General features: G+C 72.7%; 202 protein-coding genes, 2 tRNA genes and 2 pseudogenes (1 of these 206 cut by a window edge). 81 read left to right on the forward strand and 125 right to left on the reverse strand.

Annotated features, from left to right (window positions below; translation table 11 throughout):
• Positions 1 to 7, forward strand: the 3' portion of a protein-coding gene (gene pepN, locus OG989_RS00190) for an aminopeptidase N (protein ID WP_327029358.1). Its footprint begins 2546 nt before the window's first position; the window shows 7 of its 2553 coding nt (coding positions 2547-2553); its start codon lies off the left edge, out of view; the stop codon is at positions 5 to 7.
• Positions 8 to 87: 80 nt separating this feature from the next.
• On the opposite strand, the gene OG989_RS00195 is transcribed toward pepN, so the two are convergent.
• Genes OG989_RS00195 through OG989_RS00205 form a run of 3 tightly spaced genes read right to left on the reverse strand, consistent with a single transcriptional unit; the run spans position 88 to position 2306 of the window.
• Complete coding sequence (locus OG989_RS00195) at positions 88 to 495, reverse strand: DUF5130 family protein (RefSeq protein ID WP_132239293.1); 408 nt, start codon at positions 493 to 495, stop codon at positions 88 to 90.
• On the reverse strand, positions 482 to 793 hold the full coding sequence (gene ctaJ / locus OG989_RS00200) for an aa3-type cytochrome oxidase subunit CtaJ (RefSeq protein ID WP_442791898.1): 312 nt from the start codon (positions 791 to 793) through the stop codon (positions 482 to 484). Before ctaJ ends, OG989_RS00195 begins: the two co-directional genes overlap by 14 nt.
• Positions 794 to 842: 49 nt before the next feature.
• Positions 843 to 2306, reverse strand: a complete 1464-nt coding sequence (locus OG989_RS00205) for an amidase (RefSeq protein ID WP_327029359.1) — start codon at positions 2304 to 2306, stop codon at positions 843 to 845.
• Positions 2307 to 2519: 213 nt separating this feature from the next.
• Here OG989_RS00205 and OG989_RS00210 point away from each other — a divergent pair, with 213 nt between their 5' ends.
• Positions 2520 to 3458, forward strand: a complete 939-nt coding sequence (locus OG989_RS00210) for a poly(ethylene terephthalate) hydrolase family protein (RefSeq protein WP_442791899.1) — start codon at positions 2520 to 2522, stop codon at positions 3456 to 3458.
• 107 nt (positions 3459 to 3565) lie between these two features.
• On the opposite strand, the gene OG989_RS00215 is transcribed toward OG989_RS00210, so the two are convergent.
• The 11 genes from OG989_RS00215 to OG989_RS00265 form a co-directional block, all read right to left on the reverse strand.
• Positions 3566 to 4594 (reverse strand): amidohydrolase family protein, encoded by a 1029-nt coding sequence (locus OG989_RS00215; protein WP_151457028.1) that lies wholly within the window; start codon positions 4592 to 4594, stop codon positions 3566 to 3568.
• A complete protein-coding gene (locus OG989_RS00220; protein WP_151457027.1) occupies positions 4594 to 5118 on the reverse strand; it encodes a 3-hydroxyanthranilate 3,4-dioxygenase in 525 nt (174 codons plus the stop codon). The genes OG989_RS00215 and OG989_RS00220 overlap by 1 nt, the downstream gene beginning before the upstream one ends.
• Entirely contained in the window at positions 5115 to 5597 is a 483-nt protein-coding gene (locus OG989_RS00225; protein WP_327029360.1) for a RidA family protein, read from the reverse strand. The genes OG989_RS00220 and OG989_RS00225 overlap by 4 nt, the downstream gene beginning before the upstream one ends.
• The gene (locus OG989_RS00230) at positions 5594 to 6367 is read right to left on the reverse strand and encodes a 2-keto-4-pentenoate hydratase (RefSeq protein WP_327029361.1); all 774 of its coding nucleotides are present in this window, start codon (positions 6365 to 6367) and stop codon (positions 5594 to 5596) included. Before OG989_RS00230 ends, OG989_RS00225 begins: the two co-directional genes overlap by 4 nt.
• 55 nt (positions 6368 to 6422) lie before the next feature.
• Positions 6423 to 7493: a 4-hydroxy-2-oxovalerate aldolase gene (gene dmpG / locus OG989_RS00235; protein WP_327029362.1), complete on the reverse strand. Its 1071-nt coding sequence runs from the start codon at positions 7491 to 7493 to the stop codon at positions 6423 to 6425.
• On the reverse strand, positions 7490 to 8431 hold the full coding sequence (locus OG989_RS00240; protein ID WP_327029363.1) for an acetaldehyde dehydrogenase (acetylating): 942 nt from the start codon (positions 8429 to 8431) through the stop codon (positions 7490 to 7492). The genes dmpG and OG989_RS00240 overlap by 4 nt, the downstream gene beginning before the upstream one ends.
• Complete coding sequence (locus OG989_RS00245) at positions 8428 to 9222, reverse strand: 2-keto-4-pentenoate hydratase (RefSeq protein WP_327029364.1); 795 nt, start codon at positions 9220 to 9222, stop codon at positions 8428 to 8430. Before OG989_RS00245 ends, OG989_RS00240 begins: the two co-directional genes overlap by 4 nt.
• Positions 9223 to 9324: 102 nt before the next feature.
• Positions 9325 to 10806, reverse strand: coding sequence for a 2-hydroxymuconic semialdehyde dehydrogenase (locus tag OG989_RS00250; protein ID WP_327029365.1), 1482 nt, complete (start codon positions 10804 to 10806; stop codon positions 9325 to 9327).
• A 23-nt stretch (positions 10807 to 10829) separates the two neighbouring features.
• Complete coding sequence (locus OG989_RS00255; RefSeq protein ID WP_327029366.1) at positions 10830 to 12167, reverse strand: FAD-dependent oxidoreductase; 1338 nt, start codon at positions 12165 to 12167, stop codon at positions 10830 to 10832.
• A gap of 241 nt (positions 12168 to 12408) precedes the next feature.
• Entirely contained in the window at positions 12409 to 13719 is a 1311-nt protein-coding gene (gene kynU / locus OG989_RS00260) for a kynureninase (RefSeq protein WP_327029367.1), read from the reverse strand.
• Positions 13720 to 13739: 20 nt separating this feature from the next.
• On the reverse strand, positions 13740 to 14639 hold the full coding sequence (locus tag OG989_RS00265) for a tryptophan 2,3-dioxygenase (RefSeq protein WP_327029368.1): 900 nt from the start codon (positions 14637 to 14639) through the stop codon (positions 13740 to 13742).
• Positions 14640 to 14818: 179 nt separating this feature from the next.
• Here OG989_RS00265 and OG989_RS00270 point away from each other — a divergent pair, with 179 nt between their 5' ends.
• The 3 genes from OG989_RS00270 (at position 14819) to OG989_RS00280 (ending at position 16749) form a co-directional block, all read left to right on the forward strand.
• Positions 14819 to 15274, forward strand: a complete 456-nt coding sequence (locus OG989_RS00270) for an Lrp/AsnC family transcriptional regulator (protein ID WP_151455962.1) — start codon at positions 14819 to 14821, stop codon at positions 15272 to 15274.
• Positions 15275 to 15363: 89 nt separating this feature from the next.
• Positions 15364 to 15885: a hypothetical protein gene (locus OG989_RS00275; RefSeq protein WP_151455963.1), complete on the forward strand. Its 522-nt coding sequence runs from the start codon at positions 15364 to 15366 to the stop codon at positions 15883 to 15885.
• A gap of 12 nt (positions 15886 to 15897) precedes the next feature.
• On the forward strand, positions 15898 to 16749 hold the full coding sequence (locus OG989_RS00280) for a class F sortase (RefSeq protein WP_151455964.1): 852 nt from the start codon (positions 15898 to 15900) through the stop codon (positions 16747 to 16749).
• A 43-nt stretch (positions 16750 to 16792) separates the two neighbouring features.
• Here OG989_RS00280 and OG989_RS00285 read toward each other — a convergent pair whose 3' ends face one another.
• Positions 16793 to 17350 carry an HNH endonuclease gene (locus OG989_RS00285; protein ID WP_132239323.1) on the reverse strand — a complete coding sequence of 186 codons (558 nt, stop codon included), beginning with the start codon at positions 17348 to 17350 and terminating at the stop codon, positions 16793 to 16795.
• Between the two features lie 883 nt (positions 17351 to 18233).
• On the opposite strand from OG989_RS00285, the gene OG989_RS00290 reads away from it, so the two are divergent.
• Positions 18234 to 19151 (forward strand): low temperature requirement protein A, encoded by a 918-nt coding sequence (locus tag OG989_RS00290; RefSeq protein WP_327029369.1) that lies wholly within the window; start codon positions 18234 to 18236, stop codon positions 19149 to 19151.
• A gap of 816 nt (positions 19152 to 19967) precedes the next feature.
• Here OG989_RS00290 and OG989_RS00295 read toward each other — a convergent pair.
• Positions 19968 to 20813: an alpha/beta hydrolase gene (locus OG989_RS00295; RefSeq protein WP_151455966.1), complete on the reverse strand. Its 846-nt coding sequence runs from the start codon at positions 20811 to 20813 to the stop codon at positions 19968 to 19970.
• A gap of 150 nt (positions 20814 to 20963) precedes the next feature.
• On the opposite strand from OG989_RS00295, the gene OG989_RS00300 reads away from it, so the two are divergent.
• The 3 genes from OG989_RS00300 (at position 20964) to OG989_RS00310 (ending at position 24148) form a co-directional block, all read left to right on the forward strand.
• The gene (locus OG989_RS00300; protein ID WP_370518969.1) at positions 20964 to 22016 is read left to right on the forward strand and encodes a mechanosensitive ion channel family protein; all 1053 of its coding nucleotides are present in this window, start codon (positions 20964 to 20966) and stop codon (positions 22014 to 22016) included.
• Positions 22017 to 22248: 232 nt separating this feature from the next.
• Complete coding sequence (locus tag OG989_RS00305; RefSeq protein WP_327029370.1) at positions 22249 to 23661, forward strand: MFS transporter; 1413 nt, start codon at positions 22249 to 22251, stop codon at positions 23659 to 23661.
• Positions 23662 to 23758: 97 nt separating this feature from the next.
• Positions 23759 to 24148, forward strand: a complete 390-nt coding sequence (locus tag OG989_RS00310) for a globin (protein ID WP_192581484.1) — start codon at positions 23759 to 23761, stop codon at positions 24146 to 24148.
• Between the two features lie 88 nt (positions 24149 to 24236).
• Here the strand turns inward: OG989_RS00310 and OG989_RS00315 are convergent, their stop codons facing one another.
• The 4 genes from OG989_RS00315 to ettA all read right to left on the reverse strand — a co-directional run bounded on the left by OG989_RS00315 (position 24237) and on the right by ettA (position 27840).
• Positions 24237 to 24824, reverse strand: a complete 588-nt coding sequence (locus tag OG989_RS00315; RefSeq protein WP_151455969.1) for a YbjN domain-containing protein — start codon at positions 24822 to 24824, stop codon at positions 24237 to 24239.
• A 149-nt stretch (positions 24825 to 24973) separates the two neighbouring features.
• Positions 24974 to 25699 carry a hypothetical protein gene (locus OG989_RS00320; protein WP_442791900.1) on the reverse strand — a complete coding sequence of 242 codons (726 nt, stop codon included), beginning with the start codon at positions 25697 to 25699 and terminating at the stop codon, positions 24974 to 24976.
• On the reverse strand, positions 25696 to 26142 hold the full coding sequence (locus OG989_RS00325; protein WP_151457130.1) for an acyl-CoA thioesterase: 447 nt from the start codon (positions 26140 to 26142) through the stop codon (positions 25696 to 25698). The genes OG989_RS00320 and OG989_RS00325 overlap by 4 nt, the downstream gene beginning before the upstream one ends.
• A 21-nt stretch (positions 26143 to 26163) precedes the next feature.
• Positions 26164 to 27840, reverse strand: a complete 1677-nt coding sequence (gene ettA, locus OG989_RS00330; RefSeq protein ID WP_151457131.1) for an energy-dependent translational throttle protein EttA — start codon at positions 27838 to 27840, stop codon at positions 26164 to 26166.
• 332 nt (positions 27841 to 28172) lie between these two features.
• On the opposite strand from ettA, the gene OG989_RS00335 reads away from it, so the two are divergent.
• Positions 28173 to 29573: an alpha,alpha-trehalose-phosphate synthase (UDP-forming) gene (locus tag OG989_RS00335; RefSeq protein ID WP_151457132.1), complete on the forward strand. Its 1401-nt coding sequence runs from the start codon at positions 28173 to 28175 to the stop codon at positions 29571 to 29573.
• Positions 29574 to 29611: 38 nt separating this feature from the next.
• A complete protein-coding gene (otsB, locus tag OG989_RS00340) occupies positions 29612 to 32173 on the forward strand; it encodes a trehalose-phosphatase (RefSeq protein WP_370519000.1) in 2562 nt (853 codons plus the stop codon).
• Between the two features lie 138 nt (positions 32174 to 32311).
• On the opposite strand, the gene cobA is transcribed toward otsB, so the two are convergent.
• From cobA to OG989_RS00355, 3 genes are all read right to left on the reverse strand, one after another.
• Positions 32312 to 33595 (reverse strand): uroporphyrinogen-III C-methyltransferase, encoded by a 1284-nt coding sequence (gene cobA / locus OG989_RS00345; RefSeq protein ID WP_327029371.1) that lies wholly within the window; start codon positions 33593 to 33595, stop codon positions 32312 to 32314.
• Positions 33596 to 33665: 70 nt separating this feature from the next.
• Positions 33666 to 34832, reverse strand: coding sequence for a nicotinate-nucleotide--dimethylbenzimidazole phosphoribosyltransferase (locus tag OG989_RS00350; RefSeq protein ID WP_151456080.1), 1167 nt, complete (start codon positions 34830 to 34832; stop codon positions 33666 to 33668).
• 54 nt (positions 34833 to 34886) lie between these two features.
• Entirely contained in the window at positions 34887 to 35099 is a 213-nt protein-coding gene (locus OG989_RS00355; RefSeq protein WP_192581492.1) for a transposase, read from the reverse strand.
• Positions 35100 to 35218: 119 nt separating this feature from the next.
• On the opposite strand from OG989_RS00355, the gene OG989_RS00360 reads away from it, so the two are divergent.
• A complete protein-coding gene (locus OG989_RS00360) occupies positions 35219 to 36358 on the forward strand; it encodes an RNA-guided endonuclease InsQ/TnpB family protein (protein WP_225852353.1) in 1140 nt (379 codons plus the stop codon).
• Positions 36359 to 36410: 52 nt separating this feature from the next.
• Here OG989_RS00360 and cobC read toward each other — a convergent pair whose 3' ends face one another.
• Positions 36411 to 37484: an Rv2231c family pyridoxal phosphate-dependent protein CobC gene (gene cobC, locus OG989_RS00365; protein WP_327029372.1), complete on the reverse strand. Its 1074-nt coding sequence runs from the start codon at positions 37482 to 37484 to the stop codon at positions 36411 to 36413.
• A gap of 121 nt (positions 37485 to 37605) precedes the next feature.
• Here cobC and OG989_RS00370 point away from each other — a divergent pair, with 121 nt between their 5' ends.
• Positions 37606 to 39738, forward strand: a complete 2133-nt coding sequence (locus OG989_RS00370) for a transglycosylase domain-containing protein (protein ID WP_151456075.1) — start codon at positions 37606 to 37608, stop codon at positions 39736 to 39738.
• Between the two features lie 56 nt (positions 39739 to 39794).
• On the opposite strand, the gene OG989_RS00375 is transcribed toward OG989_RS00370, so the two are convergent.
• Both OG989_RS00375 and OG989_RS00380 read right to left on the reverse strand, forming a co-directional pair.
• Positions 39795 to 40364, reverse strand: a complete 570-nt coding sequence (locus OG989_RS00375) for a GNAT family N-acetyltransferase (RefSeq protein WP_132239339.1) — start codon at positions 40362 to 40364, stop codon at positions 39795 to 39797.
• Positions 40361 to 41752 (reverse strand): cobyrinate a,c-diamide synthase, encoded by a 1392-nt coding sequence (locus OG989_RS00380; protein ID WP_151456074.1) that lies wholly within the window; start codon positions 41750 to 41752, stop codon positions 40361 to 40363. The genes OG989_RS00375 and OG989_RS00380 overlap by 4 nt, the downstream gene beginning before the upstream one ends.
• 211 nt (positions 41753 to 41963) lie before the next feature.
• Between OG989_RS00380 and OG989_RS00385 the strand changes: the two genes are divergently transcribed.
• Complete coding sequence (locus tag OG989_RS00385; RefSeq protein ID WP_192581491.1) at positions 41964 to 42791, forward strand: SURF1 family cytochrome oxidase biogenesis protein; 828 nt, start codon at positions 41964 to 41966, stop codon at positions 42789 to 42791.
• A 19-nt stretch (positions 42792 to 42810) separates the two neighbouring features.
• On the opposite strand, the gene OG989_RS00390 is transcribed toward OG989_RS00385, so the two are convergent.
• The 4 genes and pseudogenes from OG989_RS00390 to OG989_RS00405 form a co-directional block, all read right to left on the reverse strand.
• On the reverse strand, positions 42811 to 44391 hold the full coding sequence (locus OG989_RS00390; RefSeq protein ID WP_151456072.1) for an ATP-dependent DNA ligase: 1581 nt from the start codon (positions 44389 to 44391) through the stop codon (positions 42811 to 42813).
• Positions 44392 to 44477: 86 nt separating this feature from the next.
• Positions 44478 to 44684 (reverse strand): hypothetical protein, encoded by a 207-nt coding sequence (locus OG989_RS00395; RefSeq protein ID WP_151456071.1) that lies wholly within the window; start codon positions 44682 to 44684, stop codon positions 44478 to 44480.
• 77 nt (positions 44685 to 44761) lie between these two features.
• The gene (locus OG989_RS00400) at positions 44762 to 46114 is read right to left on the reverse strand and encodes a dipeptidase (RefSeq protein WP_192581493.1); all 1353 of its coding nucleotides are present in this window, start codon (positions 46112 to 46114) and stop codon (positions 44762 to 44764) included.
• Positions 46104 to 47095 (reverse strand): annotated as a pseudogene (locus OG989_RS00405) (hypothetical protein); the annotation flags it as partial. The gene OG989_RS00400 and the pseudogene OG989_RS00405, both read right to left, overlap by 11 nt.
• Between OG989_RS00405 and OG989_RS00410 the strand changes: the two are divergent.
• Entirely contained in the window at positions 47030 to 47431 is a 402-nt protein-coding gene (locus tag OG989_RS00410) for a rhodanese-like domain-containing protein (protein ID WP_151456079.1), read from the forward strand. The pseudogene OG989_RS00405 and the gene OG989_RS00410 sit on opposite strands and share 66 nt — an antisense overlap.
• 301 nt (positions 47432 to 47732) lie before the next feature.
• On the opposite strand, the gene OG989_RS00415 is transcribed toward OG989_RS00410, so the two are convergent.
• The 5 genes from OG989_RS00415 to ssb all read right to left on the reverse strand — a co-directional run bounded on the left by OG989_RS00415 (position 47733) and on the right by ssb (position 53182).
• Complete coding sequence (locus OG989_RS00415) at positions 47733 to 49277, reverse strand: cobyric acid synthase (RefSeq protein ID WP_327029373.1); 1545 nt, start codon at positions 49275 to 49277, stop codon at positions 47733 to 47735.
• The gene (locus tag OG989_RS00420) at positions 49274 to 50287 is read right to left on the reverse strand and encodes a cobalamin biosynthesis protein (RefSeq protein ID WP_327029374.1); all 1014 of its coding nucleotides are present in this window, start codon (positions 50285 to 50287) and stop codon (positions 49274 to 49276) included. Before OG989_RS00420 ends, OG989_RS00415 begins: the two co-directional genes overlap by 4 nt.
• Before the next feature lie 129 nt (positions 50288 to 50416).
• The gene (locus OG989_RS00425) at positions 50417 to 51199 is read right to left on the reverse strand and encodes a hypothetical protein (protein ID WP_327029375.1); all 783 of its coding nucleotides are present in this window, start codon (positions 51197 to 51199) and stop codon (positions 50417 to 50419) included.
• A 14-nt stretch (positions 51200 to 51213) separates the two neighbouring features.
• On the reverse strand, positions 51214 to 52173 hold the full coding sequence (locus OG989_RS00430; protein ID WP_327029376.1) for a WD40 repeat domain-containing protein: 960 nt from the start codon (positions 52171 to 52173) through the stop codon (positions 51214 to 51216).
• A gap of 211 nt (positions 52174 to 52384) precedes the next feature.
• Positions 52385 to 53182, reverse strand: a complete 798-nt coding sequence (ssb, locus tag OG989_RS00435; RefSeq protein WP_327029377.1) for a single-stranded DNA-binding protein — start codon at positions 53180 to 53182, stop codon at positions 52385 to 52387.
• Between the two features lie 374 nt (positions 53183 to 53556).
• On the opposite strand from ssb, the gene OG989_RS00440 reads away from it, so the two are divergent.
• Together OG989_RS00440 and OG989_RS00445 are read left to right on the forward strand one after the other, a co-directional pair.
• Positions 53557 to 53973, forward strand: a complete 417-nt coding sequence (locus OG989_RS00440) for an HPF/RaiA family ribosome-associated protein (protein ID WP_132239353.1) — start codon at positions 53557 to 53559, stop codon at positions 53971 to 53973.
• Positions 53974 to 54071: 98 nt separating this feature from the next.
• On the forward strand, positions 54072 to 55109 hold the full coding sequence (locus OG989_RS00445) for an alpha/beta hydrolase (protein WP_327029378.1): 1038 nt from the start codon (positions 54072 to 54074) through the stop codon (positions 55107 to 55109).
• Positions 55110 to 55155: 46 nt separating this feature from the next.
• On the opposite strand, the gene OG989_RS00450 is transcribed toward OG989_RS00445, so the two are convergent.
• The gene (locus OG989_RS00450) at positions 55156 to 55857 is read right to left on the reverse strand and encodes a hypothetical protein (protein ID WP_327029379.1); all 702 of its coding nucleotides are present in this window, start codon (positions 55855 to 55857) and stop codon (positions 55156 to 55158) included.
• A gap of 164 nt (positions 55858 to 56021) precedes the next feature.
• Between OG989_RS00450 and OG989_RS00455 the strand changes: the two genes are divergently transcribed.
• The 4 genes from OG989_RS00455 (at position 56022) to OG989_RS00470 (ending at position 59669) form a co-directional block, all read left to right on the forward strand.
• Positions 56022 to 56094 (forward strand) — tRNA-Arg (locus OG989_RS00455).
• 102 nt (positions 56095 to 56196) lie between these two features.
• Complete coding sequence (locus OG989_RS00460; protein WP_442791935.1) at positions 56197 to 57681, forward strand: tyrosine-type recombinase/integrase; 1485 nt, start codon at positions 56197 to 56199, stop codon at positions 57679 to 57681.
• Positions 57682 to 58038: 357 nt separating this feature from the next.
• Positions 58039 to 58902, forward strand: coding sequence for a TIR domain-containing protein (locus OG989_RS00465; RefSeq protein WP_327029381.1), 864 nt, complete (start codon positions 58039 to 58041; stop codon positions 58900 to 58902).
• 245 nt (positions 58903 to 59147) lie between these two features.
• Positions 59148 to 59669: an NAD-dependent epimerase/dehydratase family protein gene (locus tag OG989_RS00470; protein WP_327029382.1), complete on the forward strand. Its 522-nt coding sequence runs from the start codon at positions 59148 to 59150 to the stop codon at positions 59667 to 59669.
• Here the strand turns inward: OG989_RS00470 and OG989_RS31885 are convergent.
• Positions 59564 to 59854, reverse strand: a complete 291-nt coding sequence (locus OG989_RS31885; protein ID WP_442791901.1) for a transposase — start codon at positions 59852 to 59854, stop codon at positions 59564 to 59566. The two genes, OG989_RS00470 and OG989_RS31885, sit on opposite strands and share 106 nt — an antisense overlap.
• Positions 59855 to 59961: 107 nt before the next feature.
• Here OG989_RS31885 and OG989_RS00475 point away from each other — a divergent pair, with 107 nt between their 5' ends.
• Positions 59962 to 60240, forward strand: coding sequence for a hypothetical protein (locus tag OG989_RS00475; protein WP_327029383.1), 279 nt, complete (start codon positions 59962 to 59964; stop codon positions 60238 to 60240).
• 78 nt (positions 60241 to 60318) lie between these two features.
• Here the strand turns inward: OG989_RS00475 and OG989_RS00480 are convergent, their stop codons facing one another.
• The 3 genes from OG989_RS00480 to OG989_RS00490 form a co-directional block, all read right to left on the reverse strand.
• Positions 60319 to 60651, reverse strand: coding sequence for a hypothetical protein (locus tag OG989_RS00480; RefSeq protein ID WP_327029384.1), 333 nt, complete (start codon positions 60649 to 60651; stop codon positions 60319 to 60321).
• A 240-nt stretch (positions 60652 to 60891) separates the two neighbouring features.
• On the reverse strand, positions 60892 to 62061 hold the full coding sequence (locus tag OG989_RS00485; protein WP_327029385.1) for an McrC family protein: 1170 nt from the start codon (positions 62059 to 62061) through the stop codon (positions 60892 to 60894).
• Between the two features lie 3 nt (positions 62062 to 62064).
• Positions 62065 to 64272 carry an MrcB family domain-containing protein gene (locus OG989_RS00490; protein ID WP_327029386.1) on the reverse strand — a complete coding sequence of 736 codons (2208 nt, stop codon included), beginning with the start codon at positions 64270 to 64272 and terminating at the stop codon, positions 62065 to 62067.
• A gap of 885 nt (positions 64273 to 65157) precedes the next feature.
• On the opposite strand from OG989_RS00490, the gene OG989_RS00495 reads away from it, so the two are divergent.
• Complete coding sequence (locus tag OG989_RS00495) at positions 65158 to 65973, forward strand: superoxide dismutase (RefSeq protein WP_151456002.1); 816 nt, start codon at positions 65158 to 65160, stop codon at positions 65971 to 65973.
• A gap of 169 nt (positions 65974 to 66142) precedes the next feature.
• The gene (locus OG989_RS00500; protein WP_327029387.1) at positions 66143 to 67834 is read left to right on the forward strand and encodes a DUF7507 domain-containing protein; all 1692 of its coding nucleotides are present in this window, start codon (positions 66143 to 66145) and stop codon (positions 67832 to 67834) included.
• Between the two features lie 221 nt (positions 67835 to 68055).
• Here OG989_RS00500 and OG989_RS00505 read toward each other — a convergent pair whose 3' ends face one another.
• Positions 68056 to 68664, reverse strand: coding sequence for a hypothetical protein (locus OG989_RS00505; RefSeq protein WP_327029388.1), 609 nt, complete (start codon positions 68662 to 68664; stop codon positions 68056 to 68058).
• 256 nt (positions 68665 to 68920) lie between these two features.
• On the opposite strand from OG989_RS00505, the gene OG989_RS00510 reads away from it, so the two are divergent.
• From OG989_RS00510 to OG989_RS00530, 5 genes are all read left to right on the forward strand, one after another.
• Positions 68921 to 69814: a septum formation family protein gene (locus OG989_RS00510; RefSeq protein WP_151455999.1), complete on the forward strand. Its 894-nt coding sequence runs from the start codon at positions 68921 to 68923 to the stop codon at positions 69812 to 69814.
• A gap of 184 nt (positions 69815 to 69998) precedes the next feature.
• Entirely contained in the window at positions 69999 to 71177 is a 1179-nt protein-coding gene (locus OG989_RS00515; protein ID WP_327029389.1) for a sensor histidine kinase, read from the forward strand.
• Positions 71167 to 72333, forward strand: coding sequence for a hypothetical protein (locus tag OG989_RS00520; RefSeq protein ID WP_370518970.1), 1167 nt, complete (start codon positions 71167 to 71169; stop codon positions 72331 to 72333). Before OG989_RS00515 ends, OG989_RS00520 begins: the two co-directional genes overlap by 11 nt.
• The gene (locus OG989_RS00525) at positions 72306 to 73019 is read left to right on the forward strand and encodes a response regulator transcription factor (protein ID WP_151455997.1); all 714 of its coding nucleotides are present in this window, start codon (positions 72306 to 72308) and stop codon (positions 73017 to 73019) included. The genes OG989_RS00520 and OG989_RS00525 overlap by 28 nt, the downstream gene beginning before the upstream one ends.
• Positions 73020 to 73092: 73 nt before the next feature.
• Positions 73093 to 73818: a hypothetical protein gene (locus OG989_RS00530; protein ID WP_327029390.1), complete on the forward strand. Its 726-nt coding sequence runs from the start codon at positions 73093 to 73095 to the stop codon at positions 73816 to 73818.
• On the opposite strand, the gene OG989_RS00535 is transcribed toward OG989_RS00530, so the two are convergent.
• The 11 genes from OG989_RS00535 to OG989_RS00585 form a co-directional block, all read right to left on the reverse strand.
• Complete coding sequence (locus tag OG989_RS00535) at positions 73700 to 74680, reverse strand: GlxA family transcriptional regulator (RefSeq protein WP_151455996.1); 981 nt, start codon at positions 74678 to 74680, stop codon at positions 73700 to 73702. The two genes, OG989_RS00530 and OG989_RS00535, sit on opposite strands and share 119 nt — an antisense overlap.
• A gap of 4 nt (positions 74681 to 74684) precedes the next feature.
• Positions 74685 to 75293 carry an isochorismatase family protein gene (locus tag OG989_RS00540; protein ID WP_151455995.1) on the reverse strand — a complete coding sequence of 203 codons (609 nt, stop codon included), beginning with the start codon at positions 75291 to 75293 and terminating at the stop codon, positions 74685 to 74687.
• Between the two features lie 127 nt (positions 75294 to 75420).
• Positions 75421 to 76179: a lysophospholipid acyltransferase family protein gene (locus OG989_RS00545; RefSeq protein WP_151455994.1), complete on the reverse strand. Its 759-nt coding sequence runs from the start codon at positions 76177 to 76179 to the stop codon at positions 75421 to 75423.
• Positions 76180 to 76341: 162 nt separating this feature from the next.
• Complete coding sequence (locus OG989_RS00550; protein WP_327029391.1) at positions 76342 to 78399, reverse strand: amylo-alpha-1,6-glucosidase; 2058 nt, start codon at positions 78397 to 78399, stop codon at positions 76342 to 76344.
• Positions 78399 to 78776, reverse strand: a complete 378-nt coding sequence (locus OG989_RS00555; RefSeq protein ID WP_327029392.1) for an SCP2 sterol-binding domain-containing protein — start codon at positions 78774 to 78776, stop codon at positions 78399 to 78401. Before OG989_RS00555 ends, OG989_RS00550 begins: the two co-directional genes overlap by 1 nt.
• Positions 78777 to 78896: 120 nt before the next feature.
• A complete protein-coding gene (locus OG989_RS00560; protein WP_327029393.1) occupies positions 78897 to 79463 on the reverse strand; it encodes a hypothetical protein in 567 nt (188 codons plus the stop codon).
• Positions 79464 to 79747: 284 nt separating this feature from the next.
• Positions 79748 to 80164 carry a CBS domain-containing protein gene (locus OG989_RS00565; protein WP_151456414.1) on the reverse strand — a complete coding sequence of 139 codons (417 nt, stop codon included), beginning with the start codon at positions 80162 to 80164 and terminating at the stop codon, positions 79748 to 79750.
• A 76-nt stretch (positions 80165 to 80240) separates the two neighbouring features.
• Positions 80241 to 80681: a PPOX class F420-dependent oxidoreductase gene (locus OG989_RS00570; RefSeq protein WP_151456415.1), complete on the reverse strand. Its 441-nt coding sequence runs from the start codon at positions 80679 to 80681 to the stop codon at positions 80241 to 80243.
• Positions 80682 to 80817: 136 nt separating this feature from the next.
• Complete coding sequence (locus tag OG989_RS00575) at positions 80818 to 81843, reverse strand: aspartate-semialdehyde dehydrogenase (protein WP_151456416.1); 1026 nt, start codon at positions 81841 to 81843, stop codon at positions 80818 to 80820.
• A gap of 258 nt (positions 81844 to 82101) precedes the next feature.
• Positions 82102 to 83448: a M16 family metallopeptidase gene (locus OG989_RS00580; protein WP_151456417.1), complete on the reverse strand. Its 1347-nt coding sequence runs from the start codon at positions 83446 to 83448 to the stop codon at positions 82102 to 82104.
• Positions 83448 to 84740 (reverse strand): M16 family metallopeptidase, encoded by a 1293-nt coding sequence (locus OG989_RS00585; protein ID WP_151456418.1) that lies wholly within the window; start codon positions 84738 to 84740, stop codon positions 83448 to 83450. The genes OG989_RS00580 and OG989_RS00585 overlap by 1 nt, the downstream gene beginning before the upstream one ends.
• A gap of 88 nt (positions 84741 to 84828) precedes the next feature.
• Between OG989_RS00585 and OG989_RS00590 the strand changes: the two genes are divergently transcribed.
• Positions 84829 to 85569 carry a phosphodiesterase gene (locus tag OG989_RS00590; protein ID WP_327029394.1) on the forward strand — a complete coding sequence of 247 codons (741 nt, stop codon included), beginning with the start codon at positions 84829 to 84831 and terminating at the stop codon, positions 85567 to 85569.
• Here OG989_RS00590 and OG989_RS00595 read toward each other — a convergent pair.
• Positions 85536 to 85751: a hypothetical protein gene (locus tag OG989_RS00595; RefSeq protein ID WP_327029395.1), complete on the reverse strand. Its 216-nt coding sequence runs from the start codon at positions 85749 to 85751 to the stop codon at positions 85536 to 85538. The genes OG989_RS00590 and OG989_RS00595 overlap by 34 nt on opposite strands.
• 84 nt (positions 85752 to 85835) lie before the next feature.
• Positions 85836 to 86990 carry an alkaline phosphatase PhoX gene (locus OG989_RS00600; RefSeq protein WP_151456419.1) on the reverse strand — a complete coding sequence of 385 codons (1155 nt, stop codon included), beginning with the start codon at positions 86988 to 86990 and terminating at the stop codon, positions 85836 to 85838.
• 303 nt (positions 86991 to 87293) lie between these two features.
• On the opposite strand from OG989_RS00600, the gene OG989_RS00605 reads away from it, so the two are divergent.
• The 3 genes from OG989_RS00605 (at position 87294) to OG989_RS00615 (ending at position 89286) form a co-directional block, all read left to right on the forward strand.
• Positions 87294 to 88391, forward strand: coding sequence for a 3-deoxy-7-phosphoheptulonate synthase (locus tag OG989_RS00605; RefSeq protein WP_327031086.1), 1098 nt, complete (start codon positions 87294 to 87296; stop codon positions 88389 to 88391).
• Positions 88392 to 88694: 303 nt separating this feature from the next.
• A complete protein-coding gene (locus OG989_RS00610; RefSeq protein ID WP_192581295.1) occupies positions 88695 to 88943 on the forward strand; it encodes a hypothetical protein in 249 nt (82 codons plus the stop codon).
• Between the two features lie 133 nt (positions 88944 to 89076).
• Positions 89077 to 89286 carry a hypothetical protein gene (locus tag OG989_RS00615; RefSeq protein ID WP_132239399.1) on the forward strand — a complete coding sequence of 70 codons (210 nt, stop codon included), beginning with the start codon at positions 89077 to 89079 and terminating at the stop codon, positions 89284 to 89286.
• Between the two features lie 56 nt (positions 89287 to 89342).
• Here OG989_RS00615 and OG989_RS00620 read toward each other — a convergent pair whose 3' ends face one another.
• Genes OG989_RS00620 through OG989_RS00630 form a run of 3 tightly spaced genes read right to left on the reverse strand, consistent with a single transcriptional unit; the run spans position 89343 to position 90560 of the window.
• Entirely contained in the window at positions 89343 to 89879 is a 537-nt protein-coding gene (locus OG989_RS00620) for a DUF1360 domain-containing protein (protein ID WP_327029396.1), read from the reverse strand.
• 34 nt (positions 89880 to 89913) lie between these two features.
• On the reverse strand, positions 89914 to 90234 hold the full coding sequence (locus OG989_RS00625; RefSeq protein WP_132239403.1) for a hypothetical protein: 321 nt from the start codon (positions 90232 to 90234) through the stop codon (positions 89914 to 89916).
• The gene (locus tag OG989_RS00630; protein WP_132239489.1) at positions 90234 to 90560 is read right to left on the reverse strand and encodes a DUF6158 family protein; all 327 of its coding nucleotides are present in this window, start codon (positions 90558 to 90560) and stop codon (positions 90234 to 90236) included. Before OG989_RS00630 ends, OG989_RS00625 begins: the two co-directional genes overlap by 1 nt.
• A 122-nt stretch (positions 90561 to 90682) precedes the next feature.
• On the opposite strand from OG989_RS00630, the gene OG989_RS00635 reads away from it, so the two are divergent.
• Complete coding sequence (locus OG989_RS00635; RefSeq protein ID WP_327029397.1) at positions 90683 to 91120, forward strand: hypothetical protein; 438 nt, start codon at positions 90683 to 90685, stop codon at positions 91118 to 91120.
• A 26-nt stretch (positions 91121 to 91146) separates the two neighbouring features.
• Complete coding sequence (locus OG989_RS00640) at positions 91147 to 91476, forward strand: DUF3817 domain-containing protein (protein WP_091628654.1); 330 nt, start codon at positions 91147 to 91149, stop codon at positions 91474 to 91476.
• Positions 91477 to 91482: 6 nt separating this feature from the next.
• Here OG989_RS00640 and OG989_RS00645 read toward each other — a convergent pair whose 3' ends face one another.
• A complete protein-coding gene (locus tag OG989_RS00645) occupies positions 91483 to 92007 on the reverse strand; it encodes a DUF6232 family protein (protein ID WP_151453283.1) in 525 nt (174 codons plus the stop codon).
• A 496-nt stretch (positions 92008 to 92503) separates the two neighbouring features.
• Here OG989_RS00645 and OG989_RS00650 point away from each other — a divergent pair, with 496 nt between their 5' ends.
• The gene (locus OG989_RS00650) at positions 92504 to 93478 is read left to right on the forward strand and encodes a C40 family peptidase (protein ID WP_151453284.1); all 975 of its coding nucleotides are present in this window, start codon (positions 92504 to 92506) and stop codon (positions 93476 to 93478) included.
• Between the two features lie 69 nt (positions 93479 to 93547).
• Here the strand turns inward: OG989_RS00650 and OG989_RS00655 are convergent, their stop codons facing one another.
• The 4 genes from OG989_RS00655 to OG989_RS00670 all read right to left on the reverse strand — a co-directional run bounded on the left by OG989_RS00655 (position 93548) and on the right by OG989_RS00670 (position 97896).
• The gene (locus OG989_RS00655; RefSeq protein WP_192581293.1) at positions 93548 to 94537 is read right to left on the reverse strand and encodes a sigma-70 family RNA polymerase sigma factor; all 990 of its coding nucleotides are present in this window, start codon (positions 94535 to 94537) and stop codon (positions 93548 to 93550) included.
• 442 nt (positions 94538 to 94979) lie between these two features.
• Positions 94980 to 95936, reverse strand: coding sequence for an N-acetylmuramic acid 6-phosphate etherase (locus tag OG989_RS00660; RefSeq protein WP_327029398.1), 957 nt, complete (start codon positions 95934 to 95936; stop codon positions 94980 to 94982).
• On the reverse strand, positions 95933 to 96847 hold the full coding sequence (locus OG989_RS00665) for a MurR/RpiR family transcriptional regulator (RefSeq protein ID WP_151453287.1): 915 nt from the start codon (positions 96845 to 96847) through the stop codon (positions 95933 to 95935). The genes OG989_RS00660 and OG989_RS00665 overlap by 4 nt, the downstream gene beginning before the upstream one ends.
• Positions 96848 to 97128: 281 nt before the next feature.
• On the reverse strand, positions 97129 to 97896 hold the full coding sequence (locus OG989_RS00670) for a dTMP kinase (RefSeq protein ID WP_151453288.1): 768 nt from the start codon (positions 97894 to 97896) through the stop codon (positions 97129 to 97131).
• A gap of 101 nt (positions 97897 to 97997) precedes the next feature.
• On the opposite strand from OG989_RS00670, the gene OG989_RS00675 reads away from it, so the two are divergent.
• The 5 genes from OG989_RS00675 to OG989_RS00695 all read left to right on the forward strand — a co-directional run bounded on the left by OG989_RS00675 (position 97998) and on the right by OG989_RS00695 (position 100481).
• On the forward strand, positions 97998 to 98636 hold the full coding sequence (locus OG989_RS00675; RefSeq protein WP_132239419.1) for a nucleotidyltransferase family protein: 639 nt from the start codon (positions 97998 to 98000) through the stop codon (positions 98634 to 98636).
• A complete protein-coding gene (locus OG989_RS00680) occupies positions 98633 to 98908 on the forward strand; it encodes a hypothetical protein (RefSeq protein WP_132239421.1) in 276 nt (91 codons plus the stop codon). Before OG989_RS00675 ends, OG989_RS00680 begins: the two co-directional genes overlap by 4 nt.
• 9 nt (positions 98909 to 98917) lie before the next feature.
• The gene (locus OG989_RS00685; protein WP_151453289.1) at positions 98918 to 99694 is read left to right on the forward strand and encodes a metallophosphoesterase family protein; all 777 of its coding nucleotides are present in this window, start codon (positions 98918 to 98920) and stop codon (positions 99692 to 99694) included.
• Positions 99685 to 99828: a GPGG-motif small membrane protein gene (locus OG989_RS00690; protein WP_327029399.1), complete on the forward strand. Its 144-nt coding sequence runs from the start codon at positions 99685 to 99687 to the stop codon at positions 99826 to 99828. Before OG989_RS00685 ends, OG989_RS00690 begins: the two co-directional genes overlap by 10 nt.
• Before the next feature lie 158 nt (positions 99829 to 99986).
• Positions 99987 to 100481, forward strand: a complete 495-nt coding sequence (locus tag OG989_RS00695; RefSeq protein WP_327029400.1) for a TspO/MBR family protein — start codon at positions 99987 to 99989, stop codon at positions 100479 to 100481.
• 119 nt (positions 100482 to 100600) lie between these two features.
• Here OG989_RS00695 and OG989_RS00700 read toward each other — a convergent pair whose 3' ends face one another.
• Complete coding sequence (locus OG989_RS00700) at positions 100601 to 101380, reverse strand: peptidoglycan DD-metalloendopeptidase family protein (protein WP_151453291.1); 780 nt, start codon at positions 101378 to 101380, stop codon at positions 100601 to 100603.
• 247 nt (positions 101381 to 101627) lie between these two features.
• Here OG989_RS00700 and OG989_RS00705 point away from each other — a divergent pair, with 247 nt between their 5' ends.
• The 5 genes from OG989_RS00705 (at position 101628) to OG989_RS00725 (ending at position 107899) form a co-directional block, all read left to right on the forward strand.
• Entirely contained in the window at positions 101628 to 102968 is a 1341-nt protein-coding gene (locus OG989_RS00705; RefSeq protein WP_151453292.1) for an ABC transporter substrate-binding protein, read from the forward strand.
• Between the two features lie 69 nt (positions 102969 to 103037).
• On the forward strand, positions 103038 to 104087 hold the full coding sequence (locus tag OG989_RS00710; protein WP_151453293.1) for a carbohydrate ABC transporter permease: 1050 nt from the start codon (positions 103038 to 103040) through the stop codon (positions 104085 to 104087).
• A gap of 1 nt (position 104088) precedes the next feature.
• Positions 104089 to 105057, forward strand: a complete 969-nt coding sequence (locus OG989_RS00715; RefSeq protein WP_327029401.1) for a carbohydrate ABC transporter permease — start codon at positions 104089 to 104091, stop codon at positions 105055 to 105057.
• A 59-nt stretch (positions 105058 to 105116) separates the two neighbouring features.
• Positions 105117 to 106163 carry a LacI family DNA-binding transcriptional regulator gene (locus tag OG989_RS00720; protein WP_327029402.1) on the forward strand — a complete coding sequence of 349 codons (1047 nt, stop codon included), beginning with the start codon at positions 105117 to 105119 and terminating at the stop codon, positions 106161 to 106163.
• 59 nt (positions 106164 to 106222) lie between these two features.
• Positions 106223 to 107899, forward strand: coding sequence for a glycoside hydrolase family 13 protein (locus OG989_RS00725; protein ID WP_327031087.1), 1677 nt, complete (start codon positions 106223 to 106225; stop codon positions 107897 to 107899).
• A 54-nt stretch (positions 107900 to 107953) separates the two neighbouring features.
• Here the strand turns inward: OG989_RS00725 and OG989_RS00730 are convergent, their stop codons facing one another.
• The 4 genes from OG989_RS00730 to xylA all read right to left on the reverse strand — a co-directional run bounded on the left by OG989_RS00730 (position 107954) and on the right by xylA (position 113235).
• Entirely contained in the window at positions 107954 to 109378 is a 1425-nt protein-coding gene (locus OG989_RS00730) for an MFS transporter (RefSeq protein WP_327029403.1), read from the reverse strand.
• A gap of 62 nt (positions 109379 to 109440) precedes the next feature.
• Positions 109441 to 110544: a DUF5925 domain-containing protein gene (locus OG989_RS00735; protein ID WP_327029404.1), complete on the reverse strand. Its 1104-nt coding sequence runs from the start codon at positions 110542 to 110544 to the stop codon at positions 109441 to 109443.
• Between the two features lie 40 nt (positions 110545 to 110584).
• The gene (xylB, locus tag OG989_RS00740; RefSeq protein ID WP_327029405.1) at positions 110585 to 112036 is read right to left on the reverse strand and encodes a xylulokinase; all 1452 of its coding nucleotides are present in this window, start codon (positions 112034 to 112036) and stop codon (positions 110585 to 110587) included.
• Between the two features lie 11 nt (positions 112037 to 112047).
• Positions 112048 to 113235, reverse strand: a complete 1188-nt coding sequence (xylA, locus tag OG989_RS00745; protein WP_327029406.1) for a xylose isomerase — start codon at positions 113233 to 113235, stop codon at positions 112048 to 112050.
• Positions 113236 to 113310: 75 nt separating this feature from the next.
• Here xylA and OG989_RS00750 point away from each other — a divergent pair, with 75 nt between their 5' ends.
• Together OG989_RS00750 and OG989_RS00755 are read left to right on the forward strand one after the other, a co-directional pair.
• Positions 113311 to 114549: an ROK family protein gene (locus tag OG989_RS00750; RefSeq protein ID WP_327029407.1), complete on the forward strand. Its 1239-nt coding sequence runs from the start codon at positions 113311 to 113313 to the stop codon at positions 114547 to 114549.
• Positions 114550 to 114676: 127 nt separating this feature from the next.
• Positions 114677 to 116347, forward strand: coding sequence for a PP2C family protein-serine/threonine phosphatase (locus OG989_RS00755; protein ID WP_327029408.1), 1671 nt, complete (start codon positions 114677 to 114679; stop codon positions 116345 to 116347).
• Positions 116348 to 116443: 96 nt separating this feature from the next.
• Here OG989_RS00755 and OG989_RS00760 read toward each other — a convergent pair whose 3' ends face one another.
• Positions 116444 to 116977, reverse strand: a complete 534-nt coding sequence (locus tag OG989_RS00760) for a MarR family transcriptional regulator (RefSeq protein WP_151453300.1) — start codon at positions 116975 to 116977, stop codon at positions 116444 to 116446.
• A gap of 96 nt (positions 116978 to 117073) precedes the next feature.
• Between OG989_RS00760 and OG989_RS00765 the strand changes: the two genes are divergently transcribed.
• On the forward strand, positions 117074 to 118204 hold the full coding sequence (locus OG989_RS00765; RefSeq protein ID WP_327029409.1) for a PP2C family protein-serine/threonine phosphatase: 1131 nt from the start codon (positions 117074 to 117076) through the stop codon (positions 118202 to 118204).
• 12 nt (positions 118205 to 118216) lie between these two features.
• Here OG989_RS00765 and OG989_RS00770 read toward each other — a convergent pair whose 3' ends face one another.
• The 8 genes from OG989_RS00770 to OG989_RS00805 form a co-directional block, all read right to left on the reverse strand.
• Complete coding sequence (locus OG989_RS00770) at positions 118217 to 119698, reverse strand: sugar transferase (protein ID WP_151453302.1); 1482 nt, start codon at positions 119696 to 119698, stop codon at positions 118217 to 118219.
• A gap of 213 nt (positions 119699 to 119911) precedes the next feature.
• Positions 119912 to 121672, reverse strand: a complete 1761-nt coding sequence (locus tag OG989_RS00775) for a VWA domain-containing protein (RefSeq protein WP_151453303.1) — start codon at positions 121670 to 121672, stop codon at positions 119912 to 119914.
• A 143-nt stretch (positions 121673 to 121815) separates the two neighbouring features.
• Positions 121816 to 122853, reverse strand: a complete 1038-nt coding sequence (locus tag OG989_RS00780; protein WP_327029410.1) for a lactonase family protein — start codon at positions 122851 to 122853, stop codon at positions 121816 to 121818.
• A 127-nt stretch (positions 122854 to 122980) separates the two neighbouring features.
• Positions 122981 to 123583: a GTP-binding protein gene (locus OG989_RS00785; protein WP_151453305.1), complete on the reverse strand. Its 603-nt coding sequence runs from the start codon at positions 123581 to 123583 to the stop codon at positions 122981 to 122983.
• Positions 123564 to 123953, reverse strand: a complete 390-nt coding sequence (locus OG989_RS00790; RefSeq protein WP_151453306.1) for a DUF742 domain-containing protein — start codon at positions 123951 to 123953, stop codon at positions 123564 to 123566. The genes OG989_RS00785 and OG989_RS00790 overlap by 20 nt, the downstream gene beginning before the upstream one ends.
• Complete coding sequence (locus tag OG989_RS00795; protein ID WP_151453307.1) at positions 123943 to 124362, reverse strand: roadblock/LC7 domain-containing protein; 420 nt, start codon at positions 124360 to 124362, stop codon at positions 123943 to 123945. The genes OG989_RS00790 and OG989_RS00795 overlap by 11 nt, the downstream gene beginning before the upstream one ends.
• Positions 124362 to 126923 carry a sensor histidine kinase gene (locus OG989_RS00800; protein ID WP_327029411.1) on the reverse strand — a complete coding sequence of 854 codons (2562 nt, stop codon included), beginning with the start codon at positions 126921 to 126923 and terminating at the stop codon, positions 124362 to 124364. Before OG989_RS00800 ends, OG989_RS00795 begins: the two co-directional genes overlap by 1 nt.
• A gap of 230 nt (positions 126924 to 127153) precedes the next feature.
• Positions 127154 to 128644: a catalase gene (locus OG989_RS00805; protein ID WP_327029412.1), complete on the reverse strand. Its 1491-nt coding sequence runs from the start codon at positions 128642 to 128644 to the stop codon at positions 127154 to 127156.
• Between the two features lie 290 nt (positions 128645 to 128934).
• Between OG989_RS00805 and OG989_RS00810 the strand changes: the two genes are divergently transcribed.
• From OG989_RS00810 to OG989_RS00830, 5 genes are all read left to right on the forward strand, one after another.
• Positions 128935 to 129528, forward strand: a complete 594-nt coding sequence (locus OG989_RS00810; protein ID WP_151453310.1) for a hypothetical protein — start codon at positions 128935 to 128937, stop codon at positions 129526 to 129528.
• Between the two features lie 10 nt (positions 129529 to 129538).
• Positions 129539 to 130561 (forward strand): hypothetical protein, encoded by a 1023-nt coding sequence (locus OG989_RS31890; RefSeq protein ID WP_151453311.1) that lies wholly within the window; start codon positions 129539 to 129541, stop codon positions 130559 to 130561.
• Positions 130562 to 130794: 233 nt separating this feature from the next.
• Entirely contained in the window at positions 130795 to 132453 is a 1659-nt protein-coding gene (locus tag OG989_RS00820) for a sodium:solute symporter family protein (RefSeq protein WP_327029413.1), read from the forward strand.
• A gap of 16 nt (positions 132454 to 132469) precedes the next feature.
• Positions 132470 to 132778, forward strand: coding sequence for a hypothetical protein (locus tag OG989_RS00825; protein WP_151453313.1), 309 nt, complete (start codon positions 132470 to 132472; stop codon positions 132776 to 132778).
• 88 nt (positions 132779 to 132866) lie between these two features.
• Positions 132867 to 133232, forward strand: coding sequence for a hypothetical protein (locus OG989_RS00830; RefSeq protein ID WP_327029414.1), 366 nt, complete (start codon positions 132867 to 132869; stop codon positions 133230 to 133232).
• Between the two features lie 111 nt (positions 133233 to 133343).
• Here OG989_RS00830 and OG989_RS00835 read toward each other — a convergent pair whose 3' ends face one another.
• Positions 133344 to 135116: a glycoside hydrolase family 6 protein gene (locus tag OG989_RS00835; protein ID WP_327029415.1), complete on the reverse strand. Its 1773-nt coding sequence runs from the start codon at positions 135114 to 135116 to the stop codon at positions 133344 to 133346.
• A gap of 569 nt (positions 135117 to 135685) precedes the next feature.
• Here OG989_RS00835 and OG989_RS00840 point away from each other — a divergent pair.
• Complete coding sequence (locus tag OG989_RS00840; protein ID WP_327029416.1) at positions 135686 to 136699, forward strand: hypothetical protein; 1014 nt, start codon at positions 135686 to 135688, stop codon at positions 136697 to 136699.
• A gap of 1 nt (position 136700) precedes the next feature.
• A complete protein-coding gene (locus OG989_RS00845) occupies positions 136701 to 137384 on the forward strand; it encodes a class F sortase (protein WP_327029417.1) in 684 nt (227 codons plus the stop codon).
• Positions 137385 to 137469: 85 nt separating this feature from the next.
• Here OG989_RS00845 and OG989_RS00850 read toward each other — a convergent pair whose 3' ends face one another.
• On the reverse strand, positions 137470 to 142548 hold the full coding sequence (locus OG989_RS00850; RefSeq protein ID WP_151457063.1) for an NAD-glutamate dehydrogenase: 5079 nt from the start codon (positions 142546 to 142548) through the stop codon (positions 137470 to 137472).
• 287 nt (positions 142549 to 142835) lie between these two features.
• Between OG989_RS00850 and OG989_RS00855 the strand changes: the two genes are divergently transcribed.
• Positions 142836 to 144797: a penicillin-binding transpeptidase domain-containing protein gene (locus OG989_RS00855; protein WP_327029418.1), complete on the forward strand. Its 1962-nt coding sequence runs from the start codon at positions 142836 to 142838 to the stop codon at positions 144795 to 144797.
• 1375 nt (positions 144798 to 146172) lie between these two features.
• On the opposite strand, the pseudogene OG989_RS00860 reads toward OG989_RS00855, so the two are convergent.
• The 6 genes and pseudogenes from OG989_RS00860 to OG989_RS00885 all read right to left on the reverse strand — a co-directional run.
• Positions 146173 to 147303, reverse strand: a pseudogene (locus OG989_RS00860) (arginase family protein); the annotation flags it as partial.
• A 104-nt stretch (positions 147304 to 147407) separates the two neighbouring features.
• Positions 147408 to 148325, reverse strand: coding sequence for a tetratricopeptide repeat protein (locus OG989_RS00865; RefSeq protein ID WP_327029419.1), 918 nt, complete (start codon positions 148323 to 148325; stop codon positions 147408 to 147410).
• 231 nt (positions 148326 to 148556) lie between these two features.
• Positions 148557 to 150245 carry an acyl-CoA mutase large subunit family protein gene (locus OG989_RS00870; protein ID WP_151456558.1) on the reverse strand — a complete coding sequence of 563 codons (1689 nt, stop codon included), beginning with the start codon at positions 150243 to 150245 and terminating at the stop codon, positions 148557 to 148559.
• Positions 150246 to 150353: 108 nt separating this feature from the next.
• Entirely contained in the window at positions 150354 to 150767 is a 414-nt protein-coding gene (locus OG989_RS00875; protein ID WP_132231266.1) for an Asp23/Gls24 family envelope stress response protein, read from the reverse strand.
• A gap of 74 nt (positions 150768 to 150841) precedes the next feature.
• A complete protein-coding gene (meaB, locus tag OG989_RS00880; RefSeq protein ID WP_370518982.1) occupies positions 150842 to 151777 on the reverse strand; it encodes a methylmalonyl Co-A mutase-associated GTPase MeaB in 936 nt (311 codons plus the stop codon).
• A gap of 102 nt (positions 151778 to 151879) precedes the next feature.
• Positions 151880 to 153079: an acetyl-CoA C-acetyltransferase gene (locus OG989_RS00885; RefSeq protein WP_327029421.1), complete on the reverse strand. Its 1200-nt coding sequence runs from the start codon at positions 153077 to 153079 to the stop codon at positions 151880 to 151882.
• A 61-nt stretch (positions 153080 to 153140) separates the two neighbouring features.
• On the opposite strand from OG989_RS00885, the gene mce reads away from it, so the two are divergent.
• The 5 genes from mce (at position 153141) to OG989_RS00910 (ending at position 160970) form a co-directional block, all read left to right on the forward strand.
• The gene (gene mce, locus OG989_RS00890; protein ID WP_121399562.1) at positions 153141 to 153614 is read left to right on the forward strand and encodes a methylmalonyl-CoA epimerase; all 474 of its coding nucleotides are present in this window, start codon (positions 153141 to 153143) and stop codon (positions 153612 to 153614) included.
• Positions 153615 to 153958: 344 nt separating this feature from the next.
• Positions 153959 to 155314: a crotonyl-CoA carboxylase/reductase gene (gene ccrA, locus OG989_RS00895; RefSeq protein WP_151456553.1), complete on the forward strand. Its 1356-nt coding sequence runs from the start codon at positions 153959 to 153961 to the stop codon at positions 155312 to 155314.
• A 310-nt stretch (positions 155315 to 155624) separates the two neighbouring features.
• Entirely contained in the window at positions 155625 to 156887 is a 1263-nt protein-coding gene (locus tag OG989_RS00900) for a cell division protein DivIVA (RefSeq protein ID WP_132231256.1), read from the forward strand.
• Positions 156888 to 157073: 186 nt separating this feature from the next.
• Entirely contained in the window at positions 157074 to 159368 is a 2295-nt protein-coding gene (locus OG989_RS00905) for a hypothetical protein (protein WP_327029422.1), read from the forward strand.
• A gap of 339 nt (positions 159369 to 159707) precedes the next feature.
• The gene (locus tag OG989_RS00910; protein ID WP_327029423.1) at positions 159708 to 160970 is read left to right on the forward strand and encodes an AI-2E family transporter; all 1263 of its coding nucleotides are present in this window, start codon (positions 159708 to 159710) and stop codon (positions 160968 to 160970) included.
• A gap of 240 nt (positions 160971 to 161210) precedes the next feature.
• On the opposite strand, the gene OG989_RS00915 is transcribed toward OG989_RS00910, so the two are convergent.
• The 7 genes from OG989_RS00915 to OG989_RS00945 all read right to left on the reverse strand — a co-directional run bounded on the left by OG989_RS00915 (position 161211) and on the right by OG989_RS00945 (position 167684).
• On the reverse strand, positions 161211 to 162020 hold the full coding sequence (locus tag OG989_RS00915) for an alpha/beta hydrolase (RefSeq protein WP_151454867.1): 810 nt from the start codon (positions 162018 to 162020) through the stop codon (positions 161211 to 161213).
• Positions 162021 to 162086: 66 nt separating this feature from the next.
• The gene (locus OG989_RS00920) at positions 162087 to 162413 is read right to left on the reverse strand and encodes a hypothetical protein (RefSeq protein ID WP_327029424.1); all 327 of its coding nucleotides are present in this window, start codon (positions 162411 to 162413) and stop codon (positions 162087 to 162089) included.
• A gap of 65 nt (positions 162414 to 162478) precedes the next feature.
• Positions 162479 to 163528: a hypothetical protein gene (locus OG989_RS00925; RefSeq protein ID WP_327029425.1), complete on the reverse strand. Its 1050-nt coding sequence runs from the start codon at positions 163526 to 163528 to the stop codon at positions 162479 to 162481.
• Positions 163525 to 164019, reverse strand: a complete 495-nt coding sequence (locus tag OG989_RS00930; protein ID WP_327029426.1) for a SigE family RNA polymerase sigma factor — start codon at positions 164017 to 164019, stop codon at positions 163525 to 163527. Before OG989_RS00930 ends, OG989_RS00925 begins: the two co-directional genes overlap by 4 nt.
• 40 nt (positions 164020 to 164059) lie before the next feature.
• Positions 164060 to 165847 carry a 3-hydroxyacyl-CoA dehydrogenase family protein gene (locus tag OG989_RS00935; RefSeq protein ID WP_327029427.1) on the reverse strand — a complete coding sequence of 596 codons (1788 nt, stop codon included), beginning with the start codon at positions 165845 to 165847 and terminating at the stop codon, positions 164060 to 164062.
• 214 nt (positions 165848 to 166061) lie between these two features.
• On the reverse strand, positions 166062 to 167120 hold the full coding sequence (locus OG989_RS00940) for an alpha/beta fold hydrolase (RefSeq protein WP_327029428.1): 1059 nt from the start codon (positions 167118 to 167120) through the stop codon (positions 166062 to 166064).
• Positions 167121 to 167219: 99 nt separating this feature from the next.
• Positions 167220 to 167684, reverse strand: a complete 465-nt coding sequence (locus OG989_RS00945) for an FHA domain-containing protein (RefSeq protein ID WP_327029429.1) — start codon at positions 167682 to 167684, stop codon at positions 167220 to 167222.
• A gap of 263 nt (positions 167685 to 167947) precedes the next feature.
• Between OG989_RS00945 and OG989_RS00950 the strand changes: the two genes are divergently transcribed.
• The gene (locus OG989_RS00950; protein WP_327029430.1) at positions 167948 to 169444 is read left to right on the forward strand and encodes an aldehyde dehydrogenase family protein; all 1497 of its coding nucleotides are present in this window, start codon (positions 167948 to 167950) and stop codon (positions 169442 to 169444) included.
• 68 nt (positions 169445 to 169512) lie between these two features.
• A complete protein-coding gene (locus tag OG989_RS00955) occupies positions 169513 to 170190 on the forward strand; it encodes a methyltransferase domain-containing protein (RefSeq protein WP_327029431.1) in 678 nt (225 codons plus the stop codon).
• A gap of 72 nt (positions 170191 to 170262) precedes the next feature.
• Here the strand turns inward: OG989_RS00955 and nucS are convergent, their stop codons facing one another.
• Entirely contained in the window at positions 170263 to 170922 is a 660-nt protein-coding gene (gene nucS, locus OG989_RS00960; protein WP_132231236.1) for an endonuclease NucS, read from the reverse strand.
• A 71-nt stretch (positions 170923 to 170993) separates the two neighbouring features.
• On the opposite strand from nucS, the gene OG989_RS00965 reads away from it, so the two are divergent.
• Positions 170994 to 171611, forward strand: a complete 618-nt coding sequence (locus OG989_RS00965; RefSeq protein WP_151454886.1) for a DUF4126 domain-containing protein — start codon at positions 170994 to 170996, stop codon at positions 171609 to 171611.
• Positions 171612 to 171821: 210 nt separating this feature from the next.
• Here the strand turns inward: OG989_RS00965 and OG989_RS00970 are convergent, their stop codons facing one another.
• Positions 171822 to 172418, reverse strand: a complete 597-nt coding sequence (locus OG989_RS00970; RefSeq protein WP_327029432.1) for a hypothetical protein — start codon at positions 172416 to 172418, stop codon at positions 171822 to 171824.
• A gap of 1114 nt (positions 172419 to 173532) precedes the next feature.
• Here OG989_RS00970 and OG989_RS00975 point away from each other — a divergent pair.
• Together OG989_RS00975 and OG989_RS00980 are read left to right on the forward strand one after the other, a co-directional pair.
• Complete coding sequence (locus OG989_RS00975; RefSeq protein ID WP_327029433.1) at positions 173533 to 174468, forward strand: polysaccharide deacetylase family protein; 936 nt, start codon at positions 173533 to 173535, stop codon at positions 174466 to 174468.
• Positions 174469 to 174529: 61 nt separating this feature from the next.
• Positions 174530 to 174832: a DUF1540 domain-containing protein gene (locus tag OG989_RS00980; RefSeq protein ID WP_151454877.1), complete on the forward strand. Its 303-nt coding sequence runs from the start codon at positions 174530 to 174532 to the stop codon at positions 174830 to 174832.
• 75 nt (positions 174833 to 174907) lie between these two features.
• Here OG989_RS00980 and OG989_RS00985 read toward each other — a convergent pair whose 3' ends face one another.
• Positions 174908 to 176914 (reverse strand): protein meaA, encoded by a 2007-nt coding sequence (locus OG989_RS00985; RefSeq protein ID WP_151454878.1) that lies wholly within the window; start codon positions 176912 to 176914, stop codon positions 174908 to 174910.
• A 150-nt stretch (positions 176915 to 177064) separates the two neighbouring features.
• Between OG989_RS00985 and OG989_RS00990 the strand changes: the two genes are divergently transcribed.
• Positions 177065 to 177913 (forward strand): ABC transporter ATP-binding protein, encoded by an 849-nt coding sequence (locus tag OG989_RS00990; RefSeq protein WP_151454879.1) that lies wholly within the window; start codon positions 177065 to 177067, stop codon positions 177911 to 177913.
• Entirely contained in the window at positions 177910 to 178755 is an 846-nt protein-coding gene (locus OG989_RS00995) for an ABC transporter permease (protein WP_327029434.1), read from the forward strand. The genes OG989_RS00990 and OG989_RS00995 overlap by 4 nt, the downstream gene beginning before the upstream one ends.
• Before the next feature lie 20 nt (positions 178756 to 178775).
• On the opposite strand, the gene OG989_RS01000 is transcribed toward OG989_RS00995, so the two are convergent.
• Positions 178776 to 179732 carry an ArsR/SmtB family transcription factor gene (locus OG989_RS01000; RefSeq protein ID WP_327029435.1) on the reverse strand — a complete coding sequence of 319 codons (957 nt, stop codon included), beginning with the start codon at positions 179730 to 179732 and terminating at the stop codon, positions 178776 to 178778.
• Positions 179733 to 179790: 58 nt separating this feature from the next.
• Here OG989_RS01000 and OG989_RS01005 point away from each other — a divergent pair, with 58 nt between their 5' ends.
• The gene (locus tag OG989_RS01005) at positions 179791 to 180975 is read left to right on the forward strand and encodes an MFS transporter (RefSeq protein WP_327029436.1); all 1185 of its coding nucleotides are present in this window, start codon (positions 179791 to 179793) and stop codon (positions 180973 to 180975) included.
• A 32-nt stretch (positions 180976 to 181007) separates the two neighbouring features.
• Here OG989_RS01005 and OG989_RS01010 read toward each other — a convergent pair whose 3' ends face one another.
• Both OG989_RS01010 and murA read right to left on the reverse strand, forming a co-directional pair.
• Positions 181008 to 181856, reverse strand: a complete 849-nt coding sequence (locus OG989_RS01010; protein WP_327029437.1) for a 3-hydroxyacyl-CoA dehydrogenase family protein — start codon at positions 181854 to 181856, stop codon at positions 181008 to 181010.
• Positions 181857 to 182026: 170 nt separating this feature from the next.
• The gene (gene murA / locus OG989_RS01015; RefSeq protein WP_327029438.1) at positions 182027 to 183466 is read right to left on the reverse strand and encodes a UDP-N-acetylglucosamine 1-carboxyvinyltransferase; all 1440 of its coding nucleotides are present in this window, start codon (positions 183464 to 183466) and stop codon (positions 182027 to 182029) included.
• Here murA and OG989_RS01020 point away from each other — a divergent pair.
• Together OG989_RS01020 and OG989_RS01025 are read left to right on the forward strand one after the other, a co-directional pair.
• Positions 183465 to 184037: a cob(I)yrinic acid a,c-diamide adenosyltransferase gene (locus OG989_RS01020; RefSeq protein ID WP_132231212.1), complete on the forward strand. Its 573-nt coding sequence runs from the start codon at positions 183465 to 183467 to the stop codon at positions 184035 to 184037. The two genes, murA and OG989_RS01020, sit on opposite strands and share 2 nt — an antisense overlap.
• The gene (locus OG989_RS01025) at positions 184013 to 184465 is read left to right on the forward strand and encodes a VOC family protein (RefSeq protein WP_327029439.1); all 453 of its coding nucleotides are present in this window, start codon (positions 184013 to 184015) and stop codon (positions 184463 to 184465) included. The genes OG989_RS01020 and OG989_RS01025 overlap by 25 nt, the downstream gene beginning before the upstream one ends.
• A gap of 171 nt (positions 184466 to 184636) precedes the next feature.
• Here OG989_RS01025 and OG989_RS01030 read toward each other — a convergent pair whose 3' ends face one another.
• From OG989_RS01030 to glyA, 13 genes are all read right to left on the reverse strand, one after another.
• Entirely contained in the window at positions 184637 to 185092 is a 456-nt protein-coding gene (locus OG989_RS01030) for a DUF2550 domain-containing protein (RefSeq protein ID WP_327029440.1), read from the reverse strand.
• A gap of 12 nt (positions 185093 to 185104) precedes the next feature.
• Entirely contained in the window at positions 185105 to 185389 is a 285-nt protein-coding gene (locus tag OG989_RS01035) for a F0F1 ATP synthase subunit epsilon (RefSeq protein ID WP_151452876.1), read from the reverse strand.
• A gap of 89 nt (positions 185390 to 185478) precedes the next feature.
• Positions 185479 to 186621: an LCP family protein gene (locus tag OG989_RS01040; protein WP_151452877.1), complete on the reverse strand. Its 1143-nt coding sequence runs from the start codon at positions 186619 to 186621 to the stop codon at positions 185479 to 185481.
• A gap of 212 nt (positions 186622 to 186833) precedes the next feature.
• Positions 186834 to 188270, reverse strand: coding sequence for a F0F1 ATP synthase subunit beta (gene atpD / locus OG989_RS01045; RefSeq protein WP_151452878.1), 1437 nt, complete (start codon positions 188268 to 188270; stop codon positions 186834 to 186836).
• The gene (locus tag OG989_RS01050; RefSeq protein ID WP_151452879.1) at positions 188270 to 189199 is read right to left on the reverse strand and encodes a F0F1 ATP synthase subunit gamma; all 930 of its coding nucleotides are present in this window, start codon (positions 189197 to 189199) and stop codon (positions 188270 to 188272) included. The genes atpD and OG989_RS01050 overlap by 1 nt, the downstream gene beginning before the upstream one ends.
• Before the next feature lie 10 nt (positions 189200 to 189209).
• A complete protein-coding gene (gene atpA / locus OG989_RS01055; RefSeq protein WP_151452880.1) occupies positions 189210 to 190865 on the reverse strand; it encodes a F0F1 ATP synthase subunit alpha in 1656 nt (551 codons plus the stop codon).
• 92 nt (positions 190866 to 190957) lie between these two features.
• Positions 190958 to 191779, reverse strand: coding sequence for a F0F1 ATP synthase subunit delta (locus OG989_RS01060; protein WP_151452881.1), 822 nt, complete (start codon positions 191777 to 191779; stop codon positions 190958 to 190960).
• On the reverse strand, positions 191779 to 192309 hold the full coding sequence (locus OG989_RS01065) for a F0F1 ATP synthase subunit B (RefSeq protein ID WP_088998661.1): 531 nt from the start codon (positions 192307 to 192309) through the stop codon (positions 191779 to 191781). Before OG989_RS01065 ends, OG989_RS01060 begins: the two co-directional genes overlap by 1 nt.
• A gap of 31 nt (positions 192310 to 192340) precedes the next feature.
• The gene (gene atpE / locus OG989_RS01070) at positions 192341 to 192568 is read right to left on the reverse strand and encodes an ATP synthase F0 subunit C (protein WP_088998660.1); all 228 of its coding nucleotides are present in this window, start codon (positions 192566 to 192568) and stop codon (positions 192341 to 192343) included.
• 93 nt (positions 192569 to 192661) lie between these two features.
• Positions 192662 to 193483, reverse strand: coding sequence for a F0F1 ATP synthase subunit A (atpB, locus tag OG989_RS01075; RefSeq protein WP_151452882.1), 822 nt, complete (start codon positions 193481 to 193483; stop codon positions 192662 to 192664).
• Positions 193484 to 193705 carry a hypothetical protein gene (locus OG989_RS01080; protein ID WP_132231195.1) on the reverse strand — a complete coding sequence of 74 codons (222 nt, stop codon included), beginning with the start codon at positions 193703 to 193705 and terminating at the stop codon, positions 193484 to 193486.
• A 164-nt stretch (positions 193706 to 193869) separates the two neighbouring features.
• Positions 193870 to 194301: a hypothetical protein gene (locus tag OG989_RS01085; RefSeq protein ID WP_151452883.1), complete on the reverse strand. Its 432-nt coding sequence runs from the start codon at positions 194299 to 194301 to the stop codon at positions 193870 to 193872.
• Positions 194298 to 195584: a serine hydroxymethyltransferase gene (gene glyA, locus OG989_RS01090; RefSeq protein WP_327029441.1), complete on the reverse strand. Its 1287-nt coding sequence runs from the start codon at positions 195582 to 195584 to the stop codon at positions 194298 to 194300. The genes OG989_RS01085 and glyA overlap by 4 nt, the downstream gene beginning before the upstream one ends.
• Positions 195585 to 195619: 35 nt before the next feature.
• Between glyA and OG989_RS01095 the strand changes: the two genes are divergently transcribed.
• A complete protein-coding gene (locus OG989_RS01095) occupies positions 195620 to 197113 on the forward strand; it encodes an SDR family oxidoreductase (protein ID WP_327029442.1) in 1494 nt (497 codons plus the stop codon).
• A 12-nt stretch (positions 197114 to 197125) separates the two neighbouring features.
• On the opposite strand, the gene OG989_RS01100 is transcribed toward OG989_RS01095, so the two are convergent.
• The 4 genes from OG989_RS01100 to prmC all read right to left on the reverse strand — a co-directional run bounded on the left by OG989_RS01100 (position 197126) and on the right by prmC (position 201548).
• Positions 197126 to 199237, reverse strand: coding sequence for a transglycosylase domain-containing protein (locus tag OG989_RS01100; protein ID WP_327029443.1), 2112 nt, complete (start codon positions 199235 to 199237; stop codon positions 197126 to 197128).
• 116 nt (positions 199238 to 199353) lie between these two features.
• Positions 199354 to 199965: an arsenate reductase/protein-tyrosine-phosphatase family protein gene (locus OG989_RS01105; RefSeq protein ID WP_151452887.1), complete on the reverse strand. Its 612-nt coding sequence runs from the start codon at positions 199963 to 199965 to the stop codon at positions 199354 to 199356.
• The gene (locus tag OG989_RS01110; protein WP_151452912.1) at positions 199966 to 200610 is read right to left on the reverse strand and encodes an L-threonylcarbamoyladenylate synthase; all 645 of its coding nucleotides are present in this window, start codon (positions 200608 to 200610) and stop codon (positions 199966 to 199968) included. It abuts the gene before it with no gap.
• On the reverse strand, positions 200610 to 201548 hold the full coding sequence (prmC, locus tag OG989_RS01115) for a peptide chain release factor N(5)-glutamine methyltransferase (RefSeq protein WP_442791936.1): 939 nt from the start codon (positions 201546 to 201548) through the stop codon (positions 200610 to 200612). The genes OG989_RS01110 and prmC overlap by 1 nt, the downstream gene beginning before the upstream one ends.
• Before the next feature lie 81 nt (positions 201549 to 201629).
• On the opposite strand from prmC, the gene OG989_RS01120 reads away from it, so the two are divergent.
• Entirely contained in the window at positions 201630 to 203180 is a 1551-nt protein-coding gene (locus OG989_RS01120; protein WP_151452888.1) for a GGDEF domain-containing protein, read from the forward strand.
• Between the two features lie 20 nt (positions 203181 to 203200).
• Here OG989_RS01120 and prfA read toward each other — a convergent pair whose 3' ends face one another.
• Together prfA and rpmE are read right to left on the reverse strand one after the other, a co-directional pair.
• Entirely contained in the window at positions 203201 to 204289 is a 1089-nt protein-coding gene (gene prfA / locus OG989_RS01125) for a peptide chain release factor 1 (RefSeq protein ID WP_151452889.1), read from the reverse strand.
• 99 nt (positions 204290 to 204388) lie between these two features.
• Positions 204389 to 204613: a 50S ribosomal protein L31 gene (gene rpmE / locus OG989_RS01130; protein WP_088998650.1), complete on the reverse strand. Its 225-nt coding sequence runs from the start codon at positions 204611 to 204613 to the stop codon at positions 204389 to 204391.
• Positions 204614 to 204913: 300 nt separating this feature from the next.
• On the opposite strand from rpmE, the gene OG989_RS01135 reads away from it, so the two are divergent.
• Complete coding sequence (locus OG989_RS01135) at positions 204914 to 205810, forward strand: phosphatase domain-containing protein (protein ID WP_327029445.1); 897 nt, start codon at positions 204914 to 204916, stop codon at positions 205808 to 205810.
• 69 nt (positions 205811 to 205879) lie between these two features.
• Here OG989_RS01135 and OG989_RS01140 read toward each other — a convergent pair whose 3' ends face one another.
• The 3 genes from OG989_RS01140 to thrB form a co-directional block, all read right to left on the reverse strand.
• Positions 205880 to 209377: a phosphodiester glycosidase family protein gene (locus OG989_RS01140; protein WP_327029446.1), complete on the reverse strand. Its 3498-nt coding sequence runs from the start codon at positions 209375 to 209377 to the stop codon at positions 205880 to 205882.
• Between the two features lie 918 nt (positions 209378 to 210295).
• Entirely contained in the window at positions 210296 to 212524 is a 2229-nt protein-coding gene (rho, locus tag OG989_RS01145) for a transcription termination factor Rho (RefSeq protein WP_327029447.1), read from the reverse strand.
• Positions 212525 to 212820: 296 nt separating this feature from the next.
• On the reverse strand, positions 212821 to 213765 hold the full coding sequence (gene thrB, locus OG989_RS01150; protein WP_151452893.1) for a homoserine kinase: 945 nt from the start codon (positions 213763 to 213765) through the stop codon (positions 212821 to 212823).
• A 139-nt stretch (positions 213766 to 213904) separates the two neighbouring features.
• Between thrB and OG989_RS01155 the strand changes: the two genes are divergently transcribed.
• Positions 213905 to 214435, forward strand: a complete 531-nt coding sequence (locus OG989_RS01155) for a hypothetical protein (protein WP_151452894.1) — start codon at positions 213905 to 213907, stop codon at positions 214433 to 214435.
• Positions 214436 to 214529: 94 nt separating this feature from the next.
• Here OG989_RS01155 and OG989_RS01160 read toward each other — a convergent pair whose 3' ends face one another.
• The 4 genes from OG989_RS01160 to OG989_RS01175 all read right to left on the reverse strand — a co-directional run bounded on the left by OG989_RS01160 (position 214530) and on the right by OG989_RS01175 (position 221971).
• A complete protein-coding gene (locus OG989_RS01160) occupies positions 214530 to 215774 on the reverse strand; it encodes an MFS transporter (RefSeq protein WP_327029448.1) in 1245 nt (414 codons plus the stop codon).
• A 111-nt stretch (positions 215775 to 215885) separates the two neighbouring features.
• Positions 215886 to 219191 (reverse strand): efflux RND transporter permease subunit, encoded by a 3306-nt coding sequence (locus OG989_RS01165; RefSeq protein ID WP_327029449.1) that lies wholly within the window; start codon positions 219189 to 219191, stop codon positions 215886 to 215888.
• A gap of 190 nt (positions 219192 to 219381) precedes the next feature.
• Positions 219382 to 220431 (reverse strand): threonine synthase, encoded by a 1050-nt coding sequence (gene thrC / locus OG989_RS01170; protein WP_132231180.1) that lies wholly within the window; start codon positions 220429 to 220431, stop codon positions 219382 to 219384.
• A 226-nt stretch (positions 220432 to 220657) separates the two neighbouring features.
• Complete coding sequence (locus OG989_RS01175) at positions 220658 to 221971, reverse strand: homoserine dehydrogenase (protein WP_327031088.1); 1314 nt, start codon at positions 221969 to 221971, stop codon at positions 220658 to 220660.
• Positions 221972 to 222078: 107 nt separating this feature from the next.
• Here OG989_RS01175 and OG989_RS01180 point away from each other — a divergent pair, with 107 nt between their 5' ends.
• Positions 222079 to 223191: an RNA-guided endonuclease InsQ/TnpB family protein gene (locus OG989_RS01180; RefSeq protein ID WP_327029450.1), complete on the forward strand. Its 1113-nt coding sequence runs from the start codon at positions 222079 to 222081 to the stop codon at positions 223189 to 223191.
• Positions 223192 to 223309: 118 nt separating this feature from the next.
• On the opposite strand, the gene lysA is transcribed toward OG989_RS01180, so the two are convergent.
• The gene (lysA, locus tag OG989_RS01185; RefSeq protein ID WP_327029451.1) at positions 223310 to 224722 is read right to left on the reverse strand and encodes a diaminopimelate decarboxylase; all 1413 of its coding nucleotides are present in this window, start codon (positions 224720 to 224722) and stop codon (positions 223310 to 223312) included.
• A 63-nt stretch (positions 224723 to 224785) separates the two neighbouring features.
• Positions 224786 to 226450: an arginine--tRNA ligase gene (gene argS / locus OG989_RS01190; RefSeq protein WP_327029452.1), complete on the reverse strand. Its 1665-nt coding sequence runs from the start codon at positions 226448 to 226450 to the stop codon at positions 224786 to 224788.
• Between the two features lie 100 nt (positions 226451 to 226550).
• On the opposite strand from argS, the gene OG989_RS01195 reads away from it, so the two are divergent.
• From OG989_RS01195 to OG989_RS01210, 4 genes are all read left to right on the forward strand, one after another.
• A complete protein-coding gene (locus OG989_RS01195; protein WP_151452902.1) occupies positions 226551 to 227417 on the forward strand; it encodes a DUF3105 domain-containing protein in 867 nt (288 codons plus the stop codon).
• A gap of 8 nt (positions 227418 to 227425) precedes the next feature.
• Positions 227426 to 228088 (forward strand): DUF305 domain-containing protein, encoded by a 663-nt coding sequence (locus tag OG989_RS01200; RefSeq protein WP_327029453.1) that lies wholly within the window; start codon positions 227426 to 227428, stop codon positions 228086 to 228088.
• A 226-nt stretch (positions 228089 to 228314) separates the two neighbouring features.
• Positions 228315 to 229007 (forward strand): winged helix-turn-helix domain-containing protein, encoded by a 693-nt coding sequence (locus OG989_RS01205; protein ID WP_327031089.1) that lies wholly within the window; start codon positions 228315 to 228317, stop codon positions 229005 to 229007.
• Between the two features lie 280 nt (positions 229008 to 229287).
• A tRNA-Arg gene (locus OG989_RS01210) sits at positions 229288 to 229362 on the forward strand.
• Positions 229363 to 229581 lie beyond the last annotated feature (219 nt).

The raw sequence follows: 229581 nt of genomic DNA on the forward strand, positions 1-229581 counted from the left end.
CGCCTGACGTACGCCCGACACGGTGAAGCCCGGTCCGCACCGCGGACCGGGCTTCACCGTTGGACGTCGGGTGGGGCTCCGGGTCGGTCAGCCCTTGCCGGCGTGGCTGGCGAGCTGGTCGAGGCCGTTGATGATGCCGCCGGCCAGGTCGCCGCCGCCGAACGCCGCCACCATCGACAGCGCGGCGAGCCGGGCGTAGGTGTCGGGGATGCGCTTGCGGGCGTGCCGGCCGGTGACGATCTCCAGCTGCCGCTGGTTGGGCGACACCGCGATCAGGACCGACCGGTCGGGCTCGGCGAGCTGGCGGTGCAGCCGCTCCGCGTGCTCCCGGATCGGCTCGTCGAGGCCGCCGACGAAGACCGAGAAGACCAGGCCGGTGCCCTGGTCCGCCAGGCGCAGGGCCTCGTCGATGCGCAGCAGCTGGCGGGTCGAGAACGGCCCGTCCAGCACCTCGGGCGGATTCCCCGTCCCGGCCTGCTTCTCACCAACGGTCACTTGCGCCTCCGGTTCCACCGGCCGGCGCCTCGATGCCGGCCTGCTCCTGCTTGCGGCTGGTCAGCGCCGGCGCCTGCGCGCCCGCTGCCAGGGCGGTGCCGGCCGAGTCGGCCAGCTGCTCCGGCCGGCCCAGGAACCAGACCGGAGTGAAGTCGAAGGACCGGCCCGGCCGGTAGCGCTTGGCGCCGCCACCGCCGCCGCCACGACTACCGGCGTACGCCAGACCGGCGATCACCAGCACCGCGGCCGCCGGGATGCCGACGAAGACCAGCAACGTCTCGGTTACAGACAATCCCAACGCCCCCAGGCGGAAGAAGAGACCTTAAGATTCCGGGTCGGGTGGACGATCATGGCGCCGACCTCCCGACACCGCTGCCATTCACGTTAGCGGAGCCCACGGCCCGCCAGATTGCGGGGTGGCGATCCCATCCGCCACTGGAGTGCTCCAGTTGCGCAGCCGTGGCGATCAACCTCGCGTCGTCGCCGTACCGGCCGGTCAGCAGGACCCCCACGGGCAGCCCTTCGGCGGTGACGCCCACCGGCAGGGACACGGACGGATCACCCGTGACGTTGAACACGGCGCAGTACGGCGAGAACCGGCGTTGCCGGTCGAAGTCCTCGGCCGGGTCGCCCCCCTCGGCGAACCAGCCCAGCGGCGCCTGCGGCGCGGCGAGGGTCGGGCAGAGCAGCAGGTCGCAGCCGGCGGTGCGGCGCACGCCGAGGCGTACCTGCGCCTGGAGTTCGCCGAGCGTGGCGGTGAGGGTGCCGGCGGAGATCTCCGCGCCCCGGGCCCGCAGGTGGCGGGTCAGCGGCAGCAGCGCGCTCTCCCGCCCGCGCGGCACGGGCGCGAGCGCCAGCACGTACCAGACGATCTCGAACAGCGGCCACACGGCGGGCCCGAGGGGCGCGGGGACGTCGACCACCTCGTGGCCGGCGGCGGTGAGCAGCGCCGCCGCCCGGTCCACGGCGACGAGGCAGTCGGGGTGCACCGGCTCGTCGGCGAGCATCGGTGCGGTGAACCGCCCGACGCGCAGCCGCCCCGGGTCGGCCGCGCGGGCCGCGCCGAGCCAGCCGCCCGGGGGCGGGGTGGGCGCCAGGTAGGGCTCGCCGGGCACCGGCCGGGCCAGCACGTCGAGCAGCGCCGCCACGTCGGCGACCGTACGCCCGATCGGGCCGTTGGTGGGCAGGCCGAAGGCGCCGGAGCCGACCGGCCCCCCGGAGACCAGCCCCCGGCTCGGCTTGTAGCCGACCAGGCCGCACAGCGACGCCGGGATGCGCAGCGAGCCGCCGCCGTCGGAGCCCTGGGCGACCGGCACCAGCCCGGCCGCGACGGCCGCCGCCGCCCCTCCGCTGGAGCCGCCGGCGGTGTACGCCAGGTCCCACGGATTACGGGCCGGCGGCGCGACCAGGCCCTCCGAGTAGAGCGAACAGCCCAGCTCGGAGGTGCTGGTCTTGCCCAGGCTCACCAGCCCGGCCTCCGCCATGAACCGGACCACGTCGGCATCCACGGGCGGCACGAAGTCGGCGAACGCCGCCGAACCGAAGGTGGTGCGCACCCCGGCGGTGAGGGTCAGGTCCTTGATCGCGGTCGGCACGCCGTGCAACGGGCCGCGCTCGTCGGCGGGTACGGCGTCGGCGGCGCGGGCCGCCGCGCGGGCCCGCTCGCCGGTGACCGTGACGAACGCGCCGACGGTGTCGCCGAGCGCGTCGACCCGGGTCAGGTGGTGCTCGACCAGTTCGACGCTGGACAGCTCGCCGCCGGCGATCGCGGCGGCCTGCTCCAACGCGGTCAGGTCGTGCGGCTCGGCCATCCCCTCATCCTGCCCGCCCGGCCGCCGGTGTGCCGTACGACACGGCCGGCCGGCGGTGCGACGAGCGCCATATCCCCCCGGACATGACCACATCGGGATGACCGGCCACCGGCACCCGGCACGCAGGATGGACCCGATCGATGGCGATCACCGTCCACCCGGTGGCCCCCCGCACCGCCGCCACCGACCCCCACCCCCGCAGGGAGCGTCGCCGTGCAACCTCTACCCGCTCTGCACCCGGTCCCCCGCCGCCGCTGGTCCTCGCGCGCCACCCGTCCGCTGCTGGCCCTCGCCCTGGTCGGCGCGAGCCTGGCCGCCGCCCCCGCCGCACCCGCCGGCGCCCGGGACCTGCCCACGGCCGCGCCGCTCGCCGCCAACCCCTACGAGCGCGGCCCCGCGCCCACCGTGGCCAGCATCGAGGCCACCCGGGGCCCGTTCGCCACCGCGCAGACCACCGTGGCCGCGAGCAGCGTCAGCGGCTTCGGCGGCGGGACGATCTACTACCCGACGAGCACCGCCGAGGGCACCTTCGGCGCGGTCGCCATCTCCCCCGGCTTCACCGCGCGCCAGACCTCGGTCGCGTGGCTCGGCCCCCGCCTGGCCTCGCAGGGCTTCGTCGTCATCACCATCGACACCCGGTCCGTGTACGACCAGCCGGCCAGCCGGGGCACCCAGTTGCTGGCCGCGCTGGACTACCTGACCAACACCAGCACCGTCCGCACCCGGATCGACCGGAACCGGCTCGCCGTGATGGGTCACTCGATGGGCGGCGGAGGCAGCCTGTCGGCGGCCAGCACCCGGCCCGCGTTGCAGGCGGCGATCCCGCTGACCGGCTGGCACTCCCAGAAGAGCTGGTCGTCGGTGCGCGTACCGACCCTGGTCATCGGGGCCGAGAACGACACCGTGGCCCCGGTCTCGTCGCACTCGGAGCCGTTCTACACCAGCCTGCCGGCCACTCTGGACAAGGCGTACCTGGAGCTGAACGCGGCGAGCCACTCAGCGCCCACCTCGGCGAACGTGACGGTGGCGAAGTACAGCATCTCCTGGCTCAAGCGGTTCGTCGACGACGACACCCGCTACGAGCAGTTCCTCTGCCCGGCCCCGCGGGGCTCGGCGATCGAGGAGTACCGGGACACCTGCCCGCACTCCTGAACCCCCATGCTCCGGAGCCGTCGCGCGCACTGGGGGCCGCGACGGCTCCGGATTCCACCCGCCGGGCGGCGCGGGGCCCCTCGGGGACCGCGCCGCCCGGGCGCGGCTCAGGAGCGGATGCCGAGGAAGCGCAGCGCGTTGCCGCCGAGCAGCAGGTCGCGCTGCTCGCCGGTGAGGAAGTCCGCCTCGCGCACCACCCGGCCGACCGGCCGCTCCCCCAGCGGATACGGGTAGTCGCTGCCGACGAGCACCCGTTCGGCGCCCATCGTGTCGACCAGCAGCCGCAGCGCGGGCGCGGAGAAGACCACCGAGTCGACGCAGAACCGGTCGACGTACGAGCTGGGCGGGGCGGTGGAGGCGCCGCGTACCAGGTCGCCCCGGCGGTGCCAGGCGTTGTCGGCGCGGCCCAGCCAGAACGGGAAGCTGCCGCCGCCGTGCGCGAAGCAGATCCGCAGCGTGTCGGGCACCCGGTCGAAGACGCCGCCGAGGATCAGGGCCAGCACCGACAGGTGCGTCTCGGCGGGCATCCCGGCGAGCCAGCGGGCCATCCACCGGTCCAGCCGGGGGCCGCCCGGCATGTCCCACGGATGCACGAAGACCGGCGCGCCCACCTCGGCGCAGTGCGTCAGGAACTCCACGATCCCGGCGTCGTCCAGGTCGCGGTCGCCGACGTGGTTGCCGATCTCCACCCCGGCGTGCCCCGCCGCGAGGCAGCGGTCCAGTTCGGCGCAGGCCGCCTCCGGGTCCTGCAACGGCACCTGGCAGAACGGCACCAGCCGGTCGCCACCAGCGGCGGTGACCTCCAGGGTGCGGTCGTTGAAAATCCGGGCCACCTTCACCGCCTGGTCGGCAGGCCGGTCGTAGCTGAAGAAGACCGGGGTGGGCGACACGACCTGCACGTCCACGCCGTCAGCGTCCATGTCGCCGAGTCGGGTCGGCGCGTCCCAGCACTCCGCCCCGACCGGGCGGAACTCCGTCTCCCCCACCATGATCATGGCCGCCCGCTCGGAGTCGACCCGCAGCCAGGGCCAGTCCGACCCACCGCACGCCGCGCCGAGGTCCGGCCACCCCTTCGGTACGACGTGCGTGTGCACGTCGACCACCGGGGGCCGCGCCGGCCCGGGCCCGGCAGGCATCAGCCCTTGCCCGGGTGCAGCGCGCCGCAGTTGCCGCAGGTGCGGGCGGCCTCGTCGGCGTAGAACGCCTGGAACACCGGGGGCAGGTCGGCGGCGATGTCCCTGACCTGCAACTCCACCTCGTGCACCTGGTGTCCGCACTCGGCGCAGTACCACTGGAACTTCTCCAGCGTGCCCTCCTCGCGGACCCGCTCCACGACCACGCCGATCGAGCCGGCCTCGGGCCGCTGCGGCGAGTGCGGGGTGTTGCGCGGCAGCATCCACATCTGACCCTCGCGCACGTGCACCGTACGCGGCCCCTCCGGGGTCATCAGGTTGACGTGCATGTTGCCCTTGACCTGGTAGAAGAACTCCTCGTACGGGTCGACGTGGAAGTCGGTGCGCTGGTTGGGCCCGCCCACCACCATCACGATGAAGTCGTCCCCGCCCGGGAACATCTCCTTGTTGCCGACCGGCGGCTTGAGCAGGTGCTGGTTCTCCGCGATCCAACCGGGGAAGCTGAACGGCTCCGCGATCTCACTCACGACTGACCTCCTGACGGAAGAAGGGCCACGGCCTGGATTTCGATGAGCAGGTGCGGGTGGGGTAGTTGGTGCACGGCGACGGTGGTGCGGGTGGGGCCGGTGGCGTCGAAGTACTCGGCCCAGACCTGGTTGTAGCCGCCGAAGTCGTTCATGTTGACGAGGTAGGTGGTGACCTGCACGAGGTCGCTCAGGTCGGCGCCGACCGTCTTCAGCAGATCTTGGATGTTGTCGATGACGGCCCTGGTCTGCGCACGGATGTCCAGGTTCGTCGTGCCCAGCTCGTCGACGTCAACGCCAGCGAAGGTGTTGTCGGGGCGGCGGCTGGAGGTGCCGGAGACGAAGACGAAGCCGCCGGCGACCTTGACGTGCGGAAACGCGCCTCGGGGTACGGCCTTGCCGGCCACGACGTGCGCCTGTGCGCCCGTGCCGTGACCGGCGCTCGTGCCCTGGTTCGAGGGCGTGCCCTGGTTCGTGGTCATGCGGTGGCTCGCAGGGAGGTGGTGCCGAGGTGTTCGACGACGGCGCGGACGTGGGCGCCGGGTTTCAGGGGCACGGCGGCGGTGGCGGCGCCGGCGAGGAACACCCAGCCCTCGCGCAGCCGTACGCCGTGGCGCCCGGCGAGGCGGATGCCTTCGTCGAGGGCGCGGCGGGGGTCGCCGAGGATCGCGGCGGTGGAGCCGACCTGCGCGACGCGTCCGTCGATCTCCAGCAGCACCCCGAGGTTGTCGAGGCCGTCGGGGACCGGGGACCAGGCGCCGATGGTGAAGGCGGCGGCGGAGGTGTTGTCGGCGATCACGTCCGGCAGGGAGAACGTGAAGTTGGCGTACCGCGAGTCGATGACCTCGATGGCGGGGGCGACCGCGCGTACGGCGTCGGTGAAGTCCCCGACCGGCTCGCCCGGTTCGGGGAGGCGGTCGAGGAGGAACGCCACTTCGGGTTCGACGCGGGGGTGGATGAACCTGGTGGGGTCGAGGGTGCCGCCGTCGGGGATGCGCATGGTGTCGGTGAGGCGGCCCCAGATGACCTCGTCCACGCCGACCTGCGCCATCTTCGCCTTGCTGGTCAGGCCCATCTTCAACCCGATCAGACGCTCACCCCGGTCGAGGCGACGCTGGATCAACGCGGTCTGCACCCCGTACGCGGCGTCCACGTCCAAGCCCGTCTCCGCAGCCAACTGCGCGATGGCGGTGGCGGTGTCGGCCGCCTCGCCGAGGCGCTCGGCGATACCCGCGGTGTCCGGCCCGATCATGGCGTCTCCCTCGTTCGCGACTGCGCGGCTCGCACGCCCGGCTCAATCCTCGCGCTCACTGTGCCGCACCCGTCTGCGCGCGACCGTCGGCGAGGTCCAGTGCCACGTCCACGATCATGTCTTCCTGCCCGCCGACCATGCGGCGGCGGCCCAACTCGACCAGGATCGAGCGCACGTCCACCCCGTACTTGTCCGACGCCCGCTCCGCATGCCGCAGGAAACTCGAATACACCCCGGCGTAGCCGAGGGAGAGGGTTTCGCGGTCGACCTGCACGGGCCGGTCCTGCAACGGGCGCACGATGTCGTCAGCGGCGTCCATCAGCGCGAACACGTCACAGCCGTGCTCCCACCCGTGCAACTCGGCGACCGCCACGAACACCTCCAACGGCGCGTTACCCGCCCCCGCGCCCTGCCCGGCCAGCGACGCGTCGACCCGCACCGTCCGACCGTGGGCCGAACCGAGCGGCCCGTCGCCGAGAATGCGGCCGTGTTCCACGGCAACCACACTGTTGGCGACGCCGAGGGACAGGTTGTGGTGGGCGTGGATACCGATCTGCGTATCCGGTGCCAACACCTGCCGATACGCGTCCACCCGCTCGGCGACGTCGGACATGAGGAGTCGGCCGCCGGAGTCGGTGACGTAGACGCAGTGCGCCCCGTACGACTCCATCAACTTCGCCTGCCCCGCCAGACCGGCCGGGTCGTTCATGTGCGACATCATCAGGAACCCGGACACGTCCATGCCGTTCTCCCGCGCCCACGCAATGTGCTGCGCCGAAATGTCGGCCTCCGTGCAGTGCGTGGCGATCCGCACACTGGTCACCCCGAGCGCCTTCGCCGCCTTCAAGTCGGCGATGGTGCCGATACCCGGCAGCAGCAACGTCGTCAGCTTCGCGTTCGTCATCACCTCGGCCGCCGCCGAAATCCAGTCGGCGTCACTGGCCGCACCATGGCCGTAGTTCACACTTGACCCGGCCAGCCCGTCACCGTGAGCGACCTCGATCGCGGCCACCCCGGCGGCGTCGAGCGCGGCGGCGATGGTGCGGACCTGCTCGACCGTGTAGCGGTGGGCGACGGCGTGCATGCCGTCGCGCAACGTCACGTCCTGGATGTACAGATCAGTCATGACAGCACCCCCGAAGCAGCCTCGGAACGCACCGCCACCAGCCGCTCCGCCGTACGCAGCGCCGCCGACGTCATGATGTCCAGATTCCCCGCGTACGCCGGCAGATAATGTCCCGCGCCGGAGACCTCCAGGAACACCGACACCTGCAACCCGCGCAGATGCCGACCCAACGACGGCACGTACGCATCGACCCGGTCGAACTGCACGTCCTGCTTCAACCGGTACCCCGGCACGTACTCCTGCACCGCCGCCACCATCTCCGCCACCGACCCGGCGATCGCCGCACGGTCGGCGTCGGCGTCCTCGCACAGGCAGTACACCGTGTCACGCATCAACAGCGGCGGATCCGCCGGATTCAACACGATGATCGCCTTACCACGACCAGCACCACCGACCACCTCGATCGCCCGCGCCGTCGTCTCCGTGAACTCGTCGATGTTCGCCCGCGTCCCCGGCCCCGCCGACCTCGACGCGATCGACGCCACGATCTCCCCGTACACCACCGGCGTCACCCGACCCACCGCCGCGACAATCGGCACCGTCGCCTGCCCACCACACGTCACCATGTTCACGTTGCGCTCGCCCAGGTGCTCGTCCAGATTCACCGGCGGCACCACGTACGGACCCACCGCCGCCGGCGTCAGATCCACCACGAGCCGACCGTGCGCCGCCAACACCGCGTCGTTACGCCGGTGCGCACCCGCCGACGTGGCATCGAACACCAACTCCACATCCGCGAACTCCGGCATCGCCACCAGGCCATCCACACCCTCGGCGGTGGTCGCCACACCCAACCGCCGGGCCCGCGCCAGACCGTCGGAGTCGGGGTCGATGCCGACCATCGCCACCATCCGCAGCGACTCCGACAACCGCAACACCTTGATCATCAGATCGGTGCCGATGTTGCCCGACCCGATCACCGCCACACCGGTGGTCACGACGCCTCCTTGGAGAAGCACGTGCGGACAGAGCCCAGGCCGGAGATCCGCGCCTCGTACGCCGCGCCCGGCGTCACCGGCACCATCGGGCCGAGCGCCCCGGAGAGCACCACATCCCCGGCACGCAGCGGATCACCCGAGCGGGCCATCGTCTGCGCCAACCACTGCACCGCATGCAACGGATTACCCAGACACGCCGCCCCCGCCCCCACCGACACCGGCTCACCGGCCTGTTCGAGCACCATCCCGCACAACCGCAGGTCCACGTCGGCCAGCCGACGCGGCGTCGTGCCCAGCACGAACAGGCCGCTGGAGGCGTTGTCCGCCACCGTGTCCACGATCGAGATGTCCCACCCCGCCACCCGCGAATCCACGATCTCGATCGCCGGCAACACGTGGTCCACCGCCCGGATCACGTCCGCGCTGGTGATCCGCTCGTCGGGCAGGTCCGCACCCAGGACGAACGCGACCTCCGCCTCGACCCGTGGCTGGAGCAGCCGGCCCATCGGCACCTCGGCCCCGTCGGGCACCGCCATGTCGTCGGTCAGCACCCCGAAATCGGGCTGGAAGACACCGAAGCTCTCCTGCACCGCCCGCGACGTCAGCCCGATCTTCGCGCCCACCCGCCGCTGGCCGCGCTGCAACCACTGCCGCACCTGAAGCTGCTGCACCAGGTACGCCGACGTGACGTCACCCTCAGGCAGCAACCGCCCCCGCAGCGGCGGACAGGGCTTGCCGTTCTCCCGCGCGTCGACCAGTTCCCGGGCCGCCGCCTCGTAATCAACGCTCATGTCAGCTCCCCACTCCACTCGGAGCCGCCAGGACACTCCGCGACACCGATGTGCTCGCCACGTCCACCGCGCCCGCGTCACCGATGCACACGCCGCGTCCGGTCATGTCAGATCCACGCAGACGTTGGTCAACTCGGAATAGAAATCAAGGGAGTGCACGCCACCCTCGCGCCCGATCCCCGACGCCTTCACCCCACCGAACGGCGTCCGCAGATCCCGCAGGAACCACGTGTTCACCCACACGATCCCCGCGTCCAACCGCATACCGGCCCGGTGCGCCCGACCCACATCGCGGGTCCACACCGCCGCCGCCAGCCCGTACTCCGTGCCGTTCGCCAACGCGAACGCCTCGTCCTCATCGTCGAACGGGGCCACATGCACCACCGGCCCGAAGATCTCCTCGGTGTTGGTCCGCGCATCCGCGCCCAACCCCGTCAACACCGTCGGCTGTACGTACGCACCACCGTCACGGGCGTCACCGAAGGCCGGCACGCCGCCCCCGGTCAGCACCTGCGCACCCTCACCACGGGCCAGGTCGTAATAGCCCAGCACCTTCTCCCGATGCTGACGCGAGATCAACGGCATGTTCACCGTCGCCTCGTCGGCAGGCCACCCGAACGACAGCTCACCAGCCCGCTGCGCGAGCCGGGCCGTGAACTCCTCGAACACCGGCCGCTGCACATAGATCCGCTCAGTACACAGACACACCTGACCGCCATTGGTGAAGCTGGACCGCACCGACCCCGCCACCGCCGCATCAAGATCCGCGTCCGCGAACACCAACCCCGCGTTCTTGCCACCCAACTCGAACGACACGGCCTTCACCCCGTCGGAGGCGGCCCGCATGATCGCCCCGCCGGTGGACGACTCACCCGTGAACGTGATCGCGTCCACCCCAGGATGGCGGGTCAAGAACTCACCCGCCGAATCCGGACCGAACCCGTGCACCAGGTTGAACACACCCTCCGGCACCCCGGCGGCGGCCATCACCTCCGCCAACAACGTCGCCGACGCCGGCGTCTCCTCGCTCGGCTTCACGATCACCGCATTACCGCACGCAAGGGCCGGAGCGACCTTCCACGTCAACAGCAGCAGCGGCAGGTTCCACGGCACGATCACCGCCACCACACCCACCGGCTTACGCACCGCATAATTCAACGCCCGCCCACCCGACGGCGTCACCGTCGTGAACGACTCCGTCGGCGCCGTCGCCACGATCTCCGCGAAGGCGCGGAAGTTCGCCGCGCCGCGCGGGATGTCCAACGTCCGCGCCTGCGAGATCGACTTGCCGGTGTCGGCCACCTCAGCGGTCACCAGATCGTCGAAACGCCGCTCAAGCTCGACGGCGACCCGACGCAACACCTCCGCGCGCTCGCGCTCCCCCATCCGACCCCACGGCCCCCGCAACGCCCCCCGAGCGGCGGCGACCGCGTCGTCCACACACGCCCGATCCGCCTCGACCACCTCGAAGACCGGCTCACCCGTCACCGGGCTGCGCTTGACGAACCGCCGCCCACCCTCGACGAACTCACCGCCCACGAAGTTGCGCAGCAGGCCCGGGCCGTCGGGCGCCCGCCCGGCCATCAGCCGGGGATCCCAGGTCACGGTCATCGACGCCTCCCCCGGCTGATCGTGAGGCCGACCGCGCCGGCCAGCAGCGCCACGGCCCCGGCGGCCACCGCCCCGAGCAGGCGGTGCTGCCGGCGGACCCGCCGACGCACCTCGGCGTACGGGGTGGTCGAGAAGGACACCAGCTCGTAGCGGGAGACGTACCGGCCCGGCAGCACCCGCTCCAGCGCGTGCTCGACCTTCCGGCCGGCCTGGAACAGCGGCGAGGCGACCTTGTCCCGCATCTCCACGAAGTTCGCCAGCGCCATCTGCGCGATGGCCTCGGCGTTGGCCTGCCGGCGCTGCTGGAACAGCGGCAGCGCCTCGGACCAGTCGTCGGCGCACTCGTCCAGGCAGCGGTCCAGCTCGACGACGTCCTCGAAGGCGCAGTTCGCGCCCTGGCCGTAGAACGGGACGATGGCGTGTGCCGCGTCGCCGAGCAGGCCGACCCTCCCGTACGCCTGCCAGGGGGTGCAGCGGACGGTGCCGAGCACGCCCACCGGGTTGTGCTGGTAGTCGTCGACGAGGCCCGGGGCGAGCGGCGGCAGGTCCGGGTAGTGCTCGGCGAAGTGCCGCTCGATGGCCGCCGGGCTGCCCAGCGAGGCGAAGCTGGCGGTGCCGTGGGTGGGCCAGAAGAGCGTGCAGGTGAAGGAGCGGTCCGGGTTCGGCAGCGCGATCATCATCGAGGTGCCGCGCGGCCAGATGTGCAGCGCCTCCGGGTCGAGGGCGAAGTCCCCGCCCAGCGGCGGGATCGTCAGCTCCTTGTAGCCGTAGTCGAGGAAGTCCACGCTCTCGGTCAGCAGCCCGTACGCCAGCAGCTGCCCGCGCACCGCGGAGCCGGCGCCGTCGGCGCCGAGGACGACCGACGCGGTGGCCGCGACCGTGCCCTGCGGGGTCTCGAAGGTCATCTCGCCGCTGGTCGGGTCGAGCCCGACGAGCCGGTGGTCGAAGGCGACCCGCACCCCGGGCAGGCTGGTGGCCGCGTCGAGCAGGGCGTTGTTGAGCGCGCCCCGGCTGATCGAGTTGATCGCCCGGTCGCCGGCGGCGCTGTACGACTGGAACTGCGCCTCGCCGTCGACGGGGTGGATCATCCGGCCGCGCATCGGCAGCCCGTCGGCCAGCACCTGCTCGTCGAGGCCGATCCGGCGCAGCGCGTCGAGGCCCCGCTCGGAGAGCGCCAGGTTGATGGAGCGTCCCCGCTCCACCGTGCCGGTGCGCGGGTCGGGCCGCCGCTCGTAGAGCGCCACCGGGTAGCCGCGCCGGGCCAGGAAGCAGGCCAGCAGGCAGCCGGCGAGGCCCGCGCCGACGACCGCGATCTCGTCCCGCTGGTCGGTCATGAGCTCATCTCCGTTCGCGACTGCGGGGCTCGCAGCCCCAGCTCACTCCTCGCGCTCACCATGAGCTCATCTCCGTTCGCGACTGCGGGGCTCGCAACCCCGGCTCACTCCTCGCGCTCACCATGAGCTCATCTCCGTTCGCGACTGCGGGGCTCGCAACCCCAGCTCACTCCTCGCGCTCACCATGAGCTCATCTCCGTTCGCGACTGCGGGGCTCGCAACCCCGGCTCACTCCTCGCGCTCACCATGAGCTCATCTCCGTCGTGGCGGCCAGCGCGTCGGCGACCCGCCAGCAGTCGTGGAACGTGGAATAGAGCGGCACCGGAGCGAACCGGATGATGTCCGGCTCCCGGGCGTCGGCGATCACGCCGTGCTCGTGCCGCAGCCGCTTGGCCAGTTCGGCCGCGCTGCCCGCGCCGATGCGCACGGAGAGCTGGCAGCCGCGCCGCTCCGGCTCGCGCGGGGTGACCACGGTCAGCGGACGGTTCGCGGTCACCTCGTCCAGCAGCCCCGCCAGGTAGCCGGTGAGCCGGAGGCTGCGCTCGCGCAGCGCGGGCATCCCGACGGAGTCGAAGAGCTCCAGCGAGGTACGCACCGGGCCCATCGCGAAGATCGGCGGGTTGGAGATCTGCCACGCCTCGACGGTGGCCGGCGGCCGGGAGACCGGGGTCATCTCGAACCGGGTGGCCGCCTCGGTGCTCCACCAGCCCTCGAAGCGGGGCAGGTCGGGGTCGCCGAGGTGCCGCTCGTGCACGAAGACGCCGGCCAGCGCGCCGGGGCCGGAGTTCAGGTACTTGTAGGAGCACCAGGCGGCGAAGTCGACGTCCCAGTCGTGCAGGGCGAGCGGGACGTTGCCGGCGGCGTGCGCCAGGTCCCAGCCGACCACGGCCCCCGCCGCGCGGCCGGCGGCCGTGATGGCCGGGATGTCCATCAGCTCGCCGGTGAGGTAGTTGACCCCGCCGAGCAGCACCAGCGCCACCGTGTCGCCCTCGGCGGCCAGGTAGGCGGTCACGTCCTCGGTGCGCAGGGTGTCCTCGCCGGCGCGCGGGCGCAGCCGGACGACCGTGGTGTCCGGGTCGAGGCCGTGGAAGCGGGCCTGGCTGCGCACGGCGTAGCTGTCCGAGGGGAAGGTGCTGTCCTCGATGACGATCCGGGTGCGCGCACCGGCCGGCCGGTAGAAGCTGACCATCAGCAGGTGCAGGTTGACCGTCAGGGAGTTCATCACCACGACCTCCGCCGGGGCGGCGCCGACCAGTCGCGCGGCCGGCGCCGTCAGCAGCTCGTGGTACGGCAGCCAGGGCCGCTCGCCCTCCAGGTGTCCCTCGACGCCGAGGCGGCTCCACGCGTCCAGGTCGGCGGCGAGCTCGTCGCGGGTGGCCCGGGGTTGCAGGCCGAGGGAGTTGCCGGCCAGGTAGGCGGCCTCGGGGTACCGGCCGCCGTCGGCCGGCGGCACGCGGAACAGGTGGCGGTGCCCGGGATCGGCGGCGTCGAGGCGGCGCGCCTCGGCCTCACCGGCGGCGAAACCGGACGGATCGGATGCGGGGGTGGTCATAGCGTCGTCTCGCTCTCGGGTCACATCGCTGTCCGGGCCGACCACAGCTCGGGGAAGACCACCCGGGCCATGCTCCGCTGCAACCACGCCAGTCCGGCGGAGCCGCCGCTGCCCACCTTGGCGCCCATTGTGCGCTGCACCGCCTTGACGTGGTGCTGCCGCCAGTCGCCGAACTGCTCGGCCACCTCGGTCAGCGCCTCGCCCAGCATCCGCAGGTGGTTCTCCGGCCCGGGCTCGGCGTAGATCCGCACCCAGGCGGCCTCCACGGCGGCGTGCGGCTGGTGCTCGGCGTTGACGTCCCGGTCCAGCAGCTCAGCCGGAAGCTCGTGGCCGTGGCGGGCCAGCAGGGCGACCACGTCGTCCCAGAGGCTCGGCGCCGCCAGGGTGGCGCGCAGCTCGGCGTACACGTCGGTCTGCCGCCGGAACGGCCGGATCAGCGTCTCGTCGCGGAGGCCGAGCAGGAACTCCAGGTGGCGGTACATCGCCGACTGGAAGCCGGAGCCCTCGCCCAGCAGGTTGCGGAACCGGTTGAAGTCGGCCGGGGTCATCCAGCGCAGCCCGTTCCAGGCCGCGTTCAGCCCCTCCAGGTGCAGCGCGGCGCGGCGCAGCGGGGCCAGCGCGTCCCACACCCGGTCGGTCCGCAGCAGCCGCTGCGTCTCGCGCAGCTCGTGGCAGCTCAGCTTGAAGTACAGCTCCATGATCTGGCTGACCATCAGGAAGGACATCTCGCCGGGGTCGTCGCTCAGCGGCTGCTGCAGTTGGTGCAGCGTGCTGGCGTGCACGTACGCGTCGTACGGCACCCGCTCGGCGAACTCCAGCGTCGGTTCGCCGCCGTTGCGGGCGGCGCGGGCCGCGCGTTGCCGCGGGGTCACCGGGCGCACCGCCGCCTTGGCGGGTACGCGCACGTCCGTCTGCTCCACCGGTGGCCTCCCTCTGCTTCGTCACCCGGGACGGCCGACGGTCGGCCGTTTTCGGGATGTCAACATGATCTCTCGGCGGAACCCCCGGATGGAATGCCGGATCAACGGCGCTCACCCCGTCTGACCTGCTACGCAGAAGGCATGAGCCGGATTCGGCTTCAGGAAAGTAAGGTCGCCTCATGGACGACATGGACTGGGCGCTGCTGCGGGAACTGCAGGCCGACGCGCGCCTCTCCTTCAGCGAACTCTCCCGCCGGGTGCACCTGTCGCCGCCGGCCGTGGCCGAGCGGGTGCGCCGGCTGGAGGAGTCCGGGGTGATCACCGGCTACCACGCCCACGTCGACCTGACCCGGGCCGGCCGCACCGTGGTCGCGCTGATCCGGATGTCCTGTTACGGGGCCCGGTGCATCCTGCACGACCCGGACGTGGCGAACTGGCCCGAGATCCTGGAGATCCACCGGATCACCGGCGACGCGTGCAGCATGCTCAAGGTGGCCGCCGGGTCGATCGACGACTTCGAGGGCGTCATCGACCGGCTCGCCCCGTACGGCCAGCCGTCCAGCACGATGGTGCTCTCCACCCCGCTGGAATGGCAGCCCGTCACCCCGCTGCCCCCCGCCGACCGGCAGCGCTGACCCGCCCCGGGTTTGCCCCCCGGCCAGCGGGAAAGCAGGCCCCTGTTGCCCGGGGAGGATTCCGGTGATCGTCACCGGAAGGGGGGATCATGCCGGTGCTCACAGCGTTCCAACGTGCCCTGACCCGCGCTCTGACCGTCTTGGGGCTGGTCGGGGCCTTCGTCCTGACGACTCTCGCACCCGCCTGGGCGGGTGAGAACACCTTCGTCGAGGTGGTACCCAACAGCGCGCAGGCCGGCACCCGGGTCAGCATCCGGGCCGGCTGCGACAACGCCAACAACCGCCAGGCCGACGTGCACTCCGACGCCTTCGGGCGGGTGATGCTGCGGCCGGACAACGGCTTTTTGACCGGCCAGGTCACCATCCCGGGCAGCAAGGAGCCCGGCGACTACCCGGTGGACCTGCGCTGCGACAACGGCAAGACCGCGACCACCACGCTCACGGTGCTGAACATGGAGCAGCCGAGCAAGGGCCCGGCCACCGGGGGCGGCGGCACCGCCGGCGTCTCGGGCACCGGCTCGATGCTGATGATCGGTGGCCTCGCGGTCGTGGCCCTGGCCGTGGGCTTCGGCTTCTTCGGCAACCGCCGCCGGACCGGGTCCGGTTCCTGACCCGCCGTCGCCATGGCCGGCTCCCTGAGGCGTACCAGGCGATCGGATCCGGGCCGGGTCCGGGCGACCACCCGGCGGGCGCTGCGGGCGTCCCGCCGGGCGGCGGCCGCGACCGCGCGCCGGCTGCGCCGGGTGGCCGGGGAGGCGGTGTCGGCGAGCGTCGCCACCACCGACCCGGCCGCCGGTCCGCTGCCCGCCCGGCCCCGCTACCGCCGGATCCCGGCCGGCGGCCGCCGGCTGGCCCCGGGGCGGGGGCCCGGCCTGCCGGTCCTGGTGATCGGGACGTTGATGGCGCTGATCGTCACGATGCTCGGCGTGGAGCGGATCGCCGGCGTGAGCGTGCTGCCGGAGCGGTTCCTCGCGGGGCTGCGACCCGCGCCGAAGAAGTTCCCGGTGCTGCCCGCCAGCCGGCCCGTCGGCATCGCCATCGACCCGATCGACGTCCGGGCGCCCGTGCACGGCGTCGGCATCGCCCCGGACGGCAGCATCGCGGTGCCGGACGCCGCCCGCGCCCAGGAGGCCGGCTGGTACGACCAGGGCCCGACCCCCGGGCAGTACGGCCCGGCGGTGATCGTCGGGCACGTCGACACGACCAGCGGGCCGGCGGTCTTCCACAAGCTGCGGGACCTGGACGACGGCGACCGGATCGAGGTCGCCCGGCAGGACCGCTCGGTGGCCGTCTTCGAGGTGGACTCCGTCGAGCGCTTCGACAAGGACCGGCTACCGGTGGACGAGGTCTTCGGCGACTTCGACCGCCCCCGGCTGCGCCTGATCACCTGCGGCGGACGCTGGGTGGGCGGGCAGACCGGGTACGCCGACAACGTGGTGGTCTTCGCGTCGCTGGTCCGGGCGCGCACGACGTGACCGGCCCGCCCGCGCGCCGCGTCGTGCGGGCGCGGGCGACGGGTCAGGCGGCCTCGGGCTCCCGGCTCAGGCGGCCTTCGGGCTCGCGCAGGTCGAGCCAGTCGGACCAGCGGGGGTCCGGCGCCCGGTGGCCGAGCACCCGCCAGGCGGTGCCCTTCGGGGCCGCCGGCAGCGCGTGCAGCCGCCAGCCCAGCTCGGCCGGCGTCTTGTCGCCCTTGGTGTGGTTGCACCGGGCGCAGGCCGCGACGACGTTCTCCCAGGCGTGCCGGCCGCCCCGGCTGCGCGGGAAGACGTGGTCGATGGTCTCGGCGGGACCCCGGCAGTAGGCGCACCGCCAGCCGTCCCGGGCGAAGATGGCGCGGCGGGAGAGCCCGACGTGGGTGCGGTAGGGCACGCGTACGAAGCGGGTGAGGCGGACGACCGACGGCACCGGCAGCGCGTCGCGGGCGCTGTGCAGGATGCCGTCGCCGTCGGCGACGCAGACCGCCTTGGCGGAGAGCACGAGAATGGCGGCGCGGCGCACCGACACGACACACAGCGGCTCGTAGGTGGCGTTGAGGACCAGCGCACCGGAGCCCACCGTGGGTCGTATGTCAGGCATCGCGTTCACCCTCCCGGTTCAGCGGCCCCTGCTTGCCACCGCCGACCGGAAACGGGCGCAGTTGCCCACCACGGCCGACGCCGGCCGGATCACCGACGTCCGTGCGCCCATCGTCCCTGATCGGCTCCCGGATTGCACGCACTAATGTGACAAGCCAAGTGGGCATCACCCGGAAACGGGCAGATCTGGCCCCTGAGCAGGGCGGGACCCCTCAGCGACTCTCGACGTTCTACACCCGTTTTCGATCTCGGTTGTGCCGGATCCGTGCCCGATGATCTTGCAGTTGCATTGATCTCCGTAAACTTGATCAAGGCAACTCAAGATCACTAAAGTGCCTGACGTGAAGCGGAATCCCCCTCCAAGCGGTGGCCCTGGGTTCTCCTGTCCCTCGTCGTCCATGGCCTGCACAGGTGCGCTGGCCGTTCCTGCGGCGTGGGCGGTGAGAGTCCAGGTTGAGGCGGCGGAACAGAGAGAGCGCGCTCCCAATGCGGCGGTGGCTGTCTACCTGCTACGGCTGAGGTCGTAGCTGGCACGGGGGGTCGTCTGCTCGGCACCGCGGACGCTGCCCCCATGTCTGGGGCTTGCCGGTCCTGCCCTGCGGGTCATTCTCGGCGCCCAGTCCCCGGCGGCGGCCCGTTCTGACGCCGGGGTACACGAGGGTTGATACTCCAACGTCACTTGGCTCCGGCGTTGGGCGCGCGTGGGCATGAGGACGGGCCTCCCAGCAATAAGGGCCGATCGTCACGCATGTCCTGGGACGGATTCGTCAGCGTGTGGTGGCGTCCGGGCGCGTCCAACCACTCCCACGACGTCCTGGTCGGGCCAGGAGTCGTTGGCGGTCACCCGTATGGCTTCCCTCCGGGTGTAGGAAATCCAACCCCCGGTGAACCGGGGTCGTGCCGGTGAATATGAGCGGTATGGGACTTCGGGCCGCGGGTGGGCGTTCGTGCTGCCGTACGTGATCCTGCAGTGCGGCCGGCCGCTCATCCTGATGCCCGCGCTGCGCGGGCACCCTCTTCGGCAGCTCTACCTGCGGTCGGTGCTGTGGCACTCGGCCACGGCGGTGATCTGGTTCGCCGGCGCGGCCGTCAGTGGCGACGCCCGGGTCGCCCTGTGGGGGGTCGCCGTGGCCGTCGACATCGTCGCCGGGCAGCTGCGCTGGCCGGTACCGGGGATGGCCCGGCAGCCGGTCAGTGCGTGGGCCATGGACAGCCGCCACCACCTGCCCGCCCGCTATCAGCAGTTCCTGATGATCGCCCTCGGGGAAACCGTGCTCGCCGTCGGCCTCACGGTGACCTACCAGCCGGTCACCGCGGTGACCGGCGCGGGGCTCGTGGTGGCGTTCCTGTCGACGGTGCTGCTGTGGCGCATCTACTTCTACCGTTCCGGCCAGATCCTCGGCGAAGCCGTCGCCACGGCGGGGGACCGGTACGCCGCCGGTCGCGCCACCGGCACTGCACACGTCGTCATGGTGATGGGCATCCTCACCGCCGCCGTCGGCTTCGAGATCGTACTGAAACACACGGCCGGCAAGCCCGAGCCGGTGTGGCTCGTCGCTATCCTCGGCGGTCCAGCACTGTTCCTCTACGGCCGCATCCGTCTGGAACGCGTCGTGTTCGACCGGCTTTCCCTCCGCCGCGTCGTCGCCATCGCCGCCCTGGCGGTCGCCGCCGTCCCCCTGTATTTCGCCCCGCCGCTGGCCGCTACGGTCGTGGCCGCGCTCGTACTGCTCGCCGTCGCCCTCGCCGACGCCCGCCACGCCGCCGGCCGTCCCGCCGAGGCCCCCTCCCCGGCACACTAGGTAACCCGGTCGGCCGGGGAGCTGCACTGCGACTGTCAAGGGCTTCCCTGATAGCCGTGTGCCGGGGCGTGACCGGCCGCCAGGCCGCACGCGCGCCCCGGTGCGATACGGCGGCGGGCCGCTTGCGCCCCGCCCTTGACGAAAGCGTCGCCAGATCGTCTGTCGTCCTTTACTTCGGGGTCCTTAAGAGCATTTTGAACGCCGCTGCTGTCGACAAGGTCCTTTCCGATAACCCATGTGACGGCGTGAAGCTTTCGCAGATCCTAGGGGGCATTTCATGTACGCCGAAATGGGCGCCCACCGAGGATCAGGTTCTTAGGCTCTCCGAGGTTGTGCCCCGACGATTTCGCGCGGCTGTTTGGCTTGGAGCCGGCGAAGGCTTGCGCATCGGTGAGGTTCTGGGAATGGAAGCCGGCGCACGATGCAAGGACAGCCAGCCGATCGGCCCTGCTGGTCGAGATGGGATCTGAGTTGTGCCCAAGTTATGCCGCATGATCTTCTCTTGGCGTTCTTGCAGATCAACGCCTACTTGCACTAGTAGATCCCGGATTGCACGCACTAATGCCGGAAGCCGGCCAGGCATCACCCAGAAACGGGCGGATCCGCCCCTGAGCAGGGGCGGACCCCTCCGGCGCCGCTCGCCGTCCGGCACCCGCCACCGATTCCGACGCGCCGCATTCCAGGCCCCGATGATCATGTTTACGCATTGAAGCCGATAAACGCAATCACGACGACCCGATCAATACCGCGCCGGCGGGTGCGACCCCCTGCGCGCATCATCGGCCGCGCTCGGCGTCGATCGGCCCGCCGGGTCCGTCAGAGCCGGGCCAGGGAGGAGAGCAGTGCCGCGGTCTCCCCGGGGCGGACGAGCACCGCGGCGTGGCTGACGTCGAGGGACCACACGTCGAACGGGTTGTCGGGGGTGAGCGCGTCGGCGTCGGCGATGAACCGGTCCTGGAGCGCGATCGGCATCGACCGGTCGGCGGTGAGCCGCAGGTAGGTGCGGGGGACGCGGCCCCAGGTCCCGGGGTCGGCCCGCTCCTCGCCGGCGTCCAGGCTCTCGTCCGGCTCCAGGGTGTTCAGGTAGCCGTGGAACTCGTCGTCGGTGCCGTCGGCCAGGATCGCCTCCCGGAGGGTGGCGAGCAGTGCGGGGTCGGCGGTGCGCCAGTTGAACCGCAGCGCGCCGAGTTCCATCGGGTTCGCGGCGAGCAGGCCGCCGACGCCGTTCAGGGCGCTCGACGCGTTCTCCGCCGAGGCCTGGTAGCCGGCCGGGGTGTCGGCGGCGCAGCACCACGCCGAGATGTAGACCAGCCGGTCCAGCAGCTCCGGGGCGGCGTTGGCGACCCCGGTCAGGGTGAGCCCGCCCCGGCTGTGCCCGACCAGGATGACCGGTCCGTGCTCGCGTACCCGCCGCACGACGTCCAGGACGTGGGCCACGTTGTCGGCGTGGCCGACGCCGGCCATCGCGCTCGGCGCGGTCGCCAGGGCGGCGAGGTCCTGCGGGGCCTGGTACGCCGCCGGGAACGTCGCGCCGAAGCCGTGCCCGGGCAGGTCGACGGCCAGCGAGCGGTGCCCCCGCAGGGCCAGCTCCCGCTGCATGGGCGCCCAGGTGAACGAGTTGCTGCCGGCGCCGGGCACGAAGACGAAGGTGGAAGCTGTCATTTGATCATGATAGTTGCGCCGTCACCTCGCGTTCCCGGGGCGGGACCTGACCGGTGCGACCGCGCCCGGGCGGCACGCTCCACCGGGGGCCGGGTCACGACGCGGAGGGTCGGGGGGTTCGGGCCCCCCCGGGTGCGGTACGAAGACAGCGTGACCGCTGCCAGCCTGACGCCGCCCGCCCTGCCCGCCGTCGAGGCGCCGGACCCGGCCCCGTCGCCGACCTGCCTGGACGACGCCCTCTGCAAGAGCGTCTACGACATGACCGGCTCGGTGTGGTTCGCCGAGGGCAGCTACTGGATCCTGCTCAAGCCGCTGCGGATCGTGATGATCCTGCTGCTGGCGGTCGCCGCCCGGTGGCTGGTGCACCGCACGATCCGCCGGCTGGTGCGCACCACCACCGACGCGGGCGTGCCGACCATGCTGCGTCCGCTGCGCGAGCGGATCCCCACCGCCGCCGTCGAGCCCGGCGAGTTCGTTCCGGAGCGGCGCCGGCAGCGGGCCGAGGCGATCGGTTCGGTGCTGCGCAGCCTGAGCACCGCGTTCATCTTCGGCATCGCGCTGCTGATGATCCTCAAGGAGTTCAGCTTCGACCTGGCCCCGCTGCTGGCCAGCGCCGGCATCGCGGGCGTGGCCCTCGGCTTCGGCGCGCAGAGCCTGGTCAAGGACCTGATCGCCGGCCTGTTCATGCTGATCGAGGACCAGTACGGCGTCGGAGACACCGTGGACCTCGGCGAGGCGACAGGCGTGGTGGAGTCGGTCGGGCTGCGGGTCACCACCGTCCGCGACGGGCGGGGCGTGCTCTGGTACATCCGCAACGGCGAGATCGTCCGGGTGGGCAACAAGAGCCAGGGATGGGCCCTGGTGGTGGTCGACCTGCCGATCGGCTTCGCCGGCACGGAGGAGGCCACTGCCGTGCTGCGTACCGCCGCCGCCTCGGTGGCGATCGACCCCGACCTGGCGCCGGAGATCGTCGAGGCGCCGGAGGTGCTGGGCGTCGAGCAGATGACGGTCGACGGCGCGGTGATCCGTACGGTGGTCAAGACGACCGCGGACGGGCAGTTCGCCGTCGGCCGGGAGCTGCGTCGCCGGCTCGCCGAGGCGCTGGAGAACTCCGGCATCACCGCGAAGATCGCCGCCGCCCGGTTCTACCCCGGCATGCCGGTCTCCACCCCCCGCGAGACCGGGCAGGGCGGCGCCACCTGAGGCGTCCAGAACGCCGGGCGGCGGGGGTCGCGAGCCGGGTGGCCCCTCGGGTATCGTCCGTTCGTTCAGTCGGAGATGCGACGATCAACCCCTTCGCCCTAGCCACTCGTCGGACGATCGGGCAAAATCCGGTGCAACGCGCTCCCCCGGAGCGTGATCACGTCCTCGCTGATCCGTAGATCTGACGACGGTTCCCGGGCCGTCCATCACGAGTGGCCCGCTCAGGGGAACGATGGAGGCGACGGTGCCTGACGAGCGACCATCCCCGGAAGGGCCGGCAACCTTCCGCGAGGTGTTCGCCAATCGCGAATACGGCGCCGTCTTCACGGCCAGCGCGCTCTCCTGGATCGGCGACTACATCGCCAAGGCCGCGGTCACCCTGCTGGTCTACGAGGAGACCCGGTCCGTCGCGCTCTCGGCCGCCGCCTTCGCGGTGAGCTACCTGCCCTGGCTGGTCGGCGGCCCCCTGCTCGCCACGCTCGCGGAGCGGCACCGCTACCGGCAGGTCATGGTGATCTGCGACCTCGTCCGGATGGTGCTGATGGTGTGCATCGCCATCCCCGGCGTGCCCGTCCCGATGATCCTGGCCCTGCTCTTCGCCACCACGCTGGCCAACCCACCGAGCCAGGCCGCCAAGTCGGCGCTGATTCCCCTGGTCCTCACCGGGGACCGCCTGGTGGTCGGGCTCTCGATGATCAGCAGCGTCGGCCAGGCCGCCCAGGTCGTCGGCTACCTGGCGGGCGCGGCCATCGCCGCCTTCAACCCCACCACCGCGCTCCTGGTGAACGCGGCGACCTTCGCCCTGTCGGCCGCGCTGGTCCGCTTCGGCGTGGCCGACCGACCGACGGCGATGACCGCCGCGCACCGCAGCCACCTGCTGCGGGAGACCGCGCAGGGCTTCCAGATCGTGTTCGGCACCCCGGTGCTGCGGGCCATCGCCGTGCTGGTCTTCGCCGCCATGCTCTTCTCCGTGGTGCCGGAGGGCCTCGCCGCCGCCTGGGCGAGCGAGCACGCCGGCCAACTGGACGCCGGCGCCGCGCAGGCGATCATCATGGCGGCGAACCCCGTCGGCTTCATCCTCGGCGGCCTCGTCGTCAGCCGGGCGTTCGGGCCGGACCGCCGGCTGAGCCTGATGCGGCCGTTGGCGGTGCTCTCCCCGCTGGCCCTGGTGCCCGCCCTGCTCGACCCTCCGCCCCTGGTGGTGGCGCTGCTCGCCGCGGCCTGCGGGTTCGCCGTCGCCGGCATGCTGCCGGTGGCCAACGGGCTCTTCGTCCGGGCGCTGCCCGACGGCTTCCGGGCCCGCGCCTTCGGCGTGATGGCGACCGGCGTCCAGGTCATCCAGGGCATGGCCGTCCTGGTCACCGGGTTGCTGGCCGAGCGATACTCCATCCCGCTCGTGGTCGGGGTGTGGAGCGCCGTCGGGGTGCTGCTGATGACGCTCGCCGCCCTGCGCTGGCCGAGCCGGTCGACGATCGACGCGGCGATCGAGGCGGCCCAGCAGGGGGGCGGAGCGGCCCCCCGGCAGGCAGCCGGCCCCGCCTCCCCGGCGGGCGCGCAGGGGCGGCCCGTGGAGGAGCGGTCCGGCGGGCCGGCGGGCCGCTGGGCGGTCGCCCCGGCGAGGCGGGACGGCGGCAGCACGCGGTGACCCGACCCACAGCCGGCACCCCCCGCTCGCCCGACGTGGCACCTGGCAGGATGGAACGGTGAATGCCGCAGGTGAGTCCGACCGTCCCGGTGCGTCGATGACCCTCTTCGAAGCGGTCGGCGGCGAGCCCACTTTCCGCAAGCTGGTGGACGAGTTCTACGCCGGGGTCGCCGACGACCCGCTGCTGCGCCCCATGTATCCGGAGGAGGACCTGGGCCCGGCCGCGGACCGGTTGACCCTGTTCCTCATGCAGTACTGGGGCGGCCCCAACACGTACTCGGCGCAACGGGGGCACCCGCGACTGCGGATGCGCCACGCGCCGTACCGGATCGGCGCCGCCGAGCGGGACGCGTGGCTGCTCCACATGCGCCGCGCCGTGGACCGGCTCGACCTGCCGCCGGAGATCGCCACCGCGCTGTGGGACTACCTGGAGCGGGCCGCCTACTTCATGGTGAACGCGATGGAGGACCCGGCGGGGCCGGCCTGACCGGGCTGCCCCTCGGGTGCCCGGCAGGTGCCGGGCGGCCCGTCGGCGTTCGCCCGGGCACCGGATCGCCCGGCGGGCGTCCGGCGCCTCAGAGCAGAGCGCCCTCGTCGTGCAGCCAGTCCACGAAGCTGGTGGCGACCGCCGCGCCGCAGTCGAGCATCTCGACCAGCAGCGCGTCGTGCGCCCCGGCACCGAACGGCACCTGCAACTCCGCGTAGATCGGCAACTGGCCGCGCTCGGTCGGGTCGCCGATGTAGGCCTTGCAGAAGCGGCGGGTGTGGTTCCACTCGTTGACCACGCGGTAGGCGCGGTCGGCCCAGTCCGGCGGCACCGTCGCGTGTGGACGGGCCCGCATCACCAGGATCTCGTCCTCCGGACCCTCCAGTGTGACCAGCACGGCGTGCCGCTCCCACATGGCCAGCAGGTTGCCGTCGCCGTCGGCCAGGTAGCGCACGTCGAGCCTGTCGAGTGCGTCGCAGACGCGGCGTAGGGTGACCGGCTCGACCGTGGCGGGCATGTCCGCGATCACGGCTCGCTCCGTCGGCGGGCAGTCGTCTCCCGGCTGACGGGGGGTCGGTGGTCCGACCCGGACGGTGCTCTCCACTGTGACCCCGCTCCGCCTTTCCGGGTCGCCGCCGCCGTTGGCGGGACCGGGGCGCCATGACCACCACGGCATCGCTCGCGCACCTCACTCCCCAGCGGATCCACTCGCCTACGGTGCGTTGGATCCGAGGATGGACGGTACCCGGACAGCCGGGTTGAAGCACCCCCCCAACGGCAGCCCCAGGACAGAAGAATGACCGAGGGTCAGCCGAACGGATGAATTCAGAGGGGCCGCACGGCAAGTTCGGTGGCCTTCTGCGACCATATCGCTCCGTACGGTCCCACCAGGCCGACCCATCGGCCAACCGTGCGCACCTGGACGTCGCCCCCGCCGACCGTCCCGGCCACCCCCTCGGCGGGTCCCAGGAAGCCCATCCGGACCACCCCCTGGACCATCCGCTGGGTCACCTCGACCGGCTCGCCGGGCGGGTCCTCCGGGGTGACCACCACGGGCACGTGGTCGAGCAGCGCGTCCCGCAGCGCCCGCTGCCCCACCGCACGCCCGCCGACGCCGTGGGTGCTGGCGTCGCGCAGGGCTCCCGCCGCCGCCGCCGCGATCCGCCGCAGCTCCACGCCCGGCAGCGTCTCCACCCGGCGGCTCGCCGCGGGCGGCAGCGGCCACCGCCACCGCTCGTCCCGCCGCGTCGGCAGGGCCGCGCCGCCCGCCGCCAGCTCGGCCAGCAACTCGCGGGCCGGGACCGTGGCGTCGCCGGGGCCGTCGCCGGCCACCGTGCGGACGACCAGCACGCCCCACGGCAGACGCCCCCAGAGGGCCGTACGGCCCGTCGCGCCGGCCGACCTGAGCCGGACCGGCGCGTCGCCGTCCAGCCGGACGAGACGGGCCAGGAAGGCCCCCGCGTCGGCCGCGTCGGCGATCCCGTGCCCACCGGCGACCGTCCCGCCGCCACCGACCCCCGCCGGGGCGACCGGCCCGCCGGCCGCCGTCACGCCACCCCGCCCTGCGGCGCGTACGTGAGCAGGAACGTGCGCTCCTCCGGGGTGATCCGCCGGGGCCGCTGCCGGGTCAGGTCGAACGGCACCAGCACCGAACGGGCCCGGCTGGCCAGCACCTCGCCGTCGAAGAGCTCGTAGGCGACGGTGAAGGACGCGCCCCGGATCTCCTCCACCCACAGCTCGATGCGCACGGTGGGGGCGGCCTCGGCGGTGGCCCGGCCGAGGGCGTACTCGACCGGGCGCAGGTAGTCGATCTCGTGCCGACTGATCACGACGCCGTCGGCGAACGAGCCCACCCCCCACGCCCGGCCGCCGGCGAACATCAACGCCACCCGCGCCTCCTCGTAGAGGGTGAGGAAGCGCGAGTTGTTGATGTGGCCGTACGCGTCCAGGTCGGACCACCGCAGGGTGCAGTGGTAGACGAAGCGGTCGCTCATGATCGGCTGCGGTCCGCGCTCTTAGTCACGGGTCAGCTTGCGGTAGGTCACCCGGTGCGGGCGGGCCGCCTCCGCGCCGAGCCGGTCGATCTTGTTCTTCTCGTACGCCTCGAAGTTGCCCTCGAACCAGAACCAGCGGGACGGGTCCTCGTCGTCGCCCTCCCAGGCCAGGATGTGCGTGGAGACCCGGTCGAGGAACATCCGGTCGTGGGAGATGACCACGGCGCAGCCGGGGAACTCCAGCAGCGCGTTCTCCAGGCTGGAGAGGGTCTCGACGTCCAGGTCGTTGGTCGGCTCGTCGAGCAGGATCACGTTGCCGCCGATCTTCAGCGTCAGCGCCAGGTTGAGCCGGTTGCGCTCGCCGCCGGAGAGCACCTTGGTCGGCTTCTGCTGGTCCGGCCCCTTGAATCCGAACGCCGCGATGTACGCCCGCGACGGCATCTCGACCTTGCCCACCATGAGGTAGTCCAGGCCGTCGGAGACGACCTCCCAGACGCTCTTGTCGCCGTCGAGGCCCTGCCGGTTCTGGTCGACGTACGACAGCGAGACGGTGGGGCCGACCCGAACCTCGCCGCCGGTCGGCTGCTCCAGCCCGACGATGGTCTTGAACAGCGTGGTCTTGCCGACGCCGTTGGGGCCGATGATGCCGACGATGCCGTTGCGCGGCAGCGAGAACGACAGGTTGTCGATCAACAGCCGGTCGCCGAAGCCCTTGCTGAGGTTCTGCGCCTCGATCACCGTGTTGCCCAGGCGCGGGCCCGGCGGGATCTGGATCTCCTCGAAGTCGAGCTTGCGGGTCTTCTCCGCCTCGTTGGCCATCTCGTCGTAGCGGTCGAGTCGGGCCTTGGACTTGGTCTGCCGCGCCTTGGCGTTGGAGCGGACCCACTCCAGTTCCTCGGTGAGCCGCTTCTTCATCTTGGCGTCGCGGCGGCCCTCGACGGCCAGCCGGGCCGCCTTCTTCTCCAGGTAGGTGGAGTAGTTGCCCTCGTAGCCGATGGCCCGGCCGCGGTCCAGCTCCAGGATCCAGCCGGCCACCTTGTCCAGGAAGTACCGGTCGTGGGTGATCGCCATGACGGTGCCGGCGTACTTGGCCAGGTGCTGCTCCAACCAGGAGACGCTCTCCGCGTCCAGGTGGTTGGTGGGCTCGTCGAGCAGCAGCAGGTCGGGCGCCTCCAGCAGCAGCTTGCACAGCGCCACCCGGCGGCGCTCGCCACCGGAGAGCTGGGTGACGTCGGCGTCCGGCGGCGGGCAGCGCAGCGCGTCCATCGCCAGTTCGAGCTTGGAGTCGATGTCCCACGCGTCGAGGTGGTCCAGCTCCTCCTGGAGCCGGCCCATCTCCTCCATCAGCTCGTCGGAGTAGTCGGTGGCCATCTGCTCGGCGATCTTGTTGAACCGCTCCAGCTTGGCCTTGGTCTCGGCGACCGCCTCCTCGACGTTGCCGAGCACGGTCTTGGCGTCGTTGAGCGGGGGCTCCTGGGCGAGCATGCCGACGGTGTAGCCGGGCATCAGCCGGGCCTCGCCGTTGCTCGGCTTGTCCAGCCCTGCCATGATCTTGAGGAGGCTGGACTTGCCGGCGCCGTTGGGGCCGACCACACCGATCTTGGCCCCCGGCAGGAAGCTCAGCGTCACGTTGTCGAGCACGACCTTGTCGCCGTGCGCCTTGCGCGCCTTTTCCAGGACGTAGATGTACTGGGCCACGGTGTGGGCTACCTCCGTAGGGTTGCGACTGGGATCGGCGGGCGCGGGCGCGGGCTTCGACCTCCGCCCGCCGCCGCCGGCCGGTGGCCGGCCGCACGCACGCCATCCTCAATCCTGACAGGTACGCGGCGTCGCGCCCACATCACCCCGCCCCCGAACCTCCGGACGCGTCGCGCCACCCCTGCTTCCGAGCAGGGGTATCGACAAGATCACGCCAAGGGTTGGACCATCGTGGGAAGGGTAGGTGACTCCGGCACGGGGCCCCAGAAGCCGCAGCTACGCTCAGTACGCTCATTCGCGGTTGACCCGTCAGCACCCGGAGGTGGCCGAACGTGACCGTCCGCAGCTCCTTTGTCGTAGTGGCGAACCGGCTACCCGTCGACGAGGTGAGCACCCCCGAAGGACGGCAGTGGCGTCGCAGCCCCGGGGGGCTGGTGACCGCACTGCACCCCGTCCTCGCCGAGCACCAGGGCACCTGGGTCGGCTGGGCCGGTGGCACCGGCGCCGCCCCCGAGCCCTTCGACCTGGAGGGCATCCGGCTGCACCCGGTGCCGCTGAGCGCGGAGGAGCTGGAGCGCTACTACGAGGGCCAGTCCAACGCGACGATCTGGCCGCTCTACCACGACGCGGTGGAGACGCCCGCCTACAAGCGCCGCTGGCGTGAGGCGTACCGCCTGGTCAACGCCCGTTTCGCGGAGGCCGCGGCGGAGGTCGCGGCCGAGGGGGCGACGGTCTGGGTGCAGGACTACCAGCTCCAGCTCGTCCCGGCGATGCTCCGCGAGCTGCGGCCCGACCTGCGGATCGGCTTCTTCCTGCACATCCCGTTCCCGCCCATCGAGCTGTTCATGCAGATGCCGTTCCGCACCGAGATCCTGCGCGGCCTGCTCGGCGCCGACCTGGTCGGGTTCCAGCAGCGCCTCGCCGCGCAGAACTTCGTCCGGCTGGCCCGGCACCTGCTCGGGCTGCGCTACGAGGGGCAGATGATCCAGGTCGACGGGCGCCAGGTGAAGGCCGGCGCGTTCCCGATCTCCATCGACACGAAGGAGATGGAGCGGCTGGCCGCCGACGCGGCGATCCAGGCCCGGGCGAAGGAGATCCGCGAGGAGCTGGGCAACCCGAAGACGATCATCCTGGGCGTCGACCGGCTCGACTACACCAAGGGCATCGAGTTGCGGCTCAAGGCCTTCCGCGAACTGCTGGCTGACGGAAAGTTGACAGTTCCCGACGCGGTCATGGTGCAGGTCGCCACGCCCAGCCGCGAGCGCGTGGAGCACTACCAGGCACTACGCGTGAAGGTGGAGCGGGAGGTCGGCCGGATTAATGGCGAATTCGGCAGGGTCGGCGTGCCGGCGGTGCATTATCTGCATCAGTCGTACAGTCGCACTGAACTCGCCGCGATGTACGCCGCCGCCGACGTGATGATGGTGACCCCGCTGCGAGACGGAATGAACCTGGTAGCCAAGGAGTACGTCGCATCGCGCGCCGACCAGGGCGGTGCACTCGTGCTCAGCGAGTTCGCCGGCGCCGCCACCGAGCTGCGTCAGGCGTTCCTGTGTAACCCGCACGACCCTGACGCGGTCAAGGACGCCCTGCTGAGGGCCGTGCACGTCGAGAAGCCGGAGGCACGCCGCAGAATGCGGACAATGCAACGCCATCTTCGCACCCACGACGTGGGGCACTGGGCGAAGTCCTTCCTCACCGAGCTCGGTGTGCCTCAATCGGAGGACGCGTGAACGCCGCCAACGAGATCGTCACCCCGGCGGCCGGCACGATGGACCCGGAACTGCGGGCGGCCATCGGCCGCATCGCCCGGGTACCCCAGCTTCTGATCGCCTGCGACTACGACGGCACCCTGGCGCCGATCGTGGAGGACCCGAGCAAGGCCGTGCCGCTGCCGGAGTCGGTGGCGGCCGTCCGGGCGCTGGCCGCCCTGCCCCAGACCACCGTGGCGGTGGTCTCCGGGCGGGCCCTGCGCGACCTGGCCGCCCTCTCCCGGCTGCCCAGCGAGGTCCACCTCGTCGGCAGCCACGGCTCCGAGTTCGACATCGGCTTCGTCGAGCGGCTCTCCCCCGAGCTGATCGCGGTCCGCACCCGGCTGCGCGACGCCCTGCGCGAGATCGCCTCGGCCCACCCGGGAATCCGGCTGGAGCGCAAGCCGGCGAGCGTCGCCGTGCACACCCGCGGGGTGGCCCCCGAGATCGCGGCTGCCGCCATCGAGGCGGTCCGCAGCGGCCCAGCCACCTGGGACGACGTCACCGTCACCCAGGGCAAGGAGGTCATCGAGCTGTCGGTGGTCGCCACGCACAAGGGCACGGCCGTCGACCAACTGCGCACCCAGCTCTCCGCCAGCGCGGTGCTCTTCATCGGCGACGACGTCACCGACGAGAACGCCTTCGGCAACCTGCACGGGCCGGACGTCGGCATCAAGATCGGCCCCGGTGACACCCAGGCCGGCTACCGGGTCGCCGAACCGATCGAGGCCGCCCGCGCCCTCGGCCTGCTGCTGGAGACCCGGCGGCACTGGCTCTTCGGCGAGCGCGCGGTGCCCATCGAGCGGCACTCGATGCTGGCCAACGGGCGGACCGTGGCCCTGCTCACCCCCGAGGCCAAGGTCACCTGGCTCTGCCACCCAAAGCCGGACTCGGCGGCGATCTTCGCCGACCTGGTCGGCGGCAGCCCCGCCGGGCACTTCAGCGTGGCCCCGGAACGCGGGGGCATCCCGCTCGGGCAGCGCTACCGCTCGGGGACGATGACCGTCGAGACCCGGTGGTCGGGCCTGACCGTCACCGACTGGCTGGACAAGCCGGCCAGGGAGACCACGCCGGACGGCCCGGCCGTCGTGACCGGCGACTCGACAATGGTCCGGGTGCTCACCGGCTCGGGCCGGGCCCGGCTGGAGTTCGCGCCCCGGCCCGAGTTCGGCCAGGTCGCGGTGCAGTTGCAGCCGATCGGCGACGGCCTGCTGGTGCTCGGCTCCAACGAGCCGGTCGCGCTCTACTCGCCCGGGGTCGAGTGGCAGGTCACCAACGACGGCGGCTACGAGACGGCCAAGGCCGTCGTCGACCTCTCCGCCTCCGGTGGGCAGGTCGTGCTGGAGCTGCGCTTCGGCACGCACAGCCTGGAACACCACCGGATGTCGGTCCACGAGCGGCAGGCCCTGGCCGAGCAGCCCTGGAAGGACTGGGTGGCCACCCTGCGGCTGCCGAGCACCGCCCGGGACCTGGTGGTCCGCAGCGCGCTGACCCTGCGCGGGCTCTGCCACGAGGCCACCGGCTCGATCCTGGCCGCCGCGACCACCTCGCTGCCGGAGGAACTGGGCGGCGTCCGCAACTGGGACTACCGCTACTGCTGGCTGCGGGACGCGGCGATGACCGCGCGGTCCCTGGTCGACCTGGGCTCGATCGAGGAGGCCGAGGCGCTGCTGCGCTGGGTCGACGGGTGCATCGAGCGCACCGGCGGGCACCCGGAGCGGCTGCACCCGCTCTACACGGTGGACGGCTACGAACTGGGCGCCGAGGCGGTCATCGACACCCTGCCCGGTTACGCCGGCTCCCGGCCGGTCCGGGTCGGCAACCTCGCCAACCACCAGCTCCAGCTCGACGTCTTCGGCCCGATCGCGGACCTGATCGCGGCCGTGGCCGACGCCCGCGGCTCCGTCCGCGAGGACGAGTGGCGGGTGCTCGACAACATGGTCGAGGCGGTCCGCCGCCGCTGGCACGAGCCCGATCACGGCATCTGGGAGGCCCGCCTCCCCCCGCGGCACCACATCTTCTCGAAGGTGATGTGCTGGATGACCGTCGACCGGGCGCTGCACGTCATGCGCCAGCACGGCGGCGAGGACCGGCCGGAGTGGGTGGAGCTGCGCGACCGCATCGGCGCCAACGTGCTGGAGTACGGCTGGCACGAGACCGTCGAGGCCTACAGCGTGGCGTACGGGGACGAGGAGATGGACGCCTCGTCGCTGTGGATCGGGCTCTCCGGCCTGCTCCCCGGCGACGACCCGCGCTTCCTCTCCACCGTCCTGCGGATCGAGGCGGACCTGCGCAGCGGCCCGGTCGTCTACCGCTACCACTGGGACGACGGCCTGCCCGGGCGGGAGGGCGGCTTCCACATCTGCACGGCGTGGCTCATCGAGGCGTACCTGCGCACCGGACGGCGTACCGACGCCGAGGAGCTGTTCTCGCAGATGGTGGACACCGCCGGCCCGACCGGCCTGCTGCCCGAGCAGTACGACCCGATGGCCGAGCGCGGGCTGGGCAACCACCCGCAGGCCTACAGCCACCTCGGCCTGATCCGCTGCGCCCTGCTGCTGGACAACATGCTCAAGCAGTGACCTGACCGGCGACGACGGCGGCCGGAGACTGTGTCTCCGGCCGCCGTCGTCATCCCGTCTGACTCTGCCCGGTCGAACCCGAGCCGCCCCACGGGCAACGCCCACCGGGAATTTCCGGGCAGCCCGCTCGCGCAGGGATCAAGCCTGACCGCCCGGAGCGAGTGGGCTGCCCGGAAATCCCTCAGGTCCAGCCCCGGCGAGAGCGTCGACCACGTCCCCCAGCACCACCACCGCGGGCGGGCGCAGCCCGGCGGCCGCCACGTCGGCGGCCACCGCGCCGAGCGTGGAGCGGAGCACCCGCTGCGCCCCGGTCGTCGCCTCCTGCACCACGGCGGCCGGTGTCTCCGCCGGCTTGCCGTGCGCGATCAGCGTCGCGGTGATCGCCGCGAGGTTCTTCAGCCCCATCAGCACGACCAGCGTGCCACGCAGCCCGGCCAGCGCCTCCCACCGGACCAGGGAGGCCGGCGAGTCGGGTGCGACGTGCCCGGAGACCACGGTGAACTCGTGGGCCACCCCCCGATGGGTGACCGGGACGCCCGCCGCGGCCGGAGCCGCGATCGAGCTGGTCACGCCGGGCACCACGGTCACCGGCACGCCGGCCGCCGCGCAGGCCAGCAGCTCCTCGCCGCCCCGGCCGAAGACGTACGGGTCGCCGCCCTTGAGCCGCACCACGAACTTCCCGGCCAGGGCGCGGTCCACGAGGATCCGGTTGATCTCCTCCTGGCCCCGGGACGGGCCGTACGGGATCTTGGAGGCGTCCACGAGTTCGACGTCGGGGCGCAGCTCGTCGAGGAGCAGCCCGGGGACGAGCCGGTCGGCGACCACCACGTCCGCCTCGGTGAGCAGCCGCCAGCCCTTGACGGTGATCAGCTCCGGGTCCCCCGGACCGGCCCCCACCAACGCAACCCGCCCACCCTGTGGGGATGGAAGGGACCCTTCCTCCACCGCAGGCGTTGACCGGGGGCCCTTCCTCACGTCCAGGAGGGCGCGGACGGCGTCGCGGACGGCCATCGCCCGGCGCGGGTCGCCTCCGCCGAGCACCGCCACGGTCACCGGCCCGTGCCGGGTCACCGCCGGCGTCCAAGCGGTGGCGGCGGCGCGGTCGTCGGCGCGTACGCAGAAGATGCGACGCTCGGCGGCGGCGGCGCTGACCGACGCGGCGGCGAGCGGGTCGTCGACCGCGACCTGGACCAGCCACGCGCCGTCCAGGTCGTCGGGGGCGAACCGGCGCGGCGCCCAGTGCAGCCGTCCGGCGTCGACGTGCGCGCGCAGCGCCGGGGTCAGCTCGGGCGCGACGAGGAAGACGTGCGCCCCGGCGTCGAGCAGGGCCGGCACCCGCCGGGTGGCCACCGCTCCCCCGCCCACCACGACCACCCGGCGGCCGGCGAGCCGCAGGCCGAGCGGGTACGGGTTGCCGCTCACGCCGCCGCCCCGCCCTGCTCGCCGGCGACGGCGGAACGCGACACGCCTGCGGGCCGCTCGCTCCGGTCGCTCACTTCTCGGCCACCCCCGCCGAGTCGAACGTGGCCACCTCGTGCAGCACCCGGACCGCGCCGGTGACCACCGGCAGCGCGAGCAGCGCGCCGGTGCCCTCGCCCAGGCGCAGCCCGAGGTCGATCAGCGGCGCCAGGCCCAGCCGGCGCAGCGCGACCGTGGCCCCCGGCTCGGCGGAGCGGTGCCCGGCCACCATGGCGGCCACGGCGTGCGGCGCGAGGGCCGCCGCGGCGAGGGCTGCGGCGACCGCGATCACCCCGTCCAGCAGCACCGGGGTGCGGCGGGCGGCGGCGCCCAGGATCAGCCCGGCCAGCGCGGCGTGCTCCAGCCCGCCGACGGCGGCCAGCACGCCCAGTGGGTCGGCGGGATCGGGGTCGTGCCGGCGCAGCGCGGCCCGCACGACGTCGACCTTGCGGGCGTACGTCGGGTCGTCGACCCCGGTGCCCCGGCCCGTCGTCTCCGCCGGGTCGATGCCGGTGAACGCGGCGATCAGGGCGGCGGCCGGCGTGGTGTTGCCGATGCCCATGTCCCCCGTGAGCAGGATGCCCGCGCCCGCGTCGATCAACTCGTCGGCCACCCGGATGCCGGTCTCGACGGCCGCGCGGGCCTCCTCGCGGGTGAGCGCGGCGGTCACCGCCAGGTCCCGGGTGCCGGGGCGGACGTTCGCCGCGACCAGCCGGGGCGCGTCGCGGGCCGGCAGGCTGTCCGCCGGGGGCCGGGTGAGCGGAATGGCCGGCGCGCCATCGGCGGCCAAGGCACCCGCCGGGCCGTCGGCGAGCGGGGCACCCGCCGGGGTGCCGGTGGCCGGGAGCGGGGTGGCCACGCCGACGTCGACGACGGTGACCGAGGCGCCGGCCTGCCGGGCGAACGCGTTGACGACCGCGCCGCCGGCCAGGAAGTTGCCGATCATCTGCGCGGTGACCTCCTGCGGCCAGGGCGTCACCCCCTGGGCGTGCACGCCGTGGTCACCGGCGAAGATCGCGACCGCGGCCGGCTCGGGCAGCGGCGGCGGGCAGTGCCCGGCCAGGCCGGCGAGGCGTACGGAGAGTTCCTCCAGGGCGCCGAGCGAGCCGGCGGGCTTGGTCAGCCGCCCCTGCAACTCCCGCGCGGCGGCCATCGCCGACTCGTCCGGCGGCCGGATCGCCGCGATCGTGGTCTCCAGCATCATCAGAATTCGCCCGTGAAACCCCTGGCTTCAGCCACGGGGAGGAAAGGATGGTCAGGCGTCGCGTTGGTTCTCGACATAGTGTTTGACGGCCTCCATGGTTGCGCCGCCGACAGTGGCGACAAAGTACGAGTGGCCCAGAGGGGCGGGTAGCCGGGACCGCGGTGACGGGAATTCGGCGCGCAGCAGACGCCACGTGCGGCCCTTGATCTGCTTGACGAGCCGGTGGATGCCGAACTGCGGATCGCATGTGATGAACAGGCGCACATGGTCGGCATCGTCAATTCCACGATGGGCGCGTCGCGTTCGGCGCATTCCTCGCGGATGATTTCTTTGAGACTTCCTCCATCCCCCACTATAAAGCTGACTGACGTATTGTGTTGATTGTGGACGAAACGGTGCGGTACACCTACCGGCTGCGCCCTGGCGCAACCGCGCGGGCCGCGCTGCTCACCGAGTGGGGCCGATGCCGATGGCTGTGGAACGAAGCCGTCCACCAGCAGAAGTCCCGCCGCAAGCCCACCTTCTGCACGCTGTCCAAAATGCTCACCGATGCACGCGCCCGGTCCTCGTGGCTGCGCGACGGCACCCAAGTCGCCCAACAGCAGACACTGCGCACCTACTCCCTGGCACTTCAGCACTCCTACAAGATCAAAGGCCGAGGGCGACCAACGGTCAAACGCCGGAAGTGCACCCTGCCCAGCCTTGAGTACACCCTGCGTGGGTTCACCATCCGGGAACGTCGGCTGCGCTTGGCCGGTGGCATCACTATCCCGGTGCTCTGGTCCCGAGACCTGCCGTCCACGCCGACCAGCGTGCGCATCTACCAGGACTCGCTGGGCCACTGGTACGCCTCGTTCGTCGTTCGTCGCGAAGCGGAAGTGGCACCGGCCGTCGACAGGTCGATCGGCGTTGACTGGGGCGTCACCACCACCGCCACCACCACCGATCCCGCCTACGACCTGCCGCACCTCGGCCACCGCAAGCGGTGCGCTGCGGAGCTGGCCAAGGCACAGCGCAAGATGAGCCGTCGGCGTCGCCCCCGAGGCAACCCGCCGTCGAGGGGCTACCTGCAAGCCAAACGGCAGGCCGCCAGGCTCAACAAGAAGGCGGCCCGACAGAACGCACACGAAGCCCGACAGTGGGCAAAAAGGGTCGTGAACGACCATGACGTGATCGCCGTTGAGAACTTCAAGCCGACGTTCCTGACGCGAAGCACCATGGCGCGCAAGGTCGCAGACGCCGCGATCGGCGCGGCGAAGCGAGAGCTGATCGAACGCGGCGCGCGGGCGGGCCGAAAGGTGGTGCTGGTGCCGCCCGCCTACACCACGATGACCTGCTCGCAGTGCGGAACGAGAGCCAAGGAACGCCTCGGGCTGGGTGTGCGAACTTTCCGGTGCGACAGCTGCGGGCATACTGCCTGTCGAGACCGGAACGCCGCGGGGGCGATCCTCGCCACGGTAGAACGCGACCGTGCTGGTGCTGACGACGCAAGACACGTGAACACCTCCCTTCGGGGTTGGTAGCTGCGCGCAGTCCGAGCCAGAAATCCCCCCGACTTCCAGCCGTGGGGAAGCGTTAAGCCTCCAGGATCTCCGCCAGTACCTCGGTGAACGCGTCGGTGGTGGCCGTGTCGCGCACGGCGATGCGTAGCCAGTCCGGGCCGAGGCCGGGGAACGTGTCGCCCCGGCGTACCGCCCAGCCGCGCTGCCGCAGGGCGACCCGCACGTCGGCGGCCCCGGGGACGTGCACCAGCACGAACGCGCTGGCGGGACGGCCGGCGACGCGTACGCCGGGCAGGGCCGACAGGCGGGCGACCAGGTGGTCGCGGTCGGCGGCGAGCCGGGCGGCGATGGCGCGCTCGGCCTCGACCGCGACGGGCGTGGCGCAGGCCGACGCGGCGGCCAGGGCGGGGGTGGAGACGGCCCAGAGCGGCTGGGCCGCGGCCAGCCGCTCCAGCAGGTCCGCCTCGCCGAGCAGGTAGCCGATGCGCAGACCGGCCAGGCCCCAGGTCTTGGTGAGGCTGCGGACCACCAGCAGGCCCGGCAGGTCCCGCCGGGCGGCCAGCGACTCCGGTTCGCCGGCCACGCCGGGGGCGACGGTGGTGTCGGCGAACGCCTCGTCGACCACCAGCACCCGGCCGGGTCGGGCCAGGGCGGCCAGGTCGCCGGCGGGGTGCAGCACCGACGTCGGGTTGGTCGGGTTGCCGATCATCACGAGGTCGGCGTCGGCGGGCACCCGGGCCGGGTCGAGCCGGAAGTCGTCGTCCGCGCCGAGCAGCACCCGCTCGACCTGGTGCCCGGCGGCGCGCAACGCCGCCTCCGGCTCGGTGAACTGCGGGTGCACCACCACCGGTCGGCGTACCCCGGCGAGCGCCCGGGCGAGCAGCACGAAGCCCTCGGCCGCGCCGGCGGTCAGCAGCACCTCGGCCGGCGGGCGGCCGTGCCGGGCCGCGACGGCGGCCCGTGCTGGCCCCGGGTCGGGGTACGCGGCGAGGTCGCCGAGCGCGGCGGTGATCGGGTCGGCCAGCCAGTCCGGCATCGCGTCGCGCCGCACGTTGACGGCGAGGTCGACGAGCCCCGGCCCCACCTCGGCGTCGCCGTGGTGGGTGAGGTCGGGTTCGGGGAGGGTCCCGGTCGGCTGACCACGCATGTCCGCGATCCTGCCGGGAAGGTGCCGCGCGGGACAGCGGATCCCGGCGTGGGCCGCATCACCACACGGGCGTTTATGAATATTTCTCAGGTACGAATCGGAAATGTCATAACTTGAGCGTGTGAGCAATCGACCCCTTGCCGCCGCTGGTCGTCTCGTTCCCCTCCTCCGCGCCGGACTGATCGCCGGGATCGTGGTCGCCGCCGTGGCGTACCCCGTGGCCGCCGCCACCGGCCTCGGCGCCAAGGTCACGGCGCACGCCATGGAACACAAGACCGAGATCCTCACCACCGCGCTGCCGGCCGAGACGTCGTACGTCTACGCGCCGGACGGCAAGACGGTGCTGACGATGTTCTACGAGGAGTACCGGCAGTACACGAAGCTGGCCGACATCTCCCCGCACATGCAGCAGGCGATCGTCGCCGCCGAGGACAACCGCTTCTACCAGCACCGGGGCGTCGACCCGAAGGGCGTCGCCCGCGCCTTCGTGGCCAACGCCCGCTCCAGCGGCGTCTCCCAGGGCGCCTCCACGCTCACCATGCAGTACGTGCGGATGGCGCTGCGGGACAGCGCGAAGACGCCGAAGGAGGTGCAGGAGGCCACCCAGCAGACCAGCCTGCGCAAGGTCCGCGAGATGCGGATGGCGATGGACCTGGAGAAGGAACTCAGCAAGGACGACGTCCTGGAGCGCTACCTCAACTCCGCGTACTTCGGGCACCGCGCGTACGGCATCTACGCGGCCAGCGAGATCTTCTTCTCCAAGGCCCCCAAGGACCTCAGCCCCGTCGAGGCGGCCACCCTCGCCGGCCTGGTCAAGTCCCCGTCCGAGTACGACCCGGCCAGCTCCGACCAGAAGGACGCCACCGGCCGGCGCAACTACGTGCTCGACCGGATGGCCCAGCTCGGATACCTCTCGCCGGACGCCGTCACGCAGGCGAAGACCGAGCCGATCCGGCTGAAGCTGACGTACCCGCCGAACGACTGCGCCTCCGTGCCCGAGAAGTGGAACAGCTGGGGCTTCGCCTGCGACTACCTGAAGAACTGGTGGAGCACGCAGCCCGCGTTCGGCGAGAACCGGCTGGAGCGGTTGGACAAGCTGCGCCGGGGCGGCTACCGGATCGTGCTCAGCCTCGACCCCAAGATCCAGGAGGCGGCCGAGCAGAACGTCGGCACCAAGGAGAACACCGGCAGCCCCTTCGCCAACGGCATCGTGGTCTCCGAGCCCGGCACCGGGCGGGTCAAGGCGATGGCGGTGAACCGGACGTACTCGCTGGACCTGAGCGAGAACGGGCAGAGCTCCAACCCCGAGGCCGGGCCGAAGGTCAAGGCGAACTACCCGAACACCGTGGCGCCCCTGCTCGGCGGCGGCGACCTGGCGGGCTACCAGGCCGGCTCGACGTTCAAGATGTTCCCCATGCTGGCCGCACTCAACGCGGGCATGCCCCTGTCCACCTCGTTCAACGCACCGCACCGGTACCGCTCCGAGGTCTACGACGGTTGGTCGCCGTCCAACGCCAGCGGCGCGATGAGCGGCAACCAGACCATGTGGTCCGGCTTCGGCAAGTCGGTGAACACGTACTTCGTGTGGCTGGAGGAGCAGGTCGGCGCGGACAAGGCGGTCCGCCTGGCCGAGCAGCTCGGGCTGCGCTGGCGCACCGACGTCGACCGGGAGCACGCGTCCCCGGCCAAGGCGAAACAGTGGGGCGCGTTCACCCTCGGCGTCTCCGACGCCACGCCGCTGGAGATGGCCAACGCGTACGCCGCGATCGCCGCGGACGGCCGCTACTGCGAGGCGATCCCGGTGCAGGCGATCTACAACCGGGACGGCACGCCGACCACCTGGAAGACCGCCTCCGGCATCGAGCGGGAGGTCGCCAAGCCGCGCTGCCGGCAGGTGGTGAACGCCGACGCCGCCCGCGCCGCCACCGACGCCGCCCGCTGCCCGACCGGCGACACCCCGGCCCGCGGCAGCTGCGGCGGCTGGTCGACCGCGGACAGCGTGCGGGGCACCGTCGGCCGCCCGGTGGCCGGCAAGACGGGCACCACCGACAGCACCCGGTCGGCCTGGTTCGTCGGCTACACCCCGGAACTGGCGGCGGCGAGCTTCATCTCCGACCCGGACAACCCGTTCAACGCGGTCGGCGACGGCCAGTCCCAGATCCCGATCAAGGCGGTGGCGCAGACCCTCCGCGACGGCCTCAAGGGCCAGCCCACCCGCCAGTTCACCCCACCGTCGGACCGCATCGTCGGCTGAGCCGGGGGCGCACGGCCACCGCCCCGGTCCCGGTGCCGCCCGGGGGTCGGGGTGGGTCAGCGCAGGTCGGCGGAGACGAGGGACCAGACCTCCAGGTCGACCCGGCCGCCCCGGACGAAGCCGGCGTTGCGGAGCAGGCCCTCATAGCTGAACCCGGCCTTCTCGGCGACCCGGCGGGAGGCCAGGTTGCCGGGAGCGACCCGCAGCTCGACGCGCTGGAAGCCGTGTTCGAGGATCAGCGCGATGGCGAGCGCGTCGACCGCCTCGGCCGCCAGGCCGAAGCCCCGCGCGTGCGCCGCCATCGCGTAGGAGACCTCGGTGCACCGGGCGCCCCAGTCGGTGCGCCGCGTCCACAGGCAGCCCACCACCAGGTCGTCCTCCCGGCGTACCACCGCGTAGTGGTCGCCGTCGCCGCTGTCGCGCCGCTGCCGCGCCAGGTCGGTGCACCAGGCCAGGCCGTCGATCTGACCGGAGGTGTCGGCCAGCGGCAGCCACCGCCGGGTCTGCCGGTCGGCGAAGACCTCGTCGGCCGCCGCCGCGTCGGCCCCGGTCAGCGCGCGTACCTCGGTGCGGGGCGTGGAGACGGTCAGCGCCGGAAAGCGACGGACCGCCACCTGACCGATCACGCGGGCACCCCGTCGGGCCGGGCGGTCGCGGGGTCGGCCGCCGCCGCCACCGCCGCGTCCACGAGGCGGGCCGCCAGCTGCGGGTACGCCGCCCAGTGCAGGGTGAGCTGCGAGGCGTGCACGCCCCGCCAGACGAAGCCCTCGGGCGCCCCGCCGTCCCAGCTCCACGCCGGCCGCGCCCCGGCGCGCGGGGTGAGCACGCCGCGGTGCTCCTTGTGCCCCGCCACCACCGTCCCCGCCGGCCCCACGAGGCTGTCGGTCAACGCGGTCGCCTGCCGGTAGCCCACCACCAGGCCGTCGCGGCGCGTCCCCACCGCGTCGAGCACGCCGCACATGGGCAGCCCGTCCAGTTCCCGGGCCAGCCAGAGCAGGCCGGCCCCCTCGGCGACGACCGGCCGCCCGGTGCGGGCCAGCTCGGCGACCGCGATGCAGAGCCGGCGGTTGGCGGAGAGCTGCTCGGCGTACGACTCGGGCAGCCCGCCGCCGACGACCAGCGCGCCGGTGCCGGCGGGCAGCGCCTCGTCGTGCAGCGGGTCGACCGTCACCACCTCGGCGCCGGCCGCCCGGAGCAGCTCGACGGCCTCGGGATCGCTGTAGCTGCCGCCCGGCGCCCCGGCGACCGCGACGACCGGGCGCGGCCCGGCGACCTCCCGCCCGGGCTGCGGCGTCCAGGGCGGCGCGGGCAGGGGCGGCGCGGAGCGGGCCAGGCCCAGCAGCCGGTCCAGCTCGACGGTGGCGGCGACCGCCTCGCCGAGCCGGCGGACCGCGCGGGTGGCCTCGTCGGTGCGGGCGAGCGCGGGCACCGCCCCGTACCGGCGGGCGGGCAGCACGGACGGCAGGTCCTGGCGGCGCAGCGCGCCGTAGACGGGCACGCCGATGTCGTCCAGCGCCGCGCGCAGCAGCTCCTCGTGCCGGGAAGACGCCACCCGGTTGAGGATCACCCCGCCGAGCCAGAGCTGCTCGTCGTACGAGCGGAAGCCGTGCACCAGGGCGGCCACCGACTGCCCCGTCGCCGCGACGTCGACCACGAGCACGACCGGGCTGCGCAGCGCGGTGGCCACGGCGGCCGTCGACTCGCTCTCCGGGCGGCCGGCGAGGCTGTCGTACAGGCCCATGCTGCCCTGCACCACGGCGAGCCCGGCGCCGGCCGCGCCGTGGCCGACGAGGGGGGCGATCCGGTCGGCGCCGACCAGCCGGGGATCGAGGATCCGACCGGGGCGGCCGGCGGCCAGCCCGAGGTACGCGGCGTCCACGCGGTCGGGGCCGACCTTGAACCCGGCGACGTCGACGCCCCGGTCGGCGAACGCGGCGAGCAGCCCGATCGCCAGCGCGCTCTTGCCGTGGCCGGAGGACGGCGCGCTGAGCACCAGGCGCGGCACGACGGTCATCATCGACTCCCTTGCGGGGCGGCGGGGGGACCTGCGGCGGGCCGACCGCGCGGTCCGCCCGCGTGACGATAGCCGAAGCGGCCGCCGCGCGGTCGCCGCCGAACGGGCCCGCCGGCGGTGTCGGGCGTCGCCGGGCGGAGTCGTCGACACCCCGCCCAGGCCCGCGATGGGGGCTGTCGAAGCGAGTGCCTCCGGTCACAGGGGTAGCCTCGTGGGCGTGTACCGGTTCCTGCTGACGCCGCGCTGGCTGGGCATTCTCGCACTGACCCTGGTCGCCTCGGCGGTGATGGTGCTGCTCGGCAACTGGCAGCTGGACCGCTACCACGGCCGTACGGAGGCCAACGAGCGGATCGACGCCGGCCTGCGGATGGCCCCGGTGCCGCTGCGGGACGTGCTGCCCGCCCCGACGGGCGGCAACGGCACGGCCGGCCCCGCCCCCGTCGCGGAGAAGGCCTGGACCAAGGTCACCGTGACCGGCCGCTACGACCCGGCGAACGTGGTCCTGGTCCGGGGCCGCTCGGTGGACCGCACGGTCGGCTTCGAGGTGGTCGCCCCGCTCGTGCTGGCCGACGGCACGGCCGTGCTGGTGGACCGGGGCTGGATCCCGCCGGCCCGGGGCGGCGACGCGACCGTCCAGCCGGAGGTGCCGGCCCTCCCGCCCGGCGAGGTCACCGTGACGGGGCGCGTGCACCTGAGCGAGAGCGGCTCGGTCGCCGTGACCCGGCGTGACGGCAAGCTGGAGACCCGGCGGATCGGCGTGCCCCGGCTGGCCCGGGAGCTGCCCTACCCCGTGCACGGCGCGTACCTGCTGCTCGACGAGCAGACCCCGGCGGCCGACCCCGCGTTCAAGGACGTGCCGGTCGGATACAACAACAACTGGCAGAACTTCGGCTACGTCGTGCAGTGGTGGATCTTCGCCGCGATGACCCTGTTCGGCTACGGCTGGGTGGCCCGCCGGGAGGCCCGTCGGCTGGCGGGCGTGGGACCGCGGCAGCCCGTCGACCGGGCCGCCGAGCCCGCGCCGCAGGGCGCCGCCTGACCCGCCCCGCCAACCCCGCTCAGCCGGTGACGCGGCCGGCGTGGATGGCGCGTACGGCGTCGATGGTGTCGGCCTCCGCCGCCGTCTTGTCGTCGCGGTAGCGCACCACCCGGGCGAAGCGCAGCGCCATCCCGCCCGGGTAGCGGGAGCTGGTCTGCACCCCGTCGAAGGCGATCTCGACCACCTGCTCGGGGCGGACCCGCACCTCCCAGTCGCCGTGCTCGACGGCGAGGGCGAGGAAGCGCTCGGTCTGCCAGCGCAGCAGCTCGTCGGTGAGGCCCTTGAACGTCTTGCCGAGCATGACGAAGTCGCCGGTGCGCGGGTCGCGGGCGCCGAGGTGCAGGTTGGACAGCCAGCCCTCCCGCCGGCCGCTGCCCCACTCGACCGCGATCACCACCAGGTCGAGGGTGTGCCGGGGCTTCACCTTCACCCAGGCGGATCCCCGCCGGCCGGCGTCGTAGGGTGCGTCGGGCGCCTTCACCACCACCCCCTCCTGGCCGGCGTCGATGGCGGCCGCGAACGCCTCGCCGGCCCGCTCCGGGTCGTCGACCTCCACCCGGCCGACCACGAGCGAGGCGTCGACCGCGGCGTCGAGCGCGGCCCAGCGCTCCCGGCCGGGCAGGTCGATCAGGTCGTCGCCGTCGAGGTGCAGCAGGTCGAAGAAGTACGGCGTCAGCACGGTCGCGCCCGTCGCCCCGGCGGCGGCCACGGCCGGGGCGACCGGGGCGGCGCCGGTGCTGCTCGGCGTGGTGCGCCGCGCCGCCCGGCTCGACGTCTGCTGGAAGGGCAGCGGACGGCCCGTCTCGTCGAGCCCGATCGCCTCCCCGTCGAGCACCAGCTCGCGTGCGGGCAGCGCCCGCACGGCGGCGACCACCTCCGGCACCCGGGCGGTGATGTCGTCCAGGCTGCGGGTGAACACGGCGATGTCGTCGCCGGAGCGGTGCACCTGGATCCGGATGCCGTCGAGCTTGACGTCGACCACGGCGGGGGTGCCCGTCGCCGCGAGCGCCTCGTCCACCGAGGGCGCGCTCTGCGCCAGCATCGGCGCGAGCGGGCGGCCGACCTGGAGGCCGAAGGCGCCCAGCGCCGCCGCGCCCCCGTCGAGCGCGGCGACCGCGACCGCGCGCAGGTCACCGGCGAGCAGCAGCGCCCGGCGTACGGCGACGAGCGGCACGTCGGCGGCCCGGGCCACCGCGTCGGCGAGCAGCCCCGCCTGCGCGCCCTGGCGCAGCTCACCGCTGAACAGGCCGGTCAGCAGCCGCTGCTCCTCGGCGGTGGCGGCGGCGTAGAGCGCGCCCAACAGCGCCCGGCGGCGGGCCTGGGAACCCGGCCCGTGCACGGACGCGATCTCGTCGATGGCCGCGTCGACGGCGGACACGGTCAGGGTCGGCTCGGTGGCCGGCGGCGGCAGGTCACGCAGGCTCGCCCAGCCGACCCCGGTCTGCCGCTGGCGCAGCTCGCCGGCCAGCCAGCCGGCACCCGCCGGGACCTCGGACGGGTCGAGCGCCCGCAACGCGGCGGCGAGCAGCTCCACCTTGGTCCGCCGGGCCCGGGTGGCGCCGACGGCGGCGGAGGTGGCTGCCAGGTCGAGGAACCGCACGGCTCCATCCTGCCAGCCACCCCCGACACGACCCCGGGCATTGCCGTGCCCGGGCGCCGGAAACCTCCGCCCGCCGGGATGGCGGGTCAGGCCGAGACGGGTTCCTCGATGCGCAGCCCGCGGGCGCGGATCTCCTCGGCGACCCGGGAGAGCACCGTGTCGAGAGCGACCAGCGCGGCGGACAGGTCGCCGAGCTGTTCCTTGAGCGTGTCCTCGGACCACGCGGAGACGTCGACGTCCCCCAGGGCGCTGACGGCGGCGTCGAGCCGGCCCATCACCTCATTCGTACGCATGTTCGAGAGGCTATAACAACCCGACCGGCGACACACCGCAAACTCCCACATCGACCCGGAAGTTACGGTTCCGACACCTAACGCCCGTCGACGCCCGCCTCGGCGACCTTCTTCAGCAGCAGCGCCTCGGCCAGACAGACCCGGGCGAACTCCCCGAGGTGCAGGCTCTCGTTCGGGCCGTGCGCCCGGGCCTGCGGGTCCTCCACGCCGGTCACCAGGATCGCCGCGCGCGGGAACATCTCCTGGAAGGTGGCGATGAACGGGATCGAGCCGCCGATGCCGAGGTCCACCGGGTCGGTGCCGTCCCAGGCGGTCCGGAACGCCGAGCGGGCCGCGTCGAACATCGGCCCGGACGCGTCGATGACGCACGGCGCGCCGTCGTGCTCGAAGACGACTGTCACCCGCGCGCCCCACGGGGCGTGCTTCTCGAGGTGGGCGCGCAGGGCCGCGTACGCCCGCTTCGGGTCGTCGCCCGGCGCCAGCCGTACGCTCAGCTTGGCCCTGGCCGCCGGCACCAGGGCGTTCGGCGCCTCGGCGGTGGACGGGGCGTCGATGCCGAGCACCGCGAGGGCCGGCTTGGTCCAGAGCCGCTCGGTGATCCGTCCGGTGCCGATGAGGCTGACGCCCTCGGCCAGCCCCGCCTCGGCGCGGAACCGGTCCTCCGGGTAGTCGACGCTCGCGCCCTCCCGGGCGACCAGCCCGTCGACGGCCACGTCCCCGGCCTCGGTGTGCAGGGTGGCCAGCAACCGCGCCAGGGCGGTCAGCGCGTCCGGCACGGGACCGCCGTAGACGCCGCTGTGCACGGCGTGGTCGAGGGTGCGCACCTCCACGAAGCAGTTGACGATGCCGCGCAGGGACGTGGTCAGCGCCGGTACGCCGATGTCCCAGTTGGTGGAGTCGGCGATCACGATGACGTCCGAGGCGATCTCGTCGCGGTGCTCGGCGAGCAGCCGCTCCAACGAGTCGGAGCCGTACTCCTCCTCGCCCTCGACGAAGAGCACCACGCCGACCGGCAACGCGTCACCGTACGCGCGCAGCGCCGCCACGTGCGCCATGATGCCGGCCTTGTCGTCGGCGGCGCCCCGGCCGTAGAGCCGACCGTCCCGCTCCACCGGCTCGAACGGGTCCGACTCCCACAGCGTCAGGTCGCCGACCGGCTGCACGTCGTGGTGGGCGTAGAGCAGCACCGTCGGCGCCCCGGGCGGGGCCGCCTTCCGCCCGATCACGGCCGGCTGGCCGCCGGAGCGCACGATCTTGACGTCGAGACCGCAGCCGCGCACCAGCTCGGCCACCGCCTCGGCGGAACGCTCCACGTGCGAGTGGTCGAAGCCCTCGAACGCGATGCCGGGAATGCGGACGAGGCGTTCCAGGTCGGCGCGGACGCCGGGCAGCTCCCGCTCGACGGCGGCCCGGACCTCGGACTCGGACATGAGGGGTGTGGTCATGACCGGCATCGTATGCCGGCCTTACCGACCGTCCCATCCCGCCCGAGGCCGGAGTGACGGTTCGGTACCGGCCGGCCCGACCGCTCAGCGGCGGCGCACGTAGTAGCGGTCGGCGTCGTGCGGCAGGCCCGGGGCGCCGTCGACCACCAGGTCCGCGCGCGCCTCGGTGCCGTCGGCGGCGAAGTGCGACCGCTCCCCGAGGTGCCAGCGACGCAGCTCCGGCAGGATCTCCGGGCCGTCGCGCTCGATCGCCCGGGCCAGCCGCAGCGGCGCCGGGGCGGTGACGAAGACGGCCAGGGTCAGGTCCGCGGTGGCGGCGGCCCGCGCCGCGCTCACCCCCTCGACGAGGAGCACCGGCGCGACCGGGACCGGCACCGGGCGCGGCAGGAAGGCCCGCCGGACCCAGCTGAACCGGCGGTACGCCCCCGGCCGACCGGCGCGCAGCGGCCCGAGCACCCACTCCTCCAGCCGGGGCCAGAAGGTGAGCTGGTCGTCCCAGCCGTCGAGCAGGTCGTCGGTGTGCACCACCGGCGGCGGGCTGCCGCCGGGCAGGGCGGCGAGGGCGTCCGCGAGCCGCGCCGCGAACGCGCTCTTGCCCGCGCCGCTCGGCCCGTCCACCGCCACCAGCCGGGTCCGCCCCAACCGCGCCGGCCCGGCGAGCACCCGCCGGGCCAGCCGGTCGTACGCCTCGACCACCGCCACCGCCACGTGCCCGACGGTAACCAGGCCGGGCCCCCCGTCACGGAGCGGGCCTGCGGTGACGGGCGGCCCGGCGTCGGCGGGCCGCGCGGGACGCTCCGATCGGGGGTCGCCCGAACGAGCGTTCGTCGGGTGCGGCGGGGCGTTCGGCGGGCGGACTCCGCGACGGGGCGGGATGATCTGCTGGTGTCCCACAGCGTGATGAGTCCGGGCGTCGACGCCCTCCTGGAACAGGCCCGCGCCGGGGTACGCCGGCTGACCCCGCACCAGACCGTCGAGGCGGTCCGTACCGGGGCGTTGCTTATCGACACCCGCACCGACACACAGCGGCAGGAGCAGGGCGACCTGCCCGGCGCCATCGTGATCGACCGGACGGTGCTGGAGTGGCGACTCGACCCGGCCAGCGCATGGCGGATCCCGGAGGCCACGGCGTACGACCAGCGGATCGTGGTGGTGTGCCGCCAGGGCTACAGCTCCAGCCTCGCGGTCGCGAGCCTGCGGGCGCTCGGGCTGCACCTCGCGACCGACATGATCGGCGGCGTGCAGGCCTGGCGCGAGGCGGGGCTGCCCATGTCCGACCGCCCCGCCGACATCCGCCCCTGACCCACCGCCCGACCCCCCGCCCCCCGCCCCCGCCCGCAGCCCGCAGCCCGCAGCCCGCAGCCCGCAGCCGAGGCGATGATCAAGAGGTTTGCGCCCTGATTCGAGCCTCCACAGGACGCAAACTTCTTGATCACCCCCGCGAGACGTGGCACGGGGGGGGTGCGAGGGCGGGCGGGGTGCGGGTGCGGGTGCGGGTGGGGGTTGGCAGGGCGGGGGTGGTGGGGCGCACCCGGGGGTCCGCGAGGCCGCCGTGGTGGGCACCCCGCACCCCGACCTCGGGTCGGGGATTCCTGGGGTTCGGTCAGGGGGTTTCCGGGGCTCCGGGTGGGATGAAGGGGAGGCCGGCGGGCGGGCCGGACTCGACGAGGCGCCAGAGAGCGTCGGTGTCGAGGTGCTCCTCGACCAGGTCGCCGAGCAGGTCCAGGGAGCGCTCGCGGGCGGCGGCGAAGGCGGTGTCGGGGGCCACCGTGAAACCGGTGCGGCCGGCGAGCCGGGCCACCTCGGTCAGGAACCGGCGGCGGAACCCGTCGGACTCGAAGGCGCCGTGCCAGTGGGTGCCGTGCACGGCACCCACCACGGCCCCCTCGCCGCTGCCGTCCGCGCAGGTCAGCAGCGGAGTCAGCGCCGGGTCGGCGTGTGAGACGTACCCGTGGTGGATCTCGTAGCCGTGGACCGGGACGTCGCCGCGGGCGGTGCCGACCGACTGCCGGACGGTCTTGCGCGGGTCGAAGGTGACCTCGATCGGCAGCAGGCCCAGCCCCGGTACGCTGCCCTGCCGGCTCTCCACCGGGTCGTGGATCGCCCGGGCCAGCATCTGGAAGCCGCCGCAGATGCCGAGCAGCGGCTTGCCGGCCGCCGCGTGCGCCAGGACGGCGTCGGCCAGGCCGGTCTGCCGCAGCCAGGCCAGGTCGGCCACGGTCGACTTCGAGCCGGGCAGCACGACGAGGTCGGCGGCGGCCAGTTCGGCCGGCTCGACGGTCAGCCGGACCCGCACGCCCGGCTCGGTGGCGAGCGCCTCGACGTCGGTGGCGTTGCTGATCCGGGGCAGCCGGACCACGGCCACGTCCAGCCAGTCGGTGCCGCGCGGGGCCGCCGGTCGGCCGAGCACCCGGCCGTACGCGAGCGAGTCCTCCGCGTCGAGCCAGAGGTCGAGCGCCCAGGGCAGCACCCCGTACGTCGGCCGGCCGGTGACCTGGCGCAGCATGTCCAGCCCCGGCCGGAGGAGCCCGAGGTCGCCCCGGAACTTGTTGATCACGAAGCCGGCGATCAGCGCCTGGTCGGCCGGGTCCAGCAGGGCGAGGGTGCCGAACATCGAGGCGAAGACCCCGCCCCGGTCGATGTCGCCGACCACGATCGCGGGCAGGCCGGCGTGCCGGGCCAGGCCCATGTTCACGTAGTCGCCGGCCCGCAGGTTGATCTCCGCGGGGCTGCCGGCGCCCTCGCAGATCACCACGTCGTACGCGGCCCGCAGCTCGGCGAGCGCCGCGTACGCCGTCTCGGCGAGCCGGGGCCGCAGCTCGCGGAAGTTGCCCGCGGTGACCGTGTCGACGGCCTCGCCGAGCAGCACCACCTGGCTGGCCAGGTCGCTGCCCGGCTTGAGCAGCACCGGGTTGAACCGCAGGTCGGGGGCGAGTCCGCAGGCGGCGGCCTGCATCGCCTGCGCCCGCCCGATCTCGCCGCCCCGGCCGTCCGGGCCGACGACGACGGCGGAGTTGTTGGACATGTTCTGCGCCTTGAACGGCGCCACCTTCACGCCCCGGCGGTGCAGCCAGCGGCAGATGCCGGCGGTGAGCACGCTCTTGCCGGCGTCGGAGGTGGTGCCGGCGACCAGCAGGCCACCGCTCACCGGCGCCCCTCCCGCCCGGCGGCGACGCTCCGCTGCGCGGCCCGGCGGCCGACGGCGCCCACCAGCCGGCCGAGGGTCAGCGGGTACGTGGCCGCCAGCCCGAGCGCGGCCAGCCCGACCGCGCCCGAGATCCGGGCGGCCCGCTTGAGGTGCCGCGCCTCGGGACGGGGGCCGTCGCCGAGGAACGGGCGCACCTCGGAGCGCCCGAAGTAGACGTTGCGCCCGCCCAGCCGTACGCCGAGGGCGCCGGCCATCGCCGCCTCGCACTGCCCGGCGTTCGGGCTGGGGTGGTCGTTGCGGTCCCGGCGCCACACGCGCCACGCCCGGTCCCGGTCGCCGTGCGCGGTCGGCGCGACCGCGACGGTGAGCAGGCCCGTCAGCCGCGCGGGCACCAGGTTGAGCAGGTCGTCGAGGCGGGCGGCGGGGGTGCCGAACCGGGCGTACCGCGGCGAGCGGTGGCCCACCATCGCGTCGAGGGTGTTCGCCGCGCGGTACCCGAGCAGGCCGGGCAGCCCCGCGACGGCGCCCCACAGCAGCGGGGCGACGACCGCGTCCGAGGTGTTCTCGGCGAGCGACTCCACGGTGGCGCGGGCCAGTTCGGGCTCGTCGAGCGCGGACGGGTCCCGGCCGCAGAGGTGGCCGAGCCGCTGCCGGGCCGCCGGGAGGTCGCCGGCGCGCAGCGCACGCCCCATGACGGTGGCCTCGTGCCGCAGCGTGCGGCCGCCCAGCACCGTCCAGGTGCCGGCGGCGACCAGGACGGCCCGGGCCACCGGCCGGCGCCGGGTGGCGACGGTGGCGGCCACGCCGAGCAGCACCGGCGCGCCGACCGCCAGCGCGGTGAACGCCGCTCCGGCAAGCCGGTCCGGGCGGTACGTCCGCCGCTCCAGTGCCCCGGCGGCGCGACCGAAGCCGGCCACGGGGTGGTACCGGCGGGGGTCTCCGAGGAGCGCGTCGAGGGCGTACCCCGCGACCAGTCCCGCCGCGGTCGCCACCGGCGTCGCCTGTCGCACCCGTCACCACCTCCGGCCGGCCAGCCTAGCCGAGCGCCAGGCCGGCCTCCGGCACGTCCGCGACCCGTGCCGCCGGCGGGGTGACCGCCCGCCGCCCGGGCCGTTGCCCGTGGACGGGACAGGGACCGGTCAGGAGTAGCGGAAGTCAGCTGGCGAGACGGGCTTGCCGCCGCAGGTGGGTGGAGTTCCCGCGCAGCCCACCCAATGGTCCGCCCCGGCCATGACCCGATATCCGCGCGGGCTGACGAAGCCGGTGGTGCGGAACGACTGGCCGTGGTTGGTGACCTCGACGCTCTGCGCCTTCCCGTCCACGACGAGGTCGAGGACGATCACCCACTCGACGGTGCCCTTCGTGGTGGCGGTCAGCTCGAAGACCTCGGTCTCCCCTTTCTGCAGGGTGAATCCGAACAGCGGCAGCCGGCCGTCGACCTTGGTGGCGTACTCGGCCGACGGTTCCGCCCTGTCCAGGTCCATGGCGATCCGCCGCGGCGTGGCGACGCCCTGCGGGCCACCGCAGGCCAGTGAGATGCCGCCCGGGTCCGGGGTCGCCGTCCGCCGGATCGGTCGTGCGCGCATCCCGTCGATGAGCACCCCCTTGTCGGACGCGCCCTGCACCACGAGGCGTACCCGGGTGGCCTCCTGGTCCACCCCGCCGTTGCCGTGCGCCCAGTCCAGGATCGAGCCGCAGGTGAGCGGAGGCGGCGTGGCGGGACGCGCGTCCGCGGGCAGGACGACCGAGAACGTGCCGTTTCCCCAGGCCGCCACGGTGGCCGGGTTGCTCACCACGTTGACGGCGATCGGCCGCTGCGGGTCGAGCGCCTTCGGCACGAAGAAGCCCACCACTCCCCCGATGACCGCCGTGACGGTCCCGGCCACCACGAACCACCAGCCCTTGCTGAGGGATTGCAGCACTCGTTGCTTCGGCGTCAGTTCCTGCTGCGCGGCGGCACTGTCACGCGGACGCCGTCGGGTATCGACCAGACCTGCCCGCCCTCGCCGCCGTCGAGAAGCAGCCATTTCCCGTCCTCCGTGAAGTGCGGCTCTACCCCGAAGTACCTCAACTGATGGTCCCCGTTCAGCGGCGGTCGCTCAGGCAGCGCCCAGACCCGCTGCTCGCGCCGGCTGGCCACGTCCCACAGCGTCAACCTGTTGTCCGGAATGACCAGCGCCACCCGGCTTCCGGCCCGGTCCACCGCGCCGGTGTCCGCCCCACATCCGCACGGCACCCAGGTGAGTTGCTGGCTCTCCACCGCCCAGTGCAGGAACCCGTCGCTGCCTGCGGCAACGGCCTGCCTTCCCTGGTCGAAAACGGCGAGCGATCCCGAGTACCAGTAGGAGCCTGGGTCGTTGGACACCTCTATCTGCGGCGGCACCGGCGAGGCGACCCACTTCCCCGTCGCGATGTCGATCACCACGAGGCGACCGTTGCGGACCTTCTGGTAATGCTCCCGGCCGACGAGGTGAGTGCTGTCCGCCGAGAAGCGGATGCTCTCCAGGGGTGGCGTGAACAGCGCCTTCGGCCGCTTGGTCGTCAGGTCGTAGGCGATGACCGTGTCGGGATGGGCTACGGCGAGATAGTGCCCGTCGGGTGAGAAGTCCATGCCGATGATCCGGTCGACAGCGGTGCCGAACCGGCCGAACTCCTTGCCGTCGCGAGTGACCACGACCCATTCGTCGACGTGCTTCGCCGCGAACCGCCCGTCCCGGCTGAGATGCTGGTCGAGCTGGCGCCACGACAGTTCGAAGGTCTCGGCCGGCAGCGTGATCGAGGTCGGTGCCGCACTGGTCGTGACGATCGGGTCCGACCCGTCGGAGGTGGCTACTTCGGGAGCTGACTGGCAGGCCGCCAGGCACGCCAGCGCCACGAACCCCGCCAGCAATCTCATCGACAACCTTCTTTGGAATCGTCGGATGTCAATTCGACATTCTATAAAGTCCGGGCCGGCCCCGCTGTACCGCCGGCCGGGCCAGGGGCGCCTCCCGGGCCCGCCCGCGGCCCGTACCGCCGATCAGGTCGACGCGCGTCGCCGGGCGGCACGCGGGGTGACGCCGGTGCTGCCGACGCCACCCCGCCCCCGTCGTGCCGCCCGCGACCGGTCACACGGGCTGCGGCACCCGCCCCCGGCCCCGGCGGCCACGGCCGGCCGGCGAGACGCCCGCCTCGGCCGCCTCGGACGACGGGCCCGGCTCCCCCACGGCCACGTCGCCCCGACCATCGCGGGCACCCGGGGCGTCCTCCGGCGGGTCGGTCACCGGCGCCGGGCCGTCGGCCTTCGGCTCCGGCCCGTCGGGCTCCCCGCCGTGGGGGTCGTCCGCCGGGTCGTCGAAGGGGTCGAGCGAGCCGTCGACGGCGGCGTCGGTCGGCAGGCCGCGGCCGGCGGGGTACGCGCCGAAGTCGGGCTCGAAGTCGTCGTCGAGCGGACGGCGGTCCGGCAGGACCGGGGCCTCCTCGTCGGGCACCGGCTCGGTCGCCTCACCGTGCACCCGGTGCTCGGCCTCGGCGTCCTCGACGGTGCTGGTCGTCATCGTCGGCCGGTTGCGCTGGAACCGGCTGCGGCCCCGCGACAGGTCGTGGCCGACGGCAACCGCCTCCAGCTCGTAGAGCGAGCGGTGGTTGCCGGCGTCGTCCGTCCAGTCGCGGGTGTAGAGCCGGCCGCAGACCACCACCGGGTCGCCGACCATCACCGAGGCGGCCACCCCCTCGGCGAGCTTGCGCCAGCAGTTGACCCGGACGCGCAGGCTGTTGCCGTCGACCCAGCGCCCGCTGTCGCGGTCGAGCCGGCGGGCGGTCGAGGCGACCTTGAAGTTGGCCACCAGGGTGTTGCTCTGGGTGGTGCGACGCCACTCCGGCGCGGTCAGCACGTTGCCCACGATCGTGACGTAGGTGTCGAACATCGTCCCTCCAGGGGGAGATCGGGCTTGCCATCGCGAGTCGACTCGGTGCCGAGCCTGGGCCCTCGGCGCGGGCGCCGCCAGCACCGCGCCGCGGCCTGTGGACAACCGGACCGCCTGTGGACAAAGACCTGGTCAAGGTCCCGGTGTGCTAGGGCCGGGCGACCCTGGGGAGCCCGCACGACCGGCTCGATGATCGGGAGGCGGGGCCACGCTTCCGGCACCGCCACGGGCGGGGTGACATGTCACGTTCCGGACGGAGCCCGGCGGGGTATGGATTCGATCAACCGCACCGCCGACAGCACGACGAACGAGAGGTCAGCGATCATGAAGATGACCAGCACCGCAGCCGCCATCGTCTCCGGCGAGGTGCGGCGATGAGCGCCGTCGCCAACCCGGCCACCGTGGCGGAGTGCCTGCGGGTCGGCGCGGGGTTCTCCCAGGGCGACCGGAACTGGATCGCGGAGCAGTTCGCCACGCTCGACTCCCGGCTGGCCGGGTTCCACGCCGACGCCACCGAGCTGGAGGTGTCGGTCAAGGACCGGGAGGCCAGGGGTCAGAAGGTCACCCTGGAGTGCTGGATCGCCGGTCGCCAGAAGATCGTCACCACCTCCGCCGAGGAGGACCTGCACGCCGCGCTCAACGACGTCCGGGACGACCTGCGGCGGCGGCTCAACGACTCGAAGACGAAGCAGGAGCCGCGGCACAACAAGCACCTGCGCGACGTGCCCCCGCCGGTCGCCGAGGTCGAGCCCGACACCGACCCGGCCCGCGCCGAGGCCGAAACCGTCTGACGCGTACGCCTGAGGCCCCGTCCGCCGGGTGCGGGCGGGCGGGGCCGGGCGGCACCCAGGGCTACCGCCCGGTAGCTTCCCGGCGTACCGTCGCGGTCGTGGAACCGGACGTGCTGGGCCCGCCGTACGAGCGGCAGACGATCGACCTGGGCACCGACGACGAGGGACCGGTGGTCGCCACCCTGGTCCGTCGCCGGGCCGACCGCCCGACGGGGCGGGCCGTGCTCTACGTGCACGGCTTCACCGACTACTTCTTCCAGGGCCACCTCGGTGACTTCTTCGCCGAGCGGGGCTGGGACTTCTACGCCCTCGACCTGCGCAAGTACGGGCGCAGCCTGCGGCCCCACCAGACGCCGAACTTCTGCCGCGACCTCAGCGACTACTTCCCCGAGTTGGACGCCGCCGCGCGCATCATCCGCGAGGACGACGGGCACGACACGCTGCTCGCGATGGGCCACTCCACCGGCGGGCTGATCATGCCGCTCTGGGCGCACGCCCGCCGCGACGCCGGGGTCATCGACGGCCTCTTCCTGAACAGCCCCTTCTTCGACATCAACGCCCCGTGGCTGGTACGCCGACCGCTCGCCGCCGCCGTCGGCCGGCTGGGCCGCCGGGCGCCGCGCCGGGTGCTGCCGTTCGGGCTGGGCACGGTCTACAGCGAGAGCATCCACGCGGAGCACCACGGCGAGTGGAACTACGACCTGACCTGGAAGCCGCTGGCCGGATTCCCCGTCCGGGCCGGCTGGCTGAACGCCGTCCGCACCGCCCAGCGGCAGCTGCGCGCCGGCCTGGACATCCAGGTGCCGGTCCTGCTGGCCTGCTCGACCCGCTCGTTCAAGGGCACGAAGTGGCACGAGTCGGCCGCCCTCGCCGACGCGGTCCTGGACGTCGAGCACATGGTGCGCTGGGCGCCCCGACTCGGCCGGCACGTCACCGTGGCGCGCTTCGACGGCGGGATGCACGACCTCACGCTCTCCGGCACCGCCGTACGGGAGAAGGTCTTCCAGGAGGTCGGACGCTGGGCCGACGCGTTCTTCGACGCCGGGCCGACGGTCCGCGCCGGGGAGCGCCCACCGGCGAGCCGGCTGCCTGCGGACGACGCCGACCCGGCTGGTGCCCCCGCGCAGGGCGGCTGAGCGCAGGTCACCAACCCGCCGCCGGCCCCGCCGCGCGTCGCCGGCCTCACGTCGCGTCGACGGCCGCCCGGATGCGATCGAAGGTGGCCAGCGGGTGGCCGCCGTCGCGGGCCGGCAGCACCAGGCCCAGGCAGCGCAGCCCCACCTCGCCGTCGTCGCCGGCCTGCACGTTGAACACCGGCGCCCCCACGTAGCCGGCCGGCAGTTCCGCCGTGAGCCGGACGGCGTCGCCCACGCGTGCCACCCGCTCGATCGCGACCTCCAGCGGCCGCGCGCCGCCCGCGCCGACGCCGTGGGCGAGCACCACGGCGGAACCCGGCTCCACGCCGATCCGGGCGATCGCGTCCCGATCGGCCGCGATCGGATCCGGCACCTGCTGGGTACGCCACCGCCAGCCCGCTCCGGCGGCGTGCTCGTGCAGGCCGCCGGTGGGCAGGACGGCGACGCCGACCTCCTCGTGGTGCCGCCACCCGTCGGCGAGGTCGGGCAGGGCGACGGCGTCGGCGGCCACCCCGGCCGGCTCGGTCACGCTCGCCCGCAGCCCGATCTCCCCCGCCCCGGACCGGGTGAGCGCGTCGGCGGTCAGCAGGTACTCGCACCCCTGCCCGGTGAAGAGGAACGCGGTGCCCTCGCCCCGGTCGCCGTCCCCCGCCCCGGCCTCGGTCCGGCGGATGGGCAGGATCGCGCGGCCGAGCAGTTGACACAACTCGTACGCGACGTCGTTCTCGGTCTCCGGTTCAAGCAGCACCAGCCGAGGGTACGACCCGACGGTCCCGAGCCGCGCGGACGCCGGAACAGGGGTGACCGGCACCGGAGGCGCATGCGACCCTCTTGGGCGACGTGAGACGCGACCACCCGTTCCACCGGTCACCCGGTGGGCGGCGGTACCCTTCTCGCGCGACACGCACGCGCGCGCCCGTAGCTCAGCGGATAGAGCAGGGGACTTCTAATCCCAAGGCCGCAGGTTCGAATCCTGCCGGGCGCACAGGTACTTCTCTCGGCCGAAGGGCTCCCGTGGAGCTATTCGTGGAGCCATCGAGCTACTGTCGGCCCCGTGGCAGGCGTCAAGCGGCAACGCGGCGAGATCATGAAGCTCCCCAGCGGGTCACTCCGCGTGAGGGTCTACGCGGGTGTCGACCCGCTCACCGGCAAGCGGCACTACCTCACCGAGACCGTCCCGGCGGGCCGGAGCGCCGAGCGAGAGGCTGAGAAGCTTCGCACCCGCTTCCTCAACGAGGTTGACGAGAAGCGCAGCCCACGTACCCGGGCGACGCTGAACCAACTGCTGGACAAGTGGTTGGATGTCGCCGACATCGAGCCGACCACCCGCATGGGCTACGTGAACAAGCTCAACAAGCACGTCCGGCCGGTGCTCGGCAAACTGGCGCTGACCCGGCTCGACGCCGAGACGTTGGAGTCGTTCTACGCGAGCCTGCGCCGCTGCCGCGACTGGTGCGGTGGCAAGGCGTACGTAAAGCACCGCGTGGAGGGCGAGCACACCTGCACGGCGAAGTGCCGGCCGCACGTCTGCAAGCCGCTCAGCGCCTCGTCAGTGCGGCAGATCCACTGGATCCTCAGTGGTGCCCTCAGCCGCGCCGTCCGGTGGCGCTGGATCGCCGTCAACCCCGCCGGACAGGCCGAGCCACCCGCGCCACCGCACCCCGACCCACAACCGCCAAACCCGGCCGACGCAGCCCGCATCATCAACGAGGCATGGCACGACCCGGACTGGGGCCCGCTGGTCTGGCTCGCCATGACCAGTGGCGCCCGACGCGGCGAGCTGTGCGCGCTGCGCTGGCACCATCTCGACCTGGCCGCCGGTGTGCTGACGCTACGGCGCAGCGCCTACCTGGACGCAGATGGAGAGCTACAAGAGAAGGACACCAAGACGCACCAGCAGCGACGAGTGGCACTCGACCCGGAAACGATCGAAGTGCTGCGCGAGCTGCACGGCCGGTACCTCGACCGCCTGACGCAGCTCGACGTGGACGCCGGCCCCGCCGATCACGTCTTCTCCCCCGAGCCGGACAACAGCCGCGGCTACCGGCCCGACACCATCACCCAGCGGTACGGCCGTCTGGCCACCCGACTCGGCCTCAACAGTCACATTCACGCCCTGCGCCACTACTCGGCGACGGAGCTAATCAATGCAGGTGTTGACGTGCGGACGGTCGCCGGCCGGCTCGGTCACGGCGGCGGCGGGACAACGACGCTCAGGGTCTATGCGGCCTGGCTGTCGGAGTCGGACCAGCGTGCCGCCGGGACGCTGGCCGCTCGAATGCCGCCGCGCCCGGTCGCGCCGAAGCAGCGCACGGTGGCAAGCAGTCCGTATCAGAGGATCGCCGCCGAGCTGCGCGAGCAGATCGCGGCCGGGCGACTGCGGCCCGGCGACCCACTACCGGCGGTTGCCGCGCTGGCAACGGCACATAGCGTCTCGGTCGGCACCGCTCACCGTGCTCTGGCTGTACTGACCGCAGAAGGGATGGTAAACGTTTCCCGAGGTCGCCGGGCAACCGTCGCAGGCACTCGCAATGAGAATTCGCCGGATGGCCACAGCGGCACTCCGGCTTGACCGTAGCGGACCTGCTTCGCTTGTCGGGTGACCGCTGCCTCGCGACCCGTCAACGTCTAGGACAGATTGCGCCTGTCAACATTCCGACTGCCGCCGGTTAGCTGCCGGCTTCGCATTGTCGTACGCTGCTCGCGCGGATAGGGCCGAGCTGTAAACCCGTCGCGAAAGCTACAGAGGTTCGAATCCTCTACGCCGCCAGGAAACGGAAAGGTCCTTGACCTGCGGAAACGCAAGTCAAGGGCCGTGACTGTCTCCTGCTGTTGTTGACCTTGGTTGCCCTGCGCTTGTCCGTGTCATCGGGCACCCAGGGAGCAGGGCTCTGATGTTCATTTTCCATCCTGCTCGCCGGAGGCACGCGTGAAGGTTTTCATCAGTTGGTCGAAGCCGACGAGCCAGAAGCTAGCGTCGGTGCTCGGGGACTGGCTCCCAGACGTGATTCAAGAGATAAAGCCCTGGATGTCTCACGAAGACATCGACAAAGGGCAGCGGTGGGCGGCCGAGGTGGGTGCCCAGTTAGGCGAGTTGGGCCAAGGAATCTTGTGCATCACCGCCGAAAATCAACGAGAGCCTTGGCTAAACTTTGAAGCCGGTGCGCTGGCCAAGTCTTTAGAAGAATCCAGGGTGCGGCCGATCCTGTTGGACTTGAAGCCCTCCGACCTAACAGGGCCGCTGGCGCAATTCCAGTCGACAGTAGCGACCGAAAAAGAGGACATGTTCCGACTCGTTGCCTCACTGAATGAATCTTGTGTCAAAGCTTTGGACAACACTAGGCTTCGTCGTTACTTTGATCGCCTCTGGGGAGACTACTTGGAGCAAGTGAAGGCAATTCCTCCGAGTGGAACATCCGGCGGCATGACGCCTAGCCGCTCGGCGAATGAGATGCTTGGCGAGGTACTGGAGAGGGTCCGCGAGCTACAACGCTCGCAGACAAGCGAAAAGCATGATTCGGGTGCTCACCGACGAGCAGGGCGGGACTTTGCGGTCGTCTTAAAAGATGGATTAGTAGTCACCAGGGGTGACACTGTTATTCATCAAATGCACGGCAGCGGCAGGGCCGAGGTGCTGATTTCTTCGAAGGGTAAGCTGGCGCAGCTTGGGGTGTCTTTCGAAAAGGGTGCTAGGAGGGTCCTCGTCCCCGTGAGTGAACTCATGGCGGATCCGTTCGCCAACGCCTCTTTCTTTGACGAGGAAGAGCGCGATGCTGATGACGCTGAGAGGTAGGGATCCCCTCGTCGGGCAGTTGTAGACCTTCCAGCAGGAAGATCTGGGGCTGATCTCTGAGGAGGGTCGCAGTTCGGGGCGGAGCCCCGAGGTCTTCGCCGTCTTGTCATCCGTCAACGTGGCCAGCCGCGGCCCGCTTGCGGGCCGCCTTGATCAGGCCACATGACCAACTCGGCGACTGACTGCTGCCGGCGGCCCGCACCCTCCGCCAATCGGCCACCCTTCCTGCTCGGCATGATAGACCCATGCGTTTGCTAGTGCTCGGCGGAACCTGGTTCGTAGGTCATGCTCTCGTCACGGCCGCCATCGATGCCGGATGGAAGGTCACCACCTTCAACCGGGGCACCTCCGCCCCCTTCCTAGAAGCTGTGCAGCCCCTCCGAGGCGATCGAACCCACCCCGAAGACATCGCCGCCCTCTCTGCCGCCGGCCCTTGGGATGCCGTCCTCGACACCTCGGGATACGTCCCGAGGAACACCCTCGACGTGGCTCGCGCGCTCGCTCCCGTCGCCGGTCGCTACGTCTTCATGTCCACGGTCAGTGTCTACCGGGACTGGCCGCTGAAGCCGCTCAGCGAGCGGTCCGAGGTGCTCTACTGCCCGCCGGACGCTGGCCCGGACTACGGCACCGACACAGAGGACGGACCGACGCAGTACGGCTATCAGAAGTCCGGCTGCGAGGCAGCAGCAGCCGCGGCGTTCGGAGCGGACCGGACAACAATCCTGCGTCCCGGTGTCGTGCTCGGCCACCTGCGGAAACGGGTGTAGATCGACTGCCAGGACCCGTACCGGGCGGGCACATCCCGCCACGCCGCCCCGGCCCGAATCTTCCACACGATTCCGTTGAGCACCCGCCGGTCATCGGCCCGAGGCCGACCACCGGTCACCGCCGACGGCAGGTACCGCGACAGCGCTTCCCACTCGACGTCAGACAACTCGTAGCGACGACCCACGCGCTACATCATCCGACACCAAGATCCTTTGAAAACACGGCCTAGGGCAAGCCATCTCAGAGGCCGGTACGACCACCCCCTAGCCGGAGCAAAGGCGTGAGCACCCGATGTACGACCTAGACGACATAGCCGGCGGCGACGAACGCCGCGCCAAGGCACTCCGCGATGCTCTCCACCAGCTCGCCAACGGCCGTAGCCCGCTGCTTCGGGAGATGGCCAACGCCGTCCTCAAGGGCGACATCACGCTCCGCGAGGCGTTCGCGAGCCCCACCTACAGCGACGAATTCACACAACCCTTCCGGTCGTTTTGGGCGCGATACGAACAAATGACACCGGAGACGCGCGACCAGCTTGCGGCAGAGCGACGCGGCGACTGGCGTAGCTAACCGCCGGTCAACAGGCGTCAGTTCCAGCGCACATCTTCGGAGACCGTCCTGTCCGCCACGTCGACGCAGCCTGAGGCGTCAAGGGTTGGGGCCGAGACTGCGAACCTTGTCCTCAATCCACTCGCGAGCAACCGGGTGCAGGAGATTCCATAGGATCTGCCGATCGTTAGGCCTAAGGTACTCACCGTTGCGAAAGCGGCGCACCTCCCCGAACGGTGCGCGGCCGGACCACCGCTTGTCGACGTGCACCCGGGCGCCGTCGATCCACCATTCGCGGGGTAACCGCCACAACAACCCGTCGCAGTAGTGGGCAGTGCCGCCGGGCTCCTTCTGTTGGTAGGGCAGATCGCTGAAGACGATCAGCCCAGCGACATGACCGTAAGAACCATCGGCACGGTAGATCCATCCCACCGTACCCGGTCCTATCCGACTGAGGTGGCAGGCGACGCTCCAGCTCCCAGGGTTGTAATCCCACGTAAGCAGGTCGTACTCCCGATGCGACACCCTTGACCAAGCAGACTGCGGTGTGGGACGAGGGTTGTTCCCCAGCAGTACATCGTTCAACTGTCCGCCGCTCAACGCTACTCCTTCCATCCGGCCTCCAGTCCGTAGGACGATGACGGCGAAGGCATCCCCACGAACACCGTAACCTCAACTCCCTGCTGTTTCGACCGCGTCGTTTACAGGCGCAAGGGGTGTGTAGCTAGGCGCTACGCCGAGCACATGAACGGCCTTGCTACCGACATTAACGGTCAGTTTGGGGGTCGCAACGGGGTAGACAAGTGTGCTGTGTTGGAGGCCCAGTCGCTCGCAGTAGGTGACCATCTGGTAGATGTCGCTGCGATCGGGAGTTGGGCCGGGCCACTTGTACTTGGCGTCATATAGGGCGACAAGCACTTCACCGGACCAGACGGTGGCGTCGGCTTCGGCAGTCTGGCCATCATTCGTCAGTTGGAACCGGTGAGGGGCGACGATTCGATGCTCGGGCCACTGCTCGGCAAGCCATCGACTAACGTACAACTCCCACACCTTTGGCATGAAGAACAGTAGTGAGCCGCCGGCGAGGCCGGTCGAACGTGGCGCCAGAGATTGAGACCGCAGGATGGCCTCGGCGAGTGCAAGTGCCTGCTGGTAGCGGCGCGTGAGGTTGGTGAGCGTAATGCGCCCGATATCCCCGGCGCGTACCGGTGCGCGGGTCACACGGACGAACGCGGGCACCAATCGGGCAAGGCGAGTACTGACCTCTCGGGCCAGGGGAACCCGAGTGAGTGTGTCTAGTGCGACCGCGACGGCCTGGTTGACGGGGACGTTAGCGGTCAGGTGTCGGCCCACGGTGACGAGCCGGTCTGGCCGGGCGGCGAGACGCCCAAGGTGGTACGCGGTATCGAGGCGTCCTGGGTAGGGAGGCCGGTGGTGTCGGATCCGCTCGTAGCCCTTCGCAAGGCCATGCCCGACGAGGGATTCGAGTTCGCGGGCGAAGGCCAGGGCGATGGCCTCGGTCAGGAAGGTCTCAGCGTGGGCGTCGACGGGCAGTTTGTCTGCTCGGATCGGATGCCGGGCTGATCGGCGGATGAGTTCTATCACGTCCTCGAATGGAAACCGGCTGCGGAAGTCGATCCAGCGGCCAGAGGGCAATCCAAGACGTCCGACGTATGGTCCTGGTGTGACTTCATAAACGCCGGCCGTGTGGGTAGGCGTAATCGCGTGAAGCACACGGGCATCGGACCGGTCGCCTGTAGCGGAGCGGACCAGGCTGAGAAGGTAGTCGAGGTCGCCCTGTTCGAGAGTTAGCTTGGTTGGGCGATACTCGATAACCTCCACAGGTCACGCCTCCTCGGACAGGAGTTTCGTTACCTGCCCGTCGAGCTTGTCGAGGTATGAGCGGTGCTCAAACCAGTACTCAGCCAGGTAGGGAAGTAGCTCGTAGCGCCACACGCGATACAAGCCCTGTGCAGTCCCGTCCTCGCCCATCCAGTAGGAGTGGCCTGGCGAGAAATCGACGTTGTCCACTCCTTCCTGAACGACGTCGAAGAACTTCAGCACCAGGTCTGCATGCTCGCCCCTGTCTGCGACTACGAGGTGGCTTTCCAATACGCGCTTGCTGGGGCGCATCTCGAAGGCGTGGAAGCGTCGACGGAGGGCGAAGTCGACGAGCGCCAGGCTTCTGTCGGCGGTGTTCATCGTTGCTAGCACGACGACGTTGTCCGGGACAGAGAACTTCTCCTGCGAGTAGGGCAGCACCAACCGCCTGCCGCGGTACTCGAGGAGGAGCATCAGTTCGCCTAGGACGGCACCGAGCTCGGCCCGGTTGATCTCGTCGATAATGAAGACGTAGGTGCCGTCCTTGTCACGAGCTCGATCACAGAAGAGCTTGAACACGCCGGGCCGAACCCCATAGCTCACCCCTCCACCGTCGGTCTTAGGCTCAGGTCGTAGCCCTTCAAGGAAGTCTTCGTACGAGAAGGAGGGGTGGAACTGGACAGTCTCCACCTCACCGGCGGCTCCTGCGAGGTGGCGTGCGAGCTGTTCGGCGACGAACGTCTTGCCGGTGCCGGGCGGACCGTAAAAGAGTGCCTGCCGCTTCTTCCCTCGAAGCATGGCGACCCACTCCTCAAGCTGTTCTTGGGGTAGGTACGTTGCGGCTGCAACGTCAGCAAGGGGATACTCGTGTCGATCTGCCTGTACCGCGTCCTCAGGCTCAACCACCGTATCGGCAACCAGCGATGCGATCTCTGCAGCGGGACTCGTCGATTCCTCGTCCGCAGCCCGTGCTGCCTCCGCCAAGATGGCGTCGATCTCTTGGGGCTGCAGGTTGAACTCCTTGGCGAAGTTCAGCGCCGCCTCGCAGTAGCGGAGATACCGTTCGGACCCGCCACCCCTGTTCTTTGGCTCACTCAAGCGTTGAAGTGCGACGAGCCCTCGATGGGTGATCTGTAGCCACATGGCGTATCGGGCTGGATCTCGGAGATACATCAGCATCGTTGGGTACGAACGGCCGGCACCCGGGAGGGTTTGGGTATCCCGAAGAATCTCGTCGACGTACTGGAGTGCCTCGACTTCCGACCGTCGCCATATGCGATCGGTCCAGTCGTTGAACTTGTCGAGGGGATCGATGAGTCGCTGCATGGCGGCGCCAACAAACGCGGGGCTGAAACGGTTGTGGCGGAGGACCCCGCCCCACTCGCCTGTGTTGAACAGCTCACCCAACGCCAGCGCTTGCTCGGCGCTCATTTTGCCGCTGAGCTCGTTCAAGAGCTCACGAGCCTGCTGCTCAGCTGCCTGGCGCGAGCTGACCAGGGTCGGGCCGTAGACCTGCCGGACCCATGCGATGAAGGCCGGCACGTCACTGAGCGGAGGTCGTGGAACGGTCGAGTTCACCTTTGCACCCTGCACCGGCCACATCGGCTCCCCCGACGCCTCGTACAAGACCTTCAGAAGCTCGACCATCCGCTTCAGGTCTGCGCCCAGCCTCGCCCCGCTTGAGAGGCTGTCTCGGTCGTAACATATCGCGAAGACATTTCCCCGCTCATACCCGCGACCCAGGCCCTCATCCGCAAGATCGATCTTCGGAAGCAGCCCCGACAGGTCGTACCGGCCGCCCGCGAGCGCTGTACGCGCCCAGTGAACACGGTCGTAAAGCTGCTCGGGAGGCCGCATCGTGAACTGGCCCGGCACCGTCGTGCCCTGGTTGAGCGAGAGGTAGACCGCAGAACCATCAAACGCGAACAGGAAGACGACGTACCAGCCATCAGTGGCTCTCGGCGAGCGCGACTTTGAATACACCCGTATCCAGGGCACCCGAGTCTTCAACCCCGTGCCGTCTCGCCCCTCAACCTCTAGGTCGAAGGGAGGTTGCTTGAAAAGAGCTTCGAGCTGCACTCGAACCAGTGCCGCCCCCTCCTGCCGCACAAGCACACCCCGGCGCTGCATCTCCGGAGTGTTCGCACTCGACCAGCCCGACTGAAGTAGCAAGATCTCTTCAAGCAGACCACTGAGCTGGCGCTGATCCTGGTTGCTATCGGCCGTAGTCACTGAAAGTCCCCACCATCTCGCGACGGACCCGCCGCGCGTCGCTCCGGAAGTAGATGGACATCAGCCGCAAGGAACGGCCCATATCCGCATCTACCTGACACGCAAGGTAGGTGCTCATCGCACCGCTCCACCTGTCTGTACGCAAGGCTTGGTCAAGCTATCGCGCGACCGCCTCGCGTCGCTACAAGCCCTGCTTGGGTGGATTGCCTGCTCGGTAGCAGGCTGACCGAACCACTCCGCCGGCGCCGGACCCACTCGGAACAACGCAGCACACAGAGTCACGGCGCCAGGGCCTTCCCGAACCCGCTGAACAAACAGAGCCGTGGAGCTATTCGTGGTGCGAAGTGCAGCCAGTCACGGAAAGCAGAGAGGCCATAGAGCGGGTTTCCGCAGCTAGTGAAGGCTCCGAAGCCAGAGATCGGTACGTGAATACCACTTCTAATCCCAAGGCCGCAGGTTCGAATCCTGCCGGGCGCACAGGTACTTCTCTCGGCCGGACGGCTCCCGTGGAGCTATCCGTGGTGTGAGCGAGCCCGGTTTGCCGCGAAAGCGGCACTACCTGACCGGGTCACCGACATGGCCAAGGACCCTGCGGTCGCGGTGCCATCACCCGCTCGGGCCGTCTCCTTGGATCCTTGGCTCGCTGGTTCCTCCGGCGGCGGCGATCGGCGGGTCTGGCACGCGCCTCCGTCCGGTCACCTGTCGAGCAACGGCGGAGTGGCCCCGGCGCTTGATCCACAGGTCCCATATAGGTGTTCGCCTATCGGAAGGGGCACGACAGTGCACAGACGAACGCTCTTGGCCGCAGCCGTCGCCGCGCCCATCGGGGCCGCCATCGCCGCGGCTCCGGCCTCGGCCCACCACGGGCACGGCCGGTATCCCTCAGTGATCAACCTGCCGAACGGGTTCTGCCCGGAGGGGATCGCCCGGGGAACCGGCACGAAGATCTACGTCAGCTCCATGGCCGACGGATGCATCTGGTGTGCCGACCTGCGCACCGGCAAGGGGAAGCTCCTCGTGCCGCCCGTGTCCGGCACCCAGGCAACGGGTCTGGACGTCGAACGGGGCCGGATCTGGGCGGCCTGCGGCAACATGGGCGGCGCGGCCGTCTACCGTGAGTCGACCGGCGAATGCCTGGCGACGTACGACTTCGGTGGCGGGTTCATCGACGGCGTGACCGCAACGAGCAAGGCCGTTTTCTTCACCGACTCGGAGAAGGCCAGGATCTACTGCGTCGAGTTCGGCCGCCGTGGCTCGCTGCCCAAACAGTCGGGAGTACGCACGCTGCCGTTGCCGGGTGGGCTCGGTGACCCCACCGCCTGTAACACCGGCATCGTCGCCGCCTGGGCGGGCAAGCTCATCGTCGTGCAGGCCAGGACCGGCCGGCTCTACTGCTTCGATCCCCGCGCGGGCATGGCCGCCCAGATCAGCACGGGCGGCGTATCGGTGTCCAATGCCGATGGTCTCCTGCTCAAGGGGCGCACGCTGTATGTGGTGCGCAACCGGAACAATGTGATCGCCAAGTTCCGCCTCAACGAGCGGCTGACGCGGGCCATGCCGGTCGACGTGATCCGTGACCGCGACCTCGATGAGCCGTCGGCTGTGGTTTCCTTCGGCTCGAGCCTGTACGCGGTCAACGCGCGGTTGTCCGTCCCGGCGACCCCCGGCACCACCTACTGCGTCGTGCGGGTGCGCGACTGATCACTCATCTTGCACCATCCGGCCGGGGATATCCCCGGCCGGATAAAAGGTGAGCCTCCCGGGTTGGCGTGGCAGTACCCCTAGCGGGGGATTCTTTCTGGTCCGACGTGACGGATGTCTCTACCCCTCGTTGCCACCGTTGTCAACGATCAACGCACGGGGGATTTACATGAGCAGAACCTCTATCACGAACGGACCCGCCCGCCTCTGCGCCCGGCTGGCCGCCTTCGCGATGCTGGCCGGTGCCCTGCTGCTGGGCGGCTCGCCGGCCCTGGCGGCGGAGACCATCAACATCAATCCAGGCAACGTGCCGACGACGGCGGCCCAGGCCACTCAGAACTGCGACCCCAACCTGGGCGGCGGGCCCTTCGCCAACGAGGACGTCTGGGTGTTCAACCTGCCGGGCAACCAGCAGACCAGCGGCGATTTCCTGTCGATCACGGCGACGTTCAGCACGCCTGGCGGCGCCGTCACCCGGACGATCCCGACAGACCCCAACAGCGCCATCGTCAACAACTTGGGCACCAGCAAGGCCTGGATCAGGCTCCCGGCTGGTTGGACGTTGACCGGCGCCTCGGCGGTCATTTCCGGCACCGCCGACTTCTTCGTGCTCACCCACACGTGCGCCGCTTCGAGCCCCGAGGTGAACCCGAGGCTGACCCTGACCAAGACCGGCACACCGGCCAGCGGTCTCCAGGCCGGCGACGAGGTCACCTACACGTACACGGTGACGAACCAGAGCACCGGCACGGTCAACCCGATCACCGGCATCACCGTCAACGACAACACGGTCACCGGCATCACCTGCCAGGCCACCTCGCTGGCGCCGGGGGCGAGCACCACCTGCACCGGCACGTACACCATCACAGCGACCGACGTGACCAACGGCAAGGTCGTGAACACCGCCCAGGCGATCGGATCCTTCGGCCAGCAGCAGGTGCCGTCCAACAATGCCTCGTTCACCGTCACGACCGTGAACGTGAAGCTGGGGCTGACCAAGACCGGCACACCGACCAGCGGTCTCCAGGCCGGTGACAAGGTCACCTACACGTACACGGTGACGAACCAGAGCACCGGCACGGTCAACCCGATCACCGGCATCACCGTCAACGACAACACGGTCACCGGCATCACCTGCCAGGCCACCTCGCTCGCGCCGGGGGCCAGCACCACCTGCACCGGCACGTACACCGTCACCAAGGCCGACGTGGCCAACGGCAAGATCGTCAACATCGCCCAGGCGAACGGCTCGTTCAGCGAGCGGCCGGTGACGTCCAACGAGGCCACCTTCACCGTGACCACCCAGGAGGCGCAGGCCAGCCTGTCGATCGACAAGAAGGCCCGGGTCGAGTCGGACTGCCGCGACAAGTGCGAGAAGGACGGCTTCGCGGCCAAGGGCGACAAGATCTTCTACACCTACCGGGTGGCCAACACCGGCACCGTCACCATCACCAACGTCGCGGTCATCGACCCGACCGCCGGACCGGTGGTCTGCAACAACACCACCCTGGCACCGGGCACGAGCACCGACTGCCACGCCGTCAACCCGCACGTGGTGACCGCGGCTGACGTCAAGAAGGGCAAGGTGGTCAACACCGCCCGGGCGACCGGCAAGTTCGGCAGCCAGACCGTGACCTCCGACCCGGTCACCGTCACCGTCTGCATCCGGCACGGCAAGTACGACCCCCGCAAGCACGACAAGGACAAGGGCGGCTGGGACAAGGACAAGGACGGCAAGCCCCACCTGCCGGTCACCGGCGTCAGCTCCACCCAGGCCCTCTCGCTGGGCGGCGGCCTGCTGGCCGCGGGCGCTCTCATGGTCGGCGCCAGCCGGCTGCGCCGCAGGGAGACTCAGGCCTGACCCGTACGGCGGCACTCCAGGCAGCGCGTTCGGCCTGGTGAGCCACCGTCGGCGGACAGGGTGACCGGACGCGTCACCTGCAGGCCGGCACGGACACTGAACTCACAGTGCCCGTGCCGGCCGTGTCCGTTGCCGAGGCCCGCCGGGAGCCCGGCTGCCGTCCCGCACTTCGGCCGTCGATCATGCGCCGCAGCCCGTGGCCACGGCGCACCGCGGGACGGTCAGCGGAGCCGGACGTCGAGGGTCGGGAAGTCGTACCAGGTCAGCTCGAAGGACGACCCGGTCTCCGGCACCACCGGGAACACGGCCCAGCTCTCCACCCGCTCCCCCGGCGCGATGCTGAAGGACTCGTCGGGCCGCGTGGTGGTGCACCAGGTGGACTCGGGACGCACCGTCCGGCCGTCCGGCAGAACGATCTCGGAGGAGGTCCGGTCGACCTCGACGGTCGGGCAGCTCACCGGCCACGGCACCGGCGAGCCGTTGCGGTACGTCAGGTTCAGCCGCAGCTTGCCGCCGGTGGTTGCCGCGCTGACCAGCGTGACCGTCAGGCCCGACTGGCTGTAGACCGACCGGTCGAGCTGATACGTCCGGCCCGCGGGCTGCTCCTTCGTCGGCGACGCACCGGCGCCCGGCGACGCGCCGGCAGCCGGGGAGCCCGTCGACGGGCCGCCGACGGCGCCGGTGGTGGCCGCGTCCCGCGCGGATGGCGTCGGGTCGGCCCGCCCGGAGTCGCCTCGGCCGGCCAGGAACCAGCCGCCGAGGGTGCCGACCACGGCGAGGCACGCCGTCACGGCGACGAGGGCGAGCAGACCGACGTACCTTTTCGTCACGGTGGGCTCCCGACGGCGGTGAGAACGGCGACGGCGCGAAGGTAGCACCACCGTCCAAAGTCGGCGGCTCCTCAGTGGCGTCCAACCGCGCGGGCACAGCACCGTCCCGATGGCGGTCGGGCAGGGCGACCACCTGATCGACTTCGCGATGCCGCAGCCCGCGCCCATCACCACGATCGCCTGGCGACTCGGGCACCCGGCTCCGCGCCGGGTGCCATATGCTGCGCCGGTTGTCACGGGGCGCGGGGAGGACCACATGCGACGCTGGCTGGGCGTCACGGCTTCGGCCGCGCTGGTCGCGGCGGCGGTGAGCGGGTGCGGCACGCCGGCCGGCACCGACGGGGACCTGACCGACGACTGGCGGCCCGTGGCCGAGGCCCGCCAGTTCGCGCCGCAGGCCGGCGAGTGCCACGTCGTCGCCGAGCCGACCGCCTACCTCACCAGCCACCAGCCGGTCGACTGCGCGAAGGCGCACCTCGTCGAGACGTTCCATATCGGCACGTTCACCGGCGACCTGGCCGCCCGCCCGATCCCGCCCCGCGTCGGGTCGGCGGCGATGCGGTCCGCGTTCGCCGAGTGCGACGCCAAGGCCAAGGAGTTCGTCGGCGGCGAGTGGCGCGACGCCCGGCTGTCGGTGCAGGTGGCGCCCACGTCGCCCGCCGGCTGGACGGGAGGCAGCCGGTGGTACCGGTGCGACCTGTTCGAGCTCTACCTGGTGAACGGCGGTAACGGCGACGTCGACGCGCCCGTCAACCGGGCGGGCAGCCTGCGGGGCGCGCTGAAGGCGGCCACCCCGCTGCGGTACGGCTGCGCCGAGGAGGACGAGTGGTCGAACCTGCTGGCGGTGCCGTGCACGAAGGTCCACCGCTTCGAGTACGTGGGCGTCTGGACCGCGCCCGACGTGTCGTACGAGGACGCGACGAAGGACGAGGACGCCGTGCACGCGAAGTGCCGGCCGGTGATCGCCCGCTACGCGAAGGTGCCGGTCGACGGGATGCTCCGTTACCGCACGGGCAGCACGTACCGGTTCCCGTCCGAGGAGGCGTGGGCGCGCGGCGACCGGGGGGTGCGCTGCTGGTACTGGTCCAGCGGGAAGAAGCTGACCCGGTCGATCGCCGGCGGCGGGGCGAAGGTCCTCCCGATCAACTGACCGGGCGCCCGCAGGGGCGGGTGGGCAGGTCAGCGTCCTGTCGGCGGTGCTGGGAAGAGCTGACCGAACGGCGACACGGCGCGCACCGAGGGTGATCGCGGACGGCTGCTCGTGCTATTCTCCGGCGTCGATCCCCCGTTTTGGCCCGGATCGGGTCGTTGTCGCAGAAGGACCCTCTTTCCCGATGCCGGCCGTTGCCGCCCCGACCACGTCGCCGACCGCGCTGGACAACCCGGCCGGTGGCGCGTTCACCCTCATCTTCACCCGCCTGCCGGCGTTGCTGCGCCTGGCCTGCGGCCTGGCCGGCGCGGTGGTCGCCCTGTCGGTGCGCAGTGCGCCCGTCGAACCGGCGCTGCTGTTTCCGGCCGTCGCTGCCCTGACCGCCTGGTCGGTCTGGTACGCGTTCCGCGCGCTGCGCCACGGCATCGGCCGCCCGATGGTGCTTGGCGACGTGGCGCTGACCGCCGCCGCCTGCCTGGCGATGCCGGTGCTGGTCGCCCCGGAGGTGCTCCCCGGCGAGGTGAGCTGGATCGCGGTGCTGGCCAGCACCACCGTCCTCAACGCGCAGGCCAACGCCTCCATCGGGTGGTCGGTTCCGGCCGGGCTGCTGGTGACGGCGGCGTACGCGACCGGCGCGCACGCCGCTGGCCAGCCCGACGAGGCCGTCGCGCACGCGGTGACGCTGCTGGTGCAGACGGCCTGCGGCGCGCTGATCACCGCCATCATGCGGCGGCGGATCGGTCGGGCCGACGACGCCTTCGTGGCGCACCAGCGGCTCACCCGGGAGTCGCTGGTCGCCCGGACCGCGCGGGACGCGGAGCGGCGGCAGAACCGGGACCTGCACGACACGGTGCTGGCCACGCTGACCATGGTGGGGCTGGGCGCGGTCGCCGGCCCGTCCGCCGCGCTGCGCGAGCGGTGCGCCGCCGACCTGCGTACCCTCACCGCGCTGGCCGACGCGCGGTCGACTCCCGCCGCGGGTCGGGTGCCGCTGGACGAGCGGCTGCGGGCGGTGCGCGCCCGGCTGCCGGAACTGCCGGTCACCACCGAGCTGGCGCCGTGCGTCGTGCCCGCCCCGGTCGCGGAGGCACTCGCGGAGAGCACGTACGCGGCGCTGTCCAACGTGGTCCGGCACGCGCCGGGCGCGTCCGCCGCGCTGCGGCTGAGCCGGGTCGCCGACACCGTCGTGGTCGAGCTCGCCGACGACGGTCCGGGTTTCGACCCGGCGGCCGTTCCCGCGCACCGGTACGGGCTACGCGAGTCGGTAAGTGGCCGGATGTCCTCCGTCGGTGGGCGCGCCCAGATCGACTCGCGCCCCGGCGCCGGTACCCGGATCCGATTGGAGTGGTCCGGTGTCGACTGAGACGACGACCGCCCCGGTGCCGGCGGCGCGTACGCCCGACGAGGGCCGGTCCCCGGTGGACCCGGCGGCGGCGGTGGCCGCTGCCTCCGACGGCGGCGCCCGGATCGTGACGGTGGTCATCGCGCTGGCCTGGCACACGGCGATCGCGCTGCCCGCGGTGCTGGGCGCGTGGGCGGAGCTGGCCGCGCCGGCGGTGGTCCTCGCCGGCTGGCTGCTCGTGGCGGCGGTCGGGGTGCTGGCCGGCCTCCGGCTGCTGCGCGGCGCCGCCCTGCCGGCCTGGCCGCTGGCCGCGCTGCTGCTGGTGGTCGACGCGGTGGTTGTCACGGCGGCCGGTGAGCGGCACCTCTTCACCGCCGCGAACTGGGTGTGGGGCACGCTCGGCTGGTTCTTCGTCATGGTGCTGTGGGGGCGGCGGGCCCACGGGCTGATCGCGGCGCTGGGCGTGCACGCGCTGATCGCGCTGGCCGGGGTGCTCGGTCACGGCGCGACCGCCCCCGCCGACCTGGCCCGGTACGCCATGTCCGTCTACGCCACGTCGACCCTTCAGGTGGCGGTCTTCGTGGGCGGCACGGCGATCGCGAGGCTGGCCCGGCAGCGGGCCGGCGCGGCGGCGGACGCCCACGCGGCGGCGGCCGAGCGGGACGCCGCCGAACGGGCCCGGCAGGAGCGGCGCGCCCGCCTGACGCTGGTCAGCGGCGCCGCCGAGGAGGTGCTCGCGGAGCTGGCCGACGGTCGGGCGGACCCGGCCGACCCGGACGTGCAGCGGCGGGCGGTGCTGGCCGCCGCCCGGCTGCGCCGGCTCATCGCCGAGTCCGACGACGTGCCCGACCCGCTGCTGCACGAGCTGCGGGCCGCCGCCGACCTGGCGGACCGCAACGGGCTGCCGATCGACCTGGTGACGATCGGCGACCCGCCGCCCCTGCCGGTGCAGGTGCGCCGCCGGCTGGCCGACCCGCTCACCGCGCTCCTGGCCGACGCCCGGGGCTGGGCCCGGCTGACCGTGGTCGCCGGACCCGACGAGGTGGTGGTCAGCCTCGTCACGCCCGACCGGGCCGGTCCCGACACCGCCGGACCGCCGGGCGACGACGGGCGGGTGGAGTACCTCTACGAGCGGGACGGGGAGATCAGATGGGCGCAGACGCGGTGGCGGGGGTGACCGCCGGTCGGCCGGTCGGCGTGGCGATCGTCGACGATCACCCGGTCGTCATCGAGGGGGTCCGCGTCTGGCTGGCCGCCGAGCCCCGGCTGCGGGTCCTGGCGACCGGCGACGACCCGGACGCGGTGCTGCGGGCCGCCCCCGACGCCGACGTGGTCCTGCTCGACCTGCGGCTGCACGGGCGGATGGCCCTGGACAAGCTCGCCGAGCTGAGCGCGGCCGGCCGGCGGGTTGTGGTCTACTCGGAGCACACCGACCCGCAGACGATCCTCGCCGCCCTGGACGCCGGGGCGGTCGCGTTCCTGGCCAAGCACGAGGGGCGGGAACACTGCGTGGCCACCGTGCTGGCCGCCGCCAGCGACCGCCCGTACGTGCCGCCGGCGCTCGCCGGGGCGATCGTGGGTGACCCCCGCCCGGACCGGCCCGCCCTGTCCGACAAGGAACGCGAGGCGTTGCTGCTGTGGTTCCAGTCGATGTCGAAGGCGTCGGTGGCGCGTCGGATGCGGATCAGCGAGCACACCGTGAAGCAGTACGTCGACCGGGCGCGGATCAAGTACACCCGAGCGGGGCGGCCGGCCGCCACCAAGGCGGCACTGCTCGCCCGGGCGATCGAGGACGGCCTAGTCCGGCCGGAGGAGATCGGCATCTATCGGTCACAGGCTTCCTACGACCGGCCGACCCCCTAACGGGCGTCATGACAGCCGGCCTGGGGTCGGCGACGCTCATGGTGAGATGCCATCGGCACCGGAGGTCATGACGATGCACGATGACGCGTCCCCCTTCTTCATCGGCCCGCACCGCTTCGACGCGGACGACGACCTGGCCCCGGCGCTGGACCGGCGGCACGAGCTGGTCGTCGAGGCCGGTGAGCGGGTGCTCGCCCGGCACCGGCTGCACGCGTCGGGGCATCTGCTCGGCCCGACGGAGGCACGGCGGCGGTGGACGCTGCCCGAGCCGGTGGCGGTGACCGTCACGGACCGGCGGATCGCGTACGCCGGCGGCGGGCCACAGCTCGCCCTGGTCGACGGCGTCGGTGACGGCGCGCGGCACCGCCGGGGCGTCCGGCTGCCGGGTCTGATCAGCGGTCAGATCCGCTGGCAGTGGCCGTCCCGGCTGGAGCTGCTGGCGGCGGGGCCCGGTGAGCGCGCCCGCCTGCTGGTGGTCTGCGACGCGCTGCGCACCATCCAGCAGCCGGCCCTCGGCCTCACCGGCCCCGCCGGGGAGATCACCGGGCTGACCCGCCAGGTGCGCCGGGCGGTGGCCGGGTTCCGGCTGGCCCACCCCGAACTGGTGGACCTGTCGCCGCCCGAGCGGGACGTGCTGGTGGTGCGGGCCGGGGGCGGGCCGGGCGCCGGCGAGACCCGGATCACCCTGCCCGGGTCGCTGCCGGTCGAGTTCCAGTCCCGGGACGACTACTACCGGCCGGGGCGCTTCGATCGCGGGTGGCACGGGCCCGCAGCCGGCGCAGCATCCGGGCATCGGTGAAGCCGACGGTACGGGCGGCCCCCTCCACGGTGGCTCCGTGCCCGATGAGGTGCTCGGCGCGTTCCACCCGCAGCAGCTGCTGGTAGCCGAGCGGGGTCAGCCCGGTGGCCCGCCGGAACAGTCGGGTCAGCGTCCGCTCGGCCACCCCGCCGACGGCGGCGAGGTCGGCCAGCGGCAGCGGCTCGGCGAACCGGCGGTCGATCAGGTCCTGCACCCGGTGCACGGCGTCGGAGAGGTGGGACCGGTGCCGCAACATGGCGCCGGCCTGCGGCTCGTGACCGTTGCGCCGGGAGTGCAGGACCAGGGAGCGGGCGATCCGGGCCGCCACCGCCGGCCCGTGCCGGGTGGCCACCAGGTGCAGTGCCACGTCGATGCCGCTGGCGATGCCGGCGGAGGTCACCACCCGCTCGTCGACCACGTAGAGCACGTCGCGGACCACCCGCGCCGACGGGAACCGGCGGGCCAGCTCGTCCTGCACGTCGTGGTGGGTGGTGCAGCGGCGTCCGTCGAGCAGGCCGGCCCGGCCGAGGGCGTACGCGCCGGCGCAGACGCTGGCGACGGTGCCGCCGCCGGCGTGGTGGTCGGCCAGCCGCCGTAGGTCGTCCGGCCCGACCGGCCCCTGCGGTCCGTGCGCGTGCAGCCGCCATCCGGGTACGACCACCAGGTCGTCGCGGGTCAGCTCGGGCCACCGGAGCCCGGCCACCAGCGGTACGCCCTGCACGGTCGGCACGACCTCCCGGTCGGCGACGTAGTGCAGCCGGTAGTCGTACCCGAGGTCGGCGGCGGTGGAGAAGACCTGGGCCGGGCCGGCGAGGTCCAGCAGGTGCAGCTGCGGGACGAGCAGGAAGACGACCCGGGCCATCGGCTCAGGCCCGCGCGCCGGCCGGGGCCGCGCCGGTCAGTTCCGCCACGCTGCGGATGGTGGCGAAGCGGCCGGCGAGGGCGTACTCGGTGCGGGCGGTCATCTCCTCGCTCGACAGGGTGCGCGGGTCGGCGAGGATCTCCTCCGGCGTGGCCGTGGCCGGCAGGTCCCGGTGCGGGGTCGGGAAGGTGACCGTCGCGTCCGTCACGAAGGTCACCTCATAGCCGAGATCGCAGCCGACCCGGGCGGTGGTCTCGACGCACTGCTCCGTACGGATGCCGCAGACGGTGATCTCGCGGACGCCCGCCGTCGTCAGCACCTGCTGGAGGTTGGTGGTGGTGAAGGCGTTGTGCGACGTCTTCACCAGCGTGGGTTCCCCCGGGGCGGGCGAGAGCCCCTCGATCAGGCGGACGTGCCCGTTGGCCGGGTCGAAGACCCCGCCGGTGCCCGGCTCGGCGTGCAGGACCCAGACGACCAGGTCGCCGCGTCCCCGGGCGGCGGCGACGAGCCGGTCGACCCGGCCGACGATGTCGGGGTTGGAGGCGTACGCCCAGCTGGGGCGGCGGCGGAAGGACTCCTGCACGTCGATGACGACGAGTGCTGCTCTGCTCATGGGTTGAATCCTCGCCGGGGACGCGCCGGCGCGGCAGGCACCATCCCGCCCCGCTGCGGAACGATCCGGCCGCCCCCGGATGCCCGGGCGGCCCTTCCCCCGGGCGTCGGGTCGATCGGGGCCCTGGTCAGGCGTCGGGGTCGACCGCGGCGGCCCGGCGGCGGACCTCCAGGTCGGCGGCCTCCTCCAGGCTTGGCGCGGTGCCGCCCAGGTGCGCCGGGAGCCACCACGTGTCGTCCGGGCCGGCGGGGGCGTCGGGGTACTCCCGCTGAGCCCGGTCGACCAGCGCGGTGAGCCGCTCCTTCAGGTCAACGGTCATCGCGTTGGCGTCCGGGTAGGCCGCCGGGTCCATCGGCTCGCCGATCAGGATCGTGATCGGGGTGTGCCGGCGGGTCAGGGTGCGCGGTCGGCCCTTGGTCCAGAGCCGCTGGGTGCCCCAGATTGCGACCGGCAGCACCGGCACACCGGCCTCGGCCGCCATCCGGGTCGTCCCGCTCTTGAGCGACTTGACCGTGAACGACCGGCTGATCGTCGCCTCCGGGAAGACGCCGACCACCTCACCGCGCTTCAACGCGCTGACCGCCGTCGCGTACGACCCGGCGCCCGCCCGCCGGTCCACCGGGATGTGCCGCATGCCCCGCATCAGCGGGCCGGACACCTTGTGCGTGAAGACGGACTTCTTGGCCATGAACCGGACGAGCCGCTTCGCGGGGTTCGCGCCCAGCCCGCAGAAGATGAAGTCGAGGTAGCTGACGTGGTTGCTGGCCAGCACCGCCCCGCCCGTACGCGGCACGTGGTGGGCGCCCTCAATCGTGATCTTCAGGTCGAGGACCCGGAACATCGTCTTGGCGGCGGCGATCACGGGCGGGTACACGAGTTCCGGCATGGCGCGAACTTACCCTGCCCGCCTGAACCCCATGCCGACCCGCCGGGCCGCCGCGCCCAGCCCGCTCCTGCCCGCCTGTGCGGGCCGGCCCCCGGTCGCGGGAGGCCGGCGGCGCCCGGTCCGCCCGGTCGCCGCCGGCCTCCCGCGGGAGCCGGGCCCGCGCTAGTCGGTGAGCCGGTGCATGTCGAGGCGGCCCCGGGCGAACGCGTCGACGCGGCCCCACCGGCCCGGGATGTCCAGCACCTCGATCCGCCCCATCCCGATCGGCAGCCGGGGCTCCACCGCGAGGTGCCCCTCGTGCGGCTCCAGGCCGAGCATCGTCCGCAGCAGCAGCAGTGGCGTGCCGGTCGACCAGGCCTGCGGGCTGCACGCCGTCGGGTACTCCACCGGGAACTTGGTCAGCTCGCGGGGATAGCCCCCGAACGCCTCCGGCAGCCGGCCCTGGAAGTAGGTGGCCGCGTCGAGGATGCCGTTGGCGATGACCGCCGCCTCCTCGGCGAAGCCGTACCGGCGCAGGCCCCAGGCGATGAAGGAGTTGTCGAACGGCCAGATCGTGCCGTTGTGGTAGCCGATCGGGTTGTAGCGGACCTCGCCCTCGGCCAGCGTCCGCACCCCCCAGCCGGTGAAGAGCCGGGGCCCGACCAGGTGCTCGGCGATCTTCTCGGCCCGGTCGTCGTCGACGATGCCGCTCCACAGCAGGTGACCGATGTTGGAGCTGAGCACGTCGCACTGGCGCCCGTCCGGGTCCAGGGCGAGGGCGTAGTACTCGCCGTCCGCCACCCAGAAGTCCCGGTTGAACCGCTCCTTGAGCGCCGCCGCCTCCCGCTCCAACCGGTCGGCGAAGTCCGGGTCACCCCAGAACTCGCGCGCCAGGCGGGCGGCCCGCAGCTTCGCGTCGTACGCGTACCCCTGCACCTCGCAGGTGGCCCGGGGGAACGGCGGCAGCGTGCCGTCCCGGTAGGAGATGGAGTCCCAGGAGTCCTTCCAGCACTGGTTCTCCAGGCCGGTGTCGGTGTTGCGCCGCTCGTACCAGATGTAGCCGCTGCCGACCAGGTCGGCGTAGTCGTCGATCCACTCCAGCGCGGCCCGGCACTCCCGCTCCAGCTCCCTGACCAGCTCGACGTCCCCGCTCCACTTCTCGTACTCGTCGAGCAGCACCAGGAACAGCGGGGTCGCGTCCACCGACCCGTAGTACGGCGAGTGCGGCTGTTCCTCGAAGGCGGCGGTCTCGCCGTACCGCATCTCGTGCAGGATCCGGCCCGGGTCCTCGTCCCGGAAGTCGTCGAACCGGGTGCCCTGGAGCGAGGCCAGGATCCGCAGCGTGGTCTTCGACAGCTCCGGCGTGAACGGCAGCGTCTGCAGGCAGGTGAGGATGCTGTCCCGCCCGAACATGGTCATGAACCAGGGCAGGCCGGCGGCCGGCAACGACGCCCCGCCGAGGGAGAGCGGCGAGAAGCGCAGCGCGGCCAGGTCGATCAGGCTGCGGCGGTACGTCGAGGCGACCCGGTCGTGCTGACTGTTGACCTTGGGGGCCCTGGCGATCCACTCCTCGAGGTCGTGCTGGAGGGCGAGCCGCTCGGTGGTGTGCGCCCGCAGCCCCATCCGCAGGTCCCGCCCGCCCGGGGAGACCGCCATCGTCTTGACGTCGATCTCGGATTTCCACTGCTCGTTGGGCTGGAGGTGGATCGAGTAGGCGAAGCCCTTGCGGTCGTAGCGTGGAGCCGGGGACGCGGAGATCAGCGTCTCCCGGATGAAGTTGCCCCGCCGGTAGCCCAGGCGCAGCCGGTCGGACTCGACCTCCGTGTAGATCTCGCCCTTCTTGTTGAGGATCTCGTCCTTGACCTGGAACAGGTCGGCGAAGTCGGACGCCGCCTCCATCCTGATCTCCAGGTCGATCGGCTTCTCGTCGTGGTTGAGGATGGTGAGCGTCTCCCGGAAACTGCCCCCCACCGCCCGCTCCCGGACGATCGACAGCTTCGCGTCGATGTAGTGGGTGGCCATCCCCGGCACCAGGAAGAAGCGGGCCTCGTAGTACTGCAGGTCGTCGTACGACAGGGGGGTGAGTCGGTCCCCGTTGACCGTCAGCACCCACGTCGACAGGAAGCGGGTGTCCAGCGAGAAGAACCCGGTCGGCTCGCTCGGCGTCGCCTCGATGTCCCCGGTGTCCTCTGACACCACGAAGGTGCTGCCGTCCAGGATCCGGATCGTGTTCTGCGCCATCACCGCACCTCCTGACGGGACCTGAAATGCCGACGTGGTCCACGGGTGTCCGGATGGCTGGGGAAGAGCCGCTCCATCTGCACCACCAGCCGCAGGTCCCCGCTCACCGTCATGTCCCCTCGCAGCAGCGCGGCCACCCCGTGCTCGCGGCCGGCGGCGATCTCCTCGAAGAGCTCGGGGCTGGTCCCGACCACCGTGTCGGCATCCTGGTCCTCCTGGCTGACCTGGAGCCGCCCGCGGTCGATCCGCAGCAGCCAGTGCGTCGTGTGCGCCCCCTCGTGCAGGTCCAGGCGCAGGGTCCCGGAGGACTTCGCCAGCAGGGGGTCGTACCCCCGCCGGTCGAGGTCCTCGAAGAACCTCGTCGTCGCGTCCACCATCGGGTCTTCTCCTCCCCCGTCGGGCAATGTCCCTGCACGGGGTCCCCGTCCGGTGCCGGGCCAACCTCGCCCGGACCGGGTGAGTCGCCCGCCCGGCGGGGGTGGCCCTGCGCGTACGGGCTAGATCAGGAGGGTGTCGTGGCGGTCGTTCCGGCGGCGGACGTGGCCGCGCCACCCGGCGAGCAGTGCGATGAAGGTCCAGCCGGCACCGCCGAGGAGCAGTGCCGCGACCATGCCGCCGGAGTCGACCCGGTCGGCGGCCTCGAGTTCGACCACCCCGTCGGGATCGGTGAGCACGGCGAGCCTGTCGCCGACCTGGTAGCTGGGGTTGCTGCCCTGGTGGACCAGCGGCTCGTCGAGGCGCCCGTCGGCGCCCTGGAGCGTGAAGGCATGCCGCTTGCCGACGACCGACACGTCGACGATCGTCACCTCCTGGCGGACGCCGCGCGCCTCCAGCACCGCCTCGGGTGCGAGCTGCACCGAGCCCACGAGGACGAACAGGGCCGGACCCATGGCGAGGAACGCCAGCCACGCGGCCCGGTGCAGCAGACGCACGGCGAGCACGAACACCAGGCAGAGGAGCAGCCCGGTGATGATCGGGACGACCGTCGCGCCGACCGCCACGTACGCGATGGCGGTGTTCACCGCGACCACGGCCAGGCCGAACAGGACCAACAGCACCGTCATCGCCGTCGACCTACCGGCCGACCACGCTCCCGCGACCGGCACGGGCCCGGTCGGCGGAACGGGCCCGGTCGGCGGAACGGGCCCGGTCGGCGGAACGGGCCCGGTCGGCGGAACGGGCCCGGTCGGCGGCAGGGTGGGTCGGACGTCGGGGCGCCAGCCGGTCGGCGCGATCCGGCCTGGTGCGGGGGGCTCTGCGGACACGCCGGGATCATAGATCCGGCGGTCCAGCCGAGGACCGGCGCGCCGGCCCCCATCTCGGGGAGCCGGCGCGTCGACGCGTACGGTCAGTTGTTCGGTTCGTCGGCGCTGATGTCGGCGAGCACCGACTGCGGTTCCCGCTCCACGGCGAGGTCACCCATCGAGACCAGGCCGACCAGCCGCCCGTCGTCGATGACCGGCAACCGGCGTACGGCGTAGGTCCGCATCAGGTCGGCGGCGGCGACCGCGTCGTCGTACTGGCTGACCGTGATCACGTCCTTGCTGGTGATCTGGTTGAGCGGGGTCGAGTTCGGGTCCATGTTCTCGGCCACGCCCCGGACCGTGATGTCCCGGTCCGTCACGATGCCGATGACGTCGTCGCCGTCGGTCACCACCACGTCGCCGATGGCGCTGTCGCGCATCTCCTGCGCCGCGGCGATCAGCGTGTCGTTGCCGTCCATCGTCACCAACCGGGTCGTCATGAACTCTCCGACCGTTGTCATGGTGCTCCCCTCTCGGTGTCGGCACCGCCGTCTACCCGCCGACCGCACGGGGTAACGCGAGCGACCCCGGCCCGGGTCAGGCGCGCGGCGGGAGGCCGTAGAGGCGCTCGACGTGCAGCCGGAGCACGAGGCGCCCCTCGGCGACCATCGCCCGCCGGTAGTCGGCCCAGTCCGGATGCTCGCCCTGGATCGCCCGGTAGAGGTCGACCAGCTCCGTCACGGTCGCGTCCTGCGGGTCGGCGGCCACCGGCGTCAGCTCGGCGCGCCCCTCCGCGACCGCGTACGCCCAGCCGTCGTCGCTGGCGACGTGGAACGAGGCGCGCGGGTCCCGGCGCAGGTTGGCGGTCTTGGCCCGGCCGTCGGTCACCGAGACGCGGATCAGGGCCGCACCGCTGTCGAAGGCGTAGATGACGGTGGAGAGCTGCGGGCGCCCGTCCCGCTTGAGCGTGGCCAGCACCCCCAGCCGGTGGCCGGCGATCAGCTCCGTCAACGCCCGCTGGGTCTCGTCGTCCGCCACGGCAACCTCCGCTTCGACCGGTCACGGCGTTCCCATCGAACCACGGCGGACGCCCCGCCCGCGCCCGTGTGCCCGCCGTACGCCGACGCGACGGGCCCCCGCCACAGCTGGCGGAGGCCCGGGGAAGGCGCGTCGGTCAGCGGCGCTCGGCGGCGACCAGCTCGGCGAGCTGCACCGCGTTGAGCGCGGCGCCCTTGCGCAGGTTGTCGTTGGAGCAGAACAGGGCGAGGCCGTGCTCGACGGTCTCGTCGGCGCGGATCCGCCCGACGAAGGTCGGGTCCTGGCCGGCCGCCTGCAACGGGGTCGGCACGTCGGCGAGCGCCACGCCGGGAGCGCCGTCGAGCAGCTCGCGGGCCCGCTGCGGGCTGATCGGGCGGGCGAAGCGGGCGTTGATCTGGAGCGAGTGGCCGGTGAAGACGGGCACCCGTACGCAGGTGCCGGAGACGCGCAGCCCGGGGATCTCCAGGATGCGGCGGCTCTCGTTGCGCAGCTTCTGCTCCTCGTCGGTCTCGAAGCTGCCGTCGTCGACGATCGAGCCGGCGAGCGGGAGCACGTTGAACGCGATCGGCCGGGCGAACGAGCGGGGGGCCGGGAACTCCACGGCCGCGCCGTCGAAGGCGAGGCCGGCGGCGTGCTCGGCGACCTTGCGGACCTGCTCGTCGAGTTCGGCGACGCCGGCCAGGCCGGCGCCGGAGACCGCCTGGTACGTCGAGACGACCAGGCTGACCAGTTCCGCCTCGGCGTGCAGCGGGCGCAGCACGGGCATCGCGGCCATCGTCGTGCAGTTCGGGTTGGCGATGATCCCCTTGGGGCGTACGGCGGCGGCGTGCGGGTTGACCTCGGCGACGACCAGCGGCACCTCCGGGTCCATGCGGAACGCCGAGGAGTTGTCGATGACGACGGCGCCGGCGGCGGCGACCCGGGGCGCGAGTTCCTTCGCGCTGCCCTTGCCGGCGGAGAAGAGCACGATGTCGAGCCCGGAATAGTCGGCGGTGGCCGCGTCCTCCACGGTCACCTCGCCGTCCCGCCAGGGCAGGGTGCGCCCGGCCGACCGCGCCGAGGCGAACAACCGCACCTGCTCCGCCGGGAACTCCCGCTCCGCCAGCACCTGCCGCATCACGCCACCGACCTGGCCGGTGGCCCCCACAATGCCGATCCTCATGCCCGCGAGGCTACCCAGCCCGGCGACCCGACCGGGAACGCTTTCCCACCCACCGGGGCGGGCGGCGCTCCCGCCCGGCGGTGGCCGTGGTCACCCCGGGCCGCGCCGGGACGCAACGACCTCGCCGGAGGGGCCGGTGGGACGGGAGGATCGTCAGCCGGCGGGGCGGCCCGCCGGAGCATCCACGCCGGCCGCCCCGGCCGGGCCACCCGCGCCGGCCGGGGGCGGCGCGACCCATGTCACACCGCCCCAGGCCGCTCAGGAGGCGTGGTCGACCAGCTCGCCCAGGCCGGTGGCGACGAGTTCGTCGCGGATCACCGCGGCGTCGCCCTCCACCACGATGGTGAGGTCCTCCGGGCGCAGGTGCGTGGCGGCCGCCGCGGAGACCTCCGCCACGTCGGCGGCGAGCAGCGACTCGCGCAACCGGGCGTGGTAGTCGTCGGGCAGGTCGTGCACGACCAGGGTGGTCAGCGCGGAGGCGATCGACCGGGGGCTCTGCAACTCGACGGAGAGCTGCCCGGCCCGCCAGGAGCGCGCGACCGCCAACTCCTCCTCGGTCACCCCGGTCTCCCGGGTACGGGTGATCTCGCCGACCGACTCGACGACGGCCGGCGCGGTGACCGCCGTCTGCACCCCGGAGCTGACCCCGAACCGGCCGAACCGGCGGGACGAGGCGAAGTCGCCCCGGATGCCGTACGTGTAGCCGCGCACCTCGCGGATCAGGTGGTTGAGCCGGGAGGTGAACGCCCCGCCGAGCACCGTGCCGGCGAGCGTCATCGGCACGTGGTCGGGGTGGGAGCGGTGCGGCGACGGGTGGCCCAGCCGCAGCGTGGACTGCACCGAGCCGGGCCGGTCCACCAGGATGATCCGCCGGCCGGGCCGGGTCGGCACCTCGATCGGGCCGCCCCGGTCGACCGGCCCGCCGCCGGTGCCCGCGAACGCCGCCGCGCCGAGCGCGTCCAGGTCCAGCCGGTCCAGGTCCCCGGCGACGACCAGCGTGCCGGGGCGGATGAACCACTCGGAGTGGAAGACCGTGACGTCCTCGACGTCCAGCGCCGCCACCGACTCCGGGTCGCCGTAGAGGGGACGGCCCCAGCGGTTGCCGGCGCCGAACAGGTCCGCGCGCAGCGCCGCGTCGGCCCGCGGGCCGGGGTTGGCCCAGTCCATCCGCAGCGCGGTCGCCTCGTCGTCGCGGACCCGCCGGACGTCGTCCGGGTCCAGCTTCGGGGTGCGCACCGCCTCGGCGAGCAGCTCCACGGCGGCGTTCAGCCGCTCCACCGGCACCTGCACGCTGACCTGAAAGGAGTCCCAGTCCAGCCCGATCACCAGCTCGGTGCCGAGCCCTTCGATCGCCAGCGCGTACGCCGTCGCGTCGCGCTGCGCGGTCCCCTCCTCCAGGGCCTTGGCGAGCACCGCGCCGAGCCCTTCCTTGCCGGTGGGTTCGCGGCCGGCGCCCGCGTCGAGCAGCAGCAGCGCCACCGCCAGGTTCTGCCCGGGCAGGTGCGCGGCGACCACCTGACCACCCGCCACCGTGCGGCGGACCACCTGCGGGAACCGGTACGGGCGGGCGGCGCCGGGCCCGGGACGGTCGGCGATCAGCGTCATCAGGGCTTCTCCTCGGGCAGGTAGGTCAGGGTGACCCGGTCGTCGGCGGCGAGCACCTCGGCGGCGGCCTCGGCGATCTGCTCGGCGGTCACCGCGAGCCAGGCCGGCAGCCGCTCCGCGGCCTTCGCCGGGTCGCCGAACTGGGTGGCGTAGCGCCCGAGCGTGTCCGCCCGGCCGTCCACCGTGGACATCTGCCGCCACCACGAGGTGCTCAGCAGGGACTTGGCCCGGTCCAGTTCGGTGGTGGTGACCGGGACGGTGGCCAGTTCGTCGACCACCTCGGCCAGCCCGGCGCCCAGCCGTTCGGCGCTCACCCCGGGGCGGGCCGTGGCGGTGGCGATCAGCGGCGCGGGTGCGTGCGCCAGGTCCACCCCGTACGCCCCGACCATGTCGGGCTGGGCGATCCGCTCGCCGTCGGCGAGGCGCTGGTAGAGGCGGCTGCCCCGGCCGCTGCCCAGCACGGTGGCGAGCACCGTCAGCACGTCGTAGCCGGGGCTGCCGAAGGGGTGGGTGCGGTGCGCGATGTAGACGCGCGGCGCCGGCACCTCGGCGGTGACCGTCTCCACGGCGGGTCGGCCGGTGGCCGGGACGGTCCGGCCGTCCGGGGCCGGCGGGATCTCCGCGCGCGGCGGGAGGGCGCCGAAGTACTTGTCGGCCAGCGCGAACACCTCGGCGGCCGAGGCGTCGCCCACGACGGTGAGCACGGCGTTGTTCGGCGCGTAGTACGTCCGGTGGAACGCCTGGAAGGTGGCCAGGTCGGCGGCGTTCAGGTCGGCCATCGACCCGATCGTGGCGTGGTGGTAGGGGTGCCCGGGCGGGTAGAGCAGCGGCAGCAGCCGCAGCCAGGCGTCGCCGTAGGGCACGTTGTCGTAGCGCTGGCGCCGCTCGTTCTTGACCACGTCCCGCTGGTTGTCCAGCGTCTCCTGGGTCAGCGCGGGGACCAGGCCGCCCATCCGGTCCGCCTCGAGCCACAGCGCCAGTTCCAGGTGCTCGGCGGGGACGGTCTCGAAGTAGTTGGTGCGGTCCGGGTTGGTGGTGGCGTTGAGCGAGCCGCCCGCACCCTGCACCAGCTTCATGTGCTCGGTCTTCGCCACGTTGACCGAGCCCTCGAACATCAGGTGCTCGAAGAGGTGCGCGAAGCCGGTCTGCCCCTCGGGCTCGTGCCGGGAGCCGACGTCGTACCAGAGGTTCACGGCGACCGCCGGAGCGGTGCGGTCCTCACTCACCACCACGCGCAGGCCGTTGTCCAGGCGGGTGGTCTCGATGGGCCAGGGGTAACCGCTGTCGGGCATGGCACGACGCTATCCGATCAGGTGCGCGGGAGGGGACGCGCCGCACGCGGCGAGGCATCGACCGCCGGCCGCCGGGTACCGGGGAGGCATGCCGCCTGCCGCCACCGTGACCGACCGGGCCGCCGTCGCGGTCGACCGCGCGACCGCCGCCCTGGCCCGGCTGCGCCGGGCCCGCCTGCTGCATCCCGCGGGCCGCTCGTTCGCGGGCGAGGTCGTCGTCTGGGGTACGTCGGGACCGCCGACCGGGGTGCCGCTGCTGGACGGCCCGGGCCGCTTCCGGGCGACCGTCCGGCTCTCCAAGGGCGTGCCCACGCCGGGCGACTGGCCGGACGTGCTGGGGCTGGCCGTGCGGCTGCACCGCGACGGTGAGCGGCCGTTCGACCTGCTGGTCAGCTCCAGCGGGGCCGCGCCGCTGCTGCGGAATTTGCCGCTGCCCCGGCGGCGCTTCGCGGGGACGTACAGCACGATCATGCCGTTTCGCGCGGGCCGGCGGCGGCTCTTCCTGGCCGCGCTGGCCGACCCGGAGTCGCCCGGCCTGGGCCGCAGCCTGGCCGAGGTGGCCGCCGCGGCCCGGGCGGACGCGCCGCGCCTGGTGCTCGCGGTCGCGTCCGCCGTCGGGCCGTGGCGTCCGTTCGGGCAGGTCAGCCTCGGTGCCCAGCTCGGCGCCCGGGAGGACGCGGCGCTGGCCTTCGACCCGATCGGCAACCTGCCGCCGGGGCTGCGGGCGGTCGGCCCGATCGCCTGGCTGCGGGAGCACAGCTACCGCGGCTCGCGACGGGCCCGGGGGGCCGTGGCTCAGTCGGGGGGCTCGATGGGGGTCACCGTCTGATCGGAGGTACGCCGCTCCAGCACGGTGTCGGGGGCGGCGTTGCGGTCCTCCTCCCGGAGGTCGGACTCGGCGAGGATGGCCTCCGCCTGCGCGTGGGGGTCGTCGCTGCCGGCCGCCGTCTCCTCGGGCAGCAGGTGTGCGCGGGACTCCACTCGTTCCTGGTCGCTCTGCTCGTGACTCATGACCGCCCACATACCCCGCCGCCGCCTCCGGCACGCCGCATGATCGCGCCCGGATGATCGCGACCGGCCCCGGCGGCGGGCCGCTCAGGAGCGGAACGGTCCGCGTACCTCGTAGGTGACGCCACCCGAGGAGGAGCCGGACGTGCCGCGCTGCGACGAGAAGTAGAACCGGCTGCCGTCGGGCGAGAACGCCGGCCCGCAGATCTCCGACGAGGACTGGCCGGTGATCCGCAGGAACGGGGCGACCACCCCCGCCGGGGTGATCACGTTGATCTCCATGTTGCCGCCGTCCTCGGCGACGTAGAGGTCGCCCGAGCGGGCCCCGGTGATGTTGTCCACCCCGGTCAGCGGCGCCGTCCCGGAGACCAGCGAGTCGTCGTACGCCAGGTCGATGCGCTGGTCGACCGCGTCGTAGGCCCAGACCCGGTTGTCGCCCTTGGTGGTGAACCAGCAGGTGCCGTCGGCGTACCAGCAGCCCTCGCCGCCGTTGAACCGCTTCGCCCCGGCGACCTGGTCGCGGGTGAGCGTGGGCGAGCCGTCCGGGTCGGGCACCCGCGCCCAGCTCACCGGGCCGCTGGTGCCCGTGCCGGCGACCAGCACCTCCAGGGTGCCGGCGGAGAGGTCGCCCCAGGTGGTCGGCCGGAACCGGTAGAAGCAGCCGTTGGTCTCGTCCTCGGTGAGGTAGACGACCCGGCGGTCCGGGTCGCAGGCGGCGGCCTCGTGGTTGAACCGGCCCATCGCGGCCCGCCGGACCCCGGCCCGGCCGCCCTGCGGGTACGTCTCGTAGACGTACCCGCGGTTGACCTCCTCGCCGGAGAGCCAGGTCCCCCACCCGGTCGCGCCGCCCGCGCAGTTGCGGTTGGTGTTCGACAGGATGCGGTACGCCGAGACGACGCTGCCGTCGGCGGCGAAGCGCACCGCGGATGCCCCACCGGTGCTCAGGATCTCGGAGTTCGAGACGTAGATCCAGCCGGTGCCGGCGACGAAGCAGGCGCCGCCGTCGGGCGCGTCGTGCCAGGTGTACGACGTGCCGGGCACCGCCTGGCGGGAGCGGGCGACGACCCGGCTGGTGAAGCCGGCGGGCAGTTGGATGCCGTTGGCGTCGGCCGCGCCGAGCGGCCCGTAGGGGCTGGCACCCGGCTGAGCAGGGGCGGCATGGGCGGCGCCGGCCCAGAGACTGCCGGAGAAGGCGGCGGCGCCGCCGACGACGGTGGCGCGCAGGACGGTACGACGGTCCATCGGGAACCTCCGGAAAACAGCGGTCGGTGTCGATGAAGCTACCGTCGCACGCATCGATGGAGGTGAACACGAAGCGAGTCTTTCCCGACGACCGGGTGGACCTTCCCGCACAACCGGGTACGCTGGGCCGCGTGACGCGTTCGTATCGATGGTTTAGGCAGCCGGCTCGCACGCCGGTGACTTCACCATGATCTGACGTCACCACATTCGAGCCGGCCGGGCAGGAGCTCTCGTTCCTGCCCTTTTGCGTACGAGCAGCCGGCTCGACCTGGGCACCGGCCCCGGGGCACGGTCGGCGGAAGGATTCCCACCGTGACCACCCCGGAGACCGTTCGGGTCAGCGATCAGCGGATCGACCGTGTCGTGCCGCTGACCACCCCGGCCCTGCTGCACCACGACCTGCCCCTCGACGACACGCTCGCCTCGGCCGTGCTGGCCGGGCGACGCGCGGTCGGCCGGGTGCTGGACGGCGCCGACGACCGCCTGCTGGTGGTGGTGGGCCCGTGCTCGGTGCACGACCCGGCCGCCGCCCTGGAGTACGCCCACCTGCTCCGCGACGCCGCCGCCCGGGTGGCCGACGACCTGCTGGTGGTGATGCGGGTCTACTTCGAGAAGCCGCGCTCGACGGTGGGCTGGAAGGGCCTGATCAACGACCCCGGGCTGGACGGTTCCGGCGACGTCAACACCGGCCTGCGTACCGCCCGGGCGCTCCTGCTCGACGTGCTGCGCCTGGGGCTCCCCGTCGGCTGCGAGTTCCTCGACCCGATCACCCCGCAGTACATCGCCGACACGGTGGCGTGGGGCGCGATCGGCGCGCGGACGGTGGAGAGCCAGGTGCACCGGCAGCTCGCCTCCGGCCTGTCGATGCCGATCGGCATGAAGAACCGCCCGGACGGCAGCATCGGCACCGCCGTGGACGCCATCCGCGCCGCCGGCGTACCGCACGTCTTCCCCGGCATCGACGTCTCCGGCACGCCGGCGATCCTGCACACCCGGGGCAACGCGGACGGGCACCTGGTGCTGCGCGGCGGCGGCGGGCGGCCGAACTACGACGCGGAGTCGGTGGCCGGCGCCCTGGAGCTGCTGCGGGCGGCGGGCCTGCCCGAGCGCGTGGTGATCGACGCGAGCCACGCCAACAGCGGCAAGGACCACCGCAACCAGCCGCGGGTGGCCGCCGACGTGGCCGCCCAGCTCGACGCCGGCCAGCGCGGCATCGTCGGGATCATGCTGGAGAGCTTCCTGCTCGCCGGCCGCCAGGACCTCGACCCGACCCGCGAGCTGACGTACGGCCAGTCGGTCACCGACGCCTGCATCGGCTGGGACACCACCGAGGAGGTCCTCAGCCACCTGGCCGCCGCCGTCCGCACCCGCCGCCGTACCCCGGCCCCCGCACCCGCCTGACCCCCACCCCGCACGCAGGGGGAGGTGGAGACGGACAGTGCCGCCCCCGGGCCCGGGAGGGCTCGGGGGCGGCACCGGTGTCGGTGTGCAGGTCGCCTCTCGGCGAGTGGCACGACGCGGCTCCAGCCGAACGGTATTCCGCGAAGGCAATTAGGTGAGGCCCGGGGACACTGGACACACCGACACCTGACTCAACCGGGGACCCGCCGCCGGTGTTCCGACCCGCGCCATGACCGCCGTCACAGCCCCGGCGACCACTGCACGCGCGGCCCGGCGACGTTTCACCGGTTCGGACGCGGGTAGCTGACCGTCGTGACCGACGACGCACCCGTGACGGACGCGCCCGTGGTCGAGGAGCCGGACATCCGGCGCCTCGACGACCTCCTCGAGGATCTCTACCACGGCCAGGAGCGGATCAGTCAGGCGGACATCTACCGCCGGGCCGTCGCCGCCGAGCTTCCCGCGCAGCTCCTCACCCGCATGGCCGCCCTGCCCGAGGGCGAGTACGCCGTGGACGAGGTGGCCGACCTGCTCGGCGGTTCGGTCACCTGACGCCAGGGGGCCGGGACCGGCACGGCCCCGGCGGGCCGTGACGACCCGTCGTGGGGCGAGACCGCCGCCCACCCGTCCCCCGGGGGCGGACGGCCTTCCGCACCGGAGGCCGACGAGCAGTGAGGAGAGCGAGATGTCCCACCACGAGGAAGAGCACGAGAAGCTGCCGGCACTCGGTCAGCCCCCCGAGGGCCGGGACACCCTGCCGGAGCCCGACTTCGCCAACGAGCACGACCGCACCGCGGTCGACCGGGACGTCATCACCGGGGCGGACGCCGACGAGCGCGAGCCGGAGGCCTCCCGCGGCTGGGCCGGCCAGGACCACGGCACGACCCCGACCTGAGGACAGCCACGACGAAGGGGGCCGGCCCGAGCGCCGGCCCCCTCCGTCGTACGTCGTCAGTCCTCGTCGGGGTCGCCGCCCTCGGCGGCCTGCTGGGCCACCGCGTACGCCATCTGGAGGAAGTCCGAGGCGGCCACGGCGGTCAGCGCGGTCGCCACCAGACGGGTGAGCCGGGGGGCGAGCACCAGGCCGCCGGTGAACCCGGTGGCGACCCAGACGGCGAGGCAGAACGGGCAGCTCAGCAGCTCCCCGATCGCGTGCCGGGTGGAGCTGCCCTGGTCACGGACCTGCTCCATCACCTCGCCGCTGCCGATCGGCTTGTCGTACCGGGTGAACGGCGCCCGCAGGGGGCTCGTCACCGCGTCCTTCGTCAGCAGCCGGCTCAGCTTGTGGGTGGCGATGCTCAGCAGCACCACGTCGGCCGGGGCGGGACGCTCGGGCACCGGACGGCCGGTCGCCCTGACCAGACCGGCGATGCCGGCGGTCACCCCGGCGTAGGTTCCCATCGCCGCCAGGTACCCGCCCAGCGGTCGGTGTTCGTGCGGCGCGTACGCCTGGCGCAGCCGCGCCACCTTCTCCTTCAGGGCGGTCACCCGGTCTCCTCGATCCTCTCGGGTGCGGTCCGGCTCAGCCGGCCTGCAGGTTGTCGGCCACCTCGCGGGCGAGACTGTCCAGCGCCTCGTCGGCCAGCCGCTCGGCGTCCGGCCCGCCGGTGAGGTCGAGCCGCATCCGGGCGCCACCGGCCTGGGCGGGCTCCACCAGGATCTCCGCCGACCAGTCCTCGGCGGCGCTCCAGCGGGCCCGCAGTTCCTCGGCGCTGACCTCGTCCGCCGGGCTGCCGTCGGCCCGCAGCGGCTCGGGCAGCCATGCCGACGCCCGCGCGGGGTCGGTGGCGGTGTTGAACACGACCTCCGGCGGCGCGGACATCCCGCGCTCGGCGGACGCCATCAGGCGTCCCGCAGCCGGCTCGGGTCGACCTCGCGGCCGGGGTGCCGGGCCAGGTATTCGGTCTCCAACTCGGCGGTGCGCCGCAGATGGTTGGCGAGCGCGGAGTCCGCCGCGTGGCGCAGGGTGTCCAGGCGGGTCCGGTGCAGACTGTGCATCTCCCGGATCAGGTCCTCGTCGGCCAGCTCGGCGGGGTCGACGCCGAGCAGCTCGCCGTCGGGCGGATCCGCCTCGCCGGAGGCTCTGTCGTGGACATGGTCGCCGTCCCACTCGGGCATCCGCTGCTCCGGGCTGCCGAAGTCGTCCTGCCGTACCGATCCCGTCATGATCGACCCCCTGCTCTGGTTTGGGCTCGCGTCTAGACGGATGCCCACACCGGCAGGCACCAAACCCCACCCGCACCTACGACGCCGCGTCGGAGACCCCGGCGGCCCCCGGTACTCTCGATGCCATGAAACGGCTCTGGACCCCGGCGTGGATCGCGCGCCACGTGGCCATGGTCGTGCTCGTCACCGGTTTCCTGGCGCTGGGCTGGTGGCAGGTCAGTCGGGCCGCCGCCGGCAACGCGATCAGCTGGGGCTACGCGGTCGAGTGGCCGATCTTCGCGGGCTTCGTGGTCTTCGTCTGGTGGCGTGAGGTCCGGCACACCCTGCGCGGGCCGGCGGCGCCGGCCGACGCGCAGGGAGAAACGTCGACCGCCGCCGGGACGCGACCGGCCGACGCCCCGCAGGCCGCCGCGACGCGCCCGGTCGTACGCCGACCCGTGCGGGTCGCCCGCGGGTCCGCGGCTGCCGGCGGCGGCGAGGACGGCGACCTCGTCGCCTACAACCACTACCTGCAATGGCTGAACGACAACCCGGGTGCCAAGCCCGGTGACTACCCCGGCTGAGGCCGGACGCGAAAGGACGGACGACGGTGGGCGCAGCCCTGACCCGGTACCGAGTCATCGCCTGGATCGTCGGCGTGGCGCTGATCCTGCTGGTCGTGATCGGCATGCCGATGAAGTACGGCTTCGACGACCCGATCCTGGTGGAGACCGTGGGCCAGGCGCACGGCTTCCTCTACATGCTCTATCTGGTGGCCGCCTTCGACCTGTCCCGCCGGGCCGGCTGGCCGCTGAAGCGGATGGTCCTGGTGATGCTGGCCGGCACGGTGCCGTTCGTCTCCTTCTACGCGGAGCGCCGGGTCAGCTCCTGGGTGACGGCGGAACAGTCCGAGCGCACCCCGGAGCCGGTCGCCGGCTGACGCCGGTCACCGGGCGGGCCGCCACGGGTCGACCGAGGCGAGCGGGTCCTCCCAGCCGCCGTACCGGTTCATCTCCCGGGCCCGGCGCAGGGCCCGGGTGACCTGGCCGAACTGCCGCTCGTCGTCGCTGCTGAACAGCAGCACCCGGTCGCCCCGGCGCCGGCCCCACAGCTCGTACGCGGGCGGCCGCCACCGGTCCCCCACCAGCGCGACCAGCACCGGCAGCAGGAACACCAGGCCCAGGACGAGGTACGCCCCCGCGGTGAGCCGTTGCAGCCCGCCGGTGAAGCCGAGCAGCAGGCCGACGCCGCCGATCATGGCGCCGGTGACCAGGACGGCCCGTACCGCGACGCGGTCGTGCGGGCCGCGGCCGGTCTGCAGGTGGGTCAGCTCGGTGACCTGCCAGCTGTTGCGGCCGACGGTGAAGCGGTCGACCGTCACGATGATCCCGGGTCGGGCGTAGAGGAGGGTGTTCTTCTGCGCGGTCGTCCGCGATGACCGCGTCTGTCGGGTGGCGCCTTGAGGGTTCACGGTTCTACCTCCCGCGGCTGGTGCCGGGTCGGCTCCCGTCGACGGTCTCGCATCGCCGGTCGACGGGATTCCCGGCTGCGCGCTTCATTGTGTGGCGCACGTGCCAGCCCGGACGGCGATTTCGGCTCGCGTCCGAGGGCTGCGGTCGGGTGGCCCGCCGGTTCCGACCGCCATGTCGGTCTTGTCGGTCATAACGGCTCACGTTCCGACGGCATACGCCGACAACGACGAACGGCACGGATCGCCCGATCGCCGACAATAGCCGTCGCCCGCCGCGGCGAGCCGGAGGAGTCGATCACGCGCCGTACCCGTCGTGATCCACAATTTCCGTCACTCGGCCAACATTCGACCCTGCTTCAACTGCGCATCACTCCTGCCCCGGGATAGGTTGTCCCGGTCGGCCCGGTCGAACGCCGTCCACCCGGACGGCACCGGCCCGGTGCCGCCGGGGGCGTCAGCAGCCCGTGGCGGCCGATGGGAGAGGAGCCTTCCGCTCTTGTCGTCCCTCAGGAACACGCTGCGCGCCCTGGCGGTCGCCGTGGTGTCGGCCACGCTGCTCGCCCCGGCGATACCCGCCCGGGCCGAACCGTCCCCCGCCGAGCTGACCCGGCGGATCGAGAATTCCTCCTCCCAGCTGGAGCACGTCGTCGAGGCGTACAACAAGCTCCGGGAGGAGATCAAGACCAACCAGGCCGCCGTCGCGCGGGTGCAGAGCCGCATCGGTCCGCTGGAGCAGGAGACCGAACGGAGCCGGGCGGACGTCGGCGAGATGGCGGTGACCGCGTACAAGACCGGCAACAACCTGAGCACCGCGGAGGCGCTGCTGCGTCCCGGCGGCGCCGACACCCTGCTCGACCGGCTGAGCATGCTCGACCAGCTCACGCGGCAGCGGCAGGCGAAGATCTCGAACTTCACGGGCAACCAGCGCCGGCTGCTCGACGAGAAGACCCGGCTGGAGGTCACGCTGGGCCGGCAGGCGGCGCAGGCCCGCGAGATGACCGCCACGAAGAAGCGGATCGAGGGCGACCTGGCCGAGCTCTACGAGCTGCGCCGGCAGGCGTACGGCCGGGCCACCGAGAAGCCGGCCGCCCGGTCCGACAGCGCGAAGGAGGCGCCGACGGTCTCCGGCAAGGCCGGCGTCGCGGTGCGGTACGCGTACGGCGCGCTCGGCAAGCCCTACGTCTGGGGGGCCGACGGGCCGAACGGCTACGACTGCTCGGGCCTGACCTCGGCGGCCTGGCGGGCGGCCGGCAAGTCACTGCCGCACAACACCCGGATGCAGTGGGGCGCGGTGGCCCACATCAGCCGCAGCGAACTGCGCCCCGGCGACCTCGTCTTCTACAGCGGGCTCGGACACGTGGGCCTCTACGTCGGCGGTGGTCAGGTGATCGACGCGCCGAGCGCCGGGCGCAACGTGCTCAAACGGGGCATGAACCTGATGCCCATCCAGGGCTACGGTCGGGTCCGCTGACCCACCGGCAATGCGAACGGCCGGCGTCCCCCTATCGGACGCCGGCCGTTCGCATTGTTCCTACCCTGCTCAGGCCGCCTGTAGGCCCTCGGCCCGGGCCAGCTCGCGGAGCCGACCGAGCGCCTGGATCTCCAGCTGCCGGATCCGCTCCCGGGAGAGCGAGAACCGCGAGGCCACCTCGGTGAGGGAGTGCTCCCGGCCGTCCTCGAGCCCGTAGCGGGCCCGCATGATGCCGGCCGAACGGTCGTCGAGGTGGTTGAGCAGACCCTCGATCCGCTGCCGCTCCAGCCCCGTCAGGACGATCTCCTCCGGCGACGGCGCGTCGCTGTCGGCGACCAGGTCACCGAGGTTGGTGTCGCCGTCGTCGCCCACCGGGGTGTCCAGCGAGACGGTGTCCTGCGACCAGCGGACCAACTCGTTGACCCGCTCCACGGTGACCCCGAGGGACGCCGCGATCTGCTCCGGCTCCGGGTCGCTGCCCAGCTCACGGGTGAGCTGCCGGGCCACGTTGCGCATCCGGTTGACGTCCTCGACCAGGTGCACCGGCAGTCGCACGGTGCGCTCCTGCTGGGCGATCGCCCGGCTGATCGCCTGGCGGATCCACCAGGTCGCGTAGGTGGAGAACTTGTAGCCGCGCACGTAGTCGAACTTCTCGACCGCCCGCACCAGGCCGGTGTTGCCCTCCTGGATCAGATCCAGCATGGGCATGCCCGAACGCACGTAGCGGCGGGCGATCGACACGACCAGTCGCAGGTTGGCCCGGATGAACAGGTCCTTGGCCCGCTCACCCTCGGCGACCAGCCGCTCCAGGTCGTCCCGGTCGGCGCCGGCGGGGACGCGGTCCGCACCGAGCAGGTGCTCGGCGTAGAGGCCGGCCTCGATGGCCTTGGAGAGGTCGACCTCCTTGGCGGCGTCCAGCAGTGGCGTCCGGGAGATCTCGTGAAGGTAGACGCCGACCAGGTCGCGCTCCTCGGCAACCTCGTCGGTTCGCATGCCGATGTTCTTGTCCACGTTGCCCACGGTCCCCTCGCTCGCGCCGGTTGCCCGGTTCCTTGCCATCCCCACGTCCATCAGCCCTCCCCCGTAACCCGCTGTGCCCACCGGTGCTGACACCTACACAACAGTTGAGACGCGCCGGGGATTCCATGTCGTGAGTCGAAAGTGTCACGAATGCCTGATAATCCGCTGAGAGCGCGGTCCATGTTTGCTGTCAGCACCCCGGGTGGCGGCTCTCCGATGGGCACCACGCCAGGGGCGGCGGATCGACGTGTCGCCGTGTCCCGGTCCATGGCAGCACCGCCCCGCCCGCAGACGCAGCGACCCGGGTCACCGTCGGGCTGCGATCCTGGTCACTGCGGAGTCACGCACGGGTGGACCGGTCGGTTCATCCACGCCCGTGGTAATACCCCACCCCCCGGTGAACAATCCGCACCGCGGACCCGTGCCCGTACGTGACGGGGATCGCAGGGCAGCTGCGGCGAGGGCAGGGTGTGGGGTCGGCTCAGGAGGCGAGCAGGGCCAGGGCGCCGCGGACCTGGTCGGCGGAGCGGGCCAGGGCGGCCCGCGCGGCGGACACCTCCACCCCGGAGACGAGCGAGACCAGCGCCACCTTCATGTCGCCGTCGGCCTCGTTCAGGGCCCGCCGGCAGATCTCCTCCGAGCAGCCTGTCGCCTCGATCAGGATCGAGATCATCCGGCCCCGGAGCTTGGCGTTGGTGGCGACCATGTCGATCATGAGATTCGAGTAGACCCGGCCCAGCCGGACCATCACGGCCGTGGAGAACGTGTTCAGCACCAGCTTCTGCGCGGTGCCCGCCTTCATCCGGGTCGACCCGGTGACGACCTCCGGTCCGGTGTCCACCCCGATGAAGACGTCCACCGACCGGGCGGCCTGCGCCTCCGGGTTGGCACAGAGCAGCACGGTCGAGGCCCCCTTGGCACTCGACGCGGCGAGCGCCCCCAGGACGTACGGCGTGCGTCCGCTGGCGGCGAGCCCGACCACCAGGTCCCCGGCCCGCACGCAGTCGGCGGCCTCCGCCGCACCGCCCCGGTCGTCGTCCTCGGCGTCCTCGACCGCCCGCCACATGGCCTCCGGCCCGCCCGCGATGTGGGCGCAGAACCAGTGCCGGGGCGAGTTGAAGGTGGGCGCCAGCTCGGCGGCGTCGAGCACGCCGAGCCGGCCGGAGGTGCCGGCGCCGAAGTAGTGCACCCGGTGCCCGCCGCGCAGGGCGGTCACCGCCAGGTCCACCGTCGCCGCGATCTCGTCGAGGACGGCCGCGACGGCGCCGGGCACCCGCCGGTCCGCCTCGTTGATGACCGTGAGCACGTCCCGGGTCGACATGAGGTCGAGGTCCGCGCTGAGCGGGTTGCGCCGCTCCGTCGGCGCGCCGACCCGGATCACCGGCCGGGCCGTCACCGGGGTCGTCACCTCGTGGGGTTCCACCGCGCCCGCCGTCATGCCCGCCTCCGTCCCGGGCCGACCCGGTGCGACCGGACCGCCTCGGCTGTCGCTTCGAGGGCCTTCCTGGCCCGGGACCGGTTGCGCGCGGCCACCCCGACGAAGAGGCAGTCGACGACGGTGAGCTGGGCCAGCCGGCTCGCCATCGCGCCCGAGCGGTAGGTGGTCTCGCGGGCGGCCGTGGTGAGCACGAAGTCGGCCACCTCGGTGATCGGCGACCGGGGGAAGTTGGTGAGCGCCACCGTGGCCGCCCCCCGGGCCCGCGCCTGTTCCAGCACCTCGATCACGTCGGAGGTGGTGCCGGTGTGCGAGATGCCGACCGCGACGTCGCCCCGCCCGAGCAGCGCGGCCGACGTCAGCGCGGTGTGCACGTCCGGGAAGTAGAAGGCGGTGCGGCCGATGCGGTGCAGCTTCTGCTGGAAGTCCGAGGCGACGAAGCCGCTGGCGCCCGCCCCGTAGACGTCGATCCTGCCGGCGCCCGCGATGGCGTCGACGACCTGCTCGCAGATCGCCGGGTCGAGCTGCTCGGCCGTCTCCTCGACGGCCCGCGCGTCGTTGAAGGCGATGGTCGCGATGATCTGGGCGAGGTCGGCCCCGGGCGGAATGTCGCCGCCGACGACCCGCGCGTCGGGCGGCTCGATCCGGCGGGCGGCCTCGGCGGCGAGCCGGATCCGCAGCTGCGGGTAGCCGTCCATGCCGACCGATCGGCAGAACCGGATGACGGTCGCCTCGGATGTCTCGGCGGCGGTGGCGAGGTCGGTGATGGTCCGACGCGAGGCGGCGGCCGGGTCGGCGACCACCAGCCGGGCGACCCGCTGCTCGGCCGGCGACAACGACGGGAGCAGGCCGCTGATGTGGACGATAAGCCCACCCGGCTCGTGACTCGCAGAAATCTTCGGACTCTTCGCCACGGATGAAACTTACTTTCACGAGGCGTGAGCGTCAACCATGACTGCGCGTATTGAGGAAAGTACCGCCCGCCCGGACATGCCGTTTCGTCCAGCGTGCCATCCGTACCGCCCAGCGTGCCATTCCACGGAGGACGTCGCCTCCCCCGCCGGACCTGCGTGGAGAGGCCGCCCGGTCGCCGCCGGCCCGCACTCGGCCCCGTACGGACGATGCCATCACGCCGCCTCCCGCGGCGCCCCGTCACGAGGCCGGATCCCGGGCAGCCGGCCGGAGGTCCGTCGGCTCAGGCGCTCAGCCGGCCGATCGCGACCGGTTCCGCGCCCGGCGGCGCGGGCACGACGGCGGACCGCACGTCCCGCCCGTCGGGCGCCCGGCCGTCGCGATCGTCGGTCGGCCGGCCGTCGCGACCGTCGGCGGACGACGCCAGCCAGCCCGCCAGGTGGGCCTGGATCAGCCGGGAGACCTCCTCCGGCGGGCGCCCGGCGTCCACCACGACGAAGGTCGGATACTCCGGCAGGGTCCGGTACGCGGTGTCGGCGGCGGTCAGGTAGCGCATGCTCTCGTGGTCGGTGCCGCGCTGCTCGATCCGCCGGTACGCCTCGGCGGGATCGACGGTCAGCAGGAAGGTCAGCTGCGGTCGCGGGAACATCCGGTAGCCGGCGCGGGCCAGCCGCTCCCAGCGCTGGCCCCCGTGCGCCCGGATGCTCGCGTACTGGCAGGCGGAGTAGCGGTCCATCACCGCGACCCGGCCGGTGGCCAGGCAGCTGAGCAGGGCGAGGGCGATCGCCAGCCAGCGGAGCACGGACTCCACCGCCAGCATGCCGCTGCGCCCGACGAGGCGCTGTGCGTCCGGACGGCCGAGGCGGTGCGCGAGGCGGCCCAGCCAGCGCCGCCCGCCGGCGTTGCGGTGGTAGGTGGCGGGGCGGCCCGCCGCGGTGAGCGCGTCGGCGAGCCGGTGCGCCTGGGTGGTCTTGCCCGAGCCGTCGATGCCGATCAGGGCGACGGCGCGCAATCGGGCCCTGCCGCGCCGCGCCCCCGGTGATCTGGACACTCTGCACAGGCTATCCGACCCACGCTCGCGTACCCGGAGATTTGTGCCGTGTCCTCCCGGTTGACCCCGACCGTGCCACCTGCCAGGTGTGGCCCGCCGGGATGCCGGGTACCGGAGTTGGATCAGCCGCCCACCACCATCGACGGGAGACGCCAATGGCAGAGCGCGGGGACGAGAGCCTGGTGCACACGTTGAAGAAGGTCGCCGCCGTGCTCAAGCAGGAAGAGATTCCCTTCGCGCTCGGGGGCAGCTTCGCGGTGTACGCCCACGGCGGTCACTCCAGCGACCACGACGTCGACTTCCTCATCCGGGAGGTCGACGTGGAACGGTCCCTCGAGGCGCTGGTCGCGGCGGGCTTCACCGCCGAGCGGCCGCCCGAGGACTGGCTGGTCAAGGTGTTCGACGACGGTCGCATGGTGGACCTGATCCACCGGCCGATCGAGACGCCGGTCACGGAGGAGACGTTCGCCGACACGGTCGTGCGGCCGGTCGACGCGATCCACATGCCGGTGCTCTCGGCCAGCCAGCTCATGGTGCACAAGCTGCTGAGCTTCTCGCAGCACTACTGCGACTTCGCCCGGGGCCTGCCGCTGGCCCGATCCCTGCGGGAGCAGATCGACTGGGAACGGGTACGCAAGGAGACGCAGCACTCCCCGTACGCGGAGGCGTTCCTGGTGCTGCTGGACCGGCTGGAAGTGGTGCCGCACTCCGGCACCGGCGAGGGAGAGGGGACACCGTGACCGAGCACCGCGACGTCGCCACCGGACCGCCCGACGAGTACGTCGAGGCGGAGATCCACCGGCTGCTCGCCGAGGACCCGGACGTGGCCGAGCAGGGGATCACCGTGGTCCGCCGCGAGCGCGGCCTCGTGCTCTACGGCGAGGTCGAGAGCCCGCACCGGCGCGAGGAGATCCTGCGCCGGGTGGCCGAACGCTTCCCCGACGTGCCGGTCACCAGCGACATCGGGGTGATCCGCGCGCAGGCGCCCACGGAGATCGAGCAACTGCCCTGAGGAGGTTCCATGGTGATCCGGATCGCCGCCGTGGGCGACGTGCATCTGGACGAGGACGTGGTCGGCCGGTTCCGGCCGGCACTGGACGAGCTGCCCGAGCACGCCGACGTGCTGTTGCTCGCCGGCGACCTGACCCGGCACGGGACGGAGTCGGAGGCCCGGTGCGTGGCCACCGAGTTCGGCGGGCTGGGCGTGCCGGTGGTGACCGTGCTGGGCAATCACGACCACCAGTGCGACCAGGTGCCGCAGGTGGTCAAGGTGCTCGAGGACGCCGGGATCACCGTGCTGGAGGGCGACGGCGTCGTGCTGGACTGCGCCGGCGGCCGACTGGGTGTGGCCGGGGTGAAGGGGTTCGGCGGGGGGTTCGCCGGCCGCTGCGCCAGCGACTTCGGCGAGCCGGAGATGAAGGCGTTCGTCCGGACCACCACCCAGAGCGCGGACGCCCTGTCCGCCGCCCTGCGGGGACTGGAGTGCGACGTGCTGGTGGCGCTGACCCACTACGCGCCGGTGCCCGACACGCTCGCCGGTGAGCCGCTGGAGATCTACCCGTTCCTGGGCTCGTACCAGCTCGGGCAGGCGATCGACTCGGCGCCGACCGCGCTGGCCCTGCACGGGCACGCGCACGCCGGCTCCGAGCGGGGCACCACGCCCGGCGGGGTACGCGTCCGCAACGTCGCCCACCCCGTGATCAAGCAGGCGTACAGCGTCTTCCACCTGGGCGACCACCTCGATCACGCACAGGTTTCCGGCGTCGGCGGGTCGGGTATTCAGCAAACATGGAGCTGATTCTCTGGATTCTCGCAGTCGTACTCGTGGTCGCCGGCATCCTCGCGCTGTTCCGGCGGCAGATCCTGTGGGGCATCGTCCTCATCGTGGTCGGCCTGCTCGTCGGGCCGGGTGGTGCGAGCATCTTCAATTGACGAGGCGGCTACAGGCCGCCGTTCAGGACCCACCGGGGTCGTCGTGACCGGAACTCCGTCCTCCCGACAGGAGCATCCGGACACGACGACCCCGGTGTCGTGCCGGCCGGAGGGTGACCGCGGGTTTACCGTCCACCTTCAGCGGACATATCCCGACCATGGAGATGTCCAGGAGCGCGGAACGGACCGGCGGGGCCCGGCAGTGGTGGGCGCTGCTCGGCTTCGGGGCGGCGGTGTTCGTCGCCGCGGCGATCGGCGGGCTCGGCGTGCAGGGCACCTCGGCCGAGTACGCGAGCCTCGAACAGCCCGCCTGGGCTCCCCCGTCCTGGCTCTTCGGACCGGTCTGGAGCCTTCTCTACGCGATGATCGCGGTGGCCGGCTGGCTGGTCTGGCGGCGGGTCGGCTTCGGCCCGGCCCTCTGGGCGTGGATCGCCCAGCTGGTGCTCAACGCCGTCTGGACGCCGCTCTTCTTCGGCGCCGGCCGCTACGGGCTGGCGTTCGCCGAGATCCTGCTGATGTGGGTGGCGATCGGCGTGACGGTCGCGCTCTTCCGCAAGGTGTCCCGCCCGGCGACCCTGCTGATGCTGCCCTACTGGGCGTGGGTCACCTTCGCGGCCGCCCTCAACTTCGCGATCTGGCGCCTGAACAGCTGAGCGCGATCTGGCGCCTGAACAGCTGAGCGCCATCTGGCGCCTGAACCGGCTGAGCCGGGCGACGGAGCACACGACGACGGAACGGGGCCCCGGCGCGCAGCCGGGGCCCCGTCACCCGTTCAGCAGCGGGGTACGCCGGGGATGTAGCCGTCGGAGCCGGTGTAGACGTAGGAGTCGGAGATGAAGCGGCCGGAGCCGATCCGGTCCCAGATCGTGCTGGTGCCGTAGGTGCCGGTGACGCTGGTGCCGCTGGTCTGGCACTGGATGGTCACCCGGGCGCCGTCGGCGACCGTGCCGACGGCGGCGTAGCCGGTGCCGGGGCCGGACCGCACGGTCAGCGCGATCCCGCTGGTGGTGTTGACCGTGCCGGAGCCGGCGCTGCTGCCGCAGCCGTTGTCGCTGGAGTAGTTCTTCGTGCCCCAGTAGAGGGCGAGCGCGCCGTTGAACCGCACCTGGATGTCGGCGCCGTTGAGCCGCTGCTCGTAGTGCAGGTGCGGGCCGGTGGAGCCGCCGGTGCTGCCGACCCAGCCGATGACCTTGCCGTAGCCGACCGCCTGGCCCACGGAGACGTTGAAGCCGTTCAGGTGGGCGTAGTAGGTGTGGTAACCACCCGCGTGGCTGATCCGGACGTACTTTCCGTAACTGGTGCCGCCGAGATCCGTGACCCGGTCGACGGTGCCGGGCGCGCTCGCCACCACCGCGTCACCGAGGTCGTCGGTGCGGTTGAAGTCGAGCGAGTACGCCGGGCTGTGGTTGGTCCGGGTCTGACCGGACCAGGACTGCCCGCACGGGAACGGGACCTTGAACGTGGGGGCCGCCATCGCCGGGGCCGCCGGGACGACCAGCGCGCCCACAGCCAGCAGACCGGCCGCCAGCAGGCCCAACCAGCGCTTGCCCATCCAACACCTCCTATGTCGAAATCCTTCGATCACTGACCTCCAGAGTGTCAGAAAATGACATCGATGGAAAGGGGTCGAATTCCCGTGTGGGAGCGTGCCCAACAGGGGGTTTACGGGTTTCCGGATTGTTACTCGCTCGTGTCCGGATAGGGGTGGACCAGGCCAGATGCAAGCGCTTACATGTGGTGACGCCCATCGGACCGGCGCGGGTTCGATCCCTGACGCGCCGGCAAGGAAGGAGAACGGCATGGCGTTTGCCAGATCACGCCAGGCTCTCGCGATCGCCGGCGTGCTGGGGCTGGCGCTGAGCGCCACCGCCTGCGGCACCGGCGACGACAAGAAGAGCGACACCGCGGGCTCCGCGGAGTGCGCCGCATACGAGAAGTACGGCGACATCGACGGCAAGAAGGTCAAGATCTACTCGTCGATCCGGGAGATCGAGGCCGACCGCCTCGCGGAGTCCTGGAAGCAGTTCGAGGACTGCACCGGCATCAAGATCGACCACGAGGGCAGCGGCGAGTTCGAGGCGCAGCTCAACGTCCTGGTCGACGGCGGCAACGCCCCCGACCTCGCGTTCATCCCGCAGCCGGGTCTGCTCAAGCGGTTCGTCGACTCGGGCAAGCTCAAGCCGGTCGGCGCCGAGACGAAGAAGATGGCCGAGGAGAACTACCCGGCCGACTGGCTGAAGTACAGCACCGTCAACGGCCAGTTCTACGGCGCCCCGCTCGGCTCCAACGTGAAGTCCTTCGTGTGGTACTCGCCGAAGACCTTCAAGGAGAAGGGCTGGACGGTCCCGACCAGCTGGGACGAGCTGATCAAGCTCAGCGACCAGATCGCCGCCACCGGCACCAAGCCGTGGTGCGCCGGCATCGAGTCGGGTGAGGCCACCGGCTGGCCGGCCACCGACTGGATCGAGGACCTGATGCTGCGGACGCAGACCCCCGAGGTCTACGACCAGTGGGTCACCCACGGCATCCCGTTCAACGACCCGAAGGTCGCCGAGGCCCTCGACAAGGCCGGCACCATCCTCAAGAACGAGAAGTACGTCAACGGCGGCTTCGGCGGCGTGAAGAGCATCGCCACCACCTCCTTCCAGGAGGCCGGCGTGCCGATCACCACGGGCAAGTGCGCGCTGCACCGCCAGGCGTCCTTCTACGCCAACAACTGGCCGGAGGGCACCAAGGTGGCCGAGGACGGCGACGTCTTCGCCTTCTACTTCCCGGCGATCGACGCCAGCAAGGGCAAGCCCGTGCTGGGCGGCGGCGAGTTCGTCGCGGCCTTCAACGACCGCCCCGAGGTCCAGGCCGTGCAGACCTACCTCGCGTCCGGCGAGTACACCAACAGCCGCGCCAAGATCGGCGACTGGGTGTCGGCCAACAACAAGCTCGACCTGGCCAACGTCCCCAACCCCGTCGACAAGCTCTCCGTGCAGATCCTCCAGGACAAGTCCAGCGTCTTCCGCTTCGACGGCTCGGACCTGATGCCGGCGGCCGTCGGCTCCGGGACGTTCTGGAAGGCCATGGTGCAGTGGATCAACGGTAAGGACACCGCGACCGTGCTCCGGGACGTGGAGAGCGGCTGGAAGTGATCTGACCGGTGGGCCGGTCCGCGGGGACGCGGGCCGGCCCACCGGCCGGTCAAGGACCTGGGAGGGTCGATGGAGTTCGACTTCGCTGCGGAACAGCCGAAGTTCCTCATGCTGATGTACGGGCTGGTCGCCTTCGTCGCGGTGGTGGGCGGTCTGCTCCTGCTCCTCGACGTGGTGCCGGCCTGGTTCGCCCGCCGCCGGGAGGCGCAGCTCGTCGCTGCCTCCGCGAGCGGCGCCCCGATCCCCCGCCGGCGCAAGCCGCGCGAGGGTGTCTTCGCGCTTTTCTTCCTGCTGCCCACGCTGCTGCTGCTCGCCATCGGGCTGGTGGTCCCGGCCGTCCGCACCGTGCTGCTGTCGTTCATGGACCAGGGCAGCAACGACTGGGTAGGGCTGCGCAACTACGGCTGGATGTTCTCCGAGGACTCCATCGTCCGGGTGTTGCTCAACACTCTGATCTGGGTGCTCCTCGTCCCGCTGGTGGCCACCACGTTCGGCCTGGTCTACGCCGTGCTGGTGGACAAGGCCCGGTTCGAGGCGGTCGCCAAGTCGCTGATCTTCCTGCCGATGGCGATCTCCTTCGTCGGCGCCAGCATCATCTGGAAGTTCGTCTACGCCTACCGGGGCGACGGGCAGGAGCAGATCGGTCTGCTCAACCAGATCGTGGTCAGCCTCGGTGGCGAGCCGAAGCAGTGGCTGCTCGACTCACCGCTGAACACGCTGCTGCTGATCGTGATCATGGTCTGGATCCAGGCCGGTTTCGCGATGGTGGTGCTCTCCGCCGCGATCAAGGCGATCCCCGCCGACATCGTGGAGGCCGCCCGGCTCGACGGGGTCACCCCGTGGCAGATGTTCTGGCAGATCACCATGCCGAGCATCCGGCCGGCGCTGATCGTGGTCGTGGTGACGCTGTCGATCGCCACCCTCAAGGTCTTCGACATCGTCCGGACGTCCACCAACGGCAACTACGACACCAGCGTGATCGCCAACGAGATGTACAACCAGGCGTTCCGCTACGGCGAGAACGGGCAGGGCTCGGCGCTGGCGGTGTTCCTGTTCGTCCTGGTGATCCCGATCGTGATCTACCAGATCCGCAACATCCGTCAGCAGCGGGAGGGCTGAGATGACCACCGCGACGCCCACCGTCGCCGCCGGCACCCAGAAGACCGGCGGCCGGGGCACCAGCACCGCCGGGCGGGTCCGCAGGCGGCTGAACAGCCGTACCGCGACCGTCGTCTCGATCGTCATCGCGGTGTTCTGGACCATCCCCACCTTCGGCCTGTTCGTCTCCTCGATCCGGCCGGAGGACGAGATCAAGAGCAGCGGGTGGTGGAACTTCTTCACCAGCCCGTCGTTCACCCTCGAGAACTACCAGGAGGTGCTGTTCGGGCGCTCCTCGTCGTCCGGGCAGCTCGCCAGCTACTTCATCAACTCGCTGGCGATCACCATCCCGTCGGTGCTCTTCCCGATCGCCTTCGCGGCCCTGGCCGCGTACGCGCTCGCCTGGATCAACTTCCGGGGCCGGGACTGGCTCTACGTCGCGATCTTCGCGTTGCAGATCGTGCCGTTGCAGATGGCCCTGGTGCCGCTGCTGAAGTTCTTCTCCACCGGCGTCACCGTCGGCGGGGTCACCATCCTGCCGGCCTGGGACCTGGTCGACGAACAGAAGTTCGCGCAGGTGTGGTTCGCGCACACCTGCTTCGCGCTGCCGTTCGCCGTCTTCCTGCTGCACAACTTCATGTCGCAGCTGCCCGGAGAGCTGATGGAGTCGGCCCGGGTCGACGGGGCCACCCACCCGAAGATCTTCCGCAGCATCGTGCTGCCGCTGATCACCCCGGCGCTGGCCGCGATCGGCATCTTCCAGTTCCTCTGGGTCTGGAACGACCTGCTGGTCGCGCTGATCTTCGCCGGTGGCGGCGACGAGACCGCCCCGCTCACCGTCCGGCTGGCCGAGATGGCCGGCACCCGGGGCAACGAGTGGCAGCGGCTCACCGCCGGCGCGTTCGTCTCGATCGTCGTACCGCTGATCGTCTTCCTGTCCCTCCAGCGCTACTTCGTGCGCGGCCTGCTCGCCGGCAGCGTCAAGGGCTGAGGCGTCTCCGCCGCCGCCGGTGACCCGGCGGCGGCGGAGCTGCACGGAGCGGGGGTAGCGTGACGAGGATCGATGATGTCGCACGCCTGGCCGGGGTCTCCACCGCCACCGTGTCCCGGGCGCTGCGAGGGCTGCCGACGGTCTCGGCCGCGACCCGGCGCCGGGTGCTCGCGGCGGCCGAGCAACTGGAGTACGCCGTCTCGCCGAGCGCCTCGCGGCTGGCCGGCGGACGCACCGGCACGGTCGCCGTCGTGGTCCCCCGCATCACCCGGTGGTTCTTCGGCACCGTCGTCGAGGCGGTCGAGGACATCCTCCAGCAGTCGGGCTACGACCTGCTGCTCTACAACCTCGGCGGGCGGGAGCAGATCCGTCAGCGGGTGCTGCGCACCGCCAACCTGCACAAGCGCGTCGACGCGATCATGCTGGTCGCCACGCCGCTGCGGCCCGCCGACCTGACCGCCCTGACGAAGCTGAAGCTGCCCGGGGTGACCATCAGCTCCGGCACGGTGGTGCCCGGCTGGCCCTGCGTACGCATCGACGACGTGGGCGTCGCGCGGACCGCCACCCGGCACCTGCTCGACCTGGGGCACCGGCGGATCGCCCACATCTCCGGCGACCCGGACGACGAACTGGCCTACACCACCCACCTCGACCGGCGGCGCGGCTACCGGGAGGCGCTGCGCGACGCCGGGCTGGTCCCCGACCCCGAGCTCGACGTGGAGTCGCAGTTCACCATCAGCGGCGGCACGCGGGCCACCGAGGAGTTGCTCCGGCGCGGCGACCCGCCGACGGCCATCTTCGCGGCCTGCGACGAGATGGCGATGGGGGCGATGACCGCGCTGCGCGACGCCGGCCTGCGGGTGCCGCAGGACGTCAGCGTGATCGGCGTCGACGACCACGACCTGGCCAGCGTCCTCGGGCTGAGCACGATCGCCCAGCCGGCGGCGGAACAGGGCCGGCTCGCCACGCGGATCCTGCTCGACCCGCTGCACGGCCGGGCCCTGCCGCCGGGGAGCACCCCCTACCTCGACACGCCGGGATCACCGGTGATCCTGCCCACTCGGCTGATCGTGCGTGAATCGACCGCACCACCCCGGGCACACTAACGGGAACCGGCGACGCCCGGCAGCATCCGACCGTCCGGCTCGACACACGGGAGAAGGCCCTGAACAGCAACCCGACGCACCAGGACACGCCTGCCGGCCCGGCCACCGGTTGGTGGACCAGGGCCACCATCTACCAGGTCTACCCGCGCTCCTTCGCCGACTCCGACGGCGACGGGATCGGTGACCTGCCCGGCATCACCGCCCGCCTGGACCACCTCGTGGAACTGGGCGTGGACGCGCTCTGGCTGTCGCCGTTCTACCCGTCGCCGCAGGCCGACGCCGGGTACGACGTGGCCGACTACCGGGACGTGGACCCGCTCTTCGGCACCCTCGCCGACGCCGACCGGCTGATCGCCGGGGCGCACTCGCGCGGGCTGCGGGTCATCGTCGACCTGGTGCCCAACCACACGTCGTCGGCGCACGAGTGGTTCGCCGCGGCGCTCGCCGCCGCCCCCGGCAGCCCGGAGCGCGACCGCTACGTCTTCCGTGACGGCCGGGGGCCGGACGGCGCGCAGCCCCCGAACGACTGGCAGAGCGTCTTCGGCGGGCCGGCCTGGACCCGCGTCACCGGGGCCGACGGCCACCCCGGCCAGTGGTACCTGCACCTGTTCGACCCGGGTCAGCCCGACCTCAACTGGGACAACCCCGAGGTCCGGGAGGAGTTCCTGGAGGTGCTCCGGTTCTGGCTGGACCGCGGCGTCGACGGCTTCCGCGTCGACGTGGCGCACGGCCTGATCAAGCAGGCCGACCTGGCCGACTGGCAGGAGCCGCAGGAGATCCTCTCCGGTCAGGAGATCGACAAGCCGCGCCCGCCGATGTGGGACCAGGAGGGCGTGCACGAGATCTACCGGGACTGGCGGCGCGTGCTGGACGGCTACCCCGACGAGCGGGTCCTGGTCGCCGAGGCGTGGGTCGAGCCGGCCGAGCGGCTGGCCCGGTACGTCCGCCCGGACGAGATGCACCAGGCGTTCAACTTCGAGTACCTGCTGGCCGCGTGGACCGCCCCGGCCCAGTACGCGGTGATCACCCGCTCGCTGGAGGCCACCGACGCCGTCGGCGCCCCGACCACCTGGGTGCTCTCCAACCACGACGTGGTCCGGCACGCCTCCCGGCTGGGGCTGCCGATCGGCGAAAAACGGCCCAACGGCATCGGCATCGGCGACCCGCAGCCGGACGCCGCGCTCGGCCTGCGCCGGGCCCGGGCGGCCACCCTGCTGATGCTCGCCCTGCCCGGCTCGGCCTACCTCTACCAGGGCGAGGAACTGGGCCTGCCGGAGCACACCACGATGCCCGACGAGGCCCGGCAGGACCCGACCTGGGCGCGCAGCGGTCACACCGAGCGGGGTCGCGACGGCTGCCGGGTGCCGATCCCGTGGGAGGCCGACGCCCCCTCGTACGGCTTCGGGCCGACCGACGCGAGCTGGCTGCCGCAGCCGTCGCTCTGGGCGGAGTTCGCCCTGGACCGGCAACGGGACACGCCCGGCTCGACGTACGAGCTGTACCGGACGGCGCTGCGGCTGCGCCGCGAGCACCGGCTCGGCGAGGGCCCGCTGGAGTGGCTCGCCTCCGGCGACGAGGTGCTCTCGTTCCGCAACGGGGGGCTGACCGTGCTGACCAACTTCGGCGACGCCGCTGTGCCGCTGCCCGCCGGGTCCGAGCTGGTGCACGCCAGCGCCCCGCTGGACGCCGACGGCGCCGTGCCCACCGACGTGACGGTCTGGGTCCGCCCGGCCTGACGGGTGAGCAAGGGCACCTTCCCCAACGCTGTGCGTGGGGAAGGTGCCCTTCGCTCACAGCCGTTCAGCGCGGTCGTGCAGCAGGTCCCGGACGTCGTCGATGTCGCCCGGCGAGGTCCGCGAGGCCAGCCAGTACATGACGCCCGTCGGGATGAAGAAGAGCTGGAAGGCCGCCAGCCCGACGGCGTAGTTCAGCGGCGGCGGAAAGGCCGCCCGCAGGCCGTGGAAGGCCACCCCCACCAGCCCGTTTCCGGCCGCCCGGCCGACACCGTTGACCAGGTTGCCGAGGCTGTAGACGGTGCCCCGGTGCTCGGGCGGGTTGACGTCGGCGATCAGGGCGAACCAGTTCGGCGAGTTCGCCGAGGTGAGCGCCAGCGCCACGACGGCGGTGAGCAGGCTCAGCCCGACCGTCGGCTCGGTGAACACGCTGGTCAGCACCGCCCGCACCACCGCGCTGGCGCCGGCGCCGTCCGGCACGTCGATGCGTACCGGCACGAAGAAGAGGACCAGGTAGAACGGCAGCGCCGCGAGGATGCCGACCGCCGCGACCAGGGCCCGGCCCCGGGGCGTACGCCGTTGCAGCGCGTCGCCGACCAGCCCGCCCACGATGGAGAGCACCCCGCCGAGCTGGAACAGGGTGGCGAAGACGCTGCCCACGACCACGGCGGTGGCGGCGGAGTAGCCCTGGTCCTCGGCCCGCTGGGCGAAGAGCACCGGCAGCCAGACCAGCGACCCGAAGGCAGCCTGGGCGGTGAGGCCCTGGAGGATCAGCCAGCGGTTCGTCCGCCGGCCGAGGATCTTCGGCAGGTCCGCCCGGCTGATCCGGTAGTCGTACTCGGCGCCGGTGGCGAGCGCGTCGGCCAACTCCGGCTCGCTCTGCCCGCGCCGGATGTCGTAGGTGAACAGGTAGGCGACGGTCGCCGCGACGCCGACCACGGTCAGCAGCAGGAACGGGCGTCGCCAGTCGGCGGCCCCGAGGAGCCCGCCGACCAGCGTGCCGGCCAGCGTGCCGACGCCCTGCGACAGCCCCCAGAAGCTCATCACCAGCCCCCGGCGGCGGGGCGAGATCAGGTCGGTGACGACCGAGAAGCCGACCGACCCGACCGCACCCAGGCCGACCGCCGCCAGGATCTGCGCCGCCAGGAAGGCGGGATAGTTCGCCGCGACCGCGCTGCCGCCCGTGCCCAGCGCCCAGATGAGGGTGCCGACCATCAGCAGCGGCTTGCGGTTCGCGCGGTCGCCCACGTACGCCCAGCCCACCGCGGCGACCGCGCTGGCCAGGAAGCTCACGGCGGTGACCAGGCCGAGCAGCCGCTGCGGCACGTCGAAGGCGGCGGAGATGGGCCCGTACAGCGGGGGCACCAGACCGATCGCCACGTTGTCCAGCGAGGCGAGCAGCACGAAGACCACGACGCTGTAGAACCGGTGCGTGGGCGTCCCGCCCCGGGCCCGCGCCGGCCCGCCCCTGGTCAAGGTCATGTGCGGCAGCCAACCAGCATCAGGTCACGAGCGGGTGACGACGCGCGGGCGCGCCGGGGCGCTCAGAGATAGCCGCCGATCGCGGGCGGGGCGGTGGGCGCGGCCGGCGTGCCCGCCCGCAGCGCGTACAGCTCGGCGAGGGTCGCGCCCTGGGGCGGCACCCCCGCCGCCGTGCCCAGCCACCCGGTCGCCTCCCCGTAGGACAGCGGGCCCACCTCGATGCGGGCCAGGCAGCGACCCGGGCGGACCACCGCCGGGTGCAGCCGGGACAGGTCCTCGTTCGTGGTGATCGCGACGAGCACGTCGCGCCCCTGCCCGAGCAGCCCGTCGGTGAGGTTGAGCAGCCGGGACAGGGCCTGCCCGGCGGCCTGCTTCGCCTCGCCCCGGATCAGCTCGTCACAGTCCTCCAGGATGAGCAGCCGCCACCGGCGGCCCGTCCCCGGCTCGCCGTCCTCGTCCCCGACCGCCACCTCGGACAGGTACGCCGTGTCCGCGAAGAGCACGTCCGGGTCGAGCACGGCGTCGACCTGGCACCAGTCGCGCCACTGGCGGGCGAGGGCGCGCAGCGCGGTGGTCTTTCCCGTCCCGGGCGCCCCGTGCAGCAGCACCAGCCGGCCGGAGAGGCGCTCCGGGGTGGTCGCCATCAGCTCGTCGAGCGCGTCGCGTGCCGCGGCGGCGTAGTTCGGCCGGATCGCCGCCCACTCCGGCGCGGCGATGGAGCGTACGTCGCGCTGGCTGCCCCGGCGGGGGTTCTGGTGCCAGAAGCCGATCCGGCCGGCGCCCGGATCCTCCGGTTCGGCGGCGCCGTCGACGATCCGGTCCAGGGCCGGCCGGCCCACCTCCTCCGAGATCGCCGTGACCGTCACCTCCGCGCCGCGCCCCTTCCAGGTGACCACCCGGGCCGTCCAGCCGTCGCCGGCCAGCAGGCGGGACAGCTGGCGGTTCTCCACCGCCGTGCGGAGCAGTCGCCCGTCCGGGGCGGTCAGCGGCGCGTCGGGGCGCACCCGGGAGAGCCGGACGGTGTGCGACCACGGGTGGCGGCCGGTGACGAAGTCCGCCAGGACCAGCGCGTCGATGACGTCGCAGGGGGTGTCCGCGTCGTCGTACTGGAGCATCGAGGGAATGCCGGTGCCGGGCGCCTCGTCCGCTTCGGGGGTGGTTCGCATCCGTCGATGATCGCGAGCCGGGGCGCGCCCGTACAGTCCTTTACCCCGCCACGGCGTCGACCCGGTCGAGGAAGTGCTCGCGGGCGGCGGCGTACCGCTGCCGGATGGCGGGGACGGGGGCGGCGGCGTACTCCTCGGTGCCGTGGACGGACCACGTGGGGGGCGCCGCGCCGCCCAGGGCGACCCACGCGGCCTGGCGGGCGGCGCCGTCGGCGACGTACTCGCCGGGCGGCGGGACGACCACCGGCACGCCGAGGACCTGCGGCGCGATGCGGCGCACCGCCGCCGAGCGGGCGCCCCCGCCGACCAGGATCACCCGGCGCACGGCGGCGCCCTGGGCGGTGAGCGCGTCGAGGCCGTCGGCGAGGGCGCAGAGCAACCCCTCGACGGCGGCGCGCGCCAGGTGGGCGGCCGTCGAGGTGCGCAGGGTCAGCCCGTGCACGGCCCCGGACGCCAGTGGCCGGTCGGGCGTCCGCTCGCCCTCCAGATAGGGCACCATGACCAGCCCGTCCGCGCCGGCGGGGGCGGAGAGCGCCAGCCGGGCCAGCTCGTCCAGGTCGACCCGGAGCATCGCCGCCGCGGCGTCGAGCACCCGCGCGGCGTTGAGCGTGCAGACCAGGGGCAGGAAGCGGCCGGTGGCGTCGGCGAAGCCGGCGACCGTGCCGCTCGGGTCGGCGGCCGGGGCGTCGGCGACGCTGAACACGGTGCCGGAGGTGCCGATCGAGACGACGACGTCGCCCGGGCCCGCGCCGACGCCGAGCGCGGCGGCGGCGTTGTCCCCGGTGCCGGGGCCGAGCACCGCCCCACCGGCGGGCAGGCCCGGCAGGGCGTCGGGGCGTACGGCGCCCGCCGGCTCCGCCGGGCCGAGCACGGTCGGCACGTGCGGGCGCCGGCCGAACGCCCGCTCCAGCAGGTCGAGGCGGTAGTCGCCGGTGGCCGGGGACCAGTAGCCGGTGCCGCTGGCGTCGCCCCGGTCGGTGCGCAGCGCTGGCAGGCCCGGCGCGCCCGCCAGCCGCCAGGTCAGCCAGTCGTGCGGCAGGCAGACCGCCGCCACCCGGGCCGCGTGTGCCGGCTCGTGCCGGGCCAGCCAGCGCAGCTTGGTGACGGTGAAGCTGGCGACCGGCACGCTGCCCACCGCGTCGGCCCAGAAGCGGCGGCCGGCCTCCCCGCCGCCGGCCTCCTCGACCAGCTCGGCGGCGGCCCCGGCGGAACGGGTGTCGTTCCACAGCAGCGCCGGCCGGACCACGTCGCCCGCCTCGTCGAGGCACACCATGCCGTGCTGCTGGCCGGCGACGGAGACCGCCGCCACGTCGGCCAGCCCGCCGGCGGCGCCGACCGCCGCGCCCAGCGCGGTCCACCACGCCGCCGGGTCGACCTCGGTGCCGTCCGGGTGCGGCGCCCGGCCCTGCCGGAGCAGGGCGCCGGTCTCCGCGTCCCGGACGACGACCTTGCAGGACTGGGTCGAGGAGTCGACCCCCGCGACGATCGGCATCTCCGGCGGCCTCAGCGGGCGCCGAGCAGGTGCTCGACGGCGAGCTGGTTGAGCCGGACGAAACCGAAGCCCTTCGCGGCGGCCCCGTCGACGTCGAACTCCTCGAACGCGGAGCGGTCGGCGAGCAGGTCGGCGTAGCCCTCGCCCGGCGCCAGCGTCGGCGTGCCCAGGTCGGCGACCCGGCTCGCGGCCAGCGCCTCGGCGACCTCCGGGTCCGCCCGGAACGCCGCCGCCCGTTCCTTGAGCAGCAGGTAGGTGCGCATGTTCGCCTCCGCCGACGCCCAGACGCCGGTCATGTCCTCGGTGCGCGAGGGCTTGTAGTCGAAGTGCCGGGGGCCGTCGTAGGCGGGCCCGCCGCCGGGGCCGCCGTGCTCCAGCAGGTCGACCAGGGCGAACGCGTTCAGCAGGTCGCCGTGGCCGAAGACGAGGTCCTGGTCGTACTTGACGCCGCGCTGGCCGTTGAGGTCGATGTGGAACAGCTTGCCCTGCCAGAGCGCCTGGGCGATGCCGTGGGCGAAGTTCAGGCCGGCCATCTGCTCGTGCCCCACCTCCGGGTTGAGCCCGACCAGCTCGGGGCGGGCCAGGGTGGAGATGAAGGCCAGGGCGTGCCCGACGGTGGGCAGGAGGATGTCGCCGCGCGGCTCGTTCGGCTTGGGCTCGATGGCGAAGCGCAGGTCGTAGCCGGAGTCGACGACGTACTGGCAGAGCAGGTCGACGGCCTCCCGGTAGCGGTCCAGCGCGGCCCGGACGTCCTTGGCGAGGTCGTACTCGGCGCCCTCCCGGCCGCCCCACATCACGAAGGTGCGGGCGCCCAGCTCGGCGGCGAGGTCGACGTTGCGCAGCACCTTGCGCAGCGCGTAGCGCCGGACGTCGCGGTCGTTGCTGGTGAAGCCGCCGTCCTTGAAGACCGGGTGGGTGAAGAGGTTGGTGGTCACCATCGGGACCGCCAGGCCGGTCTCGTCGAGCGCCTTGCGGAAGCGGGCCACGTGCTGGTCGCGGGTGGCGGCGTCCGCGCCGAAGGGCACCAGGTCGTCGTCGTGGAACGTGATCCCGTACGCGCCGAGTTCGGCGAGCCGGTGCACCGCCTCGACCGGGTCCAGCTCGGGGCGGGTGGCGTCGCCGAACGGGTCGCGGGCCTGCCAGCCCACCGTCCAGAGGCCGAAGGAGAACTTGTCGGCGGGGGTGGGACGGGGTGCCATGGCAGACCTCCGAGGTGTCGTCCGCTATTTGTTCAGTGGTTGAATTATTTGGCGGGCCTGTGGCAGTGTCAAGGGGTGACCCGACCCGACGCCCCGCCCGGACCGGTGCGGCAGGGCAGCCTGCGCGAGTGGAACCTCGCCGTGGTGCTCGGCCGGATCGCCGCCGCCGACCGCCCGCCCTCCCGGGCCGAGCTGGCCGCCGGCACCGGCCTCACCCGGGCCACCGTCTCGGCCGTGGTGGAGAACCTGCTCGCCGGCCGGTTGGTCGCCGAGTCGGAGCCGACGCCCCGGACCGGCGCGGGACGGCCCTCACGGGGCCTGGTGCTCGCCACGGACGGCCCGGCCGGGCTCGGCCTGGAGGTCAACGTCGACTACCTGGCCGCCTGCGTGGTCGACCTCGCCGGCCGGGTCCGCCACCACACCGTGCACCGCGCCGACCTGCGGCCCGTCTCCCCCGCCGAGGCGCTCGCCCGGCTGGCCGACCTGGCCGCCCGCGCCCGCGCCGACGCCGCCCGCGAGGGGCTCACCCTGGCCGGCGCCGCCCTCGCGGTGCCCGGCCTGGTCGACGACGCCGGCCTGGTCCGTCTCGCCCCGAACCTCGGCTGGCGCGACGTGCCCGTCCCCGCGCTGCTCGCCGAGGGGCCGCCGCTGACCGCGCACGTCGACGGCGTACCGCCGCTGGTGGTCGACAACGAGGCCAACCTCGCCGCGCTGGGCGAGCTGCACGCCGGGCCGGCGGGTCGGGCCAGCTTCCTGCACATCTCCGGCGAGGTCGGCATCGGCGCCGGGATCGTGCTCGACGGAGCCCTGTTCCGGGGCGCACGCGGCTGGAGCGGGGAGATCGGTCACCTCTCGATCCGGCCCGACGGCCCGCCCTGCCGGTGCGGCGGGCGGGGCTGCCTGGAGACGTACACCGGTCAGGAGGCGATCCTCGCCGCGGCCGGCCTCGCCGGCGCGGACCTGCCGGCGGACACCGCGACGACCCGGCTGGCCGAGCTGGCCGGGGCCGGCGACCCGGGCGCGCTGCGGGCCCTGGCCGAGGCCGGCACCGCCCTGGGGGTCGCCGTCGCCGGCGTGGTGAACCTGCTGGACCTGGACACCGTGGTGCTCGGCGGCGGGTACGCCCCGCTGGCGCCGTGGCTGCGCCCGCCGGTGCTCGCCGAGATCTCCCGGCGGGTGCTCACCGCGGCCTGGTCGCCGGTCACCGTCCGCCCGGCGTCCCTCGGCGCCGCCGCCGCGGCCGTCGGCGGGGCCGGCTCGGTGGTACGCCGCATCCTGGCGCGCCCGGCCGGCTGGCTGGCCCGGGCGGCCTGAGCCGGATTCCCCCGGGGGCGGCGTCGCCCCGCCTCGGTACGCTTGTCCCGAGGCAACAACCCCCATCCGAGGAGAGCACGACCAGCATGCGCACAGGTCGACCGACCGGGGCGCCCGGCGAGCGGCGGTGACCACCGTTCCCGGGGGCGGTGGCACGCGCCCGGCCGACGGCGGGCAGCCCGCCCGCTTCCGCTCCGGCCTCTCCCCCGACCCCGCGCGCCCGGTCGACTCCCGGCTGACCCGGGAGGTGCTCGACGGGCTCACCGAGGCGGTCGTGACGGCCGACCGGGCGGGGCTGGTGACCCTGGTCAACGCGATGGCGACCGCCCTCCTCCCCGAGCTCGTGCCCGGCACCGACCTGCGCACCTGTCCGATACCAGCCATGGCCCGGTCGGTGAGGGCCGGGGCGGACAGCTTCGACGCCGAACACGGCGGTCGCCGGCTGCGGGGCGTACGACGCGACCTGGCCGACGGGCGGCACGCCTGGTACGTGCGGGACGTCACCGAGGAACACGCGCGCACCGAGGCGCTCGGCGTCGAGCGGTCCCGGACGACGTTCCTCGCCCAGGCCGGCAGCCGCCTCGGGCTGTCGCTCCAGCGCGAGCAGACGCTGCGGACCGCCACGACCCTGCCCGTCCCCTACCTGGCCGACCTGGCCATGGTGGTCCACCTGCCGCCCCCGCCCGCCGAGGGCCAGCCGCACTGGATCCGGTACGACGGGGTCGATCCCGCCCCGGCGACCGGGCTGGCGACCTGGTCGCTGACCGGCTCGCTGCCCGGCCTGGCCGAGGCGCTGGCCGGGCACGCGGCCAACCCGGCCCCGTGGCCGGATCAGGAGACGGCCGGCCTGTCCTCCGTGCTTCCGCCCGGCTTCGGCCGGCCCGGCACCGTGCTGGTCAGCCCCATGCGGGGCGCCGGACGCACCACCGGAGCCCTGGTGCTGGTCCGTCGTGCCGGGCGGGCCGGCTTCGCCGGGCGCGACGTCGAGCTGGCCCGGGAGTTCGCCGCCCGCGCGGGCGCGGCCCTCGGCGCCGCCGAACTCTACGGCGAACAGGTCCACCTGGCGCGGGTGTTGCAGAACAGCCTGCTCCCGCCCGACCTGCCGGCCGTGCCGGGCGCCACCCTCGCCGGCGGGTACCGGGCGGCCGGGGACCGGCTGCGCATCGGCGGCGACTTCTACGACGTCTTCCCCATCCCGGGAGGCGCGATCTTCGCCCTCGGGGACGTGGCCGGCAAGGGCGTCGGCGCGGCCGTCCTCACCGGGCGGGTCCGCCAGTCCCTGCGGACCCTGCGCCTGGTCGAGCAACGGCCGCTGGAGTTGATGCGGCTGCTCGACCAGGCGCTTCTCGACTCCCCGGACGCGGCCCGCCGCAGCCAGTTCACCACCCTGCTGCTCGGCACCCTCCACGCCGCGCCCGGCGGCGGGTGCACCGTCCGGATCGCCGGCGGCGGCCACCCGTCCCCGCTGCTGGTCCGGGCCGACGGTGAGGTCGCCCCGGTCGCGGTCGGCGGGATGCCGGTGGGCGCGCTGGCCACCGCCCGGTTCGCCGAGGCGGAGCTGTGCCTCGGCCCCGGCGAGCTGCTGCTCGCGTACACCGACGGGGTCGTGGAGGCGCGCGGCGGCCCCGGCGGCCAGGAGATGTTCGGCGAGGAGCGGCTGCGCGCGGCGCTGGCCTCGGCCGCCGGGTTGGCCCCGGCCGCGCTGGTCGACCGGCTCCTCGACGCCGTCGACGAGTGGCTCGACGGGCAGAGCCAGGACGACATCGCGATGTTGGCCGTCGCGGCGGCAGCGCCCTGACCGGCCGAACCGTCGCAGCCGGCTGTCCGCCGGCCGCGCCCGATCCTTCGGCGAACCCCGTCGACGCGGGGAACCCGTGTGCCCGCTCCGGCCGGGTCAGGCCGTCCTGGCCACCCGCGGCCCGTTCCCCGGCTGCTCCTGCGCCGGTAGGCCGACCGGGCGCTCCCGCGGCACCGCCGGCCAGGGGCCGGCCGCCTCGACGGACTGCACGGAGGCGTTCCGGTGCCGTGCCGCCTCGTCGAACTCCCGCATGCCCCGCAGGAGAGCCTGCCGCCCCTCGGCGGTCATGTCGGCGAGGATCGCCGCGAGCTGCTGGCGCCGGTCGTCCCGCAGCTCGGCGAGGAGCCGGCGGGACTCCGGGGTCAGGTGCAGCGAGATCTCCCGCCGGTCGAAGCGGCCGGGCTCCCGTTCCAGCATGCCCGCCGCCACCAGGCGGTCGCAGAGCCGGCTGGCGGAGGAGAGCAGCATGTCGAGCCCGGTGGCCAGGCCGCGGAGGTTGATCCCCTCGTGCTGCTCGACCAGCATGATCGCGCGCAACTGCGCGCCGGAGACGCGACTGGTCGTCCGCTCCCGCGCGGCCTCCCAGACCGTCAGCAGGGCGTCGGCCACCGCGTCGAGCTCGACGGCCATACTCGTCTCGGGTCCGGAGGGACCGTGCACATCCGCCATGGTGGGCCCGAGACTACTCCGAATCCCCAAGTCTGGGCTCGTGACGAGGGAGCGATGATGAGCGAACCGGTCAACCGGGCACGGCAGGTCCTCAACGAGGCGCCCGCCGACCTGCTGCTGGACCGGATCGCCGACGTCCTGGCCGCGGACTACGGGATCGCCCGGGTGGAACTGCTCCAGGTCGACTACCGGCTGGCGGCGCTGCTGCCGCTCGTCGGGGACGAGCCCGTCACCGCGCCGGGGCACCCCGCCTGGCGCTGCTTCGACCACCAGGCCCCGATCGTCGCCGACGACACCGGATACCTCCCGGTGTCCATGCGCGGGGAACGCCGCGGCGTGCTGGTCGTGACCCCCGTGCCGGCCCGGCCGGCCGCGCTCGACGAGCTGACGGAGATCGCCACCACGCTCGCCCACGAGATCGCCGCGGTCACCCCGGGCACGGACGTGTACCGGTCCGCACGGCGTAGCAGGCGGCTCACCCTCGCCGCCGAGATGCAGTGGGAGATGCTCCCGGGCCGCAGCCGGACCCGCCCGTCGTTCAGCCTCGCCGGACAGCTGGAACCGGCGTACGCGGTGCGCGGCGACAGCTTCGACTGGTCCGACGACGGCAGCCGGGTCTGGTTGGCGACCATCAACGGCACGGGCGAGGGGGTGGCCGCCGCGATGCTCACCTCGCTCGCCACCCACGCGCTGCGCAACGCCCGCCGGTCCGGGCTCAGCCTCGCCGACCAGGCGGCCCTCGCCGACCAGGCGGTCTACGACCTGCACCGGGGAGACCAGCACCTCGCGGTGCTGCTGATGGAGCTGGACCTGCGCTCGGGGCTGCTCACCGTGGTCGACGCCGGGTCGCCCCGCCTCGTGCTGCTGCGCGACGGGCAGGTCCGGGAGCTGCCGCTGGAGGCGCAGTTCCCGCTCGGCATGTTCGAGGCCACCGACTACCGGGAGCAGCACTTCGAGCTGTGCCGCGACGATCGGCTCTTCGTGGTCAGCGACGGCGTCATCGAGGCCACCGGGCAGGACGTCCGGTACGGCGAGACCGCGCTCGACCGGTTCCTGCGCCGGACCGGACCGATGGAGCCGCTGGACGCCGTCCGCTCGCTGATCGGCGACCTGCGCGCGTTCGTCGCCGGCGACCTGACCGACGACGCGGTGGTGGTGTGCCTGGACTGGACGGGCCCGCAGGACTGAGCGGCCGGCCGCTCAGTACGCCCCACGGCTGTTGACCACCGCGCCGAAGGTCTTCCAGAGGATCGTCAGGTCGGCCGCGAGTGACCAGTTCTCCACGTAGTAGAGGTCGAGCCGGATGCCGTCCTCCCAGCTCAGGTCGGATCGGCCGCTCACCTGCCAGAGCCCGGTCATGCCCGGCTTGACCAGCAACCGGCGGGCCACGTCGCCGTCGTAGCGGGCCACCTCCGAGGGCAGCGGCGGTCGGGGGCCGACCAGGCTCATGTCCCCGAGCAGGACGTTGACCAGCTGCGGCAGCTCGTCCAGCGACCACTTGCGCAGCAGCCGCCCGATGCGGGTCACCCGCGGGTCGTCGCGCATCTTGAACATCAGGCCGTCGGTCTCGTTGCGGACGGCCAGCGCGGCCAGCAGGGCGTCGGCGTTTACCACCATGGTGCGGAACTTGTAGACGCCGAACTCCCGCCCGCCCTGCCCGACCCGGGTCTGCCGGAACAGCACCGGCCCACGGCTGTCGACCTTGATCGCCAGCGCGACGACGGCCAGCAACGGCAGCAGCAGCGTGAGGGCGACCGACGAGACGGCCCGGTCGACGAAGCCCTTGACCAGCTTGCGGGCCCCGCGGAACTCGGGCGCCTCGACGTGGATCAGCGGCAGGCCGGCGACCGGCCGGGTGTGGATGCGCGGGCCGGCGACGTCGGTCAGCGCCGGGGCCACCACCAGGTCGATGCCGGTGCCCTCCAACTGCCAGCCCAGCCGGCGCAGGCGGGTGGCGGTCAGCTCGCCGGAGGCGGTCACCGCGACGGTGTCCGCGCCGATGGCGGTGGCCGCCTCGGGGATGCCCCGGAACGAGCCGACCACCGGCACGTCGCCCAGCCGCTGCGCGACCGGGGCGAGCAGCGCGTCCGGGATGCAGGCCCCGACCACCTGGTAGCCCGCGTACGGCTCGCGCCGCAGGGTGTGCACCAACTCCAGCACGTGCGCGGTGTCGCCGACCACCAGCACCTTGCGCGACCAGCCGGCGCCCTCGGAACGCGCCCGGTGCAGCCGCTTGCGGGCGGCGAACCGGGCCACCTCCAGGCCGAGCATGCCGACGGCGAACGAGATGCCGAGGAATCCCCGGGAGACGCCCACGTCGGCGATGTAGCCGGCGATCGCGATGCCGCCGGCGAGGCGCAGGCTGGCGGTGCCGACCCGCCGGTACTCGTCGGCGCCGTAGCCGAGGACGCGGTCGTCGTAGCAGCGCAGCACCCGCAGCGAGACCAGCCAGGCGAGGACCAGCCCGGGGGCGACCAGAACGTACGGGATCTTCGATCCGCCGGGGGCGTCGTCGCCGAACCGGGCGACGTACCCGACGAGCACGGCGAGGGTCAGGACGGTGGTGTCCAGCACCACCAGGGAGCGGACGTAGGCACGCTCGCGGGTGCGGGCCGGCCCTGGCCGCGGTTCGTCCGGTCTCGACGACGTGCTGGCGGGGGTCAACAGCGTCGCTGAGGTCACCGGCCCTCCCCACTTCGGTCGCCGACGGCCCGTACGCCGGGCCCGGGTCGCGGGCCGGCCGTAGGGGCACCAGGACATCGTGCCCCGACAACCCCGCTCGCCGATTGCTTCGGACGCATTACCGTCACTACTTTCCCCGAGGAACCCCTTGCGGGGAAAGGGCCCACGGCACCGGATCCCGTGCGGCGGGTTCGCCCCGCGCTGCGTTGCGGCTCAGGCCGGGGCCTTGCGCAGCGCGATCGCCTTGAGGAAGATGTCGCCGATCTTGGTCGGGTCCTCGGTGACGAAGGCGCCTCCGCCGGTGACGTCGGTGATCGACTTCAGCTCGGCCTTGCTCACGTCGCTGCCGATACCGATGATCACGACCTGCACCGGCCGCTCCGGGTCCTTGAGCTTGTTCAGCTCGGCCAGCAGCTTCTGCTGCGTGATGCCGTCGGAGTCCTCGTTCTTGCCGTCGGTGAACAGCACGATCGAGTTGACCCGGCCGGGCTCCCAGTTGTCCTGCACCTCTTGGTACGCCGCCAGCACGGTGTCGTAGAGGCCGGTGTCACCATTCGACGAGCGGATCGAGCCCAGGGACTGCTCCAGCTTGCCGCGCTGGCGGGACAGCGGCCCGATGGTGAGCAGTTCCCGATGGTCGCGGGCGCCCACCAGCTGCGTGGAGAACGTCCAGAGACCGATCGACCAGGAGTCGTCGAAGAGGTTCAGCCCGCGCCGGGCCGCCTCGACGGTGACCTGCTGCCGGGTCGCGTTGCCGGCGTTGGCCACCTTCTCCTTCATCGACCCGGAGACGTCGATGACGGCGAGCATCCGGCCGGACTGGGTGGCGATCGACCAGCTGGAGACGGCGCGCTCCATGGCCTGCGGGTCGAGCCCGCCCGGAGCCGATCCGCCGCCGTTGGCCGGCGGGGCGGGAGCGCCGCCGGCCGGGCTGGGCGCGCCCTGCGGCGCGTCGAAGCCCGCGCCCCAGTTGCCGTCCGGCGCGCGCAGCGACCGGCTCGCCAACTGGTCACGGAAGTCGTCGGTGACGAGCACCTCGTAGAGCACCCTCGCCGCCGCCGCCTTGGCCGGCTCGATGCCGGGCAGCACCGCGTACGGGTAGTCCAGCGGCGCGGGCGCCGGCTCCAGGTAGAGCGCGGCCAGCGGCACCGGCGGCTTCTTGCTGTTGTACTGGATCACGTCCTCTTCCGAGAGCGCCGCCGCACCCAGGCTGCTCGCGATCGTCGTGGGATCCGAGGCGGTGGGGAACCGGGCGAGCAGGTCCGGCCGCAGCGCCGAGCGGTCGGTGGCGAGCGCCCGCAGCGCGGCCACCTTCTCCTTCTCCGCGTCGGGGCCGCCGGAGGCGCTGGCGGCGGCCGTCAGCGAGAGCAGGCCGGACAGGCCGGCGGCGTCGCGGGTCGGCTCGACGATCCCGGTGCGCAACGGCTTGTCGCTCTGCACCTGCTGCAGGAGCTGGGTCCAGCTGAACTTCTTCTGCGGCCAGCCGAGCCGCGTGGCGATCGGCACCGGCATCGCCACGACCACCGGGCTGCGGGCGATGGACGCCCCGTTGCCCGGCTCGAAGGCGGTGGCGCCACCGGTCTTGAGCCGCAGCAGCCACGTGGAGGAGTCGGGCACCCAGACGTCCGGGCTGACCGAGGTGCCGCTGGCCTGCCCCACGCCGGCCAGGGTGACGCCGTGCTTGGCGGCGACCGTCGCGGCCACGTCGACCGGATCGGACGCCGTGACGTTCACCGCGATGCAGGTGCCGCCCACCGCGGCACCGTCCTTCACCCACCGCGCGGCGGCGGCGTCGACCGCCGGGGCGAGCTCGGCCGCGACGGCGACGGACAGCTCGGTACGGCCCGAGCAGTTCGGTTGCGCCAGCTGCTGGTAGCCGAACCAGCCGCCGGCCGTGACGGCGAGGACGCCCACGGCAGCGGCGGCGGTGGCTGCGTGGAAATTCGTACGCATGCGATGGCGGCCTGCTGACACGGTGACCATCTTGCGGACCTGTCGGGACGACTGCCACGGGCCGTTCGGACGAAAGTTACGCAGAAGAAATAGTTGATCACCGAATTGCTACGGTGCGTGGTTATGCCGCCCCGTGGCGTCGATGTCGCGGACATGTTGGCTGGTCAGGGCACCACACAGGTGGGGGACGTCACAGCCACCGGCTCCCCGACCGGAGCCGGGACACCGGTGCCCGCGTCCACCCGGAAGACCCGGATCATGTCGGCCCGCTCGTCGGCGACGTAGAGGTGCTCGCCGGCCAGGGCGAAGTGCCGCGGCCACTCCCCGCCCGTGTCCACCTCGGCGACCAGCTCCGGCAGCTCGCCGGCCACGGCGAAGACCGCGACGGTGCCCACTCCCCGGTTGGCGACGTAGAGGAAGCGTCCGTCCGGGCCGACCGCGATCTCCGACGGCTGGACGGGCCCGGTGCGGTCGCTGGCCTCGACGCGACCCCGCTGGTGCAGCGCGCCGTCGCCGGTCAGCTCGTAGGCGGTGACCGAACCGTCCAGCTCCCCCGCCACCCAGCAGCGCCGCCCGTCCGGGTGCCGGGCCAGGTGCCGGGGACCGACGCCGGCGGCCGTGCGCACCCGGGGTGCCCGGGGTACCAGCCGGCCGGAGACTGCGTCCAGGTCGTAGCGGTAGATCGAGTCGGTGCCCAGGTCGACCGCGAGCAGCGGGCCCTGGCCCGGGTCGGGGTTCACCATGTGGGCGTGCGCGCGTTCCTGGCGCTCCCGGTCCGGCCCGTGCCCCTCGTGCTGCACCAGGTCGCTGCGCTCGCCGGGGGCGCCGTCGGGGTCGAGCGGTAACACCGTCACGCTGCCGCCGCCGTAGTTGGCCACCACGAGGTGGCCGCCGTCCGGGACGACCGCCAGGTGGCAGGGCTCCGCGCCCCCGGTGGGCCGGGTGCCGAGCGGGGTCAGCTCGCCGTCGGCGCCGACGCGGAAGGCGCTGACCTGCCCGTCGGGCAGCTCGTTCACCGCGTAGAGGACGGGCAGCCGCGGGTGCCGAGCCAGGAAGGAGGGCGAGGGGGTGACCGCGACGGTGCCGAGCGGGGTCAGCTCACCGGAGACGGGGTCCCGCCGCGCCGCGACGATGCCGGCGGCCCGGCCCCCGCTGTGCGCCGTGTAGCCGCCGATGTGGACGATCTCGCCCTGACCTGTCACCGCGTCCGCCTTCCGCCGATTCCTCCGTCGATCCCACCAGCGTTCCCACTGGGCCGCTTGCTTAGCCCCGAAACCCCCACCGAATCGTGGCGGCCCGCCGGCAGACGCCCGCCGGGCCGCCGCCGGCTCAGGCCGCCGGGACGGGCTCGCCGCGCTGCCGGGCCACGTGCTCGACCAGCGCGATCAGCACCTCCTTGCCGGACTGCCGGTCCCGCGCGTCGCAGAGCACCAGCGGCACGTCGGGGTCGAGGTCCAGCGCCTGGCGTACGGACTCCAGGCTGAACCGGCGGCCGCCGTCGAAGCAGTTGACCCCCACGACGAACGGGACGCCCCGCTGCTCGAAGTAGTCGATCGACGGGAAGCAGTCGGCCAGTCGGCGGGTGTCGGCGAGCACCACGGCCCCGAGCGCGCCGAACGCCAGCTCGTCCCAGAGGAACCAGAACCGGTCCTGGCCCGGGGTGCCGAAGAGGTAGACCTGGAGGTCGTCGTTGATCGTGATCCGGCCGAAGTCCATCGCCACCGTGGTGGTCGACTTCGCCTCTACGCCGGAGAGGTCGTCGGTGCCGATGCCGGCACCGGTCAGCACCTCCTCGGTCTGCAACGGCCGGACCTCGCTGAGCGCGCTCACCAGCGTCGTCTTGCCGGCGCCGAACCCCCCGGCGATCAGGATCTTCAACGCGAGCGGGATCCGGGATTCGGATCCGGTCCGGTCATAGCGCACGGAGTCCACTGACCACCGCCTTGAGGATGTCGTCGTCGGGCAGGTATGCGGCGGCCGTCGGCTGGTGCACCGCGACCAGCCCGCGCGACAGCAGGTCGCCGAGGAGCACGCGGACCACGCCCACCGCGAGGTCGAGGTCGACCGCGAGCTCCGCGACGGGGACCGGTCGGGCGGCCAGCTCCACCAGGCGCCGGTGCTCGGGGTGCAGCTCCGGGTGGACGGTCGGGTCGGCGGCCGCCTCGGCCAGCACGTACGCGACCAGGTCGAAGCCGACCGCGCCCGAGCGGACCCGGCCGCCGGTGAGGGTGTAGGGCCGCACGACCGGGCCGGCGTCGTCGTCGAGCCACTCGTGCTGCGGCCCGGGCGAGTCAGCCCGCATCGGCGGTCCCCGCCGTCGTCCGGGCCGGGGCGCTGAGGTACTCCCCGACCCGGGTGACGAGCATCGCCATCTCGTACGCCACGAGGCCGATGTCCGCGTCCGCGTCGGCGACCACGGCCAGGCAGGCGCCCTGCCCGGCCGCGGTGACGAAGAGGTACGCGGACTCCATCTCCACCACGGTCTGCCGGACCGCCCCGCCGGCCACCTGCCGGCTCGCGCCCCGGGCCAGGCTGGAGAAGCCCGACGCCAGCGCGGACAGGTGCTCGGCGTCGGCACGGTCCATCCCGGCGGAGGCGCCCATCAGCAGCCCGTCCGCCGAGAGCACCACCGCCTGTCGGGCGGGCGGCACCCGTTCCACCAGCTCGTCGAGCAACCAGTCGAGATCGGCGCTCTGCCTAGTCGGATGCATCAGGCGTCCCTCTCAGTCGCGGTCCTGGGTTCGGTGTCCACCGGCTGCTCGGCCGGCGTCGGGTTCGGGTCCGCACTCGGCGGGTCGGCCGGCGTCGGGCTCGGGTCTGCACGAGGCGGGTCCGGCCGGTCGGTGGCGGGCGCGGCCTGTCGCGGGGTCGTCCCGGTGGCCGCCGCGCGGCCACGGGCGGTGCCGGCCTGGAGGGCGGACATGATCCGCCGTGCCTCCTCCGGGCTGCGCGGGGCGGGACTGGCGATCACCGGCTGCCGCAGCGTCGGGCCGTCCAGCGCGGACCGCCGCCCCGACGCGTCCCCGGCGGAGGAGTGCTCCCCGGTCGTGTCCGGGTGCCGGGGCCGGACCGCCGGAGGCCGGCGGCGTACCCGACGGGGCAGCCCGTCGATCTCCCCGACGGCCTCGACCGGGGCGGGACCGCCGGTATCCGCCCCACCCGGGGCCGAACCGGGGGCCGCGCCGGCCGGGGCCGGCCGCGCGGGGCCCGTGCCGGCGTGGGCGGAGCGGGAGGCGGCCGGAGCCCCGGTGGAGGGTGCCGTGGCGGGCCCGGTGGAGCGGGCCGGGCGGGGCAGCGTGCCCAGCCGGCTCGCCCGGGCGAGCCGCCGCTCCTCCGACGTCGAGGCGGGCCGGGGCGCCACCGGCGGGCCGCCGGTCGGGGGCAGGGAGGGCTCGTCGGTGACCAGGTCGGCGGGGATGAGCACCACAGCGGTCAGCCCGCCGCCGTCGGACGGGCGCAGCCGCACCCGGACCCCGTGCCGGGCGGCGAGGCGGGCCACCACGAAGTGTCCGAGGCGGGCGGTCTCGGAGGGCTCGAAGTCGGGCGAGCGGGCCAGCCGCCGGTTCGTGTCCTCCAGCGCGGCGGCGGACATGCCCAGGCCCCGGTCGGTGACCTCCACCGCGTAGCCGTTCGCCACGTGCTGCCCCGAGACCTCGACCCGGGTCTTCGGCGGCGAGAACGCGGTGGCGTTCTCGATCAGCTCGGCGAGCAGGTGGATCACGTCGCCGACGGCCCGCCCCAGCACGCCGGCGGGTGCCACGGTGGTGATGTCGACCCGGTCGTACGACTCGACCTCGGAGATCGCGCCCCGGACCAGGTCGACCGTCGCGACCGGGTTGCGCCAGCCGCGCCCGGGGGCCGCGCCGGCCAGGATGACCAGGTCCTCGGCGTGCCGCCGCAGCCGGGTGGCGAGGTGGTCGACGCGGAACAGCTCCGCCAGCTCGTCCGGGTCCTCGGTGTGCCGCTCCATCCGGTCGAGCAGCGCGAGCTGCCGGTGCACCAGCCCCTGGCTGCGCCGGGCGATGTTGAGGAACACCTCGTTGAGGCCCCGGCGCAGGGTCACCTCGTCGACGGCCGACTGCACGGCGGTGCGCTGCACCGCGGTGAACGCCCGCGCCACCTGGCCGATCTCGTCGCCGCCGTACTCCAGCGGGGGCGCCTCTCGGGCGACGTCGACCTGCTCGCCCCGGCGCAGCCGGGCCACCACGTCGGGCAGCCGGTGCTCGGCCGTCTCCAGCGCAGCCGTGCGTACGCCGGAGAGCCGGTGCGCGAGACTGCGGCCGACCCGCAGCGACACGAGGACCGAGACCACGACGGCGGCCAGGCCCAGCAGCCCGGCGGCGCCGAGGCGGACCAGGATGCGCACGGCCGACGGCACCGACCGCTCGGCGAGCCCGTCGGCCTGCGCCAGCTCGAACTCCCGCAGTGCCTGCTGCACCGCCTGGTAGTTCTCCTGCCAGGCCCTCGGGTCCACGGTCGGCCGGGTGGCGGAGCCGGCGCCCACCAGCTCGTCCTGCATCGCCCGCAGCCGGCCGAAGGTCGCCCCCTCGGTCAGCCGTTGGAACGCGGCGCGCTCGGCGTCCGGCAGGTCGGCGATCGCCGTCTCGGCGAGGAACCGCTGGTTGCCGACGGTCTGCACCAGCTGGAGGTGCTCGCCGTCGGCGAACCGGCCGGCGGTGAACGCCCCGGCGAGCAGGGCGTCGGTCTGCCCGAGCAGCTCCCGGGACCGGCCGAGCCCGGTGACGGCCAGGGCCTGCCGGTTGAGGTCCCGGTCGGGCAGGTTGGCCATCGCCGAGAACGCCTGGAAGGCCGAATTGATCATTCCGCTGTAGAGCCCGACCGCGCCGGCCCGGTCCACCGCCCGCCGGTCGATGAACCCCCGCCCGGCGGGCAGCGCGTCCAGCGCGGTGACCAGCTGGTCGAGCCGGGCGTCGAGGATGTCGTCGGCGGCGTCGCGCAACTCCTCCCCGCCGACCCGCCGGCGCAGCTCCGCGATCGCCCGGTCGGTCCGCTGCCGCTGCTCGGCGAGCCCCGGCGCGTCGCTCTCGCCCGCCAACTGCACCACCGAGAGCCGGCGTTCCCGTTGCAGCTCGGCCACCACCGTCTCGCCGGGACGGCCGAGGTCGTAGAGGAGCGTCCGGGCGGCGAGCAGGTCGAGGGCGGGCCCGAAGGTGAGCGTGGTGGCGAAGATCCAGAGTGCCAGCAGCGCGGTCACCGGCACGACGACCAATGCGGTCAGCTTCGAGCGGATCGGCCAGTCGCGGGTGTTCAATCAGACCTCGCCCGAAAGGTGTGGCTGCGGGGGCGCCGGCGCCGGCCGGGCAGCGTCGCGGTCGGACTGTTCCGGCCCGCGGTGCCGGGCAGGTCCGGCTGACGCCTTGGGCAGGATACGTAATCCTCGCCCGATGCACTACCGTCCGTCGCGCCGGGCCTACCGGACGAACGTCCATGATCGACGAACGCCCCGCCGGGGGCCGGCGGGGCGTTCGTGGGTGGTACGGATCAGGCGTCGACGGAGATGCCGAGGCCCTCGGCGACCCGGCGGCCGTAGTCGGCGTCGCACTGGCTGAAGTGCCAGACCATCTTCTCCTGGATGTGCTTGTCGCACTGGGCCAGCAGGGTGGTGAGGTTGAGGATCAGGTCGTCCCGCTCCCAGTCGGCCATCTCGCGGTAGCGCCGGCCGGCCTGGGAGTAGTTGTTCTGCCGCTCGATCGGGGCCTTCATCACCTGGCCCGAGACGAACGGACGGTACTCCCGGTAGGACTCGTCGGCCTCCCGGAGACCGGCGACCGAGGACGGCTCGAAGTTGATGTGCGGGTTGGCACCACGGTCGTCCACCCCGTACGACATCTGGCCGCCGGTCTGGTTGGTGCTGACCCGCACGTCCTCGCGCGGCCGGTTGACCGGCAGCTGGAGGTAGTTCGGGCCGACCCGGTAACGCTGGGTGTCCGAGTAGGAGAACGTCCGGCCGATCAGCATCTTGTCGTCGGAGAAGTCGATGCCGTCGACCAGCACGCCGGTGCCGAAGGCGATCTGCTCGTTCTCGTTGTGGTGGTCGGTGATGTTGCGGTTGAGCGTCATCATGCCGACCGGCAGGTAGGGGAAGTCCTCCGCCGGCCAGATCTTGGTGTCGTCGAGCGGGTCGAAGTCCAGCTCCGGGTGCTCGTCGTCGCTCATCACCTGGACGTTGAGCTCCCACTTCGGGTGGTCGCCGCGCTCGATCGCCTCGTAGAGGTCCTTCGAGGCGTGACCCAGCTCGGTGGCCTGGATGGCGTCAGCCTCGGCCTGGGTGAGGTTGTGCTCGCCCTGCTGGGACAGCCAGTGGAACTTGACCAGCACGCCCTCGCCCTCGGCGTTGACGAGGCGGTAGGTGTTCACCCCGGAGCCGCGCATCGTCCGGTAGTTCTTCGGGATGCCGTACGGGGAGAAGAGCCAGGTCAGCATGTGCATCGACTCGGGCGTGTTCGACATGAAGTCGAAGATCCGGTTCGGCTCCTGACGGAAGGTGACCGGGTCCGGCTTCAGCGCGTGGATCACGTCCGGGAACTTGATCGCGTCGCGGATGAAGAAGACCTGGAGGTTGTTGCCCACCATGTCCCAGTTGCCGTCCTCGGTGCGGAACTTCACGGCGAAGCCGCGCGGGTCGCGCGCCGCCTCGGAGGAGTCCCGGCCGCCGATGACGGTGGAGAAGCGGATGGTGACCGGGGTCTTCTTGCCCCTGGTCTGGAACAGCTTGGCCCGGGTGTACGTCGACGCCGGCTGGTCGCCGATCGTCCCGTACGCCTCGAACTCGCCGTGCGCGACGAAGCCGCGGGCGTGCACCACCCGCTCCGGGATGCGCTCCCGGTCGAAGTGGCTGATCTTCTCCAGGAAGTGGTAGTTCTCCAGCGTCGCCGGGCCGCGCGAACCGACCGTCCGCTGCTGCTGGTTGTTGTGCACGGGGTGACCCTGACGGGTGGTGAGGATCGGCCTGTTGGCCTGCGGGTCGCTCATGGCTCTCCTCCGGTGGTCGTGGTCGTCCCGCCCAGCTCGTACCGGGCCGGTCCGCCGGCCGGGGCGAACCGGCGCAGCAGGATCCGACCGGCATCACCCCACCCAAGCGCGTTTTCTGGAACGAGTCAAGTTTTGGCGGCCGGTCACGCTGTGTGACTCGTCATGCCGCGGCGGGGAATCAGCGGGGGTCGGGTCCGCCGGGCAGCGGGGTCGGGTTCGTCAGGAAAGTGCACCGGAACGGGATTGGCGGGCAGTGAGCGGAGGGAATACCACCTGACGAAGGAGGAGCCATGTCGCCCACGCAGATAGTCGTCATCGTTCTCGTCGTGCTGGTGATCGCGGCCGTAGCCGTGGCCGCCCGGTCGTACGCCCGCCGCCGCGCGCTGCGGTCGCGGTTCGGTCCCGAGTACGACCGTGCCGTCGCCGAGCAGGACAGCCGGACCGCCGCCGAGCGGGAACTGCGGGAGCGGGAGCGCCGCCACGCGGAGCTCACGCTGACCCCCCTCGCCCCCGAGTCCCGGGCCCGGTACTCCGCCGCGTGGGAGGAGCTCCAGGTCCGCTTCGTCGACTCCCCCGCCGAGACCGTGGGTGAGGCGGACGAACTGGTCACCCGGCTCATCGCGGAACGTGGCTACCCCACCGGCGAGTTCTCCGACCAGATCGCCCACCTCTCCGTCGAACACGCCCGCACGCTGGGCCACTACCGCGACGCCCACGACATCCACCTGCGCAACTCCCGGGGCGAGGCGAGCACGGAGGAACTCCGCCAGGCCGTCGTCCACTACCGCGCCCTCTTCGCAGACCTGCTCGGCGAGGAGCCGGTCGGAGCCCGACCGTCCGAGCAGCACGACCCGGACAGCCAGCACGACGTCACGAGCCGCTAGGAGGATGACCATGCGCCAGGAAGAGCAGCGGGTGGGCAACGAGCACCCCGAGGCCGTCCGCTCCGAGCCGGTGCCGGTGCCGCCTCCGGGCGACCGGTCCGGCCGGGCCGACGTACCCGAGGACGTCCTCGACGACCGGGGCACCTTCGACGATCCGGCGGTCGCCGACCGCGACCGGACCGGCCGCAACCGGACCGGCCGCGACGACGACGAGCCGTCGCGCGACCGGGACGCCGGCCGGGCCCGGCCGGACGACCGGGACGCCGACCGCGACCGGGGCGGGTTCCACGAGCCGGGGCCGGTGCCGACCGCCTTCGGGGCCACCAGCGTCGGCGGCGCGGTCGCCGCGTCCGCCCTGGCCAGCCCCCTGCCGGAGGACGAGCCCGACCCGCGTACGGAGTCGACCGCGCGCCCGGGCGACGGTGCCGTGGGCGGCCCCCGGGAGGGCCGCCGGGCGGACCCGACCGCCGAGTTCCACCGTTCCGTCGGGCTCGGCGACGACCGTTCCGACGACCGGCAGGACCGCCGGGACGGCGCCGAGGTGCTGCCGCCGGACGCCGCAGACGGCCGTCCCGAGCGCCGGGCCGACGTCACCGGGTGGGCCGGCGACCCGGAGGGCGGCGCGGCCGGGGCTGCCGGGTACGGCAGCGCCACGCCCACGATGGTCGACCCGGACGCCGAGCACGCGCCGGCCGGGCGGGCGGCCACCGGGGAACTGGGGGTCGCCGGCACCGACCGGCCGGCGGGCGCGACCGTGGCCGCCGAACCGGCCAGCCTCTTCGACCCGGCGACGGCGCAGGGCTTCCGGGACCGCTGGCGCAACGTCCAGCTGCGCTTCGTGGACGATCCCCGCGCGGCGGCCGGGGAGGCCCAGTCGCTGGTCGACGAGGCCATCCAGGCGCTCTCCTCGGCGCTGTCCGCGCAGAAGAACAAGCTGGGCGGCTGGCAGGACGCCGGCTCCGCCGACACCGAACAGCTCCGGATGGCCGTCCGCCACTACCGCGACTTCCTGGACCGGGTGCTCGGGCGCTGACCCCGGTTCCCCACAGGCGCCCCCGGCCGACCGGCCGGGGGCGCCTCCGCGTCCGGACCCCGCTGTCGGCGGCCGCCCTCCGACACCTCCGGTGAGGCCGTCCCGTCCGTGCCTTCCGGGGTCGGGAAGCAGGGTGCGGGCGGGTTTGGCCGTCGCAGGCGTGAAACTGCGCGTTCGGGGTAATTGCCCGCGCACACTCATCGGGCACGGACGGTCGACGAAGGGTTACCGGGATGGACGGCGATGGCCTGCGGCTGAACATGAACGTCCTGGACTACGGCATCCTGGCGCTCTACTTCATCACGGTGCTCGGTGTCGGTTTCGCCGCCCGGCGGGCCATCCGGACCAGCGTCGACTTCTTCCTCTCCGGCCGCTCGCTGCCCGCCTGGGTGACCGGCCTGGCCTTCGTCTCGGCCAACCTCGGGGCGTTGGAGATCATCGGCATGGCCGCCAACGGCGCCCAGTACGGCGCGATGACGCTGCACTACTACTGGATCGGCGCCGTGCCGGCGATGGTCTTCCTCGGCATCGTGATGATGCCGTTCTACTACGGCTCCAAGGTCCGCAGCGTGCCCGAGTACCTGCGACTGCGCTTCAACCGCCCCACCCACCTGCTGAACGCGCTCAGCTTCGCCGTCGCCCAGGTGCTCATCGCCGGCGTGAACCTCTACGCCCTGGCACTGATCATGCAGGCGCTGCTCGGCTGGCCGCTCTGGGTCGCCATCGTGGTCGGCGCGCTGATCGTGCTGGCGTACATCACCGTGGGTGGGCTCTCCGGGGCGATCTACAACGAGGTGCTCCAGTTCTTCGTGATCATCGCGGGCCTGCTGCCGATCACGATCCTGGGACTGGTCAAGGTGGGCGGGGTGTCCGGCCTGATGGACGCGGTGCGCGAGTCCAAGCTGGGCGAGGCGGGGCTGCACACCTGGCAGGACACCGGCGGCACCGACAACCCGCTCGGCGCGCACTGGATCGGGATCGTCTTCGGGCTCGGCTTCGTGCTCTCCTTCGGCTACTGGACGACCAACTTCGCCGAGGTGCAGCGCGCGCTGTCGGCCAAGAACATGAGCGCCGCCCGGCGGACGCCGATCATCGCCGCGTACCCGAAGCTGCTCATCCCGGTGGTCACGGTGATCCCCGGCCTGGTCGCCCTGGTGACGGTGCAGGGGCTCGGCGCGGAGAGCGGCGACCTGGTCTACAACAACGCGATCCCGCTGCTGATGCGTGACCTGCTGCCCAACGGCGTGCTCGGGATCGCGGTGACCGGCCTGGTCGCGTCGTTCATGGCCGGCATGGCGGCGAACGTGAGCGGCTTCAACACCGTGTTCACCTACGACATCTGGCAGCAGTACGTGCGGCGGGACCGCCCCGACGACTACTACATCCGCATCGGCCGGTGGGCGACGGTCGGCGGCGTGCTGGTCGGCATCGGCACGGCGTTCATCGCCGCCGGCTTCAGCAACATCATGAACTACATCCAGGCGCTGTTCTCGCTGTTCAACGCGCCGCTGTTCGCCACCTTCATCATCGGCATGTTCTGGCGGCGGATGAGTGCGGCGGCCGGCTTCCTCTCCCTGCTGCTGGGCACCCTGGCGGCGCTGGCCACCTACCTGCTCTACAAGGCCGGGGTGGTGCACTTCAACTCCGACCTGGAGGAGAGCTTCTGGGGCGCCGGCATCGCGTTCGTCACGGCGGCCGTCGCCGCCGCCGTCGTCACCCCGTTCACCGCGAAGAAGCAGGACGAGGACCTGCGCGGGCTGGTCTACGGCATGGGCGCCGTCGACGTGAAGGGCGACCTGCTGACCGGGGACGCCGTCTGGTGGCGCTCCCCGGTGCTCCTCGGCCTGATCGCGGTGGCGCTGTCCCTCCTCCTCTACGTGCCGTTCTTCTAGGAAGGGGCGCTCGGCCATGAGCATGGAAAACCTCAACCCGCACGGGCACGACCGGTCGGTCGAGGCCACCGAGGAGGCCCGCCGCCGTTCGGCCGCCGCCCGGCTGTTCGACATCCGCCGGGTGATCGGTGGCCTCTTCACCGCGTACGGGGCGATCGTCACCCTGATCGGCGTCTTCGACGGCGATTCCGCCGTGCAGAAGGCGCAGGGGGTCCGGATCAACCTCTGGGCGGGTCTCGGCATGCTCGCCTTCGGCGTGCTGATGCTGCTCTGGCAGTGGCGCAATCCGGTCGAACCGCCGGAGACCCCCGACGAGGAGCGCTGAGCCGCCCCGCCGACACCCGGCATGGGCACCGCCCCGCCGGGTACGCGAGCAGGATCAGGAGACCACCTGGCGACAGGAGGGCAGCGACATGACGGATCGTGACCGTGACCGACCGCTGGAGGAGAGCCCGGAGGTGGCCGCGGCGGTCGAGGACGACACCGGCATCCCGCAGCTGAGGACCGGCGGCGGCGCCGACCGCGACACTCCGTCGTTCACCGGGGACCGGTCGGGCGGCGACGAGCTGATCGGCGACCCGTACGCCGCCGGCACCGGCGCGACCGGCACCGGCACCGGCGCGGCCCCGGACGACATCCGTACCGGGGCGGAGCAGCCCTGGGAGCCGGAGGACCTGGTCGCGGCCCGGGGGCAGGACATCACGCCGGAGAACGTCGAGCGGGCCCGCCGGGACCTGGCCGAGCTGGGCCGCGCGGCGATCGAGAAGACGGTGCCCTGACCGGCGTACGCGAGGGGCCCCCGGCCCGACCGTCGGACGGTCGGACCGGGGGCCCGGGGAACCTGCCGCTGGAGCGCCTCACCTACTGCCAGCGGCGGGTGGGCTCCAGTCTCAGAGCGCCGGGTACGCGTTCTGCATGAGCTGCGTGAACTGCGCCGGGAACCAGGCGCCCGAGATCGGGGCGTCCGGCAGGGCGCCGCTCATGCTGTTGCCGTTGCGGGCGTTGCCGGTGTAGGTCGGGTCGCACATCCGGTCGAAGCCCTTGCCCTCGTTGTTCGGGATCTCCTTGCTGGAGCCGTCCGACTCGCCCGGGGGCTTCACCCAGACGTAGGCGTCGATGCCCGGCTCCGGCGCGGCCTTCGGGCGCTCGCCCAGGCCGGCCCCGGCCTGGTTGCACCAGTTGCCGGCGTGGATCCGACGGTCCACCCGACCGCCGTTGACGTACGTGTCCACGTTGGTCGTCGCGCCCGGGCCGGTGGGCCGGGCGGTGCCGCCCCAGCCGTTGCGGGACGTGTCGATCAGCATGCCGATCTTCGAGTCGAAGCCCTTGGCGACGAGCTCGTTGCGGAACGCCTGGGCGAACGAGAGCTCGTCCACGTAGAAGTTCCAGTCGATCCACTTCGACTGCCGCACGCTGCTGCCGTTGACGTTGTCGGTGATCTTGATGTACGGCTCACGCAGCGCCGAGTAGTTGGCGGTGTTGACGATGAAGCCGTGCACGTTGTTCACGTTGCTGCCGGAGGCGACGGCGGCGTCCTTCAGGATCTGCGCGGTCGGGCTGAAGTTGCTGTCCCAGCCGATCCAGCCGTGGTGGGCGGCGTCGATGTAGTTGTAGACGTTGCCGATCGCGCCCAGCTTCGACAGGGCGTACCCGACGCCGTTGACGTAGGCGCCGTTGGCCTTCACCGTGTCGCACATCGCGGTGCCGCCGGGGTTGCCGGAGGTGTTGGTCACCAGGTTCGGCAGCGAGTCGATCTCGATGATGTTGACGATCCGCAGGCTGGCGTACTTCGGGTCGGCCTGGATCGCGGCGATCGGGTCGATGTACTCGGCCTTGTACCGGGGCAGCTCGTGAGCCTGCAGCTCACCGTTCGAGGCCAGCGCGGCGCAGTCGCGGCCGGGCAGGTTGTAGATGACGAACTGGATGTAGTTCGCCCCCTGCTCGAGCGCCTTGTCCAGGTGGTTCCGGACGCCCATCGCGCCGTTGGAGCTGCTGTCCGGGGTGCCGTTGATGGCGGCGATCCGGTCGATCCAGACGGCGGTCGGGTTGTTCGACACCCGGCTGCCGCCGGAAACGGACTCGGCCTTGGCCTTCCACTCCGGGTTCACGTACCCCTTGGCGTTCAGGTACGGGTTGTCCACCCGCTGACCGGGGGGCGGCGTGGTGGGCGGCGGGGTCGTCGGCGGCGGCGTCGACGGCGGCGGGGTGCTGGGCGGCGGGGTGGTGGGGTTGGTGCCGCCATTGCAGGTCACGCCGTTGAGCGTGAACGACGTCGGCTTCGGGTTGCTGCCGCTCCAGGCGCCGTTGAAGCCGAGGCTCACCGTGGCGCCGCTGGCCACCACGCCGTTGTAGGACTCGTTCTGCGCGGTGACGTTCTGGCCGCTCTGCGACCAGCGGGCCGACCAGCCCTGCTGCACCCGCTGGCTGCCGTCGGGGAAGGTGAAGCCCAGCGTCCAGCCGTTGAGGGCGTCGCCGGTGTTCTTGATGTTGACGGAGGCGGTGAACCCGCCCTGCCAGTCGCTGGTCGTGTACGACACGTCGCACTGGGTGGCGGCGTGCGCCACGGTGACCGGCAGGGTCACCAGTCCGCCCGCGACCAGAGCGCCCGCGCCGCCGAGCGCGAGGGCCCGGCGGGGGCCGGACAGCCTTCTCCACACATTCATGCCACTGATCTCCTTGGGCGAGACCGGATCCGCGAACGGCCCGGCGATAAGGCCCGATGGGCGTCCTGCGCGGACGTCCGCCGGTACCACGGGTTCTTCGGGGGGTGCCCGACCCGGACGGGCGTTTGGTGGTGGTCCGACCGGCGACGATGGGCCGGTCGGGAGGCGGGACGTCGTCCGGCGGACCGGTGCCCTCGACTCCTGCCTGCGCGGTGTGGCTCCCCGAACCGCGTGCAGCGATTCTTGCATGGGAGCGCTTCCATGGCAATGCCTCGATGTGGTGGGGAGCGGCCGGAGGGGACGCCCGGTGCCGGCGGGCCGGACGGGACGGGACGCGACCACCGGCGCGGGCACGCGCCGCGCGACCGGCCCTCCGGGTGCCGGGAGGGCGGGAACCACCCGAGCCGGTCGGGCGCGTCACCAAAGCGGCGTAGCTCCCCTACCGCCCTTAGCCTCCATAAATACCAAAACACGAATCTTTCCCTGCATAGCTCGTGAATCGGTCTAACGTCGTCCGTAGCTCGGTTGTCACCGGGCTCTAGGACAACAGGGATGGAGTGACGCAGGTCATGGCAAACAAGATGCTCGGGAAGGTCGTTGCTGGCGCGGCCCTCGGTGGCGCCTCCTTGCTCGTGTTCACGCCGGGGATCGCGTTCGCGGACGGCCACCACGACGACGAGGGCAAGGTCTACGCCAAGCCGCACGTCGTCAGGGCGGGCGAGACGGTCAAGCTGCTCGAGGTCTGCCCCGACCGGCAGGAGCACGCCTTCGTGTGGTCGAAGGTCACCGGCAAGGTCGAGCTCAAGCCGGCCGAGGGCCGCAACGACTGGCGTGGCGGGGAGGAGGACTCCCGCGACCACGACAAGGGCAAGGACCACGAGGACAAGGGCAAGGACCACGACAAGGGCAAGGACCACGAGGACAAGGGCCGCGACCACGGCAAGGACGACAACGGCAAGGACGAGACGCCCAAGCCGCAGCCGTCCGCCACTGCCACCGCCACCGGACAGCCGAAGCCGCCGACCAACGGCCAGGGTGGCGGCGCCGCCGACGCCGGCGCCGAGGGCGAGCGCGACTGGAAGGGCTACGAGCACGGCCAGGACGCCGAGGGCGACCGCGAGGGCCGCGAAAAGGGCCACGACAAGGGCGACCGCGAGGGCCGCGAGAAGGGCCACGACAAGGGCGACCGCGAGGGCCGCGAGGGTCGCGAGGACAAGTACGGCTCGGGCAGCAACGGCTCGGACGAGTACGACCGCAAGGGCCACGACAGCGGCTGGTCGGACGAGGAGTCCGAGGGCAACGGCAAGGACGAGGACCGCTGGGAGCACAAGCGGGACTTCATCTACTACGGCGAGGCCGAGGTCTCCGAGGACGCCAAGCCGGGCCGCTACGAGCTCAAGGGCTCCTGCGGCGAGGGCGAGCTGGTCGTGCTGCCGCGCGGTGGGGTCGACGGTGGTGACGGTGGCGTCGCCGCCGGCACCGACCGGGGCCTGGCCGCCGGTGGGGCGAGCCTGATCGGCGCGGCGGCCCTGGGCGGCCTCGTGCTGATGCGCCGGCGTCGGACCGATGAGTCCTTCGTCTGACATGACGGCGACACCGGCCGGCGGCCGTCACGGGACACCGTGGCGCGCCGCCGGCGCGGCCGTCGTCGTCGTGGTCGCCATGGTCGGCGCCGGTCTGATCGGCGCCTCGGCCAAGACCGGGCCCGCGCCCCGCCCCCCGCAGCCCCTGGCCGCGCCCGCCAGCACCGGGCCGGCGGACGCCGACGTGCCGAACCCCGACGCGGACCCGGACGTCGCCGGCACGGGCCTGGCGCGCTCCGCCCCCACCACGATCGCCATCCCCCGCATCGGGGTCGACGCCTCGATCATGTCGCTCGGCACCAACCCGGACGGCACCGTCCAGGTGCCCCCGCTGGAGCAGGCGCAGCTGGCCGGCTGGTACGAGCCGGGGCCGAGCCCGGGTGAGATCGGCAACGCGGTCATCGTCGGGCACGTCGACTCCGCGGAGATCGGGCCGGCGGTCTTCTTCTCCCTCGGTGCCCTGCAACCGGGCGACACCATCATCGTCACCCGGGAGGACGGGCAGCAGGCCACCTTCACGGTCGAGTCGGTCAAGGCGTACCCGAAGACGGAGTTCCCGACCGAGCAGGTCTACGGTCCCAGCGACCGGCCCGGCCTGCGCGTGGTCACCTGCGGCGGGACCTTCGACCAGGCCGCCGGCAGCTACCCCGACAACGTGGTCGTCTTCGCCTCCATGCCGGCGTGAGCCGGCAACCACGCGGCAGCCTCCACCGGGGGACACGACGCGGCCCGGCCGATCGGGAGACCGGCCGGGCCGCGTGCCGTACGCGTCAGGCGGCGGCGGAGGTCCGCACCAGGGTGCGGATCTGGCGCAGCAGCACCGACAGGGCGGCGAGATCCGCCCGGGACTCGTCGAACTCCCCCATCGCCCGCTCGGCGCGGTGGATCGACGTGGCGTTCGACTGCTCCCACTGGAGCACCCGCTCCTGCGGCGACAGGCTGCCGGCGGTGGAGTCGAGCACCTCCGCGGTCAGCGCGGCCAGCGCGGCGTACAGGTCGTAGCGCAGCGCCATCCGGGCCAGCGTCTGCCAGCGGTCCTCACGCGGCAGCAGGGAGATCTTCGACAGCAGCGAGTCGACCCGGAACCGGTCGGAGAGCACGAAGTAGACCGAGGCCACCTCGCCGACGTCCCGCCCGCTGCTCGCCGCGGTCTCCACCACGTCGAGCAGGCCGAAGCTGTACATCAGCCGGGTCGCCTGCTCGGCCAGGTCACGCGGCAGCCCCCGCTCGGTGAGCGAGTCGATGTGCGCCGCGAGGGAGTCCCGCTCGCTGCCGTAGAAGCGCTCCTCCAGGTCGGGCAGGAGCTGGGCCACCCCGTCGCGCAGCCGGGCGATCTCCGCCGGCACGTCGATCGGCGACCGGCGGTTGGTCACCAACCACCGCACCGCCCGGTCGACCAGCCGCCGGGTGTCCAGGTACACGCTGGTCTGCAACTCCGGGTCGACCTTGTTGTCCAGGTCCTCCACCGCGTCCCAGAGCGCGCCCAGCCCGAACACCTCGCGGACCACCACGTACGCCCGGATGACGTCCGCCGCCGGGGCGGCCGTCTCCTCGACCACCCGGAAGACGAACGAGATGCCGCCCCGGTTGATCGCCTCGTTGACCAGCACCGTCGTCACGATGTCCCGGCGCAGCCGGTGCTGGCCCATCCGGTCGGCGAACCGCTCGCGCATCGGCGTCGGGAAGTAGTTGACCAGGACGTCGGTCGTCCACTCCTCGTCCGCGAGCCCCTCGGCCAGGATCTCCGTCTCAAGGACGATCTTGACGTACGCGAGCAGCACCGCGAACTCCGGCGCGGTCAGCCCGGACTCGGTCCGCACCGCCATCTCGTCGTCCGGCGGCAGCGCCTCCAGGGACCGGTCCAGCGCCCCCGAGCGCTCCAGATCGGTGATCATCCGCCGGTGCACGGGCAGCAGCGAGGCGGCCTGAGCCTGCGCGTTGTTGATCGCCCGGGCCTGGTCGTAGTTGTCCCTCAGCACCAGCTCGGCGACCTCGTCGGTCATCGCGGCGAGCAGCTCGTCCCGCTCGGGGACGGTCAACGCGCCGTCGGCGACCGCCGTGTTCAGCAGGATCTTGATGTTCACCTCGTGGTCGGAGCAGTCCACCCCGGCCGCGTTGTCGATGAAGTCCGTGTAGATCCGGCCGCCGGTCTGGGCGTACTCGATGCGACCGAGCTGGGTCCAGCCCAGGTTGCCGCCCTCGCCGGCCACCCGGCACCGCAGGTTCCTGCCGTCCACCCGGATCGCGTCGTTGGACTTGTCGCCCACCTCCGCGTTGGTCTGGCTGGAGGCCTTCACGTACGTGCCGATGCCGCCGTTCCAGAACAGGTCGACCGGCGCCGTCAGGATCGCCTTCATCAGCTCCTGCGGCGACATCTGCGTGACGTCGTCGCCCAGGCCCAGCACCGCGCGGACCTGCGGCGAGACCGGCACCGACTTGGCGGTACGCGGGTACACCCCGCCGCCGGCCGAGATCAGTCCCCGGTCGTAGTCCTCCCACGACGAGCGGGGCAGGTCGAACAGCCGCTTCCGCTCGGCGTACGAGGCGGCGGCCTCCGGGTCGGGGTCGAGGAAGATGTGCCGGTGGTCGAACGCGGCCACCAGCCGGATGTGCTCCGACAGCAGCATCCCGTTGCCGAACACGTCGCCGGACATGTCGCCGACACCGACCACGGTGAAGTCCTGGGTCTGGGTGTCGTGACCCATCTCGCGGAAGTGCCGCTTCACCGACTCCCAGGCGCCCCGGGCCGTGATGCCCATCTTCTTGTGGTCGTACCCGGCCGAGCCGCCGGAGGCGAACGCGTCGCCGAGCCAGAACTGGTGCGCCGTGGAGATCTCGTTGGCGATGTCCGAGAACGTCGCCGTGCCCTTGTCCGCCGCGACCACCATGTACGGGTCGTCGCCGTCGTGCCGGACCACGTCCTCCGGCGGCACGATCTCGCCGCTGACGATGTTGTCCGTGACGTCCAGCAGCGCCGAGATGAACTCCTTGTAGCAGACGACCGCCTCGTCGCGGTCCCCCGGCTTCTGCTTGAGCACGAAGCCGCCCTTGGCGCCCACCGGCACGATGACGGCGTTCTTCACCATCTGCGCCTTGACCAGGCCGAGCACCTCGGTGCGGAAGTCCTCCCGGCGGTCGGACCAGCGCAGCCCGCCCCGGGCCACCGGCCCGAACCGCAGGTGCACGCCCTCGAAGCGCGGCGAGTACACGAAGATCTCGAACTTCGGCCGCGGCGCCGGCAGGTCCGGGATCGCCTGCGGGTCCAGCTTGAGCGCCACGTACGACTTCGGCCGCCCGTCGGTGCGCTTCTGGTAGAAGCTGGTGCGCAGGGTGGCCTGGATCATCGTCAGGTAGGCGCGCAGGATCCGGTCCTGGTCGAGGCTGGCGACGTCGTCCAGCGCGGCCCGGATGTCGCCCACCAGCTCGGCGCTGCGCTGCTGCCGCTGCTCGTGGCCGTCCTCGCCGGGCGCGAACCGCACCTCGAACAACTCCACCAGCAGGGCGGCGATCCTCGGGTACGCGATGAAGGTCTGCTCCATGTACTCCTGGGAGAAGACCGTGCCGGCCTGGCGCAGGTACTTCGCGTACGCGCGCAGCACCACGACCTGCCGCCAGGTGAGGCCGGCGCGCAGCACCAGCTCGTTGAAGCCGTCCACCTCGGCCTCGCCCCGCCACGCCGCCGCGAAGGCGTTCTCCACGTGCGGGCGCACCTCGGACAGCTCCTGGTGGCCCTCCGGCAGCCGCAGCCCGAAGTCGTAGAGGTAGACCCGACCGTCGATCCGGTCCACCTCGTGCGGGTGCTCGTCGACCACCTTGACGCCGAGCGAGTGCAGCACCGGCAGCACGGCGGAGAGCATCATCGGCTCGCCGTAGCGGTAGACCTTGAAGCGGACGTCCATCGCCTCGTCGACGTCCGGCCCCCGCCCGCCGGCCCGCGGCGCGAGCTGCTTGCGGAACAGGTGCATCTCCAGCTGGCCGGGCTCCTCCAGCAGCTCCAGCTTCGCCAGGTCCTTCATGGCCTCGTACGGCGTGTGGCCGTCCTTGTAGCCCTCCGGGAAGGCGTCGGCGTAGCGGGTGAACAGGTGCTTGGCCTGCTCGTCGCCGAGCTTGCGCTCCAGCACCAGCCGGTAGTCGTCGTCCCAGAGCCGGGTCGCGTCGGCCAGCTCCTCGGCGAGCAGGTCGGCGTCGATGTCGCCCGGAGTCCGGCTCGGGTCGGTCCGGACGATGAAGTGCACCCGGGCGAGCATCGACTCGGTGACCCGGGTCGTGTAGTCGACCCCGACGCCGTTCAGCTCGCGCAGCAGGATGTCCTGCATCCGCAGGCGGTTCTGGGTGGTGAACCGGTCCCGGGGCAGGTAGATCAGGCAGGAGATGAACCGCCCGTACGCGTCCCGGCGCAGGAACACCCGCAGCTGCCGGCGGCCGGCCATCCGCAGCACCCCGATGACCGCGTGGTAGAGGTCCTCGGTCTTGATCTGGAACAGCTCGTCGCGCGGGTAGGTCTCCAGGATCTGGAGCAGGTCCTTGCCGGAGTGGCTGCGCTGGCTCAGGCCGGAGCGGTCCAGCACCTCGGCCACCTTGCGGCGGACCACCGGCAGCTCCTGCACGCTGGTCCGGTACGCGGCCGTGGAGAACAGCCCCAGGAAACGCCGCTCGCCGATCACCTCGCCGGCCTCGTTGAAGATCTTGAAGCCGATGTAGTCGAGGTAGGCGGAGCGGTGCACGGTGGCCCGCGAGTTCGCCTTGGTGATGATCAGCAGCCGCTTCTCGGTGACCTTGTCGTGCGCCTCGGGCGTCATCGACGACAGCGGCCGGGCATCCGGGGAGTCCTGGCGCAGGATGCCCAGCCCGGTGCCGAGCACCGCCTCCAGGGCCTGGCCGCTGCCCCGCTCCCCGTCCGCGGCACCCGACTCGCCGGTGTCGACCAGCCGGTACTCCCGGTAGCCCAGGAACGTGAAGTGGTCGTGGGCGAGCCAGCGGAGCAGCTCCACCGAGTCCGTGATGTCCTTCTCCGGCACCGGCGGCCGGTTGTCCGACGTCCGCGCGGCGGCCAGCTCGTCGGCGAGGGCGAGGGCGCGCTGGCGCATCTTCGGCCAGTCCTCCACCGCCTCCCGCACGTCGGTGAGCACCCGCTGGAGCTCCCGGCGCAGCCGGTCCCGCTCGGCGGCGTCGCGTACCGGGTCGATCTCGATGTGCATCCAGCTCTCGACCAGGTCGCCGGCGATGGCGTCGTCGGGCTCGACGTCGGCGGAGACCTCGACCAGCCGGCCCAGCGGCTCGCGCCGGACCACCACCAGCGGGTGGACCAGCAGGTGCACGTCCAGGTGGTGCGAGTTGAGCAGGGCGGTCACCGAGTCGACCAGGAACGGCATGTCGTCGGTGACGATCTCGATGACGGAGTGGTGCTGCTCGGCGTCGGGCTCGTGGATGCGCAGCTTCAACTCGCCCGGTACGCGCTGCTCGGCGAGGTCGCGGTGCGCGCGGGCCGCCTCCAGCATCTCCTCGGCGGTGAAGCCGATCAGCTCCTCGTCCGGCGCGAACCGCCAGAAGCGGCTGACCAGGGTCGCCGCGTCGTGGTCGTCGCCGGCGAGCGCGACCGCCTGGGCGACCAGGCGCTCCACGTTGGGAACGGGCTCGTCGAGCTCGTTGTCCTCCACGTCGTCGGCCAGCGCGTCGACGGGCAGGCCCAGATCGTAGAGGGTGTCGATACTCGAACCGGTCATCCCGGTCACTCCTGTGTCGAGCCGGCCGAAGCCGTCCCCGTCGGTCGCCGAATCGAAGCTGTCGTCCCGGCCGGTGTCATCCTGCCGGAGGTCGGGTCCCGGTTTGATCGCCGGACGCCGGTCCATCGGTGCCACTCCCCTCGACCCACCGCATTGTGGGTCACTCTGCCGCCCAGCCTAGGCCCTGCCGTTCCGCCCCTTGCTCGGCGGACCACAGTGCGGACGTCCGGTTCCGGACTTCGTCCTTTCACCCGTTGCGGGTACGAGGTTGGCCGGTTCGGGAGTACCCCGCCACCAGTCGTTCATCACCCGGGCAGCGGCTCTCTTTCCGCACGTCCCGGTGCGGGGGGACGGTGCGGACGGCGCCGCCGTACTAGCGTGCAGGGCAGTTCCGAGATCGGAGATCCGCTTCCATGCGCCTGTCGTACCCCCGCCGCCCCCGCCGCAACCGGCTCCGCCCGCCGCTGGCGCTGCTCGCCGCGACCGCGCTCGCAGCCGGCGCCCTCACCGCGTGCTCGGGCGGTGACGGACCGGAGCGCAGCGTCGACGCGTTCCTGGCCGGCTGGCGCTCGGGCGACCTCCAGGCCGTCGGCCTCGTCGACCCGACCGGCGCCAAGGTGCCGGCGGCCGACGTCGCCCGCGAGCTCAAGGAGCTCTCCGGCGAGCTGGCGGCCACGCCGCCGGCGCTGACCCGCCGGGGCGAGGCGAAGGTGACCAAGGACGTCGCGACCGCGGTGGTCAAGGTCGACTGGGCCCTCCCGGGCGGAACCCGTTGGGCGTACGAGCGTCCGGTGCGACTCACCCGCGGCGGCGACGAGTGGCGGGTGATCTGGGAGCCGCAGGTGGTGCAGGAGCAGCTCACCCGGGGCGACCGGCTCGGGCTGCGCCGCGACACCGCCACCCGGGCCGCGGTGCTCGACGCCGCCGGCCAGCCGATCGTGGCGCCCCGACCCGTGGTGCGGGTCGGGCTCCAACCGGGCGAGGTCACGGACCTCCCGGGCCTGACCCGGAAGCTGGACGCGGCCTTCCGGGCGATCCGGCCGGCGATCACCCCGCCGGTGGACCTCTCCGATCTGCGCAAGCGGCTCGCCGACGCGGATCCGGGCGCGTTCGTCGAGGTGGTGACCCTGCGCGAGGAGGCGTACCGGCAGATCAAACCACGCATCTACGAACTGCCGGGCACCAAGTTCCGCAGCGACAAGCTCGACCTGGCCCCCACCCGCGAGTTCGCCCGGGCGGTGCTCGGCTCCGTCGACCCGGCCCAGGCCGACGACCTCGCCCAGCACCCCGACCGCTACGAGGCCGGCGACCTGGTCGGCCACGGGGGCCTCCAGGGCCACCACGACGAGCGGCTACGCGGCGCGCCGGGGCTGACCGTGATCACCGAGCGCCCCGGCCCGGACGGCACGCTGGTGCCCACCGGCACCGAGGTGTTCCGCAGCGAGCCGAAGTCGGGGCAGCCGGTCAGGACCACGCTCGACGTGGCCACCCAGAACGCGGCCGACACCGCCCTGCGCGGCGAGAAGCGCCGGGCGGCGCTGGTCGCGGTGCGGATCAGCGACGGCGCGGTGCTCGCCGCGGCCAACGGTCCCGGCGCCGCCGGGGAGAACCTGGCCTTCACCGCCCAGGTTCCGCCGGGCTCCACCTTCAAGATGGTCAGCGCGCTCGGTCTGCTCGACCGGGGCGCGGTCACGCCGGACGCGACGGTGGACTGCCCGAAGACGTTCACCGTCGACGGCAGGCCGTTCAAGAACTCCGACAACTTCGTGCTGGGGCCGGTGCCCTTCCGCACCGACTTCGCCAAGTCCTGCAACACCGCGTTCGCCGCGCTGGCGCCGAAGCTCGGCCCCGACGGACTGGCCGTGACCGGTCGTTCCCTCGGGCTGGAGGGGCAGTGGGACGTCGGCCTCGACGCCTTCACCGGCAAGGTCTCGGCGAACGGCGGGGCGACCGAGCAGGCCGCCGCCGCCATCGGCCAGGGCACCACGCTGGTCAGCCCGCTGGCCATGGCGTCGGCCACCGCGGCGGTCGCCCGGGGTCGGTTCGAACAGCCGAAGCTGGTCCTCGACCCCGCCCCGGCCCAGCCCGCCGCCCCCGGCCCGCAGCTCAAGCCGGAGTCGGTCGAGGGGGTCCGGGCGATGATGCGGGAGGTGGTCACGGCCGGCTCCGGCAGCGCGCTGCGGGACGTACCGGGCGCGCCGGTGCACGGCAAGACGGGCACCGCCGAGTACGACGACAACCCGGCGCACACGCACGCCTGGTTCGTCGGCTGGCAGGGCGACGTCGCGTTCGCGGTCTTCGTCGAGAAGGGCGGAGCCAGCACCGCCACCGCCGTCCCGGCCGCCGAGCGCTTCCTCCGCGCCCTCTCCCGCTGACCAGCCTCACCGACACCGGTCTCGACGCCGGTGGCGGTGGCGGTGGCGGCGATGGCGGCGGCGTTGACTGGCGGCGTCGGGCACCCGTGGGCACCGCCGCTTCGCGGTTCACGCGGCCACGTCCTGGTCGGCGTGGTCCGTCACGTGTCGGCGACGGCGACGTGTAGTTGCGGCAGGCCTCGGCGGCCCAAGCCGGCCGCACAAAGGGCCGGTCGCCGCACCGGGAGCCCCACCTGCCTGCCGCCAGGAAGCGAGCATTGATGATCAGGACGCCATGGACGTTACCGGGCGGTTTTAACGTCCATGGCGTCCTGATCACCACTGGATGGCGGGCGTTCCCGCGCAACCGGAGCGACGCTGTGGAGCTGCCCCTACCGACGGGGCAGGCGCCGACGCCCGCCGGGCGCACGCCGGCAATCCACCGGTGGAACACCATGGGTGTCAAAAACCTTCGGTGACACCCCTGGTGTTCCACCCGTCACCTCGCGTCCCACCAGCCTCCGCGACCGAACCCGGCAGGTGGGCCGGCCCTAGAGCAATCGGCCCTGCCTCGACCGCGCCAGTCTCGATCGTCTTGGGCACGTGCCACCAGCCGCCCGGCCGTGACCTGCCCTGGGCACGTGCCACCAGCCGCCCCGCCTTGCCCTGAACCGGGCGCGTGCGATCAGCCGCCCCGCCTTGCCCTGAACCGGGCGCGTGCGATCAGCCGCCCACCTCGCCCTGCCCTGGGCACGTGCGATCAACCGCCCACCTCGCCCTGCACCGGGCACGTGCGATCAACCGCCCACCTCGCCCTGCACCGGGCACGTGCGATCAACCGTCCCGGCGCGACCGGGCCCGGCAGGTGGGCGCACAGATGGGGCAGCTCGACAGGGGGTCAGGCGATACCGGCGGCGGATGGCGAGGTTCCGTCCTCGGGCGAGGGCGGCGGATCGCCCGGGTCGAGGCCCGCGAGCGGTGCCCGGCGCAGCAGGCCCGGGCCAGCGGAGGCGGGCGGGCCGACCGGTTCCGGCACGGCGACACCGTCGGAGGCGGCGCCACCCGGGGCCACCGGCCCGAGCGGCCGGAGCGGGGCTGGCGGAGCACTCTCGGCACGCTCCTCGGCGCCGCCCGGGTGCCGGTCGTCTCCGTCAACGCGTGGAACGGGGGCGGAAACGAGCGCCGGGGCGGAGGCCGACGGAGGCATGATCGGCACCTCGGGACGACCGTTGCTCCGCCGAGCCGAGGGCACGACCGAGCCGGCAGACGCCGACGGCCCGGCCGAATCCGCAGACGCCGACGGCCCAACCGAGCCAGCAGACGCCGAGCGCGTGGCAGGGGCGGCAAACGCAGACGGCCCAGCCGACACCGCAGACGGCCCAGCCGACACGGCAGACGGCCCAGCCGACACGGCAGACGGCCCGGACGACACGGCAGAGGAAGACGGCACGCCGGGGGCGGCAGACGGCGACGGCACGGTCGGCGCGGCGGACGCAGAGGACGTGGTGGGGGCGGAGGGGGCGGAACGCCTGGTGGGGGCGGCAGACCGTGACGGCGCGGACGAGGCGGCGGACGCCGACGGGCCCGGCAGCAGTCGGGGCGGCGAAGCCGTCGGCGCCGAGACCGGGCGCAGCCCGGCCACCACGGTGTTGACGATCTCGGCCGCGTACGCGCCGTCCGGGTCGTAGTCGGGGTCGAAGACGGTCAGCTCGACGCCGAGGCAGTGCGGGGTGTCGACGAGGCCGGCGAGCAGGATCTCCAGCTCGGCGAAGGCGATCCCGCCCGGGTCGGGGGCGTCGACCGCCGGCATCACGGCCGGGTCCAGCACGTCCACGTCGATGTGCACCCAGTAGCCGGCGCAGTCGGCGAGCTGCTCGTGCGCCCACTGTGCCGTACGCGCGGCGCCCTCGGCGCGCAGCGCCGGCACCGGCCGGGTGGTGATCCCGGCGGCCTGGAGGTCGAGGCGGTACTCGTCCTGCGCCCGGATGCCGAGCACCACCACGTCGATGTCCCGGAAGTACGGCCGGCGCCCCTCGATGGCGGCCAGGTCGGCCTGCCCCCGCCCGGTGACCAGCGCGAGGTCCTCGCCGGCCGCCGCGCCCACGTAGGAGGCGTTGCCGGGGTGCCGGAAGTCGGAGTGGCCGTCGACGAAGACCAACCCGATGCGCCCGCCGACCGCCTCGCCGAGCCGGTGCATGGCCAGTGCCGAACCGAGCAGGATGGAGCAGTCGCCGCCGAGCACCAGCGGGAACTCGCTGCGGTCGATGATGGCGCCGATCCGTTCCGCGAGCGCCACCGAGTAGTCGGCGATCTCGCGGGCGTGGCAGACCCCGTCCCCCGGTCGCCAGTCGCCGGGGTCGTAGCGGGGAGCGGTGAGGCAGCCCGCGTCGCGGGCCCGCAGCCGGGCGAGCAGCCCCTGGTCGCGCAGCGCGCCCGGGGCCTTGCCGCAGCCGGGGACCGAGGTGGACGTGGGTGGGCGCAGGCCGAGGTTGCTGGGCGCGTCGAGGACGGCGATCCGGCGCATCATGGGCTCCCGTCCTCGAGGTGTCGGGCGGGCCGGCCGGAACGCCGGCCCGCGCTGGCGTGCTACGTACTCACAAGCAGGGCGTGATCACGAACAGGGCGTGGTGCTCAGAACAGGGCGCTGGCCAGGGCCCGGCGCGCCGCGGCGACGGCGGGATCCTCCGGCCCGGCGACCGTGAAGAGGCTGACCAGGTGCTGGCGTACCTTCTCCCGCTCTTCACCGGCGGTGCGGCGGACCACGCCCACCAGGCGGGCGTACGCCGCCTCGGCCTGACCGCTGAGCACCTCGATGTCGGCGGCCAGGAGCTGGGCCTCGACATCGTCGGGGTTCGCCTGGGCGGCGGCGACCGCCGCGCCCGGGTCGGCCCCAGCCACCCGGCGGGCGAGCCCGACCTGGGCGAGGCCCGCCTCCGCCGCGGCGTCCGCGGGCGACTCCGCGAGGATCTTGCGGTACGCCTGCTCGGCCGCGTCGAGGTCGCCGCTCATCAGGGCGTCGTCGGCCTCGTCGAGGCGCGGGTCCTCCGGCTCGGCGACGCTCACGCCACCGGCCTTGAGCACCGCCTGGATCCACTGCCGCAGCTGCGCCTCGGGCACCACTCCGGAGAAGGCGTCGACCGGCTGGCCGCCGACCACCGCGTAGACCATCGGGATGCCCTGCACCCGGAACATCTGGGCGATCCGGGGGTTGGCGTCCACGTCGACCTTGGCGAGCACCCAGGCGCCGCCGCCCTCGGCGGCCAGCCGCTCCAGCACGGGGCTCAGCTGCTTGCACGGCTCGCACCACTCGGCCCAGAAGTCCACGATCACCGGTGTGGTGAGCGAACGCTCGAGAACCTCGGACTGGAATGTCGCCTCGCTCACGTCGATGACGGCGACGCCGCCACCGGCGGCGCCGGGGAAATCGGCGGAGGGGGCTGACTGGGCCGGGGTGGCGGGGCGGGCAGGGGCCGGTGCGGGGGTGCGCAGCGCGCTGAGGTCGACCGCGCCGCGGGTGAAGATCGACGAGGTGATCCGTGGGTCGCTCATGGTTACCTAGTCTCGCACGCGACCCACGGAACTCAGATCAACCGCGACGGCGACAGTTGTGACTGTCACGGCTGCTCCCGCCCTTGCCCACCCCGTCCCCGCGCCCCTGCCCGACCTCCCGCCCGGCATGGCGCGATCCCGCACCTCCGGTCCTCGGTACGAGGCCTGCCCGGCGACTGCCGGGACACGAGGTGCGGGATCGCGGTGGAACGGGGTCGAGGGGGGGAAGGGTCAGAAGCGGGCGGGTTCGCGGTAGACGCCCCACTCGGCGCGCAGGGCGTCGCAGATCTCGCCGAGGGTGGCCTCCGCGCGGACGGCGTCCAGCATGGCCGGGATCATGTTGCCGTCGGTCCGGCCGACGGTGACCATCCGCTCGATGGCGGCCTTCACGGCGGCCTCGTCGCGGCCGGCCTTCCGCTCGGCCAGCACCCGGCGCTGCTCCAGCTCCACCTCGTGCGAGATGCGCAGGATCTCCAGGTCCTTGGCGACCGTGCCGGTGTGGCAGTTGACCCCGACGATCCGCTTGTCGCCCTTCTCCAGCGCCTGCTGGTAGACGAAGGCGGATTCGGCGATGTGGCCGGTGAACCAGCCGTCCTCGATGCCGCGCAGGATGCCGGAGGTCATCGGACCGATCTGGTGCGGACCCTCCCCGCCGAGCTGCCGGATCCGGGCGAAGATCTCCTCCGCCTCGGCCTCGATCTTGTCGGTGAGCGCCTCGACGTACCAGGACCCGCCCAGCGGGTCCGCCACGTTGGTCACCCCGGTCTCCTCCATCAGCACCTGCTGGGTACGCAGGGCGATCTCGGCGGACTCGTCGGTGGGCAGCGCCAGGGTTTCGTCCAGGGCGTTGGTGTGCAGCGAGTTGGTGCCGCCGAGCACCGCCGCGAGTGCCTCCACGGCGGTACGCACCACGTTGTTGACCGGCTGCTGGGCGGTCAGCGACACCCCGGCGGTCTGCGTGTGGAACCGCAGCCAGAGCGCCTTCTCACTGGTCGCGCCGTAGACGTCGCGCAGCCAGCGGGCCCAGATGCGGCGGGCGGCCCGGAACTTGGCGATCTCCTCGAAGAAGTCGACGTGCGAGTCGAAGAAGAAGCTCAGGCCGGGCGCGAAGACGTTGACGTCGAGCCCCCGGGAGAGCCCCAGCTCGACGTAGCCGAAGCCGTCGGCGAGGGTGTACGCCAGCTCCTGCGCGGCGGTCGAGCCGGCCTCGCGGATGTGGTAGCCGGAGACCGACAGCGGCTTGTAGCGCGGGATCTCCCGGGCGCAGTACTCCATCAGGTCGCCGATCAGGCGCAGGTGCGGCTCCGGGTCGAAGAGCCACTCCTTCTGTGCGATGTACTCCTTGAAGATGTCCGTCTGCAACGTGCCGTCCAGGGTGGACAGGTCGGCGCCCTGCCGCTCGGCGGCCACCAGGTACATGCAGAACACCGGCACCGCCGGCCCGGAGATGGTCATCGACGTGGTGACCCCGGCCAGGTCGATGCCGTCGAAGAGGGCCTCCATGTCGGCGGCGGTGTCGATGGCGACGCCGCAGTGGCCCACCTCCCCGAGCGCCTGCGGGTCGTCGGAGTCCCGGCCCATCAGCGTGGGCATGTCGAAGGCGACGGAGAGACCGCCGCCGCCGGCGCCCAGGATCATCTTGTAGCGCTCGTTGGTCTGCTGGGCGTTGCCGAACCCGGCGAACTGCCGGATCGTCCAGGTCCGTCCGCGGTAGCCGGTCGGGTAGAGACCCCGGGTGTACGGGTACTCGCCCGGCCAGCCGATGCGCTCGAAGCCCGGGTGGTCCACGCCCTCCGGCGGCCCGTAGACCGGGTCGACGGGCATCCCGGAAAGCGTGGTGAAGTCGGCGTCCCGCTTGCGCGCGGCGTCGTAGCGGGCCTGCCAGCGTGCCCGTCCGGCGGCGATCTCGTCGGCGTTCATCGGCGGGGCTCCTCCTCGAGTCCTCGACTGCACTGCGAGTGTAGAGCCCAGACCTGAACGATCGCTAAGTAAGTTCGTACCGGCAGGTAACCTGGGCCGCCGGACGCGTCACGCGACGGGCGCGGCGGGACCGCCCAGGGCCACGTCGTCGACCCTGATGTTGACCTCGTCGACCCGCAGCCCGTACGCCTCGACCGCCTCGGCGACCTGCGCCCGGACCTCGGCGGTCACCTGCGGCACCGCGCGGCCGGCCTCGATCACGATGACCAGGTTGACCACCGCCGCGCCGTTGGTGACGTGGGCCGAGCAGCCGCGCCGGGCGTCGCCGACCTGGTCGAGCCCGACCTTGTCGAGCACCGCGTTGAAGAACCGGGCCACGTCCCCGCCCAGCTCGACCACCCCGGGCACGGACCGCGCGGCGGCCACCGCGATCTTCTCCACCACCTCGTCGGAGACGAGCGTCGTCCCGCCCGGCACCGCGTCCGGCGTCACCGACAGCTCCTGCGTCGCCTCGTCGCCCATCGTCTCCCCACTCCGCCGCGCACCGCCCCACGCCGACCGTGGAGCGGTGCGAGCGTACTAGCTCGACGGGCCCCTCAGGAGCCGAGTTGGGAGAGCAGTTCGTCGGCCGCCGCGTACGGGTCGAGGGCGCCCTCGGCCACCTTCGCGGCGAGCGCCGGCAGCTCCGTACCGTCGCGCAGGGAACCGATCCGGGCGCGGAGCACGCCCAGCGCGATCGCCTCGACCTCGGCGGCGGCCCGCGCCTCCTGGCGGCGGCGCAGCTCGCCGTGCTCGACCAGCCAGCCACGGTGCTTGTCGATGGCGGCGGCGATGTCGTCGATCCCCTCGCCCCGGGAGGCGATCGCGCGCACCACCTGCGGCCGCCAGTCGCCCGGGCCGCGCTCGCCCAGGGCGATCATGCCCTGGATGTCGCGGTAGGTGGCGTCGGCGCCGTCCCGGTCGGCCTTGTTGACCACGAAGACGTCGGCGATCTCCAGGATGCCGGCCTTGACCGCCTGGATGGCGTCGCCCATGCCCGGGGCGAGCAGCACCAGCGTGGTGTCGGCCAGCGAGGCGACCTCCACCTCGGCCTGCCCGACGCCCACGGTCTCCACCAGCACGACGTCGCAGCCGGCGCCCTCCAGCACCCGCACCGCCTGCGGCGTGGCGGCCGACAGCCCGCCGAGGTGGCCCCGGCTGGACATCGACCGGATGTAGACGCCCGGGTCGGTGGCGTGGTCCTGCATCCGGACCCGGTCGCCGAGGATCGCCCCGCCCGTGAACGGGCTGGACGGGTCGATGGCCAGCACGCCCACCCGGTGGCCGCGGGCGCGCAGCGCCCGGACCAGCTCGTTGGTGGTGGTCGACTTACCCACCCCGGGTGAGCCGGTCAGCCCGACCACCTGGGCCTGGCCGGCGTACGGCGCGAGGGCCGCCGCGATCCGCGGCAGCGTCTCGTCGCCCGACTCGACCAGGGTGATCAGCCGGGCCACCGCGCGCGGATCGCCCGCGCGGGCCCGCTCGACCAGCATCGGCACGTCCCGGCTGCGGCGCACCGGGGGTGCGCCGGCTGCCGGGACGCCGTCGACGATCTCGCTCACTGTGCTGCCTCTACGGGATCGGCCGGCCGGCGGTCAGTGACCGCTCTCGCCGGGGGCCGGGACGTGGATGATCAGAGCGTCGCCCTGGCCGCCGCCGCCGCAGAGCGCCGCGGCGCCCGTGCCGCCGCCCCGGCGCTTGAGCTCCAGCGCGAGGGTGAGCACCAGCCGGGCGCCGGACATGCCGATCGGGTGGCCCAGCGCGATCGCCCCGCCGTTGACGTTGACCTTGTCCGGGCTGATCCCGAGGTCACGGGTGGACTGGATGCCCACCTGGGCGAACGCCTCGTTGATCTCGATGAGGTCCAGGTCCTCGATGCCGAGCCCGCCCTTCTTGAGGGCGTGCTGGATCGCGTTGGACGGCTGCGAGTGCAGGGAGTTGTCCGGGCCGGCGACGTTGCCGTGCGCGCCGATCTCGGCCAGCCAGGTCAGCCCCAGCTCCTTGGCCTTGGCCTTGCTCATGACGACCACCGCGGCGGCGCCGTCGGAGATCGGCGAGGAGCTGCCGGCGGTGATGGTGCCGTCCTTGGCGAACGCCGGGCGCAGCTTCGCCAGCGACTCGACGGTGGTGTCCGGGCGGATCCCCTCGTCCTCGCTGATCACCAGCGGGTCGCCCTTGCGCTGCGGGATGACCACCGGGGTGATCTCGTCGGCGAAGTGGCCGTTCTTCTGCGCGGCGGCGGCCCGCTGGTGGCTGGCCGCGGCGAACGCGTCCTGCTCCTCGCGGGTGATGCCGTGCCGCCCGTTGTGCCGCTCGGTGGACTCACCCATCGCGCAGCTGTCCCAGGCGTCGGTGAGCCCGTCGAGCGCCATGTGGTCCTTGACCACCACGTCGCCGTACTTGTAGCCGCCGCGCTGGCCGAGCAGCAGGTGCGGGGCGTTGGTCATGGACTCCATGCCGCCGGCGACGACGATGTCGAACTCGCCGGCGCGGATCAGCTGGTCGGCCAGGGCGATCGCGTCCAGGCCGGAGAGGCAGACCTTGTTGACGGTCAGCGCCGGCACGGACATCGGGATGCCGGCCTCGACCGCCGCCTGGCGGGCCGGGATCTGTCCGGCGCCGGCCTGGAGCACCTGCCCCATGATCACGTACTGGACCTGCTCGGGGGCGACGCCGGCCCGCTCGAGCGCCGCCTTGATCGCGACGCCACCGAGCCTGGTCGCGGGGAGGTCCTTGAGGTTGCCCAGCAGGCGCCCCATCGGGGTCCGCGCGCCGCTGACGATCACCGAAGCCATGCCTGCCTCCGAGGGGGTGCCGACCTGTACGCCTTAACGATTGTTCGGTCAGACTAGCGCCATGGCTGAGAACTCCCCCGTCGAGACCGCTGCCGACTATGTCACAGACATCGGCCTGCGCCGCATCGACCACGTCGGGGTCGCCGTCGCCGACCTGGACGCCGCGATCGACTTCTACCAGCGCACCTTCGGGATGCGCTGCGTGCACACCGAGGTGAACGCCGAGCAGGGCGTACGCGAGGCGATGCTGGCCGTCGGCCCGGACGCCGAGGGCGGCTGCGTGCAGCTGCTCGCCCCGCTGACCCCGGAGTCGACCATCGCCAAGTTCCTCGACAAGAAGGGCCCCGGCGTGCAGCAGGTGGCGTACACCGTCGAGGACATCGACGCCGCCTGCGCGAAGCTGCGCGAGCGGGGCGTGAAGCTGCTCTACGACACCCCGAAGCGCGGCACCGCCAACTCGCGGGTCAACTTCGTCCACCCGAAGGACGCCGGCGGGGTGCTGGTCGAACTCGTCGAGCCTGCCGCCGGGCACTGATCCCCACCTCCGGCTCCCGCCGACCGGGCGGGGGCCGGAGGCCACACTCCATCTGGCGAAAAGGGGCCGGAGGCCACTCCCCGGCTGGTGGGAGAGGGGTCGGAGGCCCCGCCGAGCGCGCCGGTGCGTGGTTCCACCGCCGCCCGGGCACCTCCACGCATCGGCCAATGCAGTTTTTCACAGAGGACTTCCGGCCCTACCTACTCTTCAGTAACGTCCCGCCCCACAGGAGCGCGGCCGGTACCGGATGTGTCGGATGCCGACATGGCGGTGGGCCGCACCGACGCCGACGATGGCAGCACCCAGGCCCGCGTGGGCGGGGTGCGGACGAACGGGAGGTCGACGTGCAGGACATCCTCGAAGCGATCATGGCGGCGGAGGGATCCGACCAACCCGCACGGGAGCTCGCCGGGATCGCCGGCCTGCCGGTACCCGAGACGTACCGCGGCGTGGTGGTGCGCGCCGACGAGACCCGGATGTTCGACGGCCTGGCCACCCGGGACAAGGACCCGCGCAAGGCGCTGCACGTGCAGGAGGTGCCGACGCCGGAACTGGGGCCGGGCGAGGCGCTGGTCGCGGTGATGGCGAGCGCGATCAACTACAACACGGTCTGGACCAGCATCTTCGAGCCGCTGCCGACCTTCAAGTTCCTCGAGCGCTACGGCCGGCTCTCCGAGCTGACCCGCCGGCACGACCTGCCGTACCACGTGGTGGGCTCCGACGCCGCCGGCGTGGTGCTGCGCACCGGGCCCGGGGTGACGAAGTGGAAGGCCGGCGACGAGGTCGTCGCGCACTGCCTCTCCGTGGAGCTGGAGGACGCGGCCGGGCACGACGACACCATGCTGGATCCGCAGCAGCGGATCTGGGGCTTCGAGACCAACTTCGGCGGCCTGGCCGAGCTGTGCGTGGTCAAGGCCAACCAGCTGATGCCCAAGCCGCGCCACCTGAGCTGGGAGGAGGCGGCCAGCCCGGGGCTGGTCAACTCGACGGCGTACCGGCAGTTGGTGTCGCACCACGGGGCGAACATGAAGCAGGGCGACGTGGTGCTGATCTGGGGCGCCTCCGGCGGCCTGGGCGGCTACGCCACCCAGATGGCGCTCAACGGCGGCGCGATCCCGGTCTGCGTGGTCTCCTCGCCGGAGAAGGCGGAGCTGTGCCGGAGGATGGGCGCCGAGCTGGTGATCGACCGCACCGCCGAGGGCTTCCGCTTCTGGAAGGACGAGCAGACCCAGGACCAGGACGAGTGGCGCCGCTTCGGCGAGCGCATCCGCGAGCTGACCGGCGGCGACGACCCGGACATCGTCTTCGAGCACCCCGGCCGGGAGACCTTCGGCGCCAGCGTCTATGTGGCCAAGAAGGGCGGCACCATCGTCACCTGCGCCTCCACCAGCGGCTACCTGCACCAGTACGACAACCGCTACCTCTGGATGCATCTGAAGCGGATCATCGGCAGCCACTTCGCCAACTACCGCGAGGCGTGGGAGGCCAACCGGCTCGTGGCACTGGGCAAGGTCCACCCCACCGTGTCGAAGACCTACGCGCTGGAGCAGACCGGCCAGGCCGCGTACGAGGTGCACCGCAACGCGCACCAGGGCAAGGTCGGCGTCCGCTGCCTGGCCCCGACGGACGGGCTCGGCGTACGCGACCGCGAGCTGCGCTCCCGGCACGAGGACGCGATCAACCGGTTCCGCGGCCACTGACCCGAGGGACGAGGCGCCGTCGCCCATTGCGGTGAACGGCGATTGCCTTTCCGCCTAGTGTCTGACGCTCATTCGAGCGATGCCGACCATGGCGCGACAAAGGGCCGCGGGGTACTCCCGCGGCCCTTTTCCATGTCACGCTCCGTGCCCTCTCCCCTGTCACGCTCCGTGCCGTCCGACCCGCCCGGGACCTGCCAAGATCGGCGATCTGCCCGGTCCTCGGCGGACCCGCAGTTGACCATGTAATGAGGACACGAAAGCTCGGCACCGCTCTTGCGAAGCACCCTGGGGGGTCTGCGAGTATGTCCCAATGCCCCAGCAGTCCTCCCCTCTTGCGTTCTTCGATAACGCGAACTCGCAGCCCGATTTCACCGTTGGCCTGCGCGGCTACAACACCCACCAGGTCGATGACTTCATCGGCCGGATGACGGCCGCGCTGACCCAGTCCGAGCAGGCCCGCGCCGAGGCCGAGCAGCGGATGAACGACGCCCAGCGACGGCTCCGCCAGGCCGAGCAGCGGATGAGCGCGCTGGAGCAGAAGCTCGCCGACACCAACAAGCAGCTCGAGGAGAACAGCCGGCCCACCCTCTCCGGCCTCGGCACCCGCGTCGAGCAGATCCTGCGGCTGGCCGAGGAGCAGGCCAACGACCACCGCAACGAGGCCAAGCGCGAGTCGGAGGGCATCCTCTCCGCCGCCCGCCTCGAGGCGCGCGAGATCACCGACAAGGCGCGCGCCGAGGCGGCGGCCATGAAGGCCAACGCCGAGCGGGAGGCGGGCAGCGTCCGCACCGCCGCCGAGCGCGAGGCCGCCGAGGTCCGCGTCCAGGCCCGGCGCGAGGCCGACACGCTGCGCGCCGACGCCGACCGGGAGACCAAGCAGCTGCGCACGGTCACCGCCCACGAGGTCGCCGAGCTGAAGTCCACCGTCGAGCGCGAGGTCGCCACCCTGCGGGCCACCGCCGAGCGGGAGATCACCCAGCAGCGGGCGAAGGCGGCCCGCGAGGCCGAGGAGAAGCGCGCCGAGGCGACCAAGCTGCTCACCGACGCCCGCGACAAGCGCGACAAGGACCTCCAGGCCCTGGAGCTCCAGCTTGCCGAGCGCCGGGAGAAGGCCGAGCGCGAGGAGTCCGAGCGGCACGCCGCGCAGGTGGCCCAGACCCAGAAGCTGGTCAGCGAGGCCGAGCAGCGGGCCCACGCCGCGCAGGAGCGGGCCAAGGAGATCGAGCAGCGCGCCGAGGCCCGCCGGGTCGAGTCGGAGCGCACCGCCAACGAGACGGTCGACAAGGCCAAGGCGCTGGCCGACAAGACGCTCACCGAGGCGAAGGCCGAGTCGAAGCGCCTGCTGACCGAGGCGCGCACCGAGGCCGAGCTGACCACCCAGGCGGCCCGTCGCGAGGTCGAGGACCTCACCCGGCAGAAGGACGCCGTCACCTCGCAGCTCGGCCAGATGCTCTCCGGCCTCGCCGGCATCGTGCCGGGCGTACCCGCCACGCCGCCGGCCGCGCCGGCCAAGCCGGAGGCGAAGAAGGCCGACAACGCCGACGAGCGGGTGGCCGCGGAGACCGCCAACTGACCCGACCGACCCACCCGACCGGGGCATGATTTCCACGGCGCGGGGTGACACCGGGTGACCGGTGCGCCCCGCGCCGTACGCTTTTTCCCGCCGAGCGAATTGCCCGGGCGTGTCGGCAGTGAAGTAGGTCCTATCCGGGGCGTCCGTATCGCCCCAGCCGGACTGGAGGCGTGTGAGGATGGGGGCATGTCGCACGGCGAGGAACTGTTCGCTCTCGGCGGGGATGTGACCACGGAGCCCAGCTTCGAGTCCGCTCTGCGGGGGTACGAGAAACGACAGGTCGACCGGTACGTCGCTCGCGCGGAGCACGAGATCGCGGCCCTGGCGGCCGAGCGGGAACAGGCCTACACACAGATCCACAAGCTGGCCGGCCAGGTCGAGGTGCTCCAACGTGACCTCGCCCAGGCACGCAAGTCGTCCGGGGCGCTGGAGAACGTCTCCTACCGGCACCTGGGCCCGCGGGTGGAGCAGATCCTCACCATCGCCGAGGAGCAGGCCGACGCGATCCTGGCCTCCGCCAACGAGGAGATCGAGGCTCGCCGGGCCGCCGCGGAGCACATCGTCGACGAGGCTCGCGAGCAGGCCGCCACCGCCCTCAAGGACTTCGAGATCGCGCTGGCCGCCCGCCGGACGGAGGAGGAGCGGCACACCGCGGCCCGCAGGGCCGAGGCGGACGCCGCCGTCCGCACCGCCAAGGACGAGGCCGCCCGGCTGCGCAAGGCCGCCCAGGAGGCGCTCGCGAAGGCCCAGCAGGAGGCCACCCAGCTGCGGGACGCGGCCAAGGAGATCCACCAGCGGGCCCAGCAGGAGGCGACCAAGCTGCGCGAGGCCGCCAAGGAGGTGCACGCCAAGGCGCAGCAGGAGGCCACCCAGCTGCGGGAGGCCGCCAAGGAGGTGCACGCCAAGGCCCAGCAGGAGTCCAAGCGCCTGGTCGACCAGGCCACCGAGGCGGGCCGGGCCACCCACGCCAAGGCGCAGCGGGACGCCAAGCAGATCATCGACGACGCCGCCGGCGCCGGCCGGGCCACCCGCGAGAAGGCCCGCCAGGAGGCCGAGCGGCTCACCACCCAGGCGGCCGAGACGGCCAAGCGCAACCGCGCCGAGACCGAGGCGTACGTGCAGCGGATGCGCAGCGAGACCGAGGCGTACGTGCAGCACGCCCGGGCCCAGACGCAGCAGGAGCTGGGCGCCTGGCGGGCCGGGGTGGAGCAGGAGGTCAACAGCCGGCGCGAAGCCGCGGACCGCGAGCTGACCCAGCGCCGCGCGGCGGCCGAGCAGGAGTTCACCAAGCGCCGCGACGAGCTGGAGAAGCAGTACAAGACCCGGCTCGCCGAGTTGGAGAAGCAGCACACGAGCCGGCACGACGAGCTGGAGTCCGGGTTCGAGTCGCGCCGCGCCGCGCTGGAGGCGGAGTACACCGCCCGGAAGAACGAGATCGAGCAGGGTGCCACCGCCGTCCGCCAGGCCGCCGAGCAGGACGCGCTGACGATGCGCCGGCAGGCCGAGGAGGAGGCCGCGGCGCTGCTCGGCCGGGCCGAGTCGGAGGCGGCCGACAAGCGCCGCAAGGCCGACGAGCACGTGGCGACGTCACGGCGGCAGTTCGAGGAGTACGCGGCCACGACGCAGCAGCACCTGGCCACCACCCAGCAGCACCTCGCCGCCACCCAGCAGGAGGCCGCCGCCAGCCGTCAGCAGCTCGCCCAGGTGATGCTGGAGATCGCCCAGGCCCAGCAGGAGCTGGCCGACCTGCGGCAGGAGACCTGGAAGTCCCGGCAGGAGTCCGACGAGCTCCAGCGACAGGTGGCGGAGCTGCGGTTGGGTCGGCTCGCCGCGGCCGACCTGCCGGGCGGTACGGACGGCGCCGCCGCCCCGGTGGTGGCGGACGGCAAGCCGGCCACGGCGAACGGCGGCAGGCCCCGCCCCGACACGGACAAGACCTCGGCGGGCGCGGGTGCGACCCCGGTCGGCGCGGGCACGGACAAGGCGGACAGGACCCCGGCGGGCGCGGCCACGGCGGGTGCGGGCACGACCCCGACGGAAGCGGCCAAGGCGGATGCGGCCACCGCCCCGGCGGGCGCGGGCACGGCGGGCAGGACCCCGGCGGGTGCGGGCTCCGCGGACAAGGCTCCGGTCGCGGGCGGGGCGACGGGCCCCGCAGCGGCTCCGTCCTCCTCGGACGGGAAGCCCGCCGCCGGCAAGGTGGAGCCGGAGGACGCCGGGCAGCCGGCCAAGGGCCGGATCGAGCCGGCCGACGCCGGGCAGCCGGCCAACGGCAAGGCCACCGTGACCACCGTCGACGGGGGCACGGCCAGTGCCGGCGTGGACGGGGAGCCGACCGTGGCGGCGGTGCCTGGCGAGGGAGGTCGGGGCGCCACCCCGACGAAGATCACCAGCACCGGCGAGAACGGCAAGCGCCCGGCGAAGCCGACCACCGACGAGCGCAGCGCCAAGCCGAGCAAGGTCGTCGTCGAAAAGGACTGACCCCGGACCGCTCCACCGCCCGACAGCTGAGGCCGTCCAGCGGATCTTGGTACGGCACGGCCCCTATAGGGGCCGTGCCGTACCAAGATCTCAGGACTTCGGTCCTGCCCGCACCCAGAGGGTGCGCGGAGGGGCGGCGTTGGCTGGTCCCGGTGGCCCAGCCGGGTCGGGTGGCACCGCCCGGGTGGGTGGCACGGCTCGGGTGGGTGGCACCGCCGGGGCGGGTGACACGGCTCAGGTGGGTGGCGCGGGCAAGCCTGCGGCGTACGCTCCCGGTGGGATTTCGCCGACGTGAGCCGTGGTCGGGCCGTCCCGCGGGAATCGATCCAGGGAGGTCCGATGGCGGACGACGGACCGATGGCGTCGAGCGGCGACCGGGAGCCCGATCGCGCCCCGGCACCGGGCGACAGGAACCGGAAGCCGGAGCACGCCACCGCGCCCGAACACGCCGACAGGACGACAGGCACGACAGGCACCACGGGCACGAGAGACACGACGAGCACGAGAGACACGACCGGCACGGCGGACGACGGCGAGCCGACGGGGAACGGGTCGAGCCGGTTCGGTACGCCGGGGCGGCCGCTGAAGCGCAGCAGCTTCCTGGTCGGCTTCACCGGCGCGGCCGGGGTGCTGCTCGCGTACGCCCTCTATCTGGGCGTGCGCAACGCGGCCGGCATCCTGGTCCTGGTGGTCATCGCGCTCTTCCTCGCCGTCGGCCTGCACCCCGCGGTGGTCCGGTTGCGGTCCTGGGGGCTGCCGCACGGGCTCGCCGTGGCGGTGGTCGCGCTGACGGTCGTGCTACTCCTCTGCGGTGGCCTGTTCGCCCTGGTGCCGCCGATCGTGACGCAGAGCGGGCAGTTCATCGAGCAGCTCCCGAGCTACCTGGAGGCGTTGCGCCGCAACGAGACGGTCAACGACCTGGTGGAGCGGTACGACCTGATGGAGCGGGTGCAGAGCGCGGCGAACGCGGACACGGTCGGTCAGGCCCTCGGCGGGGTGCTCGGCGGCGCCCAACTGATCTTCGGCACGGTCTTCCGGGGGCTGACCGTGCTGGTGTTGACCATCTACTTCCTGGCCTACTTCGACCGGCTCCGCGACCTGGGCTACTCGCTGGTGCCCCGCTCGCGCCGGGAGCGGGTACGGCTGATCGGGGACGAGATCCTGACGAAGGTCGGCGCGTACATGGTCGGCGCGCTCAGCATCGCGGTGCTGGCCGGGGTGTCCACGTTCGTCTTCGCGTTGATCGTCGGGCTGCCGTACCCGTTCGCGCTGGCCGTGGTGGTCGCGGTGACGGACCTGATCCCGCAGATCGGCGCGACCCTCGGCGCGGTGATCGTCAGCCTGGTCGGGTTCGCCACGGACCTGCCGGTCGGCATCGCCTGTGCGGTGTTCTTCCTGATCTACCAGCAGGTGGAGAACTACCTGATCTATCCCAAGATCATGCGCCGGTCGGTGTCGGTCAACGAGGTGGCCGCCCTGGTGGGAGCCCTGCTCGGGGTCTCCCTGCTGGGCGTGGTGGGCGCGCTGATCGCGATCCCGGCGGTGGCCGCGCTCCAGCTCATCCTGCGGGAGGTGGTCCTGCCCCGGCAGGAGTCCCGCTGACCCCGCCCGGCCCGGCCCGACCGGCCACCGGTGGACCGGGCCGCCACGGGTGAACCGGGCGGCCACGGATGGACCGGGTCGGCCACGGATGGACCGGGTCGGCCACGGCCAGACCGGTCGGCCACGGGTGGACCGGGTCGGCCGGGCCCGCGGCGCGAGCGCGCGGCGGAGGGCGGGCCCGCGACGGGAGCGCGCGGCCGGAGGGCGGGTCCGCGACGCGAGCGCGCGGCCGAGGGCGGGTCAGCCGGCCTGGCCGGCAGGCGGGCCGGGCACCGGGCGGTCCGCGAAGGAGGCCACCGTGCGGTCGGCGTACGCGCTGACGTCGCCGGTCTCCATCGGGCCGTCCCAGGTGGTCGGCAGCGGCACGGCGGCGGCCGGGTTGACCCGGCGGACCACCTCGTCCAGCACGGTCTCGGCGTCGCCGACCCAGAGGTGCTTCGCCCCGGGCACCCCGACCACCTCGGCCTGCGGCACCGCCGCGAAGCGCTCCCGGGCCTCGTCGGGGCGCAGGTAGTCGTCGAACTCGGGCACCAGCGCGGTCAGCGGCTTGCCGGACTCCGTCCAGTGCTCCAGGTCGGCCGGGGCGGAGAAACGCAGCGGCGGGGAGAGCAGGATCGCCCCGACGACGGCCGGGTCGCAGCCGTACTTGAGGGTGAGGTCCGTGCCGAACGACCAGCCGAGCAGCCAGACGTTCGGCAGCTCGTGGAACTCGGCGTACTCGATGGCGGCGGCGACGTCGAAGCGCTCGCCGACCGCGTTGTCGAAGGCCCCCTCGCTGGTGCCGCGCACGCTGCTGGTCCCCCGGGTGTTGAAGCGGAGCACCGCCAGGTCGGCCAGGGCCGGCAAACGCCACGCCGCCTTGCGGAACACGTGGCTGTCCATCATCCCGCCGTGCGTCGGCAGCGGGTGCAGGCAGACGAGGGTGCCCACTGGCTCCCGGTCCAGCGGCCGGGCCAACTCGCCGACCAGCCGCAGACCGTCAGCGGTGTGCAGCTCGATGTCCTCGCGGTGCCCGGGCAGGATGGAGGACGCGCGGATCGGTGTGCTCACCCCACCAGTCTCGCCGGTGCGGCCGGGAACCGCCGGGCGGGGCGGAAACAGCGTGATCCAGATCGCTCAGCCGTAGCGGGGAGCACCGCGACCGCGCTGGACGACCGGCCCACGCCGGTCGCGGGCACGCCAGCACCCGCTGTGCCAGTGCCGCCGGTCGGTCAGGTCGCCCCGCCCGTCCGCCGGCCACGCCACCAGGTGCGCCACCCCGGGCCGGATCTCCTGGTCACAGCCGGGACAGCGGTACGTCTTGGTGGACACGCCGCCGCTGATCCCGCGTACCTGCCAGTCGCCGTCGCGCCACTGCTGCACCGAGGCGACGCCCTGCCGGGCCCGGTCGGAGTCGAGGTGCGCGGCGTCATCGCGGCGGGGTCGGTTGCGACGGGGGCTCACGCTTGCCAAGCGTACGGGCCGGCGGCGGGACCGGCCCGGGGTGGGCGGGCCGGCCCCGCCGCTGGTCAGTCCCAGGTCTCCGGGTCACCGGGATCGGTGGCGACCTGCGCCCCGCCCAGCAGGACGGCGGCGTCCGCCTCGGTGAAGTCCCCGTGTGACCAGCTGAAATCGACGATCAGGTGGGCCTTAGGGATGCCGAGCAGCTCCAACTGGTCGCCCCGCGGGTAGAGGTAGGCGGCCCGGCCCCCGATCGTCCGGTTGCCCGCCGTACGGCCGGTGACCATCGAGCGCGCGTAGTCGAACGCGACACGCGTCTCCGCTTCCCCGGGCCCGTTCACCACCAGCGACATGTGCAACGTGGCGGGGAAGGACCCCGCATCGACGGTGCACTGGTCCAGCCGGGCGCCGGCGGGCAGCGTGGTGAGCCGCACCGGCGCGACGCAGCGGCGCGCCTCACCCAACCGGAGGGCGCCGACCGCCACCTCGATCTCCTGGGCGGTCACGGCGGTCACGGCGGCCCGGGCGTACAGGCCGGGGGCCGGTTGCCAGAGCCGGATCCAGATGGAAGTGCCGCCCTCCCGGTGCAGGCGATCGGTGCCGTCGAAGACCGTCCCGCCCGTCATCCCGGTGGCCCCCGGCGGCAGCCCTTCGACCGCGTACTCCCACAGCGCGTCGGCGGAACGGGCCAGCGCGACGCTCACCGGCCGGCCACCGTCGACCTCGACGCGGATGCTCTCCACGCCGAACCCGACGTGCCAGCCCCGGTAGCGGGCGCGGGCCGGGTCGAACCCGAAGTGCAGTACCTGCGGATCCGTGCCGACCAGGTCGGGCCGGGCGGCCGCGCCGGGGACGTTCTCCAGCCGGGGCGGCGCGGCGGTGGCGGCGTCCGGCGCGGCGGCGTCCGGCGGGCGTACCCGCTCCGGCAGGCCCACGCCGGTGGCGACGGTGAACCCGAGCACCGCCGCCACGCCCAGCGCGAGGCCCGCGCCGGCCCGACGGCGACGGCGACGGACCCGTCCCCCGGCGACGGCACGGGAGGTGAGCCGGTCGGTGTCGACCGTCCCCTCGGCGCGTTCCCGCAGCGTCCGTACGATCCGTTCGTCGAGGTCGGTCACGGCCGGCTCCCGTTCGTCGCCGGGACGCCGTGGCGCTCCCGGAGGTTGTTGAGCGCCCGCATGGCATGGGTGCGGACGGTGACCGGCGAGCAGCCGAGGATCTGGGCGATGGTCGCGTCGTCGAGGTCCTCGTAGTAGCGCAGCACGAGCACCGCCCGCTGGCGGTCCGGCAGCCCGAGGATGAGCCGCCACATGGCGTCCCGGTCGGCCGTCTCGCCGCCGAGGTCGCCGTGCTGGGGCCGTTCCGCGAAGTCGGCGGTGGCCAGCTCCCGGTTCGACCGCCGGCGCCACCAGGAGTTGTTGGCGTTGACCAGCATCCGGCGCACGTACACGTCCGGCCGGTCCACCCGGGCGATCCGCCGCCAGTGCACGTACGCGCGGGTCAGGACGTCCTGGGTGAGGTCCTCGGCCCGGTGCTCGTCGCCCGTCAGCAGCCGGGCCAGCCGCATCAGGGCGGGGCCTCGGCTGCCGACGTACTCCTCGAAGGTCACACCATGCAGACGCCGTCACCGGCGGGCGGTGTTGACCGGGTCAGCGACGGGTGTGGTCGCGGAAGCCCCGGCCGCTCTTGCGCCCCAGGTAGCCGGCCGTGACGAGGTGCTCCAGCAGCGGCGCGGGCGCGAAGCCCGGCTCGCGCAGCTCCAGGTAGAGCTCCCGCTGGATGGCCAGCGAGACGTCCAGGCCGACCACGTCGAGCAGCTCGAACGGGCCCATCGGGTAGCCGCAGCCCAGCTTCATGGCGTGGTCGATGTCGTCGGCGGTGGAGTAGCTCGCCTCCAGCATCTTCACGGCGTCGTTGAGGTACGGGAAGAGCAGCGCGTTGACGATGAAGCCGGACCGGTCGCCGCAGACCACGCCCGTCTTGCCCAGCGCGGCACAGACCGCGCGGGCGGTGGCGGTGGTCTCCGTCGAGGTGCGGATGGTCTCCACGACCTCGACCAGCGGCATGAGCGGCGCCGGGTTGAAGAAGTGCAGCCCGATCACGTCGGCGGGCCGCTGGGTGGCCATCGCGACGTCGATCACCGGCAGCGATGAGGTGGTGGTGGCGAGCACGACGCCCGGCTTGCAGATCTCGTCGAGGCTGGCGAAGAGGGCCTTCTTGACGCTCAGCTCCTCGACCACGGCCTCGACGACGAGGTCGACGTCGGCGAGGTGGTCCAGGGTGGCCGACCAGTTGATCCGGCCGAGCGCGGCGTCCCGGTCGGCCTCGCTGAGCTTGCCGCGCACCACGCCCTTGTTGAGCGAGGTCCTGACCGCCTCGAAGACCTTGGCGGACTTCTCTGCGCCCCGGGTCACCGAGACGACCTCGTAGCCGGCCTTCGCGAAGACCTCGATGATGCCGGTGGCCATCGTCCCGGATCCGACGACGCCGACCTTCGCGATCGCGGCGGCGCCGCCGAGCGCGGCCTCCGTCGCCACCGGCGTCTGCTCGTCGGGTACGACGACCGGGGAGCCCGGCCGCTCGTAGGTGTAGAAGCCCCGGCCGGACTTGCGGCCGAGCAGCCCGGCGGTGACCATCTGCTTGATCAGCGGCACCGGGGCGTGCCGGCGGTCCCGCCCGCCGCGCCGGTACATGGTGTCGAGGATCTCGTACGCGGTGTCCAGGCCGATCAGGTCCATCAGCGCCAGCGGGCCCATGGGCAGGCCGCAGCCGAGCTTCATGGCCGCGTCGATGTCCTCGCGGGTGGCGTAGTGCGCCTCGAACATCCCGACAGCGTGGTTGAGGTAGCCGAAGAGCAGCGCGTTGGCGATGAAGCCGGCCCGGTCGCTGATGGTGACGTCGACCTTGCCGAGCCGCTTGCAGAGCGCCTCCACGTCGGCGACCACGTCGGCGGAGGTGACCACCGTCCGGACCACCTCGACCAGCTTCATCACCGGGGCGGGGTTGAAGAAGTGGATGCCGATCACCTGGTTGGGACGGCTGGTGGCGACGGAGATCTCGGTGACACTCAGCGACGAGGTGTTGGTGGCCAGGATCGCCTCGGGCTTGCAGACCCGGTCCAGCTCGGCGAAGATCCGCTGCTTGAGGTCCAGGTGCTCGGGCACCGCCTCGATGACCAGGTCGACCGCGTGCAGCGCGTTCAGCCCGACGGCGAACCGTACGCGGCTCAGCAGCGCGTCCCGGTCGGCCTCGGCGAGCTTGCCCTTGGCCACGGCCCGGTCCGTCGACCCGGTGAGGATGGCCCGGCCGCGTTCCAGCGCGTCCTCGGAGACCTCCACCGCGACGACGTCGACCCCGTTGCGCGCGAATACCTCGACGATGCCGGCACCCATGGTGCCCAGACCCACAACGCCCACGCTGGTGAAATCACGCGCCACGACCAGCCTCCTCGATGCTCCGCACAGCCGCGTTAACGACCATTAAGGTTATGCGCGCGAGTCTGCCACGTGACGTTGCGTTGTCGAGGCGCCGTGGGAAATTTCACGAGCCCAGCGGGGCTGCGCGCGCGCCGTCCGACGGGGCGGGTCGGCTCGCGGTCGGTCGGCTCGCCGCGCCGGCCGCGCTCGCCCGTCGATCAGCCCATCGTGTCGATCAGCCCACCGTGTCGGTCAGCCTCAGCAGCTCGGCGACGAACTCGGCCGGCCGCTCCAGGTGCGGGCTGTGCCCGCAGCCGGGCAGCAGCACCTCGCGGTACGCCCCGCCGGACGCCGCGTAACGCTCCAGCACCGCCCGGGTCTGCGCCACCATCGGCTGCGCCGGGCAGGCCGCCTCCCCCGGCCAGCCGGGCACCACGCCCAGCGAGCCCAGGTGGGCCAGGTCCATCATCGCGGTGTCCGAGACGATCACGTCGGCGTCCCCGTGGATCCAGGTGACCGGCGGCTTCCCGGCCACGGCGACCAGTTCGTCGGCGATCCGGAAGTGCGCCGGGGAGAGGGCGTTGAGCACGCCGCGCCGTCCCGGGGCGGTGCCGGGCCAGTTCGCCGAGGCCGCCGCCGTACCGGGGTAGTTGTCGTCACCGGTCGCGGTGGAGAGGAGGCTGTCCAGCAGCAGCTCCTCGTCGTCGCCGAGCGAGGCCGGGTCCGCCACGTAGGTGGCCCGCAGCACGGCGCGCGGGCTGGCCGGGCTGTCCACGCCCCGGTCGCCGGCGGCCAGCCGCCTGACGAACTCCCCGTTGGCGGTGCCGCCGCCGGTGCCGGCGAAGTCGGGGGTGGTCGGCGTCCCCGTCAGGCCCCGGGTGCCGCCGTAGCCGTACGGCGAGACCGGAGCGGCGAGCAGCAGCGCCCCCACCCGGTCGGGGTGGTCGACGAGCAGCCGCATGGCCACCCCGCCGCCGAGCGAGTGGCCGACCACCACCGGCCGGACGCCGGGGGCGAAGAGGGACGGCTCGTCGAGCAGCGCGGCGACGTCGTCGGCGAAGTCGCGCAGCCCCCGGGTCGCGTCCACCGGGACGGTGTCGGTCAGTCCGTAGCCGCGCAGGTCGGGCGCGACCACCCGGAGGGTGGCCGGCAGTCGCCGCACGAGCGGCTCCCAGAAGGCCGCCGACGAGCAGTTGCCGTGGATCAGCAGTACGGGAACGCCGTCCGGCGGCCCGGCCACCCGTACCGCCTGGGTGATCCCGTTCGCCGACACCTGCCGCTGTCCGGTCTCCATCCGCCGGATGCTGCCACGGGGGCGCCGGACGCGTCCATGGGCCGGCCCGCCACCTTCACCGGCCCGGAGGTGTGCGCCGGCATCCACCGTCGGCGCCGGTCAGGACGGCGCGGACGACACCGCCGGAAGCGCCACCGGCGACACCGCGTCGACGGCCGGTGCGGCCTGCGCCGCGATCGGCAGCGGCAGGGTCGGGCGGCGGTCCCGGCGCGGCTCGCCGAAGCTGAAGCCCACCGGGTCGGTCCGCGCCACGCCCGGGTCGAAGACGCGCAGCTCGGTGCGGCCGAGCCGGATCACGTCCCCGTCGGCCAGCCGCTCCACGCCGGTGATCCGCCGGTCGTTCAGCCAGGTGCCGTTGGTGGAACCCAGATCCGCCAGGGCCGCCCCCTCGCCCGTCAGCCAGACCTCGGCGTGCCGGCGGCTCAGGTGGGCGTCGTGCACCACGATGTCCGCGGTCGACCCCCGGCCGATGACCTGTCGCTCGGGGCCCACCCGGACGCTCAGCCCCCGCATCGCCCCACCGGCCACCGTCAACAACGGTCTCAGTTCCGGATGGTCCTCCATGGAATGTCAGCCTCCACCCCGCGCGGTCACCCCGCGCGTCAGCCTGCCACCACACGGTAGTCGCCTCCACCGCCGCATGGTCACCTCCGCGTCCCCGGCCGGACACCTCGCGTTCGGCGATTCGGCGCCCTCCGGCGGAAGAATCATCACAAGTCCGGCCGACCGCCGTCCACCCCGTTCCACCGTTCCGCGGCCGGTCCGACCGGCGGGACCCTGCCGTCGCGGCCCTACCGGCGAGTAATCTTCGGGTCTAGACTTCCGCCATGACGGCTGTGCGTGTCCCGGGTACCCCGATCATCGAGGACGGTCGGCTGGTGTCGACGAGCCCGGCGACCGGCGCGGAGGCCGGACGCCTGCCGGTCGCCACCGCCGAGGACGTCGGGCGGGCCGTCGAGCGGGCCCGAGCGGCCGGCGAGTGGTGGGCCGGGCTCGGCTTCGGCGGGCGCAGGGAGCGGCTGCTGCGCTGGCGCAGCCTCCTCGCCCGACGGATCGAGGAGATCGCCGAGCTGGTGCACGTCGAGGGCGGCAAGCCGATCGCCGACGCCGTCGTCGAACTCGTCAGCGCCGTCGAGCACGTCGACTGGGCGGCCCGCAACGCCGGCCGCGTGCTGGGCCCCCGCCGGGTCCGCTCACGGCTCGTCCTGGCCGAGTTCTCCGCCCACCTCGAATACCAGCCGTACGGCGTCGTCGGCGTGATCGGCCCGTGGAACTACCCCGTCTTCACCCCGATCGGCTCCGCCGCGTACGCGCTGGCGGCGGGGAACGCGGTGGTGCTGAAGCCCAGCGAGTACACCCCCGTCGTCGGGCAGTGGCTGGTCGACACGTTCGCCGAGGTGGTGCCGGAGCAGCCGGTGTTCACCGCCGTGCACGGGCTGGGCGACGTGGGGGCGGCGCTCTGCCGCTCGGGAGTGGACAAGGTGGCCTTCACCGGCTCGTCGGCCACCGCCCGGAAGGTGATGGCGGCCTGCGCCGAGTCGCTGACGCCGGTGCTGCTGGAGGCGGGCGGCAAGGACGCGATGATCGTCGACGCCGACGCAGACCTGGACGCCGCCGCCGAGGCGTGCGTCTGGGGCGCGCTGACCAACGCCGGCCAGACCTGCATCGGCATCGAACGGGTCTACGCGGTCGAGCCGGTCTTCGACGCCTTCGTCGGCAAGGTCGTCGAGCGGGCCGGCCGGCTGACCGTCGGCGCGGACGACGCAGACATCGGCCCGATCACCATGCCGAGCCAGGTCGACGTGATCCGCCGGCACATCGACGACGCGCTGGCCCGGGGCGGCCGGGCCGTGCTCGGCGGCGCGGACGCGGTGCAGCCGCCGTACGTGCGGCCGACCGTGCTGGTGGACGTCCCGGAGGACTCCACCGCCGTACGCGAGGAGACGTTCGGGCCGACGCTGACCATCAACCGGGTCCGCGACGCCGACGAGGCCGTCGCCCGCGCCAACGCCCTGTCGTACGGCCTGGGGGGTTCGGTCTTCGGCCGGCGGCGCGCGGTGGCGATCGCCCGGCGACTGCGCTCGGGCATGGCGTCGGTGAACTCGGCGCTGACCTTCGCCGGGATGTCCACCCTGCCGTTCGGCGGCGTCGGCGACTCCGGCTTCGGGCGCATCCACGGCGAGGACGGGCTGCGCGAGTTCAGCCGCGCCAAGGCCATCACCCGGCGGCGGGCCCGGTCGCTGCTGCCCTCGACGACCTTCGAGCGGACGCCGGCCGACGTCGCACGACTCGTCAAGGCCATCAAGGTCATGTACGGCAGGTGACTGTCGGATAACCGATCATGAAGACCCTCACATGTGTCCAACGTGGTGGGAGCGGTACATTGCGTTAAATGCGCCCCCATCGATTGCGCTTCCACCTCGTCGACAGTGACCGGTCGTGGAGTGCCCGGCAGCGGCGTCGCCGCGCCGACTGGCTGGTCCGGACGTTCCCTGACCTGGAGAAGATGCACGTCATCGACCTGGGTGGCCGGCTCGGCACCTGGACCCGGGCCGACGTGCGGCCGGCGCGCGTACACGTGGTCAACCTGGAGCGACCGCCCACGGACGTCCCGGAGTGGGCGGAGGTCGACCGGGCCGACGCCTGCGACCTGCCGGCCCGGATCACCGGGCGCCGCTACGACCTGGTCTTCTCCAACTCGGTGCTGGAGCACGTCGGCGGGCACGAGCGGCGGCTGCGCTTCGCCGACGCCGTGCGCAACCTCGGCGACCGGCACTGGGTGCAGACGCCCTACCGCTACTTCCCCATCGAGCCGCACTGGATCGCGCCGGGCATGCAGTTCCTGCCCGTGCGGCTGCGGACCGCGTTCGCCCGCCGCTGGCCGCTCGGGCACAAGCCGACCCGCAGCCACGAGGCCGCCATCCACCAGGTGCTCTGGACGGAGCTGCTGGACCGCTCGCAGATGCGGCACTACTTCCCCGACTCGCGGATCCTCGTCGAGCGGGTGGCCGGCCTGCCCAAGTCACTGATCGCCGTCCGCGCGGACGGCCCGCCGGAGCCGTCCCGTTGACGCTGCGGCGGGCCCGGCCTCCGGCGTCCGCCGCAATGCCGCGAGGACGGTCCGCCCCGGCCAGCCTCACAGTCAGAACAGGGTGAGCTCGTCGCGCTCGATGCCGCGCAGCTTGTCGTAGTTCACGACGACGCAGCGGATGCCCCGGTCCGTGGCGAGCACCCGGGCCTGCGGCTTGATCTCCTGTGCCGCGAAGACCCCGGCGACCGGCGCGAGCAGCGGGTCGCGGTTCATCAGCTCCAGGTACCGGGTGAGCTGCTCCACGCCGTCGATCTCGCCGCGCCGCTTCACCTCCACGGCCACGGCGCCCTGGTTGGCGTCCCGACAGAGCAGGTCGACCGGGCCGATCGCCGTCATGTACTCCCGGCGGACCAGCGTGAACCCCTCGCCGAGCGCTTCCGGGTTGGCCGCCAGCAGCTCCTGAAGGTGCGCCTCCACGCCGTCCTTGCGCAGGCCCGGATCGACACCCAGCTCGTACGAGGTGTCCTGGAAGATCTCCTCCAGGGTGATCCGCAGTTCCTCCCCCGCCTTGTTGACGACCCGCCAGACGCCGGGGGCCTCCTCCAACCGGCAGGGCGGGCTCATCCAGTTCAACGGCTTGTACGCCCGGTCGTCGGCGTGGATCGACACCGACCCGTCCGCCTTCACCATGAGCAACCGGGTGGCCGGCGGCAGGTGGGCCGAGAGCCGTCCGACGTAGTCCACCGAGCACTTCGCAATGACCAACCGCACCCGACGAGGGTAGCGGAGACCCCGGTCCGCGCCACCGAGCGGCACTGGCGCGCCGGTGCGATGCTGAGATGGTGCTCGAAGTTCTCACCGGTACCGGTCTCGCCGCCTCGGCGGGGCTGAACGCGTACATCCCCCTGCTCACCATGGGTCTCCTGGCCCGCTACACCAGCCTGATCGACCTGCCCGGCGGCTGGCAGTGGTTGGGCAACGGCTGGGTGATCGCGATCCTGGCGGTGCTGCTGGTCGTCGAGGTCGTCGCCGACAAGGTCCCGGTGGTCGACCACGTCAACGACGTCGTGCAGACCGTGGTCCGGCCGACAGCCGGCGGCCTGGCGTTCGGCGCGGGCTCGTCCTCGGAGACGGTGACGGTCAGTGACCCTGACACCTTCTTCTCGTCCAGCCAGTGGGTCCCCGTGGTGGCCGGGGTGGTGATCGCCCTCGGCGTACACCTGTTGAAGTCCGCCGCCCGACCGGTCATCAACGCGACCACGGCCGGCGTCGGCGCACCCGTGGCCAGCACCGCCGAGGACGCCACCAGCGTGGCCATGTCGGTGGTGGCGATCCTGCTGCCGGTGCTGGTGCTGGCGTTCCTGCTCGGGCTGGTCGTCTTCGTCTTCTGGTTCGTGCGCCGCCGCTCCGACCGCCGCCGGGAGCGTCAGGCGGCGCGGGCCGCCGGCTTCCGCGTCTGATCGTCGTACGCCCCGACCGCCTCCCGTCTGCCGGTGGCGCGTTGCTGGTGTCCACCCGGCACGCGCCGCTGCCCGACGTGCCCGGCACCGCCGGCTGGGGTCGGCGAACTGACCACGGCCCGCCGAACAACGCCCGCCCCGGCCCCGGACATGCGTCTGGCCGGCACCCCGAGGTGGGGTGCCGGCCAGAGCGGCGTTCAGTTGCTGTTGTCAGCTGTTCCAGTGCTCGGCCACCAGGTCAGCGGCCTGCTGCTCCCACTGGGCGTAGTGGTCCGGGTACGCCGACACCTGCACCGTCTGCGCGGCCTTCGTCAGCGGCATGTCCTGCCATCCGTCGACCTGCTTCAGGCCCTTCAGGAACGCGGTGGTGGAGTACTCGGGGTCGGTGATCTGCTCGACCGTGCCCCAACCCGAGGACGGGCGCTGCTGGAACAGGCCCTGCGAGTCGTGGTCGTTGCGGTCACCCAGATGACCCAGGTTCTCCAACTTCGACTCCTGCAACGCGGTGGCGATCGACACCACGGCGGCGCGCTCGTCCATGCCGGCCTTCTTCGTCGCCGCGACGATGGCCTTGACGTTGGCGACCTGCTCGTCCGACAGGTCAACGTGCGACTGCGCGCTCTGCACGCCATGCGGCACCAGCTTGCCCATGTCCGGCTTGTCGGCCTGCACCGCAGCCGCCGTGATCGGCGAGCCCGCCTCGACCTCGACACCGGAGTTGGCGTGGTTCAGCGGACCGGCAGCAAGACCACCGGCGACCGCCAGGCCAGCGATACCAAGAACGCTCTTACGCATGATCGTGTTCATCGGAAACGCTCCATTCGGGGGTCGGCACCCGCACCGAGGGGGATCGGCTCACGCGGGTGCAAGCACCGTCCGGCGCTCACGAACTCGGCTCAACTCAGGAACCAGGAGATCTCCGGCAACTCGTCCGGAGGAAGATCAGATCGGCCGCGCCCGCCTGCTGACCAGTGGAGGTCGTGGCTGTCTCGCGGGGCGGGGACGCCCTCACGCTTCGCGTTGCGGGTGCCCTTACGCGGGCCGTGACCATGTGTAACCACCGCCGGCCCGCCATCATTCCGGGCCTGGGCCCGCCAGCCCGTCGGACAACGTGGCCTGACCCACTCGAACTGACCCGAGGGCGCGGGCGAGGGAATGGCGGCTTGGTTCAGCCTCCCGCGACGGCGGCCTTGCTCGGTCGTACGCACGGTGTAACGACCCCGCCGCAGCCACGATTCCGCCCCCGCAATGCCTCCGGTCGCATCCACAAACCGGACAAAACATTTGGGACGGGGCGTCAGGTGATGCCCGACGCGGCCCCGACCGGACCTTGGCGACAAGCCCGGACACCCGTGCAGCCAGGAAACAGGTGGCCGACCGCCGCACCCCGCCCGAATTGCCCGCCTCGCCGCACCCGGGCAAGCCAAGAACACCGGTCCACCCACTGGTGATCAGGACGCCATGGACGTTAAAACCGCCCGTTAAGGTCCATGGCGTCCTGATCACCAATGCTCGCTTCACGGCGGCAGGCAGGGTGAGTGCTCCCGTTGCGGCGACCGGCCCTCTGCACGGCCGGCTTGAACGGGCCGTCCGGGGCGCGTCGACCGGGTCGCGGCACCGCGGTCGTATCGCCCGGTCCGCGTCGCTCGGTCTGCGTCGCTCGGTCCGCGGCACCCGATGTCGGGATGAGCGGGGACCCACCGGGCACTGCCCAGCCGGGATGAGGCAGGCACAACCAGCCGGGACAGAGCCCGCGCAAGCAGCCGGGACAAGGCCGTGGAATCAACCGGACACGGCCCGCGCAGCCCAACCAGGACACGGCCGCGCGACCAACCCGACGGGGTCCCCGTGCGCAGCCGGTTCAGGTAGCACGCTCGACAGCGGGCACGCAGGAAATGTCAGGCGCTGACATCATCTCCCGGTGCACGTGAAGATCCCCCGCGTTCCGCTCGTCGCGACCCTCACCGCCGTCGTCGCCGCCGCGGCTCTCCTCGTCCTCCCAAACCCGCTGCGCGCGCCGGCCGACGCCGGCATCGTCCGCATGGAGCCAACCGATCGCGCCGCGGCCGCCCCGGAGACCACGGCCCCCGCCGAGCCCGCGGTGACGGTGGCCCCGGCCACTCCGGAAGCCACGGCCCCCGCCGCGCCTGCGGCGACGGTCCCCGGCGCGACCCCGGTCGGGACCAGGCCACCTGTCGTCGACCACGGGCCGCGTACGGGGAACAAGGTGGCGCTCACCTTCGATGCCGACATGACGGACGGGATGCGGTACCAGCTGCGCAGCGGCGCGGTGCGGTCGTACGCGAACCTGAAGATCATCGACCTGCTGGAACGGGAGCGGGTGCCGGCCACCTTCTTCCTCACCGGCAAGTGGGTGGAGCAGTACCCGGACGTGACCCGTCGACTCGCCGCGAACCCGCGCTTCGAGCTGGCCAACCACACGTACGGGCACCTGGCCTTCACCCCGGACTGCTACGGCCTGCCCCGTATCGCGGAGCGGGAGATGACGGCCGACGTGGCCCGTACGTTCGACGTGGTGGCCGCGTACGGGGGGCGGCAGACCCGGTACTTCCGCTTCCCCGGGCTGTGCCACGACAGGACGGCGCTGGCCGCGCTGGCGCCGCTGGGGGTGACGGTGGTCGACGGCGACGTGGTCAGCGGCGACCCGTTCGCGAAGTCCTGGCGGCCGGTGGTGCATGCCGCGCTGGACGGGGTGCGTCCGGGATCGGTGATCGTCCTGCACGTGACGGAGGCGAACGCGCCGATGACGGACGAGGCGCTGCCGCACATCCTGGCCGGGCTGGCCGAGCGCGGCCTCGAGCCGGCCCCGCTGTCCGAGGTGCTCGGAGTGGGCTGAAGCAGGCTCGGCAAAACCCACAAAAGCCTAAAATCGGGGCACGACTCTATAGGAGGTCACCATGACCGCAGCAGTGGAGATGCCCCGCGTCCAGGAATGTGTCGTGGCGGCGTGCTCGTACAACCACACCAACGACTGCCACGCCTTCGCCATCACCATCGGCAGCCCGGACCACGCGCACTGCCACACCTTCGTCGAGATGCCGGCGGTCCGTGGCGGGGTCGACGGCGGCATGACCGCGCAGGTGGGCGCCTGCCAGCGCGCGGACTGCCAGCACAACGAGCAGCTGGAATGCCACGCGCCGTCGATCAAGGTCGGTCCCGACAACGACATGGCCGACTGCATGACCTACGTCAGCCGCTGACCTGACACGGGCGCACCGGCGTCGGGCCGCGACGGACAGGCCCCTGGCGACGCGTCCTCGCCGGGGGCCTTCCCCTCAGCGCAGGCCGTTGGCCTCCCGGACCACGGTCACCAGGTCGTCGATGATCCCCGTCAGGGCGAAGTCCTTCGGCGTGAAGACCCGGGCCACCCCGGCGGCGCGGAGCTGCTCCGCGTCGCCGGCGGGGATGATCCCGCCGACCACCACCGGCAGGTCCGACCGGCCGGCGGCGCGCAGGCCGTCCAGCACCGCCGGTACCGCCGCCAGGTGCGAGCCGGAGAGGACCGAGAGGCCGACCAGGTCCACGTCCTCCTCGACGGCGGCGGCGACGATCTGCCCGGCGGTCAGCCGGATGCCCTGGTAGACCACCTCGAAGCCGGCGTCGCGGGCGCGTACCGCGATCTGCTCCGCGCCGTTGGAGTGCCCGTCGAGGCCGGGCTTGCCGACCAGCAGCCGCAGCCGGCCGCTGCCCAGCTCGCGGGCGGTGGCGGCGACGCGCGCCCGGACGGCGGCCAGGGTGGCGTCCCCGCCGGCCCCGGCGGCGCCGGTCAGGCCGGTGGGCGCCCGGTACTCGCCGAAGACCTGGCGCAGCGCGCCGGCCCACTCGCCGGTGGTCACCCCGGCCCGCACGCACTCCAGCGTCGCCGGCATCAGGTTCGTCGTGGTCGCGGCGTCCGCGCGCAGCCGGGCCAGTGCCGCGTCGACAGCCGAGTCGTCCCGCCCGGCCCGCCACCGGCGTACGGCCTCAGTGGCCGCCGCCTCGACGGCCGGGTCGACCTGCTCGACGGACTCGGCGCCGGCGGCGGTCAGCGGCGACGGCTCGGTCTCGGTGAACCGGTTGACGCCGACCACCACGTCGGCGCCGGATTCCATCCGGCGGCGCCGCTCGGCCAGCGAGGCGACCAGGGCGCTCTTGAGGTAGCCGGTCTCGACGGCCGCGACGACGCCGCCCATCTCCAGCACCTTCTCCAGCTCGACCCGGGCCCCGGTGACGATCTCCTCGACCAGCGCCGTCATCACGTGCGAGCCCTCGAACAGGTCCGGGTACTCCAGCAGGTCCGACTCGTACGCGAGCACCTGCTGCATGCGCAGCGACCACTGCTGGTCCCACGGCCGGGGCAGGCCGAGCGCCTCGTTCCAGGCGGGCAGTTGCACGGCACGGGCCCGGGCGTCCCGGGAGAGGGTCACGCCGAGCATCTCCAGCACGATGCGCTGGATGTTGTTCTCCGGCTGCGCCTCGGTCAGGCCCAGCGAGTTGACCTGCACGCCGTAGCGGAACCGCCGCTGCTTCGGGTTCTCCACCCCGTAGCGCTCGCGGGTGATCTCGTCCCAGAGCGCCCCGAAGGCGCGCATCTTGGCGATCTCCTCGACGAAGCGCACCCCGGCGTTGACGAAGAAGGAGATCCGCTGCACGACGTCGCCCATCCGCTCGGCGGGCACCTGCCCCGAGTCACGGACCGCGTCGAGCACCGCGACGGCGGTGGAGAGCGCGAAGCCGACCTCCTGCACCGGCGTCGCGCCGGCCTCCTGGAGGTGGTACGAGCAGATGTTCACCGGGTTCCAGCGCGGCATCTCGCGCAGCGCGTACGCGACGACGTCGGCGGTCAGCCGCAGCGACGCGGCCGGCGGGAAGATGTGGGTGCCCCGGGAGAGGTACTCCTTGATGATGTCGTTCTGCGTGGTGCCGGCGCAGCGGGACAGCTCCGCGCCCTGCTCCTCGCCGACCGTGCCGTAGAGGGCGAGCAGCCACATCGCCGGCGCGTTGATGGTCATGGACGTGTTCATGTCGGCCAGCGGGATGCCGTCGAAGAGGGCCCGCATGTCGCCGAGGTGCGCCACCGGCACACCGACCCGACCCACCTCGCCGGCGGCGAGCTCGTGGTCGGGGTCGTAGCCGGTCTGGGTCGGCAGGTCGAAGGCGACCGACAGGCCGGTCTGCCCCTTCGCCAGGTTGCGGCGGAAGAGCGCGTTCGTCGCCGCGGCCGAGCTGTGCCCGGCGTAGGTGCGCATCACCCAGGGGCGGTCGCGCTCGGGCAGCCGGCCGGGGAGAGCCTTCTCGTCCATGGCGGGAGTCTAAGTTACCGTTCAGTCACCAGAGCTGTGGAAAACCACACAGCTCCATGGAGCGGAAACCCGGGTGCGAAGCGCCCGACATGGGCGCGACCACCACACCCCGGCCGGCCCACCGCCGCGGCCAGGTCGCACACTTGACGCATGCATGACGAGCTGGCGATCTCCGTCCGGGGGCTGCGCAAGGCGTACGGGGACAACGTCGCCGTGGCGGGCGTGGATCTCGACGTCCACCGCGGCGAGGTCTTCGCCCTCCTCGGCCCCAACGGCGCCGGCAAGACCACCACCGTGGAGATCCTGGAGGGCTACCGGCGGCGCGACGCCGGCGACGTCGACGTCCTCGGCAGCGACCCGGCCCGTCCGGCCGCCGACTGGCGCTCCCGGGTGGGCATCGTGCTCCAGGGCACCGGCGAGTTCGACGAGTTGACGGTCGCCGAGGTGGTGCGCCACTTCGCCGGCTTCTACGCCGACGCGGACGACCCCGACAAGGTCGTCGAGCGGGTGGGGCTGGCCGGCAAGGCGAAGGCGCGTACGCACACCCTCTCCGGCGGGCAGAAGCGCCGGCTCGACGTGGCGCTCGGCATCGTGGGCCGCCCCGAGCTGCTCTTCCTGGACGAGCCCACCACGGGCTTCGACCCGGAGGCGCGCCGGGAGTTCTGGGAGCTGATCCGCGACCTGGCCGCCGCCGGCACCACCATCGTGCTCACCACCCACTACCTCGACGAGGCGGAGTCCCTCGCCGACCGCGTCGGCGTCATCGCGGGCGGCCGGGTGGTCGAGGTGGCCACGCCCGACCAGCTCGGCAACCGGCGCGAGGCCCTGGCGACGGTCTCCTGGCGTACGCCGGAGGGGGCGCGGGAAACGGCGGAGAGCGCGACGCCGACGGCGCTGGTGGCGGAGCTGGCGGCGCGCTTCGGCGGCGAGGTCCCCGGCCTGACGGTGACCCGGCCGACCCTGGAGGACATCTACCTGCGCATGATCGGACACCGATGACCACCACGACGAAGCCGGCCGCGCCGGCCACCACGGCACCGGCCCGGCGACCCGGTCCGGTCGCCCTCAGCCTGCGGCAGAGCCGGCTGGAGATCACCCAGTTCCTGCGCAGCCGGGAGTCCGTCGTCTTCACGATGGGCTTCCCGGTCATCATGATCCTGATCTTCGCGGCGATCTTCGACGACGAGATCGCCCCCGGCGTCAGCTACACGCAATACTTCATCACCGGCATGATCGCCACGGGCCTGATGACGGTGAGCTTCCAGAACCTGGGCATCTGGATCCCGATCGAGCGGGACCGGGGGGTGCTCAAGCGCTACCGGGGCACGCCGATGCCGAAGTGGGTCTGGTTCGCCGGCAAGGTGATCATGGTCGTGGCGATCGGCATCGCCGAGACCGTGCTGCTGCTCGCGGTCTCGGTGGCGCTGTTCGACCTGGAGCTGCCCGGGACCGCCGCGAAGTGGCTGACCTTCGGCTGGGTGTCGGTGCTCGGCGTCACCGCCTGCACGTTGTGCGGCATCGCCATCTCGTCGCTGGCCCGCACCGCCCGCAGCGGCTCGGCGGTGGTCACCCCGGTCGCGCTGGTGCTCCAGTTCATCTCCGGGGTGTTCTTCGTCTTCACCGAGCTGCCGACCTGGATGCAGCAGGTGGCGGCGCTCTTCCCGCTGAAGTGGATGTGCCAGGGCCTGCGCTCGGTCTTCCTGCCGGACGGCTTCGGCGCCCGCGAGCCGGGTGGCTCGTTCGAGCTGGACCGGGTCGCCCTGGTCCTCGTCGCGTGGTGCGTGATCGGCCTGGTGCTCTGCCTGACCACGTTCCGCTGGACGACCAAGCGCGACGGCTGAGGTCTGAGGAAGGGCCCCGGCTAACGCGTGGACGTCGTGAGCGCGACACCGAGCGGCGTACGCCAGTAGAGCACCTCGCGCCCGGACCGCCGCTTGCCGACGGCGCCCGCGTCCAGCAGCACCCGCAGGTGGTCGCCCACCGTCCCGAGGGAGAGCCCGGTCACCGCCACGAGTTGCGAGGTGCTCAGCGGTGTGTCCAGCCGGACCAGGATGTCGGCCCGGTTCGCGCCGATCAGCCGGGCGAGCCCGTCGGGTGCCGGTGAGGTGGGATCGACCAGGATCCCGCGCACCGGGTACACCATCCCGAACCGGGTCGGCCTGTCCCAGACCACCCAGCCGCGACGGCAGTGCGCCGGGAGGAAGACCAACTGCTCGGCCTCGTCCAGCGACAGCGGCGGCTCCGGGTAGTCGTTGACCTGGAGCCGACCGTCGCCCAGCCAGCACACGTTGCGGTTGAGGTCGGCGAACACCCCGGCCCAGCCGCCCGCGCTCAACGCGGCGGTGCGGGCCACGATGTCCGCCCGGAGCCGGCGTTCCCGCTCCGGCCACTCCGGCTCGACGGTGTGCGTCCAGACCCAGTCGAGCAGCTCCACCACCTGCCCGGTGAGACCGTCCGCCAGCAGCTCGGCGGCGAGCGGCTCCGGGCGGGTGGCGCGCAGGTCGGCCCGGATCCGCTCGTCGGACAACCGCCCGACGGCTGCCAGCTCCGCCGCGAACGTCGGTTCCGGCGAGGCGGGCGCGACGGTGAGGAAGTCGGCGGTCCACCGGGGGTGGAACGACGCGGGCAGCAGCGCCCGGACCACCGGCCGACCGGCCAGCATCCGCCGGAACGCCGCGACGTGCGGCTCCCGCCAGGCCCGCTGCCACGGGCTACGCGGGTCGTGCAGCGCGCGCAGCGCGGCGACCGTGTCGACCATCGGCGAGACCGTGAAGCGGCTGCGCGCGAGGAGATCCGACGGCACCTGCCAGACGGCCATGTTTCGCCTCCAGACGTAACTCTAGGAGATCCACCCGGCACCCCACACGATCGGGCCCGTGAGAACGTACGCAGATCTGTTCGCGGTCCGGGAGTTCCGCAACCTGTTCCTGGCGAACTGCGCGGGCATCGCGGCGCACACCACGTCGGCGCTGGCGCTGGGCTCGCTGACCTACGCGTCGACCGGCTCGGCGCTGCTCACCGCGCTGAGCATGTTCGGCGCGCCGCTCGCCGGCGTGCTCGGCAGCCTGACGTTGCTGTCGGCCGCGGACAGCCTGCCGCCCCGCCGGGCGCTGACCTTCGCCGCCGTGCTGGTCGCCGCCGGAGCGGCACTCCAGGCGGTGCCCGGCCTGCCGCTGTGGGCCCGGTTCGCGATCATCTTCACCGGCGCGTACGTCGGCTCGATCACGGGCGGGGCCCGGTGGGCGCTGCTCACCGACATCCTGCCGACCGACGCCTACGTGCTGGGCAGGTCCACCATGAACACGAGCGTCGGGGCGATGCAGATCGCCGGCTTCGGGCTGGGCGGCGTCCTGTTGTTCTGGCTGGACCCGTACGAGGTGTTCCTGCTCGCGGCGGTGCTGCGGGCGGTGGCGGCGGCAGTCGGGTGGTTCGGCATCTCGGAGCGCCCGGCCCGGACCACCGCCCGGACGACGGTGGGGCGCACGCTCCGGGTGAACCGGGAACTGTGGACGGATCCCGGCCGCCGCTCGCTCCTGCTCAACCTGTGGCTGCCGCCCGGCCTGGTCGTCGGCTGCGAGGCGCTGTTCGTGCCGTACGCCGGGGACCGCGCCGGCTTCCTCTACGCCGCCGCGGCCCTCGGCATGCTGGCGGGCGACGTCGTGGTGGGACGGTTCCTGCCCCCGGCCCGGCGCAACCGGCTGGTCCCCGCCCTGCGGCTGCTGCTCGTCCTGCCCTACCTGGCCTTCGCGCTGTCGCCGGCGCTGCCGCTGGCCATGCTGGTCGCGGTCGTCGCCTCGGTGGGCTTCGCCGCCGGGCTGCCGTTGCAGGAGCGCCTGATCGCCCACTCACCCATCGAGTTCCGGGGCCAGGTGCTGGGCCTGCAGCACAACGGGATGATGGCCGCGCAGGCGCTGTGTGCCGTGCTCGCCGGCACGGTCGCGGACCTGGTCCCGGCGGGCTGGGCCGTCGCGCTGCTCGCCACGGCGGCGCTGGCGGCCACGCTGATGCTCACCGCCGGGCTGCGGCGGACCGCCCCCGCGCCGGTGGAGGCGGTCCGCTGAGCGGCCGGGCGACGTCGCGCCCCGGCTGCCCGTCAGTACGTGTAGAAGCCCTTGCCGCTCTTGCGCCCGAGGTCGCCGGCGGTGACCATGCGCTGGAGCAGCTCCGGCGGGAAGAACTTCTCGTCCGCCGTGTCGGTGTAGATGTTCTTCGAGGCGTGCAGCAGCACGTCCACGCCGGTCAGGTCCGTGGTGGCCAGCGGGCCCATGGCGTGACCGAAGCCGAGGCGGCAGGCGGTGTCCAGGTCCTCGGCCGACACCACGCCCGACTCGACGAGCTTGACCGCCTCGACGACCAGGGCCGCGATCAGCCGGGTGGTGACGAAGCCCGCGATGTCCCGGTTGACCACCACGACCGTCTTGCCGATCTCCTCGGCGAACGACTTCGCCGTGGTCAGGGTCTCGTCGCTGGTCTTGTAGCCACGCACCAGCTCACAGAGCTTCATCATCGGCACCGGCGAGAAGAAGTGGGTGCCGACGACGGCCTCCGGGCGCTCGGTCACCGCGGCGATCTGCGTCACCGGGATGGCCGAGGTGTTGGTCGCGAGCACCGCGTCGGCCTTGCAGATCTTGTCCAGCGCGCGGAACACCTCGTGCTTGATCTCCAGCCGTTCGAAGACCGCCTCGACCACGATGTCCGCGTCGGCCGCCGCCTCCAGGTCGGTGGTGGGGGTGATCCGGCCCAGCGCCGCCTCGACCTCGGACGCCTCGATCCTGCCCTTCTCGGCGAACCTGGTCAGCGACTTCCGGATGCCGTCCATGCCCCGCCCGGTGGCCGCGTCGTCCAGGTCCCGCAGCGTCACCTGCCAGCCCGCCTGCGCCGCCACCTGGGCGATGCCCGCGCCCATCAGCCCGGCCCCGACGACCGCGAGTCGACCCGCCATCTGCTTCTCCCTCGCCTGATTGAGTGTCTGCCAGCACCCTAGTCGGCGAGCCTGAACGGATGCTAAGGCGGCTGGGCGGGGTGGACCCTCCAGGTGCCGGCCCACGCCTCCCCACGTGCGCGGCCCGGCGTGGGCCCCGGAGGGCGAGGTGCCGCTCGGGCGCGACAGGCTCAGATGCTCAGGTCCGGTTCCTCCGGTGCGGTGCCCCGCTCCACCTCGACCCCGAGCGCGCGCAGGTCGGCCGCGAAGTCCGGGTAGCCCCGGTCCACGTGGTGCACGTGGGAGACCTCGGTGACCCCCTCGGCGCAGAGCCCGGCGATGATCAACCCGGCGCCGGCCCGGATGTCGGTGGCGCGCACGGGCGCGCCGGAGAGCCGGTCCCGGCCCCGGACCACCGCGTGGTGGCCGTCGGTCTTGATGTCCGCGCCCAGCCGCATCATCTCGTTGGCGAACATGAACCGGCCGTCGAAGATGTTCTCGGTGATCAGGGAGGCCCCGTCGCTGACCGCCGCCAGCCCGATCGCCATCGGCAGCAGGTCGGTGGCGAAGCCCGGGTACGGCAGCGTCACGACGTCCACCGCCTTCGGCCGGTCGTCCATCCGGATCCGGAACGCGTCGCCCCGGGTCTCCACGAGACCCCCGGCGGAGACCAGCTTGTCGAGCGCCACCTCCAGGAACGCCGGCTCCACCCCGCTCACGGTGACGTCCCCCCGGGTCATCGCCGCGCCGAACGCCCAGGTACCGGCGACGATCCGGTCCCCCACCGTCGCGTGCCGCACCGGCCGCAGCCCCGGCACCCCCTCGATGTGCAGGGTGGAGGTGCCGGCGCCGGAGATCCGCGCGCCCATCTGGTTCAGCATCGTGCAGATGTCGACGATCTCCGGCTCCCGGGCGGCGTTGTCGATGACGCTCGGCCCCCGGGCCAGCACCGCCGCCATGACCAGGTTCTCGGTCGCCCCGACGCTGGGGAAGTCGAGCACGATCTCCGCGCCGTGCAGCCCGTGCGGCGCCGACGCGATCACGAAGCCGTGCTCCCCGGAGATCTCGGCACCCATCCGGGTCAGCCCGGAGACGTGCATGTCCAGGCCCCGCGAGCCGATGGCGTCGCCGCCCGGGTGGGCCACCCGCACGTATCCCCGGCGGGCCAGCAGCGGGCCCAGCACGCAGATCGAGGCGCGCAGCCGGCGTACGAGGTCGTAGTCCGCCTCGGCGCCGGGCTGCTCGGGCACGTCGATGACGACCGACCGGGACCGGGCCACCCCGCCGTACGCGACCATCGGGTCGACCGGGTCGTCGGCGTCGAACCGGACGCCGCAGCCGAGCCGGCGGAGCACCTCGCCCATGATCGCGATGTCGGTGATGCGCGGCACGTTGGTGATGACGCTGCGGCCCGGCGCGAGCAGCGCGGCGGCCATCAGTTTCAGCGCCGAGTTCTTGGCGCCCACGACGTGCACCGAGCCGGCCAGGCGCGCGTCGCCGCGCACCCGGATGACGTCGAGGTCGTGGACCGCCGGGTCACCGGCGTCGCCGGGGCTCCCGGCTGATCGGACGGCGGTGCCGCCCGGCCGCTCCGGGATAGTCAGGTCCGGTATCCGTAGGCTGTGCGTCATGGCCGTCCACCTCACGCGCATCTACACCAAGGCCGGCGATGCCGGCATGACCAGGCTGAGCAACAACGAGCAGGTGCCGAAGACCGATCCGCGCATCTCCGCGTACGCGGACGTCGACGAGTGCAACGCCGCGATCGGCGTGGCGCTCGCCCTGGGACAACTCGACGAGGAACTGCGGGCCGTCCTGGCGTCGATCCAGAACGACATGTTCGACGTGGGCGCCGATTTGGCCACCCCGGTCGAACCCGACCCGAAGTACCCGCCGCTGCGGGTCACCGAGGCGTACGTCGAGCGCCTGGAGGGCTGGTGCGACGAGTACAACGCACGCCTGAGCAAGCTCGACTCCTTCATCCTCCCCGGCGGCACCGCGGGTGCGGCGCTGCTGCACGTGGCGCGGACGGTCGCCCGACGCGCCGAGCGGGCGGCATGGGCCCTGGTCGCGCACGACCCCGAGCGGACCAGCTCGCTCCCGGCAAAGTATCTCAACCGGCTATCGGATCTGCTCTTTATCCTGTCAAGAACGGCAAATCCGGACGGAGATGTGCTATGGGTGCCGGGCGGCAACCGCTGACCACGCGGCCCTCGCGCCCACCGGAGACCCCGGTGGGCACGCTGCACCACGTCGAGGTCTGGGTGCCCGATCTGAGCGCCGCCACACTCGGCTGGGGCTGGCTGCTCGGCGAGCTGGGCTGGACGCCGTACCAGGAGTGGCCGGACGGCCGCTCCTGGCGGCTCGGCCCGACGTACCTGGTGCTGGAGCAGTCACCCGCGCTGAGCGGGCGACGGCACGACCGGCTCGCCCCCGGCCTCAACCACCTGGCCTTCCACGCCGGCCCGCCCGCCGCCGTGGACCGGCTGGTCGGGGCCGCGCCGGCACACGGCTGGTCACTGCTCTTCCCGGACCGCCATCCGCACGCCGGCGGCCCCGACACGTACGCCGCCTACCTCACCGACAACCAGGGGTACGAAATCGAACTGGTCGCGTCGCCACCCGAGTAGTCGAGCCGCTCACTTGCACGAGACTGGTGACAGCGGAGGGTGAGGTGGAATAGGCGGAGCCGCGGATCGTGGGACGGCAGGGGTTCCCCGGGGAGCCCGTCCCGCGGAGGGATCAAGCCTGACCGCCCGGAGCGGGTGGGCTCCCCGGAAACCCCCAAGGACGAGGGGACGTCAGGCGGCGGGCCAGTCCTGGGAGGCCAGACGCGGCGAGACCGCCCCCGGAGGGGCGGCCTCGAGCCAGGAGAGGAATCCGGTGACGGTGGACCGGGCCATGGCGATCTCCACCGGGGCATGGTCACTCGTACAGCGGAGGATGACCCAGTCGGCGGGCATCGAGAGGCGCTCCTGCCCCTCGGGCAGCCGCCGTCGCTCGACGGCCAGCCCCTCGCGGGAGAGCACCCGGGCGGGCCGGATGGCGAAGCTGAACAGCCGGTACCAGCGGAGTTCGTCGCCGACGAAGCGGCCGAAGCCGGGAGCCCAGCCTCGGCCGTCGAGCATCGTGGAGGTCCGGACGCCGAGCCGGATGATGCCACCGCTACGGGTGACGACGGTCCGCCGGGCGAAGAGGATCAGGAGTGCGCCGAGGATGACGGCGACGCCGATTCCGATCCCCTCGACGATCTCCATCGACGCTTCGGCTCAGCGGCTCTGCGCGGCGGAGACCGGGGTGGCGCTCTCGGCCAGGACGGTGACGCCCTCGGCGGTCACCGACAGGAAGCCGCCGGCCACCTCGTAGGAGACCTGCTCGCCGCCGGGAAGCTTGATGCGCACCTGGCCGGGCTCGGCAAGCTGACCGAGCAGGGGCGCGTGCCCCGCCAGCACACCCAGCTCGCCCTCGGTCGTGCGGGCGACGACCATCTCGGCCTCGCCGGACCAGACCTTCTCCTCGACGGCTACGAGCTCGACGTGAAGCTGCTTTGCCACGCTGTCTCCTTGCTGCGGCGGCGGATTGTCGAAAGTCTAGTCGTGCCGCAGACCCGCCCCCAACGCGGGTGGCGAGACCTGCGCCACGGCTACTTCGCCTTGTTCTGGAAGTCGGGATGCTCCACCAGGAACGCGTCGAGCTGCCCCTTGCGCAGCGCGGCGAAGAAGTCGTCCACGGCGGGCTGGAACTTCTCGCCCCGGTATTCGCCGTTCTGGATGACCGAGCCACCCGGCAACTTGATCATCTGGATCGTCTCCGGGCGGATGTCCTTGAGCGCCAGGCCGAAGTCGACCACGCCGTGGCCCCGGCCACTGAAGATCAGCGACTGCCCGGCCGCGCGCAGCACCCGGTCCAGCTTGACCGGGTTGGTCACCACGTCGGCGCTGAGCGCCTGACCGGCCATGGCCTTGACGAACTGCTGCTGGTGCCGCTGCCGACCGTAGTCGCCGTCCGGGACGCCGTTCTTCGGGTAGCGCTGGCGGACGTAGTCGAGCGCCTGCCAGCCGCTGAGGTGCTGGTTGCCCTTCTTGTAGACCGCCTGCGGGCCGACGTAGCCCTCGCCGTTGGGGTTGCCCTTGCGGTGCTTGCCGTCCGGCTCGCGGTGCTCGGAGCGCACCTCGCGCTCGATGTGCATGTCGACGCCGCCCATCGCGTCGACGATCTTCTTGAAGCCGTTGAAGTTGATGATGGCGCCCGCGTCGAAGCGCGTGATGCCGGTGACGTTCTGCACCGTCGTCGCCAGCAGCTCGAATCCGCGGGCCGCGTCCGGGTTGCCGCCGGGCACCCGGCTGCCGTACGACATCGCCGCGTTGAGCCGGTCGGTGCCGCCGTCGAACTCCGCCCGGCTGAACTCGGGGATCTCCACGATGAGGTCACGCGGCATCGAGAAGAGGTAAGCCCGGTCCAGCTCCGCCGGCACGTGCAGCACCATGACCGAGTCGGCCAGCGGCGGCATCTCCGGGTTGCGCGGGTCGATGCCCACCAGCAGGATGTTGAGCGGCCCCTTGATGTCGCTCTTGCGCTCCTTCGCCCCGGCGGCCTGGTCGCCGAAGAGGTCGGCCTTGCCGACGGCGCCCTCGTAACGGGCCATCAGCGCCTCGGCACCGACCAGCACGGCCCCGCTGAGCAGCATCAGGACGGCACCGAACACGGTGCAGACCCGGGCCCAGCGCGGCACCCCCGACCACCTGGACGGCTTGCCGCCGCCCTTGTCGGCCTTACCCACGATCATCTCCGTTCGTCACGCCCACGATCAGGAGACGGGCGCATGCAGCCGATTCGTTGCGGATCGACGCCCACGTGGTGGGTGGGCGGATCGACGGTACCTCGCGTACGGCATGATCGCCGACCACGCGGAACCGGCCAGCGGCGATCATCGGATCCGAAAACGGACGAAAGGCCGCCCCGGCGTTGCCGGGGCGGCCTTTGGTCAGGACCGACAGGTCAGCTCTTCATGAGCTCGGCTGCCTTGCGCTCCAGGTCCTCGAGACCGCCGCACATGAAGAAGGCCTGCTCGGGGAAGTGGTCGTACTCGCCCTCGCTGATCTTCCGGAAGGCCTCGATGGTCTCCTCGATCGGGACCGTCGAGCCCGGCACGCCGGTGAACTGCTCCGCCGCGTAGGTGTTCTGCGACAGGAAGCGCTCGATGCGCCGCGCGCGCTGCACGGTGATCTTGTCTTCCTCGGAGAGCTCCTCGATACCGAGGATGGCGATGATGTCCTGCAGGTCCTTGTACTTCTGCAGGATCCGCTTCACCTCGGTCGCCACCGCGAAGTGCTCGGCGCCGACGAACTCCGGGGCGAGGATCCGGGACGAGGACGCCAGCGGGTCCACGGCCGGGTAGATGCCCTTGTCGGAGATCGACCGCTCCAGGTTGGTGGTCGCGTCGAGGTGGGCGAACGTGGTGGCCGGGGCGGGGTCGGTGTAGTCGTCCGCCGGCACGTAGATCGCCTGCATCGAGGTGATGGCCTGGCCCCGGACGGAGGTGATCCGCTCCTGGAGCTCGCCCATCTCGTCGGCCAGGGTCGGCTGGTAGCCCACCGCGCTCGGCATGCGGCCGAGCAGGGTGGAGACCTCGGAGCCGGCCTGGGTGAAGCGGAAGATGTTGTCGATGAAGAGCAGCACCTCCTGCTTCTTGACGTCGCGGAAGTACTCCGCCATGGTCAGCGCCGACAGGGCGACCCGCAGCCGGGTGCCCGGCGGCTCGTCCATCTGGCCGTAGACCAGCGCGGTCTTGTCGATGACGCCGGACTCGGTCATCTCGGCGATGAGGTCGTTGCCCTCGCGGGTGCGCTCACCCACGCCGGCGAAGACCGAGGTACCACCGAAGTTCCGGGCGACACGGGTGATCATCTCCTGGATGAGCACCGTCTTGCCGACGCCGGCACCGCCGAACAGGCCGATCTTGCCGCCCTTGACGTACGGGGCGAGCAGGTCGATGACCTTGATGCCGGTCTCCAGCATCTCGGTCTTCGGCTCCAGGTCCGCGAAGGCCGGAGCCTTGCGGTGGATGCCCCAGTGGTCGTCCGGCTGGAGCGTCTCGCCCTCGGTGAGGTTGAGGCACTCGCCGATCGCGTTGAACACGTGGCCCTTGACCGTGTCGCCCACCGGAACGGTGATCGGCGAGCCGGAGTCGCGCACCTCGGTGCCACGGACCAGGCCGTCGGTCGGCTGCATCGAGATGGCGCGGACCATGTTGTCACCCAGGTGCTGGGCGACCTCCAGGGTCAGCGTCTTCTCGCCGCCGGAGAGCGTCACGTCCACGTGCAGGGCGTTGAACAGGGCCGGCATGGCGTCGCGCGGGAACTCGGCGTCGACGACCGGGCCGATGACCCGGACCACGCGACCCGTGGCCGTCTTGGTCTCTACTGGGGCAGTCATCACACTTCACTTCCCGACGCGGCCAGCGCGTTAGCGCCGCCGACGATCTCGCTGATCTCCTGGGTGATCCCGGCCTGGCGGGCCGAGTTCATCTCACGCGTGTACTTCTCGATCATCTCTTCGGCGTTGTCGGTGGCGCTCTTCATCGCCCGCCGACGGGCCGCCGACTCGCTTGCCGCCGACTCCAGCAACGCCGCGTAGATCCGCGTGTTGATGTACTTCGGCAGCAGCGCGTCGAGCAGCGCCTCCGCGTCCGGCTCGAACTCGTAGGCCGGCAGCGCGCCCTCGGACCGGGGCCGGTCCTCCACCTGCATGGGGCCCATGATCCGGGCGACCGGGGTCTGGGTCATCAGGGAGTGGAACTCGGTGTAGACGATGTGGAGCTCGTCGACGCCGAGCACCCCGTCCGCCCCGGCGCCGCCGTCGACGTCGTCCGCACCGGCGGTGAACGCCTTGATCAGCGTCTCGCCCACGGCGCGGGCGTCGGCGAAGGTCGGCTGCTCCGAGAACCCGGTCCAGTTGGCCTCGATCGGCCGGTCACGGAACCGGAAGAACCCGACACCCTTGCGCCCGATGACGTAGAGCACCGGCTCCTTGCCGTCGGCGCGCAGCCGGGCGATCAGCGACTCGGCCATCTTGATGGCGTTGGAGCTGTAACCGCCGGCGAGGCCGCGGTCGGAGGTGACCAGCAGGACGCCCGCCCGCCGCACCCGCTCGCGCGGGGTGAGCAGCGGGTGGTCGATCCGCGCGTTGGACGCCAGCGCCGTGAGCACGCCGGTGACCGCCTGGGCGTACGGCAGGGACGCCGCCACCCGGGCCTGGGCCTTGGCGATGCGGCTCGTCGCCACGAGCTCCATCGCCTTGGTGATCTTCTTCATCCCCTTCGCCGAGCGGATCCGCTGACGAAGAACGCGAACCTGGGCCGCCATGAATCAGCCCTTACCGGTTCTCGGCCGGGCGGTCGCCCGTGCCGTCGCGGTAGCGGCTCACCGTCTCGCGGTCCTGCTCGCCCTCCAGCGGCGCGGCCGGCGCGTCGTTGATCCGCCGCTCGTCCTCCTTGCCGAGGAAGACCTGCTTGAACTCGGCGATGGCGGAGTCCAGGGAGTTGATGATGTCGTCGTTCCACTGGTGGTCGGCGATGCTCGCCAGGACACCCTCGTGCTTGTGCCGGAGGTACTGGAGGAACTCCGACTCGAAGCGACGGATCTCGCCGACCGGGACGTCGTCCAGCTTGCCCTCGGTGCCGGCCCAGACCGAGACGACCTGCTCCTGCACCGGGTACGGCGAGTAGTTCGCCTGCTTGAGCAGCTCGACCAGGCGGGAACCCCGGTCCAGCTGGGCGCGGGAGGTCTTGTCCAGGTCGGAGGCGAAGGCGGCGAACGCCTCCAGCTCGCGGAACTGGGCCAGGTTGAGCCGCAGCGAACCGGCGACCTTCTTCATCGGCTTCACCTGCGCGGCGCCACCGACCCGGGAGACCGAGGTGCCGACGTTGATGGCCGGCCGGACGCCCTGGTTGAACAGGTCGGTCTCGAGGAAGATCTGGCCGTCGGTGATGGAGATGACGTTGGTCGGGATGAAGGCCGAGATGTCGTTGGCCTTCGTCTCGATGATCGGCAGGCCGGTCATCGAGCCGCCGCCCAGCTCGTCGGAGAGCTTCGCGCAGCGCTCCAGCAGGCGGGAGTGCAGGTAGAAGACGTCACCCGGGTACGCCTCGCGGCCCGGCGGGCGACGCAGCAGCAGGGACACGGCGCGGTACGCCTCGGCCTGCTTGCTCAGGTCGTCGAAGACGATGAGGACGTGCTTGCCGCCGTACATCCAGTGCTGCCCGATGGACGAGCCGGTGTAGGGGGCGAGGTACTTGAAGCCGGCCGGGTCGGAGGCCGGGGAGGCGACGATGGTGGTGTATTCCATCGCGCCCGCCTCCTCCAGGACGCCCTTGATCGAGGCGATCGTGGAGGCCTTCTGGCCGATGGCGACGTAGATGCAGCGGACCTGCTTCTTCGGGTCGCCCGAGCGCCAGTTGTCCCGCTGGTTGAGGATGGTGTCCAGCGCGACGGTGGTCTTGCCGGTCTTCCGGTCGCCGATGATCAGCTGACGCTGGCCACGGCCGATCGGGGTCATGGCGTCGACGGCCTTGAGGCCGGTCTGCAGCGGCTCGTCGACGGACTGCCGGGCCATCACGTTCGGGGCCTGGAGCTCCAGCTCGCGGAAGCCCTCGTTGGCGATGTCGCCGAGGCCGTCGATCGGCTGGCCGAGCGCGTTGACCACGCGGCCGAGGAAGGCGTCGCCGACCGGCACGGAGAGCACCCGGCCGGTGCGCTTGACGCGCTGCCCCTCTTCGAGCTTGGCGGAGTCACCGAGAACGACGACACCGATCTCCCGGACGTCGAGGTTCAGCGCCACACCCAGCGTGCCGTCCTCGAACTCCAGGAGCTCGTTGGTCATGGTCGAGGGGAGGCCCTCGACGTGGGCGATGCCGTCGCCGGTGTCGGCGACGGTGCCGACCTCCTCGCGGGAGAGTTCGGACGAGTAGGAGGAGACGTAGCGCTCCAGGGCGCCGCGGATCTCCTCCGTCGAGATGGTCAGCTCGGCCATCCTCTGCTTCCTTAAGTATCAGGGGCCCGGGATACCAAGTACCGACCGGTCCGAATGGCGTCTATTCACAGGCGCTGAGCGGGGGTGCCGCCTCAGCGCTTCGCGAGCGCGTTGCGGCTCTCGTTGAGGCGGCGCAGGACGGTGCCGTCGTACAGGTCGGAACCGACCCGCACGCTCACGCCACCGAGAACCGAGGGGTCCACCGTCTGCTTGACGGAGACCTCCCGACCGTATATCGCGGAGAGACTCGCGCCCAGCCGGCGCTCGTCCTCTTCACTCAACGGGGCCGCGGCGGTCACGTACGCCACCTGCCGGTCCCGCCGGTCGGCGGCCAGCTCGACCAGCCGGGTGAGCGCCCCGGCGAAGTTGCGTCCACCGAACCCGGCGAGCGCGACCCCGACCAGGTAGCCGGTGACCGGCCGGGCCTTGCCGGCGAGCAGCTGGTCGACCAGCGTGGCCCGCCGCTCGGCCGGGACGGTCGGGTCGGAGAGCGCGCTGGACAGCCCCGGCGAGCCGGCGACGACCTGCCCGAAGCGGAACAGCTCGTCCTCGACCTCGCCCAGCTCGCCCGCGGAATCGGCGCCCGCCAGGAGAGCGTCGACGCCCAGCCGCTCGGCGGCGTCGAGCAGCTCCGAGGGCGCCGACCAGCGGCCGGAGACCAGCGAGGCGATCAGGTCCAGCGCCTCGGCGTCGACCTTGCCGCGCAGCAGCTCGCCGAGCAGCCCGGCACGGTCGGCACCGGTGCGGGCCGGGTCGGAGAGCGCCCGGCGCAGCCGCGGCTCGCGCCGCAGCAGGTTGGCGACGGAGAGGATGGCGTCGGCGGTGGTGGCCACCGCCGACGGCTCCGCACCGCGGACGTACGTGTCGAGGCGCTCGGCCGCGACCTTGTACGACTCCCGGCTGGCGGCCTGCATCAGCGGGCCCCCGCGCTCTCGAGGTTGCTCAGGAACCGGTCGACGGTGCCCTTGCGGCGCGCCTCGTCGGCGAGGGACTCCCCGACGATCTTGCTGGCCAGGTCGACCGCGATCGTGCCGACCTCGGTGCGCAGCTCGCGCACGATGGTGGCGCGCTCGGCGGCGAGCTGCTCCTTGCCCGCGGCGATGATCCGGTCGGACTCCTCCCGCGCCTTGGCGAGGATGTCCTGGCGGATGCCCTCGGCGTCGGCCCGGGCGTCGTCCCGGATCCGGGCCGCCTCGGTACGCACCTCGGCGAGCTGGGCCCGGTACTGCTCGAGCACCTGGTTCGCCTCGGCCTGGGCGGCCTCGGCCCGCTTGAGGCCACCCTCGATCGCGTCGACCCGCGCCTGGTACATCGCCTCCATGCGGGGCATGACGAACTTCAGCAGGACGAAGCAGAGCAGGGCGAAGGCGATGGTCCCGACGACCATCTCCTGCCAGATGGGCAGGATCGGGTTGTGCTCCACACCTTCTGCGGCGATGAACATGTCAGACCTCCGGGTCGGGAGAGAGCTTTCGTCAGCCGCCGACAGCGAAGGCGAGCACCAGGCCGAACAGCGCGAGCGCCTCGACCAGGGCGAAGCCCAGGATCAGCCAGGTGCGGTTGTAGCCGGCGGACTCCGGCTGGCGCGCGCTCGACTGGATGTAGGCCGCGAAGACCAGGGCGACACCGATACCGGGGCCGATGGCGGCGAGGCCGTAGCCGATGGTGTTGACGCTACCGCCGATCTCGGCAAGAACAGTCATTGCGGGTATTCCTCCTGTTCGACGCGTGAGGGCTCACGCGTACGCGGGTCGGTACCAGAAGCTTGGTCGGGCCGGGTGGCCCGCCGAGCCCGATCAGTGCTCGTCGGCGAGCGAACTTCCGATGTAGTTCGCGCTCAGCGTGACGAAGACGTAGGCCTGCAGGACGGCGACCAGCACCTCGAAGAAGGCCATCACGATCGCCATCAGGAAGGAGAAGACCGAGGTCACCTGGATGAACAGGCTGCTCGAGTTGAGCATCACGAAGCCGCCGATGGTGAAGACCAGCAGCAGGAGGTGGCCGGCGAACAGGTTCGCGAAGAGCCGCAGGGCCAGCGTGACGGGCCGGACGATGAACGTCTGCATGAACTCGATCGGGATCAGCAGGATGTGCATGGGCCACGGCACGTTCGGGATGATCAGGCTCATCTTGAGGTACTTGCCGAGGCCGTGCTTGCGGGCGCCGATGTAGAGGTACATCACGTAGGAGATCGCGGCGAGCACGATGGGGAACGCGATGTGCGAGTTCGGCGAGATCTGCAACCCGGGCACGATGGCGAAGAGGTTGGTCAGCACGATGAAGCTGAACAGCACCGTGAAGTAGGGCGCGAAGCGGATGCCCGCGTTGCCCATCTGCTCGCGGGCGATGTTGTCCCGGACCAGGCCGTAGACCGACTCCGCGTACCACTGGGCCTTACCGGGGACCAGCTTGGGCTTCCGGTAGGCGAGCATGAAGAAGACGATCAGCAACGCGACCGCGAGCCAGACCATGATCCCGAACTTGGTGACCCAGGGGCCAGCCACGTCCGGCGGGTAGAAATCTCCGACGCTGGGGGGCCAGGGAAGCCCCTCTGCGGCGACGAGCTGTCCACTCACCGTGTCATCCTCCGCACTCGACAGACCCGCGCGTGCTGGCACTCAAGCACTGAGCCTCTTCATGATCAGGTAAATCGCTCCGGCCGCGCCGAAGATCATGCCGAGGGCGACCCCGACGCCGGTTCGCAGATCGAGAAAACGCTCCGCCAACCACCCGAGGAAGCCCCACACCACGATGCCGGCGAGTAGGTAGCCCAGAACGGCACCTGCCGCGCCTTCCGACGAAGGGTCGTCGGACCTGCGGGGGTGTGGGTCTTCGGCCATGACGTGGCGAACAATATCAGCAGGAGCGCGCGGGAGTGTGCGGCACCCCCCACACTGCGAACAGCGTGCGGGCCATGGCGCGGGCGCGAAAGTCGTTGGTCAGGTTACTCCCGTGCGGCCCGCCGCGGCAGCCCGAAATGCCGGACGCAGATCCGACATAACGCTCACTCACCGCGTCGCTCGAACGTGGGCAGCGGCGTACGCAGGGCCCAGCCCAGGTGGGCGCCCGTCCAGACCACCACGGCCGCGATGATGGCCACCCCCATGTCCGGCAGGCCGGGCCAGCCGGTGGCCGCCACGGCCGCCATCGCCACCCCGAGCACCACGATCTTCGTGGCGTAGGTGACCAGCCCCACCGACATGATCATCCGGGGGTTGACGGCGTCGGCCCAGGCCACCGAGACGCCGGAGACCAGGTAGCTGACGACGACCAGCGCGATCCCGGCGGCCACGCCGGCCGCGCCGGTGCCGCCGCGCAGCACCGCCGCGGCCGGGACCCCGACCAGCGCGAGCACCGCGCAGGCCAGCAGCGGCAGGCGAAGGTGCGGCAGCCGGGACCGGATGGCGCCCGGCTCGCCCGCGCGCGGCTCGCTCATCGGGGGTACGCCGGGAAGGCGGCGACCAGCTCGGCGGCCTCGCTGGCGAGCGCGGCGAGGGTGTCGGTGCCCCCGGGGGCGGCCGGATCGGTGCGCACGGCGCGGGCGATCAGCGACGCGACCTGGCGCATCTCCGGCTCGCGCATGCCCTGGGTGGTGACGCTCGGGGTGCCCACCCGGATGCCCGAGGCGACCATCGGCTTCTGCGGGTCGTACGGGATCGCGTTCTTGTTCAGGGTGATGCCGGCGGCGTCGCAGCGCGCCTCGGCGTCCGCGCCGGTGACCCCGACCTCGCGCAGGTCGACCAGGGCGAGGTGGGTGTCGGTGCCCCCGGAGACCGGGCGCATCCCCTCGTCGGCCAGCCCGGTGGCGAGCGCCCGCGCGTTCGCCACCACGCGCTCGGCGTAGGCCCGGAACTCGGGCTGGGCGGCCTCGCGCAGCGCGACCGCCTTGGCGGCGACGACGTGCATCAGCGGGCCGCCCTGGGTGAACGGGAAGACCGCCTTGTCGATGCGCTGGGCCAGCGACTCCCGGCACAGGATCATGCCGCCGCGCGGCCCGCGCAGCACCTTGTGCGTGGTGAGGCAGACGACGTCGGCGTGCGGCACCGGCGACGGGACGGCCTGCCCGGCGACCAGCCCGATGAAGTGCGCGGCGTCGACCATCAGGTACGCCCCGACCTCGTCGGCGATCTCGCGGAACCGCGCGAAGTCGATCAACCGCGGGTACGCCGTCGCCCCACAGATGATCATCTTGGGTCGGTGCGCGAGGGCCAGGTCGCGTACCTCGTCGTAGTCGATCAGCTCGGTGTCCCGCCGGACCGTGTAGCCGACCGTGTGGAACCACTTGCCGGAGAAGTTGACCCGGCTGCCGTGGGTGAGGTGGCCGCCGTGCGGCAGGTCCATGGCGAGCACCGTGTCCCCCGGCTGGACCAGCGCCGCGTACGCGGCCAGGTTGGCGCTCGCCCCCGAGTGCGGCTGGAGGTTGGCGTGCTCCGCGCCGAAGAGCTCCTTCGCCCGCGCGATGCCGATCTCCTCGGCCCGGTCGACCTCGGCGCAGCCGCCGTAGTAGCGCCGGCCCGGGTAGCCCTCGGCGTACTTGTTGGTCAGGGTCGAGCCGAGCGCGGCCAGCACCGCCGGCGAGGTGAGGTTCTCGCTGGCGATCAGTTGCAGGCCGCCCCGGAGCCGGTCCAGCTCGCCGAGCACCACCCCGGCGATCTCCGGGTCGGTCGCGCGGAGCTGGTCGAAGTCCGGCCCCCAGAAGGTGCTCGTCTCAGTAGCCACGACGCCAGAGTCTATTGGGCCGCACACTGGAGACCGTGAGATGCCTGGTCACGGGAGCGACGGGTTACATCGGCGGACGGCTGGCGCCCCGGCTGCTGGCCGAGGGACACACGGTGCGCTGCCTCGCCCGCAAGGCGGGACGGCTGCGGGACGTGCCCTGGGCGGCGCGGACGGAGATCGTCGAGGGCGACCTGCGCGCGCCGGAGACGCTGCCGGCCGCGTTCGAGGGCGTGGACGTCGCCTACTACCTGGTGCACTCGCTCGGCCAGGCCGGCTTCGAGGCCGCCGACCGGGAGGCCGCCACCCGGTTCGCCGAGGCCGCGCGGGCCGCCGGCGTACGCCGGATCGTCTACCTGGGCGGGCCGGAGCCGGCGGCGGACCGGGAGGTCCCGTCGGCGCACCTGCGCTCCCGGGCCGAGGTGGGGCGGATCCTGCTCGACAGCGGGGTGCCGACGGCGGTGCTGCGGGCCGCGGTGATCATCGGGTCCGGGTCGGCCTCGTTCGAGATGCTGCGCTACCTGACCGAGCGGCTGCCGGCCATGGTCACCCCCCGCTGGGTCCGCAACCGGATCCAGCCGATCGCCGTCCGGGACGTGCTGCGCTACCTGGCCGGCTGCGCGCACCTGCCGCCGGAGGTCAACCGCGCCTTCGACATCGGCGGGCCGGACATCCTCACCTTCCAGGACATGATGCAGCGGTACGCGCGGGTGGCCGGGCTGCGCCGGCGGACCATCGTGCCCGTGCGACCGCTGACGCCGTCGCTCTCCTCGCACTGGGTCGGGCTCGTCACGCCGGTGCCGAACGCGATCGCCCGACCGCTGGTGGAGAGCCTGGTCCACGAGGCCGTCGCCCACGAGCACGACATCGCCGCCTACGTGCCCGACCCGCCGGAGGGGCTGACCGGCTTCGACCAGGCGGTCGCGGCGGCCCTGGCGAAGGTCCGCGACGGCGAGGTGGAGACCCGCTGGTCGACCGCGAGCGGCCCCGACGCGCCGGCCGAGCCACTGCCCAGCGACCCGGAGTGGTCCGGCGGGACCGCCTACACCGACGTCCGCGAGCGGGCGGTGCACGCACCGCCGGAGGAGCTGTGGCGGGTCGTCGAGGGCGTCGGCGGGGAGCACGGCTGGTACTCGTTCCCGCTGGCCTGGTCGGTCCGCGGCTGGCTGGACCGGCTGATCGGCGGCGTGGGGCTGCGCCGGGGCCGGCGCGACCCGCACCGCCTCCAGGTCGGCGAGGCGCTGGACTTCTGGCGGGTGGAGGAGATCGTGCCCGGCGAGCTGCTGCGGCTGCGCGCCGAGATGCGGCTGCCGGGCCGGGCCTGGCTGGAGATGCGGGTGGTCCGGGTGGACGGCGAGGGCAGCCGCTACCAGCAGCGGGCGGTGTTCCTGCCGCGCGGGCTGCCCGGGCACGCGTACTGGGGCGCGGTGGCGCCCTTCCACGCGGTGGTCTTCGGCGGGATGGCCCGCAACATCGCCCGCCAGGCCGAGCAGGCGGCCCGCCGGCCCGTGGCCGCGTCCCCGCGCCGCTGAGACGCCCGGGGCTCAGTTGCCGGCGCGGGCGCCGGTGAGCCGGAAGGCGGTCTCCTCGCTGGGCGGCACGAAGTCGCGGACGGGCTCGTCGCGCAGCGCGAAGGCGAGCACCTCCCCCACCGCCTCGACCAGCTGCCCCTGCACCCGCTGGCCCACCGCGTCGCGCGGGTCGTCGGGGTTCGCGGCGATCGAGGCGACCGCCAGCTGCGGGGTGAAGGCGACCACGGTCTCCGTCGCGTACCCGTCCGAGCTGCCCGTCTTGCCCGCCACCGGCCGGCCGAGCAGCCGACGCAGCCCCTCCGCGGTGCCGCCGTCGCACTCCCGGTACATCGACTGGTCGCCGACCGCGCAGCGGGCCGCGTCGGCCGCCGCCCGGGCCACGTCCGGGTCCACCGCCTGCCGGCAGTGCGTCCGCGCGGCGGCCACCGGGCGACCGGCGGCGTCGGCGATCGAGACGACCGGCAGCGGCGCGCACCACGAGCCCTCGGCCGCCACGGCGGCGTACGCGCCGGCCAGGTCGAGCGGGGTGGTGGCGGAGACCCCGAGGGTGAACGGCCCCCACTCGCGCGCGCCGTGGCGGGCCAGCCGCGCGTCCTCCTCGGCGCGGAAGACGATGCCGAGCCGCTCGGCCATCTCCACCACCCGGTCCGCGCCGACCCGCTCGGTCAGCCAGGCGAAGTACGTGTTGACCGACTCGCCGAAGGCGGTCCACATGGTGTGCCGGCCGTCCATCAGGTCGCTGGCGTTGCGCGGGCACCAGTACCCGTCGCAGCTCGCCGCCCCGCTCGCCGAGTAGTCGGTCACGATCCGCTCCGGCGCGTCGAACTCCGTGCTCAGCGGCAGCCCGGACTCCAGCGCGGCCAGCATCGTGAAGACCTTGAACGTGGAGCCGGCCTGGTAACCCTCGATCGCCCCGCCCCCGGCGACCAGCTGGTTGACCGTGTTCGGGTGGTTCTTCTGCCCGGCCGGGTTGGCGGCCACGCCGTAGTTGCGGTTCACCGCCATCGCGAGGACCCGGCCCGTGCCGGGCTGGACCACCGCCGTCGGCGCCGCCCGGCGGTCGTCCACCGAGTAGATCCGGCGCACCTGCTCGGTGGTGGCGCGCTGCACCGCCGGGTCGAGCGAGGAGACGATGGAGAACCCGCCCCGGCGCAGCGTGAGCTGCCGCTCGTCGACCGTCGCGCCGAACGCCGGCTGGGCGTTCCACCAGCGGGTGAACCAGTCGCAGAAGAAGCCCCAGTCGTTGTGCTCCGCCGGCACCGCCGTGCAGTCGTTGGGCGTCTGGCTGGGGCGCAGCGTCAACTGCTCCGCCCTGGCCCGGTCCGCCGCCTCGGCCGGGACCTGCCCGGACTCCACCAGCCGGTCCAGCACGTACGCCCGGCGGGCGACCGCCGCGTCCGCGTCGCCGTTGATCGGGTCGTCGGTGTGCGGGGAGCGGACCAGTCCGGCCAGCAGCGCCGCCTCGGCCAGGGTGAGGTCCGCCGGCGGCTTCGAGAAGTAGCGGCGGCTCGCGGCGGCCACCCCGTACGCGCCCGCGCCGAAGTAGGCGATGTTGAGGTAGCGCGCGAGGATCTCGTCCTTGCTCAGCTCCCGCTCCAGGGCCAGCGCGTACCGCATCTCCTGGATCTTGCGCGCGGTGCTCAGCTCGGAGGCGGCGGCGCGCTGCCGCTCGCTCAGCCGGGGGTCGTTGCTGAGCACGTTGCGGACGTACTGCATGGTCAGCGTGGACGCGCCCTGCCGGGTCTCCCCGGCCCCCCGGTTGACGGTGAAGGCCCGCGCCACGCCGCGCAGGTCGACCCCGCTGTGCTCGTGGAACCGGGTGTCCTCGGCGGCGATGACCGCCTGCCGCATCACCGGCGCCACCTCGGCCAGCGGCACGTCCACCCGGTCCTCCTGGTAGAAGGAGGTGATCAGCGTGGTGCCGTCGTTGGCGTAGAGGTTCGAACGCTGGGGCGTGGGTGGCGTGCGCAGCGTGTTCGGCAGCTCCGAGTACGGCGCGGCGAGCGCCGAGAACCCGATCCCGAAGACCAGCGCGGCCGGGAGGGCCGCCACCGCGAGCGCCAGCCCGGCCAGCGAGCCGGCGAGCAGCACGGTGAACACTTTGTCGAGGCGTGCCCGGGTCATCAGCTCTCCCCGCAGGAGCCGGTCAGGACCCACTCAGAATGACCCGAAAGCCCCTCTGGGCCGCCCCTTTCCCCCAAACCCGCAGGAAACTCACGCGGGCGGGTAACTCGGGCGGGTTACGGCAGGAGCACCGCGGCGAGGGGGTGGACGCTCTCCTCGATCTCGTCGGCGACCCGGCTGAAGCACTGGTCGCCGCGCCCCCACGGATCGTCGAGATCGTCGGTGGGCAGCGAGGTGGTGCCCAGCCGGGCGGCGTGGGCGGCCTCCACCAGGGCCACGCCGCGCGCGTACACCGCGTCGGGGGTCGCCTCGGCCGCCGGCAGGGCGGCGGCGTCCACGCCGGCGAGCAGCCGGCCGAACTCGCCCAGCACGAACGTGCGCGACTCGGCGTCGGGGCGCAGCGCCACCACGTACTCCTGCTGGTCGGCGGTGGCGGTCAGGACGAGGTCGGCGGCGTCGATGTGGTCCGACCGCAGCTTGCGCGCGGCGAAGCCGGCGACGCTTCCGCCCCGGGAGGTCACCTGGCGCGACGCCGGCGGGTTCATCTCCTCGCCGGCGTGCCAGCCCCCGGTGCCGGCGCTGTGGCTGTGCAGCAGCTCGTCGGCGCGCTCCGGGTCGACCTCGCGGCGGGCCAGCCGTTCCCGGACGGCGAGGGCCAGCAGCCGCTCGGCCATCGGGGAGCGGCAGATGTTGCCCATGCACACGTGCAGCACGGTGAACGGAGGCACTCAGACCCCCTGGCCGACGAGGATGTCGGGCACCACGTCGCGGAGCTTCTCCAACCCGACGGCGCCCTGGCGGAGGAGCTGCGGCACCTCGCCGGTGAGGTCCACGATCGTGCTCGGCACCGGATCCGGGCACGGCCCGGCCTCCAGGTAGGCCCGCACCGAGTAGGAGAGCTGGTCGCGGGCCTCCTCGGCGGTGAGGGCGGCCGGCTGGCCGGTCTTGTTGGCCGAGGCGACCGCCATCGGGCCGGTCTCGCGCAGCACCTCCAGCGCCACCGGGTGCAGCGGCATCCGCACCGCCACCGTCCCCGAGGAGTCGCCGAGGTCCCAGCGCAGGCTGGGCGAGTGCGCCACGATGATGGTCAGCGCCCCGGGCCAGAACGCCTCGACGAGGTCCCGGGCCGCCTGGGGCAGCGAGTAGACCAGGCCGTCGAGGGTGTGCCGGGAGCCGATCAGCACGGGCGGCGGCACCTGACGGCCACCCTTGGCGTCCAGCAGGGCCTTGACCGCGTACGGGGTGAACGCGTCCGCGCCGATCCCGTAGACCGTGTCGGTCGGCAGGACGACCAGCTCGCCGTTCTTGACCGCCTCGATGGCAGCGGCGATGCCGCGGTCCCGGTCGGCGGGCGACCGGCAGTCGTAGAGCATCACGAGGAGTCAGTCTGCCACGTCGCGGCGACGGCGGCGTGCTGGCCGTCCGCCCGGCGGGACGCGGTCGCGAAGCGGGGCCGTCCGGTCAGGTCCGGGTGGCCGACGACCGCCTCGAACCGGCCGTCCGCGGCGAGCAGGTCGGGCACCGCCGTGCCGTGCGTGTCGTCGTGCTCCACGCCGAACACGCCGCCCGGGCGCAGCAGCGCCGCCGCCCGCGCGATCACCGGGCGGATCACCGCCAGGCCGTCCCCACCGCCGAAGACCGCGTTCGCCGGATCGTGCCGGCCCACCTCCGGGGGTACGGCCACCCCCGACGGCACGTACGGCGGGTTGCAGAGCAGCACGTCGACCCGGCCCACCAGGTCGGCGAGCAGGTCGGCGGCGGTGACGTCCGCCGCCACCACCTCGATCGGCCGGTCCCCCGCCTCGGCGCGGGCTGCCGCGTTGCGGTGCAGCCAGGGCAGCGCCGCCGCCGACCGTTCCACCGCCACCACCCGGGCCGCCGGCAGCTCCTGGGCCACCGAGAGGGCGATCGCCCCCGAGCCGCTGCACAGGTCCACCACCAGCGCGGCGCCCAGGCGCCGGCCCTGCGCGATCCCCCAGCCGGCGAGCAGCTCCGTCTCGGGCCGGGGCACGAAGACGCCCGGCCCGACGGCCAGTTCCAGGTGCCGGAAGCCGGCGCTGCCCGTGAGATGCTGCAACGGTTCCCGCCCGGCCCGCCGCGCGACCAGCTCGTCGAACCGGTCGAGCTGGTCGGCCGTGAGGTCGTCGGCCAGCGCCAGCCGACCCCGGGGCACCGCCAGCACGTACGCGGCCAACTGCTCCGCCTCGGCGCGGGGCGAGGCGATACCGGCGTCGGCGAGGGTCCGGGACGCCCGGGCCAACGCCACGGAAGGGCGCTGCCGTCTCGTCCCTTCGGACGGGTGTTGCGGCACGGTGGTCACGAGATAATCATGGGGCGTCGCGCTGGACATCACGAGCGGATGCGTCCGGACGCACACCGACAGGAGGTCGCGGTGGGTTGGCTCGACCGGGTCACCGACCAGGTTGACGCCCTGACGCGGGCGCGGGCCCTCCAGGAGTCCAGCCGCTCCGCCGAGGCGTACGCCATCCTCGACCGGGTCGTCGCCACCACCACCGACCCGTACGCGCGGGCCGACGCCCTGGTGCAGCGCCTCTCCGCGGTGATCAACCTCGGGCGGACGGCGGAGTACACCCGGGCCGTCGAGGAGGCCTCCACCGCCGTCCGCGACCTCGCCGAGCCCTACCTGCTCGGGCACCTCAACGCGCTGGCCGCCCTCGCCGCGCACCACCAGGGCGCGCTGGACCGCTGCGTCACCCACCTGGTGAAGGCCGCCCGGGCGTTGGGCGCGGTGGCGGACCCCGACCGGGACACCGCGTGGGGCTGGCACGACCTGGCGATGGCCTACTCGTACCTCAGCTTCCACGGCTACGCCCTCGGCGCCATCGAACGGGCGCGGCAGCTCGGCAGCGCCGCCGAGATCCCGGAGGAGACCTTCGCCGCCCCCGGGATCCGGCTGCGCAACGCCGTCGCCCTGGACCACAACGGCGACAGCGACGGCTGCCTGCGGGTACTGCGCGACGTCGCCGCCGACCTGGACCGGTTCCTGGGCAGCGGACGGGCCGGCAAGCTGCGCCCCAGCAGCCTGGCCGCGTACGGCTACGCCGCCGCCCGGCGGGCGGCCCTCGGCGACCGGTGGGACGTCGCCCCGCAGGCCGGCCCGGCCCGGCTGCTCGGCCACGGCGGCGACAGCGCCCGCGCCCGCGACATGCGCCAGCTCGGCCAGGTCTGCCTGGCCGTCGCCGAGGGACGGCCGATCGAGGCCGTCACCCGGCTGGACACCGTCCAGGTCTCCACGGAGACGCTGGGCGCGGCCGAACCGGCCCGGCTGCGCAGCATCGCCCTGGCCCGCGCCGGCGACCACGCGGGTGCGCACCGGGCCGACCGGCTGGCGTTCCGGCTGGCCGCCCAGCGCAACGACCGGCTCCGCGACGTCTACATCGACGGCATCGCCGCCCGCATCGACCACGAGGAGATGCGCCGCGAGGCGGCCCGCTTCGAGGGCGAGGCGTTGACCGACCCGCTGACCGGGCTGCCCAACCGGCGGCGGCTGGAGCGCTACATCGCCACCCTGGTCGCCCACGGCGACCGGGTGGTCATCGGCGTCTGCGACCTGGACGGCTTCAAGGCCGTCAACACCCGGCACGGGCACCACTCCGGCGACCTGGTGCTCCAGCGCATCGCCGGGGTGATCAACCGGGTGATGCGCCGGGGCGACTTCGTGGCCCGCTACGGCGGGGACGAGTTCGTGGTGGTGCTGCCCGGCGCCGGAATGACCGAGGCGGCCGAGGTGGGCCGCCGCATCGACGCCGCGGTGCGCACCGAGGACTGGGAGTCACTGGTCCCCGGCACGCCGGTCGGGGTCAGCGTCGGCTTCGCCGAGGTGGGCGCCACCGGTCCCGGCCTGCGCGACGCCCTCGGCACCGCGTTCGAGGCCGCCGACCGCGCGATGCTGGCGGCGAAGACCCGCCCCCGTGCCTCCTGACGCCTCGTCGGGCCCCGGGGTCAGCGGCGGGTCAGCTCGGTGTCGCCGGCCAGGCGGGCGGCGCGATCGGCCTCGGCGAGGGCGTCGAGGACCGCGTCCAGGTCACCGGCGAGCGCCAGGTCCAGGTTGTACGCGGTGTAGCCGATCCGGTGGTCGGTGATCCGGTTCTGCGGGAAGTTGTAGGTGCGGATCCGCTCGGAGCGGTCCACGGTGCGCACCTGCGCCTTGCGGGCGTCCGAGGCGGCCGCGTCGGCCTGCTCCTGGGCCGCCGCCAGCAGCCGGGCGCGCAGGATCCGCATCGCCTGCTCCCGGTTCTGCAACTGGGACTTCTCGTTCTGGCAGGAGACCACGATGCCCGTCGGCACGTGCGTGATCCGTACCGCCGAGTCGGTGGTGTTCACCGACTGGCCGCCGGGCCCCGACGAGCGGAACACGTCGATGCGCAGCTCGTTCGGGTCGATGGTGACGTCGACGTCCTCGGCCTCCGGCAGCACCAGCACCCCGGCGGCGCTCGTGTGGATGCGGCCCTGCGACTCGGTGACCGGTACGCGCTGCACCCGGTGCACGCCGCCCTCCCACTTGAGCCGGGACCAGACGCCGTTGCCGCCCTCGGGCACACCCTTGGTCTTGATCGCCAGCGAGACGTCCTTCACCCCACCCAGGTCCGAGTCCTGGGCGTCGATCACCTCGGTGAGCCAACCGCGCCGCTCCGCGTAGCGGGTGTACATCCGCAGCAGGTCGCCGGCGAACAGCGCGGACTCCTCGCCGCCCTCGCCCGCCTTGATCTCGACGATCACGTCCTTGGCGTCGTGCGGGTCGCGCGGGATCAGCAGCTCCGCCAGCCGCTGCTCCAGCGCCGGCAGGCTCTCCGCGATCGACTCGGCCTCAGCGGCGAAGGACGCGTCCTCGGCGACCAGCTCCCGGGCGGCGGCGAGGTCGGCGCGGGCCTGCTCCAGCTCCCCGGCCGCCTTGTGCAGCGGGACCAGCTCGGCGTACCGGCGGCCGACCCGGCGGGCGGTGTTCTGGTCGGCGTGGATGGCCGGGTCCGCCAGCCGCTTCTCCAACTCGGCGTACTCGTCGAGGAGGGCGGCCAGGCGCTCGCTGCTCATGCGGGGGAGGCTCCTTCGACGGGGACGGGGCAGGACCAGGGGGAATACGGACGGCGCCCGCGTCCGGCACGAAACCGGACGCGGGCGCCGAACGAGGAGCTACTTGGCCTTCTTGGCCTGAACCTTGGCGTACTTCTGCTGGAACTTCGCCACCCGGCCCGCGGTGTCCAGGACGCGCTGCTTGCCGGTGTAGAACGGGTGGCAGGCGCTGCAGGTCTCGACGTGGATCGAGCCGCCCTTGGCGGTGCTGCGGGTGGTGAACGTGTTACCGCAGGAGCAGCTGACCTCGGTGGTCACGTACTCCGGGTGGATGTTGGACTTCATCTCGCCTCGGTCCTCTCGTGGATGGTCGCCGGGTCGCCGTCGGTGTCCGTCGCGGCGCGCGACGGGCTCGGGCGTGAACCGGAACCGGTGGCCGATTGACCAGTGTGCCATGGGCGTACGCCGACCCGGCAGTCGGGCCGCACGGCTGGTCCGGCATCGACAACGCACGCCCCACCTGCTGCATTCCCGACGCCTGGCCGGGCATTCGTCCCGGCACGGCCGCCGTCGGCGTCGTGCCCCGCCCGGGGCACGCGGCGCGGACGGCGGGGACCGCCGACGACGTACGACACGGAGGAGCCGATGGCCCGCCTGATCGCCACCCGGGGACTGCCCGCCTCCGGCAAGACCACGTTCGCCCGGACCCTCCAGCCCTCCGTGGTCCGCGTCAACCGCGACGACCTGCGCCGCATGCTGCACGGCGAGCGGCTGTTCACCCAGTGGGCGGAGTGGCAGGTCACCGTCGTGCAGCGGGCGCAGGTCGAGGCGCTGCTGCGGGTCCACGCCGACGTCTGCGTCGACGACACCAACCTGCGGTCGCGGACCCTGCGCGACTGGGCCGACCTGGCCGCCCGGCACGGCGCCGGGTTCGAGGTGCACGACTTCACCGACGTGCCGCTGGCGGAGTGCCTGCGCCGCGACGCCGCCCGCCCCGAGGCCGACCGGGTCGGCGAGGCGTGGATCCGCCGGCTGCACGAGCGCTACCTGGAAGGTCGTACGCTGCCGCTGCCCGTGCCGCAGGCCCGGACGGGGCGGCCCGCCACGGTGCACGCCCCGTCGACCGAGCCGCCGGAGATCGTCCTGGTGGACATCGACGGCACGGTCGCGCTGAACGTCTCGCGCAGCCCGTACGACATGACCCGGGTCGCCGAGGACGAGCCCAACCCGGCGGTGATCGCGGCGGTCCGGGCGATGCACGCCGCCGGATACGGCGTGGTGTTCTGCTCGGGCCGGGACGCCACCGCGCGCGCCGCCACCGAGGCGTGGCTGGCCCGGCACGTCCGGGTCCCCTACCTCGGCCTGCACCTGCGCGCCGTCGGCGACAGCCGGAAGGACTCCGTGGTCAAGCGGGAGATCTACGAGCGCGAGATCGCCGACCGCTACCGGGTGGTCGGCGTCTTCGACGACCGTCAGCAGGTGGTGCGGATGTGGCGCGCCCTCGGCCTCACCGTCTTCCAGGTGGCCGAGGGCGACTTCTGAGCGGTCGCGGGTGTGAGGAAGGGCACCTTCCCATCGCCTGGGCGACAGGAAGGTGCCCTTCCTTGCATCTCAGGCGGCGGGAGCCGCGGCGGCGGCCGTCAGGGTGACGGTGGCCTCCGCCCGCGCGCCGTTGACCGCGACGGCGAGCTTGACCTGCGCGCCGGGGCGCAGGGCGGTGAGCTTGCCGGTGGCCGGGTCGAAGCGGGCCACGTGCCAGGGCTTCAGCCCGAGGATCGAGCCGACGTGCACGTTCGGCGAGGCGGACCAGTCCGCGCTCACCGGCGCCGCCACCGGCACCGTACGCCCGCCGGGCTGGGTCACCGTGGCGGTGACCGTCGCCGGGGCGCCGACCGCGACGCTGGCCGGGGCGGTCAGCGTGAGCGCGTCGACGTGTGCGTGCGTCTCGGCGCTGACCCAGCGTGGGCCCTCGACGAGGGGGTTGCGCCGGGCCCGGTCGGCCTCGGCCGGGCTCACCGGGTCCACCCCGAACTCCGTCCACCCGGTGAAGCCGCCCTGGTCGGCGGGGGTGGAGGGGTTCTTGCCCGAGTTGCCGTTGATCAGGTACGGCACCCCGTCGACCCGGTCGGCGTGGAAGGTGCCGACGTGCCCGCCGACGAACGCGGCGCCCTTGCCGGTGCGGTGCTGGAAGTCGGCCAGCCACTGCTCCAGCAGCGCCGCCTCCTTCCGGTCGCCGAGCTGGCTGGCCTTGGCCGGGCTGGGGTCGCGCGGCGGGTGGTGGTGCAGCACGACCACCGAGCCGACGGCCGGGTCACCGGCCGCCGAGTCGAGCGCCTCGCGCAGCATCCGCACCTGGTCGAAGCCGCCGCCGCGCAGCGAACCCGTCGACGAGTTCAGCGTGACGAACCGGGTGCCCTTGTGGTCGAAGGTCCGCTCGGTGTCACCGAAGGCGGCCCGGAAGTTGGCGATCGGGGCGCCCATGATCTCGTGGTTGCCGGGCACGTAGTAGTACGGCAGTTCCCCGCCGAGTTCCTCGTCCAGCAGCCGCTTGGCGAGCGCGAAGTCCGCCGGGTAGGCGGTGTCCACGAAGTCGCCGTTGATCACCAGGAAGTCCGGCTTCGCGGCCTTGACCTCGCGGAGCGTACGGCGGGCCTGGGCGACCAGGTCGCTGTCCGGGTTCGCCGCGACGAACTGCGCGTCGGACAGGACGGCGAAGCGCCAGGGCGCCCCGTCCACCGTGCCGTCGCGCAGCACCACCCGGTCGGTGCGCGGCTTCTCGGCCGGCGCGTCGACCGTCGGCGGCACCTTCGCCACCAGGTCGTCGATGATGACCTCGCTGCGGTACTGCGCGGCGGCGTTGGTCTCCGCCACGTAGAACCGGCGGACCCGCACCGGGTACTGCACCCCGGCGGGGACCGCGAACTCGACGTACTTCCAGCCCGTCCAGGTGATCAGCGGGCCGCGCAGCACGTGCTGGGTGTCCTGGGCGTCGTGCAGGTGCAGGCTGGGCCACTCCCCCGTGCCGTTGCCGTGGATCCACATGCCGAACGCCTGCGGCTGGCCGGCGACCTCGATCCAGGCGGGCGGGTCCGCGTACGCGGCCCGGGTGCCGGTGGACTGGCTGAAGTCGTACGTCATCTTCAGGCCCGTGCCGGTGCGGCCCGCCGCGGGCGCGACCGCGCCGCTGGCCCGCGCCTGGCTGAACTTCCAGGCCGCCGCGTCGTCGAAGCCGGCCACCGGCACGTCGGTCAGCCCGACGGTGACCGGCAGGACGGTGCTGCTCCGGCCAACGTGGACGGTGACCAGCGCCGAGCCGGTGTCCCGCAGGGCGGTGACGGCGAGGTTGCCGTCGGCGGTCGGCGCGATCTTCAGCAGGTCCTTGTCGTAGTCGAGCTTCAGGTCGGCCGGCTCGATGGGGGCGGTGTTGCCCTCGGCGTCGTAACCGACGACGCCGAACAGCGCGCTGCCCTCGGCACCGGTCAGGCCGACCCGGTCCACCGTGGAGTCGATCCGGGCCAGCGGCCCGAGCACGGTCAGGTCGAGGGTGCCACGGGCCGCGCCCCGCGAGGCGGTGACCGTGGTGCTTCCGGGCAGGAGGGCCCGGAAGCGGCCCTTGCCGTCGACGACGCCGTGCACCGCCGGGTTGGCCCGCCACGTCGGCGCGCCGGCCGCCGGGCCGTACGTCTCGTCGTGGCCGGCGGCGGTGAGCTGGCGGGTCAGGCCGGGGAAGACGCGGTCGGGCCGGCCGCCGCGCACCGGCGCGACGCCGGGAGCGGTGGTCGGGTCGCTGGCGGTCTCCAGCCAGTACCCGGTGAGCCGGCCGCTGCCCTTGGGCGCGTAGATGGCCAGGCCGTTGGGCACGGCCCGCTCGCTGCCGTCGGACGGGCTGTTCTCCACCTGCACGGCCGCCGCACCCGGTTCCCGGGCGAGCAGCGTCGAGGAGCCGCCGCCGTCGAGGTTGAGGGCATGGTGGGCGCCGAGTTCGGCCATCATGCGGCCCATCTCGGTCTGGGTGACGCCCCGGCTGTCGACCTGCCGACCGTCCACAGTCATCATGATCATGCGCCGGCCGTCGGCGGAGAAGCCGACGGACGTGCGCGGGGCCAGCGACGCGTCGGCGATGCTCTGCACCACCCCGTCGCGGACCAGCACGTTGCCGCCGCCGACGGCCGCGTGCAGGTTGCTGCCGTCGGCCGGCTTGGGCCGGTAGGCGACCGTCACCGCGTCGCCGGGACGCAGCCCGGCGAGGGCGTCCGCGCCGGCGTCGCGGCCGAGCAGCACGGTGGTGCCGGCCGGGACCGCCCCGCTTCCGGCCGTCCCGGCGACGGTGGCGACGCGGCCGTCGACCACCGTGACCTCCGTGACGCGGGCGGCGCCCTCGACCGCGCGTTGCCGGGTGTACGACCCCCAGAGCGCGGTGAACACGCCGATCCCGTTCGCCTGGATCATGTTGTTGAACTGGGTCAGCGTCACCGGACCGGTCGGCAGGGTCGCGGTGCCGTCAAAGTTCACCTCGATGACCCGGCCGAGCCCCTCGGTGGTGATCGCGACGGCGTTGCGGTGCCCGCTGACCGCGGACTGGACCAGTTGGCCGTCGCGGACGCCGACCCCCTGGGCGGCACCGGAGTTGTTGATGTCGAAGAAGTCGCCGTTGACGGCGGCAACCGCACGGGCCGCGTCGACGGCGCCGCGCAGCGGCTCGGCCCGGCTGACCGCGCCGGAATTGACGTAGTCCACGGTGAGGCCGCCGGTGAGGTCGGCGGTCAGCGCGTCCGCGCGCAGCCAGCCGTCGGCGTCGTACCGGTCGAAGGAGGTCAGGTTGAGGCCCGGGGCGACCGGGCGGGTGGTCTTCGCCGTCTCCAGCCCGCCGGCCGGCTCCACGCCGGTCGGGGCCGCGGCGGCCGACATGCTCGCGGCCGGATCGCCGGCGAGCGTCACGGAGCCTGCGGAGTACGAGGAGGCGCGCGGCGCGTCCTCGGCGGCGGTGAGGGACGGGTCGGTGGCCGGAGCGGGCGCACCGGCGTTCGCCGGCACGGTGCCGGCCAGGGTGAGCAGCGGCGTCAGCAGCAGGACGCCTGCGAGCCGGGCGGATCGTCTGCGGGTACGCATGGGCGACAGTCAACCGGACGATGAATAGAAGTTTCAATAGCTGCCGGCCAAAGCGAAGGAAAACTCCACCCTTCCGGCGGTCGTCCCCGCCATTGCCGACACCGCCCCCTCCGGAGCACGGGCCCTCGGAGCACGGGCCCCCGCACCGCACCTCCCCGCACCGCACCTCCCCGCACCGCACCGCACAAGCGGAGCCACAACCCGGCAGCACGTGCTGCGACCGCGCGCCCCGCCGCCACACCCACGGACCTCACGGCGCACCCACGGACCTCACCGCCGCACCCCACGGCCACACCGCGACATGTGCTCGAGGCCCCACGGCCACCCACACCGCGCGTGCGCTCGGTGGATCGCCCTGCGGCGTGCGCCCGGGGGCCGCCCTGCGGCGTGCGGCCCGGGACCGCACGACCACCCACATTCGGTCACGGAGAGTGGGCGACTCTGCGCCGCTCCACCCCTCGCTCCGTCCCCTTTGCTCTGCATCCATATCCGCACCGGACACGCCATGTAAGCGGCGCCTATGTGGATGCAGAGCAAAGGGGAACTGGAGGATGATGCGGCCGGATCGCACCCCACGACGAATTACCTGGTCACAGGCCCTCAGCAACGACGGCCGAGGCGACACGCTCTTCCCACGCCCAAATTCGGTCACGTAGAGTCACAACGAAGGCTCTTCGAGCCGAAGGTTACCGATCGTCACGGAAGCGAGCTGGCAAGGTGGATCGTCCGGCTGCCCGTCTGCGGTACGCAGCGCCCGACGCCCGGCACCCGACCGACGCACGGCACCCGGCACCCGGCACCGCACTGGCACCGGCACCGGCACCGGCACCGAAGCTCACCCACGAAACCGACGGGCAGGGACGCGAGAAGGGCACGGCCTCGTGGCCGTGCCCTTCTCGCTGTCTCACCCGGGGAGGGTCACTCCCCCGGCGTCGACTTGGCGATCTGCATCAGGAACTCGATGTTGGTGCGGGTCTGCTTGAGCTTGTCCAGCAGCAGGTCCAGCGCCGCCTGCGAGTCCAGCGAGTGCAGGACCTTCCGGAGCTTGTGGATGATGGCCAGCTCCTCCGGCGCGAGCAGGATCTCCTCCTTGCGCGTGCCGGACGGGTGGATGTCGATGGCCGGGAAGATGCGCTTGTCGGCGATCTTCCGGTCCAGCTTCAGCTCCGCGTTGCCGGTGCCCTTGAACTCCTCGAAGATGACCGTGTCCGCCATGGACCCGGTCTCCACCAGCGCGGTGGCGAGGATGGTCAGCGAGCCGCCGTTCTCGATGTTGCGGGCCGCACCCAGGAAACGCTTCGGCGGGTAGAGCGCGGTGGAGTCGATACCACCCGACATGATCCGGCCGCTGGCCGGCGCCGCCAGGTTGTACGACCGACCGAGGCGGGTCACCGAGTCGAGCAGCACGACCACGTCGTGGCCCAGCTCGACCAGGCGCTTCGCCCGCTCGATCGCCAGCTCGGCCACCGTGGTGTGGTCCTGCGGCGGACGGTCGAACGTCGCCGCGATGACCTCACCCTTCACCGACCGCTGCATGTCGGTGACCTCTTCGGGCCGCTCGTCCACCAGCACCACCATCAGGTGGCACTCCGGGTTGTTGTGCGTGATCGCGTTCGCGATGGCCTGGAGCACCATCGTCTTACCCGCCTTCGGCGGCGACACGATCAGCGCGCGCTGGCCCTTGCCGAGCGGCATGACCAGGTCGATGACCCGGGTGGTGAGGATGTGCGGCTCGGTCTCCAGCCGCAGGCGCTCCTGCGGGTAGAGCGGGGTGAGCTTGTAGAACTCCGGCCGGCGCTTCGCCTCGTCCGGCTCCATCCCGTTGATGGTGTCCAGCCGCACCAGCGGGTTGTACTTGTCCCGCCGCTGCTCGCCGTCGCGCGAGGCGCGCACCGCACCGGTGATGGCGTCGCCGCGCCGCAGGCCGTACTTCTTGATCTGCGACATGGAGACGTAGACGTCGTTCGGGCCGGCCAGGTAGCCGGTGGTCCGTACGAACGCGTAGTTGTCGAGCACGTCGATGATGCCGGCCACCGGGACGAGCACGTCGTCCTCGCCGACCTGCGGCTCGCGCCCGCCGTCGCGCCCGCCATCGCGGCCATCGCGGCCACCGTCGCCGCCCTCGGCGCGCTCACCGCGGCCACGGCGGCGGTCCCGGAACCGGCTGCGCCGGCCACGCCGGCCACCGCTCTCGTCGTCGTCGCCGTCGTTGTCACGCTCGACGCGCTGGCCCCGGTCGCCGCGCTCGTTGCGGTCACGGTCGCCGCCCCGCTCGGCACGCTCGGCACGCTCGCCCCGCTCGTTGCGGTCACCGCGCTCGGCACGTTCGCCGCGGTCACCCCGCTCGTTGCGCTCGCCCCGCTCGGCACGGTCACCGCGCTCGGCACGGTCACCCCGCTCCGCGCGGTCACCGCGGTCCGCACGCTCGGCACGGTCACCGCGCTCGTTGCGGTCGCCGCGCTCGGCACGGTCGCCCCGCTCCGCACGCTCGCCGCGCTCGGCACGGTCGCCCCGCTCCGTACGCTCGCCGCGCTCGGCACGGTCGCCGCGCTCGGCACGGTCGCCGCGCTCGGCACGGTCGCCGCGCTCGGCGCGGTCACCGCGCTCACGGCCGCGGTCGGCACGCTCGCCGGCCTCGGCCTCGTCCGCGCGCGTCTCCGCCGGACGAACCTCCGCCGGACGGGCAGCCTCCGCCTCACGAGCCTCCACCGGACGGGCCTCCGCGGCCCGTGCCTCGGAGGTGGCGGCCCGGCTGCGCCGGGTCCGGCCACGGGGCTCGGCCTCGGCAGCCGCCGGCTCCGCCGGAGCCTGCTCCGCGGTACGCCGCCCGGCCGCCGGCCGCTCGGTGCTCTCGCGGACCTCGGCGTGGGCCTCTTCACGGGCGGGAGCGGCAGCGGCCTCGGCCCGCGGTCGAGGGGTCCCGGCGGTGGCGCCGCCCTGCCGCTCGGAGATCGCGCTGATCAGCTCGCCCTTACGCATGCGGGCCGTGCCCGAGATGCCGAGCGACGCGGCCAGGCTCTGCAGCTCCGGCAGCAGCATCGCCGACAGGCCGGTGCCGCTACGCCGACGACGGGCGGGGGCGGCGGCGGTGGTGGCATCGCCAGCGACGTTGGAAACATCCGACGTCACGTCGGTGGTGTCGCTCAATGGATTCCTTCCCTCGATAGGCCGGGACTGCCCGGAGTCGAAAACAAGGTGGCCGGGCGGCCTCGGTGCACCCGCCTCGCATGGACGCGTCGCGGGAGTCTGTGACACAGCAGCCGGTCGGTTTCCAGACTCACCGAAGGTCGGTGAGCAGGTCTCGCCGTCTGCGGCGACCTGTGAAGACTGCGGTGCGGCGTGGGCCTAGGCAGGGGTGACGGGCTGACCGCCGAGAGCTTCGGGGGTGCGCCGACCCGCAGGGAGATCGCATGCTTCGCGGCTGTGCTAAGTCTAGAGCGTAATCAACTCTTCCGACCTGCGGCAACAGGGTCCCGCTCTGCGTGTCCCAGTCTACCCCGGGCAACCTGTGCTCCGCGCCCGTCTGGATCCAACCGCCAGACCTCCCAGCCTGTTCCCGGGTCGAAGCCCTCGGGCGGGCCGGTCAGGGCCAGGACGGTCGGGCCCGCACCACTGACCACGGCGGCCACACCGGCCTCACGCAGCGCTTTCACCAGGGCGGCGCTGCCCGGCATGCCGTCGGCGCGGTAGTCCTGGTGCAGCCGGTCGACCGTGGCCGGCAGCAGCAGATTCGGGTCGGCGGTCAGCGCGTGCACCAGCAGCGCGGCGCGGCCCGCGTTCAGCGCCGCGTCGCCGTGGGGCACGGTGGCCGGCAGCGCGGCCCGCGCGGTGGCCGTCAGGCCACGCTCCGCCGGCACGAAGACCGTCGGGCGTACGCCGTCGGCGACCGGCAGCGACACCGCCCGGGCGCCGGAGGGCTCCGTCCAGGCCAGGGTGAAGCCGCCGAGCAGGCACGGCGCCACGTTGTCCGGATGGCCCTCGATCTCGGCGGCGAGGCGCAGCGCGGCGGCGTCGTCGAGCCGGGTCTCGCCGTCGGTGACCAGCGCACGGGCCAGCAGCACGCCGGCGACGATCGCCGCGGACGAGGAACCCAGCCCACGGGCCTGCGGGATGCGGTTGACGCACTCCACCGCCAGCCCGGGCGGCTGCCCGCCGAGCCCGTCGAAGGCCGCCCGCATGGCGCGGACGACCAGGTGCCGGTCGTCGGCCGGCAACTCCCCGGCGCCCTGCCCGGCCACGGTCACCGTGACGCCCCCCGCCGTCACCTCGGCGGCCACGTCGTCGTGCAGCGCCAGGGCGAGCCCCAGGGCGTCGAACCCCGGCCCCAGGTTGGCGCTGGTGGCGGGGACCCGGACCCGGACCGGGCCGGAGATGAAGTTCGTCGGCACGGGCTCATGGTAGGGCTGCGCACCGACGGGGCGGATCGCCGCCCGCCGGATGGGACCGGGCCCGACGGCCTCGTCACCGGACGGTGGTGGCGCCGCCGGTCCGTTAGCCTGGCCCGACCGACGGCGGCTGGAGGCGGGAATGCGCGAATTCGAGTACCTGGCGAGGACGGTCGTCTTCGAGGCGCCCACGGTGCTGGTGCTGCTGGTCGGGCTCGTACTGGCCGCGACGGCTGGGGGGCGGCTGCCCCGGAAGCCCCGGCTGCTGGCGCTGTCCGGGCTCGGCGTGCTGCTGGGCAGCGCACTGTTCAACGTGGCCTGGATCCTGCTGCTGTCCCGCGCGTTCAGTTTCGACTGGGGATATTCGAACTTCCGGCTCATGAACCTGGCCTACGGCGGGGTGCAGGCCCTGGCGTACCCGATCGGGACGGGTCTGCTGATCGCGGCGGTGCTGGTCGGGCGGCGGGCGGGCGGCGCGGAGGCCGGCCCGTTCGGCGGACGGCCGCTCGCCGGCGGCGGGCCGGTGCCGACCACCGCGCCGGGGCCCGTCGCCCAGCCGGTGCCGCCGACCGACCCGGGGTGGACCGTGGAGGGCGGGGCCGACGTGCCGGCGCAGTGGGGCGGTCGATCCCGGCCGGACACGCCGACGGGCGCCGGGACGGACCAGCCCTGACCGCCGGGCGGGACGGCGGGCGGCGCGAGCGCGCGGCGCTCGGAGTCGGCGGGCGGCGTGTGCGAGCGCGCGGCGCTCGGGCCGGCCGCCGCCGTCAGCGGGCGGCGCTCGGGGCCGGTTGCGCGGCCGGGTCCGTGAGCGAGAGCCGGCGCGTGGCGATCCGCCAGCCGACCGCGTAGACCACCGTGACCAGGCCGCAGCTGGCCAGCACCACCCGCTCGTCCACGGTGTCCACCACTGCGGCCACGGCGAGCTGGCTGACCGAGACGGCGAGCGTCGCCAGCATCATGTCGGTGGCGAAGACGCGGCCCCGCAGCCGGTCCGGCACCTCCCCCTGCAGGGCGAAGTTCGACATCACCCAGTTGCTGCCGCCCGCGAAGTGGGCGACGAAGACCAGGGCCAGCACCAGCGGGAACCAGTTTGCGACCGACGTGCCGAGGTAGGCCAGGCCGTAGAGGGACATCGACAGCGCCAGCCCGGGCAGCAGCCAGGCGCGGTTGGTCAGCACCCGGCGCATCAGGATCGGCCCGACGAGCGCCCCCGCCCCGCGGACCGCGAAGAGCAGCCCGGTGCCGACGGGGCCCACGCCGTACACGGCCGCGAGCAGCGGGAACACCGTCAGCACGCCGTTGCCGAGGCCCACCGCCGACTTCACGGTGACCAGCGCCAGCACCCTCGGCCGGTGCCCGATGTAGCCAAGCGCCTCCCGGATCGCCGGCCAGGTCCGCTGCACGGGCAGCTCCGCGTCGCGGGGCGCCTGCAACGGCCGGCGGATCAGCGTGGCCAGGCCCGCGGCGACCACCAGGCCCACCGCCGCCACCCAGAAGCAGGCGTACGGGCCGACGGCGGCGCTGAGCACGCCACCCAGGGAGGCGCCGACGACGGTCATGGTGCCCCAGGCCGAGCCCGCGACGGCGTTGCCGGCGGCCAGCTCGTCGGGGTCGAGCACGTTGGGCAGGGCCGCCTGGGCCGCCGGGGAGTAGAACGCCTTGGCGACCGCCACGACACCGATCCCGGCCATCGCCAGCCAGGCGGTCTCCGCGCTGCGGACGCCGAGCAGCAGCAGCACGCCGAACAGGGCCGCGACGTTCGAAACGATCATGATCTTGCGCCGGTCGAACCGGTCCGCGATCGTGCCCGTGTACGGCAGCAGCAGCGCCACGATCCCGGTGTCGACGGCGAGCACCAGCGCGCCCCACACGCCGCTGCCGGTCAGGTCCGGCAGCAGCACCAGCAGCGGCACCATGACGAACCAGTCGGCGCCGAAGACCACCAGCTCGGCGAGGAACAGATTGCGGAAGTTGCGGTTGTGGGTGAGGACCGAGACGGTGGACGGCACGTTCGGGACCCTACCGGGCGGTGACCGGCGGGCCAGGCGTACGGCGGGTACCTGACCGAACGCGAACACCCCCGGCGGGTGGGACCCGTCGGGGGTGTTCGCGCACTGCCGTTACTCGGCCGGCGGCAGCGGGGACGTGCGGCTCTTCGGCAGCCGCAGCACCTCGAACTGGTCGGTGCCGTCCACCAGCGCGCCCGACGGCGTCGGCCGGGACGCCGGGGCGTCGGTGGCCTCCGTGCCGGCGGTGGACGGGGCGCCCCCGGCGGGCACCGGGACCGGCTCGGCGGCGGGCGCCCCACCGTCGTCGCCGGCCGGCTCGCCGTCGCCCGTGCCGGTGGCCGGGGCCACCCCGCCGGAGCGGCGGGCCCGACGGGCGCGGAACGACTCCTTGGTGTTCTCCGCCATGGCGTAGAGCGTCGGCACCAGGATCAGGGTGAGCAGCGTCGAGCTGAGCAGCCCGCCGATCACCACGATCGCCAGCGGCTTGGAGATGAAGCCGCCCTCCCCGGTGAGGCCGAGCGCCATCGGCAGCAACGCGAAGATGGTGGCGATCGCCGTCATCAGGATCGGCCGCAGCCGGCGCCGGCCGCCCTCGACCACCGCCTCCTGGACCCCCATGCCCTGGGCCCGGTACTGGTTGACGAGATCCAGCAGCACGATCGCGTTTGTCACCACGATGCCGACCAGCATGAGCACGCCGATCAGCGCCGGCACACCCATCGGGGTGCCGGTGGCCAGCAGCAGGCCGATCGCGCCGGTCGCCGCGAACGGGATGGAGATCAACAGGATCAGCGCCTGGACCAGGCTCCGGAACGTCGCCACCATGATCAGGAAGACGATCGCGATGGCGGCGAGCACGGCCAGGCCCAGGTCGGCGAAGGCCTCCTCCTGGTCGGCGCTGACGCCGCCGATGGCGAAGGTCGCCCCCGGCACGTCGATGCCGTCCAGCTTCTTCTGCAGCTCCTGCGTGATGGCGCCGAGGTTCGAGCCGGTGGCCGTACCGGTGACGGAGACGCTGCGCTCGCCGTCGATCCGGCTCACCTGCTGCGGGCCCTCGGTCTGGGTGACGTCGGCGATGTCGTCGAGCTTCACCGGCCCGACCGGCATCGCGCGCAGTTCCTCCACCGTGGTCGGCGGCTTGCCCGCGAACCGCAGCACCACGTCCCGCTGCCCGTCGTCGAGCGTGACCTGCCCCAGGGGCGAACCACGGAACGCCTGGGCCACCACCTGGCCGACGGCGGCCTCGGTGAGCCCGACCCGGCCGGCGGCGACCCGGTCGACGGTGACGTCGACGCGCGGCACCCGGGTGGCGAGGCTGGTGGAGACGTCCTCGACGCCCGCCAGCCCGGCCATCGCCGACCGGACCTCCTCGGCGGCCCGGGTCAGCGCCTCCGGGTCGGTGCCCTGGACGACCACCTCGATCTGGTTGGCCGCCGCCCCGCCCTGGCCGGCGCCGAAGCTGACCTCACCGACGGCCGGGCCCAGCGCGTCGAACTCCCGGCGCAGCTTCTCCCGCATCTCCTGGGCGTCGGTCCCGTCACCGAGGGCCAGCGACCAGTTGGCGACGTTGTTGCCGCCGCCGCCGAACGGGTTGTCCCCGCCGCCCGCCGTGACCTGGTACGTCTCGACGTCCTCGGTGCGCTCCAGCACGGCCTCGATCTGCTTGGCCGCCGCGTCGGTGCCGAGCAGGCCGGTGCCCGCCGGCAGTTCCTGGGTGATGCTCAGGGTGTCCTGGCCGGAGTCGTCGATGAAGTTGGTCTCCAGCTGGCGGGACAGGCCGAAGGTGCCGAACAGCACGAGCACGCCGAGCCCCAGCGTGATCCACCGGGTGGCCCGCTTGCGGGTGGCGAACCCGATCACCGGCAGGTACGCCCGCTGCAACGGGTTGCGCAGCTCCTTCTCCTCGGCCGCCCGACGCACCTCGGCGTCGTCCGCCGTGCCGCTCGGCGGCTTCAGGAACCAGTACGCGAGCACCGGGATGACGGTCAGCGAGACCAGCAGCGAGGCGAGCAGGGCCACCGTGACAGTGATCGCGAACGGCGCGAAGAGCTGCCCGACGAAGCCGCCCACCAGGGCGATCGGCGCGAAGACGGCGACCGTGGTGAGGGTGGACGCGGTCACCGCGCCGGCCACCTCGCGGACGGCGGCGAGGATCGCCTGCCGCTTCGGCTCGCCGTACTCCAGGTGTCTCTTGATGTTCTCCAGCACGACGATCGAGTCGTCGACCACCCGGCCGACCGCGATGGTGAGCGCGCCGAGAGTGAGCAGGTTGAGCGAGTAGTCGCCGATCCAGAGGGCGATCAGGGCGACCACCACCGAGAGCGGGATGGAGACCGCGGTGACCACGGTGGAGCGGACCGACAGCAGGAAGACCAGGATGACGATGACGGCCATGACCAGGCCCAGCAGGCCCTCGGTGGTCAGGCTCTCGATCGACTTCTCGACGAAGGGCGCCTGGTCGAAGACGACGGTCAGCTCGGCGCCGGAGGCCTCCCGCAGGTCGGCGAGGCGGTCCCGGATCTCGTGGGAGATCTCCACGGCGTTGCCGTCCGGAGAGGCGGTGACCGCGATGCCCAGGCTGTCCTTGCCGTTGGTGCGGGTGATCGCGGTGGCCGGGGCGAGCTGCTGCTCGACGGTGGCCACGTCGCCGAGGCGGACCGGGGCCGCCCGGCCCGTCGCCGGCGCGACCACGACGCCCCGGAGGTCGTCCAGCGTGGCGAGCCGGGTGCCGACCTGCACCGGGAGCGCGCGGGTGCCGTCGGTCACCGCGCCGGCCGGCACCGTCACGCCGTTGGTCTTCAACGCCGCGCCGAGGGCGGTCGGCTGGAGCTTCGCCGCCGCCAGCTTGGCCGGGTCCGGGGTGACCACCACGACGTCGTCGCGGGCGCCGGTCAGGTCGACCGTCCGCACCCCCTCGATCGCCTCCAGCTCGGGCACCACCGTGGCGCGCAGCTTCTCCGCGAGGACGCGCTGGTCGTCACCGCCGGAGGCGGCGAGCACCACCGCGGGCAGGTCGTCGGTGCTGCCGGCGATGACCTGCGGGTCGACTCCCTCGGGCAGCTGCGCGTCGATCCGGTTGAGCGCGGTCTGCATCTTGTTGACCACGTCGTCCAGGTCGGTGCCGAACTCGTACTGGACCTGGACGGTCGTGGAGCCCTCGCGGGAGGTCGAGGTGACCTGGTCCAGCCCCGGGATGCCCTGGAGGGCGTTCTCGATCGGCTCGGTGACCTGCGACTCGACGACCTCGGGCCCGGCGCCGGGGTAGACCGCCACGATGAAGGCCGCCGGGAACTCCAGCGACGGCAGGAGTTGCTGCTTCAGTGACGGTACGGCGAACGCCCCGAACAGCGTGGTCACCACCGCGATGAGGGCGATCAGCCCTCGGTTGGCGAGGCTGAATCTGGCGAGCAGCGACATCGGCGTGACTCACTCCTGGAAAGGCGATTGGCGGGGGTACGGATTCTCCCCCACCCGGCCCGACCGGCCCCGGTCGGCCCTGCCCCAGTCCGATGCACAGGACTCGTATGCGCCGCCCCGGTTTTCCTCCCGTCGGCCTCGGCCGGCGCCGATCCGCCGGCGGCTCAGACGAGGCCGATCCGCTGGCGGCTCAGGCGAGGTCGAGGCAGCGGGCGGCGGCCAGCGGGTCGTTGGCGATGGTGGTGGGCACGGGCGCGGTGGAGATCGCCCACTCCGGGTCCTTCAGGCCGTGGCCGGTGACCGTGCAGACCACCGTCGAGCCGGCCGGGACCCGACCGGCGGCGGCCTGCTGGAGCAGGCCGGCCACGCTGGCCGCGCTGCCCAGCTCGACGAAGACCCCGACCTCGCGGGCCAGCAGCCGGTACGCGGCCAGGATCTCCCGGTCGGTGACGGCGGCGATCAGCCCGCCCGAGGAGTCCCGGGCGTCGAGCGCCCTGGTCCAGCTCGCCGGGTTGCCGATCCGGATGGCGGTGGCGATCGTGGACGGCTCGCGGACCACCTCCCCGGTGACGATCGGGGCGGCGCCGGCGGCCTGGAAGCCGTACATCTTCGGGGCCCGGGTGGCGTTGCCGTCCCGCAGCTCCTCCGAGTAGCCCATCCAGTAGGCGGAGACGTTGCCGGCGTTGCCGACCGGCAGGCAGTGGATGTCGGGCGCGTCACCCAACGCCTCGACGATCTCGAACGCGGCCGTCTTCTGGCCGTGCAGCCGGTCGATGTTGACCGAGTTGACCAGGGCGACCGGGTAGTCCTGCGCGAGCTTGGCGGCCAGCGACAGGCAGTCGTCGAAGTTGCCGGTGACCTGGAGCAGCTTCGCCCCGTGCACGAGCGCCTGGGCCAGCTTGCCCAGCGCGATCTTGCCCTGCGGCACGAGCACCGCGCAGGTCAGGCCGGCGCGGGCCGCGTACGCCGCCGCGGAGGCGCTGGTGTTGCCGGTGGAGGCGCAGATGATCGCCTTGTTGCCGGCCTCGACCGCCTTGGAGACCGCGAGGGTCATGCCCCGGTCCTTGAACGAGCCGGTCGGGTTGGCGCCCTCCACCTTCAGGTGCACGTCGCAGCCGAGCCGGGCGGAGAGCACCGGCGCGGGCAGCAGCGGCGTGTTCCCCTCGTGCAGGGTCACGACCGGGGTGGCGTCGGTGACCGGCAGCCGGTCCCGGTACGCGTCGATCAGACCCCGCCACATGTCGTTCTCCCTCGCCTCTACCGTCCCGCCGAGTCGGGTACGCCTCCAGCCTGGACCAGTCTCGCCGTGTGCCCGCCGGCGCACCCGCAGTTAACCATCAGGCGAGACGCGGAAGCGCTCGCCCCGCCGGGCCGGGACAGCGGACGGGCCCAGGCGCGCCCGACCCGCACCGCCGGCGGTCGCGGGCCGGCCCGCTCCCGTCACCGGGGCCCTGCGGACGGACCGCTCAGAGCCCGCCCTCGACCCGCAGCACGCTCGCCACCGAACGGACGATGTCCAGTCCGCGCAGCTCCCGCACGGTGGCGGCGAGCGCCGCGTCCGGCGCCACGTGGGTGACGATCACCAGGTCGGCGTCCTCGCCCCGGCCGGTCGCGCCGCCGCCCGCCGGGCCCTGCCGCACGGTGGCGATCGACACGTCGTGCCGGGCGAACACGCCGGCCACCGCCTCCAGCACACCCGGCCGGTCGGCCACGTCGAGGCTGATGTGGTAGCGGGTCAGCGCCTCCCCCATGGGCCGCACCGGCAGGTCGGCGTACGCGCTCTCGCTGGCCGACCGCACCCCGGCGAGCCGGTTGCGGGAGACCGCCACCACGTCGCCCAGCACCGCGCTGGCGGTCGGCGCGCCGCCCGCGCCCCGGCCGTAGAACATCAGCGGCCCGGCCGCCTCGGCCTCGACGAAGACCGCGTTGAACGCGTCGCCGACGCTGGCCAGCGGGTGGCCCAGCGGGATCATCGCCGGGTGCACCCGCACGCTGACCGTCTCCCGGCCGGCGGCGTCGGCGCCCCGGGCGGCGATGCAGAGCAGCTTGATGGTGCAGCCCATCGCCTTGGCGCTGGCCACGTCGGCCGCCGTGACCTCGGTGATGCCCTCCCGGTGCACGTCGGCCGCGCCGACCCGGGTGTGGAACGCCAGCGAGGCGAGGATGGCCGCCTTGGCCGCCGCGTCGAAGCCCTCCACGTCGGCGGTCGGGTCGGCCTCGGCGTAGCCCAGCTCGGTGGCCTCCTCCAGCGCCTCCGCGAAGCCGGCGCCGGTGGCGTCCATGGCGGAGAGGATGAAGTTGGTGGTGCCGTTGACGATGCCGGTGACCCGGTTGATCCGGTCGCCGTGCAGCGACTCGCGCAGCGGGCGCAGCAGCGGGATCGCCCCCGCCACGGACGCCTCGTAGTAGAGGTCGCCGCCGCCCTCGGCCGCCGCGTCGTGCAGGGCGGCGCCGTCCTCGGCGAGCAGCGCCTTGTTGGCCGTGACCACGCTCTTGCCGGCCCGCAGCGCCTCCACCAGCCAGCCCCGCGCCGGCTCGATGCCGCCGACCACCTCGACGACCACGTCCACGTCGTCGCGCTTGATCAGCCCCAGCGCGTCGGTGGTGAACAGGGTCGGGTCGACGGGCAGGTCGCCCCGGTCACGGCCGAGACGGCGTACGGCGATGCCGGCGATCTCCAGCGGGGCGCCGATCCGGGCGGCGAGGTCGGCCGCCTGCTCGTGCAGCAGCCGGACCACCTCGCTACCGACCGTGCCGCAGCCGAGCAGTGCCAGGCGCACAGGTGATGTCATCGGTGTCGCGGCGTGGATACCCCGGCCTCCAGGCAGGGGAGGAAACGCCGCTCCCTCCCCTCGGTGAGTGTTCTCAGACCGGTAAGATATGAGGCGTGGGTGAGGTAGTGAAGCGGGCGTACAAGTACCGCTCTTATCCATCCCCTGAGCAGACCGAACAGTTGAACCGGACGTTCGGATGCGTGCGTCTGGTCTACAACCGGGCGTTGGCAGCGCGCACCCGGGCATGGGCCAACGACCGGCAGCGCACCAGCTACGTGCAGTCCTCGGCGTGGCTGACGGATTGGAAACGCACCGACGACCTGGCGTTCCTCAACGAGGTGTCGTCGGTGCCGTTGCAGCAGACGCTGCGACATCTGCAAAGCGCTTTCGCCGCCTTCTGGGACAAGCGCGCCCGATACCCCCGATTCAAGTCCAAGCGCAAATCGCGCGCGTCGGCGGAGTACACCCGGTCGGCGTTTCGCTGGCGCGACGGTCGGCTCACCTTGGCGAAAATGCACGCGCCGCTGGCTGTCGTGTGGTCCCGGCCCCTGCCCGAAGGCGCGAATCCGTCCACGGTGACGGTGTCCCGAGACACGGCCGGTCGCTGGTTCGTGTCCCTGCTGGTGGAAGACCCGACCGTCGTGCCGCTGCCGCCCTCGTCCAGCGTGGTCGGTGTGGACGCCGGCCTCACCAGCCTGGTGACCCTTTCCACCGGAGATAAGGTCACCAACCCGCGTCACGCGCGCGTCGAGCGGCGGAAGCTGGCCATAGCGCAGCGGAACCTGTCCCGTAAGGAAAAGGGGTCCGCGAACCGGGCCAAGGCCCGTGTCAAGGTGGCCCGTATCCATGCCCGCATCGCCAACCGGCGACGCGATCATCTGCACAAGCTGAGCACTCGACTCATCCGCGAGAACCAAACGGTCATGATCGAGGATCTCACCGTACGCAACATGCTTCGCAACCATCGGCTGGCCCGGGCCATCTCCGATGCGGCCTGGTCGGAACTGCGCAACATGCTGGAGTACAAGGCAGCCTGGTACGGCCGCACCGTGATCGCCATCGACCGGTTCTACCCGTCGTCGAAGACCTGCTCGGCGTGCGGACGCATCAACACCAAACTCACCCTCGGCGTCCGCGTCTGGACGTGCCCCAGCTGCGACACCACGCACGACCGGGACGTCAACGCCGCCAACAACATTCTCGCCGCAGGGCTTGCGGAGAGGTAAAACGCCTGTCGAGCTGACGTAACACCTCACGGGATTCTCCCTACGGGCAGTCGGCGACGAAGCAGGAACACCTTCGGGCGACCGAAGGAGCCCCCGCCCATCAGGGCGGCGGAGGATGTCAACCCACGTCCAATGCCAGCAGGTCCTCTTCGGTCTCCCGCCGGACGATCAGGCGCGCCTGGCCGTCGCGCACCGCGACCACCGGGGGGCGGGGCACGTGGTTGTAGTTGCTGGCCATGCTCCGGCAGTAGGCACCGGTGCCCGGCACCGCGACAAGATCTCCGGGCTGCACGTCGGCGGGCAGGAATTCATCCTTCACCACGATGTCCCCGGACTCACAATGCTTTCCCACCACGCGGGCGAGCATCGGCTCGGCGGTCGACGCCCGGGACGCCAGCGTCGCGGAGTAGGACGCGTCGTAGAGCGCGGTGCGGATGTTGTCGCTCATCCCGCCGTCGACGCTCACGTAGGCACGACGCCCGTCCGCTGCGTCACCACCAGTGCCTACCGGCACGGACTTGACCGTGCCGACCTCGTAGAGGGTGAACACGGCCGGCCCGACGATCGCCCGACCCGGCTCGATCGACAGGTGCGGGACCGCCAGCCGCTCGGCGGCGCACTCGGCCTCGACGATCCGGCGCAGCCGCTTCGCGAGGTCCTGCGGGGCGGCCGGGTCGTCCTGCGTCGTGTACGCGATGCCGAAGCCACCGCCGAGGTCCAGCTCGGGCAGCTCCACCCCGCGCGCGTCGCGGATCTGCGCCTGGAGGCCGAGCACCCGGCGGGCGGAGACCTCGAAGCCGCTGGCGTCGAAGATCTGCGAGCCGATGTGCGAGTGCAGGCCGCGCAGCTCCAGCACGCCCTCGTCGAGCACCCGGAAGGCCGCCTCGGCCGCCGCCCCGCCCGCGAGGGAGAAGCCGAACTTCTGGTCCTCGTGCGCGGTGGCGATGAACTCGTGGGTGTGCGCCTCGACGCCGACCGTGACCCGGATCATCACCCGGGGGCGGACGCCCCGCTCACGGGCGAGCGCGGTGAGGCGGCCGATCTCGTCGAACGAGTCGAGGATGATCCGGCCGACCCCGGCGTCGAGCGCCCGGCTCAGCTCGGTCACCGACTTGTTGTTGCCGTGGAAGCCGATCCACTCGGGCGGCATCCCGGCCGACAGCGCGGTGGCCAGCTCGCCCCCGGTGCACACGTCGAGGTGCAGGCCCTCCTCGGCGATCATCCGGACCACGGCCCGGCAGAGGAAGGCCTTGCCGGCGTAGTAGACGTCGACGCCGTCGAAGGCGGTGCGGAAGTCCCGGGCCCGGGACCGCAGGTCGTCCTCGTCGAGGACGTACACCGGGGTGCCGAACTCGGCCGCGAGGTCGCGGACGCCGAGGCCGGCCACGGCGAGCACGCCGTCGCCGTCGCGGGTGACGTTGCGCGGCCACAGCTGCGGCACCAGGGCGTTGACGTCGACCGGGGTACGCAGCCAGGACGGCCCCCGGCTGCCGATGTCACCGTGCAGCGCACCGGCCTCGTGAGCACGCATCTCAGCTGTCTCCGCTTCGCGACTGCGGGGCTCGCAAGCTCACTCCTCGCGCTCGCACGGCGCTCACATCCTTTCCGGGGCCGAGACGCCCAGCAGGCGCAGGCCGTTGGCGATCACGGTGCGGGTGGCGTCGTTCAGCCAGAGCCGGGCCCGGTGCAGGTCGGTGGTCTCCTCGTCGCCGCGCGGCAGGATCCGGCACTCGTCGTAGAACCGGTGGTAGGCCCCGGCCAGCTCCTCCAGGTAGCGGGCCACCCGGTGCGGGCCGCGCAGCTCGGCCGCCGCAGCGACCACGGCGGGGAACTCGGCGAGCGCCTTGAGCAGCTCGTTCTCCTTCTCGTGGCCGAGCAGATCGGGGCGGAACGCCTCGGCGTCGCCCCGGGTCAGCCCCACCTCGGCGGCGTTGCGGCCCACGCTGGCCGTCCGGGCCGCCACGTACTGCACGTAGTAGACCGGGTTGTCGCGGGTGGCCCGGGTCCACAGCTCGACGTCGATGTCGATCGGGGAGTCGCTGGAGTAGCGGGCGAGCGCGTAGCGGGAGGCGTCCACGCCGATCGCGTCGACCAGGTCCTCCAGGGTCACCACCGTGCCGGCCCGCTTGCTCATCCGGACCGGGGCGCCGTCGCGGACCAGGTTGACCAACTGGCCGATCAGGATCTCCAGGCTGCGCTCCGGGTCGTCGCCGAAGCAGGCGGCCATCGCCTTCATCCGGCCGATGTAGCCGTGGTGGTCGGCGCCCAGCATGATCACGACGCGGTCGAAGCCGCGCTCCCGCTTGTCGAGGTAGTAGGCGCAGTCGGCGGCGAAGTAGGTCCACTCGCCGTTGGACTTGCGCAGCACCCGGTCCTTGTCGTCGCCGAAGTCGGTGGTGCGCAGCCAGGTCGCGCCGTCCGACTCGTAGAGGTGGCCCTGGTCACGCAGCCGCTGGAGGGCCAGGTCCAGCTCGCCCCGGTCGTGCAGGTCCTTCTCGTTGAAGTAGGTGTCGAACTCCACCCCGAAGCCGCGCAGCGAGGACTTGATCTCGGCGAACATGAGCTGCACGCCCTCGACCCGGAAGACCTCATGGGCGGCGGCGTCGTCCAGCTCCAGCACGTCGGGTCGGGCACCCCGGACGGCGTCGGCGATCTCGCTGATGTACGCACCGGCGTACCCGTCCTCGGGGGCCGGCTCGCCCTTCGCGGCGGCGAGCAGCGACCGGGCGAACCGGTCGATCTGGGAGCCCGCGTCGTTGAAGTAGTATTCCGTCCCGACCTCGGCGCCGGTGGCGCGCAGGAGCCGGCTCAACGCGTCGCCGACGGCCGCCCAGCGGACGCCGCCGATGTGCACCGGGCCGGTCGGGTTCGCCGAGACGAACTCCAGGTTCATCCGCTGCCCGGCGAGCCGGTCGCTGCGCCCGTACGCCTCGCCCGCCTCGACGATCGTGCGGGCGAGCTGGCCGGCGGCGGCCGCGTCGAGCCGGATGTTGAGGAAGCCCGGGCCGGCGATCTCCACCGACTTGACCCCCGGGGCCCGGCCGAGCTGCTCGGCGAGGGCCGTGGCCAGCTCGCGCGGCGGGACGCCCACCTTCTTGCTGAGCTGGAGGGCCAGCGTGGAGGCGTAGTCGCCGTGCTCGGGGCTGCGAGGTCGCTCGACCGCCGTCCGCTCCGGCAGGGCGGAGCGGTCCAGGCCACGCTCGGTGAAGACGGCGTGGGCTGCGGATAGGACGACCTCGGCGAGTTCTGCGGGAGTCACTGATCCATGTTATCGGGGGTAGACTCGGCACCCGCGGCGGCGACCCAGTGTGTGAGACCGGCCCGCCGGATCCCCTGACCGACCGACCTGACGAGGCACGATGAGCATCAGCACACCGGGTGGCGGCCCCGAGCGGCGCCCGAACGTGGTCAGCACCGGCAAGAAGCCGGCAGCGGGCCGGCCGGCAGCAGGCGCCAAGACCGGGTCCGGCGGCGCCAAGCCCGGTTCCACCGGCGCGAAGACCGGTTCCACCGGCGCCAAGGCCGGGTCCGGCAAGCCGACGGGCACCCGCCCCGGCGCCGGGGGCAAGGGCCGCAAGCCCATCACCCCGGTGAAGGTGAGCCAGGGCCGCTCATGGGGGCCGATCGCGCTCTTCGTCGCCGTGGGTGTGCTGGCCGTGGCGATCATCGGCTACGGCGCCTGGGCGACGTTCCAGGGCGCCAAGCCCTGGGAGGACCGGGCGGACGCGATCGACGGCATCGTCAACTTCCGCGAGAAGGACAAGGACCTCGTGTCCGGCGGCAACCACAAGACGGGGCCCCTCACCTACACGGTGCTCCCGCCGGTGGCCGGCCCCCACAACGCGGCCTGGCAGAACTGCATGGGCGACGTCTACCCCGCCCAGATCGCCAACGAGCACGCGGTGCACAGCCTGGAGCACGGCACGGTCTGGATCACCTACCGTCCGGACCTGGCCGCCGACCAGGTGACGAAGCTCGCCGACAAGGTGCGGGGCAAGGAGAAGCTGATGCTCAGCCCGTTCGAGGGGCTGGACAAGCCGATCTCGCTCCAGGCGTGGGGCTACCAGCTCAAGGTCGACAACGCCGACGATGGCCGCATCGACGAGTTCATCAAGACGCTGCGGGTCAACGCCTCGATCGAGGGGCCGACCGCGCTGTGCAGCCAGGGCATCACCGCCACCGGCACCACGCCGCGCGACGACGCCCAGCAGATGCCGCAGGGCTGAGGAGAGCGATGAGCATCCCGACCATGACCGCGACCAGCGAGCCGGCCAGCCCGGCTCCGGAGGAACGGCGGTCGCCGGCCCGCTGGGGCACGGCCGCGCTGGCCCTGGCCGTCGTGGTCGGGCTGCTCCTCGGGTACGCCGGTGGCATGCTGACCCCCCGGCTCACCCGGCCGGGCGACGCCTCGCCGGAGGCGGGCTTCGCCCGGGACATGCTGACCCACCACGCGCAGGCGGTGGAGATGGGCCTGGTCGCCTTCGACAAGGGCAGCGACCCGGAGGTCCGCAGCATCGGCGGCGACATCGCCACCTCCCAGCAGGGCGAGATCGGCACGATGCACACGTGGCTGCGCTCGTGGGGGCTCGACCCGGCGGGCAGCGAGCCGCCGATGTCGTGGATGTCCGACGGCGCCGGCCTGGTCAGGAACGGCCTCATGCCGGGCATGGCCACCCCCGAGGAGATGGCGAAGCTGCACGCGGCCGAGGGCCGGGAGCTGGACGTCCTCTTCCTGCAACTGATGATCAAGCATCACCTGGGCGGCATCCACATGATCGACGGCATCCTCGACGTCAGCGACGAGCCCGACGTCGTCAGGACCGCGCAGACCATGAAGAACACCCAGCGCAACGACCTCACCAATCTCCAGAACGCGCTGAAGCGGCTGGGCGGCTGACCCGCCGCCGCACCGTCGCCCGTCGAGAGGTCCGCGTCGCCGCCGTTTCACCCGGCCGACGCGGACCTCTCGCCATCCCGGCCCCCCTCAGGGAGCCGGCCACCCCGCGCCTCTGTCCGCTTTGAGTGGTAAGCGGCGTCATGCACGATCTACCCCATTGCGACACTAAGAGAGTTTTCTCCACACATATCGTGACCAGTTGCGATTCGGGCTCGTTGCGCAGGACGTGGGGGTTGCACTGAGAGACGCACGGCGTTCGGTAACCAGCTGGTGCCGGCGCCACACCATCGGCGGTGACGGGGCGGTGGCAGCCGTCCGTCGCGGACAGCGGCAGGGCGAGCCGGGAACGCTCAGCCGCGAACAGGAGCTCGAACTGATCGACGTCCTGCGGGGCGTCCATCCCGACGAGCTGGGCCTGGACGAGGAGCTGTGGACGCGGCAGAGCCTGCACACCCTCATCCAGCACCGCTTCGAGCCGTCCATGGACGCCGGGGCGGTGGGCGCGTACCTGCGGGCCTGGGGGCTGGGCCCCCGGGAGCCCCGGGAACGGGCCTGCGGCCTCTGCGTCGGCGCGGTGGAACGCTGGGTGCGCAGCGAGTACCCGGCCATCACCCGGGCGGCTCAGGAGCACCTCGCCGAGGTCTACTGGATCGGCCGCGTACGCCTGCGGGGCACGATGCCCGCGGCGGACGTCATCTCCGCCGTCTCCTCCCGCGGCCGGGTGCGCTTCATGATCACCACCCCGTCGGTCGACCCGCCGCTCCCGCGCGACTTCGTGCTGCGGCTCAGCGGCGAGGAGCAGCGGACCGTGCACCTGATCGTCGACGGCTCCTGGCCCCGCAACGAGTGGCCCCGGCGCCTGCCCCGCCGCATCGTGCTGCACCCGCTGCCGAGCTGCGGCCGCGCCGTCGCCGCCTGACCACCCGCGCCCGTCCCCGCACCAGCCGGCCGCATCCGCGAGCGGCATCGGCGAGTGGAACGTCAGGGGTGTATCCGGTGCCCGGAGACACCCGTGAGGTTCCACTCGTGCCGGCCGGAGGGCTTTACGGCAGCGGGGTCCGGCGCAGGTGGAACAGGGCGGCACCCGTCACCGGTCCTCAGGCGAACGACACCAGCAGGGCAGGGCGACACCGAGGGCACGCGCCGGATACCGATTCGGCGTTCCGGGGGGACGTTTGCTAGTCTTCTCCAGTCGCTGAGCCCCCGTAGCTCAGGGGATAGAGCACCGCCCTCCGGAGGCGGGGGCGCAGGTTCGAATCCTGCCGGGGGCACCACACCACACCAGTCAACACCTCGCTCATCCGAGGTTGACCGTTCCCTCCGTCGATCTTCGAACGACGACGAGCACGCAAACGCCCGACGACAGGTGTCGTCGGGCGTCTCCGTGTCCAGGGCTGCGGCGAGGCCGTTCCCCGCAGCGATGCACTGCTGCGGCCCGGGGGCGGTGTCACCCGGGCCGCCCTCGCGCCCACATCCGCCGTCCGCGCGGACAC

The organism is Micromonospora sp. NBC_01740 (assembly GCF_035920365.1).
In the GTDB taxonomy this organism is placed as follows: domain Bacteria; phylum Actinomycetota; class Actinomycetes; order Mycobacteriales; family Micromonosporaceae; genus Micromonospora; species Micromonospora reichwaldensis.

Excerpts from the sequence above, each read along its gene's own strand:
- OG989_RS00730 (WP_327029403.1), bottom strand. The coding sequence starts at position 109,378 with ATGACCTTGACCAGGGGCGGGCCGGCGCGGGCCCGGGGCGGGACGCCC.
- OG989_RS00840 (WP_327029416.1), top strand. The coding sequence starts at position 135,686 with ATGGCAAACAAGATGCTCGGGAAGGTCGTTGCTGGCGCGGCCCTCGGT.
- OG989_RS00510 (WP_151455999.1), top strand. The coding sequence starts at position 68,921 with ATGCGACGCTGGCTGGGCGTCACGGCTTCGGCCGCGCTGGTCGCGGCG.
- OG989_RS00315 (WP_151455969.1), bottom strand. The coding sequence starts at position 24,824 with ATGCCGTGGTGGTCATGGCGCCCCGGTCCCGCCAACGGCGGCGGCGAC.
- thrC (WP_132231180.1), bottom strand. The coding sequence starts at position 220,431 with ATGTGGCGGGGTCTGATCGACGCGTACCGGGACCGGCTGCCGGTCACC.
- OG989_RS00850 (WP_151457063.1), bottom strand. The coding sequence starts at position 142,548 with ATGGACCGGCGTCCGGCGATCAAACCGGGACCCGACCTCCGGCAGGAT.
- ssb (WP_327029377.1), bottom strand. The coding sequence starts at position 53,182 with ATGTTCGACACCTACGTCACGATCGTGGGCAACGTGCTGACCGCGCCG.
- OG989_RS00685 (WP_151453289.1), top strand. The coding sequence starts at position 98,918 with ATGGTGATCCGGATCGCCGCCGTGGGCGACGTGCATCTGGACGAGGAC.
- OG989_RS01025 (WP_327029439.1), top strand. The coding sequence starts at position 184,013 with ATGGGTGCCGGGCGGCAACCGCTGACCACGCGGCCCTCGCGCCCACCG.
- OG989_RS00825 (WP_151453313.1), top strand. The coding sequence starts at position 132,470 with ATGAGCATGGAAAACCTCAACCCGCACGGGCACGACCGGTCGGTCGAG.
- mce (WP_121399562.1), top strand. The coding sequence starts at position 153,141 with ATGGCTGAGAACTCCCCCGTCGAGACCGCTGCCGACTATGTCACAGAC.
- OG989_RS00280 (WP_151455964.1), top strand. The coding sequence starts at position 15,898 with ATGGCCGGCTCCCTGAGGCGTACCAGGCGATCGGATCCGGGCCGGGTC.
- OG989_RS00575 (WP_151456416.1), bottom strand. The coding sequence starts at position 81,843 with ATGAGGATCGGCATTGTGGGGGCCACCGGCCAGGTCGGTGGCGTGATG.
- OG989_RS00810 (WP_151453310.1), top strand. The coding sequence starts at position 128,935 with ATGTCGCCCACGCAGATAGTCGTCATCGTTCTCGTCGTGCTGGTGATC.
- OG989_RS01020 (WP_132231212.1), top strand. The coding sequence starts at position 183,465 with ATGGCCGTCCACCTCACGCGCATCTACACCAAGGCCGGCGATGCCGGC.
- OG989_RS01010 (WP_327029437.1), bottom strand. The coding sequence starts at position 181,856 with ATGGCGGGTCGACTCGCGGTCGTCGGGGCCGGGCTGATGGGCGCGGGC.
- OG989_RS00690 (WP_327029399.1), top strand. The coding sequence starts at position 99,685 with ATGGAGCTGATTCTCTGGATTCTCGCAGTCGTACTCGTGGTCGCCGGC.
- OG989_RS01085 (WP_151452883.1), bottom strand. The coding sequence starts at position 194,301 with ATGAGCGAGCCGCGCGCGGGCGAGCCGGGCGCCATCCGGTCCCGGCTG.
- OG989_RS00460 (WP_442791935.1), top strand. The coding sequence starts at position 56,197 with ATGAAGCTCCCCAGCGGGTCACTCCGCGTGAGGGTCTACGCGGGTGTC.
- OG989_RS00475 (WP_327029383.1), top strand. The coding sequence starts at position 59,962 with ATGTACGACCTAGACGACATAGCCGGCGGCGACGAACGCCGCGCCAAG.
- murA (WP_327029438.1), bottom strand. The coding sequence starts at position 183,466 with ATGACGCACAGCCTACGGATACCGGACCTGACTATCCCGGAGCGGCCG.
- OG989_RS00310 (WP_192581484.1), top strand. The coding sequence starts at position 23,759 with ATGACCCTCTTCGAAGCGGTCGGCGGCGAGCCCACTTTCCGCAAGCTG.
- OG989_RS00990 (WP_151454879.1), top strand. The coding sequence starts at position 177,065 with ATGCATGACGAGCTGGCGATCTCCGTCCGGGGGCTGCGCAAGGCGTAC.
- OG989_RS00400 (WP_192581493.1), bottom strand. The coding sequence starts at position 46,114 with ATGTCCGAGTCCGAGGTCCGGGCCGCCGTCGAGCGGGAGCTGCCCGGC.
- OG989_RS00905 (WP_327029422.1), top strand. The coding sequence starts at position 157,074 with ATGTCGCACGGCGAGGAACTGTTCGCTCTCGGCGGGGATGTGACCACG.
- OG989_RS00795 (WP_151453307.1), bottom strand. The coding sequence starts at position 124,362 with ATGCATCCGACTAGGCAGAGCGCCGATCTCGACTGGTTGCTCGACGAG.
- OG989_RS00230 (WP_327029361.1), bottom strand. The coding sequence starts at position 6,367 with ATGATCGGGCCGGACACCGCGGGTATCGCCGAGCGCCTCGGCGAGGCG.
- lysA (WP_327029451.1), bottom strand. The coding sequence starts at position 224,722 with ATGCGTGCTCACGAGGCCGGTGCGCTGCACGGTGACATCGGCAGCCGG.
- OG989_RS00675 (WP_132239419.1), top strand. The coding sequence starts at position 97,998 with ATGCCGGGTACCGGAGTTGGATCAGCCGCCCACCACCATCGACGGGAG.
- OG989_RS00470 (WP_327029382.1), top strand. The coding sequence starts at position 59,148 with ATGCGTTTGCTAGTGCTCGGCGGAACCTGGTTCGTAGGTCATGCTCTC.
- cobC (WP_327029372.1), bottom strand. The coding sequence starts at position 37,484 with ATGCGTGGTCAGCCGACCGGGACCCTCCCCGAACCCGACCTCACCCAC.
- OG989_RS01080 (WP_132231195.1), bottom strand. The coding sequence starts at position 193,705 with ATGGCCGAAGACCCACACCCCCGCAGGTCCGACGACCCTTCGTCGGAA.
- OG989_RS00565 (WP_151456414.1), bottom strand. The coding sequence starts at position 80,164 with ATGACAACGGTCGGAGAGTTCATGACGACCCGGTTGGTGACGATGGAC.
- OG989_RS00625 (WP_132239403.1), bottom strand. The coding sequence starts at position 90,234 with ATGGCGTCCGCCGAGCGCGGGATGTCCGCGCCGCCGGAGGTCGTGTTC.
- OG989_RS01165 (WP_327029449.1), bottom strand. The coding sequence starts at position 219,191 with ATGTCGCTGCTCGCCAGATTCAGCCTCGCCAACCGAGGGCTGATCGCC.
- OG989_RS00275 (WP_151455963.1), top strand. The coding sequence starts at position 15,364 with ATGCCGGTGCTCACAGCGTTCCAACGTGCCCTGACCCGCGCTCTGACC.
- OG989_RS00410 (WP_151456079.1), top strand. The coding sequence starts at position 47,030 with ATGAGTCCGGGCGTCGACGCCCTCCTGGAACAGGCCCGCGCCGGGGTA.
- OG989_RS00600 (WP_151456419.1), bottom strand. The coding sequence starts at position 86,990 with ATGGACCGTCGTACCGTCCTGCGCGCCACCGTCGTCGGCGGCGCCGCC.
- OG989_RS00350 (WP_151456080.1), bottom strand. The coding sequence starts at position 34,832 with ATGCTGGAGACCACGATCGCGGCGATCCGGCCGCCGGACGAGTCGGCG.
- OG989_RS01140 (WP_327029446.1), bottom strand. The coding sequence starts at position 209,377 with ATGCGTACCCGCAGACGATCCGCCCGGCTCGCAGGCGTCCTGCTGCTG.
- OG989_RS00440 (WP_132239353.1), top strand. The coding sequence starts at position 53,557 with ATGAGCGCCGTCGCCAACCCGGCCACCGTGGCGGAGTGCCTGCGGGTC.
- OG989_RS00395 (WP_151456071.1), bottom strand. The coding sequence starts at position 44,684 with ATGCGTACGAATGAGGTGATGGGCCGGCTCGACGCCGCCGTCAGCGCC.
- OG989_RS00325 (WP_151457130.1), bottom strand. The coding sequence starts at position 26,142 with ATGAGCGACCGCTTCGTCTACCACTGCACCCTGCGGTGGTCCGACCTG.
- OG989_RS00875 (WP_132231266.1), bottom strand. The coding sequence starts at position 150,767 with ATGGGCGACGAGGCGACGCAGGAGCTGTCGGTGACGCCGGACGCGGTG.
- OG989_RS00865 (WP_327029419.1), bottom strand. The coding sequence starts at position 148,325 with ATGAGCGACCCACGGATCACCTCGTCGATCTTCACCCGCGGCGCGGTC.
- OG989_RS00635 (WP_327029397.1), top strand. The coding sequence starts at position 90,683 with ATGAAACGGCTCTGGACCCCGGCGTGGATCGCGCGCCACGTGGCCATG.
- OG989_RS00835 (WP_327029415.1), bottom strand. The coding sequence starts at position 135,116 with ATGAATGTGTGGAGAAGGCTGTCCGGCCCCCGCCGGGCCCTCGCGCTC.
- OG989_RS00940 (WP_327029428.1), bottom strand. The coding sequence starts at position 167,120 with ATGGAGACCGGACAGCGGCAGGTGTCGGCGAACGGGATCACCCAGGCG.
- OG989_RS00970 (WP_327029432.1), bottom strand. The coding sequence starts at position 172,418 with ATGAACACGATCATGCGTAAGAGCGTTCTTGGTATCGCTGGCCTGGCG.
- OG989_RS00765 (WP_327029409.1), top strand. The coding sequence starts at position 117,074 with ATGAGCGAACCGGTCAACCGGGCACGGCAGGTCCTCAACGAGGCGCCC.
- OG989_RS00660 (WP_327029398.1), bottom strand. The coding sequence starts at position 95,936 with ATGACGGCGGGCGCGGTGGAACCCCACGAGGTGACGACCCCGGTGACG.
- OG989_RS00845 (WP_327029417.1), top strand. The coding sequence starts at position 136,701 with ATGACGGCGACACCGGCCGGCGGCCGTCACGGGACACCGTGGCGCGCC.
- OG989_RS00870 (WP_151456558.1), bottom strand. The coding sequence starts at position 150,245 with ATGAACGCCGACGAGATCGCCGCCGGACGGGCACGCTGGCAGGCCCGC.
- OG989_RS00555 (WP_327029392.1), bottom strand. The coding sequence starts at position 78,776 with ATGGTGGACGCGACGACGAGGTTCTTCGAGGACCTCGACCGGCGGGGG.
- meaB (WP_370518982.1), bottom strand. The coding sequence starts at position 151,777 with ATGCTGGTCGAGCGGGCCCGCGCGGGCGATCCGCGCGCGGTGGCCCGG.
- OG989_RS00245 (WP_327029364.1), bottom strand. The coding sequence starts at position 9,222 with ATGAGCGTTGATTACGAGGCGGCGGCCCGGGAACTGGTCGACGCGCGG.
- OG989_RS00515 (WP_327029389.1), top strand. The coding sequence starts at position 69,999 with ATGCCGGCCGTTGCCGCCCCGACCACGTCGCCGACCGCGCTGGACAAC.
- OG989_RS00900 (WP_132231256.1), top strand. The coding sequence starts at position 155,625 with ATGCCCCAGCAGTCCTCCCCTCTTGCGTTCTTCGATAACGCGAACTCG.
- OG989_RS00735 (WP_327029404.1), bottom strand. The coding sequence starts at position 110,544 with ATGCGAACCACCCCCGAAGCGGACGAGGCGCCCGGCACCGGCATTCCC.
- OG989_RS00710 (WP_151453293.1), top strand. The coding sequence starts at position 103,038 with ATGGAGTTCGACTTCGCTGCGGAACAGCCGAAGTTCCTCATGCTGATG.
- OG989_RS00695 (WP_327029400.1), top strand. The coding sequence starts at position 99,987 with ATGGAGATGTCCAGGAGCGCGGAACGGACCGGCGGGGCCCGGCAGTGG.
- OG989_RS00855 (WP_327029418.1), top strand. The coding sequence starts at position 142,836 with ATGCGCCTGTCGTACCCCCGCCGCCCCCGCCGCAACCGGCTCCGCCCG.
- OG989_RS00830 (WP_327029414.1), top strand. The coding sequence starts at position 132,867 with ATGACGGATCGTGACCGTGACCGACCGCTGGAGGAGAGCCCGGAGGTG.
- OG989_RS00955 (WP_327029431.1), top strand. The coding sequence starts at position 169,513 with ATGCGCCCCCATCGATTGCGCTTCCACCTCGTCGACAGTGACCGGTCG.
- rpmE (WP_088998650.1), bottom strand. The coding sequence starts at position 204,613 with ATGAAGTCCAACATCCACCCGGAGTACGTGACCACCGAGGTCAGCTGC.
- OG989_RS00910 (WP_327029423.1), top strand. The coding sequence starts at position 159,708 with ATGGCGGACGACGGACCGATGGCGTCGAGCGGCGACCGGGAGCCCGAT.
- OG989_RS00945 (WP_327029429.1), bottom strand. The coding sequence starts at position 167,684 with ATGGAGGACCATCCGGAACTGAGACCGTTGTTGACGGTGGCCGGTGGG.
- OG989_RS00380 (WP_151456074.1), bottom strand. The coding sequence starts at position 41,752 with ATGACCGTCGTGCCGCGCCTGGTGCTCAGCGCGCCGTCCTCCGGCCAC.
- OG989_RS00530 (WP_327029390.1), top strand. The coding sequence starts at position 73,093 with ATGCACGATGACGCGTCCCCCTTCTTCATCGGCCCGCACCGCTTCGAC.
- OG989_RS00285 (WP_132239323.1), bottom strand. The coding sequence starts at position 17,350 with ATGCCTGACATACGACCCACGGTGGGCTCCGGTGCGCTGGTCCTCAAC.
- OG989_RS01195 (WP_151452902.1), top strand. The coding sequence starts at position 226,551 with ATGAGCATCAGCACACCGGGTGGCGGCCCCGAGCGGCGCCCGAACGTG.
- OG989_RS00790 (WP_151453306.1), bottom strand. The coding sequence starts at position 123,953 with ATGCGGGCTGACTCGCCCGGGCCGCAGCACGAGTGGCTCGACGACGAC.
- OG989_RS00760 (WP_151453300.1), bottom strand. The coding sequence starts at position 116,977 with ATGGCCGTCGAGCTCGACGCGGTGGCCGACGCCCTGCTGACGGTCTGG.
- OG989_RS00590 (WP_327029394.1), top strand. The coding sequence starts at position 84,829 with ATGCCGCCTGCCGCCACCGTGACCGACCGGGCCGCCGTCGCGGTCGAC.
- OG989_RS00305 (WP_327029370.1), top strand. The coding sequence starts at position 22,249 with ATGGAGGCGACGGTGCCTGACGAGCGACCATCCCCGGAAGGGCCGGCA.
- kynU (WP_327029367.1), bottom strand. The coding sequence starts at position 13,719 with ATGACCACCCCCGCATCCGATCCGTCCGGTTTCGCCGCCGGTGAGGCC.
- OG989_RS01030 (WP_327029440.1), bottom strand. The coding sequence starts at position 185,092 with ATGGAGATCGTCGAGGGGATCGGAATCGGCGTCGCCGTCATCCTCGGC.
- OG989_RS00250 (WP_327029365.1), bottom strand. The coding sequence starts at position 10,806 with ATGGCCGGGCGGGCGCCCGACGGCCCGGGCCTGCTGCGCAACTTCGTG.
- OG989_RS00950 (WP_327029430.1), top strand. The coding sequence starts at position 167,948 with ATGACGGCTGTGCGTGTCCCGGGTACCCCGATCATCGAGGACGGTCGG.
- OG989_RS00205 (WP_327029359.1), bottom strand. The coding sequence starts at position 2,306 with ATGGCCGAGCCGCACGACCTGACCGCGTTGGAGCAGGCCGCCGCGATC.
- OG989_RS00295 (WP_151455966.1), bottom strand. The coding sequence starts at position 20,813 with ATGACAGCTTCCACCTTCGTCTTCGTGCCCGGCGCCGGCAGCAACTCG.
- OG989_RS00820 (WP_327029413.1), top strand. The coding sequence starts at position 130,795 with ATGGACGGCGATGGCCTGCGGCTGAACATGAACGTCCTGGACTACGGC.
- OG989_RS00500 (WP_327029387.1), top strand. The coding sequence starts at position 66,143 with ATGAGCAGAACCTCTATCACGAACGGACCCGCCCGCCTCTGCGCCCGG.
- OG989_RS00580 (WP_151456417.1), bottom strand. The coding sequence starts at position 83,448 with ATGACGCTGATCGCCGACCGTCCCGGGCCCGGCGCCGCCCGCCCGTAC.
- OG989_RS01155 (WP_151452894.1), top strand. The coding sequence starts at position 213,905 with ATGCGCGAATTCGAGTACCTGGCGAGGACGGTCGTCTTCGAGGCGCCC.
- OG989_RS00560 (WP_327029393.1), bottom strand. The coding sequence starts at position 79,463 with ATGACGGTGCTGTTGGTCCTGTTCGGCCTGGCCGTGGTCGCGGTGAAC.
- OG989_RS01050 (WP_151452879.1), bottom strand. The coding sequence starts at position 189,199 with ATGGCGGCCCAGGTTCGCGTTCTTCGTCAGCGGATCCGCTCGGCGAAG.
- OG989_RS00715 (WP_327029401.1), top strand. The coding sequence starts at position 104,089 with ATGACCACCGCGACGCCCACCGTCGCCGCCGGCACCCAGAAGACCGGC.
- OG989_RS31890 (WP_151453311.1), top strand. The coding sequence starts at position 129,539 with ATGCGCCAGGAAGAGCAGCGGGTGGGCAACGAGCACCCCGAGGCCGTC.
- OG989_RS00550 (WP_327029391.1), bottom strand. The coding sequence starts at position 78,399 with ATGGCGCAGAACACGATCCGGATCCTGGACGGCAGCACCTTCGTGGTG.
- OG989_RS00535 (WP_151455996.1), bottom strand. The coding sequence starts at position 74,680 with ATGGCCCGGGTCGTCTTCCTGCTCGTCCCGCAGCTGCACCTGCTGGAC.
- OG989_RS00805 (WP_327029412.1), bottom strand. The coding sequence starts at position 128,644 with ATGAGCGACCCGCAGGCCAACAGGCCGATCCTCACCACCCGTCAGGGT.
- OG989_RS00225 (WP_327029360.1), bottom strand. The coding sequence starts at position 5,597 with ATGACCACGAACCAGGGCACGCCCTCGAACCAGGGCACGAGCGCCGGT.
- OG989_RS01040 (WP_151452877.1), bottom strand. The coding sequence starts at position 186,621 with ATGATCGTGGGTAAGGCCGACAAGGGCGGCGGCAAGCCGTCCAGGTGG.
- OG989_RS00985 (WP_151454878.1), bottom strand. The coding sequence starts at position 176,914 with ATGGACGAGAAGGCTCTCCCCGGCCGGCTGCCCGAGCGCGACCGCCCC.
- OG989_RS01135 (WP_327029445.1), top strand. The coding sequence starts at position 204,914 with ATGGCCCGCCTGATCGCCACCCGGGGACTGCCCGCCTCCGGCAAGACC.
- OG989_RS00615 (WP_132239399.1), top strand. The coding sequence starts at position 89,077 with ATGTCCCACCACGAGGAAGAGCACGAGAAGCTGCCGGCACTCGGTCAG.
- OG989_RS00525 (WP_151455997.1), top strand. The coding sequence starts at position 72,306 with ATGGGCGCAGACGCGGTGGCGGGGGTGACCGCCGGTCGGCCGGTCGGC.
- OG989_RS00255 (WP_327029366.1), bottom strand. The coding sequence starts at position 12,167 with ATGACCGACCAGCGGGACGAGATCGCGGTCGTCGGCGCGGGCCTCGCC.
- xylB (WP_327029405.1), bottom strand. The coding sequence starts at position 112,036 with ATGCCGATCGTCGCGGGGGTCGACTCCTCGACCCAGTCCTGCAAGGTC.
- dmpG (WP_327029362.1), bottom strand. The coding sequence starts at position 7,493 with ATGACTGATCTGTACATCCAGGACGTGACGTTGCGCGACGGCATGCAC.
- OG989_RS01200 (WP_327029453.1), top strand. The coding sequence starts at position 227,426 with ATGAGCATCCCGACCATGACCGCGACCAGCGAGCCGGCCAGCCCGGCT.
- otsB (WP_370519000.1), top strand. The coding sequence starts at position 29,612 with ATGGACCCGGAACTGCGGGCGGCCATCGGCCGCATCGCCCGGGTACCC.
- OG989_RS00545 (WP_151455994.1), bottom strand. The coding sequence starts at position 76,179 with ATGCCGGAACTCGTGTACCCGCCCGTGATCGCCGCCGCCAAGACGATG.
- OG989_RS01065 (WP_088998661.1), bottom strand. The coding sequence starts at position 192,309 with ATGTTCATCGCCGCAGAAGGTGTGGAGCACAACCCGATCCTGCCCATC.
- OG989_RS01100 (WP_327029443.1), bottom strand. The coding sequence starts at position 199,237 with ATGACCCGGGCACGCCTCGACAAAGTGTTCACCGTGCTGCTCGCCGGC.
- OG989_RS00585 (WP_151456418.1), bottom strand. The coding sequence starts at position 84,740 with ATGCCCGACAGCGGTTACCCCTGGCCCATCGAGACCACCCGCCTGGAC.
- OG989_RS01000 (WP_327029435.1), bottom strand. The coding sequence starts at position 179,732 with ATGGCCGTCTGGCAGGTGCCGTCGGATCTCCTCGCGCGCAGCCGCTTC.
- prfA (WP_151452889.1), bottom strand. The coding sequence starts at position 204,289 with ATGAGCAGCGAGCGCCTGGCCGCCCTCCTCGACGAGTACGCCGAGTTG.
- atpE (WP_088998660.1), bottom strand. The coding sequence starts at position 192,568 with ATGACTGTTCTTGCCGAGATCGGCGGTAGCGTCAACACCATCGGCTAC.
- OG989_RS00980 (WP_151454877.1), top strand. The coding sequence starts at position 174,530 with ATGACCGCAGCAGTGGAGATGCCCCGCGTCCAGGAATGTGTCGTGGCG.
- xylA (WP_327029406.1), bottom strand. The coding sequence starts at position 113,235 with ATGGCACCCCGTCCCACCCCCGCCGACAAGTTCTCCTTCGGCCTCTGG.
- OG989_RS00270 (WP_151455962.1), top strand. The coding sequence starts at position 14,819 with ATGGACGACATGGACTGGGCGCTGCTGCGGGAACTGCAGGCCGACGCG.
- OG989_RS01060 (WP_151452881.1), bottom strand. The coding sequence starts at position 191,779 with ATGCAGGCCGCCAGCCGGGAGTCGTACAAGGTCGCGGCCGAGCGCCTC.
- OG989_RS00595 (WP_327029395.1), bottom strand. The coding sequence starts at position 85,751 with ATGAGTCACGAGCAGAGCGACCAGGAACGAGTGGAGTCCCGCGCACAC.
- OG989_RS00885 (WP_327029421.1), bottom strand. The coding sequence starts at position 153,079 with ATGGCTTCGGTGATCGTCAGCGGCGCGCGGACCCCGATGGGGCGCCTG.
- atpD (WP_151452878.1), bottom strand. The coding sequence starts at position 188,270 with ATGACTGCCCCAGTAGAGACCAAGACGGCCACGGGTCGCGTGGTCCGG.
- OG989_RS00995 (WP_327029434.1), top strand. The coding sequence starts at position 177,910 with ATGACCACCACGACGAAGCCGGCCGCGCCGGCCACCACGGCACCGGCC.
- OG989_RS00655 (WP_192581293.1), bottom strand. The coding sequence starts at position 94,537 with ATGGCAAGGAACCGGGCAACCGGCGCGAGCGAGGGGACCGTGGGCAAC.
- OG989_RS01110 (WP_151452912.1), bottom strand. The coding sequence starts at position 200,610 with ATGCTCTACGACTGCCGGTCGCCCGCCGACCGGGACCGCGGCATCGCC.
- OG989_RS00700 (WP_151453291.1), bottom strand. The coding sequence starts at position 101,380 with ATGGGCAAGCGCTGGTTGGGCCTGCTGGCGGCCGGTCTGCTGGCTGTG.
- OG989_RS00705 (WP_151453292.1), top strand. The coding sequence starts at position 101,628 with ATGGCGTTTGCCAGATCACGCCAGGCTCTCGCGATCGCCGGCGTGCTG.
- OG989_RS00540 (WP_151455995.1), bottom strand. The coding sequence starts at position 75,293 with ATGAGCAGAGCAGCACTCGTCGTCATCGACGTGCAGGAGTCCTTCCGC.
- OG989_RS00430 (WP_327029376.1), bottom strand. The coding sequence starts at position 52,173 with ATGAGATTGCTGGCGGGGTTCGTGGCGCTGGCGTGCCTGGCGGCCTGC.
- atpA (WP_151452880.1), bottom strand. The coding sequence starts at position 190,865 with ATGGCCGAGCTGACCATCTCGACGGAGGAGATCCGCGGCGCCCTGGAG.
- OG989_RS00215 (WP_151457028.1), bottom strand. The coding sequence starts at position 4,594 with ATGCCTGCCGGGCCCGGGCCGGCGCGGCCCCCGGTGGTCGACGTGCAC.